The sequence below is a fragment of the Micromonospora zamorensis genome (genome assembly GCF_900090275.1).
GTDB classification, from domain to species: Bacteria; Actinomycetota; Actinomycetes; order Mycobacteriales; family Micromonosporaceae; genus Micromonospora; species Micromonospora zamorensis.
In genome coordinates this window covers 1264424-1494316 of sequence record NZ_LT607755.1, presented here as the reverse complement: position 1 = coordinate 1494316, position 229893 = coordinate 1264424, and the positions used below count along the sequence as shown (strand labels likewise).

The window sequence follows — 229893 nt, the reverse complement described above, 5'->3', positions numbered from 1 at the left end:
GCGGGCGCTCGGCGTGGACGATGCGACGTGGGAGCGCGGGCGCGGATGGGCGCTGGAGCAGGCGATCAACGCGCTGCCGTACTACGTCGAGACCAACCTGGTGATGGCCGCGATCGCCCGGCGCACCCTGCGGGCTGTCCTCGACTGAGCCGCGTCACGTACCGTCGGCGTCGTGAGTGAGCCGGACGGCCGGACGTGGCGGGATCAGCGGCAGCAGGCGGTGCGGGCGCACGCCGACGCGGACGCGCGGCGGCGGGCCGCCGAGCAGGCCGAGGCGGCGAAGCTGGTGGCCTGGTTCGTGGCCGAGGCGACCCGGCGAGGGCTGCGCACCACCCGGCTGATCGCCCGGGGTTACGACGGGCGCGGGCGCTACCGGACCAGGCTGACCGGCTGGTACGTCGACCGGGCCGAGACCCGGGCGGTGGACGTGGACGGCCGGTTCCACCTGCTGACCGTGCCCGGCGGTCTGCGTGCCCGGCTGTTCGGCGTCGACCCGGAGCCCAGCCCGGCGCCGTTGGTGGTCGGGGCCGGCGGCCGCGACGGTGAGTCGATCCCGTTGCGGACGCTGCTCACCCGGTTGCTGAACGAGGGGACCGGCGAGCCAGGCCCCTCCACCAGACCTGCTGCACCACGAGGGTGAGCAGCCCGGCCAGGACGATCGCAGCCAGGTTGATCACCAGTTGGAGGGCCGAGCCGCCCGCTTCATCCCACGCTCCATAGGCGGCGGCCACCGCCACGTTCGCGGCGGCCGGGACCGTGGTCACCGAGATCAGCACCCCGACCAGGCTGCCGGACTTCTTCGACGTCAACGAGAGCATCCCGGCCACGCCGGCCAGAAGACCGACCACCCAGGACAGCGCGTCCGGCCGCCAGATGAAGTCGGTGAGCGGGCGTTCGGCGAGGAGCATCTCCCGACTGACCAGGCCAACTGCGGTCAGCGCCCAGGTGCTCAGCACTGTCGCCACCATGGCCGCCAGGAACCCGACCACGAGAGCCTGCACCGAGCGGCCGATCACCCCGAGCTGGCGGCGCAGCAACGCCACGCACAGCGCGGCGAGGGGGCCGAACTCCGGACCGACCACCATCGCCCCGACGATGAGAATCGGCTGGTCCAGCAGCACCCCGATGCCGGCGATCATGGTGGCCACCACGATCAGCACGAGGTAGGTGCCGGACAGTTCCGTCTGCTCGCCGGTCTTCGCGGCGATCTCGTCCCAGACGACCGCGTCCGCGCCACTGCCTGGCGCGTCCTCCGCCGCCCGGTCGGCCGCATCGGAGATGGTCAGCTCGACGTCGTCGGCGGCGATGCCGCCGCTGGTGTCCACACCGATCCGCCGCAACTCCCGCAGCACGCGGTCGGCGCTCTCCCGCACCACGTCGCAGAGGATGAGATCACCCGGTGGTTGCCGGGCGGCACCAGGCAGCACGGCGAGGTGAGTCACCCCCGCCTCCGCGGAGAGCAGGTCGACGACCTCCGTCGACAGGTCCACCGGGGCGATCACCCTCAGGTGCAGCACGCCATCCCCCTCGCCCGACCGGCCAGTTCTTTCCTCGCCCGACTGGCCGACGCGACTCTACCGCCCGGCCTGTCGACGCCAGGAGCTGCACAAGGCCGCTGATCTGGCCGTGTCCGACCACGGGGTTTCGGGGTTGATCGGGGGAATGCGGACTGACTGTCGCTATTCGGTGACACCGCGTCATGTGTACCTGATGTGACAAATGCGTACCTTTTGTGTAAATCATGTGGGAGGTCACACCGTGCCGGTGCCTGATGGTCTCGTGGACGCCGATCTGTCACTGCCCCGGAGCAGCCCGAAGCGGGGCAAGCGAGTCGCCGACGTCGTCGTGGCGGCGGTCCTTCTCATCCTGGTCACGCCGTTGCTGATCGTCGTGGCGGCTCTGGTCGCGATGGGTCTCGGTCGCCCGGTGCTCTTCCGTCAGTGCCGCGCCGGACTGCACGGACAGCCTTTCGAGCTGGTCAAGTTCCGCACCATGCGACCACCCAACCTGAACCTCGGCCTGGTCGGAGACCGCGATCGCCTCACCCCACTCGGGCGTTGGCTGCGCGCCACCAGTCTGGACGAGCTGCCCACGCTCTGGAACGTGCTGCGCGGCGACATGAGCCTGGTCGGCCCGCGCCCGCTGCTGCCCGAATACCTCAGCCGCTACTCCCCCCGGCAAGCCCTACGGCACGAGGTCCGGCCCGGCGTCACGGGGTTGGCCCAGGTGCGGGGGCGCAACAGCTTGAGCTGGGAGGAGAAGTTGGAATTCGACGTGCGGTACGTGGAGAGCCACAACCTCCGGGTGGACTTGTCGATTCTCGCCGCGACCGTGCGGACCGTGCTGCGCCGCGAGGGAATCAACGCGGCCGGGTCCGCGACCGCGCCGGAGTTCCTCGGCACGCCGCCCCGCCGTCCGGCACCTCCGCAGCGCGACCGGACACCGGCATGACGACCCGCTGGGGAGCCGGCCGATGAGCCAGACGATCCACCTGTCCCCGCCCGACGTCGGCCCTCTCGAAGAGTCGTACCTGGTCGCGGCCCTGCGTTCCGGCTGGGTGGCGCCGGCCGGCCCGGACCTGCAGGCCTTCGAGCACGACATCGCCGAGCGGGTCGGCACCGGCGGAGCCGTGGCGGTCAGCTCCGGCACCGCCGCCCTGCACCTGGCTCTGCTCGGCGTCGGCGTGACGCCTGGTGACGTGGTCATCGTGCCCACGCTCACCTTCGTCGCCACCGCCAACGCGGTCCACTACATCGGCGCGCGTCCGGTCTTCGTGGACTGCGACCCCAGGACCGGCAACCTCGACGTCGATCTCACCGCCGACCTGCTGCGTCGGCTGCGATCGCGCGGCGAGCGGGTTGGCGCGATCGTCCCGGTGGACATGTTCGGCAGCTGCGTCGACTACCTCTCGCTGGTCCCGGTCTGCGACGAGGCCGAGGTCCCCCTTGTGGAGGACGCCGCGGAGGCGCTCGGGGCGAGTCACCGGGGGCAGCCCGCCGGCTCCTTCGGGCACGCCGGCGTGCTGTCTTTCAACGGCAACAAGATCATGACCACCTCCGGCGGCGGGATGCTGGTGAGCGACGACGTCGCACTTCTCGACCGGGCCCGCCACCTCTCCACCCAGGCCCGCGAACCGGCGCGACACTACGAGCACCGGGAGACCGGCTACAACTACCGGCTCAGCAACCTCCTCGCGGCGCTCGGCCGGGCCCAGTTGCTCCGGCTGGACGAGATGATCGCGCGACGCCGCCAACTACGCGACCACTACGCCAAGCTCTTCGCCCCGGTGCCGGGCGTCCAACTCCTCGGCGCCGAGGACACCGAGTCGAACTGCTGGCTCACCGTCATCACCGTCGAGCGGGAGCGGTGTGGTTGGCAGGCCGACGACCTGGCGGCCCACCTGGCCGAGCGGGACATCGAGACCCGGCCAGTGTGGAAGCCGATGCACCTTCAGCCCATGCACGCCGGCGCGGAGAGCCTGCTCAGCGGTGCGGCGGAGCGGCTCTTCGCCGACGGTCTCACCCTGCCCAGCGGGAGCGCCCTGACCGAGCCGCAGATCGCACGGGTGCTGGCCGCGATCGACGAGTTCCTGGCCGCTCGAACGGGAGGGCCCGCCGCGTGACAACGGGACTGGTGGTGGTCGGCTGCGGCGGCCACGGCCGGGAGGTGCTGACCATCGCCCGGGCAGTCAACGAGGCCGCCGGCCGGCCGATCTGGCAACTGCTGGGCGTCGTCGACGACCGACCCAGCGAAGAGAACCTGAAACGGTTGCAGCGACTCGACGTGCCGTACCTCGGGGACGTGGCCTGGCTGCGCGACGCGCCCCCGGCCACCCGACACCTCATCGGGATCGGCGATCCCCGGATCCGCCGCGCCATCGGCGGCCGCATCGACGGGTACGACACCGAGGCCGCGAGTCTCGTCCACCCGGACGCCACCATCGGGCCGGACACCGAGTACGGGCCGGGTTTCGTGGCCTTCGCGGGAGCCAGGGTCACCACGAACGTCACCCTCGGCCGGCACGTCCATCTCAACCAGAACGCCACCGTCGGCCACGACAGCCGCCTCGCGGACTACGTCTCGGTCAACCCGCTCGCCGCCGTGTCCGGTGACTGCCACCTGGGCGAGGGCGTGCTGATCGGGACCACCGCCGCAGTGCTCCAGGGCCTGCGGATCGGGCAGGACAGCACGGTCGGGGCCGGGGCCTGCGTCGTCCGGGACGTACCCGATCAGGTGACGGTCAAGGGCGTTCCGGCCCGCTGAAGGCACCGGACCTACCTATTCAGCTCACAAACTCCGAAAGCGCCCAATAGCGCTGCTTTGGCATGTAACAAGAACAAAGAGCCTAGAGGCTCCTTCCGTCGTGTGGGCGGAAGGAGCGTGCGACGGGACAGGGAGCCAGCACATGCCGCAGGACACCGAGAACACGCAGCACGCGGACCGGCAGGCGCGGCGGGCCAGGGCCCGTCAGCGCACGGCCGGGTTCCTCGCCACCGACACCACCGCATGGGTCGGTGGATTCGTCACGGCCGCGTGGACCCGGTTCGAGTTCCAGCCGCCCCCGGGACAACTGGGACGGGCAGCAGCGGTCGGCGTCGTGGCGGCGGTCGTACACGTGGCGGTGGCGGCGCTACGCCGGCTCTACTCCGGACGACACCCGCTGGGCAGTCTGCAGGAGGTTCAGGGCGTCGCCGGGACCGCCATCACGACGGGGGGCATCGTGCTGCTCGCCCTGCTGCCGTCCGGCGAGCGACCGGTTCCGGCGAGCACCCCGCTGGTCGGCGGCGCGCTGGCCCTGCTCTTCATGCTCGGCGCCCGGTTCGCGTACCGGCACCGCCGCGACCTCGCCATGCGGCCGGACGTCCGGTCGTCGACGCCCGTGCTGCTGTTCGGGATGGGTGACGCCGGCCAGGGCCTGCTGCGCGCGATGCTCAGCGACCCGCGCGGCCGGTACCTGCCGGTCGGCGCGCTCGACGACGACCGCGACAAGAGCGACCTGCGCATCGGCGGGGTGCGCGTGCTGGGTGGACGGCAGGACGTCGGCACCTCGGTCCGGCGTACCGGCGCCACCACCGTCATCTTCTCGGTGGCCAACGCGGACGCCGCGTTGATCCGCCAGATCCGCGAGGCCACCCTGGAGGCCGGAGCGGTCTTCAAGGTGCTGCCACCGATGCGGGACCTGGTCGACCACCGGATCACCGTCACCGACGTCCGGGACGTGCAGGTCAGCGATCTGCTCGGCCGACGGCAGGTGGTCGGCGACCTGCCGTTGAGCACCAACAGCCTGACCGGCCGGCGGATCCTGGTCACCGGCGCCGGCGGGTCGATCGGCTCCGAGCTGTGCCGTCAGGTGATGAAGGCCAACCCGGGCGAACTGATGATGCTCGACCGGGACGAGTCGGCCCTGCACAGTCTTCAGATGTCGCTCGCCGGGCGGGCCATGCTGGACGGGCCCGAGCTGATCCTCGCCGACCTTCGCGACGACGAGGGAATTCGGCGGATCATCCGGGAGCGCCGGCCGGAGATCATTTTCCACGCGGCGGCGCTCAAGCACCTGACGCTGCTGCAGCGGCATCCGGGCGAGGCGATCAAGACCAACGTCTGGGGCACCCTGTCGGTGCTGGACGCCTGCCAGGACGTGGCGAAGTTCGTCAACATCTCCACGGACAAGGCCGCAGATCCGATCAGCGTCCTCGGCTACTCGAAGCGGATCACCGAGCGGTTGACGGCACACGCCGCGTCCCGGTTCCCCGGCACGTTCCTCAGCGTCCGGTTCGGCAACGTGCTGAGCAGTCGCGGCTCGGTGGTGACGGCCTTCCAACGGCAGATCGAGACCGGCAAGCCGCTGACCGTCACCCACCCGGACGTCACCCGCTACCTGATGACCCTGCAGGAGGCCGTCCACCTGGTGCTTCAGGCCGCCGAGATCGGCCGGGACGGTGAGGCGCTGGTGCTCGACATGGGCGACCCGGTGCGGATCGTCGACCTGGCACGCCAGATGGCCGACCAGGCGTCCAGTTCCGTGCCCATCGTCTACACCGGTCTGCGGCCCGGCGAGAAGCTGCACGAGGATCTGCTCGGGACCGGCGAGGTCGACACCCGACCGCTGCACCCCCTGGTGTCCCATGTGGCCGTGCCGCCGCTCGACCCTATGGAGGTCAGCGGGCTCGACCCGTACGAGGACGCGGCGAAGGTCGTCGAGCACCTCGCGCTGCTCTGCACCCAGCCGACCGACCCGGTGGTGGAGGGTCCTCTGGGCGTACCACTGCAGTCGCGCTGATCGCGCGACTGGGCTGGCGCATCAGGGCCGGCGACCGCGGGGGTGCGGTCGCCGGCCCTGTCACTGCCTGGCTCAGCGGCGGATGCCCGCCCAGTCGTGGTGCCGGCGGACCGTGGAGAGGATGAAGTCGACCACCCGCCGGGAGGTGTCCGGCACCTGGTAGTCGACCGGGCAGGGCACCCCCTGGGTAGCGACCTGCGCCACGGTCACCTCGACCGCCTCGACCACGCCCTGCGGGTCGAGGCCGGTCATGATGATGCCGCCGGCGTCGAGCGCCTCCGGACGTTCGATGGACTCGCGCAGCGTCACAGCGGGGAAGCCGAGGATGGCGGCCTCCTCGCTGATCGTTCCACTGTCCGACAGAGTGCAGTAAGCCTTGGTCTCCAGGTGCACGTAGTCGAGCAGGCCGAACGGCTCATGGAAGGCGATGCCGTCCAGAGCGGTCGCGTCCGGGGCCAGCGCCTCCAGCCGTTTACGGGTGCGCGGATGGGTGGAGACCAGCACCGGGCGGCCCCACCTGTCCCGCACTGCGACAAGACAGTCCAGGAGCCGACGAAGCCGGTCGGGACGGTCCACGTTCTCCTCGCGGTGGGCACTGACCAGGAAGTACCCGCCTCGATCGAGCTCCAGCCGCCGCAGAATGGTCGAGCTGGCGATCGGTGCACGATAGTGCTCCAGCACCTCCCGCATCGGCGAGCCGGTGTGCAGGATCCGCCGCGGGTGCAGGCCCTCGGCGAGCAGGTTACGCCGGGCGTGTTCGGTGTAGACGAGGTTGAAGTCGGCCACGTGGTCGACCAGCCGCCGGTTGGTCTCCTCCGGCACGTTCAGATCGAAGCACCGGTTGCCGGCCTCCATGTGGTAGACCGGCACCCGCATCCGTCGCGCCATCAGGGCGGCGATGCAGCTGTTCGTGTCGCCCAGCACCAGCAGCGCATCCGGCCGCACCTCGGCGATCGCCGCCTCCATGCCGACCAGCACCCCGCCGAGCACCCGGCCGAGCGACGACGTGTCGACCTCCAGGAACCGGTCCGGCTGGCGCAGTCGCAGCTCGGTGAAGAACACGTCGGACAGGGTCGGGTCCCAGTTCTGCCCCGTGTGAATCAGTGTGTGGTCGACCGTGCTGTCCAGTCTGGTAAGCACCCGGGACAGTCGAATGATCTCCGGCCGGGTGCCAACCACTGTCATGATGCGGGTCATGCCCGTCCTCTCTGCGCTGCCACCTTGGTCAGGATGTCTTCGAACTGATCGACGCCTACGCGCAGGGACATCCGATCGCGGTACACCTGGCGGGCCCGGTCCGCCATGGCCTGCCGCGTGGCGGCCGGCTGGTCGGACGCTTCCACGAACCTTTCGGCGAGCGCCCGCCAGTCCTCTGGCGGGCAGACGAGACCGACCCCGGCCGACCGGACAAGGGCCGCAGTGTCGCCGCCCGCGGCAGCGATCACCGGAACACCGCAGGCCAACGCGGCCTGCAGCTTCGACGGGACGGCGGCGCGCAGGGCGGGTACGTCGCGCAGGCACAAAAGTTGCCATTGCGCTGCCGCGTACAGCTCCGCCATCTGTTCGGGCGGACGCCGACCGATGAACCGCACGTTGTCGGCACCCAGGTCGGCGGCCAATCGACGGGCGCCGTCCTCACCCGCGCCGGAGCCGACCAGCACCAGGTCCATCCGGTCACTCGCGGCGGCCGCCGCCCGGATGGCCGTCTCGATGCCCTGCAGGAGCCCGAGGTTGCCCGCGAACATCACGGTGCAGCGCTGGCGGTGACCGAGCACCGCGCGCGCCTCGTCGGTGACCGGCACCGGCCGGAACAGCGCGTCGTCAGTCCAGTTCCAGACCACCCGCACCCGGTCCGGGTCGGCGCCGCCGGCCACGACCCGCTCAGCCATCGTCGGCGAAATCACCACGATGGCATCGGCCAGCCGGTACGTCCCGCGCATCAGCGCCCCGATGGACCGCTCCAGCCATCGCCCGACCCGGCCGGTCGGTGCCATCCCGGACTGCGTCACCGACTCGGGCCACAGATCCTGCACGTGAAGCACGATCGGTGTTCGGCGGGCCGCACGCTGGAGTGCCGCAGCGGCGACGGCCGTGGGCGGCGGGTGGTAGACGTACGTGACGTCGACGTCAGCGAGCCACCGCGCCCCGGCCACCGCGCTGGTGGCTCCGAAGGAGAGGTGGCTCAGGGCGCGCCGGACGGTGGAGGTGTCGTGGCTGGGATAGGCGGGCACACGCCGGACCATCACCGGCCCCTCAGTTTCCCGATGCCGCCAGCGCTGTTGCCAGCCAGGAAAGACTCGGCCGTACGGATAGCTCGGGAATGTGGTGAGGACCTTGACCTCGTGGCCACGGCCGGCCAGTTGGCGCGCCAGGTTACCCGGTATGAAGACGCCCTCCGGCGGATACCACTGGCTGATCAGGCCAATCCTCACGCCCCGACCGCCACCGGCGCCGGTCGGGCCGCCACCACCGCCTCAGGCCAGGTATCCGGTCGGTCCGGGTCGAAGATCTCGTTGGTCCAGAACATCGTCACCAGCTCGTCCGGCCCGGTGTTCACCAACTTGTGGGCCCACATCGTCGGCATGTCCACGAGCACCGGCTTGTCGCCGCTAACTGGGAAGCGCAGGACTTCGGTGTCGCCCACTCGCCGCAGGCTGATCTCAGCAGAGCCGCGCAGCACCACGAACCGCTCCACCTTGGCCAGGTGGAAGTGTTCGCCGCGGGTGATCCCGGGCAGCGTGGTGGAGCAGAAGGTCTGGCCGGCACCGCCGTGCGCCTTGACCGTCTCGACCAGCTCACCCCGGGCATCCGCGCGGCGGGGCAGCGCCAGGGGGTAGTGCGCCGGAAAACAGTGTGACCGGTATGTGTTGAAGAGCCGCACATCATGCCGCTTCAGCAGGTCCGGGATGTCCCCTGTCCGGTACGTCGCGGCGATCTCGGTGAGCCGATGGGCCAGCTCTCGGACTCCGACGCGCAGTGGCGGCATGGATGGATCCCATGAACCGCCGGCCGGCACACCGATGAGCCGGGCAGCCGCGTCGGTGACGTGCACGAGGCTCAACTCACGGTCGGCGTGCACCTCCGGCCGGCCGCCCTCCGCGAGCACCCGACAGAACGTCGCCACCGCGGAGTTGTAGTACGGGCGTCCGTGCTCGCCGTAGAGGTTCGGCAGCGACACGTCATCGAGGTCGACGCCGGTATCCGCCAGCACCTGCGCCGCGGTGGCCTTGGCGTCGCCGTACGCAGTGCCGTTGCCGGCCTGCACCGAATTGGCGTAGACAACCCGCGTCGGCAGGTTCGCGCAGTGCTTGAGTCCCTCCGCGAGCTGCGCGGCGAGCAGGACGTTCCCGGCAGCGACATCGGCCGGCTCACCCCGGTTCACGCCGGCCAGGTGCAGCACCCGGTCGACTCCGTCCACCTTCGCCGCGACCAGGTCGGGATCGGCGAGTTCGCCCCGGCTCACCACGACCGGTTCCGGCCAACCCAGAGCGCGCAGCAGCACCCGGACGTGCCAGCCGAGGAAGCCGCCGGCACCGGTGACGGCGAGCCTCAGCACGCCAGCACCGGATCCCGCAGCGCCAGCTCCGCGCGCACCTCGGGCAGCGTCTTCAGCAGTTCGATGATCTCGGGTACGCCGAGCTGTGGCGCGTTCGACGAGTTGAAGTCCTCGGTCCGCCCGTCGCCGAGACCGCCTTCGGAGACGTAGAGCGCGTAGTTGAGGTCACGGCCGTCGAGCGGCACCCGAAGGAAGTCGCCGAAGTCCTCGGCGTGAGCGAGTTCCTCCCGGCTGGCCAGCGTCTCAGCCTGTTTCTCGCCGTGCCGTACGCCGATCACGTCGAGCTTGGAGGGCACGTCGAACATTTGACAGAGCGCCTCAGCCAGGTCGCCGACGGTGCAGGCGGCGGCCTTGCGGATGAAGATGTCGCCGGGCCGGGCGTGCTGGAAGGCGTGCTCCACCAGCTCCACCGAGTCGGCCAGCGACATCAGGAAGCGGGTCATCTCCGGGGCGGTCACGGTAGGTGCCCGGCCCGCCTTGATCTGCTCGATGAAGAGCGGAATCACCGAGCCACGGGAGTACATGACGTTGCCGTACCGGACGCAGGAGACCGTGGTGGCGCTGTTCGGGTTGTTCCGAGCGTGTGCCTGGGCGACCTTCTCCATCATCGCCTTGCTCATCCCCATCGCGTTGACAGGGTATACAGCCTTGTCGGTGCTGAGCACCACGACCGAGCCGACGCCATTGCGCTCGGCAGCCTCGACGACATTGCTGCTGCCCAACACGTTCGTCCGGACCGCCTCAAGCGGGAAGAACTCGCACGAGGGCACCTGTTTGAGGGCGGCCGCGTGAAAGATGTAGTCGATGCCCCGGCTGGCCTTGAGCACCGAGTCGTAGTCCCGCACGTCTCCGACGTAGTAACGGGCCCGCTCGTCGCCGAGCAGCCGACGCATGGCGTCCTGCTTGGCCTCGTCCCGGCTGAGCACCCGGACCTCGCCAACTCCACGGTCGAGGAGGCGGCGCACCATCGTCTGCCCAAAGGAACCCGTGCCGCCGGTGATGAGTACGCGGCGTCCGGTGGTCGCGAAAGTCATTGGTTCTCCCGTGTCGTCGATTCGCCGGTCCGCTGCCCGACGACTCGACAGTGGAGCCGGGGCACCGCCCACGCATCCGTCCGGAGCAAGGGCAGTCTCGGCCGGTTGCAGCACCGGGGACAACGACATGTCGGCTCAACAGATACGCGCTCCTCTGCTAAGTCAACGTAAAGTACGACAAAGAGGATACGACCGCCGCTTTACACCCGGCCCAACTGACGTCCAATTCATGAAACATCCGAAGTAACGGACCGACCCTTGCTATAACACCCTTACGCACTGGTGACGCCCTCATCCGGTACGCCCCGTCTGCGACCTGGCCTGCCCCAGAGGCGACACGTCGTTGGTCATTGCGTGTGCCCACGGACGGCGAGCCTGGCGGCGCACAGTGGGGACGAGCGGAACGACCACTACCGGGAGGCACCCGGCGGAGCGGACACTGACGCGGGAGCACAGCTGGATGAGCACGACAACACCAGACCTCACCACACGTCGATTCGCGCCGCCGTCGGCGTTGCCAAGACCAAACCACAATCCGCCGGTCCTGTTCCGTAGCTCCTTGCGAGCCTGGGTGCCACTGCTGCTGGCTGGCGGTTGGATGCTGGGGACATTCAGCCTCTTCTGGGCCGGGGCGTTGGCGCAGGAGGTACCAAACCCCGGCACGCTGTGGCTGTTCGTGATGAGCGCTACCGGCGCCTTTGCAGTCGGTTATGTCGCCCAGCTCTTCCGCAACGATTTTCGGCCGAGGGCCAGCACGACACGATCCACGGACGTGCTGCGGGCGCGTCGGCTGGTCCTGGCTAGCGGCATCTACTACGTGGTCTTCGGCGTGGCCCTGTTGCTCGAATACGGGGCGACCGGCCCGGGCAGCATCATCGCCAGCCTGCAGGACCCCGCAGGCGCGTACCTCAACAAATTCACTGTCTACCAGCAGCAGGAGGACAACGGACGGACGAACCCGGTCATCCAGGTACTGACCCTGCTCGGCGTCCTCGGCACCGCGCTCGTTCCACTGCTGGTCGTCCACTGGCGACGGCTGTCGGGTGGTCTGCGACTGGTCGGGCTGGCCGGCATCGGGGTCTACAGTCTCTTCTTTCTCTACATCGGCACACTCAAGGGCCTCGGGGACTTCGTCCTGATGATTGCTGCCGGACTGCTCATCGCCTCGTCGCGAAATCGCGACCGCGCCGCACAAAGGGTGAAGCGGCGGCGTGCGACAGTGCTGGTGGCAGTCGTGTTCGCGCTCTTCTGTGCCTACATGATGAGCAGTCAGGCCGATCGGGTGGACCAGTTCGGCACCCACGACCGCGTCCGCGCCAATCCGACAGTTGAGCGGATTGCCGGTGAACGGGTCGCGACGGGTCTCGCCGCGCTGGTGATCTACCCAACCCATGGCTATCTCGGCCTCGCGTACAACCTCGAAACGCCGTTCGTTTGGTCCCACGGGCTGGGCAGTACTCCGGCGATCACCTCGTACGGCAGCCAGTACCTCGGCATCGAGGCCGACCAGTACCCGGCCTACCCGGTCCGCACCGAGGGCCGGACGGGATGGCCCGCCGGCATGTACTGGTCGACGATCTATCCCTGGCTGGCTTCGGATCTCACTTTCCCGGGAACCGTCTTCTTCATGGCCTTCCTGGGTTGGTTCTTCGCCCGGCTCTGGCGCGAGGTGAACCTCGCGGGCGGCATCCTGCCTACCTTGATCTTCGTTCAGATGTGTCTGCTCGTCGCCTACATTCCGGCGAACAACCAACTCGGCATGTCGCGCCCAGCGGTGATCGGTCTCGCCACTCTGCTGTTCCTGTATCTGTGGACCGCCCTCACCCGCAGCGTGAAGGGCTCAGCGCCGCCCGAACGGGTGCTGCGGTAGCTCACCCTTCTCCGTCGGCACACGGCCATGACTGTGGGTAGCGGTCATCAGTTCGACCAGGAATGACCGAATCCGCGCGCCCTGCGCCGCAGGCCCCCGCGTCTGTCGTACGAACACGGCTCCGGCACTGCCGAGAGCGCCCCTCTCAGCAGGAGACATGGCGAGCACCCGGAGCAGGGCGTCGCGCAGATCCTTGGCCGTGTCGGACTCAGCAAAGCAGAGATACGGATCGTAGTCGGCCGGGATGCCGGGCAGCCTGGTGGTCACAACCGGAATGCCGGTGGACAGGTACTCGATGAGCTTCGACGGAAACGAGTATCGGACGAACGATTGATCCACCGGCCTCGGATTCACCAGAACCGAGGCGAGAGCGAGGCGCCGCACCAACCCACCGCGGTCAAGCAATTCGGGTGGGGCTATACGGGGATCTGCCTTCGCCTGCGTCCGCAGCCATTCCTCCAGCTCTCCCCGACCGAACAGGAACAGACGCAGATCGGGATCGTCCATGCCGCGGAACGCCTCGACCAGGCGGTCAACGCCGTAGGCCCGAGTGAGCCCGCCGGCATACACCACGTCCCGGAAGCCAGCTGCCGGCCCTCGACTCGCCACCCGGGGCCCGTCCGCGTCGAGCGAACCAGCCGGTTCAGACGCTGATGCCTGGGCAGCCGGCGGGTTGCAGATTCCCTCCATGACAAGACGCGGAAGCGAAGGCGCGAAATCCTCGGCAAGCGCGGCGGTGAGCACCACAACGCCGGAACACCGACGCAGCGCCATGCGGACCAACGAGTGATCCAGCCGGCGGAGCGCCCGCACGATCCGACCGTCATCGGGGAGCACCACCCCGGGGGGATCGGTCAGGATCGGTACAACCTGTGCGGAGCCCCGCCATGCGACCAGGGCACCGAACCACAGGAAGGGCGTGTGGACGCCGTGGATCAGCAGGACGTCGTCGCCGTGCTGGCGTAACGCGCGCGAACCTGCACGTACGGCCGCCAAGAACCGCGTCACGTGTTTCAGGCCGAGCAGATTGACGAAACCCAGCATCTCTCCCTGCACGCCGTCCTGCTCGAACCGCCCTGACCTGAAGCTGATTTGCCGATTCCGTGGGAAGGTCGACGCGGGAGCCGCGGAGAGCAGTCGTACCGGGCATCCTGTCGCGCGAACGCTCTCGACCAGGGCCCATGCGAACGTGTGGGTCTGGGTGGGCAGGACGACGTCTCGCGCCACGATGTGCTGGAAGAGGTCATCCGCAACGGTGAAGCCCAGCAGCAGTACGTGGGGATGCGGCTCGTCGGTCACACTGCTCCTTCCAGGATGCGCCGATAGACGCCATCGAGAGACCGGAGCATGACCGGCAGGCTGTATGCGTCCTGCACCACCTTGCGGCCGGTCTCCCCCACGTGTCGACGTTCGGCAGCGTCGGAGAGCAACGGCCCGAGGGCTCCGGCGAACGCCTCCGGATCCCCGGCCCTGACGAGGTGACCACCGCCCTGGCGGAGCACCTCGACGTTGCCACCAACGGCCGAGGCCACGACGGGCAGCGCGTGCGCCATTGCCTCCAACAAGGCATTGGACAGGTTCTCGTGCAGGGTGGGGAAGACGAAAACGTCAGCGGCAGAGAGAAGGTCCGGCACATCGAGCCGATTGCCGAGCAGCCGTACCTCGGTACCGGGCACGCCGGCAAGGGCCTGGGTGATCCCGGCCCGGTCCGGTCCGTCGCCGGCGACCAGCAGGACCCGCGGGCCAGCCTGGGGCGGCAGTCGGCGCAGCGCGTCCGCCAGGACCCCGAATCCCTTGTCCCAGTTCAACCGCGCTACCGCGATCATGACCACGTCGTCGTGGGCCAGGCCGAGGTCGGCGCGCCGGCTGTTCCTCGCATCGGCATCGACATCGGCAGGTAGCGGAACCCCGTTGGGAATTACGCCGACGAACTTGTCCTCGTACGCCCGCAGGAAAGTCCGGCCCGCGGCATACTCACACACGGTGGCGAAGTGGCTGGCCATCCGCAGAGTGGACGGCTCAGCTCCGTGGGCCAGCATCGCGCGACGCCACGTGCGGCCGCCGTGTTTCAGGTCCCGCACGGTGCCGTGCACGGTGACCAGGATCCGGGGGCAGCCGGCCATCCGGGCGGCGAGCACCCCGTGAAATCCCTCGTTCTGCAGGCCGCGCACGTGCACCAGGTCGGGACGTACCCGTCGCAGGAGTCGGGTCCATTGACGCAACAGGGGCACGTTGAGGCCACCGTTGCCGCCGACCTGATGCATGCGGACGAACTCGTACTGCTCACTCAACGCCGAGTCCAGCACTCGCCGCACGGCGGTCAGTGGCCCGTTGGCACCAGGGGTGCCGGCCGAATGCTGCACAACGATCGGCCGTGCCCGCACGGACCGCGCGCTCGGGCTCTGGTCGTTCCGCCTGGCTGGTTCCACTGACACTCCATCGTCGACCAAGGGCCATCGGCGGCGCGCCCTGACCCCCGTAATCGCCTCGGTGCGTACAGTAACACCGGCATTAGACGCTAAAAGCCTGAGACACGCTTTATACGAATGGAAAGCATGAAAAGCTACGAGACCCTCACCTCTGCAGCTCAGCCGACCATTGCCCCGGGCGAGCCCGTTCCACGAGTGGTCATGCTGGCGGCGTATCGGTTCCCGCACGGTGACGCGATGTCGAACCGACTGCTCCAGTTGGCCCGCTCCGCTACCCCTCCAGGTGCGTCAACCCTGATCATCAATGACTGGCCCGGGAACGACCGCCAGCCGGAGTCGGTCGCCCTGCCACCCGAACTGCGACTGGTCACGCTCTCCGCTGCCGGCGGAGGCGGCCGATTTCGTCGATGGGCGCACCGCCAGAGCCGCCCTCTGCGCGTGCTCAGGGCCCTGCGACAAGCGGGGATACCCACCGGTGATCTCACCGGGCTCTGCCTCCCAGTGGGGTTGTGGAACCTGAGCACCTGGACCGTCCTGCGGCTGACGCTGCGCTGCCCTTTGACGGTTGACGTGCTCGAACGGCACGACCCGGCACAGTTTCGCCACGGGCGATTGACGCCCTACTTCATCCGGCACCGGTGGCACTCGTTTCTCGCCAAGCGGTTGGCGGATCGGGTCATCACGATCTCCACGACGCTGCAACGACGCTTCGCGCGGCCGAATCGCGCCACCCTGGTCGTTCCGCCCCAGGTCGACTGCGCCGACTACGGCCAGCCGGCCCCGTCGTCACTGCAGGGCGGTCTGCGGTTGCTGTACGCCGGCACCGCGGGGTCCAAGGATCATCTCGCGGCCGTGCTGGACGCCATCCGTCGGCTGCCGGAGACGGATCGCCAACGGGTGCGGCTGACCATAGCCGGAATGACCCAGGAGCAGGCCGCTGCCATGTCCGACCTGGACGACAAGGCGGTGGCGGACCTCAGCGATCAACTCGTCTTCCTGGGCAGGGTGTCGCGCGACCGGGTTCTCGCCGAACTGCGCGCGGCGCACTTCTCGGTGCTGATCCGGCCACCTGGGGGCTACGCGGAGGCGGGCTTTCCGTCGAAGGTTCCAGAGAGCCTGGCCGCCGGCTGCCCGGTTCTACTCAACCACACCAGTGACCTGGCGACGTACATCAGCGATGGCCGAGAAGGCATCGTGCTCGCGGGTCCGGGCGCCGACGACGTCCGGGAGGGTCTCAGGCGCGCACTCGCCCTGGATGACGCGCAGTGGTGGCAGATGAGCCACTGCGCCCGGGAACGGGCCTCAGCGTTCGACTACCGCGCCTGGGCACCCACGGTCAGCGCGTTCGTGACTGGTGGCGCCACTGTCCGGAGCGGTCAGGACCACGCGGGCGGCCAACCGACCGTCGCTCCACGACCGAGCGGTGAGTGACGCAGCACGATCAGACCGTCGGCTCGGCTGGAGCGGGCGGTCTGCGCGTCCCCTTGCCGCTCCTCGGTGTCGCCGGCACCGTCCGGTGGTCGCGCTGGCCCAATGCACCATAGATCTCGCGGATCACCGCAGCCTTCTCCTGAGGTGGCAGGTGGCCACAGCCGAGTGACTTGGCCTTCATCGTGGCGAGGTACTCGTCCGTGCTTCGTAGAACGCGGGCCGGTACGCCGGCGGCAACGCTGCCGTCAGGAATGTCACGGGTCACGACCGAGCCGGCCCCGATTATGCAGCGATCGCCGATCCGCACCCCCGGCATGATGATGGACCGGACGCCTATGTAGACGTCGTCACCGATGCTGATTGGAGCGGTCCACTCAAGATCGGGGTGCTCCCCCCGCAAGATGAGAGTTCCGCCGTCGTGAGTGAGGAACTGCACCCCGGCCGTGATGAAGACATTGTCGCCCAGGGTGATCAGCCAGGGCTCGGAGCCGAACATGCTCCGGTTGATTCCGTAGAAGCGCACCCGCCCCTGCAGGTTCACACCGATCGATCGAGCGAACTCTTCCGGGTTGCGGGCCGCTGCGCGCCGATCACGCAGGGCACCGACGATGCCGCGGACTGTACTTACCATCATGCTCCCTTCCGAAAGAATTCGATCCTGTCGCTGGGACCTTGGCCAACGCCTTGCGATATCCGACGACGGCGGCCGGCAGCACGGTGATCCCGTACGACATCGCCGAGGCGAACGCGACACCGGACAGACCCCCGCTCGCCGCCAGAAGGATCTTCAGCGGTACAGCGACGACCAGGCAGGCCGCCCAACCGACGAACTGCGGCCCCAGCAGTCCGATGCTGTTCTGCACCATGAACAGCGGCGCCGCGACGGCAACGAGGATCGACCACACGGCGAGCGCGACGAACAGCGGTGTCGGCACTCGTTCGAGGTCGTCCGAACGTACCCACAACTGCAGAATGTCGTTGCCGCTCAGGACGAGGCACAGCGCGGGCAAAGTCACCACCGCGGCGGACAGGTAGACCATCCGTCGGGTGCTGCGCCGGACCCATCCCACATCGCCCCGAGCGAGCGCCTCGCCGTTGGCTGGCCACAGCGGCAGGTTGACCAGGGTCACGAACAGGGCCAGTACCGCGAACATCCGCAATATCACCGCGTAGTTGGCGGCCGCGTGCAGACCGAGCACCCGACCGACCAGGAAGCCGTCGAGGTTGAGGGCGATGGAACTCAACAAGGAGAGCCCGAAGAAGCGGGAACCCAGCCTGAGCAGTCCGCGCGCTACCGGCACACGAACATCCTTGACGCGTGGTCGGAAGGCGGTTTGCTGCCAACCGAAGTAGCAGATCGAGTTCGCCAGGTTCATCAGGGGCACGGCGAGCGTCGCGGCCGCGATCACCAGAGCCGGACTGGCGTCCGTGGCGACAGCTGCCACCACGAGTCCCGCCGAACCAAGACTGCCAGCGGCCTGCCAGAGGTTGCTCTGCGCAACCTGCTGGTGGGCGTACTGCACCCGCTGGATAAGAGCCAACGGAATGTTGACCAGGAATGCACCGAAGCAGAGCAACACCACAGCTCGGGCGTCCCGTGCCACCACGGGGTCCGCGACGTTCAGCAGCGCCGGCCAAGGAACCAGCCGGACGGTGACCAGCAACACCAGCAGTAGGGTCACCGCCAGCGCACCAAGCACGGCGTAGGCACTAGCGATTTCCCTGGCTGCCGCGCGTCGCTCGCCGGTGGCGTACAACCTAGAGAGCCTGGTGAGCAGGCCGTTTCCGAGTCCGAAGTCGGCGAACAGCGCCATCGCGGTCAGTGAGGTGATAGCCATCCACATGCCGTACCGCTCGGCGCCGAGATAGCCGAAGGCGATTGGGGTGATCAGCAGCGGCGCGACCAGGCCGACGGCTTTGCCGGCGAGCGAAGAGGCGATGCCGGAGACCAGCGCACGACCACGCGACCGCCGCGCCATCGACGTGTCGCCTTGGTGTAGCTCCGGCTCCGCCGTCGCGGCCGGTACCTCTGGAGGGGCTTCAGCGGTGGTGCCGCCGACCAGGACGGTCGGCGCTGCTCCGGCGGGCGGAGGCCGGTCGACCATCAGGCCTGCTGCTTCAACACATGCGCCTCGAACCACTCCACCGTGGCCCGCAGACCGTCGATGCGAGGGGTCGGCACCACGTCAGGAAAGAGAGAGCGGAGCACCGTGTTGTCGGCCTCGGAGTGCCGGACGTCCCCAGGGCGCGGTGCCACGTGCCGCCGGGTGATCGGGCGGCTGATGATCTGCTCCAGTTCGGACACCACCGTGCGCAACTCCGCCCGGGCGCCAAAGGCGAGATTGACCGGCTGCGGATGGGAGACCGAACGCTCTACCGCGTCGAGCAGCACCGCGCAGACGGTCTCAACATAGGTGAAGTCGCGTGACTGCCGACCGTCCCCGTGGAGTTCGACGGGCTCACCGCGCAGTGCCGCGTAGACAAAGCGGGGGATGACAGCCGCGTAGTCGTGATCGTGCCGCTGGGCCGGGCCGTAGACGTTGAAGAACCGGAACGCGAGCGTAGGCAGGCCGAAGGACGCCTGGTAAGCCAGTGCGTAGGCCTCGGTGGCCAGTTTGCTCACCGCGTACGGACTGAGCGGGCGGGTCCAGGCGAGCTCGGTCTTGGGCAGTACCGGGTTCGCGCCGTAGACCGAGGAGGACGAAGCGACGACGACGTGGTTCACATCATGCCGGCGCGCGGCCTCCAGCACCCGCAGCGTGCCGGTGGCGTTGGCGTGGTGTGACGCGATCGGGTCACGTAGCGAACGCGGCACGCTGGGCAGCGCCGCCAGGTGCACCACCGCGTCCCGGTCGGTCATCGCCCGGTCCAGCGCCTCGTCGTCGAGCATCGAACCCGGTGTGATGTCGACGTCGAGACCATCGAGGTTGCTCATCCGCCCCGTTGCGAGATCATCGAGGATCCGGATGTCGGTGACGGTGCGGCGAAGGACCGCCGCACGGGCCAGATTCGAGCCGATGAATCCCGCGCCGCCGGTGATGAGTAGTCGCATTCGTTCCGCCTTCACGCCCCGTTGAGTGGTCATCCGGTCCAACGACCCTCGGCAGCGGCCGTCACGCTTCGTCATTGCGCGACTACGAGAAGGCGCTGATGGGCGGCCGAGCGACATCAGCGACCAGCAGCCGCTGATGAGACTGGCCGGACTTCAGACCCCGGGAGGTCCGACAACGCCGCCAGCTCCGCCGGGGCCAGCCGGCGTTCCGGCGGGTAGAGCTGCTGTTCGTGCGAAATGATCGTCTCTACTGGCCAGCGCAGCCGGATGACCCGGGCCGGGTTGCCGGCGGCGACCGTGTAGGCCGGCACCGGGCGGGTCACCACTGCACCTGCCCCGATCACGGCGCCCCGGCCGATCGTCACCCCGTGCAGGATGACGGCACGGGTGCCCACCCACACGTCGTCGCCGATTGTCACGCCCCGGTCCAGAGCCGCGTCCGAGGGGGACTTCTCGACGGCGACCATCGGGGCGCCGACCCGGTCGATCCGATGATTGCCGCCCCGGATGGTGACCTCGGGTCCGAACATGACGTTGTCACCGATCCGGATCCGAGATCGAGCGGCCATGATGACCGGACGGTGACCGAGGTCGACGTTGCGGCCGACCTCGATCGTCTCGTAGGTGTAGATGCCGTCCGGGTCGAAGGTGAAGTTGTCACCCCGAGCGGCGAACCGGCCGGCGCTCGCCAAGCCGCGGACGGCCCTGCGAACCCGCATGCCGCTGGCCCAGATCAGGTCCAGAAGACGGGCGACCCCCACGACCACACGGGCGGGGCGGCGCGACGACACGCGCATCAGGCTCTACACCGCCCAGTAACGACCGCATCCCGCTGGACCACATTGTGAATCTGACGCATCGAACCCTTCCCTCGCCTGATTCCGGCGACACCACTTCGGACACGAGCGAGCGTACGGGCTATTTGTCGGTTTGATGTGGTAATGAGAATTTCCTGGCGACCGGCAGACTTCGGTCACCGCGCAGGCATCTTGCGGCAGACAGCCCGCACCGCCCGAACCGTCACGTGCGGCAGCCACGTCGACACGGGCAGCGACCTTGCGACCATCGAACTATTGACACCTATCGTGCCGCACCGAAGGCTCGCGCCTACAGGTCCTTCACTCAAGGAGGCGCGATGAGACCGAGACGACTGGCGATCGCCAGCGTGGTCACCCTGCTCGGCGCACTGGCACTCACCCCACCGGCCAGCGCGCGGCCACCGTCCGATCCGGGCGCCCGCGACGGCCTGGAGGTGTACGTCGGCACTGTCGACGCGAAGCAGCGGGAGCAGCTGCGCGCGGCGGGGGTCGACCTCGGCCACGATGCGAAGACGGACTCGGCCGGCCGCACGACCGTCGAGACGGTCCTCAGCCGACGGCAGGCGAAGCGGTTGACCGACAAGGGCGTGCCACTGTCGGTGAAGAAGGTGCGGGGCAAGGATGCGTCGCAGGCGCTGCGGGAGCAGGCCGCGGCCGGCTGGACGAGTTTCCGCCCCTACGGTGAGCCGGGCGGCCTGCGGGACGAGCTGAACGCCACCGCGGCGCGGTATCCCAAGCTGACCAAGGTGGAGACGATCGGCCGCAGCCAGCAGGGGCAGCCGATCGTCGCCGTGAAGGTCACCAAGAACGCGCGGACGGTCGCGGACGGCCGGCGACCGGCGGTGCTCTACGCCGGTGCGCAGCATGCCCGCGAGTGGATCACGCCGGAGATGACCCGCCGGCTGATGCATCACGTGCTGGACAGCTACGGCACCGACCGGCAGATCACCAAACTCCTGGACACGACCGAGCTGTGGTTCCTGCCCGTCGCGAACCCGGATGGCTACGACTTCACCTTCACCCCCGGTAACCGTCTGTGGCGCAAGAACCTGCGGGACAACAACGGCGACGGGCAGGTCGGCCCCGGCGACGGCGTCGACCTGAACCGCAACTTCAGCTACAAGTGGGGGTACGACAACGAGGGCTCGTCACCGGAGCCGAACAGCGAGACCTACCGGGGCCCGGGCCCCAACTCGGAGCCGGAGACCGTGGCCCTGGACCGGCTCTTCAAGCGGGTCGGGTTCGAGTTCTTCGTCAACTACCACTCGGCGGCGGAGCTGCTGCTCTACGGCGTCGGCTGGCAGGTGAGCACCCCCACCCCGGACGACGTGATCTACGAGGCGATGGCCGGTGACGACGCGCACCCGGCGGTGCCCGGCTACGACCCGGACATCTCCGCGGAGCTGTACACCACCAACGGTGACACCGACAGCCACGCCACCGTCAGGTACGGCACGCTGGGCTTCACCCCGGAGATGTCCACCTGCGAGGCCGCCTCGGCCGTCGACCCGGACGACCAGTGGCGCCCCGAGGACTGCGTCAGCGGTTTCATCTTCCCTGACGACGAGGCGCTGATCGCCGGCGAGGTGGGCAAGAACCTGCCGTTCGCGCTGGCCGTGGCCCGGTCCGCGGCGGACCCGGACGACCCGGTCTCGGTGGTCGGTCGGAGCACCCCGGACTTCGTGGTGGACGCCTTCGACACCTCGTACGGGCGCACCCAGCAGGTCGCCTCGATCACCCGTCGTGCGCTGAAGAACGTGCGGATGCACTACACGGTCAACGGTGGGCGGCCGAAGACGGTGGCGGTCCGCGAGTGGCGCGGCGGCGAGCGGTACGGCGACACGCACGACGACTACTACGCCGAGTTGCGGGGCACGGTCAGCGGTGCGAAGCCGGGTGACCGGGTGGAGGTCTGGTTCACCGGGAACAAACCGCGCGCCGGGGTGGTGGCCAGCGAACACTTCACCTATCGGGTGCACACCGATGTGGGCGGCGACGTGCTGGTCCTCGCGATGGAGGACGTCACCGGCCTCAGCCCGGCGCAGACCGGCACCACCGCGAAGTACGCCGACGAGGTCGCGGCGTCGCTGAGCGCCGCCGGGCGCAGCAGCGACGTGTACGACTTCGACGCGATGGGTCGCAAGGCGCCGCACCCCGCTCGGCGTGCTGTCGCACTACAAGGCGGTGGTCTGGGAGACCGGCGACGACGTGATCCTGCGCTCCCCCGGTCAGGTGGCCGGCACGACAGCCAGGGCTGCCCTGGAAACCGAACTGGCCGTTCGGGACTACCTGAACGAGGGCGGCAAGCTGCTGGTCAGCGGCCAGTACGCGCTGTTTGCGCAGGGCGCCAACGGGTCGTACGTCTATAACCCGGACGCGCCACCGGAGTGCACCGACGCCGAGGCCGCCAGCTGTCTGCCGCTGTTGAACGACTTCCAGCAGTACTGGCTGGGCGCGCACACCTATGTCAGCGACGGCGGCACCAGCCCGGAGGGTGAGCCGTTCCCGGTCGCCGGTACCGGCGCGGCGTTCACCGGCTTCAACGGGCAGCTGAACGCTCCCGGCTCGGCGGAGAACCAGGCGCACACCGCGTCGTTCCTGACCACGTCGAGCTTCCTCCCGCCGGACGAGTTCCCGCAGTTCGCCAGTTCCGCGCCGGTGGGCTGGACCCGACCGGGCGGCGCGCCGTTCGATCCGCGTACGGGTGAGTGGTACCTGTACAGCGGGCAGACCGACGAGTCGTACAAGCGGCTGACGCGCACGGTGGATCTCACCGGGGCGAGCAGCGGGGAGTTGCGCTTCTTCAGCTCGTACGAGATCGAGCAGAACTGGGACTTCCTGTTCGTCGAGGCGCACGAGGTGGGCAGCGACGACTGGACGACTCTGCCGGACGCGAACGGCAAGACCAGCACGGCCACCGGGGACAGCTGTGTCGAGGGTTGGGTGGAGCAGTTGCACCCGTTCCTCGGGCACTACCAGGGTGCGGACTGCTCCCCCACCGGGAGCACCGGCACCTGGAACGCGGCGACCGGGACGTCGAGCGGTTGGAAGGAGTTCGTGGTCGACCTGTCGGGTTACGCCGGCAAGCAGGTCGAGGTGTCGATCACGTACGCCTCGGACTGGGGCACCCAGGGGCTCGGCGTCTTCCTGGACGACGCCCGGGTGCTGGTCGACGGGTCGACCGTGGCGGAGACCTCGTTCGAGTCGGCCGACCTGGGTGGCTGGACGGTGGCCGGCCCACCGCCGGGCTCCGCTGGCAACGCCAACGACTGGTCGCGCAGCCAGCAGGCGTTCGAGGAAGGCTCGGTGGTGGTCACCGGGGACACGGTGTATCTGGGCTTCGGGTTGGAGGGTCTGCCTCCGGCGGCCCGCGATGACCTGGTCGCCCGCTCGCTGACCCACCTCACCGGGGTGCCCCGCTCCTGACGGCGGCGAGGTGCGCCGGGGGTCCGCGGACCTCCGGCGCACCTTCGGTGTACGCCGGGTGCGGTCGCCACCGATGTGATGAGCTGTACGGGTGTCGGGGCTGGGACTTGTGCTGCACCCCACCCGGGATGTCACCGAGGTGGTCGGGATCATCGAACGGTGGGCGACGCGCCACCGCAAGACGCTGATCGTGCGCGAGGAGGACCGGCACCGGGTGCCGTCCTGCGTCGAACCGGTGCCGGCGGACGAGGTCGCCGCCCGGGCCGACGCGTTGATCAGCGTCGGCGGCGACGGCACCATGCTGGGTGCGCTGCGCTCCGCCATCCGCGACCCGAAGCCGGTGCTCGGCGTACACCTGGGTCATCTGGGGTTTCTCGTCGAGATCGAGCCGCCGGAGCTGCCCGACGCGCTGAGCCGGCTGCTGTCGAAGGACTTCACCATCGAGTCGCACGCCTGCCTGGCGTGCGACGTGTGCGGGGACGACGTCGTGGCGTTCAACGACATCGCGCTGGTACGCCAGCCCGGGTCCGGCTTCGTCAGCGTCACCCTCGCCATCGACGGCCAGCAGTACGGCTACTACCGCAGTGACGCCGTGGTGGTCAGCACCCCGGTCGGCTCGACGGCCTACAGCTACGCCGCCGGTGGTCCACTGATCTCCCCCGCCGCCGACTCGGTGGTGATCACGCCGTCGGCGCCGATGGCCGGTATCTCCCGGTCGGTGGTGCTCTCGGCGGACGAAAAGATCCGGCTGGAGATCCGACCCGACTCGTCGCCGGTCGTGGTGGAGATGGACGGGCTGGTGTTCCGCGACGCGGCGACGGATGGGGCTGTGGACATCACGTACCGCCGCAACGCCGGCCTGGTGGTCCGTTTCGACCCGCTGCGCTACCAGGAACGCAACCAGCTGAAGATGACCCTGCTCGACCTGCCGTTCCTCCCCGAACAGCTCCGCGAGCTGCTCCCCGAGGAGCTACGCCGACGCACCCAACAAGAAATCCCCCCACCCTGCTAACCCACCCCACCCCTTTACCCGGGTGATCAAGAGGTTTGCGTCATGACACGCCGCCCGGCGTGACGCAAACCTCTTGATCAACTGGGTTAGCCGGGGTCCGGGGTTAGGCGGTTAGGGCTTGGTCTACCAGGGCTTTGGCTTCTTCCTGGATCTTCTTGAGGTGGTCAGGGCCCTGGAAGGACTCGGCGTAGATCTTGTAGACGTCCTCGGTGCCGGACGGGCGCGCGGCGAACCAGCCGGACTTCGTGCTGACCTTGAGGCCGCCGATCGGGGCGTTGTTGCCGGGGGCGGTGGTCAGCGTCGCGGTGATCGGCTCGCCGGCAAGCTCGGTGGCGGTGACCTGGTCCGGCGAGAGCTTGCCGAGCACGGCCTTCTGCTCCCGGGTGGCCGGGGCGTCGATCCGGGCGTACGAGGGCGCGCCGAACCTCTCGGCCAGCTCCGCCCAGTGCTCGCTCGGGCTGCGCCCGGTGGTGGCCAGGATCTCGGAGGCGAGCAGGCAGAGCAGCAGGCCGTCCTTGTCGGTGGTCCAGGTGGAACCGTCTCGGCGCAGGAACGACGCCCCCGCGCTCTCCTCACCGCCGAAGCCGACCGCGCCGTCGAGCAGGCCGGGCACGAACCACTTGAAGCCGACCGGCACCTCCAGCAGCGGCCGACCCAGGTCCGCGGCGACCCGGTCGATCATCGACGAGGAGACCAGCGTCTTGCCCACCGCGGCGTCCGGACCCCATTCGGTACGGGTACGGAACAGGTGACCGATCGCCACCGCCAGGTAGTGGTTGGGGTTCATCAGCCCGGCGTCCGGGGTGACGATGCCGTGCCGGTCGGCGTCCGCGTCGTTGCCGGTGGAGATCTGGTAGTCGGCGCGGGCGGCGATCAGCGACGCCATCGCGTTGGGCGAGGAGCAGTCCATCCGGATCTTGCCGTCGCCGTCCAGGGTCATGAACCGCCAGGTCGGGTCGACCGTCGGGTTGACCACGGTCAGGTCCAGGCGGTGCCGCTCGGCGATCTCACCCCAGTACGCCACGCTGGCCCCGCCCAGTGGGTCCGCGCCGATCCGGATCCCGGCATCGCGGATGGCGTCGATGTCGATCGCCGAGGGCAGGTCGTCGACGTAGTGGGCGAGGAAGTCGTACTCCCCGGTGGTGTCGGCGGCCCGAGCACGCGCGTAGGTGATCCGGCGGACCTCCTTGAGCCCGGCGGCGAGGATGGCGTTGGCCCGGTCCTGGATCCACCGGGTGACGTCGGTGTCGGCCGGCCCGCCGTTGGTGGGGTTGTACTTGAAACCGCCGTCGTCGGGCGGGTTGTGCGACGGGGTGATGACGATGCCGTCGGCGAGCCCGCTGGTGCGGCCCCGGTTGTGGGTGAGGATCGCGTGCGACAGCGCCGGCGTGGGGGTGTAGCCGTCGCGGCTGTCCACCAGCACGGTGACCCCGTTGGCGGCGAGCACCTCCAGGGCGTCCACCGCGGCCGGCGCGGAGAGCGCGTGGGTGTCGCGGGCGAGGAAGAGCGGCCCGTCCAGGCCCTGCTCGCGCCGGTAGTCGCAGAGCGCCTGGGTGACCGCGAGGATGTGGTCGGAGTTGAACGCGTTGCGCAGGCTGGAGCCGCGGTGCCCGGAGGTGCCGAAGGAGACCTGTTGCGCCGGGTCCGTGGGATCCGGATGCTCGGCGTAGTAGGCGGTCACCAGGCGCGGCACGTCGACCAGGTCGGCGGGCTCGGCGGGCTGGCCGGCACGGGGGTGGGTCACTGCGGGATCCTCCTCGGGGAGTACGCGTCGGTCACGGCTCGACCTTCTGGCCCTTGCCGATCACCACGATGCCGTTGTCGGAGACGGTGTAGCGCTGCCGGTCCTTCTCCAGGTCGACGCCGATCTCGGCGCCCTCCGGGACGAACACGTTCTTGTCCAGGATCGCCCGCCGGACCACCGCGTGCCGGCCGATCTCCACACCCTCCATCAGCACCGAGCCCTCGACGTGCGCCCACGAGTGCACCCGCACCTTCGGCGAGACGATCGAGTTTTCCACCAGTGAGCCGGAGATCACCACGCCCGGGGAGACCATCGAGCCGACCGCCCGGCCGACCCGCTCACCCCACTGGTGGACGAATTTCGCCGGCGGCCACGGCGGCTGCTCGGTGTAGATCGGCCAGTCGAAGTTGTACATGTTGAAAACGGGGTGCACGTTGATCAGATCCATGTGGGCGTCGTAGAACGAGTCGAGCGTCCCCACGTCGCGCCAGTAGCCGCGGTCCCGGTCGGTGCTGCCCGGCACCTCGTTGTCGCGGAAGTCGTAGACGTTGGCCTCGCCCCGCTCGACGAGCATCGGGATGATGCTGCCGCCCATGTCGTGCTTGCTGGTCTTGTCTTCGGCGTCGCGCTCGACCGCCTCGCAGAGTGCCCGGGTGGTGAAGACGTAGTTGCCCATCGAGGCGTAGATCTCGTTCGGCGCGTCGGGCAGACCGACCGCGTCGGTGGGCTTCTCGCGGAACGCCCGGATCCGCTTGCCGTCCTCGCCGACCTCGATGACGCCGAACTGGTCGGCCATCGACAGCGGCTGGCGGATGCCGGCGACGGTCACCGCGGCGCCGGAGGCGATGTGGTCCTCGACCATCTGCCGGGGGTCCATCCGGTAGATGTGGTCGGCGCCGAAGACGATCACGTAGTCAGGCTGCTCGTCGTTGATGAGGTTGAAGCTCTGGTAGATGGCGTCGGCCGAGCCGGCGAACCACCACGGGCCGCGACGCTGCTGCGCGGGCACCGGGGTGACGTAGTTGCCGAGCAGCGTGGACATCCGCCAGGTCTTGGTGATGTGTCGGTCGAGGGAGTGGGACTTGTACTGGGTCAGCACGACGATCTTGAGATAGCCGGCGTTGGCCAGGTTGGAGAGGACGAAGTCGACCATGCGGTACATCCCGCCGAACGGGACGGCCGGCTTGGCCCGATCCGTGGTGAGTGGCATCAGGCGCTTGCCCTCACCACCCGCCAGGACGATCGCGAGCACCTTGGCAGCCATGCCCCGACGCTATCCACCCTCGCCCCACTTCACCACTCGTACGGGGAGTCTTCTGCACTAGGGTGCGGGGTCATGACGGAACCCACCCCGCTGCGCGTCGATCTGCTCACCCGCGAGTACCCGCCGGAGGTCTATGGCGGCGCCGGGGTGCACGTCGAGTACCTGGCCCGGGAGTTGCGCCGCCTCACCGACGTCCGCGTGCACTGCTTCGGTCTGCCGCGCAGCGAGCCGGGCGTCACCGCGTACGCCGAACCGCCCGGCCTGACCGGCGCGAACGCCGCGCTGCGCACGATGGGCGTGGATCTGGAGATGGCCGCCGGCGCGGCCGGCACCGACGTGGTGCACAGCCACACCTGGTACGCGAACATGGCCGGCCACACCGCGAAGCTGCTGCACGGGGTGCCGCACGTGGTGACCGCGCACAGCCTGGAGCCGCTGCGGCCGTGGAAGGCCGAGCAGCTCGGCGGCGGTTACGCGCTCTCGTCCTGGATCGAGCGCACCGCCATGGAGGCCGCCGACGCCGTGATCGCGGTCAGTGGGGGGATGCGCAACGACGTGCTGACCGCCTACCCGCAGATCGACCCGTCCCGGGTCCGGGTGGTCTACAACGGCATCGACACCATCCAGTACGCCCCGGACTCCGGCACCGACGTGCTGGACCGGCTCGGTGTCGACCCGTCCCGACCCAGCGTGGTCTACGTGGGCAGGATCACCCGGCAGAAGGGGCTGCCCTACCTGCTGCGGGCCGCCCGGGAGCTGCCGGCGGACACCCAGCTCGTGCTCCTCGCCGGAGCGCCGGACACGGCCGAGATCGCCGCCGAGGTGGAGGAGTTGGTCGCCGAGTTGCGGGCCAACCGCTCCGGCGTGGTCTGGGTGGCGGAGATGCTGCCCAAGCCGGAGGTGATCCAGGTGCTCACGCACGCCACCGTCTTCGCCTGCCCGTCGATCTACGAGCCGATGGGCATCGTCAATCTGGAGGCGATGGCCTGCGAGACGGCGGTGGTGGCGACCGCGACGGGTGGCATTCCCGAGGTCGTGTCCGACGGCGAGACGGGCCTGCTGGTGCCGATCGAGCAGGTCACCGACGGGTCGGGGACCCCGTTGGAGCCGGAGAAGTTCGTCGCCGACCTGGCGTCGGCGATCAACACGCTGCTCGCCGACCCGGCGCGTACCGCCCGGTTCGGTCAGGCCGGTCGGCGGCGCGCCGTGGAGCACTTCTCCTGGGACGCCATCGCCCGGCAGACGCTCGACATCTACCGCTCGCTGGTGGTGAAGGGGGCCTGACGGAGAACGCCGCTGGACAGGCCTAGAGCAAGCTGCCGAGCCACAGGCCGAGCGCGGCCACCACGAGGCTGACGCAGAGACTGCCGAGCACGTTGAAGGCCTCGACGGCGGCGTTCTTGCGCAGCAGTCCCAGGGAGTGCCATTCCTCGGTGGAGAAGGTGGTGTACGCGCCGAGGAAGCCGACGCCGACGATCGTGGCGAAGTCCTGTGCGCCGGCGGCGGTGTGTTTCACCGCGTAGCCGGTGACGATGCCGAGCACGAAGGCACCGGAGACATTGATCAGGAAGGTGCTCGCCGGGAAGGCCTTGCTGGGCCCGTTGACCCGCGCGCTCCACCACGGCTTCACCAGCGCGTCCACCCCGGCCCGGGACAGCGCACCCAGCCCGCCGGCCAGGAACACTCCGATGCCCACCCACATCACGCACCCCTTCCCGCCGGGTGCCCCACCCGCAGTTCCGCCAGACGGGCGCCGAGCGCCGCCGCGATCACCCCACCGACGATGGACACCACGAGGTAGACGATGCCGATCCCACTGCGCCGCGCCCCGATCAGTTGGTCAGCCTCGACGATGAAGTGCGACCAGGTCGTGAACCCGCCGATGAGTCCGGTCGACAGAAACGGCTTGCCCCACGGGCCGGGCAGCCGGTGTGCCGCGAGCAGCGTCATCACGGCGCCGAGAGCGAAGGCGCCCACCATGTTGATCACGAAGGTGACCCAGGGGAAGTCAGGTGGCGTGGCCGGCGCGAGGCCGAGCCCCAGCAGGTAGCGCAGGGTGGCGCCGATGCCACCGCCGACGACGATCGCGAGGATTGTCATTCGCCCATTCACTCACCGTCGTCCTCCACCGACGCCCGGGCTGGGCAGCCCTCACCCGTACGATCGACACCCCCGCCTGGTCGTCCCGACGCCGTTCGACGCCGGTCAGATCGCCGTTCCGGGCGGAGACTTGAGCAGGGACGTCGCGTGAGCGGGATGACCACCGTGCCCGTTGCGGAGCGCGCTGGCTGCGATGCGGATGAGGTCGATGTTGACCCCGGCGGCGCCACTGGGGTCGTCCACCTTCAGTTTCACGTCGAGGCTCACCACCGTTTGGCCCCAGCCCTGCGCCTCGATGTTGAGGTGCGCCACCTTCTGTGACCGCAGGTGCGGCAGGTACCCGAGCGGAGCCATTTCGACCTTGTCGGCGTCCGGCAGGGCGTTGAGCTTGGACTGCTTCTTGGTGTTGGGGTTCTCGACAAGGTTGCGGAAGTCCTCGGTGCCGCCCAGATTGACCTGGTAGGAGCTGACCAGCGTGAGGCCCCGCTCCTGGAGCAGCCGCAGCAGCGCGTTGTGCACCACCGAGGTGCCGAACTGGCTGGCGAGGTCGTCTCCGAGCAGCGGCAGACCGGCCGCCTCGAACCTGCTCATCACCTGCGGATCGCGGGCGATCGGGTCGGCGGTGGTGTTGATGAAGGCGACGCCCGCGCTGCACGCCGCCTCGGCGTACGCCCGGGCGATCTCCGGTCGGCCGCTCGGCGCCGAGTAGAGCAGCACCTCCGCCCCGGCCAGCGCCGCCGCCACCCGGTCCACCCCGGTCGCGTCGACAAGCCCCTCGGTGACGGGGACACCTGCCTCGGGCAGGTCGCAGTCGAGCCGGGGGAAATTGTTGGGCGGCAGGAAGATCGCCTCGGTCAGGTCCCTGCCGATCTTCTCCGGGGAGGTGGCGAAGGCCGCGACGAACTCGATGTCGCCGACTGCGAGCCCGTCGACGGTCGGCCTGCGGACGCCCACCAGACTGCCGTTGTGGCGGTGGAGCGCGATTCCCTGCACCAGCGCCGAGGTGTTGTTGCCGACACCCACCACCGCGACTTTCACCCGCTTGATCATGGCCGGAGGCTACGTCACGTCACCCGCGCCGGAAAGATCCGGACAACTTCGGGGAAACTGCTGTGTCAGCAACGGTTGAGGCAGCAGTTTCCCTGAAAGTGCGCGAATCTTGACCCGAGTGCGCGGATCGTGGCGCGCGACCCCGGGGGCAGGGAGGGACAGGCGTGCTTGGCCGCGCGCGAACGGATCTCGCGCAGTAGGTTGGCGGGGTGACTGGACGGTTCCCGATCGAAGACGTCTCCCCCGTCGTCTCGTGCGGGCGGTACCCGGCCAAGGCGGTGGTCGACGAACCGGTTCCGGTGTCGGCGCGCGCCTACCGGGAGGGGCACGACGCGCTGGGCTGCAACGTGGTGTGGACTGGTCCGGACGGCACGAGCCGGCCGTTCACCCGGATGCGCCCCGGCGAGCCCGGCCAGGACCGTTGGCACGCCACCATCGCCCCGGACGCGGTCGGCGAGTGGACGTTCTCCGTCGAGGCGTTCCAGGACCCGTACCTGACCTGGCAGAACGCGGTGACCAAGAAGATCGCCGCCGGGCAGGGGCCGGAGGACCTGGCCAACGACCTGGCCGAGGGCGCGCGGGTGCTCGCCGCCGCCCGGGACCTCGTCCCGACCGCCGACCGGCCCCGGGTCGCCGATGCCCTCACCGCGCTGGTCGAGACCGACCTGCCGCTGCCGCAGCGGGTCGACCCGGCGCTGGCGCTGGCCGACCTGCTCTGGGAGCACCCGGTGCGGGAGCTGGTCACCACCGGTGACACACACTCGATCTGGGTTGACCGCAAGCGGGCGCTCTACTCGGCCTGGTATGAGTTCTTCCCCCGCTCCGAGGGGGCGGTGGGTGGCCGCTCCGGCACCTTCGCCACCGCCACCGACCGGCTGCCGGGCGTGGCCGCGATGGGCTTCGACGTGCTCTACCTGCCGCCGATCCACCCGATCGGCCGGGTCAACCGCAAGGGCCGCAACAACGCGCTCACCGCCGGGCCGACCGACGTGGGCTCACCGTGGGCGATCGGCGCCGCCGAGGGCGGCCACGACACCATCCACCCCGACCTGGGTACGCCCGCGGACTTCCGCGCCTTCATCGAGGCGGCGGCGGCGCAGGGCCTGGAGGTCGCGATGGACCTGGCGTTGCAGTGCGCGCCGGACCACCCGTGGGTCACCGAGCACCCGGAGTGGTTCACCACCCGGGCCGACGGCAGCATCGCGTACGCGGAGAACCCGCCGAAGAAATACCAGGACATCTACCCGGTCAACTTCGACAACGACCCGGAGGGCATCCGGGCCGAGGTGCTGCGGGTCGTGCTGCACTGGGTCGGCGAGGGCATCCGGATCTTCCGGGTGGACAACCCGCACACCAAGCCGTTCGACTTCTGGCACTGGTTGATCGCCGAGGTGAAGACTGTCGACCCCGACGTGCTGTTCCTGGCCGAGGCGTTCACCCGGCCGGCCATCATGCACGGCCTCGGCAAGATCGGCTTCACGCAGTCGTACACCTATTTCACCTGGCGCACGACGGCCGCCGAGATGCGGGAGTACTGCGAGGAGCTGGTCGAGTCGGCCGACCACATGCGGCCGAACTTCTGGCCGAACACACCGGATATCCTGCACGAGTCGTTGCAGCACGGCGGCCCGCCGATGTTCAAGATCCGGGCGGTGCTGGCCGCGCTGCTCTCCCCGTCCTGGGGCATGTACGCCGGTTTCGAGCTGTTCGAGCACGTGGCCCGGCCGGGCGCCGAGGAATACCTGGACAACGAGAAGTACGAACTGCGCCCCCGGGACTGGGCCGGCGCCGAGGCGCAGGGCCGTTCGCTGGCACCGTTCCTCACCACCCTCAACCGGGTACGCCGTGACAACCCGGCCCTGCACCAGCTCCGCAACCTGCGCTTCCACGAGATCGACAACCCGGCGTTGCTCTGCTGGTCGAAGCACGACCCGGAGACCGGCAACACCGTCATCGTGATCTGCTCGTTCGACTCGCGCGAGGTGCAGTGGGGCAACACCACCCTCGACATGCCGGCGCTGGGCTTCGACTGGCACGAGCGGTTCACCGTGCACGACGAGCTGACCGGCACCAGCTACGACTGGGGTCAACGCAACGCGGTGCGACTCGACCCGTACCTGCAACCGGCGCACGTGCTGACCGTGCGTCGGCCGGCCCCGCCGACCGAGCCGCAGCCGGCGGGCGCCGAGCCGGCGGACCTCACCGTCGCCGAGGTGCCGGACGACCTGTCCGGCGGCACCGCGCCGACAGCTCCCGCGCCGACTCCTCCTGCACCGACACCTCCTGCGCCGACACCTCCCGTTCCGACTCCGCCCCGCCGGTCGGGCCCGGTACCGACCCCGCCGCGCCGATCGGCGACCCGCCCGCCCGCCTCCGCACCGACCGACGCCGCCCCGAAGGACGCCCGATGGACCAGCTGATCTCCGGCGCGACGCACGACCCGCACGCGCTGCTCGGCGCGCACCCCGCCGACTCCTCGACGACGATCCGCACGATGCGCCGGGGCGCCGGCGACGTGGTGCTGCTCGTCGGCGACGAGCGACACCCGATGAAGCGGGTGCACGACGTGGGCGTCTTCGAGACCCAGGTCGAGGGCACAGTGCTCGACTACCGGGTGGAGGTCGACGGCACCGCGCACGACGACCCGTACCGCTATCCGCCGACGCTCGGCGAGCTGGACCTGCACCTGATCGGCGAGGGCCGGCACGAGCGACTGTGGGACGCCCTGGGCGCACGGGTCTTCGACGAGGGCGTGGCGTTCAGCGTGTGGGCGCCCAACGCCGGCGGGGTCCGGGTGGTCGGCGACTTCACCGGCTGGGGGCCCGACGACGGCTGGCCGATGCGCTCGCTCGGCTCCAGCGGCGTGTGGGAGCTGTTCGTCCCCAACGCCCGGGTCGGAGCCCGCTACAAGTACCGGGTGCTGGGCGCCGACGGGCAGTGGCGGGACAAGGCCGACCCCCTGGCCGCGTACGCGGAGGTGCCCCCGGCCACCGCCTCGGTGGTGCACCACTCGACGTACCGGTGGAACGACGCGGACTGGCTGGCCCGACGGGCCGAGCGGCAGCCGCACCAGGAGCCGATGAGCGTCTACGAGGTGCACCTCGGTTCGTGGCGACCCGGGCTGAGCTACCGCGAGCTGGCCGACCAGCTCACCGCGTACGTCACCGAGTTGGGCTTCACGCACGTGGAGTTCCTGCCGGTGATGGAGCACCCGTTCGGCGGTTCCTGGGGTTACCAGGTCACCGGCTACTACGCGCCGACGTCCCGCTTCGGTGACCCGGACGAGTTCCGGCACCTGGTCGACCGGCTGCACGCCGCGGGCATCGGCGTGATCCTGGACTGGGTGCCCGCGCACTTCCCCAAGGACGAGTGGGCTCTCGGCCGCTTCGACGGCACCCCGCTCTACGAGCACCCCGATCCGCGCCGTGGCGAACATCCCGACTGGGGTACGTACGTCTTCGACTTCGGCCGCAACGAGGTGCGCAACTTCCTCGTCGCCAACGCGCTCTACTGGTGCGACCAGTTCCACGTCGACGGGCTGCGGGTGGACGCCGTCGCCTCGATGCTCTACCTGGACTACTCCCGCAACCACGGCGAGTGGGCCCCCAACCAGTACGGCGGCCGGGAGAACCTGGAGGCCATCGCGCTCATGCAGGAGGTGAACGCGACCGTCTACAAGCACCACGCCGGGGTCGTCATGATCGCCGAGGAGTCCACCGCCTGGCCGGGTGTCACCAGTTCCACGGCCGAGGGCGGGCTGGGCTTCGGGTTCAAGTGGAACATGGGCTGGATGCACGACACCCTGCTCTACACCTCGAAGGACCCGATCTACCGCCAGCACCACCACCACCAGCTCACCTTCTCCCTGGCGTACGCCTGGAGCGAGAACTACGTGCTGCCGATCAGCCACGACGAGGTGGTGCACGGCAAGGGCTCGCTGGCCGGCAAGATGCCCGGCGACACCTGGCAGCGGCTGGCGAACGTGCGGGCGCTGTTGGCGTACATGTGGGCGCACCCGGGCAAGCAACTGCTCTTCATGGGCTCGGAGCTGGCCGACGACCGGGAGTGGAGCGAGGAACGCGGCCTCGACTGGTACCTGCTGCACGACCCGGCCCGCGCCGGGGTGCAGCGCCTCGTCGCTGACCTCAACCGCGTCTACCGGGACACCCCGGCGCTCTGGGCACAGGACACCGAGCCGGCCGGGTTCCGGTGGATCGCCGGCGACGACGTCGCCAACAACGCCGTGTCGTTCGTCCGGATCGCCCCGGACGGCTCGACCCTGGTCTGCGTGGCGAACTTCTCCGCCCAGCCGCTGCACGACTACCGGATCGGGTTGCCGGCCGGCGGGACGTGGCAGGAGGTGCTCAACACCGACGCGCACCACTACGGCGGGTCGGGGGTGGGCAACCTGGGCGAGGTACGTGCCGAGGACGTGCCGTGGCACGGGATGGTCGCCTCCGCGGCCCTCCAGGTCCCGCCGCTCGGTGCCGTCTGGCTCCGCCAGGGCTGACCATGCCGCCGCCGACACCGGCCGAACACCAGCTGCTCGACCAAGCACTCTCCATCGTGGAGAGAGACGTGGAGGTGGTGGTCGGCGAGGCCGGAGGACTACGCCTGGTCACCAGCAGAGGCCAAGTTTTCGTAGCTCTGGATGATGGCCGGTTTCACGGTGACCCGGTCCAAGTTCAGCCCGGGGACACTGCCGCCAGGATCATCGCCGTTGTCGCCGAAGCCGCTCAGGACACCGTCATGGGTGTGCTCTGGAAAGCTTGGCCGGAATGTCCCGTGCACCACACCGTCGCGAGCGTCTCCCGTTCGGCAGGAGAGTCGGCCGCAGTCAGGGACAAAGATGCCGTGAGCTGGCGCTGCTCTGCGGAGGAGGGACCGCCCACGGTGGCCACCGTGGGCTCGCTGCCCGGCGACGCCGGGCCGCAGGTCACTCCCGGCGGGCGTTGGGACTCCACGGCAGGGTAGGACGTGCGACGCCTGGTCGCGGTCACCTGCTCGTAGGGCATCTGCCTGCTCCTCAAAGGACACGGACCAACGAGGGTACGAGCAATGCGAAGACCGACCAGCCACCTACCAACCACAGCAGGTGGCGCCGCCAGGTAACTGCGCTTTCCGGGTCGTCCTTGTCGGCTGCGAGAGCAAGGCGCTTCCCATAACTGTCGATCTTCTTGACCGCTCGATGGGCTCCCGGATACCCCATCAGGCGGCCGACGACGGAGGGCTGGAACGCGTAGCAGTGGACGTCCTCGGCGCCCCTGACCCTGACAACGAGACCATGCTCCGCGACCACCTCCTGGACGCGACCCCACGGTATCGCGGTCGACAGTCCCGGGTTGACCACCAGAAGGGCGGCCGGAGTCACCTTCACGTAGGAGAACATGGCGGCGAGCGTGACGAGGTGACAGAGGCCGACGAAGAACGCGGCGACCAGCACCAACTCACCCCAACCGTTCGCCGGATTCCTGCTGAACATCACCATCATGAAGCCGAACACGGCCCACAGCATCAGACCGCCGAACCACGCGCCCCAGCTCCTCATCGGCATCAACGCTGGGCGACCTCCGCTCATGATCCTGCGCCCGCTGGCTGGCCGCCACGGAACCGGCTCCGCCAGGGCTGACCCAGGTTAGCTCCGCCAGTGCTTCAGGTGCTCGTTGAGGTCGGCGACGGCCCGCTGCCCGGGCGAGGCGTCGTGCCGGAACAGCCCGTACCCGCCGAGGGCGTTCAGCTCGACGGTGATCGCCCTGCCACCCTTGCCCCGTCGTCGGATCACTGGAGCCGTCGGCCCCGTCACGACTGGTGGGCCTCCGCCCTGCGCCAGCTCGACTCCGAGGATCTCATCCCAAGCGATGGTTGTGGTGCGGGTGAACTCCCGTACCACGACACCGCGGGGCTTGGCGTAGACGCCGAGAGTCGGTGCGCGGAAAAATCCGGTCCAACAGAGAAGAGCAGCAATCCCGAAGCCGACAGCCGAAACCGCGTTCTTCTGAGAGAGCGCGACGCCGGTGAGGACGGCCGCCATCACCGTCATGACGACCATCAGAACGATGTTCCAGAACCACGACCGCCACGCTGTTCTCATTCCGACCTTCCGCGTGCTGGCCATCGACCCCGCCGGACCGTCAGGACCAGTGCCAGCTTCAGCGCCACGCGCCGCCGTCACCGACGTCGGCCGCATCCGAACCAGCCCCGGTGATCCGAATGGCCTCCCTGATCCGCCGAACTGTCTCGTCCCGATAGGGAACGGCGTCGCGCAACTGCCAGACGAAACCCAGGCCCGTGGGGAGGATGGCGCCGAAGGAGACGGTTTCGCCGTACCTGGAACTGATCGTCAACCGCGCGCCGGACGCGGGTTCTGCGGCCGTCACGTCCGGAAGGCTCATCGACTTGGCGCGAACCCAGACCTCTCCAGGGTTGTGGATCTTCCAGATCCGAGCAGGCGCGAAGAGCAGGCGCCTGGTGGTGAGGATGAGGAGGGCCCCGTAGGCGCTGAACACCGTTCCACCAAAGGGAAAATATCCCCGTTGGGTGAACAGGATCCGTTCGTCAGGCGCCAACTGCGGCTGCACGTATTTCAACATCACATCCGCCCCCGCTCCACCCTCCCGTTCGGGTGGGTCGGATGGGACCGTAGCGCAGCACGGCAACTCTCAGCTGCGGCCGACCGATGCTCAAACCAGGCCGGTGCCGGCGGAACGTGGACCGAGGTGCTCAACACCGACGCGCACCACTACGGCGGGTCGGGGGTGGGCAACCTGGGCGAGGTGCACGCGCAGGACGTGCCGTGGCACGGAATGGCGGCGTCGGCGGCGCTGCGGGTGCCGCCGCTGGGCGCGCTCTGGTTACGCATGAGCTGAGCCGGGGATTCAGCCGCGGGCCGGTTCACCCCCTCCATCAGCCCCCGCAGGCGTTCCTCCGCGCGGCTCACGGGCTTCTTCGCCTCCCGGCGACGCAGCCGGGCGTAGTACCGCGGCACACCCAGCACAGTCCGCTGCAGCGCGTACCAGACCCCGCAGAGCAGGAGCAGGAGCATGGCGTTCCTCACCATGCGCAGCATCTCCAGGGCAAGGGCCCAGACGCGCCACGCGGGACGCCCGTACCGGCAGTCGGCATTGTCCTTCTCGTAGCACGCCTCCCGGAACTCGACGGGCTTCCCCCGGTCGTCCGGGGTGACGATCGAGTGCTTCACCACGGTGTCGACCTCGCGGCCGTCGTGGGTCCGGATCGTCACCTCGCAGTGCCACCAGTAGCCGAAGCCGTCACCGCTCACCGGGCCGACCCGCCGGCAGTCCCGCACGGTGGCCTCGGCCGGCCGCTCGGCAGGGCTGGACTTCACCACCCCGGTGCCCGGGTAGAAGCTCGCCACCGTGTCGCACACCAGCGTGGTGACGACGATGGCAGCGACGGCGGCGACAGCCGCCCCGAACTGCGTCAGTCGGCCCCAGAACGGTCCGCGCTGCTCGTACGCAGCGATCTGCTTGCGCTGGATCTCCGCCATCTCATCCGAACCGGTGCCGCTCAGAGGAAGGCCGCCTCGGGAAAGTGGAGAGTCATCTCGGTTCGCCCACCGTCGGTGCTCGCCGCGTCGACCATGTGACGTCTCCTCACCGCCGCGCGACCTGGCCCGCTTGGCCGAGCCGCCCACCCGGGTCGGCCTTCGTGCGGGACATGAGGCGGCTGTGCAGCAAAAGATATTCGGGGGTGGCAACGTGCGTGGTTGTGCGCCTCGAACATCAGACCTTCTCCTCGGTCGGCTGTCTGGTGGGGAGCGTTGCCTCGATACGGTCGTTGCTGAGCCAGTGGAAAAGGATCGGCCCGAGAGCGACGACGATGGTGCCGACTAGGAAGAAGGGCCGGCCAGGACAACCCGAGTGCGCGGGCCAGGATGCCTCCCAGGACCGCGCCCAGGGCGGAGGCCCCGGTCGACAGCGTGCGGAAGACGGCGGTGTTGCCCCACAATCGTCGGAACATGCGCCAGGCTGCCTGGTCCTGCGTCGAGTCTGACATCGCCTTTCTCCCAAGACGAGCGTGCGGGGTCAACGAAGGTGATCTCACAACTGCGGCCCGGCGGTGGGTGCCTGGCCGCAGGAGGGCAGATAAGGCTGGTCCGCGGCTAGCGGCTGGCCGCGTCCTCGAAGACCAGCAGGTGCGGAGGCTGATCGTCGCGACGAGGGGTGGGGACAGGAAGGCCGGGACGCAGCACCGGAGCAAGGGCGTCGAAGACGCCGTGCACCGCCTCGCCCCGGTAGTCCTCGAACCGCTCCGTCGCCTTCAGCCACAGCGCCCCACTGGCCAACTGCTCGACCCGGGCGAAGGCGCTGGTCGCCCGGAGCTCGTCGATACCGCCGAGCCTGGCCACCAACTCCTTAGGCACGATCGTCAGCCACGAGTATCCCCGCAGGTAGCGGCGGCAGTCGTTGACCGTGTGCTCGGGATCGCGCTGCTGCGGAGGATAGTCGCCCGGCGGCAGGCAGTCCTCCAGGCCCGTGGCGCCGAGCCCGTAGCTGTACGAGATGTGGCCGAAGCCAGGGTCCCACGTGCTGGCGTGTCCGTGCAGCACGTCCAGCCACGCTCGCTGGACGTCGAGGCTGCTGTCGGAGCCGTCCAGGCTCTCGTCGCTGCCCAGCAGCGCAAGCCGCACCCATCCGGGGGACGCCGGATGGGTGCGGGCGCTCAGCACGAGATGCCGCCGCGCCCGGTGCCCCCGCTCGTCGAACGTCCCGATCTGCAGAGTGACCATGTCCGGGAGGCACACGAGTTCCTTCTTCAACCAGGCGAACCCGGTGTCCGAACAGGTGCGCTCCCTGGTCTTCGGCGGAACGTCGACCCCACCGCGGGTGACGGCGAGCACCCCGAAGGTGGAGCCGGGTGCCCCGAGGGACCTGGAGACCCGGGCCGACAGGGGCGACATCGCCTTGCGGGCCGCTGGCAGCAGCTGCGCCGATGCACCGTCCAGCCACTCGTACACGACCCGACCGAGGTCGCTGGTCGGGCCGTCCACATTCCACTGCAGGTCCACGGGGAGCGGGAGCACGACGCTCGCCGTCCTTTCTCAGGGCAAGGGGTCTGAGCGTCTCATCATCCCCGAGGGCGCACGGCGTAGGTCAGGTGCGTCGCCCGCGGCGTCGACTCCGAACGGATCGGCAGGATCGTCTCACTGCCGCCGGCGATGCGACGTCCCGGCCGCCGGCGGCCTCGCGGGCCTGACCCAGCGCGCTGTGGATGACGTCGTCGACGAAGAGAACGTCGTCCCGCCCGACCGCTCCCAGGGGTCGCGCTGCTGGTGGGTGAGGACGAACACGGGGGTGTGGAAGGGCGGCGCCTGTGGCCCGGAGTGCTCGCCGAACGCGAAAATGCGCTTGCCCATGACGCTCGCGCCGGTGCGCTCGAACATCTCCCGGACGATGTCGTTGTCGCGCCCGGCATCCTCTTTTGCTCTGCCGCCCTCGGCGCAACGCGCTCCAAGCGCGGTGCCTCCCGTCGCCCGTCTTCGCTGCTCGCAACGCGTGAAGTGACTACGGGGTACTGGTGTTGCGGTCACGGAAGCAGAGCAAAGGAAGCGGAGGGCATGACCCTGCCGGGCATTCCGGTGCCGGAACACCAGCCCGGTCGACGGTCGCGACCCGCGAATTCGTAGACGCCTCCGCAGCGGCAGACGTTCGGCCGTAGACACCCGTTGGGGTGCCTACGGCCGAACAGACCGGCACGGCTCTTGGCCGTATGAGAAAGCGCTCTGTCGGCTCAGAGCCGGGTGATCCGGACAGCGTCGGCTACGACGTACCCCTGGGTGCTGGTCCAGCGGCTGACCCCGACGACCTGGCGTGTCCCCGCGGCGAAGTCGTAGGTGCCCAGCACCCGCCACTGCCCGCCGCCGGTGCGCTGGTCGACGGATGCCGTCACGGTTCCGTTCGCGGTGGCCACCAGGTGCGGCGTGGCGCTGTTGTAGCCGGGGTCCGCCGGGTACCAGACCTCGACCCGGTACGAGCCGGCAGCGGGCAGCGTCGCGCTGAACCAGGCCGGGTCGCTGACCGCCTGCGGCTCGGCGAATCGGTAGTTCGTGCCGTACCGCGTGGTGAGGTACGACGACGTGCCCCAGGTGGCGGCGGCGGTGAAGCCACCAGTGGTGGTGTTGTCCACGATCACGCTGAACGTGCCGCCGCTACCGGTGACGACCCGCGCGTTGCTGGCCGGGCTCTCGTGGTGCAGCCGGTCCAGTGCGGTCACCAGGTACCGGTAGGTCGAGCCCGCCGCGGCGGTGGCGTCGGTGAACGTCCCGGTGCTGCCAGACGCGCGCACCGTGCCGAGCAGGTTGCGGGCGTCGGTCAGGTCGCAGGGGTCGACCGCGCCGTCACCGGGCAGTCGGTACACGGCGTACTCGGCGGTGCTTCCGGTGCCGCCACGCTGCCAGTTCATTGTCACGCCGCCGGTGCCGCGTACCGCCGAGGTGAGGTTCGGCGCGGCGGGCGCTGAGCCACCCACGCCGGCGGGTGCCAGGGCGGGCCTGCGGTAGTGGTCGGTCGCCACCCGGGAGACGGCGCCGATGCGGTCGGCGCGTACGTCCTTGGCGCTGAAGTGGATGTCACCGAGGATCCGGGGGTAGGTGCGGTTGAGGGTGAGGTGGTCGGTCAGTTCGGCCGGGTCCTGCCAGGCGGCGTCCTGCCCGGACGCCCCGGCGCGGTAGGTGGCCTGCCCGACGAGCAACTGCACGTTGGTGCCGGTGACGGTCTCCGACCACCAGCGGACCAGTTCCGCGTAGTCGGCCGCGGGGTGGCCGATCTGCCAGTAGATCTGCGGGGCGATGTAGTCGATCCAGCCCTGCTTCACCCAGCGTCGGGTGTCGGCGTAGATGGCGTCGTACGACTGGAGGCCGGTGGTGCGCGAGCCGAGCGGGTCGGTGCCGGCGTTGCGCCAGATGCCGAACGGGCTCACGCCGAGCTTCACCCACGGCTTCGCCGCCCGGATCTTGGCACTCATCTCCTGCACCAGCAGGTTGACGTTGTTGCGCCGCCAGTCGGCGATGGTGCTGAAGCCGGCACCGTACTGGGCGTACGTGGCCTGGTCGGGGAAGCCCCCACCGCTGCCCGGGTACGGGTAGAAGTAGTCGTCCCAGTGCACCGCGTCGATGTCGTAGCGGCTGACGGCGTCCATCATGGCGGTCTGCACGAAGGCCCGGACGGCGGGGATGCCGGGGTTGTAGTAGAGCTGGCCGTTGTAGGCGACGGCCCAGCCCGGGTTCCTGCGGGCCGGGTGGTTGGCGGCCAGTTTGGTGAGGTCGGTGTGGGTCGCGACCCGGTACGGGTTGAACCAGGCGTGGAACTCCAGGTTGCGGGCGTGCGCCTCGGCCACCATGAAGGCCAGCGGGTCGTAGCCGGGGTTGCCGCCCTGGGTTCCGGTGAGCCACTGCGACCACGGCTCGTACGTCGACGGCCAGAACGCGTCGGCGGCGGGGCGGATCTGCACGACGACGGCGTTCATCCGACGCTGCCTGGCCAGGTCGAGCCAACCCCGGTACTCCGACTGCTGAGCGGCGGGGGTGAGCCCGGTGCGGCTGGGCCAGTCGATGTTGGCCACGCTGGCCATCCACATGCCCCGGAACTGCCGCTTCGGGGTGGCCGGATCGGTCGCGCAGGCCGCCTGGGCGGCCACCGGCACGGTGTCCGGCGGGGTGTCCGGCGGGGTGGCGGGGGCCGCTGCTGCGCCGAGCATCAGCGCCGCTACCAGTGCCAGGCCTGAAAAATATCGATAGCAGTCTCTGGGCATGAAAGGATTTTCAACGTTGCCCGACTGTTGTGCAAGTAACCTTCACGACGGCGACGTCGGACGGTCAGACCAGCCCGGCGTCGCGCAACAGCTTCCACAGCCCCGCGCCGTCGGGTGCGGAGAGCCACTTCTGCCCCACCGGTCCCGCCGACGACGAGCCGGCCGGGGCGGGCAGGCTACCGGCCAGCACCGACTGCGTCGGCGAGAGCCGACGGATCGCCACCGCGGCGACGTTCTCCGGGTGGGCGGCGGCGAACTCGCGGTAGATCTCCTGGTCGTGCTGCCCGTCGTCGCCGACCAGCAGCCACTTCACGTCGGGAAACTCCTTGGCCATCCGGGCCAGGGTGACCCGCTTGTGCTCCCGCCCGCTGCGGAACCACCGGTCGGCGGTCGGCCCCCAGTCGGTCAACAGCAGCGGCCCGGCCGGGTAGAGGTGCCGGGACAGGAACCGGGTCAGCGTCGGTGCCACGTTCCACGCGCCCGTGGAGAGGTAGAAGACCGGGGCGCCGGGGTGTCCGGTGACGAGCCGCTCGTAGAGCACGGCCATGCCGGGCACGGCGTTGCGGGCGTGCTCGTCGAGCACGAACGTGTTCCACGCGGCGAGCAGCGGTCGGGGCAGCGCGGTCACCATCACCGTGTCGTCGATGTCGGAGATGATGCCGAACTTGACCTCCGGGTCGAGGATGCGCACCGGCGCGTCGACCGGCTCGGCGTCCGGCACGCTGAGCCGGACGGTGCCCCAGCCGGGTGGCAGGTCGGCCTCGACCAGGGTGTCGACGAAGCCGCTGCGGTCGGCCTGCGTCTCGTGCCGCACCCCGCCGGCCTCGATGGTCACTGTGACGTGCTTGTTGGGCAGCGTGGTGAAGCTGCGCCAGCCGCGGACCTTGTCCAGCCGACCCCGCTGGCGGGTGTCCGGACGGCCCAGCAGGACCCGGCACATCACCCGCACCCAGCCCGGCGCGCCATAGCCGGTGTACGCGACGATGTTGACCCGCCACCCTGTGCGCCGCAGCCGACGCTGGACGAGCTCGTGGACGGCGTCCTCGATCCGCGCAGCTCGGTGCAGGTTCGGAACGGCCAACTGGCCGGCGGGAGTGGGTGGCACCCGCCAACCCTGCCACACGTCGTCAGCCACGGCCACGTGAGCCGTGCCGGCTGCGCCGATCCACCCCGGCGACCCCGCCGAACGTGAAACACTCCGTCCGGACGGCGACGGGGGCGTGGTCGTGTCAGATCTGGAGCAGCACCGTGGGCGATGGCGTCCGCGACTCGACCGGCCGGCGCTCGTCGCGCTGCTGTTCGAGCTGGCCGGTGTCGTCTACCGGCTGGTCCTGACCCTGTTCACGGTGCCGGTGTCGAACAGCGACGAGGCAACCTTCGGTCTCGCCGCGCTGCACATCGGGCAGGGCCGGGAACGCCCGGTCTTCCTCTACGGCCAGCACTACATGGGGATGCTGGAGTCGTACCTGGCCGCTCCCCTGCTGGCGGTGGCCGGGCCGAGCTGGCCGGTGCTGCGGCTGCCGATGCTCGCGCTGTACGCGCTGTTCCTCTACCTGATCCACCGGCTGACCCGTCGGCTCTGCACACCCTGGTTCGCCACCTTCGTCGTGGGCCTGCTCGCGCTCGGCGGAGAGCGGGTGGTGCGCGACCAGATCACGGTGGTCGGTGGCCGGCCCGAGGTGAAGCCGGCGGTGCTGCTGATGCTGCTGCTCACCGTGGGGTTGGCCGCCGGCACAGTTCGCCGCCGACGGCTCGCGGTCGCGGTGTTCGGCCTGCTCGTCGGGTTGGCCGCCTGGTCGGACTGGCTGATCCTGCCGTACCTGGCGGTGGCCGGACTCGCCCTGGTGTGGGCGGTGCGGCGGGAACTGCTCGGCTGGTCCGGCCTGCTGCTGGTGGTGGGGGCCGTCGTCGGGGTGGCGCCGATGATTCTCGACAACCTGCGGGCCGGGCCCGGTGAGGACTCGCTGTCGGTGTTCCGCGAGGTCAGCACCAAGGCCGGGCCGACGCCGCCGTGGTCGGACCGGATCCGAGGCGGTCTGCTGGAGGGGGTGCCGCTGGCGCACGGGCTCTGCCCGGTGGGCGGCTGCGGCCGGTGGCAACAGTGGTTCGGCGTGTTGTATCCGGTGCTGCTGGTGGTCGGCGCGGTGCTCGCGGTGCTCGCGTACCGTCGCGCGGCTGCGGCGCCGCGCGGGGAGCGGGTCGGGCCGGTCGTGCAGCTCGCGCTGGTCGCCGGTGCCGCGTTGACCCTGCTGTCGTACGTGCGCAGCCCGCTCGCCGCGACCAGCCCGCTGGACAACGCCCGGTACCTGTCGGTGCTGCAACTGTCGCTGCCGGCGGTGCTCTGGCCGCTGTGGGTGGCGGCGGTGGCCTGCTGGCGGGGCACGGTCGGGGCGCTCGGCCGGCTCACCGGCGCGCTGTCCACAGCCGTGCTGGCCGCGCTGACCGCGACCACGGTGGTGATCACCGTGCTCTTCGCGGCCACCGACACCGGCGCGTCGCGGACCGAGGAGCGCGGGGCCCGGGAGTTGGCCGCCGCGCTGCGCGCTGACGGACCCCACGAGGTGTACGGGGACTACTGGACCTGTAACCGGTTGATCTTCAACACGGATGAGACGGTGGTCTGCGGGGTGCTCGACGGCGACCTGTCCCCCGGGCAGAACCGCTACCGGCCGTACTGGCGGCAGGTCGGGCGGGCCGAACGACCGGGGTACGTGGTGGAGGTCGACTCGCCGATGGATCGGCGGCTGCGTCGGCTGCTCGCCGACCGTGCCGACACCGCACTCGTGCGCGAGGTCGGCGGCTATCGCGTGTACCACCCCGACACCCCGGTACGACCCTGGCGGTAGCGACGGGTCGTACGCTGGCCGGGCCGGCGCGTGGGGCGCCGCCGTTGCGCCCGTCGAGGAGAACCATGCTCATCCTGCTGCCGCCCTCGGAGGGGAAGGCCGACGCCGGCACCGGGCGGCGCTGGGCCCCGGACCGGGTCTCGCTGCCCGAGCTGAACGCTGCCCGTGAGCGGGTGCTGGACGCCCTGGTGGCGCTCTGCGCCGGGCCGGACGAGGAGGCCGCGCGGGCGGCGCTCGGGCTCAGCGACGGCCAGCGGGGCGAGCTGCGGCGCAACGCCCGGCTGCGGGAGGCTGCCACCGCGCCCGCCGAGCGGCTCTACACCGGGGTGCTCTACGAGGCGTTGGACCTGGCCTCGCTGCCGGTTGCGGCGCAGCGGGCGGCCCGCCGGTCGATCATGATCAGTTCCGGGCTGTGGGGCGCGGTCCGGCTGGCCGACCGGATCCCCCCGTACCGCTGCCCCATCGGCGCTCGCCTGCCGGGCGTCGGGGCGTTGTCCGCGTACTGGCGTCGGGAGCTGACGCCGGTGCTGGACGCCGCCGCCGGTAAGGGCCCGGTGCTGGACCTGCGCTCCGGCGCGTACGCGGCCACCTGGACGCCGCGCGGGGCGCTGGCCGAGCGGACCGTCACCGTCCGGGTGCTGCACGAGCGGGAGGTGGACGGCGTACCGGTCCGGTCGGTGGTGAGCCACTTCAACAAGGCGACCAAGGGGCGGCTGGTCCGCGACCTGCTCGTCGCCGGCGCCCGACCGCGCACCGCCGACGAGCTGGTCGGCACGCTGGGCGAGCTGAAGCACACCGTCGTGGAGCAGCCCACCGAGCCCGGCCGAGTACGGCAGGTCGACCTGGTGGTCACCGACCTGTAGCAGTTCCGGCAGCCGCAAGATTTGCTCAAGGCTGGGCCGGAGGAGTTCCGTAACGGCGACGCAGGGACCACGGTAGGGGAACCCAGACTCCGGCAAGGGAGCCTTCGTTGACCCTCGAACCCGCCCTGCTCGACCGACCCCGGTCCCCGGCGCCGTCCTCTCCGTTGGACTGGCTGACCCTGGGCGACGCGTTCGAGGCTGCCTGCCTGCTGCGCTGCACACCGCCGCCGACCGCCGCCCGGCCGGGCCCGGCACGCCTGGCGCACGCGCCCGGGGTGGAGTTCAACCGGGAGGACGCCGCACAACGCACCCGGCAACTGCTCGCCCGGCTGGACATCCCGGTGACCCACGAGGTCGTCGTGGGCGGCCTGCGCCGCCGCTACGAGCTGCACCGGCTCTGGGTGCCGCAGGAGCACCGGGAGGCGTACAGCCGGGTGTTGGACGCAGGCTGGTGGCAGGGGCGGCGTGAGCTGCTCGGCGGGCCGCTGCCCGGTGCCTCGCCGGCGCGCCGGCGGTTGGTGAGCCGGCTCGCGGCGGCGGCCTGGCGCTCGGCGCTGCTGGCCGCCGGGCGGCACGTCCGGCGGCACATCCTCGGCGTGCGGCTCACCGACCGGGAGCTGGCCGCGGTGCTGATCCGCAGCGCTGCCGTGCTCGACGTGCCGGCCCGGCTGCGCCCCGGCACCGGTTGCTTCCTGGTCAGCGTCGCCGACGGCCCGGACCGGGCGCGGATCCTGAGCAGCGCGGCGTTGGAACCGGCGCGCGGGGCGGTGGCGACGCGGAGCGGGGTCGTGACGCCGACACGCAGCCCGGCCTGCTGATCGAGGTTCCGGCCACACCCACCCGGCGCGGCACGGCAGGGGGCTTGCGCGCGCCCGGGCGACGGCGCACAGTGCACCGCGTGAGTCGTACCTCGTCCCGCCGGCCCGGCCGCCGCCGCGCGGGGCCCGCTGCCCTGTTGACGGTGCTGCTGACCGCGACCCTGGCCGCCGCCGGCTGCCGGGACGCGCCAGCCGCGCCGACGACGATCCGGATCGCCACCGGCAGCCCCACCGCCGTCTACTACGCGTTCGGGCAGTCCCTGGCGGCCATCCTCAACCGGGAACTGCCCAACGTGCGGGCCAGCGTGGTGATCACCGCCGCCTCGGCGGAGAACGTCCAACTGGTCGGGTCCGGCGCGGCCGAGCTGGGTTTCACCCAGGCCGACGTGCTGCCCACCAGCACGGCGGAAAGCCCCGCGGTCGAGGCCATCGCCCGGGTGTACGACGACCAACTGCACCTGGTCACCACCGGCGGCGGCCCGGTCCGCACGGTCGCCGACCTGCAGGGCCGCCGAGTCTCCGTCGGCGCGTCCGGCTCGGGCACCGAGATCACCGCGACCCGGCTGCTGGAGGTCGCCCGCCTGGGCGGTGACGAGGTGCGCAGGGAACGGCTCGGGCTGGACGAATCGGTGGCGGCACTGCGGTCCGGGCTGATCGACGCGTTCTTCTTCTCCGGCGGGTTGCCGGTGCGGGGCATCGAGGAGCTGGCCTGGCGCAGCGCCACCCGGATCGTCGACCTCAGCGAATGGACCGAGCCGCTGCGCTCCCGCTACGGGCAGGTCTACGTCTCCCGGGACATCCCCCGCTCGGTGTACGGGGTGGACGCGGTGACCACGGTGGCCAACCCGAACTACCTGATCGTGCGGGCCAACCTGCCGGAGCGGTTGGTTCGGGAGGTGACCAGGCTGTTGATGGAGCGCCGGGCCGAACTGGCCGCCGCGCACCCGGCGGCGGGCCGGATGAGCCCCCGCTCGGCGATCGTCACCGCGCCGCTGCCGCTGCACCCCGGGGCCGCCGCCTGGTACCGCGCGGCCAAACCCTGACGGCAGGCGTCACCGCGCCGGGGCGGGCCGCAGGTCGGCGGGCACCTCCTCGTCCGCAGGCTCCACCGACGGGTCGGATTCCGGCGCCGGGAACCACAGGGCGGCGACCAACCCGCGCGACTCCCCCAGGCGCATGGTGAGCCGCCCGTCGGACGCGTCCACCAACACCGCGGCGATGGTCAGGCCCAGCCCCGCGCCGTCCACGTTCTGCACGTCCGGGGCCCGCCAGAACCGCTCGGTCGCCTGGCCGAGCTGACTCTCGGTCATGCCCGGGCCGGAGTCGCGCACCTCCAGGGCCACCCCGTCGTCGCGGCGGGCCACCGTCACCGTCACCGCCCCACCGGCCCCGCTGAACTTCACCGCGTTGTCGATCAGCGCGTCCAGCGCCTGGTCGACGGCGGTCGGCACGGTCCGGGCGTACGCCGGGGCGTCGGTGGTGGCCAACCGCAACGCGACCGAACGGTGCCGGGCCAGCGGCGCCCACGCGGTAACGCGGGACGCGGCCACCGCGGCGGCGTCCACGGTGACCCGCTCGTTCTCCTCCCGTTCGGCCCGGGCGAGGGTGAGCAGCGCGTCGAGCACCAACGCCAGCCGGTCGGTCTCCTCCAGTGCCAACTGGTGCTCGGACCGGCCGTCCGGGTCGGTGAGGCTGGGGCCCAACTCCTCCACGCGCAGCCTCAGCGCGGTGAGCGGGTTGCGCAGCTGGTGGCTGGCGTGTGCGACGAAGGCACGCTGCCGGTCCATCACGTCGGAGACCACGTCGGCCATGTGGTTGAAGCTGGCCGCGAGACGGCGTAGCTCCGGCGGGCCCAGGCGGTGCTGCACCCGGGCGCCCCGGTCGCCCTCGGCGATCTCGTGGGTGACCGCGTCCAGCTCGGTGACCGGGCGCAGCACCCAACCGGCCAACCCGAATGCGGTGAGCACGCAGGCCAGCACGACGAGCAGACCAGCCAGGGCGAGCAGCAGCCACCACGAGGTGACAGCTCGGCGGATCGGGCCGGACGGGGTCACGATCACCACCGCGCCGAGCACCTCACCGCCGTCGTTGATCGGCACCGCCACCGCCACCGGGTCGGTCGTCCAGGGCCAGACCGACTCGGGCGCGCTGGTCTGCTGCCCGGACAGCGCGATGTCCAGGACCGTCGCGGTCACCGGGCCGGGCCGGTACCTCGGCGACGAGACCGGGGTGCTGCGGTCCCGGTCGACGATCGCGGCGCCGATCGCGTACAGGTTGTCGTAACTGGTCAGCTCCGACTCGATCGGGCCCGGCCCGCCGTCGCGTAACGCCGGCCCGGCCAGCGAGGCGAACCGGGTGGCGTCGGCGAGCCGGTCGGCGCGGACCCGCTCCGTCTCGCGGCTGGCCATCGTCGCGGCCAGCGGTGTCTCCAACGCGATGAGGACCAGCACCATCAGCAGCAGATAGCTGATCACCAGACGGCGGCGCACGTCAGCCCCTCACGCGACGCGCAGTCGGTAGCCGACACCGCGCACGGTCTCCACCAGACGGGCGTCACCGAGCTTGCCGCGCAACGACCCCACGTGCACCTCGACCGTGTGCCGGTCAGCCCAGGTGGTGCCCCAGGCGTCGAGCAGGATGCGATCGCGCGGCACCGCCACCCCGGGCTGGCGGGCCAGCGAGAGCAGCACGTCGAACTCCTTGCGGGTCAACGTGACGTCGCGGCCGTCCACGGTCACCGTCCGGGCGGGCACGTCGATACGCACCGACCCGGCCTCGATGAGGTGCCGCTGCGGCGCGGCGTTCGCGGCCCGGCGCAGCACCGCCTCGATCCGTGCCTGCAACTCCACCATCGAGAACGGCTTGACGACGTAGTCGTCCGCGCCGAGGCGCAGACCCAGCACCCGATCGCGTTCCTCGCCCCGCGCGGTCACCGCGATGATGCCGAGCTGGCTGCTGCGCCGGCGCAGCTCCCGGCACAGGTCGGTGCCGTCCCCGTCGGGCAGGGTCAGGTCGAGCAGCACCAGGTCGCACGGGGCGGCGGAGAGGGCGGCGGCGACGGTGCCCGCGTGCTCGACCTCGTATCCGCGGCGCGTCAGGGCGGAGGAGAGCGCAGCGGCGACCCGGCGGTCGTCCTCCACCAGCAGGATCCGCACCCGTGCCCCCGTCCGTCGCAGCGCCGTTCTGCGAATGGTGGCAGAAGCGTGCGCGGAACGGGAGGCCGGATACCGCGATGTGCCAGCCAGGGTGTGTGTCAGAGTCCTCGGTCGAGCCGAGGCGGAGGGCTTTGACGCAGACCCTAGAGGCCGAAGACGTCGTCGGCGGTGGCGTCCCGGACGCCGTCGGTGAAGCCGCGAAAGCCCGGGTCCTCGTGACTGGCCGGCACGCTGGTGACGTTGACGCCGCTGGCCTGGGTCACCGCGTCGACCAGGGGCGGATAGTCGATCTCGGCATCCTGGAAGGCGTCGTCGTCCGCCTCGGCCAGGTTGATCACGTGCTGGACGTCGTCGGACGGAGTGTCCGGATCCTCGGCCCACTCGCCGCCCGCCCGGTAGCACTCGTCGTACAGCGCGCGCTGGCTGTCGGTCCAGTCGTCGTCGTAGCTCTGCATCGCCCATCCCCTCCGCGGCCCTTGACCTGAGCATGCCCGGCGGGGGGCGACGGGCGCGGCGGTACCGGCGAAAACCGGGCCAGCACGCCGACCGGACCCCCGTAGGCTGCCGAGGTGATCTACAAACTGCTGTCGAACACGGAATGGGACGACGCCCTCGCCGCCGGCGCCTTCTCCGGCTCCGCCGTGGACCGGCAGGACGGGTTCATCCACCTCTCCGGCGCGGACCAGGTGGTGGAGACAGCGCGGCGGCACTTCGCCGGTGCGACCGGGTTGACCCTGCTCAGCGTGGCCGAAGAGCGGTTGGGCGACACGCTGCGCTGGGAGCCGTCGCGCGGCGGGCAGCTCTTCCCACACGTGTACGGTCCGCTGCCGGTCGCGGCGGTGGTGGCGGCGCAGGCGTTGCCGGCGGACACCCCGGCCGCCGAGGCGGTGGCGGCGCTGCTCGGCTGAGCGGTCGATATGCTACGCCGAGTCCCGCGCCCCCACGACACGCTCCGTGCCCGGGGCAGCGTGGCAGCCCCGATCCGCGCGCCCGGTGCCCGGTCTCCGGCCCGAGGCGGCGCGGGTCACCGACGGCGCCCGGCGCGCCCTGCGACCCATGCGAGTTGAAGGATGACTGACAGCACCTCACCGACCCCCTCGGTCTTCGTCCACCCCACCGCCGACGTCGAGGACGGCGCCCAGGTCGGCGACGGCACCAAGGTCTGGCACCTGGCCCACATCCGATCGTCGGCCCAGGTGGGCGCGGGCTGCGTGATCGGGCGCAACGTGTATGTCGACGCCACCGTGACGGTCGGCGACCGCGTGAAGATCCAGAACAACGTCTCCGTCTACCAGGGTGTGACGCTGGAGGACGAGGTCTTCGTCGGCCCGTGTGCGGTCTTCACCAACGACTTCCGGCCGAGGGCGCAGAATCCGGACTGGACGATCACGCCGACCCTGGTCCGGCGGGGCGCCTCGATCGGCGCGAACGCCACACTGGTCTGCGGCATCGAGGTCGGCGAGTACGCGATGATCGCCGCTGGCTCGGTCGTCACTCGAGACGTGGCGCCGTACCAGCTGGTGGCTGGCAACCCGGCCCGGCCGAAGGGCTGGGTCGACGAGAAGGGCGAGGTCGTCTCCCGGGACGTGGCGAACCCGCCGCGTCGGGATTGACCGTTACCGGTTGCCGGTGAGCGGATCGCCGCTCACCGGCAACCGGGCGCAGTTCAGGCGCAGAGACGCTCGATCTCCGCGCGGAAACGATCCATCGGGTTCGGCTCGTCCGGGCCGAGCAGGTACTCCTTCAGTTCACGCCGAGCTGCGGTCATCGGGTCGTCGCCAGCTTGGGCGAGGTCGACGATCTTCCCCAGCTCCCCACAGTCGGCGGAGAGCAGGTACGCCGCCCGGGACGTGGGGTACGAGCTACGGAATTCGTCCTCCGGCAGGCTCGCCGGGTTGGCCACCACGTACGGCCGTTGGCTCTGCACGAAGTCGGAGACCACACTGGACACGTCGCTGATCAGCAGGTCGGTGACGTTGAAGCAGTCGAACAGGGCCGGCACCCGGCCGGTGACGACCAGGTGGGCGTCGCCGTCCAGCGAGTTCACGTCCACCTCGCCGCCAGCGGCCCGGATCAGGTTGATGATCCGGTCGTTGGCCGCCCGGGCCTTGTTCCAGCGGGTGCCGGTCAGCGGGTGCGGCTTGTAGATCAGGCGCACGTTCGCGGCGAGCACGCCCGACACGATCCGCTCCCCCATCGCCACCAGCGACGTGTGGTGCGGGTCGTCGTCCAGCCACCCCTCCCAGGTGGGGGCGTACAGCACGGTGAACCGACGGTCGGTCGGGCCGGAGCCGAAGGTCGGCACCCCGGACAACTGCGGCCGGCCCACCTCGACGATGTCCTGGTCGAGCACGCCCACCCCGGCCTGCGCGTACCGCTCCCGCCCGGCGCGACCGGCCACCCACACCTCGTCGTACACCTTGCTGAAGGGATTGACGCTGGCCTGCTTGTCGCTGTCGCCGTGCCCGACGAAGACGTGCCGGACGCCCGGCTCGCGGATCATGTGGATGTTGGCGCCCACGTTCGCCGCGTAGAGCGCCACCCGGACGGGGCTGAAGTCGAGGTTCATGAAGTCGACCCCGGCGGGCACGCAGATCACCGGCAGCCGGGTGTCGGCCAGCGCCTCGAAGGCGTCCTCGGCGCGCAGCAGCACGACCGCGCGGCGGCCCGCCGCCTCCACCGGGGCGAGCCACATGTTGGCCTGGTAGACGTCCTTGCCGGGGCCGGCGAAGTAGAGCGCCACCTCCGGACGCTCCCGGGCCAGCCAGTCGTGCACGGCGGGCAGCACCCCGGGGGTACGGCCGCGCCCACGCAGCAGGGTGAAAGCCAGCACGGCCGCGGCGACGAGCCCGATGGCCAGGGTGACCAGACCGGTCACCAGCACGGGCGTGATCCGGTCGACCAGCGCGGCTGCCACGGCCGCCGGCGGCAGCAGGAAGTTGAGCACCGGCATCCGCAGGCCCACGACGCGTTCGACCCAGGCCGGCGGGATCGGCACCCGGCGTACCGCGCTGAAATCGATGTTGCGGGTGAACGCCGGCGTCGCGGCCCGGCCCTCGACGACCCGGTTCAACGCGGTGGTGCCGACGGCCACGGCCCAGAGCGCGGCCGGCAGCAGCATGATCCCGATCGTGGCGGCCACCCCGGGGCGGACGGTGCTGACGATCAGCAGGACCACCGAGAGGTCGCGGACGAGCCACCGCCAGAACGGCTCGATACCGGCCTTCTCCAGCAGCACGGCTGTGGCGGCGAATCGGTTGGCGAGGGCGAACTCACCCGCTGTCGCGATTAACGCGGCGACCACGAACGGAATCACCCAGCCCAGGACGCCGGCCAGAACCATGATCCCGTAGCCCAGCAGGGTCACGCCGGCGACGGCGACACCCTGTTGGCTCCGTATTCTGCTGAACAACGACACACTCCCTGTCTGCTCGCCGGTGTTGGCGCGTTCGATACCGGCCGCCGCGACCTTTAACGGGGCAAGTAACACAAGTATCGCCGGGGTGTCTCGGTGGTGAACGGGCGGGAGAGGCGACTCACAGCGGTGCGCGCGTCAGGTGGCGCAACGCAGCGAACCCCGGCCGGGTAACGGCCGGGGTTCGCCACCACTCCTCGTTGCTGCACATCGGGTCGGAGACATACAGCTGGCGACCCGCTGCCCTGCGGCGGCAGCTCAGCGGCTGAACGGACGCACGTCCCACAACCAGACATCGTCCACCCGCTGAGCTGGGCCGTACATCGCGTCAAGCACCGCCTTGAGCTCAGCTTGCCGGCGGTGCCCCGGCAGCGCCACCGCGTCCGCGCGCCAGTACCGGGCGTCGGCGCGCGCCTGAGCGATCTCTTCCGGTGTGACCACACCATCGCGCCGGCCGGCCGCCACCTCGGTGAGCAGCTTCGCGGTCGGCTGCGGCTCGACCCCCCAACGCCCGGTCCCGTCCGTCTTCGAGACCGGGGCGAGGAAGTATCCCTGCGGGACCGCGAACCCCGTCAACGCCGCCGAGCTCCAGTAGAGCGAGGTCATGTTGTCCACGGGAACCGGCACCAGGGTACGGCCGGAAGCGACATGATCCTGCCACGCGCCTCCGGTGACGAAATGCGGCACCGGCGAACGGCCCTGAGCCGCCAGCGGGGTCGGCAGAATCGGCAGTAGCGCAGCCAGCGTCGCCACACCGGCGAGCTGGACGAGCAGCCTCTCCGTCGGCTGCCCGGACTTACGTCGTGCGACGATTCGGTCCCCGGCGAGAGCGAGCAGCACGCCGATCGCGCTGGTGGTGATGAGCGCGAATCGCGCCACCACCACCGAGTCGAAGACCGGCAGATGCTCCACCAGCGCGAATGGTGCCGGAATGGTGGTCCGTTCTGTTCCCCAGGTCCAGGTGGTGCCCACAGAGAGCAGCGCGCAGAGCACGGCGACCAGGGCGAGCACTCGGACGGTGACCTCCCGGCGCAGCCACCAGGCCGCGGCGAGCGCGACCACCAACAACGACCAGCCGTAGAAACTGGCCTGCTCGGTGGTGTTCGCTACCCAGCCCTGGGCGCTGGTCGCGCTGCCAGCGATCGACTCCGTCGCGTAGCGGACGTAGGAGCCGAGCTTCAGCGCGTAGACGTCCGGCTCGCCAGGATGACCCACCCTGTGCTGCGGTCCGGCGAACTGCATCCAGAGCGGGTAGGCGGTCACGGCCGCGACGACGGATCCGGCTACCGCCAGGCCGCCGGCCAGTCGACCGGCGCGGCGCAGCGCCACCCGTGGCTCGACGGCGAGGTGCGCGAGGACGACCATCAGGCAGCAGAGGGCGAACAGGAAGAGGATCTCCAGGCTAACGAAGAACTGGGCTGCGACAAGCGCACCGAGGAGCAGACCGTCCCGTAGTACGCGACCGTGTCGGGCGAGCACGAGCACCCGCCACCCGATGAACGGCACCAGCCATTGCGCGGTGATGTGCGGATGTCCATTGCTGTGGGAGATCAGGGCCGGCGCGAAGGCGCAGAACACGCCTCCGATGGCGGCGGCGGCCCGGGAGCTCACGACATGCCGGGAGAGCACGTAGTACCAGGCGTAACCGGTGCCGGCCAGGTTGAGCGTGATGAGGAGCAGATAGGAGAAGGAGGCGCCGAAGAGCAGCGTGACCGGCGCGAGCACCAGACCCGGGAGTTGCATCCCGACGTTGGTCATCAGATTGACGCCGTCGGGCGCGTTCTGCAGCGTCGTGAAGAACGGGTTCTCCAGGTGACTGACCGCGTGGGCGGCGTACGCCAGCATCCACTCGTTGAATCCCTGGTCGTTCGGGCGGGTACCCAGGAGCCGGCCGTCGAAGTCCCGCCAGCCCCGACCGGTCACCCACAGTGCACCCAGAAGGAAGACCGCCGCGATCAACGCGTCGACACGGCCGAACCGTCGGCCAGCCGGCGGGGTTCCCTCGTCCGTGCGCCCAACGGGCCGGGTCGCCCCGTCCGTCTCGGCCCTTGCCGGCTCCACCGTCGAGGGACCGGCGCCCACGACCGTGCTACCCGCGTCAGCAGACGCTGCGACAGTGGTCGTAACGGGGCCGGAAGGACGAGTGTCAGACGCGGTCATGAGGCAGGAGTATACGGTCGCCGCCGCCGGCCACCCCGTAAGGCATCGGCCCGGTTCCCTGCCCTGAAACCGCGCGGCGTCGAGCGCCGCCGATGCCACGCACAACGGGCCCCGGCCGCGGAACGGTCGGGGCCCGGAGCGGACGGGTGGGATCAGCCGCCGATGACCACCCGGCGGACGCCGGCCCAGCGGGCCGGATCGGTGACCCGCCGACCGTCCACCAGAACGGTCACGCCCGGCAGGTCGGCCGGGGCGAGGCTGCGGTACTCCGCGTGGTCGGCCTGGATGACCGCGGCACCGAGCGGCTCACCGTCGTACGCCGGCAGGCCGTGCGCCACCAACTCCTCGTTGGTGTACATCGGGTCCGAGACGTACGGCTTGGCGCCCCGCTGGCGCAGCGCCTCGACGGTCGGGAAGACGCCGGAGAAGGCGGTCTCCTTGACCCCACCCCGATAGGCCGCCCCCAGCACCAGCACGCCCACGTCGGTCAGGTCCCCGTACGCGGCGGCGAGCAGGTCGACCGCGTACTCCGGCATGGCCGCGTTGGCCTCGCGGGCCGAGCGGACGACGGTGGCGGCCGGGTCGTTCCAGAGGTACATCCGCGGGTAGATCGGGATGCAGTGCCCACCGACGGCGATGCCCGGCGAGTGGATGTGGCTGTACGGCTGGGTGTTGCACGCCTCGATGACCTTGGTGACGTCGACGCCCACGGTGTCGGCGAAGCGGGCGAACTGGTTCGCCAGGCCGATGTTGACGTCCCGGTAGGTCGTCTCGGCCAGCTTGGCCAGCTCGGACGCCTCGGCCGAACCAAGGTCCCACACGCCGTTGGGCCGGTCCAGGTCGGGCCGCTCGTCGAAGTCGAGGACCGCCTCGTAGAAGCGCACGCCGTGCGCGGCGGACGCCTCGTCGATGCCACCGACCAGCTTCGGGTAGCGGCGCAGGTCGGCGAAGACCCGCCCGGTGAGCACCCGCTCCGGGCTGAAGACCAGGTGGAAGTCCGTTCCGGCGGTGAGGCCGGAGCCTTCCTGGAGCATCGACGCCCAACGGCTGCGGGTGGTGCCGACCGGCAGGGTGGTCTCGTAACTCACCAGGGTGCCCGGCTTGAGGCCGCGGGCGATGGCCCGGGTGGCGTCGTCCATCCAACCGAAGTCCGGTACGCCCTCGGCGTCCACGAAGAGCGGCACCACCACGACGACGGCCTCGGAGTCGGCGACCGCGGCGGCGGTGTCGGTGGTGGCCGACAGCAGCCCGGCGGCCACCACCTCCTTCAGCTTCACGTCCAGGTCGGCCTCGCCGGGGAACGGCACGGCACCATCGTTGACGAGCTGGACGACCCGCTCGGAAACGTCGGCACCGATCACCCGGTGCCCCTTCGAGGCGAACTGCACGGCGAGCGGAAGGCCGATCTTTCCGAGCGCGACGACGCAGATGTTCATGAAACTACTTTCCTCCAGAGGGCCAAATTCGGCGCAGACGGGCAAGGAACCGACCGGTGGTCACCGGCGTGATCGCGACGATCACCTGGCCCTTGTGGTTCGTGGTCGGCGTGACGAGGTGCAACCGGACGCCGTGGCGGGTGAGCAGGCGGGGCGCGCCGACCCGGCGGTCGGCCCGCAGCGGCGCGGAACCGACCCCGACCGGGGTGCTCACCTCGGCCCGTACCGTCTCCCGTCCGCCGTTGAGCGGCACGGCCGCGAGCAGCCGGTCCACCGCGAAGACCGTCCGTACGACGGTACCGGGCGCACCGGTGGTGACGGATGTCACGCCGACCACCTCCCCGGCACTGACCCGGAGTGCCTCGGCGGGCAGGTCGGCCAGCTCCGCCCAGCGACTCTGCGCGGTGACCACCAGGGATCGGGCGCCTGCGGCGTCCCGCCCCCAGGCCAGTCGGGTCGCGGTGAGCATGGCCAGCACCTTCGCGGAGCCGTCGGTCACGTCGTACCACTCGTCCGGGTAGCCGAGCGACGGGTCACGGAAGCCGACATAGTGGGCGTACCAGCGGCCATCCTCGATGCTGATCTCGGGTGGCGTCCGCTCGGCCTGCTGCCGGATCAGCTCACGCAACCGACCCAGCGTGGCGTCGCGGGCGACGACCAGCCGCAGCCGCAGGTCGGGGGCCAACCGGGCCAGGATGTCGTCGGTGAGGTACCCCTCGACCAACTTGCGGATCCGGTCGTGGACGCGCTCCTGGACGTCGGCGCCGAGGTCGAGCAGCTCCGTCTGGAGGAGCTTCGCCACCTCCCAGCTGAAGTGACGCAGCAGGACCGCGTCCCGCCGCGGCCCGGGCTCGAGCAGGCCGGCGACGAAGCCGACCAACTCCTCGGCGCAGCGCAGCCGCTCCTCGAAGCGGCTGGCGTAGGTGATGTTCTGCGCGTTGTGCCGCTTGACCGCGTAGTAGTACTCGTAGTCGGCGAGGACGGAGACCTTGTTCGCGCGGACGCAGGCCTCCAGTGTGAACGGCTGGTCGCTGCCCATCGGCATGTCGGTACGGAAGCGCAGCCCGTGCCGTTCGATCAGGTCCCGCCGGAACAGCTTGGTGTTCGACAGCGACCAGGGCAGTGCACTGTCGACGAGATCGACCTGCTCCCGGGTTTCCGCGTAGACGGCCTGGTGCACATAGCGCTTGTTGGTGCCGACCATTCGCCCGAGCACCACGTCAGAGCCCCACCGGTCGGCGGCGTCCACCAGGCGTTCCAGGGCCTCCGGGCCGAGATGATCGTCGGAGCCGACGAAGAAGACGTACCGGCCGCGGGCGTGGTCCAGGGCGCGGTTGCTTGGCGCCGCCGGGCCGCCGGAGTTTGCCTGGCGCAGCACCCGGACCGTATCCGGGTACCGCTTCGCGTAGCGGTCCAGCTCCGCGCCGCTGCGGTCGGTGGAGCCGTCGTCGACCGCGACGACTTCGAGCCGGTCCAGCCCGATGGTCTGCCCGACCAGCGAATCCAGGCAGGCGGTCAGGTACGGCATGGTGTTGTAGACGGCAACCACCACCGTCACGTCGGGTTGGCTCACGCCCCGACCTCCACCACTGTCTGCTCGGCGCCGGTGGAGGTGTCGCGGGCGGACATCGGGCGCGGCGGCGCGGCGGGCAACAGCCGGGAGTAGACGTCGTCCAGCACCTCTGCCTGCGCCTCCCAGGTCCAGCCGGCCAGCAACCCGGGCCGGTCGTACGCGGCACGGTAGCGCGCCGGGTCGGCGAGCACCGCGGTGACCGCCCGGACGAAGTCGGCAACGTCCTCGGCCTCGAACACCTCGCCCTGGCCGGTCTCTCGGACAGTCTCCGCCATCGTCCGCACATCGGAGACGACCAGCGGCAGCCGGGCGTGTGAATACTCGAAGAACTTCGTGATCAGGGCGATCTCGTGATTCGGCCAGTGCTGGATCGGGATCACCCCGACCTGCGCGCCGGACAGGAACGGCACCACCTGGTGATGCGGAACGTACGGCAGCAGGTGGACCCGCCCGGCCACCCCGAGCTCCTCGGCGCGGCGGAGGAGGCCCTTGACGTACGCCGACTGGGGCTTGTTGACCACGAAGGCGACGTGCGCCTCGGGCAGCCGCGGCAGCGCCTCGACCATCACCCCGAGCCCGCGCTTGGCCGCGGCCACCCCGCTGTAGACCAGCAGCGGCGTGGCCGGGCCGATCCCGCAGAGCGCCCGGATGTCCGGTACCGGCTCGGCGGAGCCCGCCGGCTGCGTCTCCAGCGTCGGCGCGTTGAGCACCACCGCCGGGCGCCCCGCCAGCCCGTGCTCGCGTTGCAGCAGGTCGGCCAGCCCGCCCGAGACGGTCATGGTGGCGTCCGCGTACGGCACGAACTCCCGCTCGTGGGCGACGTTCCCCGGCAGCCAGCGGGCATTGTCGCGCCACGGTTGCACGCCGGGCAGGTATTCGTGGGCGTCCCACAGCAGTGCGATCCGGCGCCCCTGGGCGGCAGCACGGATCTTGGCGCGGGCCCCGACGCCGATCATCCGGAAGTCGTTGGCGTGGATGAGGTCCGGTGCCAGCTCGTCGACCACCGGGCCGTAGGCCAGCTCGTAGTCCCACAGGCCCGGCTCCAGCCGACGCCACGCGCCGCCGCCGCGCAGCCGCTGCCAGAAGAGCGTGTACGCCCGGTCCCAAGGGCTGGTCAGCTTGCGGCCACGACGGGCTCGGCTCAGCTCCCGGTTGCGCAGCGACACCCAGAGACGGACCAGGGTCGAGAACTTCTCCTCGAACCGCAGCGTCGGCCAGGCCAGCGACGGGACACGACCGCCGTCGCGGGCGGCCAGCGTCAGTGCGGCGCGGCGGACCTGCAGGTCGGCACGCCAGGCCTTCACGGCCTGGGCACGATGGGCGCCAATCCCGCTCGGCGGGTAGGCAAGCGGCGCGCGCAGCAGTGCGCGTCGGAATTCGTGTCGGCGCTTGGCCAGCGGCTCGGGCATCGGGATCAGCCGAACCTCGGCGTCACCGAGGCGCCAGCTCTGCGGCTGCCCCCCGGCCGGCGCACGCCCGAGCAGGACGACGTCCCAGCCGGCGTCGGCGGCGGACCGGGCCGCCTTCTGTACCCGCGAGTCGCCGATGACCCCGTTGTCCACCAGCATGACGACCCGTCCCCGGGTGGACACCGCTGCGGTCGTGCCGTCAGATCCCATTCCTGCCCGTTTCCGTGTCAGCCAGCACCGCGCCCGCGGGACCCGAGCGAGTCTACGACACGTCAGGCGTGGTACCCGCCCGTGCGGCGCTCGGGTGTCCCCCGCTTGAGCCGAGCCGGTTGCTAACCTGCGTCCTGGTCGACGCCCGGTTACCGCCGTGCCGCGCGGGGGCCACTTCGGGGGGCGCCGGATCCGTCCGCGCCCGACCGATCACCCCGCCTCAGCGTAGACAGGACGAATATGGACGTGGTGACGACCGACGAACGCCGCCCGTCGACGACGGAACAAGGCCCTGCCGAGACGCCGGCGCCCCGGGAGGGGGCCATGCTCCGGATCCGCGCCGCCTTCCAGCTGGCCCTGCCGGCCCTGGTCGCGTACGCGGCGACCCGCGTGGTCGGCGGAGTCACGCTCTACATCTGGGCCCGCGCCACCAACCGCAGCCCGGAGAGCCTGCTCACCCGGTTCGACGGCACCTACTACCTGTCCATTGCCCAACACGGCTACGACGGGTACGAAAAGCTGCAGAGCAACATGGCCTTCTTTCCGCTCTACCCCGGCGTCTTGGCTCTGCTGGAACCGCTCAGCCCGTTCGACCACCGCAAGACCGCGCTCGTCGTGGCCTGGGCTGCGGCGCTCGCCGCCGCCTGGGGGCTGTTCGCCGTCGGCAATCTGCTGCACGGTCGGCGGGTCGGGATCCTGGTCGCGGTGCTCTGGGGAGTGCTTCCGCACAGCATCGTCGAGTCGATGTCGTACAGCGAGGGCCTGTTCACGGCCCTCGCGGCCTGGACGCTCTACGCGCTGCTGCGCGATCGCTGGCTCATCGCGGGCGTGCTCTGCCTGCTCGCCGGCCTCACCCGTCCGACCGGGTCGTCACTGATCGGCGTCGTCGGGCTGGCCGCGCTCATCGCCGTCATCAAGCGGCGCCACGGCTGGCGCCCCTGGGCCGCCATGATCCTGGCACCCCTCGGCTGGCTGGGCTACCTGGCCTGGGTCGGCTCGGAGACCGGCCGACCCGACGGCTGGTTCCACATCCAGGACGCCGGGTGGGGCACCACCTTCGACTTTGGTGTCGACACCCTGCAGCGGGGTCAGACGGTGCTGAGCAAGGCGTCGGCGCTGGAGGTCTATATGGTGACGCTCATAGCGGGCCTGGCGATCCTGCTCTTCGTGCTGAGCGTGCTCGACAAGCAGCCTTGGCAACTGCTGCTCTACAGCGGCCTGCTGCTGATCACCACACTCGGCGCGGCCGGCTACTACCACTCCAAGGCCCGGTTCCTGATCCCGGCGTTTCCGCTGCTGATCCCGCCGGCAGTGGCGTTGGCCCGGGCCGGCTGGGCCCGGGCGGCCACCGTGATCACCGCCCTGATGATCATGTCCGCCTACTTCGGCGGCTACCTGCTCCTGGTGTGGCGCTCCTCGCCCTAGCCTGACGCGTCTCCGGTCATACGGGTCCGTCCGCGGGCACCGGCACGCGGTGCCCGATGCCACGCTCGGTACGGGCCCCGGCATCGGACGGCGGCCCCCGAGAGACGAGGTACCGGACAAAATCCGCTAGGGTTGGCCGCTGTATTCCCACCACCGCCTGCTTCTTCCCGGTGGGCCTACCGGCCCGAGCATGCGCAGACAGGACCAGACATGGACGTGGTGACGACCGGCGAGCGCCGGACGCCGGCGACGGACTCGACAGCTGACGAGATCCCGACGGCCCCCGACAGCCGGGCCCGCCGGGTGCTCGCCAGCGCCCGGTACGCGCTGCCCGCGCTCGGCGCCTACGCCGCGGTCCGCGTTCTCGGAGGGCTGACCCTCTACCTCTGGGCCTCCCCCAGCCGCAGCACCGAAGGCCTGCTCACCAGAGCCGACGGCAACTGGTACCTCGCGATCGCGCAGCACGGCTACGACGGCTATCAGCGGCTGCAGAGCAACATGGCCTTCTTCCCGCTCTATCCCGGCCTGACCGCCGCTCTGGAGCCGCTCACCCCGCTCGACTTCCCCAAGACCGCGCTCGCGCTGGCCTGGATCGCGGCGCTCGCCGCCGCCTGGGGGCTGTTTGCCATCGGCAACCTGCTCCACGGTCGGCGGGTCGGGATCATGCTCGCGGTGCTCTGGGGACTGCTACCGCACAGCATCGTCCAGACGATGTCGTACAGCGAGGGTTTGTTCACCGCGCTGGCCGCCTGGACCCTGTACGCCCTGCTGCGCGAGCGCTGGCTCACCGCGGGCGCGCTCTGCCTCTTCGCGGGGTTGACCCGGCCGACGGCATCGTCGCTGATCGCGGTGGTCGGGCTCGCCGCGCTCATCGCCGCCGTCCGCCGGCGGGACGGCTGGCGGCCCTGGGTCGCCATGGTGCTCGCGCCCGCTGGCTGGGTTGGCTACCTGGCCTGGGTCGGCGTGCAGACCGACAGGCCCGACGGCTGGTTCCACATCCAGGACGCCGGTTGGGGGACCAGCTTCGACTTCGGGGTCGACACCCTGCGGCGGGGCCGGTTGGTGCTCACCGAGGCGTCGGCCCTGGAGTTCTACACCGTCACGCTTGTCGCGGTGCTGGCGGTCACGCTCTTCGTGCTGAGCCTGATCGACCGGCAGCCGTGGCAATTGCTGCTCTACAGCGGCCTGCTGCTGGTCACCACGCTCGGTGCCGCGGGCTACTACCACTCCAAGGCACGTTTTCTGTTGCCGGCATTCCCGCTGCTGATCCCGGTGGCGGTGGCGTTCGCGAAGGCCGCACGGGCACGAGCGATCACCATACTGACCCTGCTGGCCCTCATGTCCGCTTACTTCGGCGGCTATCTGCTGATCGTCTGGCGCAGTTCGCCGTAGGCGGCGCGAGGGCGTCGGCGGCCCCGGCCCATGGGACGGCGTTATTGTGGTGTCCGCGCTCTGTCCGATGGTCGTCCGACCTCGTCGCCGCCCGGCCGGGCCACCTGACCCTTTCCACCCTGGCCACGACGCGGCCCTCTCCCACTCCCCAGGATCGGAATCGATGAACAACGGGCGAACTCTCTGGGACTCGTTGAAACTCCCCCGGCCGCGACGGTCCGGAACCCGACCGCACATGGTCTACCTCGCGATCGGCTTCCCGCCGGCGGCCAAGAGCTGCGCCTACCGCATGCGGGAGACGGCGAACCAGTTCGCCGCCGCGGGTTGGGACGTGACCGCGGTCACCATCGCGGACGAGGCCTGGGAGCGCGAGTACGGCCTCGACCACACCCTCTCCCAGGGTGTGGACCCCAGCGTCCGGGTGGTGAAGCTGCCGCTGTTCCGGGACGACCTGGAGACTGACATCCGCTCGTTCACCGAGCAGCGTGCCCTGGCTCACAAGGACTACCTTGCCGAGCTGCGCAAGCAGAACCTCAAGGTCTTCCCCGAGCCGGTCTTCGGCGGATGGCGTCCCGCGCTGGAGAAGGCCCTGCTCCAGATCCACCGGGAGCGGCACGTCGACCTGCTGGTGACCACCTGCGCCCCGTACGTCAACCTGGCGGCGACCTGGAAGCTGTGGGAGACCCACCGGGTGCCGTACGTGGTGGACTTCCGCGACGGCTGGTCCGTCGACGTGATCAACAACGGTGAGGCGTTCACCCGGGAGTCGGTCTCCGGGCAGTGGGAGATCAAGCTGCTCACCGACGCCGTGGCCATCTGGAACGTGAACGAGCCGATCTCTCGCTGGTACCGGGAGCGCTACCCCGAGCTGGCGCACAAGATGCGAGTCGTGCGCAACGGCTACGACGCGGCCAGCATCCCGGCTCAGGTGCGTCCCGCCCCGCCGGACCGGCCGCTGACCTTCGGCTACCTCGGCGCGCTGAACCTGCCCGTGCCACTGCTGAACGCCGTCCTCGAGGGCTGGCGGACGGCGCGCGCGGAGGATCCAGCGCTGGCCGACGCCCGCTTCGAGGTGCGGGGCCACATCGGCGCCGCGTGGGCGCGCGGTGACAACGCGCACGCCGAACTGCTCAGGGCCGCCGCCGTTGACGGCGTGCTGGTCGGCGGTTCGGTGCCCAAGGCCGAGGTGGTCGACCTCTACTCGCGCTGGGACGCGGTGGTGCTGATGGTGACCGGCGGCCGCTACATGACCTCCGGCAAGGTGTACGAGTACATGGCGACCGGCCTGCCGGTGGTCTCCGCCCACGAGGCCGACCACGACGCTTCCACTGTGCTCTCCACGTACCCGCTCTGGACCGGCGCGGTCGGGCTGGACCCGGCCGAGCTGGCGAGCGCCCTACGGCGGGCCGCCGCGATGGCCCGTACCGCCGACGTTGCGGAGCGGGAGAAGGCCCGCGCCGAGGCGCGGCAGTACGCCCGCGAGGAGCAGCTCATCCCTGCCGTCCGTGAGGTCACCGAGTTGGTGCTGGGCGCCGGCGGACCGACCGCCCCGCAGCCCTCTCCCGCCCGCGCACGTGCCCTGGCCCAAGAAGGTAGGTCATGATCGAGGTCCTGATGGTTATGGGCACCGTCCCCGGACGGGTGGCGGTCCTGACCGACGCGCTCGAGCAGTTCCGCGCCAAGGGCGTCACCGTGCGGGTGGCCACGACCTTTGACCCGGGGGAGAACATCCCGGCGGCCACCGAGCTGGCCGAGGTACACCTGCTGCCCACCTCGGCGGAGCTGGGCCCGCGGTTCGGCCGGATGGTCAAACGGGCGAACCCGGCCCGGCGCCCGTGGCTGCGCGCGCAGCGCGACCCGTGGGTCCGCCGGCACGCCAAGCGCGCCGACGTCCTGGTCGCTCTGGACGCGCAAGCCCTGCACACCGTCTGGCAGCTCGCCCAGCGTTACCGACGGGCCGACGCCGTCTACGGCATCGCCCCGGCATTGCGGGCCGTGGAAAAGCGGTCCGCCGACCCGGCGCGCTACCGCCGTCCCCGGCTCAACACCGCCGGCCCCGCCCCGGCGGTGCTGGCCAGCGCCACCCGCAGCCAGACCGTCGACCTGGCGAAGCGGGTGTTCGAGATGAGCACCGGGAAGAGGGCCATGAAGCTCGGCCCGGTGCGCTGGTTCTGGCAGGGGGCCGTCACGGCACCCGGTCTGCCGGAACGGCACCGGGGCAAGATCGCCCGGCGAGTCACCGGCAACATGCTCAAGTCCGGGCACGCCGCCAGCGCGAAGCGGCTGGCATTGGCGGCCCAGGGTCGCCTGAAGAGCCCGACGACCAGGGGGCAGCTCCTCGGCCCGATCGTCGACGCGGAGCTGAGCCAGGGCAAGGTGCCCGAGCACCTGATGACCGTGGTGCGAGGCCAGCTCAAGCTCGCGGACGCCTTCCTCAAAAAGCGGAACCCGGGCAAGGCAGCGCCGCACGTGCTGCGCGCCTTCAACCTGATGTTCCACCGGATCGTGCAATTCGACGGCACCACCTCGCCGCTGGCGGAGAATCCGGAGGAGTTCCTCGCGCCGCTGCACAACAGCGAGGCCGGCCGCGCGATGGCGACGCCGCGCGGCCGGCAGAGCCCGGCGGCGTTCCCGCCGGCCGGCCGGCCGCACCGGATGCTCTTCTTCACCGGGTTGAACGACAACTTCCTCGGGCCGATCCTCGAACGCTACGAGGCGATGCCCGGGGTTGAGGTCCGCCGGCTGAACCTGATGGAGGAGTCGATCCTCCCGGTGCTCAGCAATGGGCGCACGAACGTGGTGCACCACATGCTCGCCGGCAGCTCCAAGCGGGCCGGGGAGGTCCAGGAGGCGTGGGGTCCCCACCTCGACTGGGCGGACACGGTCTTTGTGGACTGGTGCAACCTGGGAGCCGCGATGCTGACAATGATCGACCCGGGCACGACCCGGGTCGTCGTCCGCCTGCACAGCTTCGAGGCGTTCAGTTGGTGGCCGCACCTGACCGACTGGTCCCGGGTGGACGACCTGGTCTTCGTCTCCGAGCACCTCCGCGACCTGGCGTTGGCCGCGGTGCCGCGGCTGGGCGCCCCGCAGGGTCCCCGGACGCACATGATCAACAACGCGATGGAGTTGCACCGGTACGTAGCGCCCAAGGCCTCCGCCGACAGCCGGTTCACCCTCGGGCTGGTCGGCCTGAGTTCGCTGGCCAAGGACCCGCGCTGGGCCTTGGACGTGCTACGGGAGCTGCGTCGACGGGACGAGCGGTACCGCCTCAAGCTGATCGGCGACGCCCTCAACCCGGAGCTCAGCCCGGCGATCAAGGCGTACGTCCAGGAACTCGACGCCGAACTGGCTGAGCTGGAGTCGTCCGGCGCCGTCGTGCGATTCGGCCGCACCGACGACGTCCCCGGCGCGCTCACCGACGTCGGGGTCATCCTCAGCACCTCGCTGCGGGAGAGCTTCCACTGCGCGCTCGTCGAGGGCGCGGCCAGCGGCGCCGTGCCGGTGGTACGCGACTGGCCGTTCTTCGCCGGCCGCCCACACAGCGCCCGGACCCTCTTCCCCAGCGACTGGGTGGTCGGTACGCCGGAAGAGGCCGCCGAGCGGATCCTGGCCCTCACCGCGTCCGAGGAGGTCTGGCGCGAGGCGGGCCGGGCGGCGGCGGCGCACGTGCTGAGCACCTGGGACTGGTCGGTCACGCAGAAGGACTTCGACCGGCTGCTGCTGGAGCCGCCGGCCACGGCCGACTGACCGGCGGACCAGCAGGAAACGATTCGGCCGGCTGCCCTGGAGGGGAGCCGGCCGAATCGTCTGTCCGAGTCAGCGCGAGGTGCCCGCGAACTCCCGCTCGACCTCGGGCCGCCGGCCGGACGGAGGACGCGCCCCGCCGGTTTGGGGCGTGCCCAGCAGCGAGTTGTACAGCTCGTCGAGGATCCGGGCCTGGGCCTCCCACGTCCATGCCTCCAGCAGGCCGGGCTCGTCGTAGGCAGCTCGGTAACGCTTCGGGTCGGCGAGCACGGCCCGCACCGCCCGGGCGTAGTCGGTCAGGTCCTCCGCGGTGAACACCTCACCCTGACCGGTGGCCCGCGCGGTCTGCGCCATGGTCTTCACGTCACTGACCACGATGGGCAGGCGGGCATGCGCGTATTCCAGAAACTTCGTGATCAGCGCCAGCTCGTGGTTGGGCTTGTGGTGGATCGGGATGACCCCGGCGTCCGCGCCGGACAGGAACGGCACCACCTGCCAGTGCAACACGTACGGCAGCAGGTGCACGCGGTCCGCGACGCCTAGCTCGACGGCCCGTTCCCGCAACGCCTCGGAGAACTGGTTGTCGCCATTCGGGTTGATCGTCACGAACGCGACGTGCACGTCGGGCAGTTCCGGCAGTGCCTCCACCATGATCTGGCAGCCGCGGCTCGGATTCACGGCGCCCGAGTAGACGAGCAGCGGCGTCCCGTCGTCGACGCCGCACAGCGCCCGCAGGTCCGGCACGTCGCCGTCGGCCTCGGCCGGCGGGGCCATCGGCGCGTTGAGCACCACAGCCGGCCGCTCGGGCAGGGCATGGGTCTCCTGGAGCAGGTCGGCCAGGGTGTCGGAGACCGTCACCACCGCGTCCGGGTAGGCGGCGTACTCGGCCGTGTAGGCGATCTGGGCCGGCAGCCAGCGCGGGTTGTCGGCACGGCCGGTGATGCCACCGACGAACTCGTGTGCGTCCCAGACCAGCTTGGTGTCGCGGCCGGCGGCCCGCGCCCGCAGCTTCGCCCGCGCCCCGATGCCGAGCATCCGGAAGTCGTTGGCGTGGATGATGTCCGGCTTCAGCTCGTCGAGCGCGGTCCGGAAGGCCAGCTCGAAGTCCCACAGGCCCGGGTCCAGCCGACGCCAGGCGCGGTTGCCCAGCAGGCCCTGCCAGAACCGGACGGGCAGCCGGGTGAGCGGCGCCTCGGGGTCGGCCTGGAGCTTGCGCAGGCGACGGGTCTCCCCGCTGCGGAACCGCACCCATCGGGCCAGCGCCGTGGCGGCGGCGCGGGACGGCAGCTGGGCCGCCCGCCTCACCGGGCTGAGAAGCCCACCGTCGAGGGCCTGGACGCGGACCCGGCGCTCGTAGAGGTCGGCCTTCCAGGCCTTGATCTCCTGGACCCGGTAGGCGGCCGCGGTGGTCGACGCGTACGCCAGCGGCCGGCGCAGCGACCGGCGGTACTCCCGGGGCAGCCGGTGCAGCGGCTTGGGCACGCGCAGCAGCCGCACCTCCGCATCGCCGATCCGCCAGCTGTCCGCCTCGGAGCGTGCGTTGCGGATGCCGAGGAGGACGACCTCCCAGCCGGCGTCCGCCGCGGACCGCGCGGCCTTCTGCACCCGAGAGTCGCCGTGGACCCCGTTGTCGACCAGCATCACCACCCGTCGCCGGGTCGGTCGGGCATCGCTCTTCGGGCCAGCTTGCATCGGGTGCTTCTCCTCGTTGGGGTGGGGCACAGGTGGGGGCGGGTCACCGGAGGAAGGCATCGAAAACCTCGGCGGTCCGTCGCCCGTCGTGGTGGGCACGGACGTAACGCGCGCCCTCCGCGGCGAGGGCGACCGCGGCGGGCCGGTCGTCGAGCAACGATTCGATCGTCTTGACCAGGGTGCTGGGAGTGGCGTTGGCGATCGGCGGCGAGACGCCGGCCGCCCGGTGCGGCCCCTCGCTGACGTACGCCACCACGACCTTGCCGGCGGCCATCCCCTCGCAGGAAAAGGTGCCGTAACTGCCCATCACCAACTGGTCGACCATGATGTCGCAGTCCTGCACCAGGCGACGCATCTCGTTGTGCGGCAGACCCTCCACCAAGCGCAACTCGATGATCCGTCGCTCGTCCAGCTCCTGCAACCGCGGCAGGAGCCGGTCGGTGCCCTTGGTCCACCGCTTCGACGGCGCGTGCAGCACCACCGGCCGGGCGCGCTCCAGCACCGGGCGGTCGCAGGCCCAGCCGTCCACGTCGACGATCAGCGGCGCCCAGGTGGCGAACGGCACGTCGTCCAGCAGGTCGGGGGTGGTCACGAAGAACGGCAGGCCGCTCTCCTCTGCGGTGCGCCGGTTCCGCTCGGCCACCATGGTGAGCCGCTCGCGCAGTTCGGAGTCCGCGTCCCGGAACGCGGACTCGGCGTGCCGCTCCAGGTGCGCGCCCGGATGGCGGATCTCGCTGCCGTGCGCCAGCAACGCGACCTTGAGCCGGGCCCGACGCAGCGCGGGCAGGTCTGCGGAGATGTCGTCGCCGTTGCCCCGGCCGAGCACCGGGCGGAACGCGTCCACGATCAGGTGCGTGTACCAGCCGAGCACCCGGAGGGCCTGCTCCCCCTGCACGTCGAGCCTGTGTTCGCCCGGGTAGTTCAGGTAGCGGTCGGCCGGGTAACGATAGGTGGCCGGCGGCTTGGCCATCACCAGTTCGATGCCGACGTCCGCCCGCGCGGCGGTGAGCGCCACCGCCAGGGCGGAGAGTTGCCCGGCGTAGTTGGCCGTGCCCAGCCCCAACCGGACGGGACCGGCGCCGAGCGCCCGCCAGGGACCCGGGGTGCCAGCCTCGATCGGCGCGACCGGCAGCTCGTCCGGTGCGGGCGGCGCGTCCCCGCGCTGCCAGGCCCGCTCCACCGCCTTCGCAAAGGAGGGCAGCGAACCGGGCGCGAAGAAGTCTCCGGCCCGGTGCCGGGCCAGGTGCTCGCGGGCCGCCCGGCTGTCCGCCGCGACGACGCGCAGCCCGGCGGCGAGGTAGGTGTCGAGCAGCGCGAGACCGGCGTCCGGCTCGAACCCGAACACGGCCACGTCCGCCGAGGCGAGGAACGCTGCGGTCATCGTGTTCGGGCGCGGCACCTCGTGGATCCGCCGCCGGGCCTTGCCGGCCCGGCGGATCAGGTCCTCGGTGGCCGCCCGCTCCGCCTCGCCGCGGACCAGCGCCAGGTGGAACTCGGGCAACCGGGCCATGGCGCGTACCACGCCGGCCAGCGCCCGGTCGCCTGCGACCCCGCCCGCGTGCACCAGCAGCGGCGTACCAGCGGGAAGCTCACAGAGCTCGCGTATCGAAGGGGTCTCCCAGGGCCGCGTGCCCACGGCGGCACGGCGGAGCGCGATACGCAAACGCCGCGGAACGCGCCGCCGCACCGCCGAGACCACCCGCCGAGCCGGCGCCGGGCTCATCGCAGTGCAGGCTCCGCGTCGCTGCCGCCGGGCACGACCGACAGGACCTTGCCGTCGGAGGCCGACTCCAGCAGCGCCGCCGCGACCTCCACGGTACGCAGACCCTGCCGCAGGGTGACGATGTCGCTCTCCTTGCCCTCGACCGCGTCACGGAACCGCTCGTGCTCGACGAGCAGTGGCTCCCGCTTCGGAATGGCGTAGCGGACCATGTCGCCCTCGGCCACGCCCCGGAACGCGCGCAGCGCCTCCCACTCGGTGTCGATGGCAGCGTTGGCGTAGAAGGTGAGGTCGGCGGTGAGCGTGTCGGCGACGAAGCAGCCCTTGTCACCGGTGATCACGGTGGACCGCTCCTTGAGCGGGCTCAGCCAGTTGACCAGGTGATTGACCATCGTGCCGTCGGCGAGTTGGCCGACAACGGCGACCATGTCCTCGTGCAGCCGGCCACTACGGGAGACCGTTCGAGCCGAGACCGATGCGTATTCCTGACCGGTCACCCACGCGGTGAGATCAATGTCGTGGGTGGCCAGGTCCATCACCACGCCGACGTCGGCGATCCGGTGCGGGAACGGGCCCTGGCGCCGGGTGACGACCTGGAAGACCTCGCCCAGCTCACCGGCCTCCAGCCGGATACGCAGGCTCTGCAGCGCCGGGTTGTAGCGCTCGATGTGACCGACGCCAGCGACCAGACCTGCGGACTCGAACGCCTCGACCAGCCGGGTGGCCGTCTCGACGGACTGGGCCAGCGGCTTCTCGATCAGCGCGCACACCCCGTTGGCTGCCAACTCCAGGCCGACCCGTTCGTGCAGCGCGGTCGGACAGGCGACCACCGCGTAGTCGATGCCCATCGCCAGCAGGTCACCGAGCTCCGGGACCACCGGGGCCCGCAGGGTGCCGGTGGTGTCGCCGGCCGGGTCGACGACGGCGACCAGTTCGACGCCATCCAGGTTGGAGAGCACCCGGGCGTGATTGCGACCCATCGCACCGAGGCCGATCAGGCCAGCGCGCAGCTTGCCCCGCTCGTTCATCGGGCACCCCCGGCGAGGTTCGCACCCTCGGCGATCCGGTCGAGCTCGACCTGGGTCAGCGACGGGTGCACCGGCAGCGAGATCACCTCGGCGGCGGCCCGCTCGGTCTCCGGCAGCTCCCACGGGCCGGGCTTGCCGTCCTCGGTGAGGTAGGGCTTGAGCCGGTGGATCGGCGTCGGGTAGTAGACGGCGTTGCCGATACCCAGCTCGGTCAGGCGCTGCTGGGTGGCGTCCCGGTCGCCCCGTGCCCGCACCGTGTACTGGTGGTAGACGTGCCGGGCGCCGTCAGCCACCGGCGGGGTGACCAGGCTGGTGATGGTGGAGTCGAGGAACTTCGCGTTCGCGCGACGCTGCTCGGTCCACTCGCCGAGCTGGGTCAGCTGCACCCGACCGATGGCCGCCGCCACGTCGGTCATCCGCATGTTGGCGCCCACGATCTCGTTGGCGTAGCGCTGCTCCATGCCCTGGTTGCGCAGCAGCCGCAGGGTGCGGGCGAGCCCGGCATCCCCGGTGCTGATCATGCCGCCCTCCAGGGAGTGCATGTTCTTGGTGGGGTAGAAGCTGAAGCAGCCGGCGGTGCCGAAGGCGCCGACCGGGGTGCCGTGCAGGCCGGCCCCGTGTGCCTGGGCGGCATCCTCGACGACGGCGAGGTCGTGCCGCTCGGCGATCGCCATGATCCTGTCCATCGCGGCGGGGTGGCCGTAGAGGTGCACCGGCATGATCGCGACGGTGCGCGGGGTGATCGCCGCGGCGACCGCCTCCGGGTCGACGCAGAAGTTGCCCGCCTCGATGTCGACGAAGACCGGCTCAGCACCCACCAGCCGGACGGCGTTGGCGCTGGCCGCGAAGGAGAACGAGGGCACGATGACCTCGTCGCCGGGGCCGAACCCGAGCGCCATCAGGGTCAGCTGGAGCGCCGAGGTGCCGGAGTTGACGGCGACGCAGTGCCGACCGTCGACGAGCTCGCCGAACTCCTCCTCGAACGCCGCCACCTCGGGCCCCTGCACCACCTTTCCGCTGCGCAGCACCCGCACAGCCGCCTCGATCTCAGCTTCACCGATGATCGGACGTGCCGGTGGGATGAAGTCTGGGTTCTGCCCAGCCATGGGGGATCCTCCTGGGTCTAGACGGTGCAGGCGGGGGTTCGGATGGCGATACTAGCCCGTTGAAATCTGCGGCGACTCGTACGGGCGCAGGTTCACGCGCGGCCTGGTCGGGTGGGGGCTCGGTCACTGGGCCGGCATTCTGGGGGCCTCACTCTCCACCAAACCAGCACATGTTATCCGCAACGCGGCCACGATCGCGTTAGCCATGTTCGTCAGCTCGGTGGTGTCCAGCGGCGAGCGGGAGATCGCGAGCCGCCAGTAGATCGGGCCGATGATCAGATCGATCGCCGCCGACGGGTCGGTGCCGGCCGGCAGCTCTCCCCGGTCGACCGCCTGGCCGATGACCATCTCCCCGATCCGGACCTGGTAGTCGCGCAGCGCCCGCTGGAGGGTCTCCGCGATCTGCGGGTTGCGCGCCGCCTCGGCCAGCAGGTCCGGAATGATCTGCGAGGCCAGGGGGTGGCCAAGGGCCCCCGAGGCGACCATGAGCAGCAGCTGGACGTCGCCCTGCAGGCTGCCGGTGTCGAGCAGCGGCAGCCTCTTGCCGGCGACCGCGCTCACCATGTCGAGCACCAGCTCCAGCTTCGAACGCCACCGCCGATAGATCGCCGTCTTGCTGACACCGGCCCGTCGGGCGACCGCCTCGACGGAGAACCGGCCGTAGCCGGTCTGCGCCAGTTCCTGCATGACGGCTCGGCGGATGGCCGTGGTGATGTCGTCGCGAAGAACGGCCGCACCGGCGGGAGCACGCCTCTTCTCGGTCGTCACGTGGGAGAATGTAGCGCAACGACGCTACGGTTGCGTCCCGACGTGTTTTCCACTACCTTCCACGCAGCAGCGGAGCGGCCTCCCCATACCGGCCACGCTAGATTTCATCGCCGCGAAGCATTCTCATTGCTCCCCATCAGCACGAAAGATCGGAGCGCCTCACCATGGCCAACACCGCGGTGGCCGACCTCGAATCCGGGCTGACCCCCCGCGCCCAACTCGCGCAGCGGTACGGGCTCAAGGTCGCCGGGGAACCTCCGTCCCTGGGCGCGTACGCCCGCCAACTGTGGGCGTATCGACACTTCATGTCCGCATACTCGCGGGCGAAGGTCGCGTCGTCGTTCAGCAACACGCAACTCGGCCAACTGTGGCAGGTGCTGACCCCGCTCACCAACGCGGCGGTCTACTACCTGATCTTCGGCGTGATCGTGGCGCAGGACCGGCACGTGCCGAACTTCATCGCCTACCTCTGCACCGGCATCTTCATCTTCACGTTCACCCAGAGCGCGGCGCTGCAGGGCACCAGCGCGATCACGGGTAACCTGGGGTTGATTCGAGCGCTGCACTTCCCGCGCGCCGCCCTGCCGATCACTGTCACCCTGGTGCAGTTCCAGCAGCTGCTCATGTCGATGTTGGTGCTGGCCGCGATCGTGCTGGCCACCGGGGAGCCGATCACCTTCCGCTGGCTGCTGATCGCGCCAACGCTCCTACTCCAGTCGATCTTCAACATCGGGCTGACCATGATCATGGCTCGGATCGGCTCGAAGGTCACCGACCTGAAGCAGGTCATGCCGTTCGTGATGCGGGCCTGGCTCTACGGCTCCGGCGTGCTCTACAGCGTCACGCTCTTCGCGGAACGGCTTCCCGGCTGGGCGGCGACCGCGCTGGAGTCCAACCCGATCCTGGTCTACATCGAGCTGGCCCGGTATTCACTGCTCGAATCGGCGTACCCCGACCACATCGCGTCCTCGCCGACTCGGCTGTGGCTCCTCGCTGCGGCCTGGGCAGCGGCCGTCGGCTTCGGCGGGTTCGTTTACTTCTGGCGCGGAGAGAAGGAGTACGGCCGTGGCTGAGCAGACCCTGCCCGCGGTGGACGCTGTGGTGGACACGGGGCGCGTACCCACCGTCGTGGTGGACGACGTGCACGTGATCTACAAGATCCACAAGGGCGCCACCGGTACCACCAGTCCGGTCTCCGCCCTCAAGCGCATCGTGTCCCGCACGAACGCGCCGAACATCCGCGAGGTGCACGCGGTCAAGGGCGTGAGCTTCACCGCGTACCAGGGTGAGGCCATCGGGCTGATCGGCAGCAACGGCTCCGGCAAGTCGACCCTGCTGCGGACCATCGCCGGCCTGCTCCCACCGGCCCGGGGCGCGGTCTACACGCTCGGCCAGCCCTCGCTGCTCGGCGTGAACGCGGCCCTGCTCAACGACCTCTCCGGCGAGCGCAACGTGGTGCTCGGCTGCCTGGCCATGGGCATGCCTCCCGAGGAGGTGAAGCGGCTGGCTCCGGAGATCATCGAGTTCTCCGGGATCAACGAACGGGGCGACTTCGCCTCGTTGCCGATGCGCACCTACTCCTCCGGCATGGGCGCCCGGCTGCGCTTCGCCATCTCCTCGGCGAAGAAGCACGACGTGCTGCTCATCGACGAGGCGCTCGCCACCGGTGACCGCAAGTTCCGGGGCCGCAGCGAACAGCGGGTCCGCGAACTGCGCGACAGCGCCGGCACCGTCTTCCTGGTGAGCCACTCAATCGGCTCGATCCGGGACACCTGCGAGCGGACCATCTGGCTGGAGAGTGGCGTCCTGAAGATGGACGGCCCGACCGACGAGGTGTGCAACGCCTACGAAGGCAAGTAGACAGGTCGACGACCGCATCGGCCGGGCGCACGCTTGCCCGGTCGGTGCGGTCAGTCGTAGGCGCTAAGGTTTCCTGGGCGCCGACCACAGTTCATATCTCGTCATCGACGCACAAAACACCCTTTCGGTGGAAGCGAGGACCGGCAGAATGATCCAGGATCACAGCCCCGCACCGGGTGCCACGCCGGCGAGCCCGGCACTCTGGCGCCCCTCGCGGACAGTGGCCGTGATCCTCGCCGGGGGTACGGGGACGCGACTCGGGCTCGGCATCCCCAAGCAGCTGCTGAAGATCGCCGGCAAGCCGATCATCGAGCACACCCTGGCCATCTTCGAGGCCGCCCCGGAGATCGACGAGATCATCGTGCTGATGGCGACCGGGCACGTCCCCGACGCCCAGCAGATCGTCGACAAGGCCGGCTTCCGCAAGGTGACCAAGGTGATCGAGGGTGGCGACACCCGCAACGCCACCACCCGCATCGCGCTCGACGCGGTCGGCGAGGGCGACGTCAACATCCTCTTCCACGACGCGGTGCGGCCCCTGGTCAGCGGTCGGATCGTCCGCGAGTGCGTGAACGCGCTCTGGAGCTACTCCGCGGTCGACGTGGCCATCCCGTCGGCGGACACGATCATCCAGGTCGACGAGAACGACTGCATCACCGACATTCCGGTCCGCTCCGCGCTGCGCCGCGGCCAGACCCCCCAGGCGTTCCGCTCCCCCACCATCCGCGAGGCGTACCGGATCGCCGAGGGCGACCCGAACTTCGCCGCCACCGACGACTGCGGTGTGGTGCTGCGCTACCTGCCCGGCACGCCGATCAAGGTTATCGACGGTTCGGACGAGAACATCAAGGTCACCCACCCGGTCGACGTGCACCTGGCGGACAAGCTCTTCCAGCTCGCCGCGGCGCAGGCGCCCCGGCTGACCGACCACCGCAGCTACAGCGAGGAGCTGATCGGCCGCACCATCGTCGTGTTCGGCGGCAGCTACGGCATCGGCCACGAGCTGACCGAGCTGGCCCGTCGCTACGGTGCCCAGGTCTTCCCGTTCAGCCGTTCCACAACCGGCACCCACGTGGAGCGGGCCGGGGACGTCGAGGCCGCGCTGAAGACCGCCTTCGAGGCCACCGGCCGGATCGACCACGTGGTGGTGACCGCCGGCATCCTGGAGAGGGGCGCCCTCGCCGAGATGGACGAGGAGACGATGGACCGGCTGCTCCAGGTCAACTTCGTCGGCCCGGTGACCATCGCCCGCCAGGCCCTTCCGTATCTGCAGCAGACCAAGGGCCAGCTGCTGCTCTACACGTCCAGCTCCTACACCCGGGGACGAGCCCGCTACGCGCTCTACTCGGCCACCAAGGCCGCCCTGGTCAACCTCACCCAGGCGCTCGCCGACGAATGGGCCGACGTCGGCGTACGCGTCAACTGCATCAACCCGGAGCGGACCGCCACCCCGATGCGGACGCGGGCCTTCGGCGAGGAGCCGGAGCACACCCTGCTCGCCGCGGAGGCCGTCGCCCAGTCGTCGCTGGACGTGCTGATCTCGGAACTCACCGGGCAGGTCATCGACGTACGCCGGGCGCCGGGCGAAGCGACGCAGGCCGTGCCGGCCCAGAAGCCGCGGGTAGCCGACGAGACCAATGCCGCCTCGGCGACCGTCGGCTGACGGCCGAGCACTGCTGAGCGGGACGATGGTGAACGGAGCGACATGCGTGGTGACCTGGTCCGGAAACTGATCGCACGGTGCCTGAGCATCGGGCTGGCCGTGCTGGCCTTCCTGGTCGTGGCGCTGACCGGGGCGACCGGTTGGGGGCTGGCGCTGGCGGTGGCCGCCCTCGTCGCCACCGCCGCTGAGCGACGGATCCGCCAGGGCGCGGACACCGCCGCTGAGACGACACTGATCGCCGCCGCCGTCCTGGTCGGCTACGCCCGACGGCTGGACGGTGGGTTCGACCCCGCGCTGGCCGCCGCCGCGCTGGTGCTGCTCGGGCTGGTGCTGCTGGTGGGCCCGCTGCGGCACGCCGGGAACCTGGAGATCCGGGCGGCCAACCTGCCGGTGCGGTCCTGGACGGTGCCGGTCGCCACGCACCTCGGCGACGCGCTGCTCGGGCTTCTCGCCGTGGTGGCGCTGGCCGCCGCGGCGACCATGCCGGCCCTGGTCGCTCTCGCGGCGGCCCTGCTGGTCGGTGCCGGCGCCGGCGCGATCGCGCTGGATCTGGCCCGGCGCCGGTTCCGGCCACCGGCCGGCGGCGGGGCGGTGGGCCGGGCGCTGCGCCAGCACCAGCCGGAGTTCCTGCTCTACTTCTCCGCGCCTCCCGGCTCGGAGTACCAGGTCACCATGTGGCTGCCGTATCTGGAGCGGATCGGCCGGCCGTTCATGGTCGTGCTGAGGGAGCCGGAGTTCCTGGCCCCGATCGCCGCGGCCACCGATGCGCCAGTGGTCTACTGCCCCACCCTGAGGGCGATGGACGAGGTGCTGGTGCCGAGCCTCCGGGCGGCGTTCTACGTCAACCACGGTGCGAAGAACAGCCACTGCATCCGTTTCACCCAGCTCACCCACGTCCAGCTGCACCACGGCGACAGCGACAAGGCGCCGAGCGCCAACCCGGTGTCGGGGATCTTCGACCGGATCTTCGTGGCCGGCCCGGCGGCAATCGACCGGTACGCCCGGGCCGGGGTGCAGATCCCTGCGGAGAAGTTCGTGGTGGTGGGCCGCCCGCAGGTCGAGTCGATCAACGTACGCCCGGAGCCCCTGGCTGCCGAGGCACCCCGCACGGTGCTCTACACCCCGACCTGGACGGGACACCACGCGGACGCGGACTACTGCTCGCTGCCGGTGGCCGAACCGATGCTGCGCAAGCTGCTCGACCGGGGCGTAACGGTCATCCTGCGCGCCCACCCGTACACCACGCAGAACCCAGCATCGGCGCGGCAGCTGGGTCGGCTGACCGAGCTGCTCGCGGCGGACCGGGCGCGGACTGGTCGACCGCACGTCTGGGGCGCCGCCGCCCGCGACCTGAGCCTGGTGGATTGCGTGAACCGCTCCGACGCGCTGATCTCCGACATCTCCGGGGTGATCTCGGACTACCTCTACTCCGGCAAGCCCTTCGCGGTGACCGACATGGGCGACCAGGGTCACCGGTTCACCGAGCGGTTCCCGCTGGCCGGCGCGGGCTACGTGCTGCACCGGGACATGACGAACCTGGACGATGTGCTGGGCCGGCTGCTCGGCGCCGATCCGATGGCACCGGAGCGCTGGGCGACCCGGCGGCGCTACCTCGGTGACTTCCCGGCCGAGTCGTACGCCGACGCGTTCCTGGACGCCGCCAGGCGCGAGCTGGAGCCGGGCTGGAGCCCGCCGTCGCCCGGGCGGCCGGTCGAGCCGGACCGGGTGGCGGCCTCCCCCACCACCTGAGCCGCCGGGCCGCCGGGGGCGGCCCGGCCTCGGTCACCCCCGGTGGTCCGGGGAGAGCAGCCTGGGCGGGCCGCCCGCTCGGCCAGCTGGGGAACGGTTGGACGGGTACGGTCCGAGGCGTCAGCTGTCGCGTGCCCTAAAATCGCGGGGCCGGAGGTGCTCGATGCGCACCGCCAATCCCGGCCGGTCCGGGGTGTTCCGGGCGGACGTCGCCACGGACGAGAGGTGGAGCTAGTGATGCACCAGCGGATCCTCATGCGGGCCAAGAAGGGCCCCTTCGACGTCTACGCGCCGGAGGAGACCTTCGAACGCAACTGGATCGGCGACAACAACGGGAACCTGGTCTTCAGCCACGCCGCCCACAAGCTGCTCCGCACAACGACGGCGCAGATCACCTCCACCGAGTTCAAGATCGACCTGCGCGACGCCGACAAGATCAACGAGCAGTACGACGTGTACGTCATCCCGCTCGCCAACGCCTTCCGGCGCAGCTACGCGCATCGCGTGGCGGCCATGACCAAGCTGATCGAGCGGCTCAAGATCCCGGTGGTGGTTCTCGGGGTGGGCGTGCAGACCAACGTCGCCGGCGACCGGGAATACCTGCGCCCGATCGACGACGTGGTGAGCCGCTTCGTCCGGGCCGTGCTGGAGCGCTCGCACAGCATCGGGGTTCGGGGCGAGATCACCGAGAGCTACCTGCGCACCCTGGGCTTCTCCGCGGTCGACGTGATCGGCTGCCCGTCGATGTTCCTGCACGGTGACAGCCTGCGGGTGGAGAAGCGCAAGGAGTTCCTGACCCCGCACGACCGGGTCGCGCTGACCATCTCGCCGTACGTGAAGTCGATGGCGGAGGTGGTCTCCGCCCACCACCAGCGCTACCCGAACCTGCGCTACCTCCCGCAGGATCTGAAGACCCTCGGCACGCTGCTCTACGGCGACGCTCCCGCGGACCGAGGGAAAACCAGCGCGATCCCCGTCCACACCTCGCACCCCCTGTTCACGGAGGACAAGGTGCGCATGTTCGTGGACCCGTGGACCTGGATGGAGTACCTGTCCGGGTTCGACTTCGCCTTCGGTACCCGCATCCACGGCACCATCACCGCGCTGGTGGCCGGCACGCCGGGCTACCTCTTCGCGCACGACTCGCGCACGCTCGAGCTGGCCCGGTACTTCGACATCCCGCACCGGGTGATGGCGGACGTGCCGGCCGATGTCGACGCCGCCGACCTCTACGCGGAGGCCGACTACACGGCGCTGAACAACGGGCACAAGGCCCGCTTCGAGACCATGCTCGCCTTCCTCGCCAAGCACGACCTGGGGCACGCCTTCGCCGATGGCGACAGCGCCACCCGCTTCGACGAGCAGGTCCGCGCCACCACCTTCCCACCCGCCGTCCGCCCGGCCGGCGCCACCGGCTCCGATGTGCTGCTGGAACGGGTGCAGTGGCTGCGCGACCACAACCGAAGGCTGCTGACCGAGGTCGAGACCCTCAAGCAGCAAGAGCTGAGGACCCGGGTCAGGCAGGCGGTCGGCGGCCGGGTGCGACGCTTGTTGAATCGTTGACCCGCCGCGATCCTGCGGGCCGATCGCCGCGTGCGGCCGCCGGCCGGCCGGTGGCCTAGTATCGCGGGGCCTGGAGGTGACAGATGTGCCGCCTCCCGGGACACTGCCGGGCGATCTCCGGGGTTGGACGCCACCGCCGCCGGACGAGAGGTGGAGCCACCGATGCATAAGCGGATCCTGCTGCGCGCCCGCAAGGGCCCGTTCGACGTCCTCAGCGCCGAGGAGACGTACGAGCGGGACTGGATCGGTAAGAACACCGGCAATCTGGTCTTCAGCCACGCCGCGCACAAGCTGCTGGCGACCTCCACGGCCGAGATCACCCCGTCGCGCTTCCGGGCGGACCCACGCGACGCCGACGAGATCAACGAGAAGTACGACGTCTTCGTGATACCACTGGCCAACGCGTTCCGTCATGACTACGCGAAGCGGCTGACGTCGATGGCTCGGCTGATCGAACGGCTGAAGATCCCGGTGGTGGTGCTCGGAGTCGGGGCGCAGACCGACGTGGACGGCGACCTGGAGCAGCTCCGCCCGATCGACGAGCCGGTCAGCGCGTTCTGCCGGGCGGTGCTCGACCACTCGCACAGCATCGGCGTACGCGGCGAGATCACTGAGAACTACCTACGCAAGCTGGGTTTCTCGGCTGTCGAGCAGATCGGCTGCCCGTCGATGTTCCTGCACGGCGACAGCCTGCGCATCGAGAAGACGAAGGCGACCCTGGGCATCGACGACCGGCTCGCGTTCGTCATCTCGCCGTACGTCAAGGCGCTGGCCCCCCTCATCCTGCACCACCACCAGCGCTACCCGAACCTGCGCTACGTGGCACAGGACCTCTACACCCTCGGCACCCTGCTCTACGGCGACGCGCCGAAGCTGCGGGGCAAGACCGCCGACATGCCGATCCACACCTCGCACCCGCTCTTCGTCGAGGACAAGGTGCGGATGTTCATGGACCCGTGGCCCTGGATGGACTATCTCTCCGGGTTCGACTTCGCCTTCGGCACCCGGATCCACGGCACCATCACGGCGCTGATCTCGGGCATCCCCGGCTATCTGCTGGCGCACGACTCGCGCACCCTGGAGCTGGCCCGATACTTCGACATCCCGCACCGGTTGTTGCGCGATGCGCCGGCCGACGTCGACGCTGCCCAACTCTATGCGGAAGCCGACTACACGGCCCTGAACGAGGGCCACAAGGAGCGCTTCGCGCGGATCACCGCGTTCCTCGCCAAGCACGACCTCGGCCTCTCGTTCGCCGACGGAGACAGCGCCACCCGCTTCGACGAGCAGGTCCGCCAGACCGTTTACCCACCTGCGGTCCGGCCGGTCTCCGCCTACTCTCCCGAGGAGTTGCTGACGCGCATCCAGTGGCTGCGGGACGAAACCCGGACGCTCCAGACAGAGGTCAATACCCTCCACGCGCGGTCACTGCGCGGGCGGGTCAAGCAGGCCGTCGCCGGCCGGGTCCGCCGGATGCTCGGAGCCAGGTGACCAGCCACCGCGTCCGCTTCATCCAGCTCACCCGCGTCGGTACGGGTCGAGCAGCGCCAGCACGGCAGCCGGGTCCTCCACGTGTGCGTTGTGGCCGAGACCGGGCAGCGTGACGACCGGAACGCCGTACGCCTTGAGCTGCTCGTCGGTGACCAGCGGGTCGTGTTCCCCGCGGGCCAGCACCACCGGCACGTCGGTCGCCGCCAGCAACGGGGCCAGGTCTGGCTCGCCGACGCCGAAGGCTGTCGGGTCCATGGCGAGGCGCCACCGGCCGTCGACCTGACGCAACCCGGCGTCCACCACCGGATGATCCGGCGGGACCAGGCCGACCAACCCGGAGACGCGCAGGTAGCGGCGGGCCGCCTCGGTGCGGCTGGCGAACCAGCTCAGCGGGCGCGCGGCGAGCTCGGCCGCGCGGGTCAGCTCGTCGGGTGACCAGACCGCCTTGATGCCCAGCCCGACCACCGCGTCCACCGGCAGCCCGGCGGCGCGGGCGGCCAACGCCAGGCCGACCACCCCGCCCAGCGAGTGCCCGAGCACGACGATCCGGTCGTCGGCGACCAGGCCGTGGGCGATCCGCTCGGCGAACCCATCAAAGGAGTACGACGGCAGCGGGGCCGACCAGCCGTGACCGGCAAGGTCCGGTGCCAGCCACCGCCCGGGCCAGTGCTGCTTCAGCAGTGGGGCCGAGGGCAGCCAGACGTCCCCGGTCGCCCCCATCCCGTGCAGCAGCAACAGGATCGGCCCACGGCCTGCCCGGCCACCTGATTCATCCACCACGGCCGCAGTCTCCCACGGTTCGCGACCAGGTACGAGGGTGGTCGATGCGGCGCAGGCCTGACCGCTCGGTGAAGACGCCGCGGGCGCCGGCCCCTTGTGGGGGACGGCGCCCGAAGCGGTCAACGTGCCTGGGTCAGGCGGAGTAGCCCCGGCTGGCGATCCAGTTGGCCAGGTCGATCGTGGTGATCCAGTACGACGCGTCGGCCGCGTTGGCCGAGTCGGCGATTCGCACGGTCCGGCCGTTGTCCTTGTAACCCACCACGGCGATGTAGTGCCCGCCGCCGTAGGAGTGCCAGCCGCCGTTGGTGTCGGTGGCGTCGCCGACGACGTTGGCGACCACGCCACGGCCGTCGGTGATGGCCTTGACGACGTCGGCCTGGAGCTGGTCCATCTGGGCCGGGCTGGGCGTGCCGGCGAACATCCGGGTCCGGTACGGGGAGCCCTTCACCTCGGCGTTGAGCACCCGGGTGGTGTCCAGGGCCGAGTTGGTGCCCATCTCGGTGGTGCCCAGCTCGGCGCCGAGCTCGTTCTGGGTGCGGTCGATTCCGGCGGCGCTGAGAGCGTTGCGGGTGGCAGCCGGGCCGCAGTTGTAGTACGTGTTCTGCGCCTGGTAGTCGTAGTCGAGCACCTTGGTCGCCGGCGGCTTCGGCCGCTCCGGCTTACGGGTCAGATCCGGGTTGCTGCTGGCCTTGGCCGCGGGTGACGCGGCACTGGTGGCCGGCGCGGGGGCGGCGGTGGTCGGTGCGGTGCTGGCCGAGGGGGACGCGTCGCGCGCCTCGCTGCGGGAGGCAGCGGTGTCGCTGCGCATCTCGGCGACAGTGGTCACGGTGTGCTGGCTGGCCGGGGCGTCGTCGGCGCTGGTGACCAGGGCGCCGGTGGTGCTGGCGATCGCGAGGGCCGCAGCGGAGGCGACAACGATCTGGTAGGGGCGCTCGGTGGTGAGGCGACGGAGCTGACGCTTCAGGGTGTGCTTCACGGGGTCCTCCACGGATCGGGGGGAGAGCGGCACACCGGGGCCGGACCGGCATCCGGGCAGGCGCCAACGCGCGGACGATGGTCCGCGGATGGTGAACCGCTCAGGGGAACGCCCGGCGTGGCCGGGCGGTTAGGCGATGACCCGGGGGGGTCAGCTCACCGTCACTGGACGAATGAGCGGGGGCACCGCTACGCCGTGGAGGCGAAGGAACAACCGAGGGGTGGAAAGGTGCTGCACGAGGATGGAACTCCTTCCGACACCGCCTACCGGGTTAGCTGACGGATTCGGGCGGGAAGATCGCCCTACCGCGGGCCGTGGCTCGCGGATTCACCCCGGACTTACTGATGGGTCCCCGGTTCGTAGATCACGATTGAGCGGGTCGGCGCGGCGTCGCCTCTTGCGAACGGTTACCGCACCGGACAGGACGACAGTACTGGCCGGCTCTCACCCTGCCAAGCCGGGTTCACCTGCGTAAACCCCAATCGGCGCGACAATTTCTGCGCGTATTGCCGATGATGTGACTCGATGGGACAACCGGTTACGGCGACGCCTGCGGGCGACAACCGGACAGGCCGCCAATTATGCGGCCACAATCACGGGAAGAATCGAGCCAATCGTGCCCGACGCCCGATTCGCCATTGACATGACCGGGCTCACATAACGGATCGGGCTCAACCCGCGCGAGCCGGGCGCCAACGTGCCGCGAGGGCGGGACGGAACGCCCGGGTAGCCGCCCGGCGGGCGGGTACCGGGTTCGGCCGCAGCCGGGCCGCTGCCGCGTACGCCTCCTCGGCGAGAGTGCGGGCCGACTCGGCGGCCAGTTCCGCGTCCCGCCAGGCGGCCCGCTCCCGGGTGGCTGCGGCCTGGTAGTCGGCCAGCCTCGCGTCCCGGATCGCCCGGCTCAGCAGCACCTCCTGCTCGACCGGGTGCCGCCGGGGATCCCAACCGTGCCGGTGCCCGAACACGTCGCCGAACTGCGCCATGGTCAGGTCGCCCCGCCAGTGCGCCGCCGCCGCCGCGCGATGCAGGTAGCGCTCCCGGGAGGCGTACTCGGCGGGGGTGCGGGGGGTATGCGGGGTGGGCAGCGCCCCGGCCCCCGCGAAGCGACGCGCGGCCGCGTCCGCCTCGTCGTAACGGCCCCAGGCCCGCTCCATCTGCTCCTGAGCGGTCAGCCAGGAAGCCCGTCGCCGCCGGGCGTTCTGCCCCGCGCCGGCCGCGGCGACGGCCACTTCCTCGGCGTACCGGCGCAGGTCGACGGCCTCGGCCTCAGCCAACTCCCGGGCGGTGGGCGCCGCCGGGGCCGGGTCGTCCGTTGGCCGGTCCCGCTCGGGGCGGGCGGCCAGCACGATGAGTACGCCCAGTGCCAGCAGGAACAGGGCTGACCAGATGGCGGCGGCCTGCGGCACCTCGGTCACGAACTGGTAGAAGACGACGGTCTCCATGGTCGGCACCTCGGGGAGAGAACAATGCGGTGGGAGCCCCACCGGCCACCGGGCCACGGTGGGCCACGGATCGGCGAGGTGCGGGACGGGTGGATCGACAGGGCGCGGCGACGGGACGCTCGTCCCGGTGGATCAGCGCCCGGGTGGAGCCCGGGGCGCCCAGCTCCTCGGACCGTCCACGAGCGGCAGCCGTTCAGACCCGGCCGCGCACACCAGCGGCACTCCGGCCACCACGATGACGCCCCGGCCGCGCAGGGCCGGGTGCGAGTCGACTGAGCAGACCGGGAAGGCCTTCTCGGCGGCTCCCTCAGCGACCGCTGGGGCTGCGTGCACGGTCGGCGTTGGCGCGGCGGTCGGCGTTGGCGCGGCGGCCGAGGCCGGGCCTGCGCCAAGCGCCAGGGCCGCGACGACGGCGAGGCTGGTCAGCACCCGTGTCGCCCAGCGCGCCACCCACCACAGGGGACAGGTGAACGCGACCGGAAGCACGCCCCCACGCTACCGTCACGCCGGCCCGGGCGCATCGACCACGGGCGTGTCGGCGTACGCCGCGCCGACCGCGCTGACCAGTGCGGACGCCTCAGCGCGAGTCGACGTACGTCGATCGACCGCTGGCCTGCTCGACGTCGCCGACGGCGGCTTCGCCGGCCTGGGCCTGGGTCCCGACGCCATCGGCGGTGCGGTCTTCGCGGCCGTTGACTTCAATGCCGGCGGTGCGTTGCTGAGGGACGGCCACCTGGCGGGCCGGGCGGCGTGGAGCGAGCCGGCGCATCATCGGGGTCTCGACGAAGCGGTGCAGCAGCCCGGCGAGGACCAGGTTCACCAGTAGGAAGCCGAGCACCGCGACGGGGCCACGCCAGCCCTGGAAGCCGGTCCCCCAGTCACCGCTCCAGCGCAGCACGCTCGTCATCACCAGCACGTGCACCAGGTAGAAGGCGAAGGAGACCTCCCCGAGCCAGACCACCGGTCGGGACCGCCATGGGGAACGCTTACCTCGGACGTCCGCGTCCGCGGCGGCAGTGATCACCAGCAGATACGCCACCGCGAGCAGCGTGGTCCACAGCTCGGCGCGAATCCATTCTGCCGCTGCCACCCAGGTGGCCAGGAAGATCACGCTGGCTGCGGTCAGCCCCGGGCCCCGCCAGAGGCCACGGCGCATCAGCTCGGCCGCCACCGCGCCCATCCAGAACTCCAGCGACCGTACGGGCGGGAAGATCTGCGTGAACCACCAGCGGCTCGCCTCCGGCACCAGGTGCTGGGCCGGCCAGAGCGCGAGGATCAGCAGAGGTAGCGCGACGATCAGCACCCAGAGCAGCTTCGGCCGGGCCCGGCGCAGCAGCGGCAGCGCCAACGGCAGACAGAGGTAGAAGAAGAACTCGCAGGAGAGCGACCAGCTCACGGTGTTGATGCTGTAGAACCAGCCCGGTCGGGGATCCCAGGCCTGCAACAACAGCAGGTTCTCCAGCGCGACCGCCGGCAGGACCGGGTCGGCGAACCACCAGGCGACCAGCAGCGCCGCCCCCCACAGCACCAGGTGATTCGGATAGATCTTGGCGACCCGTCGCCGCCAGAAGGTGCGCCGGGAGTCGCCTACGCGGGCCGACCAGACCAGCACGAAACCGCTCAGGATGAAGAAGAACTGCACCCCGGACAGGCCGAGGGTGAACAGCGCGTCGACCACGGCCTTGTAGTCCGGCTCGGCGATGATCCGCATGGTGCCCGCGTGGAATCCGAAGACCAGCAACGCGGCGATCCAGCGCAGCCCGGTCAGCGAGGGCAGCCGGGCCGGCGCGGGGGTGGGCCGGGCAGCCGTCGCCGCGGGGGCGCTCGTCATGCTGGGATCCCGACGCTCGGCAAGGTCACCAGCACGTGCGTGTCCTCCTCGGTACGACGTCGGACGGCGCGACGGCGACGCCCGCGACGGCCCAGCAGGGGCCGTACCCGGGGCACCCTACCCGGGGCACTCCCGGGTGAACCGGACGCGTTCCACCCCGCCAACGCGGAATGGGTAGGCACAGGCTGCCCTGGCGCGGACCGGTGAGTCGCGCGCGACGGCGGCGCGCACCCTGCACGGGCTGCTCGGCTCGCCGCAGCGGCGCGCGCCGCGCCGCGCCGCGCCGCGCAAGCCTGGTCCACCGTCGACGGGCAGGGAAGGGCACGGGTCGTGGACGCGGTGTTCGACGCCGTACGCCCGCCGGCGTAGGCGACTGACGCTGTCGCACGCGAGCGACGCCGCGCCCGCCACGGTCAAGCTCGATCCTGGAAATAGTCCCCTCGATCGCACGGGCACTACATCCAGGATCGAGCACGATCTTGAGGGATCCGCGTGGCACAGGCATAGTACGGGTGTACGAAACGACTGCTAGGGTGGCCGCATGATGCAGGCCGCCTACCAGCCGTCGATGCTCGACCTCGCCGACGCCGAGCCGACCCTGGGGCCACTGCCCGGTCAGATCCGACGACACCAGCTCAGCCGGGGCGCCTGGGTCGACCACCTCCCGGGCTGGGTGCGCGGCTCCGACGCCGTCCTCGACACCCTGCTCAGCGAGGTGCCCTGGCGTGCCGAGCGGCGCACCATGTACGACACCGAGGTCGACGTGCCCCGCCTGCTCTGCTGGTATGGCGGCGACCGGCAACTCCCCCACCCCGTGCTCACCACGGCACGGGCGGAGCTGACCCGGCACTACGCGCCCGAGCTGGGCGAGCCCTTCGTCACCGCAGGCATGTGCCTCTACCGTTCCGGACGGGACAGCGTCGCCTGGCACGGCGACACCATCGGCCGGTCAGCACACACCGACACCATCGTCGCGATCGTCTCCTTCGGAGCACCCCGACCGCTGCTGCTGCGCCCACGTGGCGGCGGCGGCGGCAGCCTGCGCTTCCCGGTGGGCCACGGCGACCTGATCGTGATGGGCGGCTCCTGCCAACGCACCTGGGAACATGCCATCCCGAAAACCACCCGCCCCGTCGGCCCCCGGGTCAGCGTGCAGTTCCGCCCCGTCAACGTCGCCTGACGTTGGCGGCGCCACCCCGGCCTGCCCTACAGCAGGCCGGCGAGTCTGTAGAGGACCAGCGACCCGGCGACGGCGACGTTCAGGCTCTGGCCGTGCCCGACCATGGGAATCTCCACGGCCGCGTCCAGGTGGTCGAGTGCCTCGGGCGGGATGCCAGTCGACTCGTGCCCGAGCAGCACCACGGTGCGCCCCGAGCGGCGGGCAGGTCACCGAGTCTGACGGCCTCGTCGGCCAACTCCACCCCGAGAATCCGGGAGCCGGCGGCCCGTTCGGCGGCCAGCCACCGCAGCGGGCTGCCGACTCGGTGGACACAGCCCGGCCGGCGCAGGGTGTTGCCCCGGGCCAGAGCCTCGTCCACCCACCGGAACGGCGGCGCGGCCAGGCAGGCACCGACCGCGTCACAGGTGCGCAGCAGGGTGCCCAGGTTCGCGCCGTGCAGCGGCCAGAGCGGGGCGGCGATCAGATGACCCCAGCAGCGATGCTGGCGGGGTCGGCGGGCGGCACGCAGCTCACGCCTTGGCCGGACCCGGATGGCGGCGCTCACGCCGCGCCGGCGACTCCGCCGGACAGAAGAAAGATCATGTGAGAGGTGCTTGGCGGCGCACCCAGGCCATCACCGACAACAAGAACCCTCACCATACCCCGCGCGCGGACCGCGTTCAGACGCCAAGATCCGCGCAACTTCAGGGAAAGCGCTGCCTGCGGCATGTCGGAGGCAGCAACTCCCCCGAAGTTGCGCGGATCTTGAGGTCGGGACACCCCGCACGCTCCGGGGGGCGGCGGGGTTGGTGGGTCAGTCCCGTTCGATGAGGTGGCCTACCACCGTTGGGCCGAGCATCACCGCGAAGCCACTGCCGTCGCGGCGGGGGTCCGCCGCCGGCAGCTCCACCGGATCGCCGGTGCCGGTCGCACCGACCGGGCGCGGGCCCACCCAGGCAACCGCCACGTCCGTCTCACCCTTGAGGAAGCGGTGCGCGCGCACGCCGCCGGTCGCCCGGCCCTTCGCGGGGTACGACTTGAACGGCGTCACCTTGACCGTCGCCCCGGTGGAGGTGACCACCATCGGCTCGCCGTGCCCCGGGTCGTCGGTGCGGACCGCGCCGAAGAACGTCACCCGCGCCCCGGCCGGCAGGTTGATGCCGGCCATCCCGCCGCCCTTGAGGCCCTGCGGACGAACCAGCCCGGCGGGGAAGCGCAACAGCGACGCCTCCGACGTGACGAACGTGAGCGATTCGGTGCCGTCGGTCAGCCAGGTCGCCCCGACCACCTCGTCACCGTCGCGCAGACCGATCACCTCGAACTCGTCGGAGCGCACCGGCCACTCCGGAGCGCAGATCTTCACCACGCCCTGTCGGGTGCCCAGCGCCAGCCCCGGCGAGCCCTCCGCCTGCCCACCCAGGGGGGCCAAGCCGACGACGGTCTCCCCCGCCTCCAACGGCACCAGCTCGGCCGCGGACATCCCGCCTCGCAGCGACACCGTGCCGGCCTGATCCGGCAACACCGGCAGCGGCAGGACGTCGACCTTGAAGGCCCGGCCAGCACTGGTCAACAACAGCACCCGACCACGGGCGGTGGAGTGCGCAATGGCGCGTACGGTGTCGTGCTTGACCCGGCCGTTGCGTCGGCGCCCCTCGGAGCTCTCCTCCGACTCGGCCGCGGTCCGGGCGACCAGCCCGGTCGCGGAGAGGATCACCTGGCACGGGTCGTCGGCGACCTCCAGCGGCCCGGCCGGCACGGACGCGGCCAGCACCTCCTTGAGGTCACCGTCGACAAGCGTCGTACGCCGTTCGGTGCCGAACTGCTTGACCACGGCGGCCAGTTCGTCGGAGACCAGCTTCTTGAGCACCCGCTCGTCGTCGAGGATCTTGCTCAGCTCGGCGATCTCGGCGCGCAGCCGCTCCTGCTCGGCCTCCAGCTCGATCCGGTCGAACTTCGTCAACCGGCGCAGCGGAGTGTCCAGAATGTAGGTGGCCTGGATGTCGGACAGGCCGAACCGGCTCATCAGCCCGTCCTTCGCGGCCTGCGCGTCGTCACTGCCCCGGATCAGCCGGACCACCTCGTCAATGTCCAGCAGGGCGATCAGCAGACCGTCGACCAGGTGCAGCCGCTCCTGCCGCTTGCGCCGACGGTACGAGGTGCGCCGGGTGACCACCTCGTAGCGGTGGGCCAGGAAGACCTCCAGCAGCGCCTTCAACCCCAGCGTGCGCGGCTGACCGCCGTCCAGGACCAGGTTGTTGACGCCGAACGACTGCTCCAGCGGGGTCAACCGGTAGAGGTCGGCGAGCAGCGCCTGCGGGTTGACGCCCACCTTGCACTCGACGACGAGGCGGGTGCCGCTCTCCCGGTCGGTGAGGTCCTTGACGTCGGCGATGCCGGTCAGACGCTTGGTCTTGGTGACCTCGTTGGTGATGGCCGCGATGACCTTCTCCGCGCCGACGCCGTAGGGCAGCTCGACCACGGTGATCGCCTGGCGACCCCGGCTGCCCTCGATCGGGCCGATCTCCACCTTGCCGCGCATCCGCACCACGCCGCGCCCGGTCTCGTACGCCCGGCGCACCTCGTCCAGACCGAGCAGCACGCCGCCGGTGGGCAGGTCGGGGCCGGGGACGAACTCCATGAGTTTGTCCAGAGTGGCGTCCGGGTGGTTGATCAGCCAGCGGGCCGCCTGGACGACCTCGCCCAGGTTGTGCGGGATCATGTTGGTGGCCATCCCGACCGCGATCCCGGACGCGCCGTTGACCAGCAGGTTGGGGAATGCGGCCGGCAGCACTGTCGGCTGGGTCAGCGACCCGTCGTAGTTGGGCTCGACGTCGACGGTGTCCTCGCCCAGCTCACCGACGAGCAGCATGGCCTCGCGGGACATCCGTGCTTCGGTGTAACGCGAGGCAGCCGGGCCATCGTCTGGAGATCCAAAATTGCCATGCCCGTCGATGAGGGGCACGTTGAGCGAGAAGTCCTGCGCGAGGCGAACCATGGCGTCGTAGATCGCCGTGTCGCCGTGCGGATGGTACTTACCCATGCAGTTGTGGACGACGTAGCCCTCGGCAACGAAGGCGTGCTCGTCACTGCCGACCTGAATGTCGTAGGTGACGTCGGGCGACACCGGCTCCACCGAGGTGACCCGTAGGAAGGATCCACCGACCAACGCGTCCAGCCGAGAAGCGAGCGGTGAACCGAGGCGGTGGAGTTTGCGGATCCAGCCGTCTCGTACCGCACGCTCTAATTGGAAAGATCGTTCAGCGAGCGGGACGCCATTGCGGTCCTTGCCATATCGCACCTTCGGTCCGCCGCTAGCCGAGAGGGAGTCGCGGAACGCTTGGCCATCCCGGTCCCGAAACCACCCGCCGCCCTGGTGCGCGGCCGTGAACGCGGCCATGACCGGGGCGTACGGCAGCCGGTCATTGCCCTGCTTGCCGCCGTACTGGTAGTCGATCTCGGCGACCCGTTGCAAGTCGTCGTGCTTGTAACCGATCCGCACCCACGGCAGCAGAAGACGGGCGAGATCCGAGGCGTCCCGGCCGCTGACCGACAGGCCATGAAGAGGGTGTTCCTGTGAGCCACGACCGCTGGTCCAATGGTGCCCATGTAGCCCCAGGTCGGCAAGCATGGCGTAAATCTGCCGCACCAGCACCTCGCTGGTGCTGACGAAGACAACCTCCCGAAAACGCTTACGAATGTAGCCGTCTCCATCGAAGAAGCCGGCGAGAAATGGCACCCAGGCCGACCGGTCGCGAATGATGTCGGCGGGCACACACTTGTCCCGGCTGAGCGGCCGCGTGGCCTCTAGCAGTCCTTCGTGTCGGCTGAAGGTAAGAATGTGCTGGTCGCGATGCAGCGGATTCTCGGCCTCACGCTTCCCTCGGGAAACGTTCAGCCCACTGGCGATGGCCCAACCATGGGCGACATCGAGCGGCTCAATGTCACACATGTGGATCCGGACCCGACCGTCCGCCGTGCGAGATCGGTGCACTGGGAAGCCCTCGGCTACCAGCAGCCCGCGCACATAGTCGTAGATGTCGCCGGTCGGTGTTGACAGCACATTTCGGCGGCTGCCGTACGCCAACGCCAGTCGCCCCGGGAGGTCCCGCGCCTCCACCCATTGAACCGAAAGGTCATCGGCGACCACGCGGAAGCGCTGGCCCGGCGTGACGAGCATCGTGTGCCCGTTGCTCCAGGTCACGCGCACGAGGTCGGACACTGGATTCTGATAGACAGCGGTCACCGGCACTGGTGCGCCAGCACCATCCAGAACGAGGTCACCGACCTCGATCTCCTCGATGGTCCGAAGGCCAGCGGGCGTCGAGACGAGTGTGCCAGCGACGAAGCAGTCACCCACAATTCGGGCGGACTTCACATGCCCGCGATCCGGGCGGTAGCCCTGCTCGTACATCGACCAGAGGATGCGCCGGTGCACGGGCTTGAGGCCGTCGCGCGCGTCGGGCAGCGCGCGGGAGTGGATGACCGAGAACGCGTACTCCAGGTAGGAGTCGGACACCTCGGTGACCAGCGGGTTGTCGAAGACCCGCGCGCCGGCCTGGTCGAACGAGGAGAGGTCGACCTTGTTTTCCTTACGGCGTGCCATGACTCAGCTCTCCATCGGAACGAAAAAAGCGCTCATGCCGTCGCTTCGCAACGGCATGAGACACCATCGCGCTGTATCGAAATTCGCTCGCTGTCGCTCGCTCATGCGTCGATCGCATCCCGGTCGACGCGGTCGGCGGAGTCGATCAGCCAGTTGCGGCGCGGCTCGACCTTCTCGCCCATCAGCAGTTCGAGGATGCGTTCGGCGGCGTCGACGTCGTCGAGGGTGATCCGGCGTACGGCGCGGGTGGCCGGGTTCATCGTGGTGTCCCACAACTCGTCGGCGTCCATCTCACCGAGACCCTTGAAGCGCGGGATGGGCGTGACGATCTGCTTGCCGGCCTTCTCCAGCTTGCGGACCGTCGTCTCCATCTCGGCCTGGGTGTAGGTGTAGACAGTCTGCGGGCTGCGCCCCTTGGTGGTGATCTTGTGGAGGGGCGGCATCGCGGCGTAGAGCCGACCGGCCTCGATCAACGGGCGCATGTACCGGGCGAAGAGGGTGATCAGCAGCGTGCGGATGTGCGCGCCGTCCACGTCGGCGTCGGCCATGATCAGCACCCGGCCGTAGCGCAGTGCGGAGAGGTCGAACGTGCGCCCCGAGCCCGCGCCGAGGACCTGGACGATCGCCGCGCACTCGACATTGTCCAGAACCTGCTGAAGGTTGGCCTTCTGCACGTTGAGGATCTTGCCGCGGATCGGCAGCAGCGCCTGGTATTCCGAGGATCGGGCCATGCGACTCGTCCCGAGTGCGCTGTCACCCTCCACGATGAACAGCTCACTGCGGTCGATGCCGGTGGCCCGGCAGTCGACCAGCTTCGGCGGCATGGACGCGCCCTCCAGGGCGGTCTTGCGCCGGGCGGCGTCCTTCTGCTGCTTCTGGGTGAGCCGCACCCGGGCCGCGTCGACGATCTTCTGGAGGACCGTGCGGGCCTCGGCCTTGGTGCGCCGGTCCTCCAGCCAGGCCTTGACGTGCGCGTCGACCTGCGTCTGGATGACCTTGGTGATGCCGGTGGTGGAGAGCTCGTCCTTGGTCTGCGAGGTGAACTGCGGCTCGGGGATCCGCACGTGCACCACCGCGGTCATCCCCTCCAGGACGTCGTCGAGGGTGGGCGGCTCCTCCTTGGCCTTGAGCAGGCCGCGGGTGTTGCGGATCGCGTCGGCGAGGCTGCGGACGAGGGCCCGCTCGAAGCCCTTGCGGTGGGTGCCGCCGTGGGCGTTGCGGATGGTGTTGGTGAAGCACTCGACGGTGCGCTCGTAGCCGGTGCCCCACCGGAAGGCCACCTCGACCTCGGCGCGCCGCTGCACGTTGGACTGCATGACGCCGTTGGCGTCGGCGGCGTTCTCCCGGTAGGTCCCCTCGCCGTTGACCAGCAGGGTGCCGGAGACCGGCCGGTCGCCGGCCGGGGCGAGGAACTCCACCATGTCGCTGAGCCCGTTGGGGTAGTGGAACCGCTCCTCGGTGGGTGCCTCGCCGGTCAGGTCGCGCAGCAGGTAGGTCACGCCGGGGACCAGGAAGGCGGTGTTGCGCAGCTTGGTGCGGACCGCCTCGACGTCGAGCGCGGCGCCGGTCTCGAAGTAGCGGGCGTCGTGCCACCAGCGGATCGACGTGCCGGTGCGCTGGCCGCGCTTGACCGCGCCGACGACCTGGAGCCCGGGGCCGGCGGTGAAGGGCGCGTCCGGCCCGTCGCCGTCGAAGATGCCCGGGACGCCGTGCCGGAAGGACATCGCGTGGATCTTTCCGGCCCGGCGGACGGTCACGTCGAACCGGCGGGACAGCGCGTTGACCGCTGAGGCGCCGACGCCGTGCAGGCCGCCGGAGGTCTTGTAGCCGGAGCCGCCGAACTTGCCGCCGGCGTGCAGCCGGGTGAGCACCAGCTCGACGCCGGAGATGCCGGATTTGGCATGCACGTCGGTGGGGATGCCCCGGCCGTCGTCGTCGACCTGCACAGAGCCGTCGGCGTGCAGGATCACCTCGACGGTGCTGGCGTGACCGGCGACGCCCTCGTCGGTGGAGTTGTCGAGGATCTCGTTGACGAGGTGACCCACGCCACGGCTGTCGGTGGAACCGATGTACATGCCGGGCCGCTTGCGGACAGCGTCCAGCCCCTCAAGGTGGGTGAGGTCATCGGCCCCGTACAGGGTGTCAGGCTCTGCGGTCAACTGGTCGTACTCCCCGGTCTCGGCGGTGTGCAGCCGGTCACCGGCGACATCAGCCGGCGTGGCGCGCCGCAGCGAGCCTAGCCCGAGGCTAGGACAACTCCCGGAGGGCCCGCGCGACCCGCCGCGCGGGAGCCTCCGGACGTGAGCGAGGGAACAGCCTGCAGGTGATCACGGGACCACGCAGAGGCACCGGCGTCGGTACGCTCTCATGATCGCGGCTGGTCGAGGGCATTCGTCGGGAGGCGACCGGGATGGACGAGACGACACGTGACGCCCTGCGACGCTCCCTCGGCACCCGCGCCCGGCGGTGGCTGCTCGTGGGCACCCTGCTGGCGGGTGTGCTGTACGCGGTGGCGCTGGTGGCGGCGGCGGCTCCCGCCGACCGGACGTTCGCGGCGCTCTCGGAGACGGTCCAGAGCCTGATGTCGGTCGTGACGCCGCTCTTCGGCATCCTGCTGGTGCGCGACCTGCGCCGGGCGCCCGGCTCCGCCCCGGTCCTGCCCAGCGTGCTCGCGGTGGTGCTGCCGGCCGTGGTCATCGGTGTCGTCGGGGTGCTGATCTGCGCGGCGACGCTGGCGCTCTCCCCGGCCGAGGTCGCCGACGAGCCGTGGCGGCACGCCGGCACGGTCGCTGTGGGCAGCGTGCTGGTGCAGGTCGTCGCCGGCCTGGTCGGCACCGGGCTGGGTCTGCTGCTGCGGTCGACGGTGGTCGCGTTCCTCGCCACGATCGTCCTGCCGCTGGGCCTGTTCGGGCTGTTGGGCGCCGTGGACGCCCTGCGTCCGGCGCAGCCGTGGCTCACCCCGCTCGGCAGTGTCCGCAACCTGCTCTCGGGGGACATGACAGTGCTGCGGTGGGCGCAGTGGTTGTGCGTACTGCTGCTCTGGGGTGTCGGTCTGAACGCCGTCGGCGCGGCCGTGCTCAAGCGCGGCGGCGACCTGAGCGGCAGGTAGCTCGGCGCGGCCACCCGGCGAAGGCCGGCGTGGTCGACGGCCACTGTCATCCGGAAGTGCTGGTCCGCCTCGGCGAGGCGCACGGCACGTCTACGCGCGCATGTCTTTCATCGAAATTCTGTTACGGGCCATTGACGCCCGTCGCACAGGGGTGATCTGATCTCGCTCTCAGAGAATCTTTCATCTTTCGATGGATGGGGGCCCCATGCCCAGGTTCCGCCGTACCGCGCTTGCCGCGGGACTAACGATCGCCATGGCCGCGCTGTCGACAGCCGTCGCGCTGCCCGCACCCGCGTCCGCCGCGCTGCCCACCGCCGCGGTGGCACTCGGGGACAGCTTCATCAGCGGCGAGGGCGCCGGGGCGTACACCCCGGTGGTCGACGTCAACGGGGTCGCCCAGGGCTTCCCCGGTTGGACAGCGGCCAACAACAACGCGTTCTTCTGCCACCGGTCGGCGAACGCCTCGCTGAACAAGGCCAACCTGCCGGGCATCCAGAACCGGTTCAACCTGGCCTGCTCCGGCGGCCAGCCACGCGACATCGCCACCGCCTCCGCCGCCCGGGAGAAGGGCCGCACGGTGGCCGCGCAGATCGACCAGCTCCGCGCCGTCGCGCAGACCCAGGACATCGACCTGGTGCTGATCGGCCTGGGCTCCAACAACAGCTCGTTCACGTTCGGCAGCGTCGCGGAGAAGTGCGCCAACCGGTTCATCGCCGACGCGTGGACCGGCTGGTGGGAGTTCTGGGCGTACCTGGGTGGCCCGGTGGAGCAGAAGCCGTGCAGCGACGCCGACCTGGCCACCGCAGCGCAGATCAGCGCCGCGACCGCGGAGACCACCGCCGCCGTACGCCAGCTGCTGACCACCCTGGACCAGGTGGACGCGGACGGACAGCACCGGGTGGTGTTCCAGGACTACACGAACCCGTTGCCGCTGGACCTGAACCCGCAGTTCCACGAGGAGGACAGCCGGGACGACACCCGCGACAAGTTCCGCGACCTGGGTGCCGAGCGGTACGCGGCCGGTTGCCCGATCCACCGGGCCAGCCTGGCCCCCGGGCACCGCTTCTCGCAGGCTCTGGGCACCATCGTGAAGTCCACCCGGGACACTCTGGCCGCCGAGTTCCCCGGCGACGACCTGGTGTACCTGAACGTGCAGCAGGCCTTCAACGGCGCCCGGCTCTGTGAGCAGACGAGCAGCCCGACGGGCTCGCTCGCCACGCCGATCCGGCTCCAGGACGGCGCGACCGGCACCTTCGTCACCAGCCTCGCCGGCAAGGACAAGATCGCCATCCAGCGGATCGCCAACACCTGCGTCAGCTACTTCCAGACCTGCCAGGAGTCGTGGCACCCGAACGCCACCGGGCATCAGGTGCTCGGCCAGTGCCTTAGCGGCGCGGCCTCCACCAGCGCCCGGTCGGTGGCCTGCGTCCGCGCCGGCAACGGGACGATCTCCGTCTCCTGACCGCGTCGCCATCCCGGAGGCCCCGCCGATCGGCGGGGCCTCCGTCGCGTCGACCACCTGCGGCTACCCGTCAGTAACGTCAGGCCGTAGGCTGGGCCGGTGAACGGGGATCCGGAGTACGCGCAGGAGTTCGTCGAGATCGACGGTGGTCGGCTGGGTGTGCAGGTCTATCCGGAGCCGACCGGTGTGACGGATGCGCCGGTCGCCGTGATCTGGCCCGCGATGGGCGTCCGCGCCCGTTACTACCGGCCCTTCGCCGCCGAGCTGCGCGCCGCCGGGCTGGCCGTGGTCGTCGCCGACCTGCGTGGCACCGGGGCGAGCACCCCCACGCCGAGCCGGGCCGACCGGTACGGCTACCCGGAGCTGGCCGCCGACGTCGGCGCCGTGCTGGCCGCGCTCAAGCCACGACTGGACGGGCGCACCCGGTTGCTGGTCGGGCACTCGCTCGGTGGGCAGGCCGCCCTGCTGCACCTCGCCCTGCACGGCGGCGACGAGGTGGACGGGCTGGCGCTGATCGCTGTCGGCATCCCGTACTGGCGCAACTATCCGGGTCGGCGCGGCCTCGGCGTGCTGCCGTACACCCAGGGGATCGCTGCCACCACGGCGCTGCTCGGCGTGTGGCCGGGGTGGGGGTTCGGCGGCCGGCAGGCGCGCGGCGTGATCCGCGACTGGGCGTACACCGCGCGCACCGGCCGGTTCCCCCGGCTCAACGGCACGGACACCGAGGCGGCGGTACGCGCGGTGCGGACACCGGTGCTGGCCGTCAGTGTGGACGACGACCAGTTCACCCCACACGAGACCGTGGACAACCTCTGCGAGAAGCTCGCCACGGCCCCGGTGACCCGGGAGCGCTACACAGTGGCCCAGGCCGGCGCGCCGCTGGACCACTTCACCTGGGTCCGCGCGGGCGCACCGCTGGCGCGGCGGGTCGCCGAGTTCGCCGGCGACCTGCCGCCACGCTGAGTCGTACCGGCCGGTCGCCGTGCGACGGCCCGGCCGGCCGACTCACTCGTCCCGCTCCAGCGGCACCAACTCATCGTCGCGCTCCACCTGGATCGCCGCGTGATCCTTGCGCGGCGCGACCTCCGCGGTGTTCTTGTGCGGGTCGTTGTCCGGGTGCATGAGCACAGCGTCTGTCTTGGGGGTCTTCTCCCGGCTCTCGTCCGGCTGCGACATCGCGTTCCCCTCTCGTCGGCGTCGCTCGGGATCTACCCGCCACCGCGCGGACGACTCCTGCTTGCGCGATACGGCCCAGCGGCGCCCGCAACGTCCCCTGGCTGCCCGGTACGGGGTGGATCGGCCCGCACGGGGCGGGGTTAGCCGCCCGACCGGCGGGTAAGCCGCAGCGCCCGACACGGCGGAAGGGGATCACATGTCCGAACGGCATACCGCACTGCGCTCGATGCACGATCTGGGCCTGGCGGCCTGGTTTGGCGGCTCCCTCATGGGTGCCTTCGGTGTCAACGGCGCAGCGGCGAAAATCAGCGACTCGACCCAGCGACTCCCGGTCGCCTCGGCGGGATGGTCCAGGTGGACCCCCGTCAACGCGGCGGCGATCGGCGCACACCTGGCCGGTGCGGTGGGCGAGCTGGTGACGGAGAGCCCACGAGTGGCGGCCCAGTCCGGCGTCGCCAGGACGAGCGTCATCAAGACCGCGTTGACGATCGGGGCCCTCGCGGTGACCGGTTACAGCCGGTTGCTCGGCATGCGGTTGGAGAAGGCGGGTGGCCCGTCGGTGAGCGGCGCCACCGAACCGAACCACCAGACTCCGGCCAGTGTGGCCTCCTCGCAGCGGCAGATGAAGCTGCTCCAGTGGGCCATTCCGGCACTGACCGGGACCCTGGTGGTGGTCACCGCGTACATGGGCGAGCAGCAGAAGCCCGGGCAGGTGTTCCGGGGGATGCTCGGCCGGGGCGGCGGGATGAAGAGCGCCTCGAAGACCATGATCAAGATGGCGGGGATGAGCAACGGCAAGCGGCCGATGGCGATGGCCGGACGCTGAACGTCGGGCCGGCCGGCGTCCCGCCGCCACCTCGACGGCGGGGCGCTGGCTGGCCCTACGCAGGCTCATCGACGCGCCGCGCAGGCCAGGTGGCGACGACGGTGGGCGGAGACGGCACACCGTCCGCCGGTAGCGGCGGACCGACGAGCGGGGTGGCCATGGCGGCGTACGAGGCACGCAGGGGCGACAACGACCGGCAGGAGCCGGAGGCGGTGAAGCCGTGGGGCACCAGCGACGGCTTCGACGCCGACGCGCCCTGGGGCACGGACGAGGATTCACCGATGGACGAGGGCAGCGAGGAGACCGCGGTGCCCGAGGGGCGGCGCGGAGAGCGACGCGCGGGTGCCCCGGCGGGGCCGTCCGACCCGGCGGGACGGCACGGCTTCGGTTCGGTGGAGCCGACCCGCACGACGATGGCCGGTCCGGGTGCCCCACCCGACCCGGCGCCCAGCGGCCGGACCTTCCCCGACGACGCGGACATCGGCGAGTCGACGCAGGACGCGTTCCGTGCCCGGGGTCGGCGCTCCTGACCCGAACGCCGGCCCTCCCGATCGTCAACCGGTGGGCGACGCCGCCCGGGCCGGGACAGCCTGATCGGCGATCATCGTCTCGGCGAGCAGTTGCGCCAGCCGGGTGGCGTCGCGTTGGGACTGCCCGGCGCAGCAGTTGTTGAACAGCACGTGCAGGTCGTCGGCCTCGGTGGCCAGCTCGGCCAGCAGACCGGCCCAGTGCCGAAGCTCGTCCTCGGCGTACGCGTACCGGAACTTCTCCTGCTTGTCGCCGTCCCGCCAGGCCGCACTGTGGCCGTGGAACCGGACGATCGCCGGCTCCGCCGTCGTGGTGAGGATCGGTGGCACCGACGACGGATGCCCCTGCGGCATGTCGACGCAGACCAGGGACAGGTCGTGCGCGCGCAGCAGGTCCAGGGTGTCCGCCGCGGCCGGACCGTCGAACCAGGACCGGTGCCGCAGCTCCACGCCGACCCGCCACGGCCGGCAGCGCTGCGCCAGCTCGACGATCCGGCGTTCGGCCGCGACGCCGCGGGCCAGCCACGGTGGGAACTGCAACAGCACCACACCCAGCTTGCCGGCCGCAGCCATCGGGTCGAGGGCCGCGCGAAACCGGGCCCACAACTCGTCGTACGCCTCCGGCGGCAGGTCCCGGCGGCGGATCCGGCTCGGGCCGCCCGCCGGGCGCAGGTCCCGGGGCAGCGCGGCGACCGGCGTCGGGTGGCCGGTGAAGAGGCTGAACGCCTTGACGTCGAAGGTGAAGTCGTCCGGGGTGGCGTCGACCCAGCCCTGCGTGGTTTCGGGCACCGGGACGGCGTAGTAGGACGTGTCCACCTCGACCAACGGGAACCGGCCGGCGTAGAAGCCCAGTCGACGGGCCGGTGTGTTGGCCGAGCGCGGATACCACCCGGAGCGCAGCAGCGACTGGTCCGCCCAGGACGACGTGCCCACCTTGATTACACCCATGTCATTCAGTGGACGGCCGCCGGCGCGGATCGGCAACCGCTGGCGGGTCGCGCGTCGCCCCGGTGTCGCGCCCGGGAAGTGTCGGTGCCTCGTCCTACGGTGACACCGGATGAGATTTCGGGTGTCGAGCGCACAGCGACGAAGGGTGGCGGCATGACCAGCACGGAGCAGCTCACCGGTGAGCGGGCCGACCTGTTGCAGAGTCTGCGCAGGCATCGCGGTTTCCTCCTGCAGACCGTCGACGGGCTCACCGACGAGCAGGCGGCCACCTGCCCGACGGTCAGCGCGCTCAGCCTCGGTGGCCTCGTCAAGCACGTTGCCGGCATCGAGCACCGCTGGATGCTCTTCGCCGTGGGCGGCGCGGAGGCGATGGAGCGCGAGGCCGTCGACTGGGTCGGTCAGTTCCGGATGGAGCCGGGCGAGACCCTGGCCGGGCTCGTCGAGCGATTCCAGGGGGTGGCTGCCCAGACCGACGAGCTGGTCGCCACCCTCGACCTGGACGCGGCACACCCGCTGCCGCAGGCGCCGTGGTTCGAGCCGGGTGCGAGTTGGACGGTTCGTCGGGTGCTGCTGCACCTGATCGCCGAGACGTCCCAGCATGCCGGGCACGCCGACATCCTGCGGGAGTCGATCGACGGCGCCAGGACCATGGGCTGACCGGGGCGCCGTTGAGCGTCGACGGCGGCGGGTCTCAGCGCTCCCGCGGGCGGGCCCTGTGCGCGGTGCTCCGGTCCCTCGCGTAGGCGTCGGAGTGACCCCAACGACCGGGGATGTCCAACAGGTCCAACCGACCGAAGCCGGCCGGCACGGCCGGGTTCACCAGCAGGTTGTCGCCGGTGGGTCGCAGCCCCAGCATGGTGCTCAACAGCATCAGCAGCGCACCCGACGACCACGCCTGCGGGCGCCCGGCCGCCGGCAACTGGACGGGATACTTCGTCAGCCGGCGCTCGTGGCCGGCGATCATCTCCGGCACCGCCCCACCGAGGGTCTGTGCCATGTCGAAGATGGCGGCCGCGATGGTGGCTGCCTGGGTGTCGAAGCCGTAGCGGCGCAGCCCGGCGGCGATCAGGGCGTTGTCCGCCGGCCACACGGCGCCCAGGTGGGAGCCCATCGGGTTGTACGACCGCTGCCCGGTGGCGAAGGTGCGCACCCCCCAACCGCCGAACAACCGCGACCCGACCAGGTGCTCGGCGACCGCCCCGGCGCGGTCGTCCGGGACGATCCCGCTCCACAGCAGATGCCCGATGTTGGATGACAGCGCGTCGGCCGGCTCGCCGTACGGGTCGAGGGCCAACGCGTAATACTCCTGGTGCGGCAGCCAGAAGTCCCGGTTGAAGCGCTCCTTCAGCGCCGCGGCTTCCCGCTCCAGACGGTCGGCGTACGCGGGGTCACCCCAGAACTCCCGGGCCAGCCGGGCGCCACGCATCTTGGCGTCGTAGACGTAGCCCTGCACCTCGCAGGTGGCGCGGGGAAAGGCGGGTTGCCGGCCGTTCGCGTCGGTGATCGACTCCGGGGAGTCCTTCCAGACCTGGTTGATCGCACCGTACCGCTCGTTGCGACGCTGGTAGCGCACGTAGCCGTCCCCGGTCAGATCGCCGTACTCGTCGATCCAGTCCAACGCCATCCGGGCCGGGTGGCGCAGCTCGCGGACCAGGTCCGCGTCACCGGACCAGCGCTCGTACTCGTCGAGCAGGACGACGAAGAGCGGGGTGGTGTCCGCCGAGCCGTAGTACAGCGCGTTCGCCCGGTCGCCGAACGCTCCGGACTCGCCGTAGCGCAGATGGGCCAGGATCTTGCCCGGCTCCTCGTCGATGTCGTCGTCGAGCTGACCGCCCTGCATGAGCGCCAGCATGCGCAGCGTCGCGGGGGCCAGTTCGGGAGTGAACGCCATCGTCTGGAGGCTGGTGATGATGCTGTGCCGTCCGCACAGCCACATCGTCCACGGCAGACCCGCGACGGGCACCCGATCGTCGTACGACAACGGCCTGTACCGCAGCGCCGCCAGGTCTGCCAGGCTGCCCCGGTACATCTCCTCCAGCCCGCGGCGCTCTGCCACCAGCTGCGGTGCCCGGTCCATCCAGTCCGCCAGGTCCTCGCGCATCCCGGTCCGCACGGCCCACTGGTGCGACTTGAGGTGGGCGCGCATGTCCTGGCCGTCCTCGCCGCCCATGGTCATGGCGACGTGCAGGTCCGTCTCCCACTGCCCCTCGGCGTCGATCCGGATCCGGAACGTCATTCCCCCCTCGTCCACCTCGACGGGAAGGGTGCTTCGCACTGTGGTCTGGCGGACGAACCGGTCCCGCTGATAGCGCAGCACGAGCTGGTTGTTCGCCGAGTCGGCGGTGGCCTCGACGGTCCGCTGCCGGAGCCCGAGCTCGGCGATGTCGGAGAAGTCGCTGCCCATCTCCATCCGTACGGTGAACTCGGCGGGCTGCGCCGAGTGATTGAGCACGGTGATCTTCTCGTGGAAACAGTCGTGGATCGACCGGTGTCGGATGATCGAGACGTCGGCGTCGACGTAGTGACTCGCCGCGCCGGGCACCAGGAAGAACCGGGTCTCGAAGTACGTCATGTCGTCGCGGGAGAGCGCGTTGATCCGCTCGCCGTCGACCCTGAGCACCCAGTGGGACAGGAAGCGGGTGTCGAACGCGAAGAGACCGACCGGCTGCTGCGGGTCGACCTCCATGTCGCCCTGAGCGTCGCTGTTGGCGAACACGCTGCCGGCGATCACGTGGAGCAGTTCCTGCCTCACCGCCCGGCCTCCCCGGTGGCCACCGCGTCCCGCTCCGGTGCCCGGCGCGCCAACGCGGCCCGGCCGAGCTCCCGCGGGTGGCGGGCGCCGGTCGGCCCCGGGAAGATTCGCCGCAGCAGCATCAACAGTTGGATGTTGCCCTGCACGCTCAGCTCGTTGCGCAGCAGAGCCGCGCCCGGATGCAGCTCACCGTTGACCATCTGGTCGACGACCGACCGGTCCGCCCGGACCACCAGCTCGGCGTCGTCGGCCGAGCGGGCCACGTTGACGTGCTGGTCGGAGATGGTCAGATACCAGTGGTCGGTGCAGCCGTCGGCGCGTACGTCCAGCCGCAGTGTGCCCGCTGTGGTTTCCGGCAGGTCGGGGCGCCGGCCGGAATCCAGCTGTCGCAGGTACTGCTCCGCCGTCGTACGCATCAGGTTCCCCTCCCCACGGTTCTCCGCAGGATCACCGGCGCCGGGGTGACGCCGGTTCACCCGCATCGGATGAGGGCCACCGAGCTTGCGCCCGCGTCGGCCCGTTTGCGCGGCGGCAGAGCGGGCAGCCACCGGTCCAGCCGAGAGTCAGGACGGACGGGAGCATCGGATGCGCGCGCTGCGGTTGCAGGAGTGGAAGTCGGAACCGGAGTTGGTCGAGGTCCCCGATCCGACGCCCGGGCCGGGTCAGGTGGTGGTCCGGATCGGCGGCGCCGGCGCCTGCCATTCCGACCTGCACCTGATGGACGACTTCGAGCCGGGCGCCATGCCCTGGAACCCACCGTTCACCCTCGGCCACGAGAACTCTGGCTGGGTGCACGCCCTCGGTGACGGCGTGACCGGGCTGTCCGTCGGGCAACCAGTAGCCGTCTTCGGCCCGTGGGGCTGTGGCACCTGCGCCCGCTGCCGGGTCGGCGTCGACCCGTACTGCGAGAACCCTGCCGGTGCACCGGTGCCGAGCGGGGGTGGCGGCCTTGGACTGGACGGCGGCATGGCCGAGTTCGAGCTGGTCCCGGACGCCCGGCACGTCGTACCCCTTCCCGAGGGGTTGGATCCGGTGGACGCCGCGCCGCTGACCGACGCGGGCCTCACCCCGTACCACGCCGTCCGGCGGTCCTGGGCGAAGCTGCCGCCGGGCAGCACGGCAGTGGTCATCGGGGTCGGCGGGCTGGGGCATGTGGGCGTGCAGATCCTCAAGGCCACCACAGCTGCGCGGGTCATCGCGGTGGACACCCGCGCCGAGGCGCTGCGGCTGGCCGAGGAGTGCGGCGCCGACCGCACCGTGATGTCGGGTCCGACCGCCGCCGAGGAGATCCGCGAGGCAACCGGCGGTCGGGGTGCCGACGTGGTGCTGGACTTCGTCGGTGCGGACGCCACCATGGCGCTCGGTGTGGCGGCCGCCCGCACCGTCGGTGACCTGACCATCGTGGGCATCGGAGGGGGCACCGTGGCGGTGTCGTTCTTCTCGGTGCCGTACGAGATGAGCATCGCTACCACCTACTGGGGCAGTCGCCCGGAGCTGGTCGAGGTGCTCGATCTGGGTGCCCGTGGCCTGATCCGGCCGAGGACCACCACCTTCGCCCTGGACGACGCCCTCGACGCGTACCGGCAGATGCGCGACGGCACACTGGACGGCCGGGCGGTGATCGTGCCCTGAGCCCGGCGGACCCCGGTCAGCCGGGCTTGATCAGGCCGCGAACGTAGGCGGCCTGGCCGACGTGTTGCAGGTCGTCCTCGGCGACGCTGACCAGTCGGACGCCGAGGGTGACCGGCGGGTCCCACCCCTCGTCGACCACCCGGTCCAGGTCCGCCGGGCGCAGACCGGCCACGAACGATCCGGTACGCGACGCTACCGCCTCGTAGTAGTCGATCAGCGCCTGTGCGCTCTCCGGTCGCACCGCGGCAACCTGCGCGGGCGAGTGCCCGTAGCCGGTGTTGTCGGGGTCGGCGGTGAGGCCGAACCGGCCCGCCCAGTCGCCGCTCACCCAGATCTGCTCGGCGTCGAGCAGGTCGGCGACGTGGTGGTCCTGCACCCGGGTGAGGTGCCAGACCAGCCAACCGATCGAGTTGGTGCCCGGCCCGGGCTCGTGGCGCAGTTGCTCCGGGCTGAGCCCGTCGACCGCCGCGCGGACGAGGTCGGGCAGCCGGTCGTACGTCTCGGTCAGCAGGTCACTCACGTCCACCGGGCACGCCTCCTGGTCGGTTTCGCACCAGGTACCGCCGGAGACGGGTGCTCAAACCTCGGCCGCTACGGTGATCGAATGGTCGCGGCGTTGGAGTTGTATCTGGACCCGGACGCCAGCCGCCGCATCCGGGTGCTGTGGGACGCGCTGGAGGCCGAGGGCGTGCAGAGCATGCGTTCGCTGCTGGAGCGGCGCCACCGACCGCACGTCTCTCTCGCGGTGGCGCCCCGCTTCGACCCGGAGCAGGTCGCCGAGGCGCTGCGCGGGACGGTGGTCGCGGCCCCGCTGCGCCTCGACTTCCAACACGCCGGCCAGTTCGTCGGTCGGGTGCTCTGGCTCGGCCCGGCGCCCACCCCGGAGCTGCTGGCCCACCAACGCCTGGTGTCCGACCGGCTCACCGCCGCCGGCATCCCGCTGGCCGAGCACTACCAGCCGGGTCGCTGGGTGCCGCACTGCACGCTCTCCATGCGGGTGCCGAACGCGCTGATGGCCGCCGCGGTGCGGCGCTGTCTGGAGGTGTTGCCGCTGGCCGCGACCGTGGTCGGCGCGGCGCTCACCGACCACGCGCGCGGCATCGCCCATCCACTGCCCTGAGCACTGTCCAGGGGTCTGCCCCCTGACGGGCGCGGAAGGCACCCACAAATGTCCGGTTTGGCGGGCGACAGTCGGGAAACTGAAAACAAGCGGTGGTGACGCGGCCCGACGTGGGATGGTTCGACATGGATGCCGTACCGGTGGTGACCTGCCCGAGCGCGGGTGGCCCGGCCGGTGGCGCGGGCGCACCCCGTGTCGCCGAGGCGGCTTCGACGAGGAGAGGCAGTGCCTATGCAGGCTCAGCGCAGGCCACCGCGCGCGGAGCGGAGCCAGACCCGGGACGACCGGACCGGGGGCGGAATGACCGGGGCGGCCACGCCACTGACGATCTGGGCCGCCGCCGTGCTGCTCGGCCGGATCAGTGCCGGCGACGACGACGTCGAGGACGAACGGCACATCCTGCGCGGCATCGAGTGATCCCGGCCGCGCGGCTCACAGCCAACCGCGCCGCTTGAAGATCAGGTAGAGGGTGCCGCAGACCAACAGCATCAGCAACAACGCGAACAGGTAGCCGAAGCGCCAGTTCAACTCCGGCATGTGGACGAAGTTCATCCCGTACACGGTGCCGATGAGCGTGGGAGCGAACAGGATCGCCGCCCAGGACGAGACCTTCTTCAGCTCCTCGTTCTGCGCGTAGCTGGCCGCGGTGAGGCTGCGCATCTCCTCGTTCTGCTGCTGCGAGACGAGCGTGGCGTTGACGGTGAGGATGTTCTGCAACAGGTGCCGGAACCCGTCCACCCGCTCCACGACCTGGGTCAGGTGGTCGGTGACGTCGCGCAGGTAGCGGCGCAGCTCCTCGTCCTCGCTGCCGCTGCCGGCGCCGTCGGCCAGCGCGTCGAGCACCGTGAGCAGGGGGCGGGCGGCCCGCTGGAACTGGATGACCTCGCGGCTGAGGCCGTAGATGCGCCGGCTCGCGTTCGGGTCGCCACCGAACACCTCGGTCTCGATCTCGTCGATGTCGTTCTCCAGCCCGGCCACCACCGGCGCGTACCCGTCGACGACCTGGTCGAGGATCGCGTACAGCACCGCCTCCGGGCCACGGGCAAGCATGTGCGCCTCGGTCTCCAACCGCCGCCGCACCGCGGCCAGGTCCGGTGCCTCACCGTGCCGGACGGTGACCACGAAGCCCGGCCCGATGAACAGGTGCAGCTCGGAGAACTCGACCTCCTCGCGCAGGTCGTCGTAGCGGGCGGCGCGCAGCACCACGAACAAGGTCTCCCCGTACCGTTCCAGCTTGGGGCGCTGGTGGGCGTTGATCGCGTCCTCGACCGCCAGGTCGTGCAACCGGAACTCCCGGGCCAGCGAGGTGATCTGCTCGATGTCGGGCCGGTACAGACCGATCCAGGCCATCGCGCCGTCCTGCTCCTGCAGGCAGCGGTACGTCTCGGCGAGGCCGGACGGCGAGGCGAACCGGTGGCCTCGGATGTAGACCGCGCTGTCCACCAGCCCGCCGGCCGGCGCAGCGGACGAGTCCGTGGACGGCGGCACGCCCACCCTGGTCTCGTACTCGTCGAGTTGGCGACCGAAGCCACCACCCGGGCGGAAGCGACGGCCACCGACCATGCCCAGTCCCCTCCCCCGGCGACGCCCGGCACGGCGCACGCCCGCCGACCCGGGGGCGCTGCTTCCCCCCTGCCCCGGGCCCGAAACCCGCTGCGGCGGCCGCTGGGTTCCGCGCACCGGCGGACGGGCGCCGTACGACGGGCGGATACTCACGGTGACCATGGGCGGGATGACGGGGGACGCTCCGGTGGAGGTCGACAGACGCGCGGGCCGGCTGCGGAGGTGGCTGCTCGGCACCGGCTCGGAGCAGCCCGTGCAGCACCCGGGGCCGCACGGGCGACCGCCGGAGCGCCGGCACCACCCGTGGTGGAAGGTGATGTGCCTGACCGGCGTCGACTACTTCTCGACGCTCGGCTACCAGCCGGGCATCGCGGCGCTGGCCGCGGGGGCGCTCTCGCCGGTGGCGACCCTGGTGCTGGTGCTGGTGACACTGCTGGGCGCGCTGCCGGTCTACCGGCGGGTGGCGGTGGAGAGCCCACACGGTGAGGGTTCCATCGCGATGCTCGTACGCCTGCTGAGCTACTGGCCGGGCAAGTTGCTGGTGCTGGTGCTGCTCGGTTTCGCGGCCACCGACTTCATCATCACCATCACCCTCTCAGCGGCCGACGCGACAGCGCACATCGACGAGAACCCGTTCTGGCCCAGCGGGCTCAAGGGACACGAGGTGCTGGTCACGCTGGTGCTCGTGTCGCTGCTGGGCGCCGTGTTCCTCAAGGGATTCACCGAGGCCATCGGGATCGCCGTCGTCCTGGTCGCGCTCTACCTGGGGCTGAACGCGGTGGTGATGGTCGACTCGCTGTGGCGGGTGGTGACGCACCCGAGCGCCGTCGAGGACTGGACCACCACGCTGAGCACCGGGCACGGCGATCCCTGGATGGTGGTCGGGCTGTCGTTGCTGGTCTTCCCGAAACTGGCGTTGGGGCTGTCCGGTTTCGAGACCGGAGTGGCCGTCATGCCGAGCGTACGAGGCGACCCGCAGGACTCCGAGGCGCGCCCGCTGGGCCGGATCCGCGGCGCGCGCCGGCTGCTCACCACCGCCGCGGTGATCATGAGCGTCTTCCTGATCACCAGCAGCGTGACGACCACCGTCCTGATCCCGCCGGAGGCCTTCCAGCCGGGTGGGCCGGCGAACGGCCGGGCGCTGGCCTACCTGGCGCACGAGCACCTCGGGGAGGTGTTCGGCACCGTCTACGACCTGTCCACCATCGGGATCCTCTGGTTCGCGGGGGCCTCGGCGATGGCCGGTCTGCTCAACCTCGTACCCCGGTATCTGCCGCGCTACGGCATGGCACCCACCTGGGCGCGTGCGGTCCGGCCGCTGGTGCTGGTCTTCACCGCGGTGGCGTTCCTGATCACGATCCTCTTCAAGGCCAGCGTGGACGCGCAGGGCGGCGCGTACGCCACCGGGGTCCTGGTGTTGATCACGTCGGCGGCGACGGCGGTGACGCTCGCGGCGAGACGGCGACGGCAGCACGGCCGCACCATCGCGTTCGGAACCATCGCGGTGATCTTCATCTACACCACACTGGCGAACGTGGTGGAACGCCCCGACGGAGTCAAGATCGCGGCCTGCTTCATCAGCGCGATCATCGTGGTCTCCGTGCTCTCCCGGTTGTCCCGGGCCTACGAGCTGCGGGTCAACCAGGTCGAGCTGGACCCGGTCGCGACCCGGATGATCGACGAGCGCATCGGGCGGCGGATCCGCCTCATCGCGCACGAACCCGACCGCCGGGACGTGGCGGAGTACCGCGCCAAGCTGGCACAGACCATGGCGGACAACGACTTCCCCGACGACAGCGACGTCATCTTCGTCGAGGTGCACGTCACCGACCCCTCGGACTTCGAAACCGAACTGCTGGTCCGCGGCAGCATGGCGGACCACCGCTTCCCGGTGCTCAGCCTGGCCAGCTCCTCGGTGCCCACCGCGCTCGCCGCCCTGCTGCTGGAGATCCGCGACCGGAGCCGGCGACGCCCACACATCTACTTCGAGTGGAGCGAGGGCAGCCCGGGCCGCAACATCCTGCGCTACCTGGCGTTCGGGCAGGGTGCGATCGCCTCGGTCACCCGGGAGATCCTGCGCCGCCAGGAGCCCGACCCGCGCCGCCGGCCGCACGTACACGCCAGCTGACCTGGGGGGCCGGGCACCCCGTCGCGCACGGTGAGCGTGCTCATAACGACTGGACGACCCACCGGTGCCTGCTGCTAGCCTCGGCCCAGGTCATGAGCGCCAGCGCGAAGCCCCGGCTCGCTGGCCGGCAACCCTCCTCCGCGGTGGGGTGCCCCGGGTGAAGACCAGGCACCGGCACGACGTCGGTGCAAGCGTGGCCTGGCACCCAGGTCAGCACAGACCCGGGAGAACCATGCGCATCCTCAGCACCGCCCCACCGACCGACGTCGCAGAACTCCGCGCCGGTTGGCCCTCGCCGGCACTGACCCGGCGACGGCACGTGGACATGATGCGAATGTGCAGCGCCGCCTGTCGCGGCATGACGCACTAGCGCAGCACTTCTCCCGAACCCTCTCCCTCACCGGTACGCCCATCGGGCGCACCGTCGGCGACGCACACCCGTGCGTGCCGAGACACGACCTCTCGGAGACACCCGTGCGACTTCTTCCTGCCCTGACCCGTGCCGCCGCCCTCGGCGCGGCCACCATCCTGGCCGCCACCGCGCTCACCGCCTGCGGCGACGACAGCTCGTCCGACGCCACCGCCAACCCGTACGGCCTGGCCCAGCCGGGCGTGCTGCGGGCCGGCACCCTGACCGACGCCCCGCCGAACGTCTTCCTCAAGGACGGGAAGTTCACCGGCTTCGACAACGACCTGTTGATCGCTGTGGCCGGCAAGCTCGGCCTCACCGTGGAGTTCGTCGGCACCGACTTCTCCGCGTTGCTCTCCCAGGTCAACAACCGCAAGTTCGACGTCGGCAGCTCCTCGATCACCATCACCGAGGCGCGGAAGAAGACAGTCGACTTCGGCAACGGCTACGACTTCGGCTACTTCGGCCTGGACGTCCCGGCCGGCTCCCCGATCACCGGCTTCGACCAGCTCGCCGGCAAGCGGGTCGTGGTAGTGCAGGGCACCGTCCAGGACGACTACGCCAGCGGAAAGCAGCTCGACCCGGTGCGGGTGCCGGACTACAACGGCGCGATCAACCAGCTCAAGGCCGGCACCGCCGACGCGTGGATCGCCCCGGCCGAGATCGGCGAGAAGTCGGCCGCTGACAGCAACGGCAAGATCACCGTGGCTGCCAAGCAGCTCAGCCCGACGCCGACCGCGTACGCCGTCGCCAAGGGCAGCGACAAACTGCGCGAGGCGCTGAACAAGGGCCTCGACGAGGTCATCGCGGACGGCACGTGGAGCCGGTTGCAGGCGCAGTACTACCCGGGCCGGCCGATCCCGGCGGACTTCACGCCGGGCAGCGGCACCGTGGCGGCACCGTCCGCGTCCGTTGCGCCGTCGGCGACCGGGTCCGCTGCGCCGTCGGCGTCCACCTCCGTCGCGCCGTCGGCGTCCGCGTCGACCGCGTCCTGAACCGGTGACGAGCGAGCAGGGCGGTAGGAGAGGCAACCGATGGATCCGTTGAGCACCCTGTGGGAAACCTTCTTCGACTGGGAGGCGATGGGCGAGGCGCTGCCCGAGATGCTGACCGTCGGGCTGCCCAACACGCTGATCCTGGCGGTCTCCGCCGCCCTGCTCGGCTCGGTGCTGGGCCTGCTGCTGGCCGTCGCCGGAATCTCCCGCAGCCGGTGGCTGCGCTGGCCGGCGCGGGTCTACACCGACGTGTTCCGTGGCCTGCCGGCCGCGGCCACGATCCTGCTGATCGGCGTCGGGCTGGCCCCGCTGGGCATGCAGGTCTGGGGACCGGACCCCTACCCGCTGGGGATCCTGGCGCTGTCGCTCATCGCCGCCGCGTACATCGGGGAGATCTTCCGCTCCGGCATCCAGTCGGTGGAGGCCGCCCAGTTGGAGGGTGCCCGTGCTCTCGGCTTCTCCTGGTCCGACTCGATGCGGCTGGTGATCATCCCGCAGGGCATCCGGCGGGTGCTGCCGGCCTGGGTCAACCAGCTCATCGCGCTGATCAAGGACTCCAGTCTGGTCTACTTCCTCGGGCTGGTGGCCAGCCAGCGGGAGCTGTTCCGGATCGGGCAGGACTACGCGGCCACCACCGGCAACGAGTCGGCGCTGCTGCTGGCAGGGGTGTTCTACCTGGCGCTGACCGTCCCGCTGACGCACGTCGTCAACTGGATCGACCGACGGCTGCGCAACGGTCGGCCGGTCGCCGCGCCGACAGACGAGGACGACGAAGACACCACCCCGGCGTACGCCCCGACCGAAGGAGACCGGCGATGAGCACCGACACGACCTCGGTCAGCCTCGACGTCCGCGACGTGCACCTCGCCTTCGGGCCGAACCGGGTGCTGCGCGGCGTCGACCTCACGGTGCCGCGCGGAGCAACAGCCTGCGTGATCGGCCCGTCCGGGTCGGGCAAGTCCACACTGCTGCGCACCATCAACCGGCTGATCGAGCCGGACCGTGGCGACGTGTTGCTGGACGGACGCAGCGTGCTGGGCGACGACCCGGACGCGCTGCGGCAGCGGGTCGGCATGGTGTTCCAGCAGTTCAACCTCTTCCCGCACATGAGCGTGCTGCGCAACGTCACCCTCGCGCTGCGCCGGCTCCGCAAGCTCGGCGAGGACGAGGCGGAGTCCGTGGCACGGGCCCAGTTGGAGCTGGTGGGGTTGGCCGGCAAGGCCAACTCCCGACCCGCTCAGCTCTCCGGCGGTCAGCAGCAGCGGGTCGCGATCGCCCGGGCGCTGGCACTTCGGCCCGAGGTGATGCTCTTCGACGAGGCCACCTCCGCGCTCGACCCGGAGCTGGTCAAGGGCGTCCTCGCGGTGATGGCCGACCTGTCCGCCGCTGGCATGACCATGGTGGTGGTCACCCACGAGATGGGCTTCGCCCGGCAGGTCGCCGACACCGTGGCCTTCATGGACCGGGGCGTGGTGCTGGAGGCCGGTCCGCCCGGGCAGGTCTTCGAGCGGGCCGAGCATCCTCGGCTGCGCCGCTTCCTCGCCCAGGTGCTCTGAGCCGACCGGGAGCAGGGGCGCAGGTCTTCACTCGTTGGGTCCGCGGCCCAGCAGCCGGATCTCCTCGTTGTCCAGCGCAGCTTGGAGCTCCTGAAGCACGAGATCGTCGATCTCCCGGTTGTCCCGCAGTCGGGTGACCTCCCGACGCTTGTGGGCGAGGACCCCGAGGCGCAGCCTGCGTTCCAGCCGGCGCTCCTCGGCCGTGCTCCCGCCACTCTCGTTGAGGTCCGCCAGATGCCGCTGGTACTCGGCTTCCAACCTCTGCACCGCCTCCTGCTGGGCGCCGATCTCGGCGGCGACCCGGGGAAGAGCGGCCAGGCCCACCTCCGTGGCCCGCCGCCGGGCGTTGCGGGTCTCGTCGACGCGTTCCGGGTCGCCGGTCAGCCGGGCCCAGCGCACCACCAGCGGCAGGGTGGTGCCCTGAATGAGCATGATCAGCACGATCACCAGCGCGGTGACGAAGATGATCAGGTCTCGTTCGACCACCGGTCGACCGGAGGCCGTCATCGTCGGGACGGCCAGGGCCGCAGCGAGCGACACGGCGCCCCGGAAACCGGCCCAGCCGGCGACTGTTCCCACTCGCCAGCTCGACGGCCCCTGGCTCGGGTCGAGAATCCGGCGGCGCCGCAACTTCGCGACCTGCGCGGTCAGGTAGACGAATGCCAGGCGGGTGCCTACGACGGCCAGGGTGACCATCACCACGATCAGCAGAGCCCGCTGGGCCGAGGTGCTGGTGATGCCCCGGACCGCGCGAGGAATCTGCGTGCCGAGCAGGACGAACAGACCGCCGTTGATCAGGAACGTGGACAGGTCCCAGAACGCGTACGCCAGCACCCGGGACCGGGCGCGGATCACCCGGGGGCCGGCATAGGCCAGCACCAGGCCGGCGACCACCACCGCCAGCACACCGCTGGCGTGCACCGAGTCGGCGAGCAGGAAGGCACCGAACGGTGTCAGCACGCTGAGCGCGCCCTCGCGCAGCGGATCGTCGAGCCGTTTGCGGATCAGCACCACGGCGGCCCCCACCAGCAGACCGGCGACCACCCCACCGACGCTGGCACCGACGAACTCCTCCCCGATGCCCAGCACGCCCGGCTCCGCGCTCTGGCTGAGCAGACCCACGGCCACGGCGAAGACCACCAGCGCGGTGCCGTCGTTGATCAGGCTCTCCGCGTGCAGAGTGGTGAGAAGCTTCCGGGGCAGCCGTTTGGCGAGACCGGTGACCGCCGCCGCGTCGGTCGGGGCGAGGACCGCGCCGAGCACCCAGGCGGCGGCGGGGTTCACCCCGAACGCCTGCGCGGTCAACGACACCGTGACCATGGTGAGCACCACCAGGACCACGGCCAGCAGCCCGATCACCGGCAGGTTGGCCCGGATCTCGCGCAGGCTGATGGTGAGGCTCTCCCGGTACAGGATCGCCGGCAGGAAGATCAGCAGCACCAGGTCGGGCTCCAGGGTCACCTCGGACAGCGGCGGCGTCAGGCCGAGCAGCACCCCGAACGCGATGAGCAGGACCGGCGGGGCGACCCGGTACCGACCGCCGAGGGTCGTGCCGATCAGGACGGTCGCGCCCAGCACCACGATCAGGACGAGCACCTCCACGGCGTACCCCCTTGATCGACGGCCGACGGTGGACGCGCCGGTGGTTCCATCTGACCGCACCCGCCGCGGGGTTCCGACGCGAATCGGCAAGTCGCCGCCGGCAGCCGGCGGCGGTCAGGGCGCGGGGGTGACGGCGCGGGCCCGGGCGGTCAGGGCGCCGGCGTGGCGGCGCGGGCCCGGGCGGTGACCGCGCGGGCGGCGCGGCGGTGCGCGGCCGCTTCCTCGTCGCGGCCCAGCGCGTCGGCCAGGGCGGCGAGGTGCCCGGCCACCGGGCCGACGGTGAGCACCCCACTGCCGGCGGCCAGTTCATCCGCCGCCGGGAGCAGCTCGACGTAGACCCGTTCCATCGTGACCCGGTCTCCGAGGGCGTGCGCCGCCCGGCCGACGAGGCAGAGCCGCGCCTCCCGCAGCAGATCGTGCGGCCCGTCCGGAAGAGTCCGCAGGGCCGCCTCGGCAGCGTCCCGGTCACCGTCGGCGAGCAGCAGCAACGGCCGGACCCACGGCTCGTGCGGCCCCCAGTCCAGATCCGCCCACCCGGCGCCGCCCGGCCTGTCTGCCCAGCCGGCGCCGCCCGGCCCGTCCGCCCAGCCCGCATCGCCGGGTCCGGGGATCGGCTGGTCCGGGCTGGCGTGCGGCCGGTCACCGCCGACGGCCTCGGCGAGCCGCAGGCCGAGCAGGGCGAGCGGGAGCAACCCGCGGGTCAGACCCGGCATGCCGTCGGCGCTCAGCCGGTCGGCAGCCAACCGGTACGCGTCCGCCGCCGCGGCCGGGTCGCCGTCCAGAGCCAGGCGCAGTGCCGCGTACCAGCTGGTGAAGACGCCGACCAGCGGCAGTTCGTACCGTTCGGCGAGGCGGTCGGCGGCGCGGGCGTGCGCGTCGGCAGCGGGCCGGTCGGCCAGCGCGCAGTGTGCCTGGACCAGGACGAGGTGACCGAGCACCTCGAAGGTCACCAGCCGGTGCCGGGCCGCCAGGTCGACCAGTTCGGCGCCGATCCGGGCCCGTTCTGCGGCCAGGCCGACGCGGTCGAAGGAGTGCATGAAGCGGGCGTTGAGCGCGAAGGCCAGCAGCCCCGGGTCACCGACGGTCCGGGCGATCGTCTCGGCCTCGTGCGCCGCACGGCGCCCCCGGTCGGTGGTGGTGCCGCGCAGCTCCAGCGCGAGGGTGCTCAGCAGCCGGCTGCGCCGAGCCGAACCGGTCGGGCCGAGAGCGGTCAGGGCGTGCTCGGCAGCGCGGACGATGTGCCCGGAGAGCAGGTCGTCGTCGTTGCGCGTCCAGATGGCGGGCACGTCGAAGCCGGCCAGCACCTCCTCGATCAGCAGCGGATCGCCGACGGACTCGGCGGCGGCGATCGCCTCGGCACGCCGTCGCCGCGCCTCGGCCAGCCGACCCGTCACGGCCAGCGCGCGTCCCAGACCGAGCAACGCCGTCAACCGCTCGCGCTGCTCGCCCGCACCAGCGCGGTCGTACGCCTCGATCGTCTGCCCCCACAGGCGGGCGGCCTCGTGCGGGTTACCGCCCCGTTCGGCCTGCTCGGCGGCTGTGCGGGCGTACGCCGCAGCGCGTCCGGCGGCGACCGGTCCGCCGGCGCGGAGCAGGTGGTGCGCGAGCGCGGCGGGCTCGACGGGCTCCCGTTGTCGCAGCACCTCGGCGACGGCCGCGTGCCAGGCGGCGCGGCGCGGCGTGGACAGGTCGGCGTAGAGCGTGTCGCGGACCAGGATGTGGGTGAAGCGCAGCCGCCCGTCGGGTTCCCGCTCGGTGAGGAAGCCGGCCTGAAGGGCGCGGTCGACGGCGTCCAGCAGGGCGGTGGGGTCACCGGCCAGCGCATCGAGCACCTCCGGGTCGAGGTCCCGGCCGAGCACGGCTGCCTGCCGCAGCATTGTACGCGTCGGCGTGGGTAGCTGCGCCAACCGGTGCCGGATCACGTCGCGCACCCCGGGCGGCACCGCGGCCAGCGCGGCCTCCCCCTCGCTCGCGTACAACTGGGCCAGTTCCCGGACGAAGAACGGGTTGCCGCCGCTGCGATCGTGGATCAACCGGGCGGTGGCCGGGTCCAGTGCCGCACCGACGACGGCTCGGGCCAACTCGTCGGTCGCCGACACGGGCAGGCCGGCGAGATACTCCCGGATCGGCTCCAGCCCGGCGGCGCGGGCCAGGGCGGCGGTCAGCTCGGGGCTGATCTCGGTGGCTCGGTAGGTGCCGAGGATCAAGACCGGCCCGGTGGCCGGCTGCGGGCCGGTGAGCAGGGCGGTCAGCAGGTCCAGGGTGTCGCCGTCGGCGCGGTGCAGGTCGTCGAGGACCAGCAGCACCGGCCCGCGGTCGGCGACCGCCGAGACCAGTGACGCCACCGCACGGTGTCGGCGAAAGCGCGTCCCGGCGGGGTCACCCGAGCCATCGTCGGCAACAAGGCCATCGGCCGGTCCGGCGAGCGCGTCGGTGATCTGGGTCCACGGCCAGGCCGGCGGCGCGCCCTCGTACTCCGGGCTGCGTCCCCATGCCGTGGTCCAGCCCTCGGCGGCGAGCCGCTCGGTGAGGGTCTCGGCCATCGCGGTCTTGCCGGCCCCCGGGTCGCCGCTGAGCAGCGCGAGGGTGGGTTCGCGGCGGCGGGACGCGGCCTCGGCGGCCTGCCGCAGGCGATCCAGCTCGGTGTCCCGACCGACGAACGGGCGCTGCCGCGCCGGACCCGGTTCGACGGGTCGCACGGGGCTGGGGGTGGCGGCGTCGTCGAGGGCCGGGGTGAGGTGCGGCGCCTGGGCCAGGATGTCGGCTTCCAACCGGCGCAGCTCGGGCCCGGGGTCCACGCCCAGCTCGGTCACCAGGGCGTGTCGCGCCTCGCGCAGCGCGGCCAGCGCGTCGCCCTGTCGCCCGGCGCGGTAGCGGGCCACCGCGAGCAACCGCCAGGCATCCTCGCGCAGCGGATAGCTGGCCAGGTGGGCCGGCAGGTCGGCGGCGGCCTCGTCGGGCCGCCCCAATGCCAGCAGCACCTCCGCGCGCCGCTCGACGGCCAGCATCCGCAACTCGTCCAGCCGGTTGATCTCGGCGATCGCCCAGGGCTCGTTGGCGCAGTCCGCGTACGCGGGCCCGCGCCAGAGCCGCATTGCCCCGTCGAGCGTCGCCAGGGCCGGCGCGGGACGTCCCGCCGCCAGCAACCGGCCCGCCTCGCCGACGGCCGCCTCGAACTGCCCGGCGTCCACCGCGTCCGGGGCGGCCCGCAGCACGTACCCGGGTAGCTCGGTGACCAGGATCCGGGGCGGCTGCCGGGGTGGTCGGTCGGGCTCCAGGGCCCGGCGCAGGTCGGCGACGAAGGTGCGGATGGCGCCCACCGCGCCGTCGGTTGCGACCTCCCACAGGTCGTCGACGAGACGTTCCACCGGCACCACCCGCCCGTGGGCGATCAGCAGCCGCGCCAGCACCAGGCGCTGCCGGTGCCCGCGCAGCGGGGCCGGGCCACGCGCGGTCACGGCGGTCACCGGCCCGAGAACGCCGAAGGTCACCGCGTCCGATGCCGTCGGTTGCCTGGTCATGGCATCAATCTAGGCGCGCCGGGCGGACCGCACTGACTCGGCACTGATCGCCTGCTGATCACCACCGCGCAGGCTCGACCAGGTACGACGGCGAGGGCCACCGCCCCTGCCGGCACCGCTCACCAGGAAGGTTTCCCGTGGACCCCAGGATCAACGGATTCGACTACCGCCGTGTGACAGTCGCCGACGGTGTGACGCTCAACGTCGCCGTGGGCGGCTCCGGGCCGGCGATCGTGCTGCTGCACGGCTTTCCGCAGACCCACCTCATGTGGCGGCACGTCGCGGCCGACCTGGCCGCCGACCACACGGTCATCTGCCCCGACTTGCGGGGCTACGGCGACAGCGACAAGCCCCTCGACCCCGACGGCGACGGGTACGCCAAGCGCACCCTCGCCGCCGACGTCGTGGCGCTGGCTGCCGCGCTCGGCCACCAACGGTTCGCGTTGGCCGGCCATGACCGTGGTGCCCTGGTCGCGTTCCGCGCCGGTCTCGACCACCCGGAGGCGATCAGCCATCTCGCGCTGCTCGACGTGGTGCCCACCCTTGACACGTGGGAGGTGCTGCACGGCACCTCCGCCGCCGTCGCGTTCCACCTGTACCTGATGGCACAGCCGCCCGGTCTGCCGGAAGCGCTGATCGGCGGCAGCCCGGACGCCTTCTTCGGCCATTTCCTGGACGTCTGGACCCGTGATCCGGAGGCGATGCCGGCGGACGTCCGGGCGGAGTACCTGCGCGCGTCCCGGGAGGCGGTCACCTCGATCGTCGCCGACTACCGGGCGTCGGCCGGGATCGACGTCGCTCACGACACCGCCGACCGGGAGGCCGGCAACCAGCTGCGGGTGCCGGTGACCGTGCTCCAGCAGGACTGGGGTGCCGCGCTGGGCTACGACGCGGCCGCGGTGTGGCGCGCCTGGGCTCCGGATCTGGAGCATCGGACGGTCACCTGCGGGCACTTCATGGCGGAGGAGGCACCCGCCGAGGTGGTCCGGGCGCTGCGGGCGCTGCTCGCCCGCTGACCAATCGGCGACCCGATCGCACCATCGTTACCCTCGGCAAGATATCCGACACTCTTCGTCACCGAGGTCGCGGTGTGGTCGGGTCGCTGCGCTCCGGGCGACCCGACACGGTCGAATCCGGCCCGAAATGGGCTTTGACCTGCGGTAACACGACGTTGCACCTGGTGGACGACAACCGGTCATCGGTGCTACACAGGCAGATATCGGCAGCCAACGACGGCGAGTCGCAGTTTTCTCGCTCAACGACCGTCCACAGGCAGCGCACCAACGGGCTACGCCGCACGGAACCGCCGCTCCACAGTCGCGACCCCCCGAACGGCACCGGCCCACCGGCCGCTGCTGGACGCCGGTCCTCGACCAAGGAGTTGCCGTGGGAAACCTCCGTATCCGATCCCGCCACCAGCCGTACGAAATCGCTGTCCTGGCCGCGGCACCCGTCTGTGGCGTGCTGATGATGACCCTCGAGGTCCGGCCGACCTCCGTGCAGACGGCCATGCCGGCGCCCATCCAGGTCGCCTGGGAGCTGGGTCTCATCGCGGTGGGTGTGGGCGGGCTGATGGGCATCGTGTGGCCCGGCCGGCTCTCCACCGGGTTGGGCATCGAACTCGCGTCCGTGCTGGTGCTCGGCACGATCACCGGCATGTACGCGGTGGCCGTGGTGGCCATGTCGGGCCGCCAGTCCATCGTCGCGACGTCGTTCGTCATCGCGGTGACGATCGGGTCGCTCTGGCGGGCGGCGCAGATCGCCGTCGACCTGCGCCGCCTGGTGCGGGCCTGCGAGATCGTGGGCTACGAAAAGGTGCCGGCAGGTGCCACGTGAGTAGCTCCCCGCCTCCAGTCGCACCGCACTGGGTGCAGATGGCGCTCAGTGTGCTCGCCATCCTCGGCGGAGGCACCGGCCTGGCCGCGATCGCCACCGTGGTGGTGCAGCGGGGCAAGTTCAGGGCCGACGCCGCCGACACCCTCACCGAGGCCGCCCTCACCCTGGTGCAGCCGTTGCAGTCCCGGATCACCCAGTTGGAGGGCGAGGCGCTCAGCGCACGATCCGAGCTGGGCGTGCTCCGTGAGCAGGTCAACAAGTTGCAGTTCGCGGTCCGGGTGCTCACCCGGACGCTGGACCGCTGGCGGGCCGCGATCCGGGCGCCCGACGCCACCCTGCGCAAGGTCCGAGCCATGGTGGCGGAGACCGATCGTTCACCCGAGGATCCCTGAACAGCACCGGACCTCGCACTGCCCGGCCAGGAAGCCTCAGTCACCGCGACGGAGGCGCGCCGCGAGTTCGCTCATCGCCGCCCGGAAGTCGGGATCGGACTCGCCCGGATGGTGCCCCCGCACCGGTGGCGGACGGCGCTCCCCGGGAGGAGGCAGCAGGCCCTGTGGGTCCCGCAACCGCCGGTCGACCCGGCCGGCCGGGTCGGCGGGGTCCGGAGGCGGATCGCCGGGCCGGTGCGGGGCGAAAATCCAACCACCGACGGGGTCGGTGTCCCGCCAGAGGTTGAGCCACCGCCACTCGACACGGTCCCCCACCGCGCGGAGCACCGTCTCGTTGAGATAGGCCGGAAAGAGCCGGGCGTACAGGCGGTCCAGCGGCGACCCGTAGGTGAGCAGGACGACGCGCTGGCGTACCCGCGGGGGCAGCCGCAGCACCGCGAGGGCGAGCAGCACCGACCCGTGGCTGTGCCCGCAGAGCAGCACCCCGTCGTGCCGCTCGGTCAGGTGGGTGATCCGGTCGGCCAGCTCCGGCACCGCCCGGTCGGCGTAGCTCGGCGGTGCGAACGGGTGCGCGGCCCGGGGCCAGAAGGTCCCCAGGTCCCACAGGATGCCGACGTGCCGGCGGAACCACGCCGTGCGGTAGGCGAACACGCCTCCGAGGATCAGGGCCACCAGCACCGCGGCGACGAGATAACTGCCCAGGGCTAGACCCATGCCGACGGCCCCGGCTGGCAGCCCGAGGACACGCCACGCCAGTTGGTCCGGTGCCAGGTCGGTCAGCCTCAACAGGCTCGTGGCCAGACCGATCACCGAGAGGGCCGCGTACGTGATCGCGAGGAGTCCCAGCCACTCGACGAACCGCGCGCGGGCGACCGCCCTCGTCACCTGGCGCAGCCGCTCGGCGCCCTCCGGCCCCACCGCCGGGAAGTCGCGGGCGGTGATCGCCGCCGCCGCCCGCCACCGGCGGCGTCGCGACAGGAGGGTCAGCCCACCGCACAACATCACGCCCGCGATGACGTGCACGAAGAAGGCCAACAGCGTCCACTGGTACGGCAGCGGCGGCCCACCGTCGCCGCGGTAGCCGCCGAGCAGGTTGCCGCTCTGGTAGACGAGGTTGGCGGCGAACGCGCTGCCGAGGCCGACCGCGATGGCCGCGACCACCGCCGCGCCCAGCCCTCGCGGCAGCGCGTTGCGGCGGCCTCCCCGGCCCTGGTGCCACAGCACCAGCCCGCTCAGCGCCACCAGCAGCGTCATCTGCGTGAGCAGCGCCCAGTTCACGACCTCGTCGTAGCCCGGCAGCCCGTCCGACGACGGCCAGGGGCGCTCGTCGAGGGCGACGGCGACGAGGGTGGCCACGCTCAGAGCAACGGCCACCGCGCCCACCGTGCTGGCGGTCCGGGTGACCATCCGCATGGTCGCCGCCCGGTCCAGCAGGCCGGGGACGGCGAGCAGAACGGCGCAGACCGGCAGCACCGCCGCGCTGAGCGTCAGCAGCACCGTCGTCGAGGCCGTCGCACCGCCGGCGGTCCGGGCCACGAGCAGCATCAGGTTGAGCACCGCGAGCGCGGCGGCGACGTGGACCGCGCGCAGCCGTCCCACCATCGGCTCGACGGCCCACAACGGGTTGCCGGCCGGACGGGGCCGACGGGTGCCCAGCAGCCGGAGGAAGGCGACGGCGGCGATCGGCAGCAAGGCGAGCACCGCCAACCGCGGCCCGACCTCCCGTCCGTCCAACCCCGCCATGGTGTCGAAGGGACCACGGCACCGGGCCGCGCCCAGACACCGCCAGGCGAGCAGGTCGAGGGCCACCCCGCCGATGGACACCACGTACAACACCGTGAGGTTCAGGGCGAGGAGCCGGCACAGCACGGTGACCCCGGCGCCGCTGCGACGGTCGGTCGGCCGCATCCACACCGCCACGTTGCTGAGCATGAACGGCAACAGGAAGACCAGCGAGAGCGTCCGGGCCACGGTGCCCGAGGGCAGGTCACCCCACCGGTACGCCTCCAGCGTCACACCGTCGGGCTCGGCGTCCTCCGATTCGGCGGCGCGGTGGAAACCACCGCTGTCGTCACCCGCGACCTGCCGGACGTGCGCCCGACCGAGGACCTGCTCCGGTCGCGCCCCCGACACGCCGTGGACCCGCAACTCCACGACGTCGTGCCGACCGGGCCGCTGCTGGTGCGGCGTGTCATCCATCGGCGCGTCGTACTCAGCGGCCGGTGGTGCCAACGCGATGAGAGATCAGGTCCGACGCGACATTCCAGAGCCGTTCGGCGTTACCCGGGTCGACGGCGTACGCGGCCACACCGGTGTAGTCGGCAGGGCGCTCGGTGACGACCGCCGCCTCGGCGCAGTCCTCGAAGTAGCGACCGCCCACGCCGTCCAGCAACGGGGACGCGGCGAGCAGCACCGAGGTGGCGGCACCCTGCTGCGGGGTCTTCTGCCGTTCCTTGGGCGTACGCAGCCCGCCGGTGTGCTTCTGCAACCCGGTGGCGATCGCGCCCGGGTTGAGCGCGTTGGCGTGGATGCCCTCACCGGACCAGCGGCGGGTCGCCTCGACCGCGAGCAACGCCTCGGCGCTCTTGGACTGCCCGTACGCGAGCAGCGGGTCGTAGGGCCGGAACGCGAAGTGCAGGTCGTCGAAGATCACCGGAGAGAAGAGGTTCCCGCTGGAGCTGACCGACACCACCCGGGCGCCACCGGCCGCGGCGAGGGCGTCGTGCAGACCGACGGTCAGGGCGAAGTGCCCCATGAAGTTGGTGGCGAACTGCATCTCCCAGCCCTCGGCGGTGCGCTCCAACTCGGGCAGCGCCATGATCCCCGCGTTGTTGACCAGGATGTGCAGGGGCTGGTCCCAGCCGGCGACGAACCGGCGTACCGAGTCCTGGTCGGCCAGGTCCAGCTCGCGGGCGCTGACCCGGTCCGCACCGATGCTGGCGGCGATGTCGGCAGCGGCCTGCTCGCCGGCGGCGACCCGGCGTACCCCGAGCACCACCTCGGCGCCGGCGGCGGCGAGCGAACGGGCCGTCTCGACGCCGATGCCGGCGGCGCCTCCGGTGATGACGGCCCGCTTGCCGGTCAGGTCGACACCGGCGAGAACCTCGTCGGCGGTCGAGGCGAAACCGAAGGGAGTGCTGATCCGAGTTGTCATTGCTGTCCCGTCTCTCGATCACGCTTACCCCGACACTGTCACCCAGGCGGCCGGTGCCAGCCGGATCCCTGCTTTTCCTGGGACTGGCAGGACCAGGATGGGCACCGGTGGCGGCTCCTACGATGAGCGGGTGAGCACAGCCGGCCCGCTGGGCGAATACCTGCGTGCCCGGCGCGAGCTGATCAGGCCGGGTGACGTCGGGCTGCCCGCGCACGGCCGTCGGCGGGTGCCCGGCCTGCGGCGCGAGGAGGCTGCCCTGCTCGCCGGCATCAGCGTCGACTACTACCTGCGGTTGGAGCAGGGCCGCGACCGGCACCCGTCGACGCAGGTGCTGGATTCCCTGGCCCGCGCACTGATGCTGGACGCGGAGGCCGCGGCACACCTGTACGGCCTGGCCCGGCCGGCGCCGGCCCGTCCGGCTGCGCGCCGGCAGGAGCGGGTGCCCCTGGGCATCCGGCAGTTGGTCGGCTCGTGGAGCGAGACCCCCGCCTTCGTGCACGGGCGACACCTGGACGTGCTCCTCGCCAACCCCGTCGCGACCGCGCTGGCACCGATCTTCACGGCCGGGGTGAACCTCCTGCGCGCGGTCTTCCTGGACCCGAGCGTGCCGGCGCTCTACCCGGCCCTGACGGCCGTCGCGGCCAACGCGGTGGCCGGCCTGCGCGCACAGGTCGGCGCCGAGGTGGACGATCCCCGGCTCACCGAGCTGGTCGAGGAGCTGACGGCCGGCAGCGAGCGGTTTCGGCGGTTGTGGGCCCGACACGACGTCACCGTTCGCGCGGGCGGCGGTCTACGGGTGTTCCGGCATCCGCAGGTGGGCGAGCTGGAGCTGCGCTACGAGAAGTTCACCATCAGCGGCACCACCCAGTCGCTGGTCGTCTACCACGCCGAGCCGGGTGGCCCGTCGGCGCGCTCGCTCGCCCGGCTGGCGCGAAGCGCGGCGGGCGCGGCAGCGGACAGCGACGGATCAGGCTAGCTCCGCGGCGCCGGTCACCGGCTGGCCGCCCGCTCGGCGACCACCACCGAGATCCCGTCGAGGACGCGTTGCAGACCGAACTCGAAGGCGTACTCCGGGCCGTACGCGGCACCGTGCTGCTGACCGGCCGCGGTGCCGACGCGGGAGGCGATCGGATAGCTGCCGGCCGTCATGAACGTCTCCAGCCAGGGCGCGTGCGACTGCCACCACTGGCCGTCGGTCATGCCGGACTGGCGCTCCAGGTCGACCACCTCGGAGGCGGCCCGCGCCGCGCTCTTCACGTGGCCGAGGAGGAGCGTGAGCACCGCGTCCATCTCGACGTCGCTGAGACCGATGTCGACGACCGCGCCGAGCTCGTAGTCGTACTTGGCCAGCAGGTGCGGGCCGAGCACCGGTCGGGTCGTCTCGGCCCGCAGCATCCAGGGATGCCGCTGGTAGAGCGCCAGGTTGTCGCGGGCGATCCGCTCCAGCCGGGCCCGCCAGTCACCCTCGACAGCGGGTCGCGGCATCTCGCCGTACGCGGTGTCGACCATGACGTCCACGAGTTCGGCCTTGCCCGGCACGTACGTGTAGACCGACATGGTGCCGACGCCCAGCGCCTCGCCGACGCGTCGCATGGTCAACGCGTCGAGACCCTCCGCGTCGGCGATGTCGATCGCGGCCCGGACGATCCGGTCGACGCTGAGGCCGGGCCCGGCGCTGCGGCTGGTCGGCTCCCGGGTGCGCCAGAGGATGGCCAGGCTGCGGGCCGGGTCCGCGGTCGCCTTGCGCTCACTCGCCATGGTGCGGCCATCCTAACAACGCGGGCGTACGACGTACGCCGCGCGGCGCCCCGCACCCCGGCCCTGCCGGCGGTCACTCGGCCGCCGGGGGCACCGACCGCAACCAGCGGTAACCCGCGCCGAGCGTGGCCGCGAAGGCGATCACCACGGCGTACGACCAGGCGTCCCCACCCGCGCTCAGATCACCGAAGCGGTTGGCCAGGAAGCCGACGAAGGTCGCCATGCCCAGCCCGGTCACCGCGACGACCGCGCGAAGATCGGCCACCACCGCCGCGTACGCCCCGGCGACAACAGACATGACCAGCGTCCGAGCGGGCAGCTCGGCCGGGGAGAACAGCGCCCCGGCGAGCAGCGCGGCGCCGATCAGCACCGTCCAACCGATCGCCACGCTCACCCCGGTCGGGGTCGACCCGCCGACCATGGCGGTCTTCTGCTCCTGATCGACAACCACAGCACGCCTCCGGCGAGGGCGGAGACCCGTACCTCGGGCCCACTGAAGGCAATGACACAGCGACGGGGGCGCCGCCGGCCAGGGCTTTCACGCTTCCGCTACGCGGATCGGCGCGATCGTGACGCCGCTTTGACGCGCAACGGCCAGCGCGCCCGGGTCAGCTGGCCTCGCGGTCGTCGGACAGCGCCGCACGGCCGTTCGGTGGGTAGTGCTGGGCATACCCCGGAAAGTGGATCTGGACGGCTGGGGCGCGTGGTCGTCCCCGATTAGCGTCTCTGGCATGACCCCGGAAAGCCCTTCTCACCTGGCCAGGGCGCTGCGTCGCCGCGACTGGCTGGTCTCCGCCTGGCCATGGCGGGCGCTGGCCTATCTGGTCAGCACACTGCCGATCGCGGGCGTGCTCGCCGTCGGGCTGCTCGTCATCGGCGCGCCCCTCTTCGCCGCCCTCAACGCGCTGCTGCTGCACGGCCGGCCGCCAAGCATCCCGCTCATGCTGTTCCTGGCGGTCGGCAGTCTCACCCTGCTGGCGCTGGCGCCGCTGATGAGCTTCCCGGTGGCCGTCATCGAGCGGTGGCGGCTGGGGCTTGTCGACGGCCGGCCACTGCCCACGTCACCGTGGCCCGGCCTGGCCGCCCGTTACCGCAGCGCCGCCGGGTGGCGGGAGGTGGCGTACCTGTTCTGGCTCGGCGGGGTCGCCCCGGTCGCGTACTGGGTGTTCCTGGTGGTGGTGCTGCTCGACCTCGGGATGATCACCAGCCCCTGGCTGGCCGGCGACTCCAACCAGCCCGTCGTGATCTGGCAGCCGATCGACACCACCGGCGAAGCCATCCCGTACGCGATAGTGGGCGTGCTGCTGATCCCGGTGCTCTGGTACGCCGTCGGTCTGCTCGCCGCCGCCCAGGCCGCCGTGGCCCGGTGGGCGCTGACCTCGCCGGTCGACGCCGCGGCGCTGCGCGAGGTCGCCCGGTCCCGCACCCGGCTGGTCGGCGCGTACGAGGCCGAACGCCGCCGGATCGAACGGGACCTGCACGACGGCGCGCAGCCGCGACTGACCAGCCTCACCCTTCAGCTCGGCCTGGCCCGACTGGACGTACCCGAGGACTCCCCCGCCGCCCGGCCGCTCGCCGTGGCGCACGAGCAGGCCCGGGGCCTGATGGTGATGCTGCGCCAGTTGGTGCACGGCATCCGGCCGCAGAGCCTCACCGACCTCGGCCTGGCCGGCGCCGTACGCGAGTTGGCCGACGCGGCCACCGTCGCGGTCACCGTCCGCGCCGACCTCGACGACGAGCTACCGGAGATCGTCCAGACCACCGCGTACTTCGTGGTGTCCGAGGCTCTCGGCAACGTGGTCCGGCATGCCGGCGCGACCAGCGCGGACGTCCGTCTCACCCGGGCCGGTGGCGACCTCGTGGTCGAGGTGTCCGACAACGGCCGGGGCGGTGCCGACCCGACCCGGGGTACGGGCCTCACCGGTCTCGCCGACCGGGTCGCCGCAGTGGACGGACGGCTGTTGCTGTCCAGCCCGCCCGGCGGGCCTACCCTGGTCCGGGTGGAGCTGCCGTGCCGTCGCTGACCCGGGTGGTGCTCGCCGAGGACGAGGTGCTGCTGCGGGAGGGCCTGGTCGCGCTGCTGACCCGCTTCGACTTCACGGTCTGCGCCGCGGTCGGCTCCGCGCCGGACCTGCTCGACGCCGCCCGCGAGCACGAACCGGACCTGGTGCTGACCGACATCCGGATGCCGCCCGGCCGCCGCGACGACGGGCTGCGCGCAGCCGTCGCGTTGCGCGCCGAACGACCCCACCTCCCCGTCGTGGTGCTCAGCCAGTACGTGCAGACCGGGTACGCGGCGGCTCTGCTGGACAGCGGAGACGGCCAACGGGTGGGGTACCTGCTCAAGGACCGGGTCGCCGAGGTCACCGAGTTCGTCGACACGCTGCGCCGGGTCACGGCCGGTGGCACCGCCATCGACCCGGATGTGGTCCGGCAACTGCTGCACCGCCCCCGCGATCCGCTCGCCGCGCTGTCCGCCCGGGAGCGCGAGGTGCTGGCGCTGCTGGCCGAGGGCCGGTCGAACGCCTCGATCGCCCTCCGGCTGCACGTCACCGAGGCGGCGGTCGGCAAGCACGTCGGCAACATCCTGTTGAAGCTCGACCTGCCACCGAGCGACGACACCAACCGTCGGGTGCTGGCGGTGCTCACCTACCTGCGGGCCGACCCGGCGAGCTGACCAGCGTCGGGCCGAGATCGGGTCGGGCCGCTCGGGGCGATAGGTTTTCCTCAGCGGTACCGCCGCCACGTCGGGCGCGGACCAGGGAGATGGGGGCACGGCATGGCGGAGGCGCTGCGGGTTGGCCTGCTGGGGTACGGGCTGGCGGGCCGGGTGTTCCACGCACCGCTGATCGCCGCGACGCCCGGGCTGCGGCTCGACGCCATCGTGACCCGCGACCCGCAGCGGCGCGAGCAGGCCCGGCAGCACTTCCCGGACGCCCGCCTGGTCGACGACGCCGACGAATTCTGGCGTACGCCGGACGCTCTGGACCTGGTCGTGGTGGCCACGCCGAACCGGCTGCACGTGCCGATGGCACGGGCGGCGCTCGCAGCCGGCCTGCCGGTCGTCGTCGACAAGCCGTTGGCCGCGACTGCTGCCGAGGGTCGCACGTTGGTCGACGAGGCGACCGAGCGTGGGGTGCCGTTGACGGTGTTCCAGAACCGGCGTTGGGACGGCGACTTCCTGACCGCCCGCCGCCTCGTCGAGCAGGGCGAGTTGGGGCGGGTGCTGCGCTTCGAGTCCCGGTTCGAGCGGTTCCGTCCGACGATCAAGCCGGGCTGGCGGGAGCTTGCCAGTCCCGAGGAGGCCGGCGGCGCCCTCTTCGACCTCGGCGCCCACCTCGTCGATCAGGCGGTGCAGCTCTTCGGCCGGGTCGACCGCGTCTACGCGGAGGTGGACCGTCGCCGCGCGGGCGCAGCTGTCGACGACGATGCCTTCGTGGCGCTGACCCACGCCAACGGGGTCCACTCGCACCTGTGGATGGGCGCGGTCACCGCTCAACTCGGCCCCCGCCTGCGCGTGCTGGGCGACCGGGCCGGCTACACGACGTACGGGCTGGACGTGCAGGAAGCGGCGCTGCACGACGGCGGCCGGCCGGACCAGCCGGGCTGGGGCGAGGTCCCGCCGGAGCGGTACGGCAAGCTCGGTGTCGACGGTGACCTGCGACCCGTGCCGACGGAACCCGGTGCGTACCAGAGCTTCTACGCGCAGGTGGCGACGGCGCTGCGCGACGGCGCGCCGATGCCGGTGGACCCACGGGACTCGGTCGCCACGGTCGAGCTGATCGAGCTGGCCCACCGGTCCGCGGTCGAAGGCGCGGTGCTGCCGGTCCCCACCGTCTGACCTTGTCGTAACCGGCACCTGTCCGGTCGGACGGTCCTGAAGCGCTCGAAAACCAGTGGATCGGCGCCGCTGGGCGCCGTTACCGTGCGCGGAACCAGGTCGTCTAGGCAAGGACGTGCCGTTGTACACCCTGTGAGACATCCCAAGCGCTGATCTGTCGCGCGTCGCGCCGTGTGCGCCGCGCCGCTTTTTGCTGCGGACCTCTCACTGAAACCGGTGTACCTCTGTGCTCAGAAACTGGGCCGTCGTGCCCACCTGCCTGCCACTCATCAACCGCCGTTGCCGCTCGTGCGCGTCCGAACGCCTCCGGCCAAGCGGAAAATTTCGAGTCAACGCCAACCACAAACTCATCGACGTCTGGCTCCTCGCGCTCTGCACCGCCTGCGGGGAGACGGCAAAGCTCACCGTCCTGGAGCGAATGACCGTTCGCACCATCCCACCGGAGTTGCTGGACCGGTTGCACGGCAACGACCCTGGACTGACAGCCGATCTGCTCCAGGATCCGGACGTGCAGCGCGCCAACCGCATCGCCCTCGACTGGACTGGCGCCTGGCGCCTCGACACCGGCGGATCGGATCACCCGGACGGCGAGACGATCGACGTCTCGGTCCGCTTCGCGGCGCGGATCCCGGTCCGACCAGTACGACTGATCGCTGAAGGTTGCGGTCTTACCCGAGGCGAGGTCGAGAGACTGATCGTCCAGGGGAAGCTCGTTTCGGCGGTCCGGTTGAACGGCAAGCTCTCCGGCGACTTCACGTTCACCCTCAAGCACTGACCGCTTTTCCCTACGGCCACGGGCCTGTCCGGCATCTTCCGCCGGGCAGGCCCCTGGGCGTTCCACCCGCGCACCGTCGACGGCACGTCACCCGATTTGCCCGTCTCGGGTTGCCTACATGCGGTTGATCGACTCGGTTTTCATGAAGTCGCGGTGTCAGACCGCCTGCGATACCCCGATTTCAAGAAAGCCGAGCCGATCAGGGCCTGAGAGTCGGTGGACTGGCGGGCTGGCGGCCTGACGGGCGGGGCTGGCGGCATCGCCGGCGGGCGGGCGGCCGGCGCCGGGTCGGTCGGGAGCGCACGTGTCGGGTTCACGGACGGTTCGTCCGGCTCAGGTGCCCGGGTCCTGCTCGGAGGGGGCGTCGTCCGGCACCCGGGCGTCGTCGTCGGTCAGTGCGTCGTCCGACGGCTTGGCGTCGTCGCCGAGCCGACTCTCGGCCTCCCGGACCTCCTTGTCGAGCCTGGGGTTCTCCTCGTCGGGACCGTGCGACATGGCGACCTCCATCGGGCGCGACCGGGAACCTCCGACACCCTCGACCGGGTGCCTCCGAGCACCCATGACCGGGCGCCTCCGAGCACCCATGACCGGGCGCCTCCGAGCACCCGCGATCGGGGACCTCCGAGTACCCGGCCTGACGGCGGGGACACCGGTACACAGACGCCACTGCGCATCAAACCGATCAAGAAAGACCCAGCGTCCTCGGCGACCGCGGCCCTCAGGGAAACAGGCGGCTGCCTCGATCGGGACGGTCGCAACGTGACGTGTGCTGGCACCTGCGGCAAACATGGCGCAGGTGATGTCGCAGAAGCGGTGAAGACGTCGCTGGCGGCCGACCGCAGCGGAGTGGGCTGGATGCCGAGCACCGGACCACTGCAGGCCGAACGCCGGGCCGCTGGATACCGAGCACTGGACCACTACGTGCCGAACGCCGGGCCGCTGGGCACCGAGCACCGGGCCGGCCGGCGAGCGCGCCGGGCTGGAGCCCAGGAGCGTTGCCGGCCCGGCCCGGAGCCGGATCAGCGCTGCTTTAGCTCGCGCCAGGAAGGGTGGGTGCCGCGCCAGGCGTCGGCGAGGATGGCCGCCGAGGCCCGGCTTGGGCACTGCTGCACCCGCTCACGACCCGACGCCCCACCGATCTGGGCGCGGACCTCCCAACCCTGCCCGTCAGTACGGATATACACGTCCCGGCGCCCGCGCGGGGTCGTGTCTCCGTTCCACCAATGCTCCTCGACCTTCATTCGCCGACCGTATAGCAATTTTTGCGTCGAGGGTACGGCGCAGGCGGGTGGATACCAGGGCGATAGCCATAATTCAGGCGTACTTCGACCGATCTGGTGACAGGGAGGAACCGCGAGGGCGGATCCTTCCCGCCCTGAGTGGCGGATCAGGCGGATATGAGATATCGCTGAGTACACCGGTCAGGGTGCTTGCCGACCCGCCCTGCCCCGAGGGGCCGGGTGCGGCGAGTGACCCTCGCCCGTGATGTGAACATCACAGGGAGTGACCGGCGGCGGTGCTCATCCCTGGGTGGTGAGCAGGTAATCGTCGGCTTCCGGGCTCCAGCGCAGATCGACCACTCCCCCGGTAGCCGCGGCCTTGCAAAACTGGAGGAAGCTGCGGTAGCCGAGCTTCTTCTCGCTGAAGTCGGGGCGGGCCCGGCGAAGCTGGTTCTTCAACCCGGACAGCGCCACCGGGTTTCCGCTGCTGCCCAGCTCGGCCACCACACCGCGGAGCAACCCGAAGGCCACCTCCCGGTCGCCGTGTTCGGGCAGCGAGACCTCGGGGTCACCCTTCGCGGGTCCCTCGGCCAGCTCGATCACGGTCTGCTCGGCGAGGTGCCGCAGCAGTTCCCCAAAGGTGCGGAAGCCGTAGTCGGACTCACTGAACGTCGGGTCCTTGCGCAGCAGGGTGCGCTTGAGCCGGGAGGCGGTGACGTCGCCGTTGGCGCTGCCCTGCAACCCGGCCACGGTCTGGGCGACCAGCACGGCGAGTGCGTCGACGTCCCGTCCCGGCTCTTCGCCGGCGGGTCGACGGTCCACCTCGGGCTCGCGCTCCCGTTCGAGCTCCTGCTCCGGCTCGGGCGGGCGCTGGTCCGTGCCGGCCGGCCGGCTGGAACGGCCCCGTCGGCTGCGGGTCGGCGGGATGTCCACACCCTCCAGCCGGTCGTAGTAGAGGAACTCGTCGCAGGCCGGTGGGAGCAGTGCCGACGTGGAGCCCTCGACCCCGACACCGATGACCCGCTTGTTCAGCTCGCGGAGCTTGTGCACCAGCGGGGTGAAGTCGCTGTCGCCACTGCAGATCACGAACGTCGAGATGTAGTCCCGCTCGAAGGCCAGCTCGATCGCGTCGACGGCCATCTTGATGTCCGCGGCGTTCTTACGGGACGCGCCCATCCGTTGCGGAATCTCGATCAGCTCGACGTGGGACCGGGTGAGCATCCGGCGGTCCTCGTCGAAGTACGACCAGTCGGCGTACGCACGGCGGACCACGACACGGCCTCGTTCGGCCAGCGCGTCGGCGATGGGCCGGAAGTCGAAGTCCGCGCCGCCACGGTTGTCGCGTGCGCCCAACGCGAGGTTTTCGTAGTCGAGGAAAAGGGCGATCCGGTCTTCTTGATCCACGGGGGCCAGCCTACGCCCGGCGTGAGCTGGGCGGGGCAGGCGACGCGCGACACCTCAACTCGACGACCGTCCATTTCTTGCGGCCTGATAGCCCGTTATTTTCATTGTTCGATAGACGTCTTGCAGTGCGATGTGTGGTGCTGCATCATGACGATCAATGTCGGGCGTCGGGGGAACGCCGGGCGGACCTCCACCACCACCCACCCAGGAGGGTCACCGATGTTTCGCAGCCTCATGCCGGCGCGGGGACGCCCCGGCCGGCCCGGCGGCACCGCTGTCGCGCTCGCGGCCGGCCTCGCCGTACTGGTCGCCGGGCCCACAGTGGCCACCGCCAGTCCATCCGCGTCCGCCGGCGCCCAGCCGGTCGTCACCCGGGCCGCTCTCGACCCGGCGTTGGTCGCCGGGCGCGGCGCGGACGTCGACTTCGTCGAGCAGGAGGCGGAAAACGCCCGCACCACCGGCGAGGTCATCGGCCCCGACCGGTCCGCCTACACCCTGCCCGCGGAGGCCTCCGGCCGCCGGGCGGTCCGGCTCACCCCCGGCGAGTACGTGGAGTTCGTCCTGCCCAGCGCGGCCAACGGGATCACCGTGCGGTACAGCATCCCGGACGCGCCGCAGGGCGGCGGGATCACCGCTCCGTTGCGGGTCGCGGTCAACGGCAAGCACGTGCGCACCATGACGCTCACGTCGCAGTACTCGTGGCTCTACAACCAGTACCCGTTCACCAACGACCCACAGGCCGGGCTGCTGCACCCGGACTGGTGGATCACCGAGTGCCAGTGCGTGCCGTCGGCCACCACGCCGGCCCCGAGCATCAGCACGCCGTTCCGGCCCGGCCAGTTCTACGACGAGCAGCGGCTCCTGCTCGGCCGCACCTACCGGGCCGGCGACAAGATCCGGCTCACCGCGCCGCCCGGCAGTGCCGCCGCCTGGACCGTCATCGACCTGCTCGACTCCGAGTTGGTCGCGCCGCCGCACGTCCGGCTGCTCGCGGCGAACGTGCTGGCCTTCGGGGCCGATCCCACCGGCCGGCGGGACTCCGCCGACGCGCTGGACCGGGCCATCGCCTTCGCCAGGCGCACCCACCTCAAGGTCTACATCCCGCCGGGCACCTACCAGGTCAACCGGCACATCACCGTCGACGACGTGACCATCGAGGGCGCCGGCAACTGGCACACCATCATCAAGGGCCGTGAGGTCGCCCTGCCGACCCCCGCACCGGACGGCTCGGTGCACACCGGCGTCGGGTTCTACGGCCGCGACGCCGCCGACGGCGGCAGCCGCAACGTCCACCTCTCCGGCTTCGCGATCGAGGGAGACGTCCGGGAACGCATCGACACCGACCAGGTCAACGCGATCGGTGGCGCGATGAGCGACTCGACCATCGACGGGCTCTACCTGCACCACACCAAGGTGGGCGTGTGGTTCGACGGGCCGATGCGCAACGTCCGGGTCACCAACAACATCATCGTCGACCAGATCGCCGACGCGCTCAACTTCCACACTGGTGTGACCGACTCTGTCGTGGCCCACAACTTCGTCCGCAACACCGGCGACGACGGCCTGGCGATGTGGTCGGAGAAGACGGCGAACGCGCGCAACACGTTCGACCACAACACCGTGCAGTCACCGACGCTGGCCAACGGCATCGCCATCTACGGCGGCACGGACACCACCGTCTCGCACAACCTCGTCGCCGACCCGGTCCGCGAGGGCAGCGCCATCCACGCGGGTTCCCGCTTCGGCGCGGAGCCGTTCACCGGGCACCTGCGGTTCACCAACAACACCACCGCCCGCGCCGGCACGTACGAGCTGAACTGGAACATCGGGCTGGGCGCGATCTGGATCTTCGCCCTGGACCGGAGCATCGACGCGGACGTCCAGGTGACCGGTGACGCGTACCTCGACAGCACGTACAACGCGATCATGCTGGTCAGCGACTGGCCGGTGAAGGACCTCTACTCGATCAGCAACGTGCGGTTCCGGGACGTCCGGGTCGACGGCACCGGCACCTCGGTCCTCAGCGCCCGTACGGCGGGGTCCGCCTCGTTCGCCAACGTGGACGCCCGCAACGTGGGCGCTGTCGGCGTCAACAACTGCGGTTCGTTCCACTTCACCCCGGCCGGTTCGGAGTTCACACTGACCGACCTCGGCGGCAACGACGGCGGTTGGCTCGCCCCGTGGCTGCTGCCCAACACCATCACCTGCGACGACCGGCCACCCGTGTCGCCGCCCCCGCCTCCGGCGCACTGGTGAACGCGGTGGGCGGTCCGACTCGTCGGGCCGCCCACCGCACGCTCACCGCGTTCTGGCGTACGCCAGCGGCACGCTCGTCGGCTGCCCGTTCCAACTGCCGAGCAGGGTGGGCCCGGTGGCGTCGCCCGCGCCCGGCCGACGGACGACGACCAGGTCGGCGGAGTCGGTGACGATGGTGGTGTTGTCCTCGTCGACCACCCGACGCACGGCGCCCACCGACGCCGCGTCGGCGTCCCCGGCGCCGCTGACGGCGATCGTCACGGTCGACTCACGCACCTCACGCCGACCGTCCACCTCGAAGTACTGCTCCGCCTGGCCACCACCGGCGAGGATCGCGTGGGCGAGCGCGGCGGCGTAGACCGGGTCCGCGCAGCCGTCGTACACCCAGCGCGTGCCGAGCACCGAGTGCTCGGTGGTGCCGACCAGCCAGTCGTCGGCACCGTCGAGGGGCGCGGAGCGGTAGGTGAGCGGGACCTGGTGGACCGGCCCGTCGGCGGTGCCGACCAGCATCGTCTCGATGCCGACCTCGTCGGCCGGGTCGTCGAAGCGGTACGCGCCCCGACTCACCACATCGGCGCCGGTCAGGCCGCCGGTAACGCCGGCCAGTTCGCCAGCGACGTCGGTCGGCCCGAGGAACCAGGGTTGGCTGGGCAGCCAGGCCGCCAGCAGGTCGAGCTTCGTGGGGCGCAGCGTGGCCCGGTGCAGCAGTGCCATGACCGCAGCCTAGGTCAGAGGCCGGCGCAGGGGTTACCGTCCACCGTGCAGGTCTCCGGTTCCCGGGCCTTCGGCCGGTTGTCGCGTACGTCGAAGCGGAACGTCTGCGACCCACCGGCGGGCACGGCCGCCCCGGTGAAGGTGACCGACCGCCCGTTCTGTCGCCAGTCCGCGCCGTCGACGTCGTCCACGGTGCTGCCGTCGGCGAGGCTGACCACCACCACCCAGCCGTCCACGGCGGTGGCGGCGCGGTTGCCGAGCACCACTTCGCCGGTGTAGCCGAACAGGCGGCTGGAGTCGGTGTCGTAGCTGGCCGTCAGCGGCGGTGGGGGCGGCGGCGCCGACGTGAGGGTCAGCGAGGGCTTCGCCGACGGGCTCCGGCTCGGGCGGACGGTCGGCGACGCGGCCGTTCGCGAGGGGCGTACCGAGGTCGTCGGCCGCGGCGTGGCGGCGACCTCGACGGGTGTCGCGGACGGCGACGGCGACGGGGTCGCGGGCGGCGCGGCGCGCTGCTCCGATCCGGCCGGAAGCGCCACCCACGCCGCCACCCCTCCGACGGCCACCACCCCGACCAGCGCGGCGGCCACCTGCCGGCGACGGCGACGGGCACGGGAGGGCCCACCCGACACGCCGACCAACGGCAGTTCCGCCGTCATCCCGCCGTCGCCGCGGCGCAGATCGACCTGCTGGAAGGCGAGCCAGTCGAGGATCGCCGGCAACCGTACGGTCAGCGCCTGCCGGAGTTGCTGCTCGCGTGGATCGTGCTGTTCGGCGGACCACGCGCCGTGCGTGGTGACCTCCCGAATCTCCAGCCGACAGCCCTGCCTGGTGGCGGTGACCGCACAGGTCAGCTCGCTGAGCCGGCCGGCCTCGTCGCAGGCCAGGACGAGGAGTTCCGGCTCCCGCCGCTCGGTCACCTCGACCTCGACGTTGGCCTCGAAGCCGGGCAACCCGGCCGTGTGCAGCAACAGCCGGTCCGGTACGCCCTCCACCGTGTCGGCGTCGGCGAACCACCGGCCGAGCAGCTGCCGATCGGTCAGTGCGAGCCAGACCCGGTCGGGTGGGTGGGACAGCTCGACCTGCGCACCGATCTCGATCACGGCGAGACTCTAACGGGTCTCCGGCCCGCCCGCCCCGGCCCGGCAGGGCCGGTTGCCGGCGTCCTGGTCATCCCCAGCGGGTCGACCGCTCGAGCACTGCGGCGAGCGCCGCCCGCGCCCCGGCGCTCACCTCGGTGACCACTTCGGCCGCCGGCAGGTCCCGGGCCAGCGGGTGCGCCTGCCCGGCCCACAGGTTGGCGACCGACGCGTCCCCGTCGCGGCGGGCGGCGGCGAGCAGCGGACGCGTCAGGTGCAGCACCTGGGGGTAGCCAATCGGCGCTGCCGCGTCGTGCTGACGCAGGAAGTCGTTGGCCACGCCACGGGCCCGCTTGCCGCTGAACGACCGGGTCAACGCGGTCGGCGCGGCACCGGCCACCGCCGCCCGGTGCATCGGCGAGCTGCCCGCCTCCGGGCAGCGCAGGAACGCCGTGCCGAGCTGCGCGGCGGCGGCGCCGGCAGCCAGCACGGCGGCCACCGCGGGGCCGTCGACGATGCCGCCCGCCGCCACCAGCGGCAGGTCGCAACCAGCGGCGACCAGGCGGAGCAACGGAAGCAACGCGTAGTCGTCGTCGTCCGGCAGGCCGCCACGATGCCCACCGGCCTCGGTGCCCTGCACCACCACCGCGTCCACCCCCAGGCCCGCGGCGGCCGTCGCGGCGTCCGGGCGGGTGACCGTGGCCCACACCTCGGTGCCCCGCTCGCGCAGGGCGGCCACCACCGCCCGATCGGGCAGCCCGAACACGAAGGACACGACCGGCACCGGGTCCGCGAGCAGCGCGGCCAGCTTTTCCGGGTACGCGTCGTCGCCGCCCACCGGTGCGCCCAGGCTCACCCCGCGCTCGGCGGCCAGCGGGGCGAGCCGTTGCGCGTACGCCTGGATGGCGGCCTCGTCGACGCCGCCGGGGTCGGGCAGGAAGAGGTTGACGCCGAACGGCCGGTCGGTGCGCGCACGAACCTCGGCGACGTCCGCGACCAGCCGGCCGGTGTCGATCATCCCGGCGGCCAGGAAGCCCAGCCCACCGGCCGCGGAGACGGCTGCCGCGAGCGCCGGCGTGGACGGGCCGCCGGCCATCGGGGCGGCGACGATCGGGTGACGCAACGTGGACAGCACGGACATGGACCCATCCTGCCGCACCGACCCGCCCACTCACGGACGCGCGGTGTACCTCCACCGCAGCACACCGGCCAGTGCCAGCAGGCCCAGCAGGGTCCCGCCTCCGGCCACCAGCAGCCAGGTCCGGCCGCCCAGGCCGATGGTGTCCTCGGCGATCGGACGGACGGCGGTGGGCAACACCGGGGCGGCGGACCCCGTCGGGTTTGCGGCGGTGACCGGCCCGTCGGTGGCCGGGTAACGCAGGATCGTCGGGCGGGTCCCCGGCGGCTGGTCGGCGGATTCGGAGACGGTGAGCAACGACGCGCCGTCGCGACTGTAGGTGATCGACTCGCCCTGGGGTTCGTCCGGCAACGGGGTGATCCGCGGGGTGCCGGAGGTCAACGCCTTGACCACGTCGCCGTCGGGCACGTCGTACTCGAAGGCGTCGGCGTAGCTGCGCAGCACCACCCGACGCCCGTCCGGCGCGTTCGCCGCGCCGGTGACCACACCCCGCCCGATGAACGAGAACGGGTTGCTGGTGTCGGTCATCGGCAGGGACACCTGGCCGGCCGGGGCCAGCGGTGTCGTCGCGCCCGGCCGCAGCGCGGTGCTCGGCGCGTACAGGAAGACCGTGCCGCTGCCGCCCTTGGTGACGATCAGGGGCTGGCCGTCCGAGTCGAGCAGCAACGCCTCGGCGTCGTGCGGGCGGTCCGGGTACGCCATCCGGTGCAGCACCGGCTTGTCCTTCCCAGGCGCGAGCCGCCACACCGCGACGCTGGTGCGGGAGCGGTCGTTGTCGCCGATGTCGGCGACCCAGACGGTGCCGTCCCGGCCGATGGCCAGGTCCTCGGTGTCGCGGGGCTGGGACGGGTAGGACACCGTGCGGACCACAGCGCAGCGCTGGTCGAGGAAGAAGATCCGGCGGCGGGCCTCGTCGTCGGCGCCGTCGTTGACCACCACGTACCCGTCGTCGGTGGCGACCATCCCGGAGATCTCCTTGAGTCGGTCGTCGCGTATCTGGCACACCGGCGCACCGGCCGCCGCCGCGCCCGCCGCCCCTGGCGTGAGCAGCACGGCAGGTGTCACCACGCCGGTGAGCAGGGCCGCCAGCACCGCCCCGACACGGGCACCTCGCCCCCACCTCAACCGCCCGCGTACCCGCATCGCCCACCCTCCTCGTCGCGGCCGTGACCCGGCCACCCGCCCATCCTGGCCGATCCCGGCCACCGGCGGCGGTCATCGGGGGTACGCGCCCGCACCCCTGGTGGATGTAGTGTCGCTCCGCCTCATTCTGGATCTGGAGGGTGGCCATGCCCGGGACCGACACCTCCGCGGCCCGCCGGTTCGGGCGGCTGCCGCTGCACCGCCTCGGCCGTCCGGCCACGGGCGCGGCCGTCGCCTGGGTGCCGCTCGCCGCGATCATCTGCGGTCTGTTCACCGGCGCGTTGGTCAGCCGGGCCGCCTGGGAGACCTCCCGGCCGCAACCCGACCGGGCCGAGGCCGGCGCCGTTCTGGCCACGGCCTTTCCCGGCCACAGCCTCGGCGAGATCGACACTCCGCCCGCGCTCTTCGTGGTCTACGGGCACGCGCTGCGTCTGACCACCGTGAAGACCCTGGTGTTGGGTGACGGCGGGGAATACCAGGAGAGCGCCACCAGCGCCGCCGCCCTCGGCGCGCCGCCGGTGCCCACCGAGCAGATCGTCGCGGTGGCCCGGCAGCGCCTGACCGGTGCCGGCTGGCAGGTGTACGACCCGCAGGTGACCGAGGGCACGACCTGCGCCGACAAGACGTGTGCCACCCCGCGGGCGATCACCGACACCACACTGCTCGCCCGACGTGGCGACACCATCCTGAACGCCTCGGTCTCGTCGCAGACCGCCGTCGACGTCCCCTACCTGTCGGTCGAGCTGCGCCGCGCGCCACCGCCCCTGGTGGTCCCCGCCGGGGTGCTCGGGACGTTGCTGGGGGCGGCGGCGGGTTGGTGGGTGTTCGGCTGGGCCAGCCGGCGCACCGAGGGACGACGTCGACGCGGCACGGTGAACGTCCTGGCCGGGGTGGCCGTGGTGCTGTGGTGGCTGCCGGTGCTGCTGGCTGCCCCGCAACTGCTGCGCCACCACCTCGGCGAGCCGCACCCGGCGTGGCACCCGTTCTGGGAGTGGCTGGGCCAGCCGGCTGCGTCGTTGCTCTTCCTGGTCGGCGCGCTGTGCGTGCTGCTGGCGCTCGGGCTGGCCGCCGGAGCCCGCCGGGACGCCAGGTCCGAGGCCCAGGTCGACTGACCGCCGCCGGCCGCGACCGCGCGCCGGCGACAGGCCGCCCTCGGCCGGTCCCACCGGGGTACGGGGTGGGACCGGCCGGGCGTCCGTTACCGGGTGGACGGGCGTCCGTTACCGGGTGGACCAGCGCTGCGCTCCGGTGCCGTTGCAGGTCAGAAGCTGCGTGGTCGTGCCGTTGGCCGTGCCGGCGGAGGTCACGCTCACGCACTTGCCGGCGGAGGTGAGCACGATCGTCCCGTCCGTGCGGAAGGTGAAGCGCTGCGCGGCGGTGCCGTTGCACGTCCAGATCTGCACCCGGGTGCCGTCGGCGCTCGCTCCGCCGTTCACGTCCAGGCACCGGTCGCCGTAGACCCGCAGTTCCCCGGCGGCGGTACGGGTCCAGCGCTGGTTGGTGTTGCCGTGGCAGTCCCAGATGATGGTGGGGGCACCAGCGGTGGTGCTGGCGCCGGAGACGTCCAGGCAACGCCCGGAGGTGGGATTGACCAGGCCGACCGGGGTGCCCACCGGCGGCCCGCCCGCCGGGACCAGGCTGTCGGGCACCGAGCGCAGCGCGTCGTACCAGCGGGCGGCCATCTTGTCGTACCCGCCGGCGTTGGGGTGGACGCCGTCCGCGAGGTCCGCGGTGGTGAGCGCGGCGTGCATGTCGACCAGGTGCACCTTGCTGCCCTTCTGCGCCACGATGCCGGGGATCGCCGCGTTGTACGCCTGTACTCGGGCCTCCCGGTTCGGGTCGGACTCCGGCGTGATGGTGGCGACGAAGATGTCCGCACCCGGGGCCGTAGACCTGATCTTGTCGATGAGACCGGAGAGGCGGGCCGGCGCGTTGGCCACGTCGTAGTTCTGGTTCACGTCGTTCGTGCCGATGTGCAGCAGCACGGTGCGTGGGTCGGTGGCCCGCAACCAGGTGACGATGTTGGCGTCGAGCTGGTCGATGCGCCAGCCCGAGTGACCCTCGTGGTCGTGGTCACCGAGGCTGGCCGGCCCGTTGAACCCCGAGCCGACGAAGTCGACCGTGTAACCGCCACCGGCCAGGCGCTGCCACAGGTTGATCCGGTACCCGCCGGGCACGTTGTACCCGTCGGTGATCGAGTCACCGAGTGGCATCACCCGTACGCCGCCGTTCGACTCGGCCTGGGCGGGTGCGACCTGGACCAGTGCCAGCACGGCACCGAGGACGAGCCCGAAGCCGCCGGCAGCGGCCCGTCGTGCGTTCCATCGCATGGGTGTTCCCTCTCCTCGCAGGTGGTCCGGGACCTCGGTGGGGTGCGGTCCGCCGAGAACAGCAACGCCCCGACACATCCATTGATGCTTGACGATTGCCGGGGTGCCCGGGACCGGGAACGGCACGGACGCGAGCCGAACGTCGCGCTGGCTGCGCCGAACGGTCCCGCAGACCAGTCCCGGCTGACTGACGAGGCACCTGCGAGCAGGCGTGCCAGCGGCAGCGGCGGGTAGGCAGCAGCCCGGCGGCATGTCGACACCCGCCGGTCAGGAGGCTCCGATGAGCACGTACCGGGATGATCAGGGCGACACGTTTCCGCCCCCGGAGGCGGATGCCCAAGAGCAGCGGCAGAACGCCGTCGACTACGGGCCGCCGGACCGGGTGTCGGGTGACGTCGACCCGGAAGCGTCCGAGGCGGATCTGGCCGAGCAGGGCGCGCTCCCGGCGGGCACGCTCGAGGAGACGACGTCCTTGCCGGCCGACGCCAACCCGGCCGACGCCCTCGAACAGCGCCAGGAAATCCCCACCCGCGACGAGGGCCGTCGCACCTGACCACGCACTGCCGCCAACGCGTGTGTGATGCCTGTGAGTCATCAAGATGACTCACAGGCATCACGTTCGTGCGGACGTCGTCGCCCGGAGGCTCGGCTCAACCAGCCACGCCCGACCAACCGGCGAAGCCGGCCAGCCAGGGTCAACCGGCGACGATCTGCCAGAGCAGGAAAGCGTTGAGCGCGACCACCAGGACGGCCACCAGGGACGCGGCGGCGGTGGTGAGCGGGTGGTTGACCAGGTTGCCCATCAGGTCGCGTCGGCGGGTGAAGGCGACCACCGGGATCAGCGCGAACGGGATGCCGAAGCTGAGGATCACCTGGGACAGCACCAGCGCCCGGGTCGGGTCGAGACCGATGGCGAGCACGGCCAGAGCGGGCAGCAGGGTGACGAGCCGGCGGAGCAGCAGTGGGACCCGCCGCCGCAGGAAGCCCTGCATGATCACCTCGCCGGCATAGGTGCCGACGCTGGTGGAGGCGAGCCCGGACACCAGCAGGGCGATGGCGAAGCCGAACGCCGCGGCGGTGCCGATGGTCTGGCCGAGCCCGGCGTGCACGCCCTCCAGGCTGTCCGCGCCACCCGGGCCGCCGCCACGGAAGCTCGCGGCGGCGATCAGCAGCATGGCGAGGTTGACCGCGCCGGCCGCGCTCAGGGCGAGCAGCACGTCGGCGCGTTGGCCACGGAACAGGATCCGGCGCTCGGTGTCGTCGGTAGCGGGGATGCGGTCGCGGGTCAGCGCGGAGTGCACGTAGATGACGTGCGGCATGACGGTGGCACCGAGGATGCCGGCGGCCAGCAGCACGCTGTCGGTGCCCTGGAGCCGAGGCACCAGGCCGGCCACTGCCGATCCCGGATCGGAGTTGGCCGCGAGCAGGTTCGCCGCGAACGCCAGGACGATCACACCGAGTCCCACCGCGATGGCGATCTCGAAGGCGCGGAATCCGCGCGACCGCAGCGCGAGCACAGCGAACGCGAGGGTGCCGATGATGAGCCCGCCGGGCAGCAGTGGGATGCCGAAGAGCAGGTACAGGGCGACCGCGCCGCCGATCACCTCGGCCAGGTCGGTGGCCATGGCGACCAACTCGGCCTGCACCCACATCACCCGGTTCACCGGCCGGGGCAGCCGCTCCCGGCACAGCTCGGGCAGGCTGCGCCCGGTGGCCAGACCCAGCTTCGCGGTGAGTGTCTGCACCAGCATCGCCATCAGGTTGGCTACGACCACGACCCAGACCAGCAGGTAGCCGTAGCGGGCGCCGGCGGCGGAGTTGGTGGCGAAGTTGCCCGGGTCGACGTACGCCACGGCGGCGACGAACGCGGGGCCGAGCAGGATCAACCGGCCGCGTACCCGCCCACGTGCGCGGGCCACCTGTAGTGGAGTCGCCCTCGACGTCGTCAGCTCGTTGGTGACCATCGCACACCTCCCCGTCCACACGGATTGCTGCCGGTCCTTTCCCCTCGGGCTGACCCGTCGGTGCCAACCTCTGGCCTGCCGGTGCCACCGCCATCGACACGCGGGGACATCGCCTGTGACGCGCCGTACCGGAGCGGACACGCCGCGCCGGCCTTGACAGCGCCCCGACCACCGATGAAGCTGTCTATTAGTCCTACTGTCGTAGGACAACAGGAAGGATCATCGCGAGTGATCGAGTTCGTACTGGACAGCCGGTCGAAGGTGAACACCTACATGCAGCTCGTGCAGCAGGTGAAACAGGCTCTGCGGGTCGGCCTGCTGACGCCGGGCGACCAGTTGCCGAAGGTTCGGGACGTCGCGCAATCCCTGGCGATCAACCCGAACACGGTGCTGAAGGCGTACCGGGAATTGGAGATCGAGGGTCTGGTCGGCGGCCGACCCGGGGTGGGCACGTTCGTCCAGCGCACCCTGGCCGGCGCCTCCCTGCCCAACCAGGCCGAGCTACGCGACGACCTGGTCGCCTGGCTGGACCGGGCGCAGGCCGCCGGCCTCACGGCCGAGGACGTCATCGCCTTGGTGGAGACCACCCTGCGCGCCACCCTCGCCGACGACGTCCCGCGCAAGGAGCACGCATGAGCGGAACGAGAGGACAGAGAATGGACATGGTCTTGGAGGCCGACCGGCTGGGCAAGCGGTACGGCAGCACCTGGGCGTTGCGGGACTGCTCGCTGCACCTGCCGGCCGGTCGGATCGCCGCGCTGGTCGGCCCGAACGGCGCGGGCAAGAGCACACTGCTGCACCTGGCCGTCGGCCTGCTCAGGCCCGATGCGGGCGCGGTCCGGGTCTTCGGCAGATCCCCGTACGGCGACACGGAGGGCCTGGCCGACATCGGGTTCGTCGCCCAGGACACCCCGCTGTACCGGGACTTCACCGCCGCCGAACTGGTCATCGCCGGCGGCAAGCTGAACAAGCGGTGGGACGCCGCGTTGGCCCGCCAGCGGCTGGCGCAGCTCGGCATCCCACCGGATCGACCGGTCGGCAAGCTCTCCGGCGGCCAACGGGCCCAGGTGGCGCTCGCCCTCGCGCTGGCCAAGCAGCCCCGGCTGCTGCTGCTCGACGAGCCGGTGGCCAGCCTCGACCCCCTGGCCCGGCGGGAGTTCCTCCAGTCGTTGATGGGCAGCGTGGCGGACTCCGGCACCACAGTCCTGCTCTCGTCGCACCTGCTGGCCGACCTGGAACGGGTCTGCGACTACCTGATCGTGCTCAACTCGGCCCAGGTGCAGCTCACCGGCACGGTCGACGACCTGGTCGCCGGGCACCGGCACCTGGTCGGCCCTCGGCACGACGGCGGCGTCATCGGGGGCGTCGCCGCCGTGGTCCGGGCCAGCCACACCGACCGGCAGTCCACTCTGCTGGTCCGCACCGACGGCCCGGTCACCGACCCGGCCTGGACGGTCCGCGAGGTGAGCCTGGAGGACGTCGTGCTGGCCTACCTGGCCGACGGCACCACGCAGACCAGTCACAGCGAGTGGGGAGTGGCAGCATGATCTGGCTGACCTGGCGGCAACACCGCAAGCAGGCGTTCTACACCCTGCTGGGGCTCGCGGCGCTCGCCGCTCTGCTGGTGCCGATCGGCCTGGCGATGCGGCACACCTTCGCCGACCTCGGGTTGACGGACTGCGCACGCCAACTCGCGGACACCAATGTGACGACGGCGACCCGGGAGGCCTGCGACGCGGGCTTCCGGCGTTTCGGCAACCAGTACGGCAGCCTCAACCTGGTGGCCGTGCTGTTGATCACCCTGCCGGCGCTGGTCGGCCTGTTCTGGGGTGCCCCGCTGGTCGCCCGCGAGGTGGAGCACGGCACTCACCGGTTCGTCTGGACCCAGGGCGTCGGCCGCACCCGCTGGGCTCTGGTGAAGTTCGGGCTGGTGAGCGCGGCCGTGGTGATCCTCGCGGCGGTCTACGGGTTGGGCATGTCGTGGTGGGTCGACCCGCTCACCCAGGCCGCGTACGAGGGCCGGTTCGGCATGATCGTCTTCGATCTACAGGGCATCGTCCCGATCGGGTACACCCTGTTCGCCGTGGCGCTGGGCGTCTTCGCCGGCACCGTCTGGAAGCGGATGCTGCCCGCCATGGGCATCACCCTCGCCGGGTTCATCGGCGTACGGGCGGCGGTGGAGCTCCTGGCCCGACGGCACTACCAGCCGGCCCGCACCCAGACCTTCCCGATCGAGGGAGAAGGGCCACCGGAGATGAGCCGGGGAGACTGGATCCTCGCCCAGGGCGTCCGGAACCCCGACGGCACGATGATCGCCGAGGGGGGCCGGATCCAGTGCCCGCCGGGTGGCAAGGGGCCGGAGGGCCGGGTCTGCGGTGCGGAACTGGGACTTGAGCCGGGCGCGTACAACTGGCAGTTGTACCAACCGGCGGACCGGTTCTGGCTGTTCCAGGGCATCGAGACGGGCGTCTTCGTCGCTCTCGCCCTGCTGCTGCTCTATCTCGCGGTGCGCCGGATCCGCCGCATCGCGTAGCCGGGCGACGGGTGCTCGCCGGGGGCGGGGGCCTCGACGAGCACCTGTCAGCGCAGTCGGATTCCGGCCCGTCGCCAACGGACCGCGCCCCCGGTGGGTCGACCACCGGGGGCGCATTCGTCGAGCGGGTCAGCCGGCCAGTCGCCGGTAGCGGGCGACCGAGAGCGGCAGGAAGACCGCGACCAGGACGACCGGCCAGAGCACCGCCAGCCACGGGTAGTGCTGCGCCGCCCACGAGTCACCGCCCCAACCGGGGTTGCCGAACAGCTCGCGGGTCGCGCCGACGGTTGCCGACAGCGGGTTCCAGGCGGCCACCGCACCGAGCCACGCGGGCATGGTGGACGGTGCGACGAACGCGTTGGAGAGGAAGCCGAGCGGAAACTCCAGTGTCTGCACGGCCACCACGGCCGTCTGCCCGCGGGTGACCAGGCCGAGGAAGATGCCGACCCAGATCAGGGCGAAGCGCAGCAGCAGGATCAGTCCCACCGCCGCGAGCGTGGCACCGGCCCCGCCGTGCGCCCGCCACCCGATGGCGAGACCGGTCAACAGCAGGACCGCGAGGGTGACCAGGGCGAACAGCATGTCGGCCACGGCCCGGGCCACCAGCGGGGCCAGCGGTGAGACGGGCATCGACCGGAGCCGGTCGGTCACCCCGCGCTCCAGGTCCTCGGCGACGGCGATCGTGGTGAGGCTGATGCCGAACACCATGGTCATCACGTACATGCCGGGCATCAGGAACTCCCGGTAGCTGCCGCCGCCAGGCACCTGCAACGCGCCACCGAACAGGTAGGCGAACATCAGCACGATCAGGATGTTGAAGCCGAGCGAGGCGATCAGCGGGCCGGGATCACGTCGCCACCGGGCCAGGCCGCGCCAGATCAGGGTGCCGCTGTCGGTCAGGAGGGCGGGCCGGCCGGGGGTCAGGTCCACCGTCGGGGCCGGCATGCTCGTCGCGCTCATGCCGCCACCTCCTCGGCGGTCCGGGTCCGGTGCCCGGTGAGGTGCAGGAACACGTCGTCCAGGGTGGGACGGCGCAGCGCGACGTCCGCCACCGGGACGTTCCCGGCGTCGAGCGCCCTCAACACGTCGACGAGCGCGCCGGCCTGGTGACCGACCCGGACGCTCACCATCCGCCGGTCCACGTCGACCGTCGGCTCGCGGTCGGCCACCCGGCGTACCTGGGCGACGGCTGTGGCGAGGTCGGTCGGGTCCGCGACGACGACCTCGATCCGATCGCCGCCGAGCTGGGTCTTGAGGTCGTCCGGAGTGCCCTCGGCGATCACCCGGCCGGCCTCGACCACCGAGATCCGGTCGGCGAGCTGGTCGGCCTCGTCCAGGTGCTGGGTGGTGAGCAGCACTGTGGTGCCGGTGCGCACCAACTCCCGGACCGACTCCCACACCTCGTTGCGGCCACGCGGGTCCAGCCCGGTGGTGGGTTCGTCGAGGAAGAGGACCGCGGGAGCCAGGATCATGCCGGCGGCCAGGTCGAGTCGACGGCGCATGCCCCCCGAGTACGTGCTGACCGGCTGCTCGGCCGCCTCGGCGAGACCGAAGCGTTCCAGCAGTTCGTCCGCCCGCTGCCGGGCCCGGCTGCGACCGAGGTGGAACAGCCGGCCGAAGAGCACAAGGTTCTGCCGGCCGCTCAGCGCCTCGTCGAGCGCGGGGTTCTGCCCTACCAGCCCGATGCGGTAGCGGACCTGGTCGGGCTGGCGGGTCACGTCGAACCCGGCGACCTCGGCGCGGCCCTCGTCCAGCCGCAGCAGTGTGGACAGGATCCGTACCGAGGTGGTCTTGCCGGCCCCGTTCGGGCCGAGCAGGCCGCACACCGTGCCCTGCCGCACCCGCAGGTCGAAGCCGTCCAGCGCGTAGCGGTCCCGATATCGCTTACGCAGCCCTTCCGCCACTATCGCGTCGTCTCTCGTCGTCACAGCGCTCCCCTCCCGCAGGCGTCAAACCGCCGTTACCGTACAGCATACGGTAGGAGATACGGGGATGCTGCCTCGATTAGGTTCGGGAGATGACGATCTCCTTGGACGGTCGACGGTTCCGGGCCGTGGCGGACGTGGTGGCCGGCGAGGTGGGCACGCAGACCGTGTTCGCGTACCACGAACGGGCCGGCGAGGTGTGGGCCGAGTACGCCGGCGGGTCCATCCGGCGCGGCCACCTGGTCGGCACCCGTACGGGTGACCGACTGGACTTCCGGTACGTCCAGCTCAACACCGACGGTCAGACGTCCTCGGGGCACTGCGTCTCGGAGGTGTCGGTGCTGCCCGACGGTCGGGTCCGGCTGCACGAAACCTGGTCGTGGGAGTCCCGGGCGGGCAGCGGCAGCAGCGTGGTGGAGGAGGTGCCGGCTCCCTGACGGATCACCGACGGGGCAGTCGCGGCTACGCGGGCTCGGTGCTCGCGGCCTGGCCGACGACACCGACGTTGAGCGGGTCGGCCAGGAGCTTGTCGAACGCCAACTCGGCGGCGCCGATCAGGACGGCGTCGCGGCCGAGGGCCGCCGCGCGCAGCCGCAGGTGCTCGCGGGAGGCCGGCAGCGGCATGGTGTCCAGTCGATCGCGTACCACGTCGGCACCCGCGGTGAAGATGTCGCGGAGAGTTCCACCGAACACCACGGCGTCCGGGTTGACCACGTTGACCAGGTTGGCCACACCGAAGCCGAGCCAGTCGGCGACCTGCTCGACCGCCTCCCGGGCGGTCCGGTCCCCTTCGGCGGCCGCGCGCAGCACCTCGGCCACCGCCCCACGGTCGCTCGGGTCCAGGCCCGCGTGCCGCAGCAACGCGGCTTCGGAGATCTCGGTCTCCCAGCAGCCGCGTGAGCCGCAGCCGCAGGGCAGACCGTTCGGGTTGACGACCATGTGGCCGACCTTGCCGCTGTGGCCACGGTGGCCGATGATCAGTCGACCTCCGACGATGATGCCGGCACTGATGCCCCGGTCGCCGTGCAGGTAGATGACGTCGTCGATGCCCACCGCCACGCCCCGCACGTGCTCGGCCAGGCCTGCGATGTCGGCCAGGTCACCGGCCACGAAACCCGGGCCGGCGCGGAACTCCGCCGCCAGCGCGGTGCCGAGCGTCTCGTCCACGCCGGCGATCCGGATCCTGCCGTCCGGTTCCCGGGTGGTGTCGGTGACCGCGACCGCGCCGCCGACCAGCAACGCGTCGGGGGCCACGGAGCGTTCCATGTCACGGACCAGGTCGGCGAGAGGCCCGACGGCGTCGATCGCCGACATGCCACCGGGTCGAGGGATCTCTCGCAGATCGAGGATCTGCCCACCGAGACCGACCCGGGCGGCGCGCAGCCGGTCGGCGTCGATGCTCAGGGCGTGTGCGTAGACCCGGTCGGAGCGAGGGCTGACCACCAGCGAGGGCCGGCCGGCGCGACGGGCGGTGGTGGGTGCCTCCTCGGTGACCAGTCCGCTGGCCACCAGATCGGCAGCGAGGGCGCCGATGGTGCTGCGATTGAGGCCGAGCCGACCGGTGAGCTCGGCCCGGGACGTCGGCCCGTGCAGGTGGACGTAGCGCAGCACGGCGCCGAGGTTCTGTCGCCGGATCTCCTCCTGGCTGGCGCCGGGGACGGACGGCAGCGGGGAGTCGGTGTTGCGGCCGACGCCGGCTGGCCTGGACCGGACGGGTGACGCCACGGTCAGACCTCCTTCCGGGTCGGTGCCGGGTGGTGCGGGGCTGTCAGGACGACGATGGGTCCCGGAAGAGGAGATCCGGGACCCATCGGCGTTGCTGCCTACCGTGCGGTGATTACTTGGTGAGCGGCGCGAGCTTCGGGTCGTTGGCGTACGCCTCAGCCGCGTTCGCCTTGGTGACGGCGACCGGCGGGAGCAGGTACGTGTCGACGACCTTGCTGCCGTTGTTGTAGGACTTGGTGTCGTTCACCTGCGGGGCGTTACCGGCCTGGAGAGCCTTGACCATGTTGATGGTCTCCTTCACCAGGTTGCGGGTGTCCTTGTTGATCGTCATGTACTGCTCGCCAGCGACGATCGACTTGACCGACTCAACCTCGGAGTCCTGACCGGTGACAACCGGGGTCGGCTTGCCAGCACCCTTGACCGAGGTCAGGATGGCGCGGGCCAGCGTGTCGTTCGGAGAGAGGACGCCGTCCAGCTCCTTGTTGCCGTAGGTCGAGGTGAGCAGCTGGTCCATGCGGGCCTGCGCACCCTCGGCCTTCCAGCCCTGGATGGCGGTCTGCTTCACGTCGGTCTGCTTAGAGGCGACGACCACGTTGCCCTTGTCGATCTCCGGCTTGAGCACGTCCATCGCGCCGTTGAAGAAGACACCGGCGTTGTTGTCGTCCGGCGAGCCGGAGAACAGCTCGATGTTGTACGGGCCGTTCGGCTTCTTGGCCTTCATGCCGTCCAGCAGGGCCTGGCCCTGGAGCTGGCCGACCTTGAAGTTGTCGAACGCGACGTAGTAGTCGAGGTCCGGGGTGTTGGTGATCAGCCGGTCGTAGGCGATGACCTTCACGCCAGCTGCGTGGGCCGCCGCGACCTGGGTCGACAGCTGCGCGGCGTCGGTCGCGCCGATGACGATGACCTTGGCGCCCTTGGTGGTCATGGCGGTGATCTGGGCCTGCTGGTCGGCGACAGTGGTCGACGCGCCGGCGTACTGCACGTCAGCCTGGAAACCGGCGTCCTTGAGGCCGCTGGTGAACAGGTCACCGGCGAGGACCCAGTTCTCCGAGGTCTTGGCCGGCAGGGCGACACCGATCAGCGAGTTCGCCGCGAAGCCCTTGGCGGCCTCGCCGCCGGAGTCGCTGTCGCCGTCACGGCCGGAGCCGCAGCCGGCGAGGGCCAGCATGGCGGCGGCGCTGATGGCGACCACCGACGTGCCAAAGAATTTACGCATGTGAGGACTTGCCTTTCTAGATGGTGAGGCGGGTGGAGAGGTCGGTGGCCGTCAGCCGGACACCGCTGCCTTGGCGGGCTCGCGCTCCGCGTCCGGCGGTGAGGCGGGTGGGGCGGAGTCGTCGCGACGGAACGGCCGCATCAGACTCCCGATGATGGAGAACCGCCCCTGGCTCTTGTTGTAGACGTCGATCGCGACTGCCAGCAGCAGGACCAGGCCCTTGATGATCTGGACGCGGTCGGTGCCGACGCCCATCAGCTGCAGGCCGTTGTTGAGCACGGCCATGACGAGACCACCGACGATCGAGCCGCTGATGGTGCCGATACCACCGGAGACGGCCGCGCCCCCGATGAAGACCGCCGCGATGGCGTCCAGCTCCCAGCCGTTGCCGTCCTGCGGTCCGGAGGCTGCCGAACGGGCCACGAAGATCATGCCGGCCAGCGCGGCCAGGACGGACATGTTCATCATGACGAAGAAGTTGACCCGCTTGAGCTTCACACCGGACAGCTCGGCCGCCCGGGAGTTGCCGCCCACCGCGTAGATGTGCCGGCCGCCGGCCGTGTTGCGGGTGTAGAAGGAGTACGCGATCACCAGGACCAGCAGGATGATGCCGGAGATCGGGAAGCTGGTGCCGACGCGACCGCTGGCGAAGCGCAGCGCGGCGAAGGCGATCGCCCCGACCATGATGGCCATCCGCAGGATCGAGATCCACATGGGAGCCGGGTCGGCGTCCATCGCCCGCCGGGTCTTGCGGGCCTGGATCTCGCGCCACACCACCGCCACCGCCGCGGCCAGACCAAGCAGCAGCGTGGCGTTGTTGTAGCCGGTGTTCGGACCGAACTCGGGCAGGAAGCCGGAGCCGATCTCCCGGAAGCCCTCCGGCACCGGGATCGTGTTGGCGTTACCGATGAACTGGTTACCACCACGGAACAGCAGCATGCCGGCCAGGGTGACGATGAACGCCGGCACCCCGATGTACGCCACCCAGAAGCCCTGCCAGGCGCCGATGAGCGCGCCGATGCCGAGGCCGAACAGGATGGCGACGGGCCAGGGCAGCGACCAGTCGGCCATCGACTTGGCCACCAGGATGCCCGCGAAGGCCGCGACGGAGCCGACCGACAGGTCGATGTGCCCGGCGACGATCACCATGAGCATGCCGATGGCCAGAATCAGAATGTAGGAATTCTGCTGGAACAGCGCGATCAGGTTGTCCGACCGCAGGGTGAGGCCGTCGGTCAGGATCTGGAACAGGACGACGATCGCCACCAGGGTGAAGATCATTCCAAACTGGCGAGCGTTGGAGGTCGTGCCTCCGAACAGGTTCTTCTGAAGGTCCTTCAATCGGCTCATCGTGTGGCCATCTTCTTCGTCGAGGTCATCTGCTTCATGAGGTTTTCCGGGGTGGCGTCCGCCCGGGCGATCTCGCCCGTGATGGCACCTTCGAACACGGTGTAGATGCGGTCGCACAGCCCGATCAGCTCAGGCAGCTCCGAGGAGATGACGATGACGCCCTTCCCCTGGTCGGCGAGCCGCTGGATGATGCCGTAGATCTCGTACTTGGCACCCACGTCGATGCCGCGTGTCGGCTCGTCGAGGATCAGCAGGTCCGGGTCGGTGAACATCCACTTCGCCAGGACGACCTTCTGCTGGTTGCCGCCGGAGAGCTTGGAGACGCTCTCGTCGACCGTCGGGGCCTTGGTCCGCAGCTCCTTGCGGTACGCCTCGGCCGCCTGGTATTCCTCGACCTCGCTCAGGACACCCCGGTGCGAGATCTTGGACAGCTTGGCGGCCACCGTCGACGACTTGATGTCGTCGAGCAGGTTGAGGCCGATCGCCTTGCGGTCCTCGCTGACGTACGCGAGCCCGTTGTCGATCGCGTCCGCGACCGACTTCAGGACGATCTCCTTGCCATCCTTGATGATGGTGCCCGACTCGAACACCCCGTAGGAGCGGCCGAAGACACTCATCGCGAGTTCGGTACGGCCCGCGCCCATCAGACCGGCGAAGCCGACGATCTCGCCGCGGCGCACCACGAAGCTCTCGTTCTTGCAGACCTGCCGGTCGGCGGAGATCGGGTGCCGGACGTTCCAGTTGCGAACCTCGAAGAAGACCTCGCCGATCTTCGGCGTGTGGTCCGGGAACCGACTGCTCAGCTCTCGGCCGACCATGCCCCGCACGATCCGGTCCTCGTCGACCCCGTCCGCCTTGACGTCGAGGGTCTCCACGGTCCGGCCGTCGCGCAGGATGGTGATCTGGTCCGCGATCGCCTCGATCTCGTTGAGCTTGTGCGAGATCATGATCGAGGTGATGCCGCGGGAGCGGAACCCCCGCAGCAGGTCCAGCAGGTGCTTGGAGTCGGCCTCGTTCAGCGCCGCGGTGGGCTCGTCCAGGATGAGCAGCTTCACGTCCTTGGCGAACGCCTTGGCGATCTCCACGAGCTGCTGCTTGCCGACCCCGATGTCCTTGATCAGGGTGTCCGGGTCCTCTTGCAGACCGACCCGGGCCATCAGGTCCAGCGCCATCCGGTTCGCGCCCTTCCAGTCGATCGCGCCCCGCTTGCGCGGTTCGTTGCCGAGGAAGATGTTCTCGGCGATCGACATACCGGGAATGAGCGCGAGCTCCTGGTGGATGATCACGATGCCGGCGTTCTCACTGGCCCGAATGTCGGAGAACTTGCTCTCCGACCCCTGGTAGATGATCTGGCCGTCGTAGGTGCCGTGCGGGTAGACCCCGCTGAGCACCTTCATCAGGGTGGACTTGCCCGCGCCGTTCTCGCCGCAGATGGCATGGATCTCGCCGGCGCGAACCACCAGGTTGACGTCGGAGAGGGCCTTGACTCCAGGGAACTCCTTGGTGATGGAGCGCATCTCAAGGAGGATGGGCACGTCGCTCATCGCTCGTACCACCTCGCCAACGTCATCGGTTGCCTCCGGAAGGTTGAACCTTCACTTGGTTTTGTTGTTGACGGCAACGTATTGCGGCCAGAGGGTCATCCGCAAGGCGAGGGCCTGTTGAAAATGTAACAATCCGGCAATATAGACGTCACACTGTCTTCGCCCGTCACAGCCGCCCCCGCAGTCACTCCGGGCACCCTCGCGCGCCGGTGGCAACGTTGTCAAATGACAGCGACGCCGCCGTTGGCTCCAGCCGCCCTTGACAAGCCCCACCACCAGGGGTGATCCACAGCGGCCGGACAAACAACGACGCACCCGCGCGCCCGCCACCATCGAAAGATCTTGATCGGACCGCGACGCCGACGCCCCCTCGGGGACGCCACGGCGACCCTCGACCAACGGTGTGACCCACGCCTCTACGGATGACCCGGATCGACGACTGTCGCCGTGACACGCCCACCACCAGGAGAGGGATCCGCGCCTTAACGCCCATTAAGGCCGATTCGCGGCCGTCGGCATCGGCGATCCGACCGGTCAGCTCGGGCGCAGCACCGCCTTGATCACGCCGTTCTCTCGGCGGTCGAAGCTGCGATAGAAATCGGGAGCGTCGTCAAGGGTGCCGTGGTGGGTGACGATCATGCTGGGCCGCGCTCGGCCCGCAACGACCAGGTCCCGCAGCAGGACGGTGTAGCGGCGGTCGTGGGTGCGACCGAACCGGACCGCCACTCCCTTGCTGAACAGCGCTCCCCACGGCGCAACCAGGTTCTCGTGGCCGTCCGCGCCAGGGCCGGGGTGTGGGTCCCGGTCCGGGTACACACCGGCGACCGCGATCGCGCCAGCGGCATTGACCAGTCGGGCCGCGTCGGCGATGACCTGGTTCGGACGCTCCTGCTCGGGGTGCTCCCGGTCACGGGCCTGGAACCCGACCGCGTCGATGACCTTGTCCACCCCGCCCAGCTTCTCCTCGCCGAGCGGCAGCCCGGTCCGGGCCCGGTCGGCGCGGATCTGCTCGACCGGGTCACCCCGGCGGAAGTCGATCGGCACGGCGCCCATCTCGCCGGCCTTGTCGAGCCGGGCGTCGACAGCGTCGACGCAGTACACGACCCGGGCACCCCGGAGCAGCGCCGAGTACGCGCTCAGCAGACCGATGGTGCCGGCGCCGAACACGGCCACCGTGTCACCCGGCTCGACCCCGGCGAGGGTGGCCGCGGCGTGCCACCCGGTGACGAACGCGTCGGCGAGCAGCACGAAGTCGTCCTCGTACGCGTCTCCCGGCTCCCCGGGCACGGGTACGCAGTTGGCGTCGGCCCACGGCACGCGCAGCAGGTCGGCCTGTGCGCCCCGGTACGGACCCATTCCGGCGTAGCCGTACGCCGCGCCCGGCCCCTCGGCACGGGCCCGCAGACAGGCTGCCGAGAGCCCTCGCGCGCACATCACGCACGTCCCGCAGAACAGGTGCGTGGGGATCACCACCCGCGTGCCCGGCCGGACGGTCTGCACCGCGCTGCCAACCTCCTGCACCACACCCAACGGTTCGTGACCCAGCACGAGGCCGGGCTTGGCGCTAGTCCGTCCGTCGTACATGTGCAGGTCGGTGCCGCAGAGCGCGGCGGAGGTGATCCGCACGACCGCGTCGGTCTCCGCCTCCAGCGTCGCGTCGGGCACCTCCCGCACGGCGACGGTCCGGACGTCGGTGTAGACGACGGCTCTCATCCCGGCACTCCTGTTCGGCAGCGAACAGCCGGTCTTCCCCCGACTGCGCTGTTCATGCCCCTGGAGCCGGCAACCGGGGTTGGCGGCGATGCTATCTTAGGAGCCCTAAGTTAATTCCTAACCAGCCAAAGGAACGGTATGCCACGGCAGGGACTGACCAGCGCACGCGTCTCGGCCGCCGCGGCCGAGCTGGCGGACTCGGTCGGCCTGTCCCGGTTGACCGTCGCGGCCGTCGCCCGGCATTTCGGCGTCTCGGACGCCGCCCTGTACGTGCACGTCCGCAGCCGGGACGCGTTGATCGAGCAGGTCGCGATCCGCGCGGCGGCCGGGTTCGCCGACGCACTCGCGATCGCCGTGGCTGGTCGGGCGGGCCACCAGGCCCTCGTCGGGTTCGCCCACGCCTGGCGCGCGTTCGCCGTCACGCACCCGGGGCAGTACGCCGCGACCCAGCTTCCGTTGCCGGCCGAGGTCGGCACGAATTCGACGGGCCACCTGCGCCTCATCGAGCTGAGCTACGCGATGCTGCGCGGTTACGGGCTCGACGAGCCCGCTCTGACCGACGCGTTGCGATTCGTCCGCAGCACCCTGCACGGTTTCGTGAGTCTCGAGTCGGCGGACGGCTTCGGGCATCCCCGCGCCGTCGACGCGTCCTGGCACTCGATCCTCGACGCGGTGCACTTCACAGTGACCAACTGGCCGACCGGAACGCGGGAGCAGCAGTGACCAGTCACGATCACCATGTCGAGTCGGCCGACGGGACCCGTCTGGTGGTCCGGTGCCTGGGTGCCGGCGACCCCGTCGTCCTCGTGCACGGCTCGGGCGGCGGGCTGCACTCCTGGGCCACCGTCGCGGACGACCTGGCCCACGACCACGAGGTGTGGATGCCGGCCCGGCGCGGCTACGGTCCCAGCGACGTCCCGCCCGGCCCCAAGTCCTTCGCGGAGGAGACCGCCGACCTGACCGCCGTCATCGCGGCGGCCCGCCAGCCGTCCGGCAAGCCGGTCCATCTCGTCGGAGCGTCCTACGGAGCGACAGTGGCGTTGCACACCGCCTCGGCCGATCCGCGCGACGTACGCTCGCTGGCCGTCTTCGAGCCGCCGCTCTTCGCGGCCGGAGCGGAGGTCGCACCCCTGCTCGACGCGTACCGTGCCGCCTTCGAACGCGACGACGCCGGGGCGATGGCAGCGGCGTTGAACGGCGTGACACGGGTTCCGGCGGAGGTCGTCGCCGCCTTCGCCGCCGCGGCCGGCGACCGGACGCCCGACCCGGTCGAGGCGCGGCGGTCGGCGATCGGTTGGCTGCACGATCTCGAGGCCCTCGCCGGGGACAGCACGGACATCGCCCGGTGGTCCTCGATCACCGTGCCGACTCTCGTGCTGTCCGGCGCCGACACGTGGGAGCCGATGCCCACGACGACGCACACCCTCGCGGCCACGATTCCGGCCGCGCGCCACGTCGTCTGGCCAGGCCAGTCACACTTCGCGACGATGACGGCACCAGCTCTGGTCGCCGACGCCCTGCGGCAGTTCTTCGCCGAGATCTCGGCGACCTAGCCGAGACCTCGGGGTGGCCGAGACGGCGACAGCTCGGCCGGTCAGCCCATCGAGTGCACCCGGTCCGGCTCGATGGTCAGGATGATTCGGACCTGGTCGCGGCCACCGAACCACGGGTACGGCCCACCGAGGTAACGCTGCGCCAACTGGTCGATGTGTTCGGCGGCGCCCTCGGTGCTGGTGCGGACCACCCGCCCGCGAACCTCGTGGTAGCGGCTCGGCTTCTGCGGGTCCGAGATCGCCACCGCCACCCGGGGGTCGCGCCGGACGTTGCGCGTCTTCTGGTGGGTCTCCACCGTGTTGATCAGGATGTGGGTGCCGTCGGTGTCCACCCAGGTCTGGGTGAGCTGCGGCGAACCGTCGGGCATCAGGGTGGTCACGTAGCAGGTGCTCGGCTCCCGCAACAACGCGAGCAGGTCGTCAGGCAGATCCACGAAGCCGTCTCCTTCCGGGTGATCAATGCTGATCACCCGTCAACAGTCGCACGAAATGATCAACGACGCCGATTGGGCGACCGGTGCCCCACCGGCGCGAGGACGAAGGAGCGCGGGCTGAGCTGGCGGGGCCGGCACGGTCCACACCGGACGTAGCATCGGCGAGGCACGATATTCAGGCGGACCACCCACCGACCGGATCGGGCACCCGACATGACGACCGAGCAGACCACGTCTCCCCCGCGTACCGGCCTCGGCATCACGGCCACCGGTCTCGGCCGCACCGTCCCAGGCGGCCGCCGCATCCTCGACGACATCTCGCTGACCATCCAGCCCGGCGAGGTCGTCGCCGTCATCGGCGTGAGCGGCGCCGGCAAGACCACCCTGTTGGAGACGCTCGCCCGGGTTCGGCGGCCGACGACGGGCACCGTGGCACACGACGGCGCAGACACGGTCCACGCGATCGGCTTCGTGCCCCAGGACGACATCATCCACCGCGAGCTGCCACTGGCCCGGACCCTGCGGTACGCGGCCCGGCTACGCCTCCCATCCGGGACCGGGCCGACCGAGATCAGCGACCGGGTGGCCGAGGTGCTGGCCGAACTGCGGCTCGCCGAGCGGGCCGCGGTGCCGGTGGGCCGGCTCAGCGGCGGTGAGCGCAAGCGGGCCAGCATCGCCGTCGAGCTGCTCGACCGGCCCGGGGTGTTCTTCCTGGACGAGCCCACCTCCGGGCTGGACCCGGCGATCGCCGTGGAGTTGCTCCGGGTGCTGCGCACCCTCGCCGACGCGGGGACCACAGTCGTGCTCACCACCCACCAGATCACCGACGTGGACCACTGCGACCGGGTCGTGGTGCTGACCCGCCAGGGCCGCCTGGCGTTCACCGGCACACCTTCCGCCGCCCGGGAGTTCTTCGGCCTGCGGTCCCTCGCGGAGGTGCATCTGCGCCTCGACGAGGAAACCGACCCGGCCGCCTGGCCCGACCGTTTCGCCGCTCAGCGCGACGCCGGCCCGCCGGCCCGCGCGACCGACCACTGCGACGTTTCCGCGCCAGCGCCCCGACGGGTCGGCCGGTTGCGTCAGTGGGCCGTCCTCACCACGCGCAACGCGGAGATCGTCGTCCGCAACCGGCTGACCCTGGCGATCCTGCTCGGCTCGCCGCTGATGGTGCTCGGCATGTTCGCGCTGCTGTTCCGGCCAGGTGCGTTCGACCCGACCCGGCCGAGCCCGACGGTGACCGTGATGATCCTGTTCTGGATCGCGTTCGGCGGCTTCTTCTTCGGGCTGACCTACGGGCTGCTGCAGATCTGCACCGAGTTGCCGATCCTGCGCCGCGAGCGGCTGGCGGGCGTCCGGCTGGTGCCGTACCTGATGGGGAAGGTCGCGGTGCTGCTTCCGCTGCTGGCCCTGGTGGACCTGGCCCTGCTCGGGGTGTTGCGCGGCATCGACCGGCTGCCACCGGTCGACGGCCGGGACTTCGCCGCCCTGTACGCGACCCTGCTGCTCTCCTCGGCGGCGGCGCTCGCCCTCGGCCTGCTGTGCTCCGCGGCCGTCTCCGACGCGGCCCAGGCGACGCTCATGCTGCCGATGCTCTGCTTCCCGCAGGTGCTGTTCGTCGGCGCGATCCTGCCGGTGCCCGCCATGGCGACCGGCGGTCAGTGGCTCAGCCACGCGATGTCGAACCGGTGGGCGTTCGAGGCCCTCGGGCACACCGCCGGGGTGGAGCAGCTCTGGCGGGACGGTGGTTCCCCGCTCGGCCCGCCGCTGCTCGCCACGTACGCTGACAGCTTCTCCCGGCCGGTGTGGGTCAACTGGCTGGTGCTCGGCGGTTTCGTGCTGCTCTTCCTGTGCGCCACCTGGGCGGTGCTGGCACGACGGGGCTCCCGTGGAACGACCTGAGCCGCCGCGCACCTCCCCGACCGCCTTGGCGGGATACGCCGCCACCGGGCGGATCGACGAGCTGCGCGCCACCGAGTACCGCCACCTGGACACGGACGGGCAGGTGTATCTCGACTACGCCGGGGCCGGGGTGGCGGCACAGGCCCAGGTACGCCAACACCACGATCGGCTGCTCGCCGGCCTGTACAGCAATCCCCACTCGGAGAACCCCACCAGCGCGGCGGCAGGTTCCCTGGTGGACTCGGCCCGACGCGCGGTGCTCGACTTCTTCCACGCCGACCCGGCCGAGTACGCGGTCGTCTTCACCCCGAACGCCAGCGGCGCCTGTCGTCTGGTCGGCGAGGCGTACGAGTTCGGCCGGGCCTCGCCGCTGGTGCTGACCTGGGACAACCACAACTCGGTCAACGGCATCCGGGAGTACGCCCGGGCAGCCGGCGGGGCCGTGCGTTACGTACCGCTGAGCGGGCCGGAGCTACGGGTCGCCGAACCGGATCTCACCAGGGTGCTCGACGCCGGCCCGCGCGGGCTGGCCGGACGGTGGGGTCGTCCGGGCCGCCGGGGGTTGTTCGCCTATCCGGCGCAGAGCAACTTCTCCGGCGTGCAGCACCCGCTGAGCTGGGTGGAGTTGGCCCACCAGCACGGGTACGACGTGCTGCTCGACGCCGCCGCCTTCGCGCCGACGAACCGGTTGGACCTCAGCGTCGTCCGGCCGGATTTCGTGTGTCTGAGCTGGTACAAGCTCTTCGGCTATCCAACCGGGGTCGGCGCGCTGCTGGCCCGGCGCGACGCGCTGGCCCGGCTGCGCCGGCCGTGGTTCGCCGGCGGCACGATCCGCGCGGTCAGCGTGCAGGGCGACTGGCACCGGTCGATGGATGACGAGTCGGCGTTCGAGGACGGCACACTCAACTTCCTGAGCATCCCGGACGTGGAGTTCGGGTTGCGCTGGCTCGACTCGATCGGCGTCGATCTCGTGCACACCCGCGTCGGCCTGCTCACCGAATGGTTGTTGGAGCGGCTGGTCACCCTGCGGCACGACACCGGTGGGCCGCTGGTCCAGGTGTACGGGCCGACGACGGGTGCGGGGCGCGGCGCGACGGTGACCTTCAACCTCCGCCATCCGGACGGCACGCTGGTCGACGAGCGGTTGGTCGCACGGGATGCCGCAGCGGCGGGCTTTTCCCTGCGTACCGGCTGTTTCTGCAACCCGGGCGCGGGTGAGGGCGCGTTCGGCATCAGGAGGGAGTCGCTGCGGCGGCGGTTGTTGGCGCGGGTCGACACGATCGACCAGTATCTCGCCACGTTGCGGCTGCCGACGGGCGGCGCGGTCCGCGTCTCGTTCGGGCTGGCCTCCACCGCGACCGACGCGGAACGCTTCGTCGCCTTCGTCCAGTCGACCTGGCTGAACCGTGAGGTCGGCGTCGAGGCTGCTCTGCCGCCCCGGCTACGGTGTTGACCTGACCGACGGCGCGCTAGCTGACCTGGGCCACGGGCGCCGGGCGGTGCTTGATCTCCTCCATGAACGGGAACTGGGCGGTGAGCTCGGCGATCGTCATCCCGGCCTGCCAAGCCGCCGCCACCTTGGCGACCTGCAACAGGTCCATGACGTCGCCGCGCGCGAGGACCTCGCCCGAGACCCGCAGATCGATCATGAAGTATCGGGCCTGCGAACCCAGCGTCACGCAGACCACGCCCTGCTCGGAGTGCAGCTCGGCGCAGGTGAACCGGCTCCGCCCCTGCTCGGGGGCGGTGACCCGGCCGAGATCGAGCCCATGACGGGCAGCGGTTTCGATGAGCGCGGGGGCCAGGCCACCCCGCTCGACCAGATCCGGGTAGAGGCGCACACCCAGCGCCGTCGACGCGTCGCTCATGACTGACTCCCACTTCCTTGTGACAGAGACCAGCAGCGCGCAGGTTACGGGGAGGTTTCCCGCTCGCCTCGCCATCCTGTCCCGGGTGGACGCCTCACGGCAATAGGAAGGGTCGATTCGACCGCTATCGAGTAGTACTCGATCGTGGCGACCTGCTTCGATGCGGCGGCTGCCGTCCACCTCGGAGACATCGATCGACCTGGTGATCCTGTCGCCCACCGGCACTCCACCGATCACTGCGCAGCATCGGGCGGTAACGGACGGTTGGCATATTGGAAACAGTCTTGACAGAAGGTAATGATATCGACATGCTTCATTCTAGAGAGCGCTCTCCGCCTCTCCGGCACGCAGCCTCCGCCACCCCCCTCGCTGAGGAGCCTCCCGTGTTCACAGCCCGCCCCAGACTCCGCTTCCGCCCACTCGTACTCATGGCGGCCGCACTCGTCGCGACCGCCGCGGCGCTCGTCGTCCCGCCGCATCCCGACCGGGCCGAGGCCGCCATCGGCCCGATCAGCTGGCAGGACGAGTTCAACTCCCCCGCCGGCACGCCTGTCGACCAGAACAAGTGGCGGTTCGACATCGGCGGCAGCGGCTGGGGCAACAATGAGCGGCAGTACTACACGAACAGCACCAGCAACGCCGTCCACGACGGCCAGGGCAACCTCGTCATCACGGCCCGCCGAGACAACCCCGGCAACTACCAGTGCCACTACGGGCGCTGTGAATACACGTCCGCCCGACTCCTGTCGGCAGCCACCTTCACCCAGACGTACGGTCGGTTCGAGGCGCGGATCAAGATCCCGCGCGGTCAGGGCATCTGGCCCGCGTTCTGGATGCTCGGCACCGGCGGCGGCTGGCCCGACGCCGGCGAGATCGACATCATGGAGAACATCGGCCGGGAGCCCAACACCGTGTACGGCACGGTGCACGGACCCGGCTACTCGGGCGGCGGCGGCATCACAGGCAGCCGCACCGTCGGGGCACCGCTCGCCGACGACTTCCACACCTACCGGGTCGACTGGGAGCCGAACGTGATCACCTGGTACCTGGACGGGGTGCAGTACCACCGGGTCGACCCCGCCCGACTCGGCGGCAACCGCTGGGTGTTCGACCACCCCTTCTTCATGATCCTCAACGTGGCGGTCGGCGGTAACTGGCCCGGCTACCCGGACGGCTCCACGCAGTTCCCGCAGCAGATGCTCGTCGACTACGTCCGGGTGTCCAGCTACACCTCCGACGGTGGCGGCAACCCGACTCCCGGCACCAGCCGGATCCGCGGGGCGCAGAGCGGCCGCTGCATCGACATCCCCAGCGCCAACCCGGTCGACGGCGCGAAGCTCCAGATCTGGGACTGCAACACCACCGCCGCGCAGGCCTGGACCTTCACCTCGGACGGGACCATCCGCGCGATGGGCAAGTGCATGGACCCCGCCTGGGCCGGCACCGCCAACGGCACCGAGGTCAACCTGGTCACGTGCAACGGCAATCCCGCGCAGCGCTTCACCCTCAACGCTGCCGGCGACCTGGTCAACCTCAACGCCAACAAGTGCGTGGACGTGCGGGAAGCCAATCCCAACAACGGCGGCAAGCTGCACCTCTGGGACTGCCTCGGCGCGGCCAACCAGAAGTGGTCTCGCATCTGACGACACCAGCACCGCCGAGTGGGCCGTCCGAGCACAGCTTCGGGCGGCCCACCGCCGTGCGGGCCCCCAACCCGGGCGACTCCGGATTCAGCCGATGGCGCGGCAGGTTGTCTCCTGCCCGCTATGTTCGGATTAATCCAGATATTCGGCCGCTCCGGGAGTGAACTCATGTCGCACCACCTCGACACCCCCCTCGCCGCCCAGGGCGGCCAGCTCTACATCGACGACCTGTATGTCTTCGACGGCAACCGCGCCACGGTGTTTGTGATGGACGTCAACAGCTCGGTGACCAAGGCTGACATCAAGCGCGGCTTCCACGCCGAGGGCCGTTACGAGATCAAGATCCACGTCAACGGCGCCGAGATGGAGGATCTGACCTACCGGTTCGCCTTCGGCGAGCTCGACGGTGACAACAGGCAGACCTTCCAGCTGTACGAGCTGACCGGGGCGGACGCCCGCGACGACGCCGCGATGGGCACTCCCATCGCGGAGGGGCGCACCGGCGAGGTGACGACCGGCGGCAACGTCCGGATCTGGGCCGGGCGGATCGCCGACCCGTTCTTCATCGATCTCGACGAACTCGCCACCATCAACGGCGCGGTGAAGGACGGGTCGATGGTGGACCGCTCAGCGTGGCGCGTCGACCAGGCCAAGAACAGCTTCGCAGGCACGACAGTGGAGTCGATAGTCCTTGAGGTCTCCCATGACGAGCCGTTGCTGCGCGACGGCACCGAGATCGGCGTGTGGTGTCGCACGCTGCTGGCCACCGATGCCGGTGGCTGGCGCCAGATCAACCGCGCCGGCCACCCCATGATGTGGCCGATCTTCTGGCCGCACGACACCGACTTCTCGAATCCCGCCAACTTCCGCCACCCCAGTCAAGACCTCACCGAGGACGGCGAGGAGATCGCCAACGCCGTCGCGGGTGTCGTCGCGGCGAACGGCACCGCACCGGACCCCCAGGCGTACGGCTGGAGCGTCGCCCGACAGCTCTACCCCGACAGGCTGTCGTACAAGGTCGGCACGGCCGCGAACTTCGGCTTCGCGATCCGCAACGGGCGCACCATGGCGGACAACGCGCCCGAGGTGATGTTCTCCCTGATCCTCAACACCGGCACCACCTCCGGGCTCACCCCGGAGGTGGTCAAGTCGGCCCGTGCCGCCTCCTTCCCCTACGTGGTCCCGGCCTGACGGAGATCCGCGAGCCGCACACGAGCCGTCGCTCAGGAGAAGTCGGGGTATCCGGAACGTTCGGATACCCCGACTCTCGCTGAGAGCGGTGGATCGTCCACCCCCAGATGACCCGCTCGGGCATCGACTCCGCCTGCCGGAGTGACCCTGCGTCATTCAGCCCCTGATGGGGCTTTTGCGTAGTTACGCTCGAACTGCTTCCCATGGGTTATTCAGGACACAAGGAGAGTTGATGCGTAGAAAGTTTTTCGCGGGCTTGGCCGGCGTTGCCGCCGTCGTCGCGCTCGCCGGGCCGGCCGCCGCGGACACGACGGGCGACACGGTCGTGACCCTCACCGTCGACGCCGCCGGTGGTCTCTCGATCACGGTGCCGGCGACCGCGAACATCGGCAACGGGGTGGAGGGCACGACCATCTCCGGTCAACTCGGCCCGGTCACCGTGCTGGACCAGCGTGGAGCGCTCACCCCCAACTGGACCGCCAACGTCACCTCCACCGACTTCGTCACCGGCGGCGGCAGCTCCGGGGAGACGATCCCCAACATCAACGTCCTGTACTGGTCCGGCCCCGCCACGGCGACCGCCGGCGGCGGCACCTTCACGCCGGGGCAGCCCACCGCCGCCCAGCAAGTGATCGTCAACGTCCCCCGGACGGCGATGAGCCACACCGGCGGCACGGGAAACAACTTCGCCACCTGGAACCCCACACTGGTGGTGAACGTGCCCGTCGGCACCGTCCAGGGTGTCTACACGGGGACGGTGACACATTCGGTCTTCTGACCCGCTCGGCCGGCTGGTGCTGCTGGCCTCGGTCGCCCTCGTGGCGCTCGGGGTTTCGGCGGCACCAGCCGCTGCCGTGCGGGAGCAGCGACAGGAGCCCGCCGAGGACGCCGCCATCAGCATCCGCATGCTGGACATCCCCGCCAGCAGGGTGCAGGATCCCCGGGCCCAGGTCTACATCGTGGATCACCTGAAGCCCGGGGCGACGATCAACCGTCGGGTCGAGGTGGAGAACACCTCCGGCGAGTCACAGAAGATCGATTTCTATTCCGGGGCGGCATCGGTCGAGAACAACGCCTTCACCGTTCCCGAGGGACGCGCGGGCAACGAACTCAGCGGTTGGATCCGGCTGAAGACCTCCGGGATCGAGCTGGACCCGGGCGAGCGACGGCCGGTCGAGGTCGAGATCGCCGTGCCGAGGAAGGCGTCGAAGGGTGAGCGGTACGGGGCGATCTGGGCCCAGGTCACCAGCGCGAAGGAGCGCACCGGCAACATCACCCAGATCCACCGGGTGGGCATCCGGGTCTACCTCGACATCGGTCCGGGTGGCGAGCCGCCGACGGACTTCCGCATCGACGGGCTGGCCGCGGAACCCGGACCCGGCGAGTTTCCGGTGATCACCGCGAAGGTCACCAACACCGGCGAGCGCGCGCTGGACATGACCGGCACCCTGTCGCTGACCAGGGCGGCGGTCCAGGCCGGCCCGTTCAAGGTGACCAACGGCGTGACGATCCTGCCCGGCCAGAGCGGCCAGGTCCAGATCGAGGTCAACCAGGCACTGCCCGCGGGGACCTGGGACGTGCGCGCGAAGCTGGCCAGCGGCATCGTCGAACGCACCGCGACCGGGAAGATCAGCCTGCCCGTCGCGGCGCCGATGGTGGTCGCGAATTCCGCCGGGCCGAACTGGTTGGTCTACGCGGTCGGCGGGATCGCCCTGTTGGTGCTCGTCACGCTTGCCGGCTGGTATCTCGTCCGCCGACAACGCACCCGGCTCGCCTGACCTCCGGTCCACACAGACTGCCCGGCCGTTTCCCGAGGAACGGCCGGGCAGTGATGTTTCTCAGGGCCCAGCCCTGGCGCTGCGGCCCTAGATGACCGAGTGCGTCACGACCGCCGCGTAGTCGCCGACCACCACCCCCGGCGGGAGCGTCACCCAGAGGGTCGGGTTCCAGGTGACGGAGTTCGGGCCGCCGGTCTGGCCGGACCACCTGGCGGCCGTACGCGGGGTGTCCAGCACCGCGCCGGCCTGCGGGACGAAGGTGCCGACGCCGGTGGTGGTCAGGGCGGCACCGGAGGCGTACGTGATGCTGCTGTTCGGGATCGTCTCGCCGGCCGAGCCGGAGCCCGTGGTGAAGCTCGTGCTGGAGACGACGCTGACCCAGTTTCCGGAGAACGGCCCGCGATCGTCGGTCACTGTCACCGGGCCGAGTTGGCCCGAGACGCCGGTCGTGCCCGCGCTGGCGGTGCCGAGCGGGGAGATCGCCGGGACGCTGATGGAGAGCCCACCGAGCGGGCTGATGACCAGTTCGACTCCTCGGGTCGCCGACTGGTCGAACGAGTCGGTCACCCGGACGGTGAACGGAAATGTTCCGGACACGGTGGGCGTACCGGAGAGCAGACCGGTGACCGGGTCGAGGGTCAGCCCGGCGGGCAGGCTCCCGGCGCTCACCGCCCAGACGAAGGGACCCGTCCCGCCGGTCACCGTCAGCTGGTACTGGTACGGGTCGTACGCCCTGCCGGGCGGCGGCGGTGCAAAGGTCAACGTCGGTGCCGCGTTGACCGTGACCGACCCGGAGGAGGCCGACTGTGGACCGGTCCCGGCGGCGTTGGTCGCGGCCACCCGGAAGGTGTACGTGGTGCCAGCGGTCAGCCCGGTGACGATCCGGGTCGTGGCGGTCCCGGTGAAGGCCTGGGGTGTCTGCGCCACGTCGCCGACGTAGGGCGTCACTGTGTAACCGGTGATCGGCGAGCCGCCGTTGGCCGGGGCGGTCCAGGTCAGCGTGGCGGCGTTGGTCCCCGCCGTGGCCGAGGTGATCGTCGGTGCTCCCGGCAGGGTGTACGGGACCACGGCCGCCGAGGGCGGGCTGGCCGTGCTGGTGCCGTACGCGTTCACCGCCGCCACCCGGAAGGCGTACGAGGCGCCAGGGGTCAGTCCCGTCAACGTGCGGCTGGTAGTGGAGGCGTCGAAGGAGAGGGTCGGTTGGACGACACCGTCGCGGATCGGGGTGATCAGGTAGCCGGTGATCGGGCTGCCGTTGTCCGGCGGCGCGGTCCAGTTCACTGTGGCGCTGGTGACGCCCGCTGCGGCGGTCGGTGTGGTCGGGGTGACCGGCGCGGACGCGTAGACGTAACTCGCCGATCCCGCCGAGCCTCGGGTGACGACGCTGACCGTGACAGTCGCCGGGCTGGACCGGGCGGGCATGGAGGAGATGCCGAGGGTGCCGCCCGGGTTCACGGTGAAGCAGCCGGTGGCCGGGCCGGAGGTACACGGCAACAGCAGCACCGACGTGCCGGCCTGCTGTTCGGCGGCCGTACCGATGGTGATCGCTGTCGCTCCGGTGAGGTTGCTGCCGCCCACTGTGACCGCGATTCCCCCGGAGACCGAGCTCTGGTCCGGGGTGACGGTGACGCCAGCGGGTGCGGTGGCCGGCGCGACGGGTGTGGTGACTGTGGAGAGACCCGGGTTCGCGTCGATCGAGGACGAGGTCGCCACCGTCGTGGTCTGGATCAGCGACGGCGTCACCGCTGTGCCGGTGACGGTTGCCGCGACCGTGATCGGCGGCAGCGAGGTGTCACCGGCGAACGGGCCGTTGCTGTTGGTGCAGCTGATGGTCTGCCCGGACGGGGCGCCGCAGACCCAGCCGGAGCCGTACGCGCCGCGCGGTACGACACCGGTGGGCACGGTCTGGGTGACAGTGATCGGCGACGTCTCGGTGGCCCCGGCGTCGACGCCTGCGGTGATCGAGTAGGTGACCGGGTCACCGGGGTGCGGGTTGGCCCCGACCGCGCTGGTCTGTGACACGTTCAGGTCCGGTACCGGGTTGAAGCTGACCGCCCGTGCGTTGTCGACCTCGTGGAAGTCGGTGACCGAGCCGGTCGAGGCGACCCATCCGAAGGCGAGCTGCCGGGGGTAGCCGCTGGCGTTCAGCCAGGTCGACGACGGGTACAGGCTCGGCGACACGACCGGGAGGCTGCCGGCCAGGGTCCGCGCCGACCCGCCGACCGGGGTGAACCTGACCCGGTACTGACCGGACGGAACGGTGATGCCGGTGTCCGTGGTGAACGGGGACGAGGTGGTGTTGGCGACCACCTCGACCGGCACCACCGAGGCGGCCCGGGTGGCGGCCCGCAACGCCAGTGCAGCCGAGGAGGTGCTGGTAGCGGTGCTGTTGATCGCGCAGTAGCCGACGCTGTTGCGGCCCGGTCCGCGTACCACGACCTGGCCGGGGACCCGGCCGTTGGTGGTCGAGATGTACGGCGGGTTCGTGCACCCGGTCCCCTGGTACGTGCTGTTGCTGAAGTTGCCGAAGACGTCCAGCCCGATGCCGAGGTAACCGTTGGAGAGGCCCACCGAGGCGCCGTTGAACGCTGCCGAGTAGCCCAGTGACCCGCCCGGCTGGCCGAGGGTGGACGGGGGCCTCGGGTTGGCCGGGTCGACAGCGGCCAACACGAACGCGAGGCCGTCCGCGCCCGGGTTGTTGCCGCCGTACTGGTAGGTGTTGAAGGTGACGTGCAGCCCCTGCGAGGTCGGCACGCTCACCGCACCGACCACCCCACCCTGGCGGGTGACGGTGGCGGGGGTGAGGCGCAGCTTGCCCGCGCCCTGCGGGTCGGTGGAGGTGAGGCAGCTGAGCAGGGGTCCGGTGGTCGAGTTGCCCGCCGCGCTGAGACAGGCGGCGTTGGTCGCGGAGGCGCCGGGCACACCTGGCACCGCCACAGCGCCGAGGCCGTTCGCGGTGTTGTTGTGAAACGGCTGGTCGAACAGGACGGACCCGGCCGCCCGCGCCGGTTGCGGCGCGAACGCGAGGACCCCCGCGATCACGACGACGACCAGCGCCGCGGTGCTGGTCGGACGACGCCGGCCCCAAAACGACATGCCCACTCCCAGCTTTCACTCCAGTCCCGTTCTGGACTATATCCCCCCAAAACGCCCATATTTCCCGTACGACGGAGATGGCCGGACGGCCCAGCCGGCGACCAACAGGCCGTGAAAGCCAACTGACCTCCTCGGCGATGCCGAGGAGGTCAGTGGACGAAAAGCGAGCTGTGTCAGCCCTCGATGTCACGGGGGTCACGACTGCGGGGGTAGGTGTTCTTCTCCCCGATCGTGCCGTCCTGCTTCTTGATCACGTGTTCGACGCCACGGTCGGCGGCCATCTCGCGGCCCTGCGCCTGCGCGTCGGCCTTCACGTCATGCGTGCTGCTGGCCCGCTCGTTGCCCTCCGGCTTGTTCTTCCACTGCCCGTCCTCTTGGTAGGTATCGACGTCACCCTTGGCCATGGCCGGCTCCCTCCCTGCGTCTGAATGTCTCCCGAATAGGTGCCCCCAGGCACACCGGGGCAAACTGCCGTCCTCAGGAGACGGCCGCAGGGCAGTTGTTGCTCGTCCGCTTGACCGTGTATTCGCGGTCGTCGGTGGTGATGGTCGACGGCTCCCCGTCGAAGTGGGTCTCCACCTTGTCCCAGCCGCGTCGCTGCTCATAGTGCAGGTGCGGCGCGCCGGAGTTGCCGGTGCTGCCGAGCCGCCCGATCTGCTCACCCTGGGCGACCTTCTGACCGACCTCGACCAGGGGTGGTTCGAGCATGTGCAGGTACTGCGTCTCCCACTTGCCGCCGTGGTCGATCTTCACCCAGTAACCGCCACCCCGCCCCCGTGGGCCGTCGGGGTTGTCCGGGGTGCGGCCACCGAGCGACCCGTTGATGCCCGCCACCGTGACCGTGCCGGCGTAGGACGCGAGCACCGGCCGCCCCCACGCCTCGCCCTCGGTGGGGAACAGGTCGACGTCGTAGTCGTCGTGGCCGGGGTAGGTGCCCAGTTGCCACGTCTCGCCGCAGCTGACCGGCATCTGGAAGAGCGGGCGCGGACCCGCCGGTCGCAGCATCGGCACCACGACCAGCGCGACGCCGAGAACGGCTGCCACCGCGACGAGCGCGAGGAGAACCCGGACAGTGCGGTTTCGAGGGCGGCGGTGGGTGCGGGCTGTGTCGGGGCGGCCGGTCGTCACCGGCCCGAGCATGGCAGACGCCGGCAACGCTTCCGCTCCCGGCCGCCCGACCGAAGGAGACATTGCAGGCGCATCGTGAACGGGGTACGGTCAGATGCAATGCAGTCGTATTGCAATGAGAGTGGGCCCCATGCACGTGATCGCGTTGTCCGAGGCGACCACCCAGATGCTCGACCTGGTCGGGGGCAAGGCCGCCGGGTTGGGCGAGCTGATCCGGCGCGGTGAACGGGTCCCCGAGGGCTTCTGCGTCACCACCGAGGCCCACCGACTCGGCGTCATTCCCACGGCCGAGGTCGTCGCCGCGTACGAGCGGCTCGGGGCGGGCCCGGTGGCGGTGCGCTCCAGCGCCACCGCGGAGGACCTGCCCGACGCCAGCTTCGCCGGCCAGCAGGACACCGTCCTCAACGTCACGGGCACCGCCGAGCTGATCGCCGCCATCGAGACCTGCTGGGATTCGCTGCACAGCGGCCGGGCGACCGCCTACCGCGACGCCCGCCAGATCGATCATCAGACGGTGCGGATGGCCGTCGTCGTGCAACGCATGATCACGCCCACGGTGGCGGGGGTGCTGTTCACCGCGAACCCGCTGACCGGGCGTCGCGACGAGATGGCGGTCGACGCCGCTGCCGGCCTCGGGACGACCGTGGTGGACGGCGCGGCGACCGTCGACCACTACGTCCTCGACGGCTCAGCGATTGTCGACCACCACGTCGACGGCGCAGCGAATGTCGACCACCACGTCGACGGCGCAGCGAATGTCGACCACTACGTCGACGGCGTCCCACGCGACGACACGGGATGCCTGACGTCCGCCCACCTGGCCGAGCTGCGGGCCACTGGCGAGCGGTTGCAGGCCCACTTCGGCTCCCCCCAGGACGTGGAGTGGGCGATCGACGCCGACGACGTCCTGTGGCTCCTGCAGTCCCGGCCGATCACCAGCCTGTTCCCCCTCCCACCACGGACCGGGGAGCCCCTCACCCGGGTCTACCTGGAGTTCGGTCACGTCCAGGGCATGCTGCAACCAGTCACCCCGATGGGCATGTCGACACTGCGGACGCAGATCGCCGCGATGCTCGCCGCGCTCGGCGTGCGGGTCGACATCGTCGACATCGGTGGCCGGCTCTACGGCGACCTGAGCGACCTGGCGCGAGACAGGTCGTCCCGCAAGCGACTGGTGAAGCTCCTGGCGGTCGACTTCGGGCCGCGCGCCCAGGCGGTGATGCAGCACGTGCTGGCGGACCCCCGGTTCGCCCCAACCAGCGGCGGGGCCAGGCGCGGTCGGGCACAGGGTGCCGCGTCGCTGCGGACGGCCGGCCGCGCGGTGGTGGGGATCCTGCGGGCTCTGGCCCGCCCGGAGGCAGCAAGGATCCGCATGTTCGATGCGATCGAGCAGATGAGGGTACGGTCGGCCGCCCCCGCCGACCTGCGGACCGCCGCCGACCGGCTGCGCTTCGTGCAGGCGCAGGACTCCGACGACAGCGCCGACGCCATCATGTGGCCGATCGTGGCGGGGATGCTCGCCGCCGCGCTGCCTACCGCGCTGCTCAAGGGCGTCGCCGGCCCGGACGAGATCCACACCGTGCTGGGCGGCATGCCGCACAACGTCACCATCGAGATGGACCTGGCCCTGTGGCGGCTCGCCCAGGGCGCGGGCGACCACCGTCAGCTCCTCCTCGACACCCCGCCGGCCGAGCTGGCCGCGCGCCACCTGCGCGGAACGCTGCCCGACATCGGCATGACCACCTTCCTCGACGTCTACGGTCACCGGGGCGTCGCCGAAGTCGACCTCGGCGTGCCGCGCTGGGCGGAGGACCCCACGCCGGTGTTCGCCGCGGTCGCCAACTACCTGCGGGTTACCGATCCGCGGCAGGGCCCCGACCAGCGCTTCCAGCGGGCCGCCGCCACAGCGGAGGCGTCGCTGACGGCACTGGTCGCGCGAGCCCGCCGTCGGCGCCCGGTGCGGGGCCGCATCGCCGGCTTCCTGCTGCGCCGGGCGCGGTCGTTGGCCGGCCTGCGCGAGGCCGGCAAGTTCGCCGGGCTGTACCCGCTGCGCGAGACGCGCCGCCAACTGCTGCTCATCGGCGCCGACCTGCACGGCTCGGGGTTGCTGGACCAGCCCGACGACATCATGTTCCTGACCCTCGACGAGGTGCACGCCGCCGTACACCAGGGTGTGGATCCGCGCGGGACCGTGACCGCCCGACGGGCGGTGCACCGCCGGGAGCTGCGTCGCAGGACGGTGCCGGTGGCGCTGCTCTCCGACGGCACGGATGTGGAGACCGTGCTGCCGGCGCGGCCCGCCGGCGACGGGACGCTCGCCGGCGTGGGCGCGTCGGCGGGCCGGGTGACCGGCCCGGCCCGGGTCGTCCACGATCCGGGCACCGCCCACATCGAGCCCGGCGACGTCCTGGTGGCAACGACCACGGACCCGGGCTGGACCCCGCTGTTCCTCACGGCCGCTGCGCTGGTCACCGAGACCGGCGCGATCATGGCGCACGGACCGACGGTGGCCCGCGAGTACGGCATTCCCGCCGTCATCTGCGTGCCGGACGCCACCCGGACGATCTCCACGGGACAGCTCGTCACCGTGGACGGTGGCGCCGGCACCATCACGGTCCACTGACCGTCGGCTCCTGCCAAGAAGGACGACCATGACCGACACGACGGCACCGACCAGGGCGCGGGTGGGCCCGCTGCTGCGCCGGGCGGCCCAGGCCGAGGCCGCGACCTGGCGCAGCCTGTACGTCTGGGCCTGGCGCCGCCCCCTGCCGCTGGAGCCCGGCGACGAGCCGTTCGGCTACCTCGGCGTGGTCAAGCCGATCCTGGGCATCTTCATCGGCCTGTCGGTGGTGGAGATCCCCATCTTCGATGTCGTCGTCACCCACGTGGTGCCGTGGCGGCCCGCCCGCTGGATCGTGCTCGGCCTCGGCATCTGGGGTCTGCTCTGGATGATCGGGCTGTTCGCCAGCATGACGCTCCACCCGCACATCGTGGGCGACCGGGGTCTGCGGGTGCGGCTCAGCTCGGGCGTCGACATCTTCATCCCGTGGACCGACGTCGAGGCCCTGCGCAAGCGTCACCGCTCGCTGCCGTCGAGCAGGTCGGTGCAGGTCGAGCAGGAAGGCGACCGTCGGGTGGTGTCCGTCTCAGTCGGCAGCCAGACGAGCATCGACGTCCTGCTGCGCCGGCCGTTGACCGTCGACCTGGCGAAGACCGGGTCCACGCCCGTGGACGAGCTGCGGCTGTACGCCGACGACCCGGACGGCCTCCTGCGCAGCGCGCGCGGCGCCCCCGCGAGCACCACCGTCAGCCGGTGACCGCCGCCGCGCCGGCGGGGTGTCCGGGTCACCCACTGTGAAACGATCGAGGCCATGCCCAAGAAGGTCGATCACCAGGAGCGACGCACCCTCATCGCGGACGCGCTGATGCGGGTCGCCGCGGATCAGGGCCTGGAGGCCGTCAGCCTCCGTCACGTTGCTGCCGAGGCCGGCGTGTCCGCCGGCATGGTCCAGCACTACTTCCGGACCAAGGACGAGATGATGGCGTTCGCGATGGCGGTGGTCCGCGAACGCGGCCAGATCCGGGTCACCGAGGCCCTGGCGCGCCTGGGCGAGAACCCCGCCCCCCGGCTGCTGCTGCGCACGATGATCGCCGCGCTGTTGCCGCTCGACGACCGGACCCGTGACGACGGGCGGGTGGCGCTGGCCTTCCTCGCCTACACAGCGGTACGACCGGCGTCCGCGACCGGTCTGCGCGCCGACACCATGCAGCTGACCAGTTTCATCGCCAGCGTCCTACCCACCGGAGACGCCGCCGAGGCGGCCGGCCTGCTCGCGCTGATGGAGGGGCTGGGCCTCTATCTGCTGGGCGGGCAGTACACCGCCGAGCAGGCGCTGGACGCGCTGGACGCCCAGCTGGACCTGCTCTTCGGCTCGTCGGCGGCCGCCTGAGCGGTCGCGGTCGTAGGTGTGCCCTCAGCAGCGCGGCACGTTCGGGATGTACCCGTCGTAGCCGGTCAGCACGAAGGCGTCGGAGACGTAGCGGTTGGTGCCGATCCGGTTCCAGACGGAGGTCGTGCCGTACGGGCCGGTGACCGTACTGCCGACGGCCTGGCAGTAGACGGAGACGGTGGCGCCGTCGGCGACCGAGCCGACGACCGGATAGCTGGCGCCGGGGCCGGAGCGCACGTTGAGGCTGGACGCCTCGGTGTTCACAGTGCCGGAGCCGATACCGGTGACCCCGTTCACCAACTGCATGTAGTAGGTCCAGTTCCAGCTCGGGCCCGGGTCGGTGTGGGTGGCACCGGGCACCTCACGGTGGGCGATGATGTGCGCCCGGTCCCTGGGTATGCCGTACTTCGTGGTGAGGCTACGGGTGAGCGCGGCCGAGGCGCGGTACATCGCATCGGTGAACCAGGCGGGGTTGTCGACGAACCCCTCGTGCTCGATGCCGATCGACTCGGTGTTGTAGGTCCAGTTGCCGGCGTGCCAGGCGATGTCCTTCTCCCGCACCGACTGGGTGACGGCCCCGTCGGACGAGCGGAAGGTGTAGTGCGCGCTGGCCTGGGCGGCCGGGTTCTGGAACCAGCTGACAGCGCCGGCGTACGAGCCCTGCGTCATGTGGATGACGATGCGGGTGACCGGGTGGCTGCCCGGTCGACTGGCCGCTGTGTAGTTGCTCGTGCTGGCCGGCGCCCACGCGGCCGGCCCGTAGTCGGTGCTGAGGGTGCCGATCCCGCCGAGCACGGCGGCCCGCTCCAGGCCACCTCGCCGGGGCGCTACCGGCCGCCCGGCCACCGCCCCGCCGCGCCCGGTGAAACCGGCACGCAGCAGGTCGTAGACGGTGTCCGCGTAGAGCCGCGCGACCGACGGCTCGCTGGCGCCGCCGTACCGGGCGACCGGTCCGAACCAACCGTTCACGTCGTCGCGCGCGGCGGCGGCGAGGCCCGCCTGATCGGCGTACGAGCGCAGGACGGCAGCCGCCCCGAGCACGTTCGCTGTGGGTTCGGTACGCAGCGCGGCCGGGCTGAGCCGGGTGAGCGCGGCAGCCTCGTCCAGGGTGCGCACCCCGGGGTTGCTCGCCAGGTGCATCAGCCCGTGGCCGCCCGCCGCGCTCGGTGTGCTGGCGTGCATCTCCAGCCGCGACTCGGCGTAGCCCAGCGCTACCAGGAGGTCGCGCGGAACGTCGTACCGGGCGGCGGCGGTGTCGAACGCGACGGCCAGCGGGGCGGCCGTCACTGGCGTGCCAGCGGGATCCGCGACGGCCGGTGACGCGACCGCGACGACTCCGGTCAGGGCGGTGGTCAGGGCGAGCAGGAACCGGCCTCGGTGGAAGCTTCGAACGGGCATCAGCTCTCCTTGCGGTGACTGAGGTTGGCGGCCGGTCAGCCGCCAACCTCGGTGGTCGAACTCGTCAGCACCAGCCGTTGATCGGACCGTTCACACCGGTCGACAGGTAGGCGTCGGAAACCCAACTGCCGTCGCTCAACCGGTTCCAGAGCGCCGTGGTGCCGTACCGCCCGGTGTGGGAGGTGCCGTTGGCGGAGCAGGAGATGGTGACGGTGGCGCCGTCGGCGACCGAGCCGAGCGAGCCGTAGCCGGTTCCCGGCCCGGCACGTCGGGTGAGCACCCCGCCGCCGTTCGCGTCGACCACCCCCTGGTTGAAGCCGAGCGCGCCGTAGTTGTAGAGGCCCGCCCCGGCACCGGCCCAGGCCGACCCGTGCCGCGCCCCGCCCTGGTAGGCGGCGGCGCCGTTGGCCAGCACCCACTTGCCGATGTCGTGGCCGGCGATCGGCACGTACGCGCTGTTCTGCCGGAGTCCGAAGTGGACGTGCCGGCCGTAGGCCGCGCCGCCGCACGTCACGTCGGTGCCGGTGTTGCCGAGGACCGCGCCCTGGCCGACACCTGCGCCGTTGACGGAGATGCTGTTCCACAGGTGGTAGTAGTCGGTCGAGTAGCCCCGGTCGTGGATGACCCGGATCCACCCCTGGCACATCGTGTACGCCGTTCCGGCCCGGGCCGCGCGGACCACCTGGTCGCCGCCGGCCAGGTCGACCGAGCTGTACGGCGACTCGCTTCCGCCCCAGCCGTGCGGGCCGCTGGTGAGCGTCCACGTCTGGCCGACGCCGAACGGCAGGGCCATCCCGGTCCGGTAGTCGCCGCCCGCGTACATCGGGGCCGGCGTGGTGGTGAGCACGCTCCTCTCCTGACCCGTCATGAGGGGCGACTCGGCGGCCAGTTCGCCGAAGGCGGCCTCGCCGTCGAAGGCGATCCGCCACCCGGCGGACTCGGACCGGGCGAGGAAGATCGACCCGGTCGGGTGGGCGTCCTCCTGTCGGGGCGCGAGAGCGACAGCGGTGCCGAACGCCCAGCGGCCGCTGGTGCGGCTGACGGTGATCCGGGTTTCCGGTCGCGCGTCGGCCGTGGACAGTTGGGAGGAGCCGAGCAGCTTGGCGGTCACCGCGGCGGTGAGCGCGGGGGTGACAGCCGCGGCGGCGGCGCTGGGCGCCGCCCCGATCAGGCTCGTGACCATCAACAGGGCCGCGGCTGTGCCGCCGACCAGTCGTCGACCGTGTCTCATCGTGGCCTCACTCTCGGATGGGTTTTCGGGCCGTCGGTTTCCGCCACGGGTGCCTCCTTCCGGATGACAACCGAGAGACGACCGTCGATATTGACGCTGATTGTTATGTAGCAAATCGTCGAAGTCAACGCACCCATCGAAGGTTTTCTACATCCCTGGATTCGCGCCCGTGCGGGCCGGTTTGGCGCACTGCACGGCCCGTGGACGAGGATTGCGCGATCCGGTCGGGCGTGGCACTGTGCGGAACGCCGGTACCGGAGGGGGCGAGCGCAGATGTTGACTCTTCAACGGGTGTCGGTCGGCTACGGCGACGCGCCGGCCGTCCTCCGGGACGTGTCGGTGACGGTCCGTCCGGGTCGGGTGCTGGCGTTGACCGGTTCGTCGGGTGCCGGCAAGACCACCCTGCTCAACGCGATGGCCGGGCTGCTGCGCCCACGAGACGGCACAGTGACGGTGGACGGGCAGGCGCTCCGCGACCGTGATCACGCGGTTGCGCAGCGGATCGTCCTCGTTCCGCAGGACAACGGTCTGGCCCCGATCCTGACCGCGACCGAAAACCTCCAGGTGGCACTGGTCGCCGGCGGTGTGGCAGCGCCGGAGGCCCGCCAGCAGACCGCAGCGATGTTGGATCGGCTGGGTCTCGCCGGCCAGGCCGACCAGTTGGTCGAGGAGCTGTCCGGCGGCCAGCAGCAGCGCACGGCCATCGCTCGCGGTCTCGCGCTGCGCGGCGGCGTGCTGCTGGCCGACGAGGTGACCAGCGAACTGGACGCTGGCAATCGGCAGCGGGTTCTTGATCTGCTGCACGACGAGGCACGCCGGGGTGCCGCCGTCGTGTTCGCCACCCACGACCCGGAGGTGGCCGCCGCCTGCGAAGCGGAGCTGCACCTCGTCGAGGGCCGGGCGGAGATCCTGCGCGACTGAGGCCCGGAATAACCGGCAGGTCTCAGTCCACCCGCACGGGGCAGCGGGCCGGCGGCCGAGTCAATACCGTCGGCGTTGATGCTGACCGTCATCTGGGGCGCGATCGCGGCCCGCCGTGCACAGGCCATGGCCGTGCTGCTACTCGCGGTGCTCGCCAGCGCCGCCGCAGCGGCCGCACCGAGCTATGTCGCCGCGGCCGGGCAGGCCCTGTGGCGCTACGAACTGTCCACCGCGCAGCCGAACGAGCTTCGGATGCGACTCGCCGATCCCGTCGAATATCCGGGGATGCCCGGCGATCCCACCAGGACGGTGTTCGCCGGCAAGGTCCGGCAGTTGACGCCGGCCGGTTTCGACGTCGTCCTGGGCGCCCAGAGTGGCGGTGTCGCCGCCGGTCGTGCCGGCACGGTGACCTCGAACCTGACCTATCGGGCGGGGGTCTGCGAACGCGTCACCGTGACCGGCGCCTGCCCCCGGGCCATCTCCAGGGGTCAGCTCCCCGAGGTCATGGTCAGCACGCACACCGCGGCGCGGCTCGGTGTCGCCGTCGGGGATCAGTTCACGTTCGGCGTGGTGCCGGTGCGGGTGGCCGGCATCTACCAGCCGCTGGACGTGAAGGACCCGTTCTGGCTTGGCGAGGAGTTCATCCGGCCACCCCCGGCGGACTCGACCAGCACGTCGATCCCGGGCAGCGCCGAGGACGCCATCTTCAGTGCCGAGTCCTCGCCCCTCGTCGACGAGCAGGTGATCCTTTTCCGGTCGACGGCCGATCTCTACGCCACCGAGCAGTTGCTGGACAGCCGATCGATAGAGGACCTGCAGGCGGCGGTCGCGGTGCTGGAGCGCGACGGGAGCCGTGAGGGCTTCGGGGCCGGCACTTCCCTGCCCAGTCTGTTGGACCGCGTCACGCTGCAACGCGGGCAACTGGCCGACGGTGTGGCGCTGGGCGCGGGGCTGCTCGTCCTGCTCTGCTGGCTGGTCCTCTTCGTCGCGGTTGCGTCGGCGGCCGACCAACGGCGACCGGAGCAGGGCCTGCTCCTGCTCCGCGGGGTGCAGCGCCGACGACTGTGGGCGCTGGCGATCGGCGAGCACGCCGTGCCCGTGCTGGTCGCGATTCCCCTCGGCTGCCTGGCCGGTCTGGCCGCTGCCAAACTGCTCGCCGCGCACACCCTCCCGACCCACGTCGACGTCGTGGTGGACGCGACCACGGTCGGATTCGCCACCATCGGCGCCGTCGGCGCACTCGCCGCGGTGCTGCTGGCCCAGGCTCGGATGATGTCCGCGCCGGTCGTCGACCTGCTGCGCCGGGTGCCGGCACGGGTACGGGGATGGCGGGCGACCATCGGTGACGTCGTCGCGGTGTCCATCGCTGTGGCCGCCGTGGTGCAGTTACGCTCCGGCGGATCGCCCAGCGGCCTCGCGCTGGTGGCGCCGGTCGCCGGAGCGCTCGCCGCAGGTGTGCTGCTGGCGCGGGTCGCGATGATCGCCGGAGCCGTGGTGGGTGCGCAGCTGCTCCTGCGCGGCCGGACGGCGGTCGGCCTCGCCCTGGTGCAGGTGGCCCGGCAACCGCGGTTCCGACCCCTGATCGCCCTCCTCACCGTTGTCGTCGCAATGCTCGCCTTCACCGTCGCGACGAGTGAGGTCGCCTCGGCCGCCTACCGCGACCGGGCGGCCGTCGAGGTCGGTGCGCCCCGCGTCGTCGAGGTCGACGCGACCTCCCGTTCACACCTGTTGACAGCCGTGCGGGCGGCCGATCCCGAGGGCAGCTTCGCGATGGCCGCCGTGGTGTCGGGTTCGCCCGACGCGGCCGGCACACCGCTGCTGGCCGTGGACTCCGACCGGCTGGCGACGGTGGCCGCGCCGCATCCGTCCTACGGCGTGTCCCTGCCGGACGTCGCCCGAGACATCCACCCGCCCGCACCGGGCGCACCCGTGCAGCTGCGAGGGCGACAGCTCATCATGGCTCTGTCCGCAGACTTCGACGCCGAGGTCTTCGCCGGGAATCGGGTCCGCCTCGCGATCACGATCTCCGGCCGGAACGGCACCCGTGTGGTCCTCCCTCCCCGCGACGACATCCAGCCCGGCCAGAAGGATTACGTCCTCCAGGTGCCCGAGTGCGCGCAGGAATGCCGGATCGTCAAGATCGAAATCGACGCTCCCGTGGTGCCCCGGCCACTCAGGGTCCAGTTCGAGGAGCTGCGCACCGCCGAAGGCGACGGCGAAGGCGGGACCGTCGTGCTGACCGGCGCGCAACTCGCCGATCTGCAACGGTGGCGGCTGCTCGATCCGAACGACACGTCTCTCAACGCCGCGAGCGGGACCAAGGCGGGGCTGGTCCTCGATATCCCCGAAGCCCGGCGGGCAAGGCCGGCCGGCGTCGGTGTCGCCGATGCGCCGTTCCCGCTGCCCGTCTACCTGACCCGGTCGAAGGGGACGGGGCTCGGCGGGTCTCATCCGTACGACGGTGTCGACGGGACACCGACCAACGGGTCGGTTCGAGGCCTGGCCGACCGCCTGCCGCGGCTCGGTGGCTCCGGTCTGATCGTCGACCTGGAGTACGCGGACCGACTCGCCGTCGCCAGCCAGAACGGCAGCGAGGAGGTCTGGTTGGCGCAGTCGGCGCCCGCAGACGTCCTCGACCGGCTTCGCGCACAGGGTCTGGTCGTGCGAGGTGACCGGACGATCACCCGCGTACGAGAGGACTTCGATCGACAGGGAGCGGCGTTGGCGCTGCGCTTCAACGTGTTCGCCGCGCTGGCAGGGGTGCTGATCGGGGCGGCCGGCCTGGTGGCGACGGCCTCCGCCGAGCAGCGCACCCGGGTGGCCATGCTGGTGGCCCTCCGGCGGCAGGGGTTGCCACCACGCGCCGTGCGTGGCGGCTACGGGTGGCCGGTCGTGTTCGCGGTGGGGTCGGGTGCTCTCGTCACCCTGGTGATCTGGCTCCTCACCCGGCGCGGGCAGCGTCTGTTCAGTGACGGCCGCTCACCGGTCCCGTTACCCGACTGGCCGGACGTCGGCCGGCTGCTGTTGTTCGCGGTGCCGGCCGTCATCCTGTTCGCCCTCACGGCGGTCGTGCTCGGTCGGATCATCGCCGCCTCGGTGCGCCGCCGGAGCGGTCGATGACCGCCGCGCGGCAGGACGAGCCGGTGACCGCCGCACAGCCGGCCGGGGGTGTCGCGGTCACCTGCCACCGGCTGATCCACATCTACCCCACCGCCACCGGCGACGTCGTCGCGCTCTCCGGCGTGGACCTCAACATCGCAGCCGGCGAGATGCTGGCGCTGGTGGGTCCGTCCGGCTCCGGCAAGTCCACGTTGGTGGCCATCCTCGGTGGGCTCATGCAACCCTCCGCCGGGCGGGTCTACGTGGGCGACCACGAGCTGTCCCGACTCTCGTCCAAGGGCCTGGCCGCCCTGCGCGGGGCCACGGTCGGCACTGTGCTCCAGGGCGCCGAACGCAACCTGCTGCCGCACCTGTCGCTGTCCCGCAACATCTGGTTGGCGCAGCGACCCGCGGCGCGCCTCGCCGGACGCCGGCTCGACCCACCGGAGGCGATCCTGGACCTGGTCGGTCTCGCTGGTGCCGGCGCACGGCGGGTGAGCGACCTGACCCCGGGGCAGCGCCAGCGGGCCGCTCTGGCGCAGGGGCTCGCCGCCGGGCCCGGCCTGCTCCTGGTCGACGAGCCGACCAGTCAGCTCGACGTGGCCGGTCGCGACGAGGTGCTCGCGGCGCTGGCCACCGTCAACGCGGAGCGGGGCACCACGGTGGTCGTGGTGACCCACGACGGCGAGGTGGGCGCCCAGCTCGGCCGAGCGGTCACCATCCGCGACGGCCGGGTCGGCGCCGAGGGGCGTAACGGCCGGGACTTCGCCGTGGTGGCCGGTGACGGGACGATCCAGTTGCCGCCCGAGACGTCGGCGGCCTTCCCGGCCGGGACGTTGTTCGAGGTCGACCACAACGATGAGTCGATCACTCTGCGTGCCGTGGCCGCACCGTCGTCCCTCGGCGGAGACGACGGGGTGGCCAGCGCCAGCGGCGAGCCTGACCACGCCGTCTGAACCTGGTTGAACGCGTTGCCGTCGTTGTCGTCGGTGCAGCACGTTCCGTCAGGTGAGTGGGGACGGCGACTCGGCCCCGGGTATCACCAGCTTCGGTGCCCCTGACCCGTCGGCCGGGACGCTCCACACGTCCGGGCGGCCGTCGCTCTGCCGCAACGTGTAGGCCAGCGTGGTGTCGTCGAGCCACGCGGCCTGGTCGTCGACGCTTGTCGTCTCGGCCGTCGCGGTGACCCGCATGGTCGCCAGGTCGAGGACCGAGAGACGCCAACCCTTCGCCGGATCGGCGTCGATCGCCTCCTTGAACGCGAGCCGGGTGCCGTCCGGTGACAGCGACGGGCACTCGACGTTCTCCTTCAGCGTCTCGACCGTACGGGCCGCGAGGTCACCCCGCACGAGATACCTCCTGCCCCCGGTCGACATGGTCGCGTAGAAGCGGTTGTCGTCGGCGGTGAAGGTGACACCCCAGTAGTTGACGTCCGGGTGGCGGTAGCTCCGGCCGTCCCGGGTGATCGCGAACTCCTCGAGTGAGGCCACCGTGACGCCGGTGGTGGTGTCGAGGATGCCGGTGCGGGTGGAGAAGCCACTGGAGGTGTAGGAGTCGCCACCGACGAACGTCGTCCAGGAGACCATCCGGCCGGAGGCCGAGACCCGGGCCCGGTTCGGCAGGCCCGGCACGCTGATCGCCCGCGTCTCGCGCAGCGCCGCGTCGAGCACGACCATCCGGTACGACCACGCGGTCTCCGGCTTCAGGCAGACACCGGTGCCGGCGGCGGCGTACACCCGGAGGCATTCCAGGCCGGAGACCGTACGCGACCCGGCGGGGTCGGCCGTCGCGACGGTGGACACGTACCGGTCGGTGATCGCCAACAGGCGCGGGCCGGGTGTCAGGGTGACCGCCTGGTCGCCGGCGGCAGGAGGCGGCGGCGGGGCAGGTTCCGCCGCCATGGCCACATAGCCGGCGGCCACACCGCCCAGCAGCACGGCCGAGGCGACCACCACACCGATCTTGGCTCGGGTCGACATCGCGGTCATCGGGGCACCTTCCGGGTGATCAGGCGGGACGGGGAGGCCAGCAGGAGGAGCGTGCCGACCAGGACCCCGGCGACGGCGACGGCCGCCGCGCGGATCGCGTTCTCCGGTCCCCACGCCTGCCAGGCGAGACCGAACAGGACGGAGGAGACGAGGTACGCCAGGGCCTGCCCGGTCTGCACGAGCGCGATACCGGTGGTCCGCAGCCGCGCCGGCAGCACCGGGCCGGCGAGCGCGATGAGCACGCCGTCGGTGGCCGCGTAGAACGCGCCGTACAGGGCCAGCGTCAGCGCGATCAGGGGCCAACCGTCGACCGGACCGGCCAGCAGCAGGTACGTCGCGCCGAGGGCGGTGTAGCCGCCGATCACCACGGGCAGGCGGCCGATCCGGTCGGCGAGTACGCCGAGCGGGGCGGCGAGCAGCAGGTAGGCCAGGCTGGTCCCCACCGCGAGCAGTGGAAACCAACGCAGACCGAGGTCCTCCCGGCGTTGCAGCAACAGGTAGACGAAGCCGTCGCCGATGGTGGCCAACCCGAGCATCGCGGCGGCCAGCACCAGTCGGCGGGCGGGTCCGCTACGCAGCAGACCGAACACCTCGCGCACGGAGACCGTCGGGTCGCTCGGCTGCTCCGTCGGCTCACCGGCCGGACGCTCGCGGACGAAGAGCACGAGCACGACCACGGCCAGGGCGGCGACGCAGAAGCTGGTGACGAAGACCGCGTCGTAGGACTGCCCGACGAGCAGCAGGACCGCGAACGCGGCGAGCGGCCCGAGGAACGCCCCGAAGCTGTCCATCGCCCGGTGCACCCCGAACGCCCGACCCAGCGCCTCGGGTGGGCTGGAGAGCGTGATCAGCGCGTCGCGCGGGGCGCTGCGTACACCCTTACCGAGCCGGTCGACGGCGATGACGGCGCCGATCGCCGGTATCGACCGGCCGGCGAGCAGCAGACCGAGCTTCGCGACCGCCGAGAGCGTGTAGCCGATGCCGGCGATCAGCTTGCGCCGCCGGAACCGGTCGGCGGCGAAGCCACCGACGACCCGCAGCAGGGCGGTGGCGCCGGTGTGGACGCCGTCGAGCACGCCGAAGGCCACCGGGCTGAGTTGCAGGCCCAGCACCAGATAGAGGGGTAGGACGGCGGCCACCATCTCGGCCGAGATGTCGGTGATCAGGCTGACCGTGCCGAGTGCGACGACGTTGCCGCTGACCAACGCGAACCGCCGGCGCCGTGGTCCGGGTCCGGGTTCCTCGGCGGCCGGCCGGGAGACGGTCGACAGGTACACGAGCATCTCCTCGGGTCGACGACTGACGGTCAGCCATCGTGGCGACCGGGTCGGAGGGGCCGCAAGGGACTGTGGGCGTCACGCAGACATGCGACGGATGAACAGGTGACGAACATCGAGAAGTTTCGCTGTTTGAGCGTACTGTTCATCTGGCGGCAGTGCGTCGGTTCATCGGCCTTCCTACATTCCTTGCGCTCTCCACCCGCAGAGAAGGGGTCCTGGATGGACATTCGATTCGCCCGCCCACCGCTGACGCTGGCAACGGCCGCGGTGCTCGTCGTCGCCAGCGCCGCCGTCGTCCTCACCGGCTCGGTCGCGGCGTCGGCGGCCAGCGTGACGTTCACGCCGGTCGCCGACACCTACGTCCAGAGCGACACGGCCTCCACCAGCTACGGCACGTCAACGCAGATCGTGGTCGACAACTCGCCGGTGCGGCGCTCGTTCCTGCGCTTCACGGTGAGCGGCGTCAGCGGCACGGTGACCGGCGCCAAGCTGCGACTGCGCACGATCAGTGGCAACAGCGGCAGCGACGCCGGTGGCACGTTCCGCCGCATGTCCAACACGACGTGGTCCGAGACCGGCACCACCTGGAACAATCAGCCGACCATCGACGGGGCCACGCTCGGCACGGTCGGCGCGGTCAGCGGCAACACCTGGTACGAGGTCGACGTCACGGCGGCGGTCACCGGCAACGGCACATACAGCTTCGGTGCGACCTCCTCCAGCGGCGACGGCGCCTACTACGACACCCGCGAGAGCGGGGCCGACGCCCCGCAGCTGGTGGTCACCACCGGGACCACGCCGCCCCCGTCCGGGGACCCGGTGCTCGTCGGCGCCGGCGACATCGCGGACTCGGGTTCCGGCGACAGCGCCACCGCGACGTTGCTCGACAACATCCCGGGGACGGTCTTCACCACCGGCGACAACGTCTACGACAGCGGCACCGCGTCGCAGTTCAGCAGCTACTACGAGCCCACCTGGGGTCGACACAAGACGCGCACCCGCCCGTCGCCGGGCAACCACGACTACAACACCTCGGGAGCGACCGGCTACTACAACTACTTCGGTACGTCCGCCGGCCCGAGCGGCCGCGGCTACTACTCGTTCGACCTCGGCAACTGGCACATCGTGTCGCTCAACTCGAACATCAGCATGTCGGCCGGCTCGACCCAGGAGCAGTGGCTGCGCGCGGACCTGACCGCCAGCAGCAAGCCGTGCACGCTCGCGTACTGGCACCACCCGCTGTTCACGTCCAGCTCCAACCACGCGCCGTCGACGTCGACGCGTCCGCTGTACCAGGCGCTCTACGACCACAACGCCGACGTCGTGGTGTGGGGGCACAACCACGTGTACGAACGGTTCGCGCCGATGAACCCCTCCGGCGGCGCGGACGCCAGCCGGGGCATGCGCAGCTTCGTCGCCGGGATGGGCGGTGCGAGCCACTACGGCTTCGGCACCATCCAGCCCAACAGCGAGGCGCGCAACAGCTCGGCGTGGGGTGTCCTGAAGTTCACCCTGCACTCCGGCAGCTACGACTGGCAGTTCGTGCCGGTGGCCGGGCAGACCTACAACGACAGCGGCACCGGCAACTGCCACTGACCGCGTGATCCCGCTGCGTCGTCCGCGGCGCAGCGGGATCGTCTCGCGCCCGGCCCTGCGGCGCTTCGGTGTCGCCTCCCTGGCAGGCCCTGGGTGTGTCCGGCTCCTGTCGAGCTGCCCCGGATATGGGGCAGCTCTACAGGACCACCGACAGATGGGGTGCACCCCGCGGGGCGGCTCAGGCATCGGCGCGGGAAGCCCTCAACCAGCGTGCCGGGCGCCGGCGCGGGGCCGAGGCGGGCACGGTGTGCCTACCGACCACCCATTGACGCGTGGCCCCTGTCCGCGGAGGCGGGCAGGGGCCACTGTCGTGCTGTTGCGACGTCAGCGGGCCGTGCCGGCCCGGCGCTTGTTGTAGACGTCGAAGGCGACGGCGACGAGCAGGACGAGACCCTTCACCACCGACTGGGTCGACTGGTCGATACCCATCAGCTGCATGCCGTTGCTCATCACCGCCATGATCAGACCACCGACCATCGCGCCCACGACGGTGCCGACACCACCGGTGACCGCCGCACCGCCGATGAAGGCCGCGGCGATCGCGTCCAGCTCGAACATGTTGCCGGCGGCGGGCTGGGCGCCGTTCGACCGCGACGAGTAGATGACGCCGGCCACCGCGGCCAGGAAGCCCATGTTGACGAACATCCAGAAGTTGACGGTCCGGACCTTCACGCCGGACAGCGCCGCCGCCGACAGGTTGCCGCCGATCGCGTAGACCTGGCGGCCGAAGACGGTACGCCGGGTGAGCAGGCCGTAGACCAGCACGAGGACCGCGAGGATGATCAGCACGATCGGCAGGCCACGGGCGTGCGCCAGCTGCCAGGCGAAGTACATGATGACCGCGCCGACCACGACGACCCGGGCGACGAACAGCGGGAACGACTCGACGGGCTGCTGGTAGCGGATCCGCGCCACGCGGGTGCGGAAGCCGCTCACCGCGTAACCGGCCACCGCGACGGCACCGATCAGCAGCGTGAAAGCGTCAAAACCGTTCCCGCCGAGCAGGCCGTTGAGGAAGCCCGCCGCGACCTGCTGATATTCCGACGGGAACGGCGACAGCGAGATGTTGTCGAGCACCCGCAGGGTGAGGCCCCGGAACAGCAGCATGCCGGCCAGGGTCACGATGAAGGCCGGGATGCCCGCGTACGCCACCCAGAAGCCGTGCCAGGCACCGACCGCGACACCGACGGCGAGCGCGGCGAGGACGCCCACCCACCAGGGATAGCCCTGTTGGATCACCAGGACGGCGGACACCGCTCCGGTCAGCGCGACGACCGACCCGACCGACAGGTCGATGTGCCCGCCGATGATCAGGATGACCATCCCGATCGCCAGCACCAGGATGTACGAGTACTGGAGAACGATGTTCGTGATGTTGCCCGGGCTCAGCAGCACCCCGTCGGTCAGGATCGCGAAGAGCCCGACGATGACGACCAGCGCGACGTAGATCCCGCTCTGCCGCAGGTTGTTCAACACCAGCGCCCGCAGGTCGCTCGTCCCGCTGTGCAGGGCGGCGGCGGGTGTGCTGTCCGGGGGCGTCGGGCGCTCCGTCGAAGGGGTCTTGATGCTGGTCATCCGACGAGCTCCTTGTCCTTGGTCATCAGCTCCATGAGGCTCTCCTGAGTCGCCTCGGCCACCGGCATCTCACCGGTGATCCGGCCGGCGGCGAGGGTGTAGATGCGGTCGCACATCCCGAGCAGCTCCGGCAGCTCGGAGGAGATGACGATCACCGCCTTACCGGCGGCCACCAGCCGATTGATGATCGTGTAGATCTCGAACTTGGCGCCGACGTCGATCCCTCGGGTGGGTTCGTCGAGGATCAGCACGTCCGGGTCGGTGAACAGCCACTTCGACAGCACGACCTTCTGCTGGTTGCCGCCGGAGAGCTTGCCCACCACCGCCATGACGCTCGGCGTCCGGATGTTCATCTCCTTGCGGCTCGCCTCGGCAACCTTGATCTCCTCGTTGCCGTTCACCCAGCCCAGGCGGGACAGCCGGTCCAACGCGGCGGCGGACACGTTGCGCCGCACGTCGTCGATGAGGTTGAGGCCGTACCGCTTGCGGTCCTCGGTGACGTACGCGATGCCGTTGTCGATCGCCTCGGCGACGGTACGCGCGTGCACCTCGCGCCCGCGCACGAACAGCCGGCCACTGATGTCACGGCCGTACGAGCGACCGAACACGCTCATCGCCAGCTCGGTCCGCCCGGCGCCCATCAGACCCGCGATGCCGACGACCTCGCCGGCGCGGACGGACAGGCCGACGCCCTCGACGACCTTCCGGTCCTGGACCGGGTGCCGCACCGTCCAGTCCTCGATCCGGAGGACCTCCTCGCCGGGGGACGACTCTCGGTCGGGATAGAAGCTGTCCAGGTCGCGCCCGACCATCCCCCGGATGATGCGCTGCTGGGTCACCTCGTCGGACTTCATGTCCAGGGTCTCCACGGCGCGCCCGTCCCGGATGACGGTGGTCGAGTCGGCGATGGCGGTGATCTCGTTGAGCTTGTGCGAGATCATGATGCAGGTGATGCCCTGCTCCTTGAGGGCCCGCAACAGGTCGAGCAGGTGCGCCGAGTCGATGTCGTTGAGTGCGGCCGTCGGCTCGTCGAGGATGAGCAGACGCACCTTCTTCGACAGCGCCTTGGCGATCTCCACCAGTTGCTGCTTGCCGACGCCGAGCTGGATGACGGGGGTGACCGGGTTCTCGTGCAGCCCGACGGACGCCAGCAGCTTCGCCGCTTCGGCGTTGGCGAAGTTCCAGTCGATGAGCCCGCTGCGGCCACGCCGCTCGTTGCCGAGGAAGATGTTCTCCGCGATCGACAGGTACGGCACCAGGGCGAGCTCCTGGTGGATGATGACGATGCCATTGGCCTCGCTGTCGCGAATGCCCCGGAACTGCATCGGTTTGCCGTCGAAGAGGATCTCACCGTCGTACGAGCCGGACGGGTGGACGCCGGACAGCACCTTCATCAGGGTGGACTTGCCGGCGCCGTTCTCCCCGCAGATGGCGTGGATCTCCCCGCGACGCACCGCGAGGGTGACGTCCTCCAGCGCGGTCACGCCGGGGAAGGTCTTGGTGATGCGGCGCATCTCCAGGATGGTGTCGTCCATGGTCACTGTCCTCTGTCAGGTCGGACGCGGTACACCACAGCGTCGGGCCCGGCGATGATCGCCGGGCCCGACGGGTGGCTTACTTCTTGGCCTGACCGGCGGCGACCTCTTCCGCCGTCCAGTAGCCGGAGTCGATCAGGGTCGCCTTGATGTCGTCCTTGTAGACGGTCGCGATCGGCAGCAGGTACGCCGGGACGACCTTGACACCGTTGTTGTACGTCTCCGAGTCGTTGGCCTGCGGCTGCTTCTTCTGCAGGAACGCCTCGGCGGCGTTGACGGCCTGGTCGGCCAGCAGGCGGGTGTCCTTGAAGACCGTGGAGCTCTGCACGCCGTCGTTGATCAGCTTGATCGAGGCGATCTCCGCGTCCTGGCCGGTCACCACCGGGAGCTTCTTCGCGCCGCTGCCGTAGCCGGCGTTCTGCAGGGCGGTGATGATGCCGCGGGAGATGCCGTCGTACGGCGACAGCACCCCGTCGACCTTCGAGCCGTCGTTGTAGCTGGAGGTGAGCAGGTTCTCCATCCGCTTCTGCGCGGTCTCCTGCTGCCAGCGCAGGATGGCGACCTGCTCGGGGGTGGTCTGCTTGGACTTGACGATCAGCGTGCCGTTCTCGATGAACGGCTTCAGCGTGTCCATCGCTCCACCGAAGAAGTACTGGGTGTTGTTGTCATCCAGCGACCCGGCGAAGAGCTCGACGTTCAGCGGCCCCTTGGCCGTGCCCTTCGAGCCGTCCTTGTTCAGCAGGCCGAGGCCGACGAGCAGTGCGGTGCCCTGGGCGACGCCAACCTTGTAGTTGTCGAAGCTGACGTAGAAGTCGACGTCCTTGCTGCCGCGGATCAGCCGGTCGTAGGAGATGACCGGGATCTTCGCGGACGCGGCGGCCTGCAACTGGCTGCTGAGCGCGGTGCCGTCGATCGCCGCGATGACCAGAACGTCCGCGCCGCGGGTGATCATCTGGTCGACCTGCTGCGACTGCGTGGGGATGTCGTCACCGGCGTACTGGAGGTCGACCTTGTAGCCCTTGGCCTCAAGCTTCGACTTCACCGCGTTGCCGTCGGCGATCCACCGCTCCGAGGTCTGGGTCGGCATGGACACGCCGATGGTCAGGTCGCTGGGCTTGTCACCCCCGCTGCTGCCGTTACTGCCCGCACCCTCGCCACTGCACGCCGCCAGGCTCAGCGCCAGTGCCGCGCTGCCCAGAGCAACCAGGAATTTCCTGCCCACGGGCTTCTCCTCTCTGGACTCCCCGCGACTGCCGGGGCCAACTGTCATCTTTCGGGTAGTGTTAGCGCTCACAAAGTTCACGTCAACACCAGAGCCGAAATACCGGTGTCACGGTCTCGTAACGGAGCATCCAGGCGAGCGTAGTCATGCGGTCGGTCAGCGGGAAGTGGTTGACGCGACGACTCACCGTCATCGGCGCGACCCCGCACAGAGCGGTGCCCGCCGACGACGACTGTCGTCAGCGGGCACCGGCACTTCCGAGGATCAGGTGGGTTGCCCCGACCTGGTCGGTCGGCCGACCCGATCGGCTATCGCCGCGTCCACCGCTGGTTCGCCGCCCCGGTGCAGGTCCAGAGAAGCACCGTGGTGCCGTTGGCCGTGGCGTTGTTGTTGACGTCCAGGCAGAGCCCGGACTGGGCGCCGCTGATCGTCCCGTTGGCGTTGATCGCCCACCGCTGGTTGGCTCCCCCGTTGCAGTCCCAGATCTGCACCTTGGTGCCGGCAGTGGCGTTGAGGGGTGCGTCCAGGCACTTGCCGAGAGCCTGGAGGGTCTGCCCGTTGAGGGTCCAGTTCTGGTTGGCGGCGCCGTTGCAGTCCCAGATCACCGGCTGGGTGCCGTTGGTGGTGTTGCTCTGCGGAACGTCCAGGCAGCGGCCGGAGGCGGCGCTCGCGAACGCGCCCGACGTGGTCGGCGGCGGAGTGGTCGTCCCACCACCGCTGACCCGGAACACCACGGTGCCGTGCGCGGGGACGCTGGCACTGATCGTCCCGCTGCTGGAGCTGGTGCCACCCGTCCACGCGTCCACCAGCGTGAACGACGAGCCGGACTTGCCGACGGCCGCGGCCGTGGTCGAGATCGTCGTCGTCGAGCCGCCCTGGTTGAGCAGGGCGACGGCGACGTCACCGTTGGCGAGGGGCTTGGCCAGCACCCGACGGGTGCCGTCGAAGGACACCTGCGTCCCCTGCAACCCGAGCGAGTCCTGGTTGATCGCGATCAGGTTGGCGTTCTTGAGGATGGTCTGCGTCGCGGAGTTCATGTTCCGCACGTCGTTCCCGGCGATCAGCGGAGACGCCATGATCGCCCACATCGCGAAGTGGCTGCGCATCTCCGTGTCGTTCATGCCACCCCGGCCGACCTCCATCATGTCCGGGTCGTTGAACCCACCCGGCCTCGCGTAGGACGCCAGCGGGACGGTCACGTTGATGATGTTCTGGATGCCCATCGGGTAGCCGTTGCTCTGACCGGTGTCCCACGCGTTGGTGATGTCCTCGGTGGTTCGCCACATGTTCGCCACGTCGCCCCAGTTGCGCTGCGGGCCGGTCTTGGCGTGGATGCTGTTCGGGTTGATGCTGTAGACGATCGGTCGGCCGGTCGCGGCCAGCGCGTCACGCATCTTGGCGAAGGTGGTCACCTGGTCGTTGATGCTGCCCTCCGGCGAGCACCAGTCGTACTTGAGGAAGTCGACGCCCCAGGCGGCGAACTGGCGCGCGTCCTGCACCTCGTGGCCCCGGCTGCCGGTCGCGCCGGGGTAGGCGCCGAAGTACTGCGCGCAGGTCTTGTCGACCGGCACCTGGTACAGGCCGAACTTCAGGTTCCGGGCGTGCAGGTAGTCGCCGAGCGCCTTCATCCCGCTGGGGAACCGGCTGGGGTCGCCCTGGATGTTGCCGGAGCTGTCCCGGTTGGGGTTGAACCAGCAGTCGTCGACCACGACGTAGTTGTAGCCGAGGTCCCGCATACCGCTGCTGACGATCGCATCGGCCGTCTGCCGGATCAGCGCCTCGTTGATGTTGCAGCCGAACGAGTTCCACGAATTCCAACCCATGGGGGGAGTACGCGCCACCCCGTTGTCCAGTGCCTGCGCTGCGGGGGCGCGCAGGCCGACCAGAGCGCCGGCGAGCAGCACTCCGGCCGCCAGTACGCTCCCCCAGCGACGACCTCGGGTTATGCGGTTCATCGAGCCTCCTTGTCGGTGGCGCCCGCCCCTGACTACGATCTTGGGTCGCTGGGCCTATTGCTGGACGCCAATATTGTTAGCGTTAACAGAGACGCCCATCATGTTACGGCGACATTTCATGAGGTTCAATACCTTGCTCTCGATGCATTGCCGAGCATCGATAGGGGCGCTCTGCGGCAATCCAACCGCGTCCGTCGACGGACGAGCGTCAGCGACGCGGTGGCGCGACGCTCTCGCGGGAGACCAGTGTCGGGGCGACGGTCTGCCGTAGTGCCCCGCCGGTGCCCGACTCGATCTGGCTCAGCAGCATCTGCAGGCTCGCGCGCGCCACCGCGTCGAAGTCCGGGCGAACGGTGGTCAGCGGTGGAATGAAGTACGCCGCCTCGGGCACGTCGTCGAAGCCGACGACGCTGATGTCGTCCGGCACCCGCTTGCCGAACTCGTGCAACGCCCGCAGCACGCCCAGCGCGAGATGGTCGTTGGCGGTGAAGACCGCGGTGACCTCCGGCATCCGCGCCAACATCTGCCCACACCGGTAACCCGAGGCCGCGGACCAGTCCCCCGGCATCAGCGGTGGCGGAACCAGCCCGGCGGCCAGCAGAGCCTCCCGCCAGCCGTCGATCCGACCAACGCTGTCGAACCAGTCGGACGGGCCCGAGACGTGCCAGACGGTGCGGTGCCCCGCGTCGAGCAGATGTTGCGTCGCCGCTCGGGCACCCGCCACCTGGTCGACAGTCACCAGTGGCACCGGTCGGCTCGGGTCACCGTCGACCGTGACCAGCGGGACATCCTTCGGCAGGCGTTCCAGCGCCTCACCGGCCGACTCGACGGGCGCGATGACCACGATGCCGGCGACGCGGTGCGACAGGTGCCGCTCGACTGCCGCCGAGATGGACCGGTGGTCCAGGTTGCGGACGCTGCCGACACTGACCGCGAAACCCTCTTCGGCGGCGGTCTGCTCCAACGCCGCCAGCAGTGACGCGGGACCGTAGAGCGTCGTGTTCTGTGCGACCACGCCGATGACCTGCGATCGACCGGTCACCAGCGCGCGTGCCGCGCCGTTCGGACGGTAGCCGAGTTCGGCGATCGCCGCGCGCACCCGGAGCCGGGTCTGCTCACGGACGTTGGGGTGCCCGTTGAGCACCCGCGACACCGTCTGATGGGAGACACCGGCGAGACGAGCAACGTCCGTCATCGCGGGACCGTGGACGGCCATTTCGCTCCCCCCGCTACGTCTCCGGCCCGCAGCCCGTCGACGTCGACTGGAGCGGCCCGGCCCGATCCCCCTCGCTCAGTCACCACGCCGGTGCTGAATCCCAGGTGACCAGCGCTGGATCGCCGACAGTCTACGCCAGCCACCGCCCCGAACACGGGACGGCGGTAGGGGGTCCGCGCAACGCGCCAGAGCCGCGCAACGCATCTCCCACCTGGAGTACGCGGCCAAGCGGCGTACTCCGTCGTTGCCAGACGCCACGCCGGCCTGCCCTACGCTCCCTGGACAGAGCGTGGAGCAGGCCGGCGACGGCATCACGCGGTGGCGCGGGCTCGACGGGCCGGCGGGCACGTGCGCGCCCACGCCACCGGATCAGACCGATCCTGTTGTGACTGGTGTCACGGCGTTGTCAGGTCGAATCGACGCACGGTGACAGCGCCACCGAGCGCCTGGGTCGCATGGTTGAAGATGGCGAACCGGTAGCCCATGAAGAACTGCCAGTTGTTCGCCAGCGTGAGCGCGTTGCCGAACGAGGTGAAGTTGACCCCGTCCGTGCTGTACGAGAAACGCGCCTGCCGACCCGATCCCGGTCTGATGTCGGCGTTGGCCCGCAACCAGATCCGGCCACCGGAGACAGCGGCGCTCGCCACCTCGCTGCCGGTGCTGGTGGTGTTCCAGCTGCCGTCCATCGTCAGGCCGTTCTGCATGACCAGACGTGTCGACCCGTTGTCCCGTCGGACCCCGATCCAGGCTGACGAGTTGCGCAGCACCGCCAGGCCGGTCCGGTCACCGTCGCGCATCGTGGAGTAGTCCAACTCGATCGTCGCGGTCGAGCTGGGGCCCTGGATGCGGTGGGTCAGCGTGTTGCGCGCCTTGTACAGGTCGCCGGTGACGGTGGCGGTCTGCAGGTTCAGCCCGTTGTTGACCGCCCACTTGCTGTTGTCCGGGTTGTGGTTCCACTCCCACTGCGGGCCGAGGGTGGTGCCGGCGAACGTGTCGGTGCCGGTCAGCGGTTTGACCGCACGCGGCGGCGCGGGCAGGTTCGGCTTCGGGTACGAGGTGCCCCAGGTGCCGTTGACCGTCTGCAGCACCGGCCAGCCGTCGCCGGTCCAGGTGATCGGGGCCATCGCCGGCATCCGACCACCGGGGTACGCGTCGACGAAGGACATGTAGTACCAGTCGCCGTTCTGGGTCTGCACCAGCCCACCCTGGTGCGGCACACCGCCACCGGAGATCGGGCCGGGCAGGTTGAGCAGCACCTGACGCTGCTCGTACGGGCCGAACGGGCCGTTGGTCGACTTCAGCACGTACTGGCCGTTGGCCGGGCGGGTGAGCCAGATGTAGTAGGCGCCGTTGCGCTTGTAGAACCGGGCGCCCTCCAGCGTGCCGATGCTCGACGGCGTCGTGTAGACCTGCTGGGCGCGAACCTGCGACTTACCGTCCGCGGACAACTGCGCCACGCTGATGGTGCCGTTGCCGTACGCCACGTACATGGTGTCGTTGTCGTCGATCAGCATGCCGGCGTCGTAGTAGCAGTTGGGGATGGTGGTGTGCTTGCTCCACGCACCGTCGACGGCGGACGCGGTGTAGATGTGGGTCTGCGCGAAGTCGATGCACCCGGCCCAGTAGTACGTCCGGTTGCTCGGCCGGTAGTTCAACGTCGACGCCCAGATCCCGTCGACGTACGCGTTACCGCCGCTCATGTCGTACTTCGAGCCGAAGTCGAGCCGGGGCACCGAGTGACCGGCGAACTCCCAGTTCACCAGGTCGTACGAGCGCAGCACCGGCGCTCCCGGCGAGTAGTGCATGGTGGACGCCGACATGTAGTAGGCGTTGTCGACCCGGATGATGTCGACGTCGGCGAAGTCCTGCCAGACCACCGGGTTCGAGTACGTGCCGTTCGACGGCGGCGGCGTCGTGGGGTCGGTCCCGCCGTCGACGCGGACGAGCTGCCACTGCTGGTTGGCGCCGTTCCAGTCGTCGTACTGCACGATGTTGCCGCCGTCGGCGGTCGAGGCGCCCTGCACCTCCATCGCCTTGTTGCTGTTGCGGTTGATCAACCGGACGTACCCGCCGTCCGAGTCTGCCAGCCGGAACTGCTGGTTGGTGCCGTTGTTGTCGGTCCACTGCACGACGCTGGCGCCGTTGGCGGTCGAGCGGCCGGAGACGTCCAGCACCTTGCCCGACAACCTCGACTTGAGTCGGTAGTAGCCGCCTCCGGAGTCGACGAACTGCCACTGCTGCTGGTTGCCGTTGTTGCGCGTCCACTGCGTGATCCGCGCGCCGTCGTTCGTCGCCAGGTTGTACACGTCCACGGCCTTGCCGCTGTTGCGGTTCACCAACACGTACCAGGCGCTGGTGTCGACGGTGGCCGCTGACGCGGGCGACGAGGCGACGGCTACGGCCGCGCCACCGACCACCAGTGTCATAGCGGCGACGGCGAGTCTCGACAGCCACCCGCGCCGACGTGGCGCACCTCGGGGAACCCGACCGATGGAAAGCATGATCCTCCTCTGCTGACGCGAACCGAGCGGTCTGGGTCGGCGTCCGCGGCACCGGGCGGGGCACCGAGTTGACCCGCGTCCGACCTTGTGATCGCTAACACCGCCAGCCCGACCGTCGCGGCGACGAGGTGCCGCAACCGAGGGGGTGCAACGCGCGCATGGCCGGACAGTCAAGACATCGACCATCTTGGCTATAGACTGTGAGCGATAACATGCTGTTAGTCAAGACGTAACACAGTCGGCCCGCGTTCCTGCCAGGACCACGCGCGAACGGGTGGCCACCCCGGCCCGCAGGCAGGGATGGACCACCCGTTTCCGGACGCTCCGAGCGAATGGATCAGAAGCCGCGCGCCAACCGGTAGTAGGCCTGGTTCCAGCGGATCTCGTCGGCGAAGCGGCGGGGCTGGGTGTCGGCGTCGATGACGACCAGTTCCGTGCGGCTCATCTCGGCCAGGTCGTGCAACTCCTCCACCCCCACCGCCTGCGACAGAACGGTGTGGTGCGGCGCGCCCGCGGTGATCCACGACTCCGCCGACACCGGCAGGTCCGGTCGCGGACGCCAGACCGCGCGGGCCACCGGCAGCCGGCGCAGCGGCTGCGGCGGAGTGACCACGTCGATCTCGTTGGCGACGAGCCGGAACCGCTCCCCCATGTCGGCCAGACCGAGCACCACCGCCGGACCGGGCGCGGCGTCGAAGACCAACCGGACCGGGTCCTCCCGCCCGCCGATGCTCAGCGGGTGGATCTCCACGTTGGGAACATCGGAGGCGATGGTCGGACAGACCTCCAGCATGTGGGCGCCGAGCACCAGCTCCTCACCCGGGGTGAGGTCGTAGGTGTAGTCCTCCATGAACGACGTGCCGCCGTCCACGCCCACCGACATCGCCTTGAGCGTGTGCACCAGGACCGACGTCTTCCAGTCGCCCTCGCCACCGAAGCCGTAGCCGTCGGCCATGAGCCGCTGCACGGCGATGCCCGGCAGCTGACGCAGGCCCCCGAGGTCCTCGAAGTTCGTGGTGAAGGCCCGGAACCCGCCCGCGTCCAGGAACGTGCGCATGCCCAGCTCCAGGCGGGCCGCGTACCGCAACGAGTCGTGCCGATCGCCGCCGGGCAGCAGGTCGCCGCCGATGCGGTAGGTGTCCTGGTACTCCTTGACCAGGTCGTCCACCTGCGCGTCGGTGACCTGGCCGACCACCTCGACCAGGTCGTTGACGCCGTAGGTGTTGACCGAGACCCCGAACCGCAGCTCCGCCTCGACCTTGTCGCCCTCGGTCACCGCGACGTCGCGCATGTTGTCACCGAAGCGGGCCAGGCGCAGCGACCGCATCGCCGACCAGCCGAGCGCGGCACGTGCCCACGCCCCGACCCGGGCGGTGACCCGCGGGTCGCTGACGTGCCCGGCCACCGTCTTGCGGGCCACACCGAGACGGGTCTGGATGTACCCGAACTCCCGGTCGCCGTGGGCGGCCTGGTTCAGGTTCATGAAGTCCATGTCGATGTCGTTCCAGGGCAGCAGCACGTTGGCCTGGGTGTGCAGGTGCAGCAACGGCGTCTGCAACGCGTCCAGACCGGAGATCCACATCTTCGCCGGAGAGAAGGTGTGCATCCAGGCGATGACCCCGACGGCACCCTGGGCGGCGGCGTCCCGGCAGACCTGCAGGATCTCACCACTGTTGGTCAGGACGGGCTTCCAGACCACCCGGGCGGGAATCTGCGGCGAGTCGTCGAGCGCGGCCGCGATCTGGCGGGACTGCTCGGCGACCTGCCGGAGCGTCTCCTCGCCGTACATGCCTTGGCTGCCGGTGAGGAACCAGATCTCGGGTTGGGTTTGTGGTGCCATGGGGTTGCCTTCCGCGAGAGGAACTGTCACTTGTAACGAATTCCGATGAGGCGCTGGAGGAGGATGAACGCGAAGAGCAGACCGCCGATCACGATCTTCGTCCACCAGGAGTTGAGGCTCCCATCGAAGGTGATGAGGGTCTGGATCACGCCCAGCACCAGGACGCCGAGCACCGTGCCGAACACGTAACCCGAGCCGCCGGTGAGCACCGTGCCTCCGATGACGACGGCGGCGATGACGTCCAGCTCCATCCCGACGGCGATCAACGGCGCGCCGGAGAGGGTGTAGAAGGACAGCAGGATCCCGCCGATCGCGGAGCACAGACCGCTGATGGTGTAGACGGCGATCCTGGTCCGCCCCACCGGCAGACCCATCAGCAGGGCCGACTGGGGGTTGCCGCCGATGGCGTACACGTTGCGTCCCAGCCGGGTGTAGGCCAGCACGTACGCGGCGACGGCGACCACGACGAAGGCGATCAGCACGCTGATCGAGACGAAGTTGCCCCGGGGATCACCGATCCGTTCCTGCGACATCCTGGTCCAGAACCCGTCCGTGATCGGGATGGACGAGCCGGAGATGAACGTGCACATCCCCCGGGCGAAGAACATCCCCGCGAGGGTGACGATGAACGGCTGGATGTCGAAGAAGTGGATGGCGCAGCCCATCAGCAGACCGAGCGTCGGCCCGATGAGCAGGGCGATGACGAGCACCAGCGCCGCCGGCAGGCCCTCCTGGAGCAGCCAGGCCGACACCATCGCCGTCATCGCCACGACGGACCCGACCGACAGGTCGATGCCGCCGGTGAGGATCACGAAGGTCATCCCGATCGCGACCACGAGCAGGAAACCGTTGTCGATGAAGACGTTGAAGATGACCTGCACGTTGGAGAACGCCTGGTACTGGGACACCCCGATGCCGTACATCACCAGCAGGAGGACGAGCGTGGCCAGGACCGGTATCTGCCGCCTCGGCAGCCGGAACCGGGCACGACCAGCGGTGAGCGATCCAGTGGTCATGCCGGTACCTGCTCCTTCGGCTTGTCGGCGATGGTGGTGGGCTTCGGCGCGCTGCGCCTGCGGCGGGCGAACCGGGCCCGGAAGGCCGGCGCCTGGATGAGGCAGACGGCGATGACGACGACCGCTTTGAACAGCAGCGAGGTCTGCGGTGAGATGTCCATGGCGTACACCGTGGTGGTCAGCGTCTGGATGATCAGCGCGCCGATGATCGTGCCGCTGAGGAAGAACCGGCCACCGGCGAGGGACGTACCGCCGATGACGACGGCGAGGATGGCGTCCAGCTCCACCCAGAGGCCGACCGCGTTGCCGTCGGCACTGGAGACGTTGGCCGTCATCATGAAACCGGCGATCGCGGCACAGACGGCGCTGAGCACGTACGCGAGGAAGATGACCCGGCCGGAGCGGATGCCGGCCAACCTGCTCGCCTCGGCGTTGCCGCCCACCGACTCGACGATCATGCCGAGTGCGGTGCGCCGGGTGAACGCGGCGACGAGCAGTGCCGCGGCGAGGGCGATGAAGATGGCCAGCGGCAGGGTGAACAGGTGGCCCAGCCCGATCGCCCGGAACGGCTCTGAGTTGATGGTGATGATCTGACCCTGGGTGATCAGCTGGGCGAGGCCCCGGCCGGCCACCATCAGGATCAGGGTGGCGATGATCGGTTGGATCCCGATCACGGCCACCAGCACGCCGTTCCAGGCGCCGAGCACGAGCGCGACGCCCAACGCCATCGCGAGGGCGGTCAGCACCACGACAAGGCTGTTCTGGTCGGACTGCTTGCTGATGTACATGCAGGCGATCGCGCCGCTGATCGCACACACCGACCCCACCGACAGGTCGATGCCGCCGGTCGAGATGACCAGGGTCATCCCCAGCGCGACGAGGATCAGTGGTGCGCTCAGCCGCAGGATGTCGATCGGCGAGCCGTACAGGTGCCCGTCCTTGAGCTCGATCGACAGGAACCCGGGCCGGTAGATCGTGTTCGCGGCGAGCATGACGACCAGCACGGCGACGGGCCAGAACAACCGGTGACCGGTCACCGCCCGGTAGCGGCCCATGGTGGCGTTCATCGGTCTGCCTCCTCCCGGTGGGACCCACTGGCGATTGTCTGCATGATGCGGTCCGCGTCCAGGGTGTCATCGTTGGCGAGCTGCGCGACCATCTGCCGGTCCCGCATCACGGCCACCTTGTGGCTGAGGCGCAGCACCTCCTCCAGCTCGGCGGAGATGAACAGCACCGCCATGCCGCCGTCGGACAACTGGGTCACGAGCTTCTGGATCTCGGTCTTCGCGCCGATGTCGATGCCCCGGGTCGGTTCGTCGAGGATCAACAGTCGCGGCTCGGTGATCAGCCACCGGGCCAGGAGCACCTTCTGCTGGTTGCCACCGGAGAGGTTGCGGACCGGGACCTCCGGGTCCGCCGGCCGGATGTTGAGTGCCTTGACGTACTTGTCGACCAGCTCGTCCTGCCGGCGACGCGGGATGGGCCGCAACCAGCCACGGGCGGCCTGCATGGCGAGGATCATGTTCTCGCGGACCGACAGGTCGGCGACGATGCCCTCCGCGCGACGGTTCTCCGAACAAAAGCCGATGCCATGGTCGATGGCCTGGGCGGGGGTGCGCAGGCTGCTCGCCGTGCCGTCCACCGCGACCTGACCGCCGTCGGTCCGGTCGGCGCCGAACAACAGCCGCGCCACCTCGGTACGCCCGGAGCCCAGCAGGCCGGCCAGACCCACCACCTCGCCGGCGTGGATGGTGAGGCTGAACGGCTCGACCGCGCCACCGCGGCCGAAGTTCGACACCGCCACCAGTGGGGTGCCCTCCTCCAGCGCGGCCAGGTCCCGGCGGGAGTGCTCCTCGATGCCTTCGAGGACGTCGAGTTCCTTGCCGATCATCTTCTCGACCAGGGAGAGCTGAGGCAGCTCGGTGGTTAGGTACTCGCCGACGAGCCCACCGTTGCGCAACACCGTGATGCGGTCGGCGATCTCGTAGACCTGGTCGAGGAAGTGGGTCACGAAGAGGATCGCGATGCCCTCGTCACGCAGCTGCCGCATGATGCGGAACAGCTGGGCCACCTCGCCGGCGTCCAGGCTGGACGTCGGCTCGTCCAGGATCAGCACCCGAGCCTTGATGTCGATCGCGCGGGCGATGGCGACCATCTGCTGGATAGCCAGGGAGTACGAGCCGAGCGGCGCGCTGACGTCGAGGTCGAGGTCGAGGCGGGCCAGCAGCGCCCGGGCCCGGCGGCGAACCTCACCCCAGTGCACGGCGCCGAGGCGCCGGGGCTCGCGGCCGATGAAGATGTTCTCCGCCACCGAGAGATTGGTGCAGAGGTTCACCTCCTGGAAGACCGTGCTCACCCCGGCGGCGGTCGCCTGCATCGGCCCGCTGAAGGAGACCGGCTCGCCGTCGAGGGTGATGGTGCCCTCGTCGGTGTCGTAGACACCGGTCAGCACCTTGATGAGGGTCGACTTGCCGGCGCCGTTCTCGCCCATCAGGGCGTGCACCTCGCCGGGAAAGAGCCGGAAGTTGACGTCGTGGAGTGCGCGCACCCCGGGGAAGGACTTGCTGATCCCGGTCATCGTCAGGACCGGACGGCTATCCGTCATCCCATCAGACCTCTTCTGGGTTGTCGACACGGAAGGGCCGCCACCGCCCCGTGCGCCCGCCCGGTCGTCCCTGGGGATCGTCCGGGCGGGCGTGCTGCGGGATGGTCGCGGGCCATGCCCGGTCCGTTGCGGGTAGGGGGACGACGCGGCGGGGCCGCCACGCGAGCGCGGCGACCCCGGCGTCGGTCAGTACTTGCGGTTGGGCAGTGCTTCCTTGGCCTGCTCCTGGGTGAAGGTGGTCTCCTCGGTCTCGATCCGAGGCGCCACCTGCTCGCCAGCGTGCACCTTCTTGGCCAGGTCCATCAGCTGCGGGCCGAGCAGCGGGCTGCACTCCGCGATGAAGTTGAACTTCCCGTCGGCGAGAGCCTGCATGCCGTCCTTGACAGCGTCGACAGTGATGATGGTGATGTCCTTGCCGGGCACCTTGCCGGCAGCGGTGATCGCCTCGAGTGCGCCCAGGCCCATGTCGTCGTTGTGCGCGAACAACACGTCGATCTTCGGGTTGGCCTTGAGGAACTGCTCCATGACCTGCTTGCCGCCCGCGCGGGTGAAGTCACCCGGCTGGGAGGCGATGACCTTCAGGTTCGGGTTGGCGGCGATGGCCTCGGCGAAGCCCTTCTTGCGGTCGTTCGCCGGCGCCGCGCCGGTGTTGCCCTGCAACTCGACGATGTTCACCGGGCCCGAGGCGGTCTTCTTCTGCTCGACCAGCCACTCACCCGCGAGCCGGCCCTCCTTGACGAAGTCCGAGCCGAGGAAGGTCTTGTACAGGCTCTTGTCGGCCGAGTCCACCGAGCGGTCGGTCAGGATGACCGGGATGTCGGCGTCCTTGGCCTCCTTGAGCACGGTGTCCCACCCGGACTCCACCACCGGCGAGAAGGCGATCACGTCGACCTTCTGCTGGATGTAGTTGCGGATCGCCTTGATCTGGTTTTCCTGCTTCTGCTGAGCGTCGTCGAACTTCAGCTCGATCCCGGCCGCAGCGGCGGCATCCTTGATCGAGGTGGTGTTCGCGGTACGCCAGCCGCTCTCCGCACCAACCTGGGAGAAGCCCATCGTGATCTTGCCGTCGTCCTTGGAACCGCCGCCGCCGGTGTCGCTGTTGCCGCAGGCCGCCACGCCGCCGACGAGCAGCACGCTGGCGAGGACCGCGGCAGCGCGCCACGGAGCGGACTGCGTTCGCATCTTTCTCATCGGATCTCCTTGGCTCATGTGGTGGGAAACCGCGCCAACCGCCGAGGTGCGAAAGAGCGGCGTACGCGGGTGGTGCGTACTGGTGCGTGCTGGTGCGTCGGTGGTGCTTCGGTGGTGCAGACCAGCGGGCTTCGGCCTGGCCGAAATGGTCAGGAACCCGCGGGTGCGACTGGTTGTTGACCGTAGACGTTCTGGTAACGGTCATAAAGAGCATCGATGTCTGCCTGCGCCATCGGCACGGGCTGCCCCAGTGCGCGGGCCAGATGCGCGGTACGGGCCACGTCCTCGCACATGACCGCGGCCTTGACCGCGGCGCGGGCGTCGCGCCCGATGGTGAAGACGCCGTGGTTCTGCATCAGCACCGCAGGCGAGCGGTGACCGGCCAGCGTGGCGACGATGCCCTTGCCGATGTCGTCACCGCCGATCAGAGCGAACGGGCCGATCGGGATCTCCCCGCCGAACTCGTCGGCCTGGGCGGTGAGGTGGCACGGGATCGCCTCGCCGCAGGCGGCCCAGGCGGTGGCGTACGAGCTGTGCGTGTGCACGACCCCACCGACCTCGGGCATGGCCCGGTAGACGTAGGCGTGCGCGGCGGTGTCACTGGACGGGGCGAAGTCGCCCTCGACGAGAGCGCCGTCGAGGTCACACACCACCATGTTGTCCGCGGTGAGGTCGTCGTAGCTGACGCCGCTCGGCTTGATCACCAGGAGGTCCTGGCCGGGAACCCGCGCGGAGACGTTGCCGGACGTCCAGGCGACCAGGCCGTACCGGGTCAGCTCGGAGTGCAGGCGTGCGACCGTCTCGCGCAGCTCACGGATCTGTCCGGTCACCTCAGTGCTCATGCGACCACCTCCAACGCGGCCTCGGGTGCGGCCGCAGCGGTTCCGGCTGCCGCGTTGCGGATAGCCCGCAGGCGCAGCATGACGTCGTTGCCGCCGCGACCGAAGTGGTCGTGCAGCGTCCGGTACTCGGCGTAGAGGGCGTCGTAGGCACGCGCCCGCTCGGGATCCGGTCGGTACACAGCCTCGTGCACCCGACCCATCGCCTGCGACGCCTCGTGGACCGAGGGGAACTCGCCAGCTGCCACGGCGGCGTGGATCGCCGATCCCAGCGCCGGCCCCTGCGTCGAGGCGATGATGTTCAGTGGCCGCTTGGTCACGTCGGCGTAGATCTGCATCAGCAGCGCGTTGTTGGTGAGGCCGCCGGCGATCACGAGGTCGTTCACCGCGACTCCGGCCTCAACGAACGCCTCGATGATCATCCGAGTGCCGTACGCGGTGGATTCCAGCAGCGCCCGGTAGATGTCCTGCGGCCGGGTGGCCAGGGTCATTCCGACGATCATCCCGCTGAGGTCGTGGTTGACCAGCAGTGAACGGTTGCCGTTCCACCAGTCCAGGGCGATCAGACCGTGCGCGCCGACCGGCTGGCTCGCGGCCAGCTCGGTGAGGCGTTCGTGCGAGTCGACGCCGGCCGGAGCCGCGTGCTCGACGAACCAGCCGAAGATGTCGCCGACACCGCTCTGCCCGGCCTCGTAACCCCACGCGCCGGGGCTGATGCCGCCGTCCACGACACCGCACATCCCGGCCACCTCGGCGACCTGGGCGCCGTTGACCACGTGACAGGTCGAGGTGCCCATGATGGCGACGAGCCGGCCGGGCTCCACGGCCTGCGCGGACGCCGCGGTGACGTGCGCGTCGACGTTGCCGACGGCGACCGCGATCCCCTCCGGCAGGCCGGTCCAGGCGGCGGCCCGCGCGGTGAGCGAGCCGGCCCGGGCGCCCAGGGGCAGCAACGGACCGTCCAGCTTGGTCACGAAGTCGCCGAACCCGGGATTGAGCGCGGTCAGGAAGTCCTCACTGGGGTACTGGCCGTCCTGAAGGATGCCCTTGTAACCGGCCGTGCAGACGTTGCGGGTCTCGGCGCCGCAGAGCTGCCAGACGATCCAGTCGGCCGCCTCGATGAAGCGCTCGGCGCGGTGGTAGACCTCGGGGTCCTCCTCGAGCATCTGGAGCCCCTTGGCGTACTGCCACTCGGCGGAGATCTTGCCGCCGTACCGGCCGATCCACGGCTCGGCCCGCTCGTGGGCCAGCGCGTTGATCCGGTCGGCGTGCGTCTGCGCCGCGTGGTGCTTCCACAGCTTGACCCAGGCGTGCGGCCGGTCGCGCAGCTCGGGATCCTCGCAGAGCGGGATGCCGTCGGCGGTCGTCGGCAGCACCGTGCAGGCGGTGAAGTCGATGCCGATGCCGACGATCGCGGCCGGATCCACCCCTGCGGCGGACACCGCCGCCGGGACGGCGTACCGCAACACGTCGCGGTAGTCCTCCGGGTTCTGCAGGGCCCAGTCCGGGGGAAGCGGTCGACCTCCCGGAAGCGCCGTGCTGATCACTGCGTCGCCGTACTCGTGCACCGCGGTCCCCAACTCGGCACCATCACCGACACGGACCACCAGAGCGCGCCCGGACAGGGTGCCGTAGTCGACACCGACGACATAGCGGTCGCCTGCTCCGTCCACACGGTTCATGTTCACCTCCACCGTTAACGGGGATAGTGTTAACGCTCACATCCAGCCTCGTCAAGACATCTACCCGCAACAGCTCCGTAACGGAACGCCGAAGGTGGGCCGACTCGGGAGGGTCGATAACGGACCGGCGCAAAAGGCGCGAATCCAGTGCCGGGCCTTTCCCCTGCACTCCGGGTGGGGTTGCCGCGCGGACCGGTCGACGCCCGGATGCCTCTCGGCGGGCCGGACGACAAGGTCCCACCCTCCGCCACCACGAGACGGCCGTCCGACGGCGACCGCGTGCCGCTCGCCGATGATGTTGGCGATAACATCATCGAGGCTTCGCGATCTCTTGATCAGATCTATGGAACCGGAGCCGACGGTCGCGCGGGCTCATCGGCGAGCGCCCCGGCGGGCGACCGGCGCATCTCACGGTCGGGAACCCGGTGGGTGTTATCGATAACATTCGACGTTTCAGTGATGGCTGCGTCGGTCGCATGCCCTCGGGTCGGACGGACGGCTCACGGTCGGCCTCCCGCGCCCGGCGCCGTGGCGCGACGCGGGCAGTGGCGTGGCGTCGGTCAAGCCTTCGCGACGCCGCCAGCCCTGCACCACCTCGACCCCGTCCCGCGCGACGTGGACAGCCGGCGGCTCGGCCCAGTGGGCCGAGCCGCCGGCTGTCCGTCGCGATGGCGGGGACATCGGGCGCCGGTCAGGATCAGGTCGCTCGACTGCGGTTGTAGAGGGTCTTGGCCCAGAGGAAGGAGAGCGCGCTGATGACGACGCACCAGATCACCGCGATGATCCCGTTGGCGCCGATCCCGGTGCCGAGGAGCAGGCCGCGGAGGGTTTCCATGACGGGCGTGAAGGGCTGGTAGTCGGCGAACCACCGGACCGCTGTGGGCATGGAGTCGGTGGGGACGAACCCGCTGCCGAGGAACGGCAGGAGGATCAGTGGCATGGGCAGGTTGCTGGCCGTCTCGACACTGTCGCTGACCAGGCCGAGGGCGACCGACAGCCAGGCCAGCGCAAAGGTGATCATGGAGAGGACGCCGATGGCGGCGAGCCACTCGACCGGGTTGGCCGTGGGCCGGAACCCGACGAGCAGCGCCACACCGGTGACGGCCGCGAGGCTGAGCAGGGTCTGGACCAGGCTGCCCAGGACGTGTCCGGTGAGGACCGACGGTCGGAAGATCGCCATCGTTCGGAACCGGGCGATGATGCCCTCGGTCATGTCCATCGCGACCGAGATGGCGGTGCCCTGCGCCGCGCTGGCCACGGTGATGAGCAGGATGCCCGGCGTGACGTAGTTGGCGTACTGGGAACGGTCGCCGGTCGGCCCGAGGCCGGCGCCGAGCGTGCCACCGAAGACGTAGACGAAGAGCAGCAGGGTGATGACCGGGACGCCGACGAGCAGCAGGGTCATCGACGGGTAGCGCCGCATGTGCAGGAGGTTGCGCCGCAGCATCGTGCTCGAGTCACGGACGGCGAGGGAGAGGGTGCTCATCGCGCTGGAGCCCTTTCGTGGTCGGGGCGGCCGGCGCGGGTGTCCGGCTGGCCGGTGAGGGTGAGGAAGACGTCGTCGAGATCGGGGGTGTGCACGGAGAGCCCGGCCACGGTGATGGAGGCGCGATCGAGCTGGTCGAGCAGGGACCGCAGGGTCCCGACCCCGCCGTCACTCGGCACCTGGAGGGTGAGCGCGGCGTCGTCGCGGGTGGCGGCGGCGAACGCGCGGGCCGCCGAGTCGAGCCCTTCCTGATCGGCGAACTGGAGTACGACGTGGCCGCCCGGGATGAGCCGCTTGAGTTCGCGCGGCGTGCCCTCGGCGATCAGCCGGCCGTGGTCGAGGAAGGCGACGCGGTCGGCGAGATGGTCGGCCTCCTCCAGGTACTGCGTGGTGAGCAGGATGGTGACGCCCTCGGCGACGAGGTTGCGGATGATCTGCCACATGGCCCGGCGGCTGCGCGGGTCGAGGCCGGTGGTCGGCTCGTCGAGGAAGATGACGCGGGGCTCACCGACCAGGGTCATCGCGAGGTCGAGCCGTCGGCGCATGCCGCCGGAGTACGTCGACACCGGTTTGCCCGCCGCCTCCCCCAGGTCGAACTGGTCGAGCAGGTCGGCGATCCGTCGCCGGCCGGCCGCCTTGTCCAGGTGACACAGGTCGGCCATCAGGCTCAGGTTCTCCCGCCCGGTGAGCAGGTTGTCGACGGCGGAGAACTGGCCGGTGACGCCGATCAGTTCGCGTACGGCGTTGGGCTCTCGGGCCAGGTCGTGGCCGAAGACGCGGGCGTTGCCGCCGTCGGCGTTGATCAACGTGGAGAGGATCTGCACGGTGGTGGTCTTGCCGGCGCCGTTGGGGCCGAGCAACGCGAAGATCGTTCCCTCGGTGATCATGAGGTCGATGCCGTCCAGCACGACCTTGTCGCCGTAGGACTTCCGCAGGTCGGTGGCGACGATTGCGGGTTTCGTGGAGCTGGTCATGGTCTCCTCTTTGCGGTCTGTGTGGCAGCGGATCAGGCGCGGCGGATCATGATGTCGCCGTAGGCGGTGTTCGCCCGGACCTCGACCGTCTCGTCGGTCTGCGCCGGGCTGTCGGTGGTTTCCAGGGCGTTGTGTACGCGGCCGTGCTTGGAGCTGACGTCGAGCCAGGCGGCAGTCCCGCGACGGATGCCGACCTCGATGGCCCCGTACGAGGTGTTCAGGTCGATCGATCCCCGTGCGACCTCGCCCAGCCGGAGGTTGCCGTAGGCGGTGCGTGCCGTCACCGAGGCCGTCGACGTGTCGAGGGTGATGTCGCCGTAGGCGGTGTTGACCCTGACGTCGCCGCCGCTGCGGCCGATCCAGCAGTCGCCGGAGGAGTTCTTGATCTCGGCGGTGCCGTCGACCGCACCGATGCGCACCTTGCCGGACGAGGCCTTCACCCGGGCGTCACCGGCGACGCGCTCCACGGCGACCTCACCGTGGCTGCTGTCGATGTCCAGCGGGCCGGTCTCGTCGAGCCGGATCCCACTTCCGGTCTTGATCCGGCACTCGCCGAGCCGGCCCTCGCAGCGGAATGCCGCCCACGACGACTCTGCGTGCACCCGCGACCCGGTCGGCAACTCGATCAGGACGTCGACCGACGGGCCGGGGCCGAAGCCGTAGCGGCGCCAACTCTTCGACACCCTGATCAGCAGTTTTCCGGCGGCGTACTCGACGGTGCACTGTTCGGCGGTGCTCACGTCGGCCCTGCTCGACGGGTCGCGGGGCCGCACCGTCACCACCGTGTCGGTGCGGTCGGTCGCGCTGATCCAGACATCCCCGACGGGCAGCTCGATCTGGACGGAGATGGGCTCTGGCGTTTCGAAAACAGGCATGGTGGTCTCCCGAAAGGTGGTCGGTGAATGTCGCCGCTGGTCAGCGGCGCGAAAACAAAGGGGTACGGGGGGTCAGCGGGCCCAGCCGGTGAAGTGCTGCCCGGAGCGCGGCTCCACCCGCCGGGGTGGACGACGTTCGGTGTCGCCCGCCCCGATGGCACCGGCGACGGCTCGCACCAGCCAGGCGTTGACCGACAGCCCGGCTCGCCCGGCGGCCTCCTCGACACTGGCCTTCAGGTGGTCGGGGAGCCGGAGGTTGATCCGTGAGGTGCCGCCGTCGTCGCCGTCCGGTGGGAGCACCGGCGCAGGGGGTGCCTGCGGCCCGGTGGCCTCGCTCGGCTCGTCGAGCGGCGGGGTGGCCGGGGTGACCACGAAGTCAGGCTCGCGCCCACGCAGCCGGACGTGCACCGAGCCCGGTGCCAGCTCGCGGGTGATCTCGTCGGCTGCGTCGGACAGCGCCTCCAGCAGGGTGAGTCGGGTAGCGGCCTCCAGTTGGGCGAAGAGTCGCTCGGCCAGCGCGCGGCCGTCCGCGTCGACGCCCTCCGCAGCCACGGCGAACTCGTCACGCAGGTTCTCGACGTATGACCTCAGCTCCATGGCACCATCATGGCACCACTTTGGCTCAACATGCAACACCCCTGGCTCAGGGTGATGCCATTGGCTCCGTCACGGTCCGGCCGGCACGCGCTCAGAGGCCACCGAACGAGCGCCTGACCAGGCGATTCGCGTCTTCCTGGCTCAGTCCTATGGCCACCAGAAGGTCGCTGACCGTCGTACGAACCTGCGCCACCACCACCGCACCGGAGAAGCCGACGCCCTCCCGGTAGGCGTCACCGGCCGTCTCGACCGCCAACAGTGCCTGCTTGCGCGCCCGGTCCGGCTCGTCACCCGCGGCGAACTCCCGCTTGAGCAACCGGACGGCCTCGGCAAGATCGGCGACCGCCCTCGGCAGCGGCTCCGGGACCGGTTCGCGGTCCTCGATCAGAGTCACCGAGCGACGGATCAACGTTCCGCTGTTGCGCATCGCCCGGTCGATCGGCTCCGCCGCCTGCGCGTAGCGGCCCACCGGCCCGCGTCGCTGGTGCCAGTGCACCGGTGACAGGGTGCTGGCCTCCCGGGCGCCCTGGGTCGCCTCGACGAACGCCTTCAGCGGGCCCTTGTTCTGCCGCAGCTCGCTGCGGGCGGTACGCGCGCGGGCGGCATCACGCTCGGCCAGCGCGTCGGCGGTGGCGTCGAGCTGGGCGGCCAGGAGATCCAATGCCGGGCGCGCGGCCCGGTTGAGCACCCGCAGCGGGTTCAACGGCAGCAGCACGGCGGTGACCAGCAGCGCCACCCCTCCCCCGACGAGCGCGTCCACGAACCGGGGAACCTCCAGATCGCGGATCGACGGGCTGAGCGTGGCGATGAGCACCGCCGTCGCCCCGGCCTGGATCACCACCGCGGCACTGCCCGCGAGGAACAACGCGACCATGATCGCCAGGACGACGATCAGGGAGAGTTGCCACCAGCCGGTGCCGATCACCAGGAGCAGCAGATCGCCGATCAGCACCCCGACGGTGACGCCGAGGATCAGCTCGACGGTACGACGCAGCCGTTGACCGACGGACGCGGCGAGGGTCGAGACGGCGGAGATCGGCGCGAACACCGGCTGCGACACGTGCAGCAGCTCGTGCGCCACGAACCAGGACAGCGCCGCGGCCAGCCCGGCCTGCAGGGCGAGGCCGCCGACGGCGCGTACCCGACGGAACCGCTCCCGCACCGTGTCCAGCGCACGGTCCCACAGCCGGGCCACGGTGTTCGCCAGGCCGCCGTGGGCGATGTCCCCGGCACGTGCCGGAACGCCACCGTCCGCTCCGCGCCGACCGGCAGCGACCATGGCCGCACCTACCCCGCCCTGGTCGGATCAATCCCCTCCCCCGCCGATCGATCGGCGCCAGCGAGCAGGCGCGCGACGGCCGAGCCGACGGTAGGCTCCACGACCGTGACGTTCGCTCGGCTGATCGACGAGCACCGCGACGAGCTGACCGCCCACTGCTACCGGATGCTCGGTTCCTTCCACGACGCCGAGGACGCGGTGCAGGAGACGCTGACGCGGGCCTGGCAGAACCAGCACCGCTACGAGGATCGCGGCACTCTGCGAGCCTGGCTCTACAGGATCGCCACCAATCGGTGCCTGAGCATGATCGAGGGTCGGGGTCGCCGCCGGGAGCTGCCGACCGACCTGACCCCGGGCGCCGCCGCCGTGGCCGAAACGGCCTGGCTCGGGCCGTACCCGGACCGACGCTCCTTGCCTCCGGAACAGCGGGACCCGGCGCAGCGGGTGATCGACAGCGAGCACCTGGAGCTCGCCTTCGTCGCGTCGCTGCAACACCTGCCCGGCCGACAGCGGGCCGTGCTGCTGCTGCGGGAGGTGCTCGGCTACCCCGCCGCCGAGGTGGCCGACCTGCTCGGCACCTCCACCCCGGCGGTCAACAGCGCACTGCAACGCGCCCGACGGGTCGTGGACGCGCTGCGCCCGACCGAGAGCCAGCAGGCGGAGCTGAGCAACCTCGGCGACGACACCGTGCGCGAACTGGCACGGCGGTACGTGACCGCGTGGGAGCGCGGCGACGTCGAGGCCATCCTGGCGATGCTCACCGACGACGCCCGGTACTCGATGCCGCCGCTGCCCCAGTGGTACGAGGGCCGCGACGCCATCCGTCAGTTCCTGCTGGACGGCCCGTTAGCGGTGCGGTGGCGGTTCGTCCCGACGTACGCGAACGGGCAACTCGCCTTCGGGACGTACCTCTGGAACCCGGAAGCGTCGGTCTTCACGGCGGCGGCACTGGACGTCGTCGCGCTGCGCGGCGACCGGATCGCCGAGGTGGTGTCGTTCCTGACCCCGGAGACACTGCCCATGTGCGGTCTGCCGACCCACCTGGATCAGGCTGAACAGATTCGGTCGGCGCGCGACGATGAGTTTGTCGCTCCGCGCGGGTTGTAGAGGTGAGAGCAACCCGACGCACGAGGGAGCACCATGGCCGACGACGAGACACAAATCCGCGAGTTGATCGAGCGGTGGGCGCAGGCGGTCCATGCCGGTGACCTGCCCGGCGTCCTCGCCCGCCACTCCGCGGACATCGTCATGTACGACGTACCCCCGCCGCATGAGGGGGTCCGGGGCATCGAGGCGTACGAGCGGACCTGGCCCGACTTCTTCCGGTGGCAGGCGTCGGGGGCCGTCTTCGAGCTGACCAGCCTCGACATCACCGCCGGCGACACCGTCGCCTACGCCAACGCGCTGCTGCGCTGCGGCACCCCCGAGGACCTCGCCAGGCGGCCCGAGCTCCTGCTGCGCCTGACTCTCGGGCTGCGCAAGGAGAACGGCTCGTGGGTCGTGGCGCACGAGCACCACTCGTTCGCCGACGACAGCGGCGCCGACGACCGCGAGACCTCCGAGCGGGAGGTGCGGTCACTGCACGAGCGCTGGTACGAGGCCACCGAGGCGAAGGACCTCGACGGGATCATGGAGCCTGTCGCCGCGACCGTCGTGTCGTACGAGCACGAACTGCCGCTGGAGTACGTCGGCCGCGACGAGGTTCGCGAGGTCTGCGCCAACGGCCTCGACGTCAGCACCGGCACCGTCACCTGGACGGTTCCGGACCTGGCGGTCATCGCCCGCGACGACCTGGCCGTGTCGTGGGGCCTCAACCGGATGACCGCGCAGCAGCCGGACGGCACCACGATCGTGAGCTGGTCCCGGGGCACCCGCGTCTTCCAGCGGGCCGGTCGGGGCTGGGAGATGATCCACCAGCACGTGTCGTTCCCCTTCGACCCGGACACCGGGCAGGCGAGGACGGACCTGACACCCGACCGGGAGCACTGAGCCTCGCCAACGGTCACCGACCCGCTCCCGTCAGCTCGTGCGGTTGAGGCCGTCCGCATCGGGTAGACGGGGCTGCCGAGCGCCTCGGGGGGTCGTCGCATGGATCAGCGCGGTTGAGCGGGTCGGACATCCCCCGCGATGTCGTGGAGCTGCGAGTGCACGGCGTCTCGGGCGCGAGCGCCGCACAGGTGCTCGACCTTCAGCAGACGGCGCAGGTCGCGGGTGACCGCAGCGGTGGCTTCTACCGGCCGCGGCCCCGGTGCGAGGACAGCACCGGCGCGCACGGGGTGACGCTGGAGGCGTACCGCTGGGGTGACCTGCCGTCCGGGACCGTGGCCCGCACCCTGGCCGTGGTCTTCCTGCTGCCCTTCATGCTGGTCAACGTCGCGATCTGGATGCGCCCGGCGAACCCTGGCTCCGAGGCGGTGGTCAAGTCGCTGTGCCGGCTGCTGGCGCTCACGCTCACCGTGCTGTACGTGCTCGCCATCGCCGGCGTCGCAGTGGATCTGGTCGGCTGGAAATGCCTCTCCTCGCCGCGCTGCCTGGCCGGGCGCAGCTGGTTGTCCTGGCTGAGCGGACGACCGGTCGGACTGCGACTGGCGGTGCTGGCGCTGGTCCCGGCCGCCGCGATCGGCCTGATCTGGCGGATCAGCAACCGCCCGGGCCGGACGTTCGAGGCGTTTCGCGCACCCGATCGGGAGTTCTCCGGGTCGCGGCTCGGCACCGTCGGTCAGTGGGACGCCGAGCCGCTGGTGGGCCGGCTGCGCTCCATCCATGTCGCCGCCGCGTTCGCGACGCTGGACCTCACCCTGCTCCTGGCCCGGGCCGCGAGCGGCGCCACGATCACGCTGACGGTTGTCACCGGAGTGGTCCTGGTGGTCTGCGCGGTGCTGCTCTGCACGCCACCGTTGATCGACCGGGCCGCCGGGGACCAGCGGCTCGACCGGGTCACCCGTACGCTGCGGACCGTCGCCGTCGTCCTGACCGTCGTCGTCCTGGCTCACCTGGCGACCGGTCCACCGCAGTGGCACGAGGGGCACGGACTGCCCGGCTACGAGACGCACCTGGCCGGGTTGTTCGTCGCACAGACGGCGCTGCTGGCCGCTCTGGGCGTGGTGCTGCTCTGCCGCCGGAATCGCGGCGCCACCCCGCTGTTCGGGCTGGGCGCCCTCGTGGTCGCGGCCACCGGGATCAGCCTGGCGGTGGCGTACTCCGCGGAGTTGGTCTACCGGGTGGCGGACTTCCTCGATCGCGACGTGCCGACCGGGGAGGGCATCGCGACCGGTCCGCCTCGGGCGTACACCTGGGCGATCTACGGCTTTTTCCGGGCGCTGCTGGTCACCGTGATCGTCGCCGGCCTCGTCATCGTGCTCTCCCGGCGCAGTCGGCGCCGAGCCGCGGCGGCGATCGTCGCCCACGACTACCCGGACGCCCCGGCCGAGGCCGGGCCGCGACTGCGGCAGGTCCGGGACGCGATCGCCCGGGCTCGCTTCACCGAGAAACTGGTGCCGCTGGCCGTGCTCTACGGCTGTCTCACCGGACTCGCCACGGCAACCACCACCGTCGGCCTGCTGGGGCAGTTCCCGGACGACGTCATCGAGCGGAACCTCGGTCTGCCCGCGGACTCGGTCATCTTCGGCATCGCGTTCGGCAGCTGGGTGATCGCGGCGATCATCCTCGGCCTGCTCGTCGGGGGCATCTTCGCCTACCGGACCGTGCCGTTCCGTCGGCACATCGGTGTCCTCTGGGACCTCGGCACCTTCTGGCCTCGGGCCGCCCACCCGTTCGCGCCGCCCTGCTATTCCGAGCGGGCCGTGCCGGAGCTGGCCCGCCGCATCACGTACCTCGTCGAGCGCGGCGACGCGGTGCTGCTCACCGGGCACAGCCACGGCTCGGTCCTGCTCGCCGCGACGGTGCTCCAGTTGCCGCCGCACGTCGGCGGTCGGGTCGCTTTGCTCACCCACGGGTCACCGCTGCGCCGCCTCTACGCGCGGCTCTTCCCCGCGTACGTCGACGAGGCGGCGCTGCACGAGATCGGCCACCGGGTTGGTTGGCGGTGGGTGAACCTGTGGAGTGACGCCGACCCCATCGGCGGCTGGATCTTCTCCGCTCACCGGCCGCACGCGCCGGCCGGCGCCAGCGGCCCGGCCGCCACCGTGGATCGCCGGTATCGCGACCCTCGCGACGTGGTGACGCCACCCAGCGACAGCGTCCCCCCACCCATCCAGGGACACTGGCCGGGCGAGTCCGACCAGCACTTCACCGAGGTGGTCCGGGAGTTGGTGCAGCGTCTCGGGCGAGCCGATCCGCCCGACACCCCGACGTAGCGTCAGCGACCGCCGGCCGTCCGGGCACGCCAGTCGTCGAGACGCGTACCGGCGATGCGGGCGCCGTCGGTGGGAACGAGGGAGCGTTCGCCCAGCTTGGCGCCGAAGTAGCGGGCGTCGGGGTCGGCCACCACCGAACGAGGGTCCTGCCGGGCGGCGAGCATCGACCGGCCCAGTTCGTCGAGGCGGAACTGCTCCGGGCCGGCGACCTCGACCACGGCGTTCGTCGGCGCTGCGACCGCCGCCTCGGCCACCGCGGCCGCGACGTCGTCCGCGGCCATCGGCTTGATGAGCACCGGCGCGAGGTGCACGGTGTCACCGTCCGTGCCGGCGTCGATGATGCCCTGGAGGAACTCGAAGAACTGGGTGGCGTGCACGATCGAGTACGGGGTTCCGGACGCGACGATGAGCTTCTCCTGGGCGACCTTCGCCCGCATGTAACCGCTGTCCGGGATCCGGTCACAACCGACGATGGAGAGCGCGACGTAGTGGCCCACCCCTTCGTCCGACGCGGCGCCGAGGAGCGTCCGGGTGGACGTCTCGAAGAACTCCAGCACGGCCTTGTCCTCGAACGACGGCGAGTTCGACACGTCCACGACGACCTCGGCGCCGGTGAGCACGTCGGCGACTCCCTCGCCGGTCAGTGTGTTCACGCCGGTCTTCGGCGAAGCCGGCACCGCCTCGTGGCCCTGTCCGGCGAGGCTGTCCACGAGCTTGGAACCGATGAGGCCGCTGCCTCCGATGACGACGATCTTCATGGTCGTACCACGTCCTGTCTGCACCTGGTCGAATCGTGCTGCCACCCAGTAAGACGGAAAGCGTGCGCCGATGCAGGACAATCGCGGGAGAACTGTTCCACCCGCTTCCCGGAGGTCGACGTGGCTACGGTGTCCCACCCGGTGTTCGCCCGGGTCTACGAGCGGCTCAGCGTCGCCATGGACCGTGCCGGCACGGCGGAGTTCCGACGGGACCTGGTCGCCGGTCTGTCCGGCCGGGTGATCGAGGTCGGCGCGGGCAACGGGCGGATGTTCTCCCACTACCCGCCGGGGGTGAGCGAGGTCGTCGCGGTCGAGCCGGAACGCCGGCTACGGGCCGCCGCCGAGCGCGCGGCACCGACCGCGCCGGTTCCGATCACTGTCGTCGACGGCCTGGCCGAGAGCCTGCCGGCCCGCGACGGCGAGTTCGACGCGGCGGTGGTCGCGTTGGTGTTGTGCACCGTGCCCGATCAGGCGAGCGCGCTGGCCGAGATCGGCCGGACGCTACGCCCCGGTGGTGAGTTGCGGTTCTTCGAGCACGTCGCCGCGGACGAGGCCAGCAGGCTGCACCGGACCCAGCGGCTGCTCGACGCGACACTGTGGCCGAAGCTGTTCGCCGGCTGCCACACCGGCCGGGACACCATCGCCGCGATCACGGACGCAGGGTTCGTGATCGAGGAGTTGCGCCGGTTCCATTTTCCGGCTGGCAGCAACAGCCCGTCCTCGCCCTGCGTACACGGGCGCGCGACCTGGCCGGCAGGCCGATAGTGGAGGCGGCCGACCCGCTGCCCTGAGATCAGGCGGCGCGAGGCCGACGCGCCACGGGTCGTCGTGGCAGTGGGCCGGGGCGCAAACGCGAGGCCGTCGAACGCGAACGTGAGACCCGATCCTCTTTGTACGGACGACTGCGGTCGATTATTCCGTTTTGCGGGCATTCACTCGGCGTGCGTGATGTGGTGGTCAGCGCCGCTTGTCGGTGCCATATCGGCCGTAACGCGCGCAGGACGCGGCTCACGAGACGCGTTCCCGCGAGTAGTACCCACGGAGGATGTTCAGTGACAGTGAAACCGAGACTCGGCCTACGGCGGCGGGTGGTGTTGCCGGCGCTCGCGGCCGGAGCCGCCGCGACAGTCGCGGCGAGCCTACTGCTCTTCAGCTCGACTGCCGCCAGCGCACAGGAAGCGCCGGTGAACCTCGGGACGGCGGCGAACTTCTCCGTCCTGGCCGGGGCCGAGCCCACCAACACCGGCCCCAGCTTCCTGGCGCAGAGCCTCGGGCGGTTCCCAGGAAGCACCGCGGCCGGCTTCGAAACGGCGACCATCGGCGGCGAGATCCACCTCGGTGACGCGGTCGCTCTCCAGGCCCAGAGCGACCTGACCATCGCCTTCAACGACGCCGCCGGTCGGACCCCGTTCACCAACCTGCCCGCGGAACTCGGCGGCAACACGCTCAACGAAGGGGTCTACCGGATCGGGGCAGCCCAGCTCACCGGACCGCTGACCCTCAACGGGCAGGGCGACCCGTCGGCCGTGTTCATCTTCCAGGTCGACTCCTCGTTGACGACGGCCTCGAACAGCAGCGTCGTGTTGATCAACGGCGCTTCGGCCTGCAACGTGTTCTGGAAGATCGGCAGTTCGGCGACGATCGGCACGGGGACGACCTTCGTCGGCACCATCATGGCGCAGGCGGCGATCACGATGGCCACGGGCGCGACCCTCCAGGGCCGCGCGCTGGCACGAACCGAGGCGGTCACCCTCGACACCAACGTCATCAGCGCACCGGTGTGTGCGGGACCGACCGGTCCGCCCGGACCAACTGGCCCCGCCGGCCCGTCCGGCCCGCCCGGCAGCCCCGGAGCACCCGGCTCTCCTGGCGCGCCCGGCAGCCCCGGCGCACCCGGTAGCCCAGGAGCACCCGGCAGTCCCGGTGCACCGGGAGCGCCTGGCAGCCCCGGAGCGCCCGGAGCACCTGGAGCACCTGGCAGCCCTGGAGCACCCGGAGCACCCGGTAGCCCTGGAGCACCCGGAGCCCCCGGCAGCCCCGGAGCGCCTGGCAGCCCTGGTGGCAAGCGCCCCATCCTGCCGGTGACCGGCGGCAGTGTGGTCCCGGCCATGACGGGCGTCGGAAGTGTGATGGTCGTGCTGGGCGCGTTCGCGTTCTTCCTCGCGCGGCGTCGACGCCAGGAGTCCTGATCGGTGGTCCGGCCGGTGAACTGCCGGCCGGACCACTCCAGGCACTGTCATCCCCTTCGTCGTCGGCCCACTCCCGATCAGGGTGGGCCGACGACGGGTGTGGCGGACGGTGCCCGCGAACATGTCAGGCAGAGTTCCGGTCGACACCCCGGCGCGCCAGGCCGGCCAGCCAGTCGTCCAGTTCCGTCGGGGAGCGCAGCAACACCACGGGCGGCGCGGACGGGTCGCTCCGCCAGGCCCGCATCCTCCGTCGCGCGCGACCGAACGCGGTGACGTGCCACAGCAGGATCGAGTCCGCGGACAGCACACTGCCCAACGACTCACGGTTGCCGTTGCAGATCTCCTCACCCGTCACCACCCGGCGTACGGTGCGCCGCAGCAGCTGCCAGAACGAGCGCCACCGTGGATAGTCCAGGCCGACGACCAGGTCGGCACGGGCCAGCGGAACGTCCCGCCAGCCGTGGTACGCCCCGTCGATGATCCAGCAGTCCCGTCGGCAGACCTCCTCGATCCGGCTGCGCTGCTGGGCGACGGGCACCTCGACCCAGCCCGGCTGCCAGACCAGGTCGTCCACCGGATACCAGGGCAGCCCGAGGTGGTCGGCCAGCCGCGCGGCGAGGGTGGACTTGCCGGAGCCGTACACGCCGTAGATCAGGATGCGACGCGGTGCGCTCATCGCGGCAGCGTACGACGCGAAGGAAAATCGTTTGTCGTACCCGGCGCGCTCGGCGAGAGTGGCGTCCATGACGTACTGACGGACTCCCTCCCCCGCTCCGCCCCCGGTGACGCCTCCCGGCGGCGTGACGTCGTCCGTTTCCACCTTCTCAACGAGAAGTGAGTACCCCTTGTCTGAGCACCACCCCCCTCGGATTTCCACGCCCTCCCCCACCTCTGCCTCCGTCACGGTGTTCGCGTCGGCCGCGAGTTGGATCGAGTCCGCTGCGCTCGCGCAGTGTCAGCAGGTCGCCGCCCTCGACGGCATGGTCCACGTTGCCGCGATGCCGGACCTGCACCCGGGCAAGGGCGCCCCCATCGGTGCGGCCATGGCGTCGACGGTGCTGTACCCGTTCCTGGTCGGATCGGACATCGGCTGCGGCATCGCCGTGTTCCCCATCAAGCTCAAGCGGGCCGTACCGGAGCGGCTGGCCTCCCGGTTCCCCGACCTCGACCACGCCCTGGACCCGGAGCGGGACGCCGACGACCCGGCCTGGGCCGTCGTTCAGGGCGACGTCCCGGCCGGTCACCTCGATGGCCTGGGGACCGTCGGCCGAGGCAACCACTTCGTCGAGCTGGCCCGCGTCGGCGCCGTCCTCGACCCGGGTCACGCGAGTCGGCTCGGGCTCGACGCCGGCGATCTCGTGCTGGTCGTACACAGTGGTTCGCGCGGTCTGGGCGAGCGGATCCTGCGGGCGCACACCGAGGCCCACGGCGCCGGTGCCGCCCCCGACCCCGCCGCCTACTTGGCGCGGCACGACGACGCTGTGCGCTGGGGTTCGCTCAACCGCCGGGTGCTGGCGGCCCGGGTCGCATACGCGTTGGGGGCCGAGCCCACCGACCCGATCGTCGACCAGTGCCACAACCTGGTCGAGATCCGCGACGGGTTGTACCTGCATCGCAAGGGCGCGGCGCCGGGTGACGGCCGCGACGTCCTCGTCGCCGGGACGCGGGGGACGGCGTCCTATCTGGTGGCCGCCCACGCAGGGCCGGAGGCCAACCACTCCGTGGCGCACGGCGCCGGCCGCAAGATGTCACGCGCCGACGCGCTGCGCCGGGGCCGCGCCAAGCACACCGTCGAGGAGCTGCGCCGCACACCGGTGGGCTCGCTGGTGGTGTGCGGCGACCGTCAACTGCTCTTCGAGGAGGCGCCCACCGCCTACAAGCGCATCGAGCAGGTGATCGCCGACCTCGTCGAGCACCAGCTGGCCACGCCGGTGGTCAGCACGATTCCCCTGGTCACCTACAAGACGCCCGACCTCGCGTCCACGGCGCGGTCCGACCGGCGGGGCCACCGCGGCAGGCGAGGCGGGTCGTGAGCACGCTCCTGCTGCTGTCCGCCGGGCGCGGTCCGCGGGAATGCGCCTGGGCGCTGACCCAGCTCCTGCACCGCCTCAACGCCGACGGCAGCCGGCGAGGTCTGACCATCCGGCAGGTCAAGGCCGTGCCCGGTGACCGGGCCGGCACCTACCGGTCGGTGCTCATCGAGATCTCCGGCGCCGACGCGGAGACGTTCGCCGGGTCATGGACCGGGACACTCTGCTGGCAGGCCCCCAGCCCCTACCGGACGAGCGTCGGTCGGAAGAACTGGTACGTCACCGCCCAGACGCCCCGCCTCGACGCCGCGCCGACGACGTTCTCGGAGGCGGATGTCGACATCGTCGCCTGTCGCACCGGCGGGCCCGGCGGTCAGCACCGCAACAAGGCCAGCACGGCGGTGCGGGCGACGCACCGTCCGTCGGGCATCGTCGTGGTGGTGGACGAGGAGCGGCAGTTCAGCCTCAACCGTCGGATCGCCCTGCAACTGCTGCGGCAACGCATCGAGCAGGGCGACGAGACAGCGCGGCGTGCCGTCACGACCGCGCGGTGGCGCATCCACGACGATCTGGTACGCGGCGACCCCGTGCGGGTGGAACGTCCGGAGCCGCAGCGTCCGGGCCGCCGAGGCTGACGAGCCGGGTCAGACCTCCAGCACCGCGTCCGCGAATGCCTGCGGCGCCTCCTGCGGCAGGTTGTGCCCGACACCGCCGCCGATGGTCCGGTGCTCGTAGCGCCCGGAGAACTGCTTGCCGTAGACGCCGGGTTCCAGGTGCGGTGCGCCGTTGGCATCCCCCTCCAGGGAGATGCTGGGTACGGTGATCTTCGGTTTCGCGGCCAGGCGCTGCTCCACCTCGTCGTACTGCGGCTCGCCGGCGGCGAGGGCCAGTCGCCACCGGTAGTTGTGGATGACGATGTCGACGTGGTCGGGGTTGTCGAGCGCCGCCGCGCTGCGGTCGAACGTCGCGTCGTCGAACATCCACTGGGGGGGACGCGGTGTGCCAGATCAGCCTGGCGAAGTCGCGCCGGTTCCTGTCGTAGCCTTCCCGGCCGCGCTCGGTGGCGAAGTAGTACTGGTACCACCACGCCAGTTCCGCCTTCGGCGGCAGCGGCACCTTGCCCGATTCCTGGCCGTCGATCAGGTAGCCGCTCACCGAGACCAGACCCCGGCAGCGCTCGGGCCACAGCGCGGCCACGACGTCCGCCGTACGCGCACCCCAGTCGAACCCGGCCAGCTTCGCGGTGTCGATGTGCAGGGCGTCCATGAGGGCGATGAGATCGAGCCCCATGGCCGCCGGTTCGCCGTTGCGCATGGTGTCGTCGGAGAGGAAGCGGGTGGCGCCGTAGCCGCGCAGGTACGGGACGACGACCCGGTGGCCGGCGTTGGTGAGCAGCGGTACGACGTCGACGAAACTGTGGATGTCGTACGGCCAGCCGTGCAGGAGGATCACCGCGGGCCCGTCCGGCGGCCCGGCGTCCACGTAGCCCACGTTCAGGACCCCGGCGTCGACCTGTTTCACCTCGGCGAACGACCCCGCACCGGCCACCGCGATCGACCTCTCCCCGCGTCCCGAACTGCTCCGACCTGCTGGCCCTGCCGAATGTAGGGGCCGGTGACGGACCTGATGGCGCTTTGCGGCAAGGACCGCTGCACGGACGCCGAGCTGGGTAGGATGCCGGCCCGAAGTCAGCCGGACGCCTGCCACGAACGCGGGACGCGAACCGGACGACGGTGGAGGTCGTGGGGCCGTCGGGGGATGACCGTAGGGTGAGTGCATGGCTGAGCGACCTCTGACCCTAATGGCGGTGCACGCCCACCCCGACGACGAGGCGACGAGCACCGGTGGCGTGCTGGCCCGCTACGCCGCGGAGGGCATCACGACGGTGCTGGTGACCTGCACCGACGGGCGGTGCGGCGACGGCCCCGGCGGGGTCAAGCCGGGCGACCCGGGGCACGACCCGGCCGCTGTCGTGGCGATGCGCCAGGCCGAGCTGGAGGCCAGCTGCGCGGTGCTGAAGGTGAGCCGCCTGGAGACCCTCGGTTACGCCGACTCGGGGATGATGGGCTGGCCGACCAACGACCAGCCCGGCGCGTTCTGGACGACGCCGGTTGCGGAGGCTGCGGGTCGGCTCGCGGAGCTGATTCGGCAGCACCAGCCGGACGTCATCGTCACGTACGACGAGAACGGTTTCTACGGCCACCCGGACCACATCCAGGCGCACCGGATCACCATGGCCGCCGTCGAGATGACCGACAGCCCGGCGAAGGTCTACTGGACCACCGTGCCGCGTACGGCGTTCGAGCAGTTCGGCCGGATCATGCAGGAGCTCGGCGTGGAGTGGTCCGAGCCGGACCCGGCGGCGGAGCCGATGCCGCAGCTCGGTCTGCCCGACGACGAGATCAGCACCTGGGTCGACACGAGCAGCTACGGCGGGCAGAAGTTCGACGCGCTGGCCACCCACGCCAGTCAGACCGAGAACATCTTCTTCCTGCAACTGGGCCGCGAGCGGTTCACCGAGCTGATGGGTGTCGAGACGTTCGTGCGGGTCCGGGACCGGACCGGCGCGCCTACCCCCGAGGACGACCTCTTCGCCGGTCTGCGCTGACTGCGCCCCTCAACTTCCGTAACGCCACCAGGCATCGTCGGCCACCCGGTCGACGGTGCCTCGTTGCGTGGCAGCAGCACGTCCCTGACATCCGAAAGTTTCGCGAGGCCGTCAAGCAACCCCGCGCAGGTCATATGACGAATTTCCGGAAGTTTTCAGCGTTGACGCCCGGACATAGACGGCCTTAACGTTTCGAGCAGGTTTCCGGTCACCGGCCGGAACTACCGGCCCCTCGCCCGGACCAGGGCGCTCGATTCCGAACCCCGCTCCCCACCCGCCCACACCGGACCCGCACCTTCTTGATCGACACTTGTCGATCAAGGGTCTGGAAAGGAAGGCACATGAAGCTGAGACAGTGGACGACCGTCGCCGTGGTCGCCGTCGCGACCGTCGCGGCGTTGAACACGGTGCCGGCCACCGCGAGCCGGCCCTACGACCCCACGGCGCAGAGCCTCGGCGCCCTCGGTCTGCGCCACGGCCTCCACGTCGGCACCGCGGTCAACATGGATGCCCTCAACGACGCCGGTGACCCGCAGTACCGCGCGCTGGCCTCCTCCGAGTTCACCTCGGTCACCGCCGAGAACGTGATGAAGTGGGAGGTCCTGGAGCCCACCCGCGGCACCTACAACTGGGCGGCGGCCGACCAGCTGGTCGAGTTCGCCAAGCGCAACCGGCAGAGCGTGCGCGGCCACGTGCTGGTCTGGCACAACCAACTGCCCGCCTGGCTGACCGCCGGTGTCGCCGACGGCTCCATCAGCAAGCAGGAGCTGCGCGAGATTCTGCGCAAGCACATCACCACCGTCGTCAACCGTTACAAGGGCAAGATCTGGCAGTGGGACGTGGTCAACGAGGCGGTCAGCGACCCGTGGGACACCCCGTCGACCCTGCACTACAAGGGATTCTGGGCGCAGAACCTCGGGCCCGGCTACATCGCCGACTCGTTCCGCTGGGCGCGGGCCGCCGACCCGAAGGCCCTGCTGTTCTACAACGACTACAACATCGAGGCGTTCGGCTCCGGCAACCCGGCGGACGACAAGACCCAGTTCGTCTACGACATGACCAAGGGGCTGCGCGCACAGGGTGTCCCGATCGACGGCGTCGGCTCCCAGGGCCACCTGGGCACGCAGTACGGCAACTTCGACACCCTTCAGGTGACCGCCGCGCTGAAGAAGTTCAGCGGGCTCGGCGTCGCCACCGCCTTCACCGAGGTCGACGTCCGCAGTCAGATGACGGCAGGTGTCCAGGCCGGCAACTCGGAGGAGATCAACCCTCGGCTCCAGGCGTCGGCCGCCAACTTCAGCGTGCTGATGAAGGCGTGCCTCGCGGTGCGCAGCTGCCTGTCGTACACGGTCTGGGGTTTCAGCGACAGGTACTCCTGGGTGCCGGACTGGTTCGACGACCCGCCGGAGGGCCTGGCCACGATCTACGACGAGAACTACCAACCCAAGCGGGCGTACCAGGAGCTGAAGTCGGACCTGATCCTCGCTGGACCGCCGTACGTCCTGCCGCGCATCACGCCCAGGCCCCGCCGCTGACCCGCGGGCCCGGCTGATCCGACGGCACGTATGCCGGCGTAGGGCCGTGTGGGGCGCGGCGGAGCCCCACACGGCCCGTACGTCACCACGGACGTCGAGGTTCGACTCACGTTCGGACGTACCGGGCGGCCATCCGGACGCCATCGGAGGACTGGTGCCGGTTCTACCGGCTTATTGATGGTGTTGGTGTCACTATGGCAGGCGTGGGAACTGCGAAAACTGCCATGCCTGCGATCTCGCCGCTCACCGGCGACCCGATCAAGCGGGCCGATGCCGAGCGGCTTGCGGGGGTGCTGAAGGCCTTCGCCGACCCGGCGCGCCTCCGGCTGCTCAGCCTGATCCAGTCCGCCCCGGAGGGTGAAGCGTCCGTCAGCGACCTCACCGCGGCGCTCAACCTCTCCCAGCCGACCGTGAGTCATCACCTGCGGATCCTCACCGAGGCGGGCCTACTCGAGCGGGACAAGCGCGGGGTCTGGGCGTATTACCGCCTGGTGCCCGCCGCGATCGCGCAGATCGCCGATCTGCTGACGCCGCCTCGAAAGCGGGCCACGAAGAAGGCCCGCTGACCCGGCGGCTGCCCCGTCACATCCGCTCCAGGGTGCGGATGCCGAGCAGGTGCAGCCCCTGCCGCAGGGTCCGGGCCGTCAGCTCGGCCAGCAGCAGCCGACTCTCCCGCAGCTCGTCCGGCGCGCGCAACACCGGGCAGCGCTCGTAGAACGCGTTGAACGCGGTCGCGAGCCGATGCAGGTAACCGGCGAGCTGGTGGAGGTCGAGGCTCCGCTCCACCTCGGTGACCACCGCGCCGAAGCCGAGCAACTCGACAGTCAGCGCCCGCTCCGCCGGTTGCGCGAGCACGATGGGGGCGTCCCTCCGCGCCTCCGTGCCGGCACGCCGGAACACCGACCGGATACGGGCGTACGCGTACTGGAGGTAGGGCGCGGTGTTGCCGTCCAGGGAGAGCATCCGCTCCCAGTCCAGCACGTAGTCCTTCCTCCGATCGGTGGACAGGTCGGCGTACTTGACGGCGCCGATACCGACGGCCCGCCCGATCTCGGCGGCGGCCTCGGCGTCCAGGTCCGGGTTCCTGCTCCGGGCCAGGTCGGTGGCGCGGGTGACCGCCTCCTCCAGCAGCCCGACCAGCTTCACCGACTCGCCGGTCCGGCTGCGCAGCATCCGCCCGTCGGCGCCGAGGATCGACCCGAAGCCCAGATGCTCGGCCCGGACCGGCGGGCACAGCCAACCGGCCGCCTGGGCGACGGCGAACACCATCGCGAAGTGCTGCCGCTGCGGTAACCCGACCACGTACAACAACCGGGTCGCTCCCAGCTCACCGGTGCGCTGCCGCAGCGCGGCAAGGTCGGTGGCCGGATAGCCGTACCCACCGTCGCTCTTACGCACGATCAGCGGCAACGCTTCGCCGTCCCGCCCGGTGAACCCGGGTGGGAAGACGCAGTCGGCCCCGCCGCTGGAAACCAGCAGCCCCAACCGGTCCAGGTCGTCGACGATGCCCGGAAGCAGGTCGTTGTAGGCGCTCTCGCCCCGAAAATCGTCCTCGGACAACGTCACGTCGAGCAGGTCGTACACGGTCAGGAAGTACCGCTCGGACTGCTCCACCAGCAGCCGCCACAACCGCAGCGTCCGCTCGTCGCCGCCCTGCAACGCGACCACCCGCAGCCGCGACCGTTCCCGGAACGCCTCGTCGGCGTCGAACTTCACCCGCGCCGCCCGGTAGAAGCCGTCCAGGTCGCCCATCGACAACTCGTGCGCCGCTTCGGCTTCACCGAGGTCGGCGAGGTGCGCGATCAGCATCCCGAACGGTGTCCCCCAGTCACCCAGGTGGTTGACCCGCACCACCCGGTGCCCGAGCCAGTCCAGCAGCCGCACCGCCGCGTCGCCGATGACGGTCGAGCGCAGATGCCCGACGTGCATCTCCTTCGCCACGTTCGGCGCCGAATAGTCGACCACCACGGTCTGCGGTGCTGCCGCCAGCGGCACGCCGAGCCGGGCGTCGGCTGCCAGCCCGGCGACCAGGTCGGCCAGTGCCCGGTCGGCGATGGTGAGGTTGAGGAAACCCGGCCCGGACACCTCCGCCGACACGCAGACGTCGTCGAGCACCGCGTGCTCCAGCACCGCGGCGGCGATGTCGCGCGGCGGGCGGCCGAGCCGCCGGGCCAGCGCCAGCGGCGCGTCGGACTGGAAGTCCGCGCGCGGAGACCGCCGCACGAGCGGGTCGACAGGGGCGCCGGCCACCGCCGCGAACGCCGGCGCCAGCCGGTCGGACAACAGCTTTTCAAGATCCATGAGTACGCCGATCTCACTCGTACCCGCGCCGTCACGCGAGTCGTTGAAAGGGGGAGATGCGGGCGGACCGAGGACGACCAGCGGATGACCGGCGGCTCGATCCGCCGGTCGCAGGAAACAGGTCAGCGCGGGCGGGCGACGGATCGCTGGCGTCGCCGCGCACCGACCAGGACGTCACACGACGGTCCGGTGCGGTGGGCGCTCACGCTGGTCATGCGGGGCAGCCTAACGGCCCGACACAGTGGCGGCACCCCGTTTCCCGAGGGCCGGTCCGGCCTCCGCCCACTGTCGTTTTGGACGACTCGTCGCAGGGAACTGCGTCGGAACAGACAAGGGGTGACCATGAGCCGACACGTGACACCGCCGACCTCCCGTACGCGAAGTCTGCTTGTGCTGGTCCCGCTGCTCGGCAGCATCGCACTCGCGAGTGCCTGCAGCACGGCTGAGGACTCGCCCGACGCGACCCCATCGAGCGCGGCGCCGACGACCGCGGGGGCGGCAACGAACCCGAGCGACCCGCCATCGTCGAGCGCGAGCGCTCCGGCGACCATCCCGACGTCAGCCTTCGTCGAGCTGCCCACCGAGCTGCGGAAGTCCCCCCGACGGACGACGCCCGTCGAAGAGGCCCTGCCGAAGCTGTGCGCCAACGAGTTCGGCACCGGAGGTCGACAGGTCACCGCCAGCGCCGCGATGACCGTCACCTACAAGAAGGCCGGCGAACCGGAGACCAACGTGCCGCAGGGGATGATCCACCAGACCATCTTCACCTTCGAGGGCGACGGCGCCTCGGCGTACATGGCGCGCCTGCGCACCGCCGTGCAGGCGTGCCCCTCCTACGACCACTTTGGGAGCCCCGGCACCGTGAAGAGCCGGGCCCTGTCCGGCGTTGGCGACGAGGCGCTGCTGCTGGACCGGACGTGGGCCGGGACGAACCTGAACGGAGACCGCACCGGCGGCAGCTCGTCCAGCCAGATCGCCGTGGCGCGCGTCGACACCACGGTGACGGTCTTTGACGACCAGGGGTGGGAGGGCACCAACGGCGACCCCGCCATGGTGGACCGGGTCCTCCGCGACGGCGTACGCACCATCGACGCCTGGCAGCGGTGATCCGGCGTTCCTGCTGGCGAAAGCCGATCGAGTCAACCGTTGAAGGCGACGTAGAGCCCCAGACCGAAGTTCACGACCAGGATGATCGCGCCGAGGACGGCGAACCAGCGCTGCCATGCCGTCCACCGGACCGTCCGCTGGGATGTGACAATGTCCGCCTCCTCGACCCGGACCGCGGCGATCCTCTCCCGCTCAGTGTCGTCCCGGCGATCCGAGGTAACGGTGGCGCGGAACGCGGCGGCATTGGCACGTAACTCCTCGGTGAGGGCATGCAACGCCCGCGTCATCGAGTCAATCGAACCGTTGATCTGCCGCAGGTGCTCATCGTGCCCCTGCAGACGCTGCTCGATGCGTCCCGCGCCGAGACCGCGGTTGTAGGCAGCCGTGTTCTCGGTGTCCTCCGGGCCCGTCACGATGGTCTCACCGGTCGCAGTGGTGGGGCGCTGAACTCGAACACTGACGTGACCATTGCGTCACCCCGATCGGTGGATGCTTCAGTCGTACCACTCACAGACCACGAAAGCCACTGCTCGGATCTGACAAAACCGCAGGTCAAGGCCGCTTTTGGCCAGCAGCGCTGATCACGGGAGACAACTGCGGCGGTACGCCGGGCGGTGTGCGTACATCCCCAGTGGTAGGCGCATCGACATCGTCGGCATGACGACTCACGCGCACTTCGGTTCATACGCTGGCGGCGGTAACCGTCGTGGGACCGAAGGGAAACGTGATGTCGATCCGTCGTCTGCTCACCGCCGCCGTTGCCGGCGCTACCGGGGCAATCGCCCTGGCCGCGCCGGCAGCCGCGCACTCCTCCGTCCAGCCGACCGCCGCCACCGCCATGACCATGAGCTCCGGGCGACTCGGCGCCAGCGTGGGCGTACTGCTGGGGTTGGTCGGTGCGGTCATCGGTGGGCTGGCCCTGGCCCGCCCCGCCGGTCGCCTCGGCACCGGCTCCGGGCTGCTCGGCGCCGTCCTGGCCCTGGCGGCGGGCCTGCTCGGTCTGGCGCTCGGAGGGCTGGTGGTGGCCACCTCCGACAGCGGCATCGGCACCGGCAACGGGCGGGGCGGGGCGTATGTGGCCGTGGCGGTCGGCCTGGTCGGCGTGGTCCTCGGTGGGCTGGCGCTGGCCCGCGCCCGCCGCACCGGCCGGCTGGCCGCCTGAGAGTGGCTCAGGATCGGGTGAGCCAGCCGGGAACGGTCAGACCCGACTCATAGGCGAGGATCACCAGCTGGGCTCTGTCCCGCACCTGCGCCTTGGTCATGATCCGGCTGACATGCGTCTTGGCGGTGGCCGGGCTCAGCACCAGTCGCGCGGCGATCTCGTCGTTGGACAGGCCCGCGGCGACCAGTGTCAGCACCTCACGCTCCCGCTCGGTGAGGACGCTCAGTCGCGGCCCGGGGTCCGGATGCCGGACCCGGGCCGCGAACTCGGCGATCAGTCGACGGGTGATCGCCGGCGCGATCAGCGCGTCACCGCGGGCGACCACCCGCACCGCGTGGATCAGCTCCGCCGGCTCGGTGTCCTTGACCAGGAACCCGCTCGCGCCGGCTCGCAACGCCCCGTAGACGTACTCGTCCAGGTCGAACGTGGTCAGGATGATGACGCGGGCATCGGTCCGCGCGACGATCTGCCCCGTGGCGGCGAGGCCGTCCAGCACGGGCATCCGGATGTCGATGAGGACGACGTCCGGCCGCAGCCGCACGGCGAGTCGCACCGCCTCCGCCCCGTCGGCGGCCTCACCGACCACCTCGATGCCATCCTCACCGTCCAGGATGGAGCGGAAGCCGGCGCGGACCAGGGTCTGGTCGTCGACGAGCAGCAGCCGGATCACGCCCGCTCCCCCACCGGCGTCGGGTCGGGCCGCAGCGGCAGGCGGGCGCAGACCCGAAAGCCGCCGTCCGGCCGCGTGCCCGTGGTCAGCGACCCGCCCAGCGCCCGGGCCCGTTCGCGCATGCCGAGGATCCCACTGCCGGGCGCGCCTGGTGCGCCGGTGCCGTCGTCCTCCACTTCCACCAGCACGTCGTCGCGGTCGGGCCGGACGCGGACCACGGCGGCGGTGGCGCCCGCGTGCCGGGCCACGTTGGTGAGTGCCTCCTGGACGATCCGGTAGACCGCCAGGTCGACCTCCGGCGGCAGCGCCGGGATCTCCGCGAACTCGGTGCGGATCTCCAGCTCGGAACGCCCCGCCGTGGTGATCAGGTCGTCGAGGCGGTTGAGGCCCGGCGCGGGCACGATCGGCGCCTCACCCTCCTGCCGCAGCACGCCCAGCGTCGCCCGCAACTCGCGCAGTGTCTCCTTGCTGGTCTCCTTGATCGCGGTGAGCGCCTGCTCGGACCGGGCGGGGTCCGGTCGGTGCAACGCGGCACTGGCCTGCACATTGATCAGCGAGAGATGGTGGCCGAGCACGTCGTGCAGCTCGCGGGCGATGCGCAACCGCTCCTCGGTGGCCCGTCGCCGGGCCTCCTCCTCCAGCCTCTGCTCGGCGGCAACCGCCCGGGCCTGCGCCTCGGCGAGGTAGGCCCGGCGGTTTCGGGTCACCCCGACGATGACCGCGACGAGCCAGCCGGCGTGCAGCAGCGTCGCACCGTTCCTGGTGTCCGGGGAACGGTTGCCGCTGTCGGCGACGGCGAAGGCGATCACCGAGGCGAGGCCGAGCCCGATGGCGACCCGGAGATGGCCCTCGTCGACAACGGTGTAGAGCGCCACGACGAACACCAACATGATCGGGCCGGTCTTGTGCAACAACGCCCCGTACGCGCCGACGGCGACCAACGCCACCACGCCCACCGGCACCGGGTGGCGGCGGCGGACGTACAGCGCACCGGAGGAGGCCAGCACCGCCAGCAGCGCCGCCAACTCGGCTGCGGTGTCGATGCCGCGCGACTGCACCACCAGGCCGACGAGGGCCACCAGCCCGACGCCGAGCACCAGGCCCGCGTCCGCCGCCCGGCCACGCCACCGCGACCCTGACATAGGCCGAAGCCTAACCTCCGGCGCACAGGCGGGAGTACGCCCGAACCGTCGGACGTGGCCGGCGCTCGTGCACCCTCTTCCCCGTGTCGTTGCTCAGTGGGAGGTCGCGGTGCCCTGGTGCGGAAGCTGAGGCTCCCTGGTCAGGTTGGTGTCGTAGCCGGCGGCCTGGAGGGCGAACAGTTCGGCGTACCGACCGCCGGTGGCGACCAGCTCGTCGTGGGTGCCGGCCTCGACCAGCCGGCCGTGGTGCAGGACGAAGATCCGGTCGGCGTGGCGGACGTTCGCGAGCCGGTGCGTGATGAGGATCGTGGTGGCCCGGCCTCGACGGTCGCGGATGGCCTGGAACAGCGCGTCCTCGGCTCGAGGGTCGAGAGCGGAGGACGGCTCGTCCATGATCAGCAGTTCGGCGTCGCGCAGGAACCCGCGGGCCGCGGTGATGCGCTGCCACTGACCGCCGGACAGATCCTGACCTCTCGCGAAGGTCCGGTCGAGCAGCGTCTCGTACCCGTGCGGAAGCTCGTTGATCATGTCGTGGGCGACCGCGCGGGCGGCGGCGGCCTCGATGAGGTCCTGCCGGGCCTCGGTG

At 70.8% G+C, this 229893-nt stretch carries 190 protein-coding genes, 7 pseudogenes and 2 riboswitches (2 of these 199 only partly in view); of the genes and pseudogenes, 86 read left to right on the top strand and 111 right to left on the bottom strand.

The genetic code is table 11. The features are described from left to right. On the top strand, positions 1–148 hold the final stretch of the coding sequence (locus tag GA0070619_RS06695) for an aminoglycoside phosphotransferase family protein (protein WP_231927309.1). It extends 761 nt beyond the left edge of the window; 148 of the gene's 909 nt are visible here — the last part of the coding sequence; its start codon lies beyond the left edge, outside the window; the stop codon is at positions 146–148. Between the two features lie 24 nt (positions 149–172). After that, positions 173–640, top strand: a complete 468-nt coding sequence (locus GA0070619_RS06690) for a hypothetical protein (protein WP_088947254.1) — start codon at positions 173–175, stop codon at positions 638–640. On the opposite strand, the gene GA0070619_RS06685 is transcribed toward GA0070619_RS06690, so the two are convergent. Next, a complete protein-coding gene (locus GA0070619_RS06685; protein WP_088947253.1) occupies positions 570–1517 on the bottom strand; it encodes a DUF389 domain-containing protein in 948 nt (315 codons plus the stop codon). The genes GA0070619_RS06690 and GA0070619_RS06685 overlap by 71 nt on opposite strands. Positions 1518–1764: 247 nt before the next feature. Between GA0070619_RS06685 and GA0070619_RS06680 the strand changes: the two genes are divergently transcribed. From GA0070619_RS06680 to GA0070619_RS06665, 4 genes are all read left to right on the top strand, one after another. Next, positions 1765–2451 carry a sugar transferase gene (locus GA0070619_RS06680; protein ID WP_231927308.1) on the top strand — a complete coding sequence of 229 codons (687 nt, stop codon included), beginning with the start codon at positions 1765–1767 and terminating at the stop codon, positions 2449–2451. A gap of 22 nt (positions 2452–2473) precedes the next feature. Then, positions 2474–3622: a DegT/DnrJ/EryC1/StrS family aminotransferase gene (locus GA0070619_RS06675; RefSeq protein WP_088947251.1), complete on the top strand. Its 1149-nt coding sequence runs from the start codon at positions 2474–2476 to the stop codon at positions 3620–3622. Then, positions 3619–4263 carry an acetyltransferase gene (locus GA0070619_RS06670; RefSeq protein ID WP_088947250.1) on the top strand — a complete coding sequence of 215 codons (645 nt, stop codon included), beginning with the start codon at positions 3619–3621 and terminating at the stop codon, positions 4261–4263. The genes GA0070619_RS06675 and GA0070619_RS06670 overlap by 4 nt, the downstream gene beginning before the upstream one ends. 142 nt (positions 4264–4405) lie before the next feature. Further along, positions 4406–6280, top strand: coding sequence for a nucleoside-diphosphate sugar epimerase/dehydratase (locus GA0070619_RS06665; RefSeq protein WP_088947249.1), 1875 nt, complete (start codon positions 4406–4408; stop codon positions 6278–6280). 72 nt (positions 6281–6352) lie between these two features. Here GA0070619_RS06665 and wecB read toward each other — a convergent pair whose 3' ends face one another. From wecB to GA0070619_RS06645, 4 genes are read right to left on the bottom strand one after another with little or no spacing between them, the layout of a single operon-like run. Beyond that, positions 6353–7477, bottom strand: a complete 1125-nt coding sequence (wecB, locus tag GA0070619_RS06660) for a non-hydrolyzing UDP-N-acetylglucosamine 2-epimerase (protein ID WP_088947248.1) — start codon at positions 7475–7477, stop codon at positions 6353–6355. After that, positions 7474–8712 carry a glycosyltransferase family 4 protein gene (locus GA0070619_RS06655; protein ID WP_088947247.1) on the bottom strand — a complete coding sequence of 413 codons (1239 nt, stop codon included), beginning with the start codon at positions 8710–8712 and terminating at the stop codon, positions 7474–7476. Before GA0070619_RS06655 ends, wecB begins: the two co-directional genes overlap by 4 nt. Next, positions 8709–9836 carry a polysaccharide biosynthesis C-terminal domain-containing protein gene (locus GA0070619_RS06650; protein WP_088947246.1) on the bottom strand — a complete coding sequence of 376 codons (1128 nt, stop codon included), beginning with the start codon at positions 9834–9836 and terminating at the stop codon, positions 8709–8711. Before GA0070619_RS06650 ends, GA0070619_RS06655 begins: the two co-directional genes overlap by 4 nt. Beyond that, a complete protein-coding gene (locus GA0070619_RS06645; RefSeq protein ID WP_088947245.1) occupies positions 9830–10870 on the bottom strand; it encodes an SDR family NAD(P)-dependent oxidoreductase in 1041 nt (346 codons plus the stop codon). Before GA0070619_RS06645 ends, GA0070619_RS06650 begins: the two co-directional genes overlap by 7 nt. A gap of 571 nt (positions 10871–11441) precedes the next feature. Between GA0070619_RS06645 and GA0070619_RS06640 the strand changes: the two genes are divergently transcribed. Beyond that, the gene (locus tag GA0070619_RS06640; protein WP_088947244.1) at positions 11442–12740 is read left to right on the top strand and encodes a hypothetical protein; all 1299 of its coding nucleotides are present in this window, start codon (positions 11442–11444) and stop codon (positions 12738–12740) included. Here GA0070619_RS06640 and GA0070619_RS06635 read toward each other — a convergent pair. After that, the gene (locus tag GA0070619_RS06635; RefSeq protein WP_088947243.1) at positions 12711–14039 is read right to left on the bottom strand and encodes a glycosyltransferase; all 1329 of its coding nucleotides are present in this window, start codon (positions 14037–14039) and stop codon (positions 12711–12713) included. The two genes, GA0070619_RS06640 and GA0070619_RS06635, sit on opposite strands and share 30 nt — an antisense overlap. Beyond that, positions 14036–15055, bottom strand: coding sequence for a glycosyltransferase family 4 protein (locus GA0070619_RS06630; protein ID WP_157743924.1), 1020 nt, complete (start codon positions 15053–15055; stop codon positions 14036–14038). The genes GA0070619_RS06635 and GA0070619_RS06630 overlap by 4 nt, the downstream gene beginning before the upstream one ends. 351 nt (positions 15056–15406) lie before the next feature. Here GA0070619_RS06630 and GA0070619_RS06625 point away from each other — a divergent pair, with 351 nt between their 5' ends. After that, complete coding sequence (locus tag GA0070619_RS06625; protein WP_157743923.1) at positions 15407–16600, top strand: glycosyltransferase; 1194 nt, start codon at positions 15407–15409, stop codon at positions 16598–16600. Between the two features lie 10 nt (positions 16601–16610). Here GA0070619_RS06625 and GA0070619_RS06620 read toward each other — a convergent pair whose 3' ends face one another. The 4 genes from GA0070619_RS06620 to GA0070619_RS06605 form a co-directional block, all read right to left on the bottom strand. Beyond that, on the bottom strand, positions 16611–17234 hold the full coding sequence (locus GA0070619_RS06620) for a DapH/DapD/GlmU-related protein (protein ID WP_231927307.1): 624 nt from the start codon (positions 17232–17234) through the stop codon (positions 16611–16613). Further along, on the bottom strand, positions 17191–18705 hold the full coding sequence (locus GA0070619_RS06615; RefSeq protein ID WP_088947239.1) for a lipopolysaccharide biosynthesis protein: 1515 nt from the start codon (positions 18703–18705) through the stop codon (positions 17191–17193). The genes GA0070619_RS06620 and GA0070619_RS06615 overlap by 44 nt, the downstream gene beginning before the upstream one ends. Further along, the gene (locus GA0070619_RS06610) at positions 18705–19652 is read right to left on the bottom strand and encodes an NAD-dependent epimerase/dehydratase family protein (protein WP_088947238.1); all 948 of its coding nucleotides are present in this window, start codon (positions 19650–19652) and stop codon (positions 18705–18707) included. The genes GA0070619_RS06615 and GA0070619_RS06610 overlap by 1 nt, the downstream gene beginning before the upstream one ends. A gap of 116 nt (positions 19653–19768) precedes the next feature. After that, positions 19769–20449 carry an acyltransferase gene (locus GA0070619_RS06605; RefSeq protein ID WP_088947237.1) on the bottom strand — a complete coding sequence of 227 codons (681 nt, stop codon included), beginning with the start codon at positions 20447–20449 and terminating at the stop codon, positions 19769–19771. A gap of 338 nt (positions 20450–20787) precedes the next feature. Between GA0070619_RS06605 and GA0070619_RS06600 the strand changes: the two are divergent. Continuing rightward, a pseudogene (locus GA0070619_RS06600) lies at positions 20788–23896 on the top strand (M14 family metallopeptidase). A 100-nt stretch (positions 23897–23996) separates the two neighbouring features. Beyond that, the gene (locus GA0070619_RS06595; protein WP_393391241.1) at positions 23997–24908 is read left to right on the top strand and encodes an NAD(+)/NADH kinase; all 912 of its coding nucleotides are present in this window, start codon (positions 23997–23999) and stop codon (positions 24906–24908) included. 103 nt (positions 24909–25011) lie between these two features. Here the strand turns inward: GA0070619_RS06595 and pgm are convergent, their stop codons facing one another. Then, positions 25012–26652 carry a phosphoglucomutase (alpha-D-glucose-1,6-bisphosphate-dependent) gene (pgm, locus tag GA0070619_RS06590; protein ID WP_088947235.1) on the bottom strand — a complete coding sequence of 547 codons (1641 nt, stop codon included), beginning with the start codon at positions 26650–26652 and terminating at the stop codon, positions 25012–25014. Between the two features lie 31 nt (positions 26653–26683). Beyond that, a complete protein-coding gene (glgC, locus tag GA0070619_RS06585) occupies positions 26684–27916 on the bottom strand; it encodes a glucose-1-phosphate adenylyltransferase (protein WP_088947234.1) in 1233 nt (410 codons plus the stop codon). 72 nt (positions 27917–27988) lie between these two features. Here glgC and glgA point away from each other — a divergent pair, with 72 nt between their 5' ends. Next, a complete protein-coding gene (gene glgA, locus GA0070619_RS06580; protein ID WP_088947233.1) occupies positions 27989–29200 on the top strand; it encodes a glycogen synthase in 1212 nt (403 codons plus the stop codon). Between the two features lie 22 nt (positions 29201–29222). Here glgA and GA0070619_RS06575 read toward each other — a convergent pair whose 3' ends face one another. The 3 genes from GA0070619_RS06575 to GA0070619_RS06565 all read right to left on the bottom strand — a co-directional run bounded on the left by GA0070619_RS06575 (position 29223) and on the right by GA0070619_RS06565 (position 31066). Further along, positions 29223–29618 (bottom strand): fluoride efflux transporter FluC, encoded by a 396-nt coding sequence (locus GA0070619_RS06575; protein WP_157743922.1) that lies wholly within the window; start codon positions 29616–29618, stop codon positions 29223–29225. Further along, positions 29618–30016 (bottom strand): fluoride efflux transporter CrcB, encoded by a 399-nt coding sequence (crcB, locus tag GA0070619_RS06570; RefSeq protein WP_088947231.1) that lies wholly within the window; start codon positions 30014–30016, stop codon positions 29618–29620. Before crcB ends, GA0070619_RS06575 begins: the two co-directional genes overlap by 1 nt. A gap of 105 nt (positions 30017–30121) precedes the next feature. Then, complete coding sequence (locus GA0070619_RS06565) at positions 30122–31066, bottom strand: inositol-3-phosphate synthase (RefSeq protein ID WP_088947230.1); 945 nt, start codon at positions 31064–31066, stop codon at positions 30122–30124. A 209-nt stretch (positions 31067–31275) separates the two neighbouring features. Between GA0070619_RS06565 and GA0070619_RS06560 the strand changes: the two genes are divergently transcribed. Then, positions 31276–33486, top strand: coding sequence for an alpha-1,4-glucan--maltose-1-phosphate maltosyltransferase (locus GA0070619_RS06560; protein ID WP_088947229.1), 2211 nt, complete (start codon positions 31276–31278; stop codon positions 33484–33486). Continuing rightward, positions 33474–35576 (top strand): 1,4-alpha-glucan branching protein GlgB, encoded by a 2103-nt coding sequence (gene glgB, locus GA0070619_RS06555; protein WP_088947228.1) that lies wholly within the window; start codon positions 33474–33476, stop codon positions 35574–35576. Before GA0070619_RS06560 ends, glgB begins: the two co-directional genes overlap by 13 nt. Positions 35577–36092: 516 nt before the next feature. On the opposite strand, the gene GA0070619_RS06545 is transcribed toward glgB, so the two are convergent. The 3 genes from GA0070619_RS06545 to GA0070619_RS32970 form a co-directional block, all read right to left on the bottom strand. Beyond that, on the bottom strand, positions 36093–36614 hold the full coding sequence (locus GA0070619_RS06545; RefSeq protein ID WP_088947226.1) for a hypothetical protein: 522 nt from the start codon (positions 36612–36614) through the stop codon (positions 36093–36095). An 87-nt stretch (positions 36615–36701) separates the two neighbouring features. Further along, on the bottom strand, positions 36702–37157 hold the full coding sequence (locus tag GA0070619_RS06540; protein WP_197699606.1) for a PH domain-containing protein: 456 nt from the start codon (positions 37155–37157) through the stop codon (positions 36702–36704). Between the two features lie 58 nt (positions 37158–37215). Further along, positions 37216–37656: a hypothetical protein gene (locus tag GA0070619_RS32970; protein WP_197699704.1), complete on the bottom strand. Its 441-nt coding sequence runs from the start codon at positions 37654–37656 to the stop codon at positions 37216–37218. A 105-nt stretch (positions 37657–37761) separates the two neighbouring features. Between GA0070619_RS32970 and GA0070619_RS34040 the strand changes: the two are divergent. Beyond that, positions 37762–37932, top strand: a pseudogene (locus tag GA0070619_RS34040) (alpha amylase C-terminal domain-containing protein); the annotation flags it as partial. Between the two features lie 158 nt (positions 37933–38090). Here GA0070619_RS34040 and GA0070619_RS34035 read toward each other — a convergent pair. The 5 genes and pseudogenes from GA0070619_RS34035 to GA0070619_RS06515 all read right to left on the bottom strand — a co-directional run. Then, positions 38091–38573, bottom strand: a pseudogene (locus GA0070619_RS34035) (DUF6346 domain-containing protein); the annotation flags it as partial. 615 nt (positions 38574–39188) lie between these two features. Next, the gene (locus tag GA0070619_RS06530) at positions 39189–40109 is read right to left on the bottom strand and encodes a hypothetical protein (protein ID WP_157743921.1); all 921 of its coding nucleotides are present in this window, start codon (positions 40107–40109) and stop codon (positions 39189–39191) included. Between the two features lie 44 nt (positions 40110–40153). Beyond that, a pseudogene (locus tag GA0070619_RS06525) lies at positions 40154–40502 on the bottom strand (dihydrofolate reductase family protein); the annotation flags it as partial. Between the two features lie 314 nt (positions 40503–40816). Next, on the bottom strand, positions 40817–42835 hold the full coding sequence (locus GA0070619_RS06520; protein WP_231927305.1) for a family 10 glycosylhydrolase: 2019 nt from the start codon (positions 42833–42835) through the stop codon (positions 40817–40819). A gap of 64 nt (positions 42836–42899) precedes the next feature. Next, a complete protein-coding gene (locus GA0070619_RS06515) occupies positions 42900–43940 on the bottom strand; it encodes an App1 family protein (protein WP_088951600.1) in 1041 nt (346 codons plus the stop codon). Between the two features lie 121 nt (positions 43941–44061). Here GA0070619_RS06515 and GA0070619_RS06510 point away from each other — a divergent pair, with 121 nt between their 5' ends. The 4 genes from GA0070619_RS06510 to GA0070619_RS06495 all read left to right on the top strand — a co-directional run bounded on the left by GA0070619_RS06510 (position 44062) and on the right by GA0070619_RS06495 (position 48405). Beyond that, on the top strand, positions 44062–45681 hold the full coding sequence (locus GA0070619_RS06510) for a hypothetical protein (RefSeq protein WP_088951599.1): 1620 nt from the start codon (positions 44062–44064) through the stop codon (positions 45679–45681). A 65-nt stretch (positions 45682–45746) separates the two neighbouring features. Further along, positions 45747–46544 carry a peroxide stress protein YaaA gene (yaaA, locus tag GA0070619_RS06505; RefSeq protein ID WP_088947222.1) on the top strand — a complete coding sequence of 266 codons (798 nt, stop codon included), beginning with the start codon at positions 45747–45749 and terminating at the stop codon, positions 46542–46544. 107 nt (positions 46545–46651) lie between these two features. Continuing rightward, the gene (locus GA0070619_RS06500) at positions 46652–47362 is read left to right on the top strand and encodes a hypothetical protein (RefSeq protein WP_088947221.1); all 711 of its coding nucleotides are present in this window, start codon (positions 46652–46654) and stop codon (positions 47360–47362) included. 71 nt (positions 47363–47433) lie between these two features. Then, positions 47434–48405 carry a TAXI family TRAP transporter solute-binding subunit gene (locus GA0070619_RS06495; RefSeq protein ID WP_088947220.1) on the top strand — a complete coding sequence of 324 codons (972 nt, stop codon included), beginning with the start codon at positions 47434–47436 and terminating at the stop codon, positions 48403–48405. Between the two features lie 9 nt (positions 48406–48414). Here the strand turns inward: GA0070619_RS06495 and GA0070619_RS06490 are convergent, their stop codons facing one another. The 3 genes from GA0070619_RS06490 to GA0070619_RS06480 all read right to left on the bottom strand — a co-directional run bounded on the left by GA0070619_RS06490 (position 48415) and on the right by GA0070619_RS06480 (position 50972). Further along, on the bottom strand, positions 48415–49851 hold the full coding sequence (locus GA0070619_RS06490; protein WP_088947219.1) for a sensor histidine kinase: 1437 nt from the start codon (positions 49849–49851) through the stop codon (positions 48415–48417). Between the two features lie 9 nt (positions 49852–49860). Then, positions 49861–50517 (bottom strand): response regulator transcription factor, encoded by a 657-nt coding sequence (locus tag GA0070619_RS06485; protein ID WP_088947218.1) that lies wholly within the window; start codon positions 50515–50517, stop codon positions 49861–49863. A 143-nt stretch (positions 50518–50660) separates the two neighbouring features. Continuing rightward, positions 50661–50972: a hypothetical protein gene (locus GA0070619_RS06480; RefSeq protein WP_088947217.1), complete on the bottom strand. Its 312-nt coding sequence runs from the start codon at positions 50970–50972 to the stop codon at positions 50661–50663. A 114-nt stretch (positions 50973–51086) separates the two neighbouring features. Between GA0070619_RS06480 and GA0070619_RS06475 the strand changes: the two genes are divergently transcribed. Continuing rightward, a complete protein-coding gene (locus GA0070619_RS06475; RefSeq protein WP_088947216.1) occupies positions 51087–51425 on the top strand; it encodes a DUF952 domain-containing protein in 339 nt (112 codons plus the stop codon). Between the two features lie 162 nt (positions 51426–51587). Beyond that, positions 51588–52130, top strand: a complete 543-nt coding sequence (locus GA0070619_RS06470) for an acyltransferase (RefSeq protein ID WP_088947215.1) — start codon at positions 51588–51590, stop codon at positions 52128–52130. A 53-nt stretch (positions 52131–52183) separates the two neighbouring features. Here the strand turns inward: GA0070619_RS06470 and GA0070619_RS06465 are convergent, their stop codons facing one another. The 5 genes from GA0070619_RS06465 to GA0070619_RS06445 form a co-directional block, all read right to left on the bottom strand. Continuing rightward, a complete protein-coding gene (locus tag GA0070619_RS06465; RefSeq protein WP_088951598.1) occupies positions 52184–53929 on the bottom strand; it encodes a CDP-glycerol glycerophosphotransferase family protein in 1746 nt (581 codons plus the stop codon). 261 nt (positions 53930–54190) lie between these two features. Continuing rightward, on the bottom strand, positions 54191–55855 hold the full coding sequence (locus GA0070619_RS06460; RefSeq protein WP_231927303.1) for a hypothetical protein: 1665 nt from the start codon (positions 55853–55855) through the stop codon (positions 54191–54193). 389 nt (positions 55856–56244) lie between these two features. Then, positions 56245–57528: a nucleotide sugar dehydrogenase gene (locus GA0070619_RS06455; RefSeq protein WP_088947214.1), complete on the bottom strand. Its 1284-nt coding sequence runs from the start codon at positions 57526–57528 to the stop codon at positions 56245–56247. Positions 57529–57532: 4 nt separating this feature from the next. Continuing rightward, positions 57533–59101, bottom strand: coding sequence for a glycosyltransferase family 2 protein (locus tag GA0070619_RS06450; RefSeq protein ID WP_088947213.1), 1569 nt, complete (start codon positions 59099–59101; stop codon positions 57533–57535). Next, the gene (locus GA0070619_RS06445; protein ID WP_088951597.1) at positions 59098–60669 is read right to left on the bottom strand and encodes a glycosyltransferase family 4 protein; all 1572 of its coding nucleotides are present in this window, start codon (positions 60667–60669) and stop codon (positions 59098–59100) included. The genes GA0070619_RS06450 and GA0070619_RS06445 overlap by 4 nt, the downstream gene beginning before the upstream one ends. Positions 60670–61044: 375 nt before the next feature. Here GA0070619_RS06445 and GA0070619_RS06440 point away from each other — a divergent pair, with 375 nt between their 5' ends. From GA0070619_RS06440 to GA0070619_RS06425, 4 genes are all read left to right on the top strand, one after another. After that, positions 61045–62145, top strand: coding sequence for a mannosyltransferase family protein (locus GA0070619_RS06440; RefSeq protein WP_231927302.1), 1101 nt, complete (start codon positions 61045–61047; stop codon positions 62143–62145). 210 nt (positions 62146–62355) lie between these two features. Then, positions 62356–63537: a hypothetical protein gene (locus tag GA0070619_RS06435; RefSeq protein WP_231927301.1), complete on the top strand. Its 1182-nt coding sequence runs from the start codon at positions 62356–62358 to the stop codon at positions 63535–63537. A 235-nt stretch (positions 63538–63772) separates the two neighbouring features. Continuing rightward, on the top strand, positions 63773–65140 hold the full coding sequence (locus GA0070619_RS06430) for a glycosyltransferase (RefSeq protein ID WP_231927300.1): 1368 nt from the start codon (positions 63773–63775) through the stop codon (positions 65138–65140). Continuing rightward, the gene (locus GA0070619_RS06425; RefSeq protein ID WP_231927299.1) at positions 65137–67287 is read left to right on the top strand and encodes a glycosyltransferase family protein; all 2151 of its coding nucleotides are present in this window, start codon (positions 65137–65139) and stop codon (positions 67285–67287) included. The genes GA0070619_RS06430 and GA0070619_RS06425 overlap by 4 nt, the downstream gene beginning before the upstream one ends. A 69-nt stretch (positions 67288–67356) precedes the next feature. Here GA0070619_RS06425 and GA0070619_RS06420 read toward each other — a convergent pair whose 3' ends face one another. From GA0070619_RS06420 to GA0070619_RS06400, 5 genes are all read right to left on the bottom strand, one after another. Then, on the bottom strand, positions 67357–68976 hold the full coding sequence (locus GA0070619_RS06420; RefSeq protein WP_172861991.1) for a glycosyltransferase family 4 protein: 1620 nt from the start codon (positions 68974–68976) through the stop codon (positions 67357–67359). A gap of 43 nt (positions 68977–69019) precedes the next feature. Next, positions 69020–70612, bottom strand: a complete 1593-nt coding sequence (locus GA0070619_RS06415) for a glycosyltransferase (RefSeq protein ID WP_231927298.1) — start codon at positions 70610–70612, stop codon at positions 69020–69022. An 83-nt stretch (positions 70613–70695) separates the two neighbouring features. After that, on the bottom strand, positions 70696–71724 hold the full coding sequence (locus tag GA0070619_RS06410) for a Gfo/Idh/MocA family protein (protein ID WP_088947208.1): 1029 nt from the start codon (positions 71722–71724) through the stop codon (positions 70696–70698). Beyond that, a complete protein-coding gene (locus GA0070619_RS06405) occupies positions 71721–72830 on the bottom strand; it encodes a DegT/DnrJ/EryC1/StrS family aminotransferase (RefSeq protein ID WP_088947207.1) in 1110 nt (369 codons plus the stop codon). The genes GA0070619_RS06410 and GA0070619_RS06405 overlap by 4 nt, the downstream gene beginning before the upstream one ends. 123 nt (positions 72831–72953) lie before the next feature. Continuing rightward, positions 72954–73598 (bottom strand): TetR/AcrR family transcriptional regulator, encoded by a 645-nt coding sequence (locus GA0070619_RS06400; RefSeq protein ID WP_088947206.1) that lies wholly within the window; start codon positions 73596–73598, stop codon positions 72954–72956. A 164-nt stretch (positions 73599–73762) separates the two neighbouring features. On the opposite strand from GA0070619_RS06400, the gene GA0070619_RS06395 reads away from it, so the two are divergent. From GA0070619_RS06395 to GA0070619_RS06370, 6 genes are all read left to right on the top strand, one after another. Then, entirely contained in the window at positions 73763–74671 is a 909-nt protein-coding gene (locus tag GA0070619_RS06395; protein WP_088947205.1) for an ABC transporter permease, read from the top strand. Continuing rightward, complete coding sequence (locus GA0070619_RS06390; protein ID WP_088947204.1) at positions 74664–75458, top strand: ABC transporter ATP-binding protein; 795 nt, start codon at positions 74664–74666, stop codon at positions 75456–75458. The genes GA0070619_RS06395 and GA0070619_RS06390 overlap by 8 nt, the downstream gene beginning before the upstream one ends. A gap of 148 nt (positions 75459–75606) precedes the next feature. Next, complete coding sequence (locus tag GA0070619_RS06385; RefSeq protein WP_088947203.1) at positions 75607–77121, top strand: bifunctional cytidylyltransferase/SDR family oxidoreductase; 1515 nt, start codon at positions 75607–75609, stop codon at positions 77119–77121. A 42-nt stretch (positions 77122–77163) separates the two neighbouring features. Beyond that, positions 77164–78870, top strand: a complete 1707-nt coding sequence (locus GA0070619_RS06380) for a CDP-glycerol glycerophosphotransferase family protein (RefSeq protein ID WP_088947202.1) — start codon at positions 77164–77166, stop codon at positions 78868–78870. A 237-nt stretch (positions 78871–79107) separates the two neighbouring features. Next, on the top strand, positions 79108–80433 hold the full coding sequence (locus GA0070619_RS06375; protein ID WP_088947201.1) for a polysaccharide pyruvyl transferase family protein: 1326 nt from the start codon (positions 79108–79110) through the stop codon (positions 80431–80433). 162 nt (positions 80434–80595) lie between these two features. Continuing rightward, the gene (locus tag GA0070619_RS06370) at positions 80596–81924 is read left to right on the top strand and encodes a polysaccharide pyruvyl transferase family protein (protein WP_088951594.1); all 1329 of its coding nucleotides are present in this window, start codon (positions 80596–80598) and stop codon (positions 81922–81924) included. Between the two features lie 27 nt (positions 81925–81951). On the opposite strand, the gene GA0070619_RS06365 is transcribed toward GA0070619_RS06370, so the two are convergent. From GA0070619_RS06365 to GA0070619_RS06345, 5 genes are all read right to left on the bottom strand, one after another. Beyond that, positions 81952–82704, bottom strand: coding sequence for an alpha/beta fold hydrolase (locus tag GA0070619_RS06365; RefSeq protein WP_088947200.1), 753 nt, complete (start codon positions 82702–82704; stop codon positions 81952–81954). A 133-nt stretch (positions 82705–82837) separates the two neighbouring features. Continuing rightward, a complete protein-coding gene (locus tag GA0070619_RS06360) occupies positions 82838–83692 on the bottom strand; it encodes a C39 family peptidase (protein ID WP_172861990.1) in 855 nt (284 codons plus the stop codon). A gap of 233 nt (positions 83693–83925) precedes the next feature. After that, positions 83926–84067, bottom strand: a riboswitch (cyclic di-AMP (ydaO/yuaA leader). Between the two features lie 284 nt (positions 84068–84351). After that, complete coding sequence (locus GA0070619_RS06355) at positions 84352–85122, bottom strand: hypothetical protein (RefSeq protein WP_088951593.1); 771 nt, start codon at positions 85120–85122, stop codon at positions 84352–84354. A gap of 132 nt (positions 85123–85254) precedes the next feature. Beyond that, positions 85255–85608: a hypothetical protein gene (locus tag GA0070619_RS06350; protein WP_088947198.1), complete on the bottom strand. Its 354-nt coding sequence runs from the start codon at positions 85606–85608 to the stop codon at positions 85255–85257. 91 nt (positions 85609–85699) lie between these two features. Continuing rightward, positions 85700–86953 (bottom strand): acyltransferase family protein, encoded by a 1254-nt coding sequence (locus GA0070619_RS06345; protein WP_088947197.1) that lies wholly within the window; start codon positions 86951–86953, stop codon positions 85700–85702. A 544-nt stretch (positions 86954–87497) separates the two neighbouring features. Between GA0070619_RS06345 and GA0070619_RS06340 the strand changes: the two genes are divergently transcribed. Next, positions 87498–88133, top strand: coding sequence for an alpha-ketoglutarate-dependent dioxygenase AlkB (locus tag GA0070619_RS06340; protein WP_088951592.1), 636 nt, complete (start codon positions 87498–87500; stop codon positions 88131–88133). Positions 88134–88159: 26 nt separating this feature from the next. Here GA0070619_RS06340 and GA0070619_RS33300 read toward each other — a convergent pair whose 3' ends face one another. The 5 genes and pseudogenes from GA0070619_RS33300 to GA0070619_RS06325 all read right to left on the bottom strand — a co-directional run bounded on the left by GA0070619_RS33300 (position 88160) and on the right by GA0070619_RS06325 (position 94874). Further along, entirely contained in the window at positions 88160–88312 is a 153-nt protein-coding gene (locus GA0070619_RS33300; protein ID WP_231927450.1) for a TrmH family RNA methyltransferase, read from the bottom strand. A 614-nt stretch (positions 88313–88926) separates the two neighbouring features. After that, on the bottom strand, positions 88927–91509 hold the full coding sequence (locus GA0070619_RS06330; RefSeq protein WP_331716865.1) for a DNA topoisomerase (ATP-hydrolyzing): 2583 nt from the start codon (positions 91507–91509) through the stop codon (positions 88927–88929). A 147-nt stretch (positions 91510–91656) separates the two neighbouring features. Then, positions 91657–92289 (bottom strand): annotated as a pseudogene (locus tag GA0070619_RS34030) (LAGLIDADG family homing endonuclease); the annotation flags it as partial. A gap of 171 nt (positions 92290–92460) precedes the next feature. Then, positions 92461–92715, bottom strand: a pseudogene (locus GA0070619_RS33915) (DNA gyrase subunit A); the annotation flags it as partial. Between the two features lie 101 nt (positions 92716–92816). After that, the gene (locus tag GA0070619_RS06325; protein WP_088947195.1) at positions 92817–94874 is read right to left on the bottom strand and encodes a DNA gyrase/topoisomerase IV subunit B; all 2058 of its coding nucleotides are present in this window, start codon (positions 94872–94874) and stop codon (positions 92817–92819) included. Between the two features lie 251 nt (positions 94875–95125). Between GA0070619_RS06325 and GA0070619_RS06320 the strand changes: the two genes are divergently transcribed. The 3 genes from GA0070619_RS06320 to GA0070619_RS06310 all read left to right on the top strand — a co-directional run bounded on the left by GA0070619_RS06320 (position 95126) and on the right by GA0070619_RS06310 (position 98249). Continuing rightward, positions 95126–95824 (top strand): hypothetical protein, encoded by a 699-nt coding sequence (locus GA0070619_RS06320; protein ID WP_088947194.1) that lies wholly within the window; start codon positions 95126–95128, stop codon positions 95822–95824. A 205-nt stretch (positions 95825–96029) separates the two neighbouring features. Beyond that, positions 96030–97286: an SGNH/GDSL hydrolase family protein gene (locus tag GA0070619_RS06315; protein ID WP_088947193.1), complete on the top strand. Its 1257-nt coding sequence runs from the start codon at positions 96030–96032 to the stop codon at positions 97284–97286. A 99-nt stretch (positions 97287–97385) separates the two neighbouring features. Continuing rightward, positions 97386–98249 (top strand): alpha/beta hydrolase family protein, encoded by an 864-nt coding sequence (locus GA0070619_RS06310; protein WP_088947192.1) that lies wholly within the window; start codon positions 97386–97388, stop codon positions 98247–98249. 42 nt (positions 98250–98291) lie between these two features. Here the strand turns inward: GA0070619_RS06310 and GA0070619_RS32175 are convergent, their stop codons facing one another. After that, the gene (locus GA0070619_RS32175) at positions 98292–98462 is read right to left on the bottom strand and encodes a hypothetical protein (protein WP_157743920.1); all 171 of its coding nucleotides are present in this window, start codon (positions 98460–98462) and stop codon (positions 98292–98294) included. A 196-nt stretch (positions 98463–98658) separates the two neighbouring features. Here GA0070619_RS32175 and GA0070619_RS06305 point away from each other — a divergent pair, with 196 nt between their 5' ends. Together GA0070619_RS06305 and GA0070619_RS06300 are read left to right on the top strand one after the other, a co-directional pair. Then, positions 98659–99288: a hypothetical protein gene (locus GA0070619_RS06305; RefSeq protein WP_088947191.1), complete on the top strand. Its 630-nt coding sequence runs from the start codon at positions 98659–98661 to the stop codon at positions 99286–99288. Positions 99289–99377: 89 nt separating this feature from the next. Further along, positions 99378–99818, top strand: a complete 441-nt coding sequence (locus tag GA0070619_RS06300) for a hypothetical protein (protein ID WP_231927297.1) — start codon at positions 99378–99380, stop codon at positions 99816–99818. Positions 99819–99842: 24 nt separating this feature from the next. On the opposite strand, the gene GA0070619_RS06295 is transcribed toward GA0070619_RS06300, so the two are convergent. After that, a complete protein-coding gene (locus GA0070619_RS06295) occupies positions 99843–100763 on the bottom strand; it encodes a DUF72 domain-containing protein (protein ID WP_088947189.1) in 921 nt (306 codons plus the stop codon). Positions 100764–100916: 153 nt separating this feature from the next. On the opposite strand from GA0070619_RS06295, the gene GA0070619_RS06290 reads away from it, so the two are divergent. Then, positions 100917–101420 carry a DinB family protein gene (locus tag GA0070619_RS06290; protein ID WP_088947188.1) on the top strand — a complete coding sequence of 168 codons (504 nt, stop codon included), beginning with the start codon at positions 100917–100919 and terminating at the stop codon, positions 101418–101420. A gap of 34 nt (positions 101421–101454) precedes the next feature. Here the strand turns inward: GA0070619_RS06290 and GA0070619_RS06285 are convergent, their stop codons facing one another. Both GA0070619_RS06285 and GA0070619_RS06280 read right to left on the bottom strand, forming a co-directional pair. Beyond that, positions 101455–103515 (bottom strand): amylo-alpha-1,6-glucosidase, encoded by a 2061-nt coding sequence (locus GA0070619_RS06285; protein WP_088951591.1) that lies wholly within the window; start codon positions 103513–103515, stop codon positions 101455–101457. Beyond that, entirely contained in the window at positions 103512–103931 is a 420-nt protein-coding gene (locus GA0070619_RS06280) for an SCP2 sterol-binding domain-containing protein (protein ID WP_157743919.1), read from the bottom strand. Before GA0070619_RS06280 ends, GA0070619_RS06285 begins: the two co-directional genes overlap by 4 nt. A gap of 169 nt (positions 103932–104100) precedes the next feature. On the opposite strand from GA0070619_RS06280, the gene GA0070619_RS06275 reads away from it, so the two are divergent. Beyond that, positions 104101–105147 (top strand): NAD(P)-dependent alcohol dehydrogenase, encoded by a 1047-nt coding sequence (locus tag GA0070619_RS06275; RefSeq protein ID WP_088947187.1) that lies wholly within the window; start codon positions 104101–104103, stop codon positions 105145–105147. Positions 105148–105163: 16 nt separating this feature from the next. Here GA0070619_RS06275 and GA0070619_RS06270 read toward each other — a convergent pair whose 3' ends face one another. After that, positions 105164–105673: a mycothiol transferase gene (locus GA0070619_RS06270; RefSeq protein WP_088947186.1), complete on the bottom strand. Its 510-nt coding sequence runs from the start codon at positions 105671–105673 to the stop codon at positions 105164–105166. Between the two features lie 78 nt (positions 105674–105751). On the opposite strand from GA0070619_RS06270, the gene GA0070619_RS06265 reads away from it, so the two are divergent. After that, positions 105752–106267, top strand: coding sequence for a 2'-5' RNA ligase family protein (locus GA0070619_RS06265; protein ID WP_088947185.1), 516 nt, complete (start codon positions 105752–105754; stop codon positions 106265–106267). A gap of 225 nt (positions 106268–106492) precedes the next feature. After that, a complete protein-coding gene (locus GA0070619_RS32170) occupies positions 106493–106684 on the top strand; it encodes a hypothetical protein (protein WP_141908638.1) in 192 nt (63 codons plus the stop codon). Positions 106685–106699: 15 nt separating this feature from the next. Here the strand turns inward: GA0070619_RS32170 and corA are convergent, their stop codons facing one another. Then, positions 106700–107830 carry a magnesium/cobalt transporter CorA gene (gene corA / locus GA0070619_RS06260; protein WP_088947184.1) on the bottom strand — a complete coding sequence of 377 codons (1131 nt, stop codon included), beginning with the start codon at positions 107828–107830 and terminating at the stop codon, positions 106700–106702. Positions 107831–107999: 169 nt separating this feature from the next. On the opposite strand from corA, the gene GA0070619_RS06255 reads away from it, so the two are divergent. From GA0070619_RS06255 to GA0070619_RS06240, 4 genes are all read left to right on the top strand, one after another. Then, on the top strand, positions 108000–109958 hold the full coding sequence (locus tag GA0070619_RS06255) for an APC family permease (protein ID WP_088951590.1): 1959 nt from the start codon (positions 108000–108002) through the stop codon (positions 109956–109958). 88 nt (positions 109959–110046) lie between these two features. Beyond that, a riboswitch (SAM riboswitch) is annotated at positions 110047–110158 on the top strand. Between the two features lie 274 nt (positions 110159–110432). Further along, the gene (locus tag GA0070619_RS06250; protein WP_088947183.1) at positions 110433–111362 is read left to right on the top strand and encodes an ABC transporter substrate-binding protein; all 930 of its coding nucleotides are present in this window, start codon (positions 110433–110435) and stop codon (positions 111360–111362) included. 39 nt (positions 111363–111401) lie between these two features. After that, positions 111402–112181 carry an amino acid ABC transporter permease gene (locus GA0070619_RS06245; protein WP_088947182.1) on the top strand — a complete coding sequence of 260 codons (780 nt, stop codon included), beginning with the start codon at positions 111402–111404 and terminating at the stop codon, positions 112179–112181. Then, the gene (locus GA0070619_RS06240; RefSeq protein ID WP_088947181.1) at positions 112178–112918 is read left to right on the top strand and encodes an amino acid ABC transporter ATP-binding protein; all 741 of its coding nucleotides are present in this window, start codon (positions 112178–112180) and stop codon (positions 112916–112918) included. Before GA0070619_RS06245 ends, GA0070619_RS06240 begins: the two co-directional genes overlap by 4 nt. A gap of 27 nt (positions 112919–112945) precedes the next feature. Here the strand turns inward: GA0070619_RS06240 and GA0070619_RS06235 are convergent, their stop codons facing one another. Both GA0070619_RS06235 and GA0070619_RS06230 read right to left on the bottom strand, forming a co-directional pair. Next, a complete protein-coding gene (locus GA0070619_RS06235; RefSeq protein ID WP_088947180.1) occupies positions 112946–114520 on the bottom strand; it encodes a Na+/H+ antiporter in 1575 nt (524 codons plus the stop codon). A 149-nt stretch (positions 114521–114669) separates the two neighbouring features. Next, entirely contained in the window at positions 114670–118041 is a 3372-nt protein-coding gene (locus tag GA0070619_RS06230; protein WP_088947179.1) for an AfsR/SARP family transcriptional regulator, read from the bottom strand. 137 nt (positions 118042–118178) lie between these two features. Between GA0070619_RS06230 and GA0070619_RS06225 the strand changes: the two genes are divergently transcribed. The 3 genes from GA0070619_RS06225 to GA0070619_RS06215 all read left to right on the top strand — a co-directional run bounded on the left by GA0070619_RS06225 (position 118179) and on the right by GA0070619_RS06215 (position 120269). Further along, the gene (locus GA0070619_RS06225) at positions 118179–119057 is read left to right on the top strand and encodes an alpha/beta fold hydrolase (RefSeq protein ID WP_088947178.1); all 879 of its coding nucleotides are present in this window, start codon (positions 118179–118181) and stop codon (positions 119055–119057) included. Between the two features lie 370 nt (positions 119058–119427). Then, positions 119428–119877: a hypothetical protein gene (locus tag GA0070619_RS06220; protein WP_088947177.1), complete on the top strand. Its 450-nt coding sequence runs from the start codon at positions 119428–119430 to the stop codon at positions 119875–119877. Next, a complete protein-coding gene (locus GA0070619_RS06215; protein ID WP_088947176.1) occupies positions 119874–120269 on the top strand; it encodes a hypothetical protein in 396 nt (131 codons plus the stop codon). Before GA0070619_RS06220 ends, GA0070619_RS06215 begins: the two co-directional genes overlap by 4 nt. A 36-nt stretch (positions 120270–120305) precedes the next feature. Here the strand turns inward: GA0070619_RS06215 and GA0070619_RS06210 are convergent, their stop codons facing one another. Together GA0070619_RS06210 and GA0070619_RS06205 are read right to left on the bottom strand one after the other, a co-directional pair. Beyond that, entirely contained in the window at positions 120306–122468 is a 2163-nt protein-coding gene (locus GA0070619_RS06210; protein ID WP_088951589.1) for a hypothetical protein, read from the bottom strand. A 13-nt stretch (positions 122469–122481) separates the two neighbouring features. Beyond that, positions 122482–123423 carry an SDR family NAD(P)-dependent oxidoreductase gene (locus tag GA0070619_RS06205; RefSeq protein ID WP_088947175.1) on the bottom strand — a complete coding sequence of 314 codons (942 nt, stop codon included), beginning with the start codon at positions 123421–123423 and terminating at the stop codon, positions 122482–122484. A 130-nt stretch (positions 123424–123553) separates the two neighbouring features. On the opposite strand from GA0070619_RS06205, the gene GA0070619_RS06200 reads away from it, so the two are divergent. Further along, positions 123554–124399: a helix-turn-helix transcriptional regulator gene (locus GA0070619_RS06200; RefSeq protein WP_088951588.1), complete on the top strand. Its 846-nt coding sequence runs from the start codon at positions 123554–123556 to the stop codon at positions 124397–124399. Positions 124400–124413: 14 nt separating this feature from the next. Here GA0070619_RS06200 and GA0070619_RS06195 read toward each other — a convergent pair whose 3' ends face one another. Both GA0070619_RS06195 and GA0070619_RS33295 read right to left on the bottom strand, forming a co-directional pair. Next, positions 124414–125181: a TetR/AcrR family transcriptional regulator gene (locus GA0070619_RS06195; RefSeq protein WP_088947174.1), complete on the bottom strand. Its 768-nt coding sequence runs from the start codon at positions 125179–125181 to the stop codon at positions 124414–124416. Between the two features lie 73 nt (positions 125182–125254). Continuing rightward, the gene (locus GA0070619_RS33295; RefSeq protein WP_210924966.1) at positions 125255–125632 is read right to left on the bottom strand and encodes a hypothetical protein; all 378 of its coding nucleotides are present in this window, start codon (positions 125630–125632) and stop codon (positions 125255–125257) included. Positions 125633–125912: 280 nt separating this feature from the next. Between GA0070619_RS33295 and GA0070619_RS06185 the strand changes: the two genes are divergently transcribed. The 4 genes from GA0070619_RS06185 to GA0070619_RS06170 all read left to right on the top strand — a co-directional run bounded on the left by GA0070619_RS06185 (position 125913) and on the right by GA0070619_RS06170 (position 129797). After that, the gene (locus GA0070619_RS06185) at positions 125913–127205 is read left to right on the top strand and encodes a sensor histidine kinase (protein WP_088947173.1); all 1293 of its coding nucleotides are present in this window, start codon (positions 125913–125915) and stop codon (positions 127203–127205) included. After that, positions 127193–127858, top strand: coding sequence for a response regulator transcription factor (locus tag GA0070619_RS06180; protein WP_088947172.1), 666 nt, complete (start codon positions 127193–127195; stop codon positions 127856–127858). Before GA0070619_RS06185 ends, GA0070619_RS06180 begins: the two co-directional genes overlap by 13 nt. Before the next feature lie 102 nt (positions 127859–127960). Beyond that, a complete protein-coding gene (locus GA0070619_RS06175; protein WP_088947171.1) occupies positions 127961–129022 on the top strand; it encodes a Gfo/Idh/MocA family oxidoreductase in 1062 nt (353 codons plus the stop codon). A 226-nt stretch (positions 129023–129248) separates the two neighbouring features. Then, a complete protein-coding gene (locus GA0070619_RS06170; protein WP_088947170.1) occupies positions 129249–129797 on the top strand; it encodes a DUF1062 domain-containing protein in 549 nt (182 codons plus the stop codon). Between the two features lie 333 nt (positions 129798–130130). On the opposite strand, the gene GA0070619_RS32165 is transcribed toward GA0070619_RS06170, so the two are convergent. The 3 genes from GA0070619_RS32165 to GA0070619_RS06160 form a co-directional block, all read right to left on the bottom strand. Continuing rightward, on the bottom strand, positions 130131–130292 hold the full coding sequence (locus tag GA0070619_RS32165; protein ID WP_157743918.1) for a hypothetical protein: 162 nt from the start codon (positions 130290–130292) through the stop codon (positions 130131–130133). Positions 130293–130816: 524 nt separating this feature from the next. After that, positions 130817–131038, bottom strand: a complete 222-nt coding sequence (locus GA0070619_RS06165; protein WP_030335934.1) for a hypothetical protein — start codon at positions 131036–131038, stop codon at positions 130817–130819. Between the two features lie 279 nt (positions 131039–131317). Continuing rightward, positions 131318–132421 (bottom strand): PIN domain-containing protein, encoded by a 1104-nt coding sequence (locus GA0070619_RS06160; RefSeq protein ID WP_088947169.1) that lies wholly within the window; start codon positions 132419–132421, stop codon positions 131318–131320. A 219-nt stretch (positions 132422–132640) separates the two neighbouring features. On the opposite strand from GA0070619_RS06160, the gene GA0070619_RS06155 reads away from it, so the two are divergent. Next, positions 132641–134677, top strand: a complete 2037-nt coding sequence (locus tag GA0070619_RS06155) for a glycosyl hydrolase family 28-related protein (protein WP_088947168.1) — start codon at positions 132641–132643, stop codon at positions 134675–134677. Between the two features lie 42 nt (positions 134678–134719). Here GA0070619_RS06155 and GA0070619_RS06150 read toward each other — a convergent pair whose 3' ends face one another. The 4 genes from GA0070619_RS06150 to GA0070619_RS06135 all read right to left on the bottom strand — a co-directional run bounded on the left by GA0070619_RS06150 (position 134720) and on the right by GA0070619_RS06135 (position 138748). Further along, positions 134720–135391 (bottom strand): CG0192-related protein, encoded by a 672-nt coding sequence (locus tag GA0070619_RS06150; protein WP_088947167.1) that lies wholly within the window; start codon positions 135389–135391, stop codon positions 134720–134722. 14 nt (positions 135392–135405) lie between these two features. Continuing rightward, positions 135406–136491 carry a cellulose binding domain-containing protein gene (locus GA0070619_RS06145; RefSeq protein WP_088947166.1) on the bottom strand — a complete coding sequence of 362 codons (1086 nt, stop codon included), beginning with the start codon at positions 136489–136491 and terminating at the stop codon, positions 135406–135408. A 67-nt stretch (positions 136492–136558) separates the two neighbouring features. After that, positions 136559–137608, bottom strand: coding sequence for a nitronate monooxygenase (locus tag GA0070619_RS06140; protein ID WP_088947165.1), 1050 nt, complete (start codon positions 137606–137608; stop codon positions 136559–136561). 30 nt (positions 137609–137638) lie between these two features. Beyond that, positions 137639–138748: an NHL repeat-containing protein gene (locus tag GA0070619_RS06135; protein WP_231927296.1), complete on the bottom strand. Its 1110-nt coding sequence runs from the start codon at positions 138746–138748 to the stop codon at positions 137639–137641. Positions 138749–138894: 146 nt separating this feature from the next. Between GA0070619_RS06135 and GA0070619_RS06130 the strand changes: the two genes are divergently transcribed. Further along, positions 138895–139860: a hypothetical protein gene (locus GA0070619_RS06130; protein ID WP_157743917.1), complete on the top strand. Its 966-nt coding sequence runs from the start codon at positions 138895–138897 to the stop codon at positions 139858–139860. 108 nt (positions 139861–139968) lie between these two features. On the opposite strand, the gene GA0070619_RS06125 is transcribed toward GA0070619_RS06130, so the two are convergent. Continuing rightward, positions 139969–141078 carry a ricin-type beta-trefoil lectin domain protein gene (locus GA0070619_RS06125; protein WP_088947163.1) on the bottom strand — a complete coding sequence of 370 codons (1110 nt, stop codon included), beginning with the start codon at positions 141076–141078 and terminating at the stop codon, positions 139969–139971. Positions 141079–141358: 280 nt separating this feature from the next. Between GA0070619_RS06125 and GA0070619_RS06120 the strand changes: the two genes are divergently transcribed. Next, positions 141359–141631 carry a hypothetical protein gene (locus GA0070619_RS06120; RefSeq protein ID WP_088947162.1) on the top strand — a complete coding sequence of 91 codons (273 nt, stop codon included), beginning with the start codon at positions 141359–141361 and terminating at the stop codon, positions 141629–141631. 142 nt (positions 141632–141773) lie between these two features. Here the strand turns inward: GA0070619_RS06120 and GA0070619_RS06115 are convergent, their stop codons facing one another. Continuing rightward, entirely contained in the window at positions 141774–143042 is a 1269-nt protein-coding gene (locus GA0070619_RS06115) for an Nramp family divalent metal transporter (RefSeq protein ID WP_088947161.1), read from the bottom strand. A 228-nt stretch (positions 143043–143270) separates the two neighbouring features. Here GA0070619_RS06115 and GA0070619_RS06110 point away from each other — a divergent pair, with 228 nt between their 5' ends. The 3 genes from GA0070619_RS06110 to GA0070619_RS06100 are packed head-to-tail and all read left to right on the top strand — an operon-like array spanning position 143271 to position 145575. Further along, complete coding sequence (locus GA0070619_RS06110; protein WP_088947160.1) at positions 143271–143678, top strand: GntR family transcriptional regulator; 408 nt, start codon at positions 143271–143273, stop codon at positions 143676–143678. A gap of 20 nt (positions 143679–143698) precedes the next feature. Continuing rightward, complete coding sequence (locus GA0070619_RS06105; protein ID WP_088947159.1) at positions 143699–144589, top strand: ABC transporter ATP-binding protein; 891 nt, start codon at positions 143699–143701, stop codon at positions 144587–144589. Then, entirely contained in the window at positions 144586–145575 is a 990-nt protein-coding gene (locus GA0070619_RS06100) for an ABC transporter permease (protein ID WP_088947158.1), read from the top strand. The genes GA0070619_RS06105 and GA0070619_RS06100 overlap by 4 nt, the downstream gene beginning before the upstream one ends. 129 nt (positions 145576–145704) lie before the next feature. Here the strand turns inward: GA0070619_RS06100 and GA0070619_RS06095 are convergent, their stop codons facing one another. Both GA0070619_RS06095 and GA0070619_RS06090 read right to left on the bottom strand, forming a co-directional pair. After that, the gene (locus GA0070619_RS06095) at positions 145705–146535 is read right to left on the bottom strand and encodes an ABC transporter permease (RefSeq protein WP_088947157.1); all 831 of its coding nucleotides are present in this window, start codon (positions 146533–146535) and stop codon (positions 145705–145707) included. Next, a complete protein-coding gene (locus tag GA0070619_RS06090) occupies positions 146532–147503 on the bottom strand; it encodes an ATP-binding cassette domain-containing protein (protein ID WP_088947156.1) in 972 nt (323 codons plus the stop codon). The genes GA0070619_RS06095 and GA0070619_RS06090 overlap by 4 nt, the downstream gene beginning before the upstream one ends. A gap of 89 nt (positions 147504–147592) precedes the next feature. Between GA0070619_RS06090 and GA0070619_RS06085 the strand changes: the two genes are divergently transcribed. Continuing rightward, positions 147593–147937, top strand: a complete 345-nt coding sequence (locus tag GA0070619_RS06085) for a hypothetical protein (RefSeq protein WP_088947155.1) — start codon at positions 147593–147595, stop codon at positions 147935–147937. A 25-nt stretch (positions 147938–147962) separates the two neighbouring features. Here GA0070619_RS06085 and GA0070619_RS06080 read toward each other — a convergent pair whose 3' ends face one another. From GA0070619_RS06080 to GA0070619_RS06060, 5 genes are all read right to left on the bottom strand, one after another. Further along, positions 147963–149168, bottom strand: coding sequence for an ROK family transcriptional regulator (locus GA0070619_RS06080; protein WP_231927449.1), 1206 nt, complete (start codon positions 149166–149168; stop codon positions 147963–147965). A 169-nt stretch (positions 149169–149337) separates the two neighbouring features. Further along, the gene (locus tag GA0070619_RS06075; protein WP_088947153.1) at positions 149338–150441 is read right to left on the bottom strand and encodes a substrate-binding domain-containing protein; all 1104 of its coding nucleotides are present in this window, start codon (positions 150439–150441) and stop codon (positions 149338–149340) included. A gap of 51 nt (positions 150442–150492) precedes the next feature. Continuing rightward, positions 150493–151791 (bottom strand): multiple monosaccharide ABC transporter permease, encoded by a 1299-nt coding sequence (gene mmsB, locus GA0070619_RS06070; protein ID WP_088947152.1) that lies wholly within the window; start codon positions 151789–151791, stop codon positions 150493–150495. After that, positions 151788–153335 (bottom strand): multiple monosaccharide ABC transporter ATP-binding protein, encoded by a 1548-nt coding sequence (gene mmsA, locus GA0070619_RS06065; RefSeq protein WP_088947151.1) that lies wholly within the window; start codon positions 153333–153335, stop codon positions 151788–151790. The genes mmsB (GA0070619_RS06070) and mmsA (GA0070619_RS06065) overlap by 4 nt, the downstream gene beginning before the upstream one ends. Positions 153336–153869: 534 nt before the next feature. Next, the gene (locus GA0070619_RS06060; protein ID WP_088947150.1) at positions 153870–155048 is read right to left on the bottom strand and encodes an alcohol dehydrogenase catalytic domain-containing protein; all 1179 of its coding nucleotides are present in this window, start codon (positions 155046–155048) and stop codon (positions 153870–153872) included. A 138-nt stretch (positions 155049–155186) separates the two neighbouring features. Here GA0070619_RS06060 and GA0070619_RS06055 point away from each other — a divergent pair, with 138 nt between their 5' ends. Together GA0070619_RS06055 and GA0070619_RS06050 are read left to right on the top strand one after the other, a co-directional pair. Beyond that, positions 155187–155771 (top strand): TetR/AcrR family transcriptional regulator, encoded by a 585-nt coding sequence (locus GA0070619_RS06055; RefSeq protein ID WP_088947149.1) that lies wholly within the window; start codon positions 155187–155189, stop codon positions 155769–155771. Continuing rightward, on the top strand, positions 155768–156601 hold the full coding sequence (locus GA0070619_RS06050) for an alpha/beta fold hydrolase (RefSeq protein ID WP_157743916.1): 834 nt from the start codon (positions 155768–155770) through the stop codon (positions 156599–156601). The genes GA0070619_RS06055 and GA0070619_RS06050 overlap by 4 nt, the downstream gene beginning before the upstream one ends. A 41-nt stretch (positions 156602–156642) precedes the next feature. On the opposite strand, the gene GA0070619_RS06045 is transcribed toward GA0070619_RS06050, so the two are convergent. Then, a complete protein-coding gene (locus GA0070619_RS06045; RefSeq protein ID WP_088951586.1) occupies positions 156643–157035 on the bottom strand; it encodes a PPOX class F420-dependent oxidoreductase in 393 nt (130 codons plus the stop codon). Between the two features lie 213 nt (positions 157036–157248). On the opposite strand from GA0070619_RS06045, the gene GA0070619_RS06040 reads away from it, so the two are divergent. Both GA0070619_RS06040 and GA0070619_RS06035 read left to right on the top strand, forming a co-directional pair. Further along, positions 157249–158934: an ATP-binding cassette domain-containing protein gene (locus tag GA0070619_RS06040; protein ID WP_088947147.1), complete on the top strand. Its 1686-nt coding sequence runs from the start codon at positions 157249–157251 to the stop codon at positions 158932–158934. Next, a complete protein-coding gene (locus GA0070619_RS06035; protein ID WP_088947146.1) occupies positions 158921–160387 on the top strand; it encodes an aminotransferase class V-fold PLP-dependent enzyme in 1467 nt (488 codons plus the stop codon). Before GA0070619_RS06040 ends, GA0070619_RS06035 begins: the two co-directional genes overlap by 14 nt. 16 nt (positions 160388–160403) lie before the next feature. Here the strand turns inward: GA0070619_RS06035 and GA0070619_RS06030 are convergent, their stop codons facing one another. Then, complete coding sequence (locus GA0070619_RS06030; protein ID WP_088947145.1) at positions 160404–160802, bottom strand: hypothetical protein; 399 nt, start codon at positions 160800–160802, stop codon at positions 160404–160406. Between the two features lie 383 nt (positions 160803–161185). Between GA0070619_RS06030 and GA0070619_RS06025 the strand changes: the two genes are divergently transcribed. The 4 genes from GA0070619_RS06025 to GA0070619_RS06010 all read left to right on the top strand — a co-directional run bounded on the left by GA0070619_RS06025 (position 161186) and on the right by GA0070619_RS06010 (position 165414). Further along, positions 161186–162445, top strand: a complete 1260-nt coding sequence (locus tag GA0070619_RS06025) for a glycoside hydrolase family 16 protein (RefSeq protein WP_331716862.1) — start codon at positions 161186–161188, stop codon at positions 162443–162445. Positions 162446–162613: 168 nt separating this feature from the next. Beyond that, positions 162614–163636: a DUF4331 family protein gene (locus GA0070619_RS06020; protein ID WP_088947143.1), complete on the top strand. Its 1023-nt coding sequence runs from the start codon at positions 162614–162616 to the stop codon at positions 163634–163636. Between the two features lie 232 nt (positions 163637–163868). Beyond that, positions 163869–164414: a hypothetical protein gene (locus tag GA0070619_RS06015; protein WP_088947142.1), complete on the top strand. Its 546-nt coding sequence runs from the start codon at positions 163869–163871 to the stop codon at positions 164412–164414. Between the two features lie 76 nt (positions 164415–164490). Beyond that, the gene (locus GA0070619_RS06010; protein WP_157743915.1) at positions 164491–165414 is read left to right on the top strand and encodes a COG1361 family protein; all 924 of its coding nucleotides are present in this window, start codon (positions 164491–164493) and stop codon (positions 165412–165414) included. A gap of 87 nt (positions 165415–165501) precedes the next feature. On the opposite strand, the gene GA0070619_RS06005 is transcribed toward GA0070619_RS06010, so the two are convergent. From GA0070619_RS06005 to GA0070619_RS05995, 3 genes are all read right to left on the bottom strand, one after another. Continuing rightward, positions 165502–168510, bottom strand: coding sequence for a fibronectin type III domain-containing protein (locus GA0070619_RS06005; RefSeq protein WP_088947140.1), 3009 nt, complete (start codon positions 168508–168510; stop codon positions 165502–165504). Positions 168511–168683: 173 nt separating this feature from the next. Then, positions 168684–168914, bottom strand: coding sequence for a DUF2188 domain-containing protein (locus tag GA0070619_RS06000; protein WP_088947139.1), 231 nt, complete (start codon positions 168912–168914; stop codon positions 168684–168686). 73 nt (positions 168915–168987) lie between these two features. Beyond that, entirely contained in the window at positions 168988–169638 is a 651-nt protein-coding gene (locus GA0070619_RS05995; RefSeq protein ID WP_231927295.1) for a M23 family metallopeptidase, read from the bottom strand. A 130-nt stretch (positions 169639–169768) separates the two neighbouring features. Here GA0070619_RS05995 and GA0070619_RS05990 point away from each other — a divergent pair, with 130 nt between their 5' ends. Genes GA0070619_RS05990 through GA0070619_RS05980 form a run of 3 tightly spaced genes read left to right on the top strand, consistent with a single transcriptional unit; the run spans position 169769 to position 173588 of the window. Continuing rightward, positions 169769–172261: a PEP/pyruvate-binding domain-containing protein gene (locus GA0070619_RS05990; RefSeq protein WP_088947137.1), complete on the top strand. Its 2493-nt coding sequence runs from the start codon at positions 169769–169771 to the stop codon at positions 172259–172261. A 28-nt stretch (positions 172262–172289) separates the two neighbouring features. Further along, positions 172290–172955, top strand: coding sequence for a hypothetical protein (locus tag GA0070619_RS05985; protein WP_088947136.1), 666 nt, complete (start codon positions 172290–172292; stop codon positions 172953–172955). Between the two features lie 54 nt (positions 172956–173009). Continuing rightward, on the top strand, positions 173010–173588 hold the full coding sequence (locus GA0070619_RS05980; protein ID WP_088947135.1) for a TetR/AcrR family transcriptional regulator: 579 nt from the start codon (positions 173010–173012) through the stop codon (positions 173586–173588). Between the two features lie 24 nt (positions 173589–173612). Here GA0070619_RS05980 and GA0070619_RS33290 read toward each other — a convergent pair whose 3' ends face one another. Together GA0070619_RS33290 and GA0070619_RS05970 are read right to left on the bottom strand one after the other, a co-directional pair. Beyond that, positions 173613–174986: an N-acetylmuramoyl-L-alanine amidase gene (locus GA0070619_RS33290; protein ID WP_088947134.1), complete on the bottom strand. Its 1374-nt coding sequence runs from the start codon at positions 174984–174986 to the stop codon at positions 173613–173615. Positions 174987–175050: 64 nt separating this feature from the next. After that, positions 175051–176217, bottom strand: a complete 1167-nt coding sequence (locus GA0070619_RS05970) for a peptidoglycan DD-metalloendopeptidase family protein (protein ID WP_231927294.1) — start codon at positions 176215–176217, stop codon at positions 175051–175053. A gap of 273 nt (positions 176218–176490) precedes the next feature. Between GA0070619_RS05970 and GA0070619_RS05965 the strand changes: the two genes are divergently transcribed. The 3 genes from GA0070619_RS05965 (at position 176491) to GA0070619_RS05955 (ending at position 181193) form a co-directional block, all read left to right on the top strand. Beyond that, positions 176491–177138, top strand: a complete 648-nt coding sequence (locus GA0070619_RS05965) for an ABC transporter ATP-binding protein (protein ID WP_088947133.1) — start codon at positions 176491–176493, stop codon at positions 177136–177138. Positions 177139–177216: 78 nt separating this feature from the next. Beyond that, complete coding sequence (locus GA0070619_RS05960; protein WP_088947132.1) at positions 177217–180258, top strand: FtsX-like permease family protein; 3042 nt, start codon at positions 177217–177219, stop codon at positions 180256–180258. Then, on the top strand, positions 180255–181193 hold the full coding sequence (locus tag GA0070619_RS05955) for an ABC transporter ATP-binding protein (protein ID WP_088947131.1): 939 nt from the start codon (positions 180255–180257) through the stop codon (positions 181191–181193). The genes GA0070619_RS05960 and GA0070619_RS05955 overlap by 4 nt, the downstream gene beginning before the upstream one ends. A gap of 48 nt (positions 181194–181241) precedes the next feature. Here GA0070619_RS05955 and GA0070619_RS05950 read toward each other — a convergent pair whose 3' ends face one another. Both GA0070619_RS05950 and GA0070619_RS05945 read right to left on the bottom strand, forming a co-directional pair. After that, positions 181242–182225: a TolB family protein gene (locus GA0070619_RS05950; protein ID WP_088947130.1), complete on the bottom strand. Its 984-nt coding sequence runs from the start codon at positions 182223–182225 to the stop codon at positions 181242–181244. Then, complete coding sequence (locus GA0070619_RS05945) at positions 182222–183508, bottom strand: MFS transporter (RefSeq protein ID WP_088947129.1); 1287 nt, start codon at positions 183506–183508, stop codon at positions 182222–182224. Before GA0070619_RS05945 ends, GA0070619_RS05950 begins: the two co-directional genes overlap by 4 nt. A gap of 216 nt (positions 183509–183724) precedes the next feature. Between GA0070619_RS05945 and GA0070619_RS05940 the strand changes: the two genes are divergently transcribed. Next, complete coding sequence (locus GA0070619_RS05940; RefSeq protein ID WP_088947128.1) at positions 183725–185101, top strand: CBM96 family carbohydrate-binding protein; 1377 nt, start codon at positions 183725–183727, stop codon at positions 185099–185101. 324 nt (positions 185102–185425) lie between these two features. Here the strand turns inward: GA0070619_RS05940 and mmsB (GA0070619_RS05935) are convergent, their stop codons facing one another. From mmsB (GA0070619_RS05935) to GA0070619_RS05850, 18 genes are all read right to left on the bottom strand, one after another. Further along, positions 185426–186676, bottom strand: a complete 1251-nt coding sequence (mmsB, locus tag GA0070619_RS05935) for a multiple monosaccharide ABC transporter permease (protein ID WP_088947127.1) — start codon at positions 186674–186676, stop codon at positions 185426–185428. Then, entirely contained in the window at positions 186673–188211 is a 1539-nt protein-coding gene (mmsA, locus tag GA0070619_RS05930; protein WP_088947126.1) for a multiple monosaccharide ABC transporter ATP-binding protein, read from the bottom strand. Before mmsA (GA0070619_RS05930) ends, mmsB (GA0070619_RS05935) begins: the two co-directional genes overlap by 4 nt. Before the next feature lie 79 nt (positions 188212–188290). Beyond that, positions 188291–189433: a multiple monosaccharide ABC transporter substrate-binding protein gene (gene chvE / locus GA0070619_RS05925; RefSeq protein ID WP_088947125.1), complete on the bottom strand. Its 1143-nt coding sequence runs from the start codon at positions 189431–189433 to the stop codon at positions 188291–188293. Positions 189434–189741: 308 nt separating this feature from the next. Further along, the gene (locus GA0070619_RS05920; protein WP_088947124.1) at positions 189742–191388 is read right to left on the bottom strand and encodes a glycoside hydrolase family 27 protein; all 1647 of its coding nucleotides are present in this window, start codon (positions 191386–191388) and stop codon (positions 189742–189744) included. 208 nt (positions 191389–191596) lie between these two features. Next, on the bottom strand, positions 191597–192583 hold the full coding sequence (locus GA0070619_RS05915) for a LacI family DNA-binding transcriptional regulator (protein WP_172861988.1): 987 nt from the start codon (positions 192581–192583) through the stop codon (positions 191597–191599). A 416-nt stretch (positions 192584–192999) separates the two neighbouring features. After that, the gene (locus GA0070619_RS05910; protein ID WP_088947122.1) at positions 193000–195105 is read right to left on the bottom strand and encodes a family 43 glycosylhydrolase; all 2106 of its coding nucleotides are present in this window, start codon (positions 195103–195105) and stop codon (positions 193000–193002) included. 337 nt (positions 195106–195442) lie between these two features. Then, complete coding sequence (gene araA / locus GA0070619_RS05905; protein WP_088947121.1) at positions 195443–196945, bottom strand: L-arabinose isomerase; 1503 nt, start codon at positions 196943–196945, stop codon at positions 195443–195445. A gap of 26 nt (positions 196946–196971) precedes the next feature. Further along, positions 196972–197961: a galactofuranose ABC transporter, permease protein YjfF gene (yjfF, locus tag GA0070619_RS05900; RefSeq protein WP_088947120.1), complete on the bottom strand. Its 990-nt coding sequence runs from the start codon at positions 197959–197961 to the stop codon at positions 196972–196974. Continuing rightward, positions 197958–199028: an ABC transporter permease gene (locus tag GA0070619_RS05895; RefSeq protein ID WP_088947119.1), complete on the bottom strand. Its 1071-nt coding sequence runs from the start codon at positions 199026–199028 to the stop codon at positions 197958–197960. The genes yjfF and GA0070619_RS05895 overlap by 4 nt, the downstream gene beginning before the upstream one ends. Then, the gene (locus GA0070619_RS05890; RefSeq protein ID WP_088947118.1) at positions 199025–200566 is read right to left on the bottom strand and encodes a sugar ABC transporter ATP-binding protein; all 1542 of its coding nucleotides are present in this window, start codon (positions 200564–200566) and stop codon (positions 199025–199027) included. Before GA0070619_RS05890 ends, GA0070619_RS05895 begins: the two co-directional genes overlap by 4 nt. 186 nt (positions 200567–200752) lie before the next feature. After that, entirely contained in the window at positions 200753–201757 is a 1005-nt protein-coding gene (locus GA0070619_RS05885; RefSeq protein ID WP_370452996.1) for an ABC transporter substrate-binding protein, read from the bottom strand. A 149-nt stretch (positions 201758–201906) separates the two neighbouring features. After that, entirely contained in the window at positions 201907–202599 is a 693-nt protein-coding gene (locus GA0070619_RS05880) for an L-ribulose-5-phosphate 4-epimerase (protein WP_088947116.1), read from the bottom strand. Then, the gene (gene araB, locus GA0070619_RS05875; protein ID WP_088951584.1) at positions 202596–204278 is read right to left on the bottom strand and encodes a ribulokinase; all 1683 of its coding nucleotides are present in this window, start codon (positions 204276–204278) and stop codon (positions 202596–202598) included. Before araB ends, GA0070619_RS05880 begins: the two co-directional genes overlap by 4 nt. 697 nt (positions 204279–204975) lie before the next feature. Beyond that, positions 204976–205764 carry an ABC transporter permease gene (locus GA0070619_RS05870; RefSeq protein WP_088947115.1) on the bottom strand — a complete coding sequence of 263 codons (789 nt, stop codon included), beginning with the start codon at positions 205762–205764 and terminating at the stop codon, positions 204976–204978. Further along, positions 205761–206738, bottom strand: coding sequence for an ATP-binding cassette domain-containing protein (locus tag GA0070619_RS05865; RefSeq protein ID WP_088947114.1), 978 nt, complete (start codon positions 206736–206738; stop codon positions 205761–205763). The genes GA0070619_RS05870 and GA0070619_RS05865 overlap by 4 nt, the downstream gene beginning before the upstream one ends. Before the next feature lie 32 nt (positions 206739–206770). Beyond that, positions 206771–207613 (bottom strand): DUF4097 family beta strand repeat-containing protein, encoded by an 843-nt coding sequence (locus tag GA0070619_RS05860; RefSeq protein ID WP_088947113.1) that lies wholly within the window; start codon positions 207611–207613, stop codon positions 206771–206773. Between the two features lie 72 nt (positions 207614–207685). Next, positions 207686–208210, bottom strand: coding sequence for a hypothetical protein (locus tag GA0070619_RS05855; RefSeq protein WP_088947112.1), 525 nt, complete (start codon positions 208208–208210; stop codon positions 207686–207688). 91 nt (positions 208211–208301) lie between these two features. Next, positions 208302–209489, bottom strand: coding sequence for an FUSC family protein (locus GA0070619_RS05850; RefSeq protein ID WP_088947111.1), 1188 nt, complete (start codon positions 209487–209489; stop codon positions 208302–208304). A gap of 30 nt (positions 209490–209519) precedes the next feature. Between GA0070619_RS05850 and GA0070619_RS05845 the strand changes: the two genes are divergently transcribed. From GA0070619_RS05845 to GA0070619_RS05835, 3 genes are all read left to right on the top strand, one after another. Further along, positions 209520–210596 carry a sigma-70 family RNA polymerase sigma factor gene (locus tag GA0070619_RS05845; RefSeq protein ID WP_088951583.1) on the top strand — a complete coding sequence of 359 codons (1077 nt, stop codon included), beginning with the start codon at positions 209520–209522 and terminating at the stop codon, positions 210594–210596. A gap of 33 nt (positions 210597–210629) precedes the next feature. Then, positions 210630–211478 (top strand): YybH family protein, encoded by an 849-nt coding sequence (locus GA0070619_RS05840; RefSeq protein WP_088947110.1) that lies wholly within the window; start codon positions 210630–210632, stop codon positions 211476–211478. Between the two features lie 113 nt (positions 211479–211591). Then, positions 211592–213805 (top strand): hypothetical protein, encoded by a 2214-nt coding sequence (locus tag GA0070619_RS05835; protein ID WP_088947109.1) that lies wholly within the window; start codon positions 211592–211594, stop codon positions 213803–213805. 2 nt (positions 213806–213807) lie between these two features. On the opposite strand, the gene GA0070619_RS05830 is transcribed toward GA0070619_RS05835, so the two are convergent. Continuing rightward, positions 213808–214587: an SDR family oxidoreductase gene (locus GA0070619_RS05830; RefSeq protein ID WP_231927292.1), complete on the bottom strand. Its 780-nt coding sequence runs from the start codon at positions 214585–214587 to the stop codon at positions 213808–213810. Positions 214588–214683: 96 nt separating this feature from the next. Between GA0070619_RS05830 and GA0070619_RS05825 the strand changes: the two genes are divergently transcribed. Continuing rightward, the gene (locus GA0070619_RS05825; RefSeq protein WP_231927291.1) at positions 214684–215328 is read left to right on the top strand and encodes a class I SAM-dependent methyltransferase; all 645 of its coding nucleotides are present in this window, start codon (positions 214684–214686) and stop codon (positions 215326–215328) included. Between the two features lie 287 nt (positions 215329–215615). Next, complete coding sequence (locus tag GA0070619_RS32960) at positions 215616–216752, top strand: ice-binding family protein (RefSeq protein WP_088947107.1); 1137 nt, start codon at positions 215616–215618, stop codon at positions 216750–216752. A 124-nt stretch (positions 216753–216876) separates the two neighbouring features. Here the strand turns inward: GA0070619_RS32960 and GA0070619_RS05815 are convergent, their stop codons facing one another. After that, complete coding sequence (locus tag GA0070619_RS05815; RefSeq protein ID WP_231927290.1) at positions 216877–217572, bottom strand: P-loop NTPase family protein; 696 nt, start codon at positions 217570–217572, stop codon at positions 216877–216879. Positions 217573–217597: 25 nt separating this feature from the next. Between GA0070619_RS05815 and GA0070619_RS05810 the strand changes: the two genes are divergently transcribed. Further along, positions 217598–218785, top strand: coding sequence for an RNA ligase RtcB family protein (locus GA0070619_RS05810; protein ID WP_088947106.1), 1188 nt, complete (start codon positions 217598–217600; stop codon positions 218783–218785). Beyond that, positions 218782–219417: a peptide chain release factor H gene (prfH, locus tag GA0070619_RS05805; protein WP_088947105.1), complete on the top strand. Its 636-nt coding sequence runs from the start codon at positions 218782–218784 to the stop codon at positions 219415–219417. The genes GA0070619_RS05810 and prfH overlap by 4 nt, the downstream gene beginning before the upstream one ends. 9 nt (positions 219418–219426) lie before the next feature. Here prfH and GA0070619_RS33285 read toward each other — a convergent pair whose 3' ends face one another. Continuing rightward, positions 219427–219762, bottom strand: a complete 336-nt coding sequence (locus tag GA0070619_RS33285) for an alpha/beta hydrolase (protein WP_231927535.1) — start codon at positions 219760–219762, stop codon at positions 219427–219429. Positions 219763–219904: 142 nt separating this feature from the next. Beyond that, a pseudogene (locus GA0070619_RS33280) lies at positions 219905–220561 on the bottom strand (alpha/beta fold hydrolase); the annotation flags it as partial. On the opposite strand from GA0070619_RS33280, the gene GA0070619_RS05795 reads away from it, so the two are divergent. The 3 genes from GA0070619_RS05795 (at position 220560) to GA0070619_RS05785 (ending at position 223491) form a co-directional block, all read left to right on the top strand. Beyond that, positions 220560–221390 (top strand): PIG-L family deacetylase, encoded by an 831-nt coding sequence (locus GA0070619_RS05795; RefSeq protein ID WP_088947104.1) that lies wholly within the window; start codon positions 220560–220562, stop codon positions 221388–221390. The pseudogene GA0070619_RS33280 and the gene GA0070619_RS05795 overlap by 2 nt on opposite strands. Before the next feature lie 341 nt (positions 221391–221731). After that, positions 221732–222925 carry an endo-1,4-beta-xylanase gene (locus GA0070619_RS05790; RefSeq protein ID WP_088947103.1) on the top strand — a complete coding sequence of 398 codons (1194 nt, stop codon included), beginning with the start codon at positions 221732–221734 and terminating at the stop codon, positions 222923–222925. 224 nt (positions 222926–223149) lie between these two features. Beyond that, a complete protein-coding gene (locus tag GA0070619_RS05785; protein ID WP_088947102.1) occupies positions 223150–223491 on the top strand; it encodes an ArsR/SmtB family transcription factor in 342 nt (113 codons plus the stop codon). A gap of 16 nt (positions 223492–223507) precedes the next feature. Here the strand turns inward: GA0070619_RS05785 and argS are convergent, their stop codons facing one another. Beyond that, positions 223508–225226: an arginine--tRNA ligase gene (argS, locus tag GA0070619_RS05780; protein ID WP_088947101.1), complete on the bottom strand. Its 1719-nt coding sequence runs from the start codon at positions 225224–225226 to the stop codon at positions 223508–223510. A gap of 342 nt (positions 225227–225568) precedes the next feature. Between argS and GA0070619_RS05775 the strand changes: the two genes are divergently transcribed. Next, on the top strand, positions 225569–226333 hold the full coding sequence (locus GA0070619_RS05775) for a hypothetical protein (RefSeq protein WP_157743914.1): 765 nt from the start codon (positions 225569–225571) through the stop codon (positions 226331–226333). 32 nt (positions 226334–226365) lie between these two features. Here the strand turns inward: GA0070619_RS05775 and GA0070619_RS05770 are convergent, their stop codons facing one another. Next, positions 226366–226746, bottom strand: a complete 381-nt coding sequence (locus GA0070619_RS05770) for a hypothetical protein (protein WP_088947099.1) — start codon at positions 226744–226746, stop codon at positions 226366–226368. A 314-nt stretch (positions 226747–227060) separates the two neighbouring features. Here GA0070619_RS05770 and GA0070619_RS05765 point away from each other — a divergent pair, with 314 nt between their 5' ends. After that, on the top strand, positions 227061–227495 hold the full coding sequence (locus GA0070619_RS05765; protein ID WP_088947098.1) for a DUF6223 family protein: 435 nt from the start codon (positions 227061–227063) through the stop codon (positions 227493–227495). A 7-nt stretch (positions 227496–227502) separates the two neighbouring features. On the opposite strand, the gene GA0070619_RS05760 is transcribed toward GA0070619_RS05765, so the two are convergent. The 3 genes from GA0070619_RS05760 to GA0070619_RS05750 form a co-directional block, all read right to left on the bottom strand. Continuing rightward, positions 227503–228165 (bottom strand): response regulator, encoded by a 663-nt coding sequence (locus GA0070619_RS05760; protein WP_088947097.1) that lies wholly within the window; start codon positions 228163–228165, stop codon positions 227503–227505. After that, complete coding sequence (locus tag GA0070619_RS05755) at positions 228162–229307, bottom strand: sensor histidine kinase (RefSeq protein ID WP_088947096.1); 1146 nt, start codon at positions 229305–229307, stop codon at positions 228162–228164. Before GA0070619_RS05755 ends, GA0070619_RS05760 begins: the two co-directional genes overlap by 4 nt. A gap of 93 nt (positions 229308–229400) precedes the next feature. Beyond that, positions 229401–229893 carry the final stretch of an ABC transporter ATP-binding protein gene (locus tag GA0070619_RS05750; RefSeq protein WP_088951580.1) on the bottom strand. Its footprint extends 1397 nt past the window's final position, so the window shows 493 of its 1890 coding nt (coding positions 1398–1890); its start codon lies beyond the right edge, outside the window — the gene reads right to left on this strand; it ends in the stop codon at positions 229401–229403.

What these genes read in the sequence shown, in the direction of transcription:
- GA0070619_RS32175 (WP_157743920.1), bottom strand. Translation starts at nt 98,462, where the DNA reads ATGTCGCAGCCGGACGAGAGCCGGGAGAAGACCCCCAAGACAGACGCT.
- GA0070619_RS06340 (WP_088951592.1), top strand. Translation starts at nt 87,498, where the DNA reads ATGCAGGCCGCCTACCAGCCGTCGATGCTCGACCTCGCCGACGCCGAG.
- GA0070619_RS05895 (WP_088947119.1), bottom strand. Translation starts at nt 199,028, where the DNA reads ATGAACGCCACCATGGGCCGCTACCGGGCGGTGACCGGTCACCGGTTG.
- GA0070619_RS05850 (WP_088947111.1), bottom strand. Translation starts at nt 209,489, where the DNA reads ATGGTCGCTGCCGGTCGGCGCGGAGCGGACGGTGGCGTTCCGGCACGT.
- GA0070619_RS05865 (WP_088947114.1), bottom strand. Translation starts at nt 206,738, where the DNA reads ATGACCAGCTCCACGAAACCCGCAATCGTCGCCACCGACCTGCGGAAG.
- GA0070619_RS06370 (WP_088951594.1), top strand. Translation starts at nt 80,596, where the DNA reads ATGCATAAGCGGATCCTGCTGCGCGCCCGCAAGGGCCCGTTCGACGTC.
- GA0070619_RS05785 (WP_088947102.1), top strand. Translation starts at nt 223,150, where the DNA reads ATGCCTGCGATCTCGCCGCTCACCGGCGACCCGATCAAGCGGGCCGAT.
- GA0070619_RS06125 (WP_088947163.1), bottom strand. Translation starts at nt 141,078, where the DNA reads ATGCGATGGAACGCACGACGGGCCGCTGCCGGCGGCTTCGGGCTCGTC.
- yaaA (WP_088947222.1), top strand. Translation starts at nt 45,747, where the DNA reads ATGCTCATCCTGCTGCCGCCCTCGGAGGGGAAGGCCGACGCCGGCACC.
- GA0070619_RS06425 (WP_231927299.1), top strand. Translation starts at nt 65,137, where the DNA reads ATGATCGAGGTCCTGATGGTTATGGGCACCGTCCCCGGACGGGTGGCG.
- GA0070619_RS06265 (WP_088947185.1), top strand. Translation starts at nt 105,752, where the DNA reads ATGGTCGCGGCGTTGGAGTTGTATCTGGACCCGGACGCCAGCCGCCGC.
- GA0070619_RS05755 (WP_088947096.1), bottom strand. Translation starts at nt 229,307, where the DNA reads ATGTCAGGGTCGCGGTGGCGTGGCCGGGCGGCGGACGCGGGCCTGGTG.
- GA0070619_RS06520 (WP_231927305.1), bottom strand. Translation starts at nt 42,835, where the DNA reads ATGCCCAGAGACTGCTATCGATATTTTTCAGGCCTGGCACTGGTAGCG.
- GA0070619_RS06605 (WP_088947237.1), bottom strand. Translation starts at nt 20,449, where the DNA reads ATGCGCGTGTCGTCGCGCCGCCCCGCCCGTGTGGTCGTGGGGGTCGCC.
- GA0070619_RS06150 (WP_088947167.1), bottom strand. Translation starts at nt 135,391, where the DNA reads ATGGCACTGCTGCACCGGGCCACGCTGCGCCCCACGAAGCTCGACCTG.
- GA0070619_RS06410 (WP_088947208.1), bottom strand. Translation starts at nt 71,724, where the DNA reads ATGAACGAGCGGGGCAAGCTGCGCGCTGGCCTGATCGGCCTCGGTGCG.
- GA0070619_RS06405 (WP_088947207.1), bottom strand. Translation starts at nt 72,830, where the DNA reads ATGGCTGGGCAGAACCCAGACTTCATCCCACCGGCACGTCCGATCATC.
- GA0070619_RS06240 (WP_088947181.1), top strand. Translation starts at nt 112,178, where the DNA reads ATGAGCACCGACACGACCTCGGTCAGCCTCGACGTCCGCGACGTGCAC.
- GA0070619_RS05860 (WP_088947113.1), bottom strand. Translation starts at nt 207,613, where the DNA reads ATGCCTGTTTTCGAAACGCCAGAGCCCATCTCCGTCCAGATCGAGCTG.
- argS (WP_088947101.1), bottom strand. Translation starts at nt 225,226, where the DNA reads ATGGATCTTGAAAAGCTGTTGTCCGACCGGCTGGCGCCGGCGTTCGCG.
- GA0070619_RS05890 (WP_088947118.1), bottom strand. Translation starts at nt 200,566, where the DNA reads ATGACGGATAGCCGTCCGGTCCTGACGATGACCGGGATCAGCAAGTCC.
- GA0070619_RS05915 (WP_172861988.1), bottom strand. Translation starts at nt 192,583, where the DNA reads ATGACGGACGTTGCTCGTCTCGCCGGTGTCTCCCATCAGACGGTGTCG.
- GA0070619_RS06230 (WP_088947179.1), bottom strand. Translation starts at nt 118,041, where the DNA reads ATGACCAGGCAACCGACGGCATCGGACGCGGTGACCTTCGGCGTTCTC.
- GA0070619_RS06135 (WP_231927296.1), bottom strand. Translation starts at nt 138,748, where the DNA reads ATGCGGGTACGCGGGCGGTTGAGGTGGGGGCGAGGTGCCCGTGTCGGG.
- GA0070619_RS06615 (WP_088947239.1), bottom strand. Translation starts at nt 18,705, where the DNA reads ATGGTCGACCGGCCTCCGCCCGCCGGAGCAGCGCCGACCGTCCTGGTC.
- GA0070619_RS06440 (WP_231927302.1), top strand. Translation starts at nt 61,045, where the DNA reads ATGCTCCGGATCCGCGCCGCCTTCCAGCTGGCCCTGCCGGCCCTGGTC.
- GA0070619_RS06115 (WP_088947161.1), bottom strand. Translation starts at nt 143,042, where the DNA reads ATGGTCACCAACGAGCTGACGACGTCGAGGGCGACTCCACTACAGGTG.
- GA0070619_RS06540 (WP_197699606.1), bottom strand. Translation starts at nt 37,157, where the DNA reads ATGAGAACAGCGTGGCGGTCGTGGTTCTGGAACATCGTTCTGATGGTC.
- GA0070619_RS06470 (WP_088947215.1), top strand. Translation starts at nt 51,588, where the DNA reads ATGACTGACAGCACCTCACCGACCCCCTCGGTCTTCGTCCACCCCACC.
- GA0070619_RS05855 (WP_088947112.1), bottom strand. Translation starts at nt 208,210, where the DNA reads ATGGAGCTGAGGTCATACGTCGAGAACCTGCGTGACGAGTTCGCCGTG.
- GA0070619_RS06375 (WP_088947201.1), top strand. Translation starts at nt 79,108, where the DNA reads ATGCACCAGCGGATCCTCATGCGGGCCAAGAAGGGCCCCTTCGACGTC.
- GA0070619_RS05765 (WP_088947098.1), top strand. Translation starts at nt 227,061, where the DNA reads ATGTCGATCCGTCGTCTGCTCACCGCCGCCGTTGCCGGCGCTACCGGG.
- GA0070619_RS06395 (WP_088947205.1), top strand. Translation starts at nt 73,763, where the DNA reads ATGGCCAACACCGCGGTGGCCGACCTCGAATCCGGGCTGACCCCCCGC.
- GA0070619_RS06075 (WP_088947153.1), bottom strand. Translation starts at nt 150,441, where the DNA reads ATGCGTAAATTCTTTGGCACGTCGGTGGTCGCCATCAGCGCCGCCGCC.
- GA0070619_RS06305 (WP_088947191.1), top strand. Translation starts at nt 98,659, where the DNA reads ATGTCCGAACGGCATACCGCACTGCGCTCGATGCACGATCTGGGCCTG.
- GA0070619_RS06175 (WP_088947171.1), top strand. Translation starts at nt 127,961, where the DNA reads ATGGCGGAGGCGCTGCGGGTTGGCCTGCTGGGGTACGGGCTGGCGGGC.
- GA0070619_RS06610 (WP_088947238.1), bottom strand. Translation starts at nt 19,652, where the DNA reads ATGCGACTACTCATCACCGGCGGCGCGGGATTCATCGGCTCGAATCTG.
- GA0070619_RS05970 (WP_231927294.1), bottom strand. Translation starts at nt 176,217, where the DNA reads ATGAGACACGGTCGACGACTGGTCGGCGGCACAGCCGCGGCCCTGTTG.
- GA0070619_RS06320 (WP_088947194.1), top strand. Translation starts at nt 95,126, where the DNA reads ATGGACGAGACGACACGTGACGCCCTGCGACGCTCCCTCGGCACCCGC.
- GA0070619_RS06100 (WP_088947158.1), top strand. Translation starts at nt 144,586, where the DNA reads ATGATCTGGCTGACCTGGCGGCAACACCGCAAGCAGGCGTTCTACACC.
- GA0070619_RS06355 (WP_088951593.1), bottom strand. Translation starts at nt 85,122, where the DNA reads ATGGAGACCGTCGTCTTCTACCAGTTCGTGACCGAGGTGCCGCAGGCC.
- GA0070619_RS06095 (WP_088947157.1), bottom strand. Translation starts at nt 146,535, where the DNA reads ATGAGCGCGACGAGCATGCCGGCCCCGACGGTGGACCTGACCCCCGGC.
- wecB (WP_088947248.1), bottom strand. Translation starts at nt 7,477, where the DNA reads ATGACCCGCATCATGACAGTGGTTGGCACCCGGCCGGAGATCATTCGA.
- GA0070619_RS05940 (WP_088947128.1), top strand. Translation starts at nt 183,725, where the DNA reads ATGGACATTCGATTCGCCCGCCCACCGCTGACGCTGGCAACGGCCGCG.
- GA0070619_RS32165 (WP_157743918.1), bottom strand. Translation starts at nt 130,292, where the DNA reads ATGTCGCACGGTCCCGACGAGGAGAACCCCAGGCTCGACAAGGAGGTC.
- GA0070619_RS06280 (WP_157743919.1), bottom strand. Translation starts at nt 103,931, where the DNA reads ATGCGTACGACGGCGGAGCAGTACCTGCGACAGCTGGATTCCGGCCGG.
- GA0070619_RS06130 (WP_157743917.1), top strand. Translation starts at nt 138,895, where the DNA reads ATGCCCGGGACCGACACCTCCGCGGCCCGCCGGTTCGGGCGGCTGCCG.
- GA0070619_RS06005 (WP_088947140.1), bottom strand. Translation starts at nt 168,510, where the DNA reads ATGTCGTTTTGGGGCCGGCGTCGTCCGACCAGCACCGCGGCGCTGGTC.
- GA0070619_RS05920 (WP_088947124.1), bottom strand. Translation starts at nt 191,388, where the DNA reads ATGAACCGCATAACCCGAGGTCGTCGCTGGGGGAGCGTACTGGCGGCC.
- araA (WP_088947121.1), bottom strand. Translation starts at nt 196,945, where the DNA reads ATGGCACCACAAACCCAACCCGAGATCTGGTTCCTCACCGGCAGCCAA.
- GA0070619_RS33285 (WP_231927535.1), bottom strand. Translation starts at nt 219,762, where the DNA reads ATGTTCGACGACGCGACGTTCGACCGCAGCGCGGCGGCGCTCGACAAC.
- GA0070619_RS06155 (WP_088947168.1), top strand. Translation starts at nt 132,641, where the DNA reads ATGTTTCGCAGCCTCATGCCGGCGCGGGGACGCCCCGGCCGGCCCGGC.
- GA0070619_RS05870 (WP_088947115.1), bottom strand. Translation starts at nt 205,764, where the DNA reads ATGAGCACCCTCTCCCTCGCCGTCCGTGACTCGAGCACGATGCTGCGG.
- GA0070619_RS06020 (WP_088947143.1), top strand. Translation starts at nt 162,614, where the DNA reads ATGTCGCACCACCTCGACACCCCCCTCGCCGCCCAGGGCGGCCAGCTC.
- GA0070619_RS06455 (WP_088947214.1), bottom strand. Translation starts at nt 57,528, where the DNA reads ATGAACATCTGCGTCGTCGCGCTCGGAAAGATCGGCCTTCCGCTCGCC.
- GA0070619_RS06060 (WP_088947150.1), bottom strand. Translation starts at nt 155,048, where the DNA reads ATGAGAGCCGTCGTCTACACCGACGTCCGGACCGTCGCCGTGCGGGAG.
- GA0070619_RS06055 (WP_088947149.1), top strand. Translation starts at nt 155,187, where the DNA reads ATGCCACGGCAGGGACTGACCAGCGCACGCGTCTCGGCCGCCGCGGCC.
- GA0070619_RS06245 (WP_088947182.1), top strand. Translation starts at nt 111,402, where the DNA reads ATGGATCCGTTGAGCACCCTGTGGGAAACCTTCTTCGACTGGGAGGCG.
- GA0070619_RS06645 (WP_088947245.1), bottom strand. Translation starts at nt 10,870, where the DNA reads ATGACTTTCGCGACCACCGGACGCCGCGTACTCATCACCGGCGGCACG.
- GA0070619_RS06275 (WP_088947187.1), top strand. Translation starts at nt 104,101, where the DNA reads ATGCGCGCGCTGCGGTTGCAGGAGTGGAAGTCGGAACCGGAGTTGGTC.
- GA0070619_RS06675 (WP_088947251.1), top strand. Translation starts at nt 2,474, where the DNA reads ATGAGCCAGACGATCCACCTGTCCCCGCCCGACGTCGGCCCTCTCGAA.
- GA0070619_RS05790 (WP_088947103.1), top strand. Translation starts at nt 221,732, where the DNA reads ATGAAGCTGAGACAGTGGACGACCGTCGCCGTGGTCGCCGTCGCGACC.
- GA0070619_RS06620 (WP_231927307.1), bottom strand. Translation starts at nt 17,234, where the DNA reads ATGATGGTAAGTACAGTCCGCGGCATCGTCGGTGCCCTGCGTGATCGG.
- GA0070619_RS06665 (WP_088947249.1), top strand. Translation starts at nt 4,406, where the DNA reads ATGCCGCAGGACACCGAGAACACGCAGCACGCGGACCGGCAGGCGCGG.
- GA0070619_RS06430 (WP_231927300.1), top strand. Translation starts at nt 63,773, where the DNA reads ATGGTCTACCTCGCGATCGGCTTCCCGCCGGCGGCCAAGAGCTGCGCC.
- GA0070619_RS05980 (WP_088947135.1), top strand. Translation starts at nt 173,010, where the DNA reads ATGCCCAAGAAGGTCGATCACCAGGAGCGACGCACCCTCATCGCGGAC.
- GA0070619_RS06205 (WP_088947175.1), bottom strand. Translation starts at nt 123,423, where the DNA reads ATGACAACTCGGATCAGCACTCCCTTCGGTTTCGCCTCGACCGCCGAC.
- glgB (WP_088947228.1), top strand. Translation starts at nt 33,474, where the DNA reads ATGGACCAGCTGATCTCCGGCGCGACGCACGACCCGCACGCGCTGCTC.
- GA0070619_RS05990 (WP_088947137.1), top strand. Translation starts at nt 169,769, where the DNA reads ATGCACGTGATCGCGTTGTCCGAGGCGACCACCCAGATGCTCGACCTG.
- GA0070619_RS06105 (WP_088947159.1), top strand. Translation starts at nt 143,699, where the DNA reads ATGGACATGGTCTTGGAGGCCGACCGGCTGGGCAAGCGGTACGGCAGC.
- GA0070619_RS05775 (WP_157743914.1), top strand. Translation starts at nt 225,569, where the DNA reads ATGAGCCGACACGTGACACCGCCGACCTCCCGTACGCGAAGTCTGCTT.
- araB (WP_088951584.1), bottom strand. Translation starts at nt 204,278, where the DNA reads ATGAACCGTGTGGACGGAGCAGGCGACCGCTATGTCGTCGGTGTCGAC.
- GA0070619_RS06315 (WP_088947193.1), top strand. Translation starts at nt 96,030, where the DNA reads ATGCCCAGGTTCCGCCGTACCGCGCTTGCCGCGGGACTAACGATCGCC.
- glgC (WP_088947234.1), bottom strand. Translation starts at nt 27,916, where the DNA reads ATGGCTGCCAAGGTGCTCGCGATCGTCCTGGCGGGTGGTGAGGGCAAG.
- GA0070619_RS05910 (WP_088947122.1), bottom strand. Translation starts at nt 195,105, where the DNA reads ATGCTTTCCATCGGTCGGGTTCCCCGAGGTGCGCCACGTCGGCGCGGG.
- GA0070619_RS32970 (WP_197699704.1), bottom strand. Translation starts at nt 37,656, where the DNA reads ATGTTGAAATACGTGCAGCCGCAGTTGGCGCCTGACGAACGGATCCTG.
- mmsA (WP_088947126.1), bottom strand. Translation starts at nt 188,211, where the DNA reads ATGGACGACACCATCCTGGAGATGCGCCGCATCACCAAGACCTTCCCC.
- GA0070619_RS05950 (WP_088947130.1), bottom strand. Translation starts at nt 182,225, where the DNA reads ATGACCGCGATGTCGACCCGAGCCAAGATCGGTGTGGTGGTCGCCTCG.
- GA0070619_RS06185 (WP_088947173.1), top strand. Translation starts at nt 125,913, where the DNA reads ATGACCCCGGAAAGCCCTTCTCACCTGGCCAGGGCGCTGCGTCGCCGC.
- GA0070619_RS05955 (WP_088947131.1), top strand. Translation starts at nt 180,255, where the DNA reads ATGACCGCCGCGCGGCAGGACGAGCCGGTGACCGCCGCACAGCCGGCC.
- GA0070619_RS06210 (WP_088951589.1), bottom strand. Translation starts at nt 122,468, where the DNA reads ATGGATGACACGCCGCACCAGCAGCGGCCCGGTCGGCACGACGTCGTG.
- GA0070619_RS06000 (WP_088947139.1), bottom strand. Translation starts at nt 168,914, where the DNA reads ATGGCCAAGGGTGACGTCGATACCTACCAAGAGGACGGGCAGTGGAAG.
- GA0070619_RS05945 (WP_088947129.1), bottom strand. Translation starts at nt 183,508, where the DNA reads ATGCTCGTGTACCTGTCGACCGTCTCCCGGCCGGCCGCCGAGGAACCC.
- GA0070619_RS06445 (WP_088951597.1), bottom strand. Translation starts at nt 60,669, where the DNA reads ATGCTGGTGGACAACGGGGTCATCGGCGACTCGCGGGTACAGAAGGCG.
- mmsB (WP_088947152.1), bottom strand. Translation starts at nt 151,791, where the DNA reads ATGAGCCGATTGAAGGACCTTCAGAAGAACCTGTTCGGAGGCACGACC.
- GA0070619_RS06085 (WP_088947155.1), top strand. Translation starts at nt 147,593, where the DNA reads ATGACGATCTCCTTGGACGGTCGACGGTTCCGGGCCGTGGCGGACGTG.
- GA0070619_RS06420 (WP_172861991.1), bottom strand. Translation starts at nt 68,976, where the DNA reads ATGCAAGCTGGCCCGAAGAGCGATGCCCGACCGACCCGGCGACGGGTG.
- GA0070619_RS06195 (WP_088947174.1), bottom strand. Translation starts at nt 125,181, where the DNA reads ATGGCGAGTGAGCGCAAGGCGACCGCGGACCCGGCCCGCAGCCTGGCC.
- GA0070619_RS05885 (WP_370452996.1), bottom strand. Translation starts at nt 201,757, where the DNA reads ATGAGAAAGATGCGAACGCAGTCCGCTCCGTGGCGCGCTGCCGCGGTC.
- GA0070619_RS06435 (WP_231927301.1), top strand. Translation starts at nt 62,356, where the DNA reads ATGGACGTGGTGACGACCGGCGAGCGCCGGACGCCGGCGACGGACTCG.
- mmsA (WP_088947151.1), bottom strand. Translation starts at nt 153,335, where the DNA reads ATGAGCGACGTGCCCATCCTCCTTGAGATGCGCTCCATCACCAAGGAG.
- GA0070619_RS06625 (WP_157743923.1), top strand. Translation starts at nt 15,407, where the DNA reads ATGTCGAACCGACTGCTCCAGTTGGCCCGCTCCGCTACCCCTCCAGGT.
- GA0070619_RS06030 (WP_088947145.1), bottom strand. Translation starts at nt 160,802, where the DNA reads ATGAGCGACGCGTCGACGGCGCTGGGTGTGCGCCTCTACCCGGATCTG.
- GA0070619_RS06545 (WP_088947226.1), bottom strand. Translation starts at nt 36,614, where the DNA reads ATGAGGAGCTGGGGCGCGTGGTTCGGCGGTCTGATGCTGTGGGCCGTG.
- GA0070619_RS06255 (WP_088951590.1), top strand. Translation starts at nt 108,000, where the DNA reads ATGACGGGGGACGCTCCGGTGGAGGTCGACAGACGCGCGGGCCGGCTG.
- GA0070619_RS06015 (WP_088947142.1), top strand. Translation starts at nt 163,869, where the DNA reads ATGCGTAGAAAGTTTTTCGCGGGCTTGGCCGGCGTTGCCGCCGTCGTC.
- GA0070619_RS06165 (WP_030335934.1), bottom strand. Translation starts at nt 131,038, where the DNA reads ATGAAGGTCGAGGAGCATTGGTGGAACGGAGACACGACCCCGCGCGGG.
- GA0070619_RS06345 (WP_088947197.1), bottom strand. Translation starts at nt 86,953, where the DNA reads ATGACGAGCGCCCCCGCGGCGACGGCTGCCCGGCCCACCCCCGCGCCG.
- GA0070619_RS06380 (WP_088947202.1), top strand. Translation starts at nt 77,164, where the DNA reads ATGCGTGGTGACCTGGTCCGGAAACTGATCGCACGGTGCCTGAGCATC.
- GA0070619_RS05985 (WP_088947136.1), top strand. Translation starts at nt 172,290, where the DNA reads ATGACCGACACGACGGCACCGACCAGGGCGCGGGTGGGCCCGCTGCTG.
- GA0070619_RS05795 (WP_088947104.1), top strand. Translation starts at nt 220,560, where the DNA reads ATGGCTGAGCGACCTCTGACCCTAATGGCGGTGCACGCCCACCCCGAC.
- GA0070619_RS05960 (WP_088947132.1), top strand. Translation starts at nt 177,217, where the DNA reads ATGCTGACCGTCATCTGGGGCGCGATCGCGGCCCGCCGTGCACAGGCC.
- GA0070619_RS06295 (WP_088947189.1), bottom strand. Translation starts at nt 100,763, where the DNA reads ATGGGTGTAATCAAGGTGGGCACGTCGTCCTGGGCGGACCAGTCGCTG.
- GA0070619_RS05880 (WP_088947116.1), bottom strand. Translation starts at nt 202,599, where the DNA reads ATGAGCACTGAGGTGACCGGACAGATCCGTGAGCTGCGCGAGACGGTC.
- GA0070619_RS06330 (WP_331716865.1), bottom strand. Translation starts at nt 91,509, where the DNA reads ATGGCCGCGTTCACGGCCGCGCACCAGGGCGGCGGGTGGTTTCGGGAC.
- GA0070619_RS06140 (WP_088947165.1), bottom strand. Translation starts at nt 137,608, where the DNA reads ATGTCCGTGCTGTCCACGTTGCGTCACCCGATCGTCGCCGCCCCGATG.
- GA0070619_RS06480 (WP_088947217.1), bottom strand. Translation starts at nt 50,972, where the DNA reads ATGCAGAGCTACGACGACGACTGGACCGACAGCCAGCGCGCGCTGTAC.
- GA0070619_RS06040 (WP_088947147.1), top strand. Translation starts at nt 157,249, where the DNA reads ATGACGACCGAGCAGACCACGTCTCCCCCGCGTACCGGCCTCGGCATC.
- GA0070619_RS06290 (WP_088947188.1), top strand. Translation starts at nt 100,917, where the DNA reads ATGACCAGCACGGAGCAGCTCACCGGTGAGCGGGCCGACCTGTTGCAG.
- crcB (WP_088947231.1), bottom strand. Translation starts at nt 30,016, where the DNA reads ATGACAATCCTCGCGATCGTCGTCGGCGGTGGCATCGGCGCCACCCTG.
- corA (WP_088947184.1), bottom strand. Translation starts at nt 107,830, where the DNA reads ATGGTCGGTGGCCGTCGCTTCCGCCCGGGTGGTGGCTTCGGTCGCCAA.
- yjfF (WP_088947120.1), bottom strand. Translation starts at nt 197,961, where the DNA reads ATGACCACTGGATCGCTCACCGCTGGTCGTGCCCGGTTCCGGCTGCCG.
- glgA (WP_088947233.1), top strand. Translation starts at nt 27,989, where the DNA reads ATGACGGAACCCACCCCGCTGCGCGTCGATCTGCTCACCCGCGAGTAC.
- GA0070619_RS33290 (WP_088947134.1), bottom strand. Translation starts at nt 174,986, where the DNA reads ATGCCCGTTCGAAGCTTCCACCGAGGCCGGTTCCTGCTCGCCCTGACC.
- GA0070619_RS06575 (WP_157743922.1), bottom strand. Translation starts at nt 29,618, where the DNA reads ATGTGGGTGGGCATCGGAGTGTTCCTGGCCGGCGGGCTGGGTGCGCTG.
- GA0070619_RS06385 (WP_088947203.1), top strand. Translation starts at nt 75,607, where the DNA reads ATGATCCAGGATCACAGCCCCGCACCGGGTGCCACGCCGGCGAGCCCG.
- GA0070619_RS05840 (WP_088947110.1), top strand. Translation starts at nt 210,630, where the DNA reads ATGGCCGACGACGAGACACAAATCCGCGAGTTGATCGAGCGGTGGGCG.
- GA0070619_RS05965 (WP_088947133.1), top strand. Translation starts at nt 176,491, where the DNA reads ATGTTGACTCTTCAACGGGTGTCGGTCGGCTACGGCGACGCGCCGGCC.
- mmsB (WP_088947127.1), bottom strand. Translation starts at nt 186,676, where the DNA reads ATGACCAGCATCAAGACCCCTTCGACGGAGCGCCCGACGCCCCCGGAC.
- GA0070619_RS06565 (WP_088947230.1), bottom strand. Translation starts at nt 31,066, where the DNA reads ATGATCAAGCGGGTGAAAGTCGCGGTGGTGGGTGTCGGCAACAACACC.
- GA0070619_RS06120 (WP_088947162.1), top strand. Translation starts at nt 141,359, where the DNA reads ATGAGCACGTACCGGGATGATCAGGGCGACACGTTTCCGCCCCCGGAG.